Here is a 229,869-nt window from a genome sequence, read left to right on the forward strand (position 1 = left end):
CGGGGCCGGGTTCTTGTATTCCCAGACGATCTTGCCGGTCTTCGGATCGACCGCGCGCAGCGCGCCGATATAGTCGTCGTACAGCGGCTTGATGGTGAAGCCGGCGCCGAGATAGGCCGCACCCTTCTTGTAGGTGATCGGCTCGTTCCAGATGTCCATGCCCCACTCGTTGGCCGGGACGTAGAACAGCTCGGTCTGCGGGTTGTAGGCCATCGGCATCCAGTTCTTGGCGCCGAGGAAGGCGGGGGCCGAGAAGACCGACTTGCCCTTGGCGTCGCCGCCGCCCTCGCCGGGAGCGCCGGGACGATTCTCGTCGACGTAAATCGGACGGCCCGTCTCGATGTCGATGCCCTTGGCCCAGGTGATCTTGGTGACGAAGGGCGTGGCGTTGATCAGTTTGCCGGTGCTGCGGTCGATGACGTAGAAGAAGCCGTTGCGGTCGGCCTTGCCGCCGGCCTTGATGACCTTGCCGTCCTTCTTCAGGTCGAAGGACACCAGTTCGTTCACGCCGTCGAAGTCCCAGCCGTCATGCGGCGTGGTCTGGTAGTGCCACTTGATCTCGCCGTTGTCCGGATTGATGGCGAGCGTGGAGGAGGTGTAGAGGTTGTCGCCGGGGCGCAGGTGCGAATTCCAGGGCGCCGGGTTGCCGGTGCCGAAGAACAGGCTCTTGGTTTCCGGGTCGTAGGTGCCGCCCAGCCAGGTGGCGCCGCCGCCGGTCTTGTACATGTCGCCCGGCCAGCTGGCGTTGGTCTTGCCGGTGACGGTCGAATCCTTGCCGTTCAGCGTCCCCATGTTGCCTTCGATGGTCGGGCGCTGCCACACCAGCTCGCCCGTCTCGGCATCGCGGGCCTCGACCATGCCGACGACGCCGAATTCGCCGCCGGAATTGCCGGTGATGATCTTGCCATCGACGATCATCGGGGCGGCGGTGTTGGAATAGCCTTCCTTGTAGTCCTGCAGCTTCTTGTTCCACACGACCTTGCCGGTTTCGCGGTTCAGCGCGACGAGGCGGGCGTCCAGCGTGGTGAAATAGATCTTGTCCTTGTAGATCGCCGCACCGCGGTTCACCACGTCGCAGCAGGGCATGATGCCGTCGGGCAGGCGGTGGTTGTACTCCCACTTCTTCTGGCCGGTGCGGGCGTCGACCGCATAGAGGCGGGAATAGGAGCCGGTGACGTAGATGGTGCCGTCATAGACGATGGGCTGGGATTCCTGCCCGCGCTGCTTCTCGCCGCCGAAGGAGAAGGACCAGACCGGAACCAGCTTCTTGACGGTGTCGGCGTTCAGGTCGGTCAGCGGGCTGAAGCGCTGGGCCTGCGGCCCCATGCCATAGGTCAGGACCGCTTCGGTGTTGCTGGCGCTCTTCAGCAGATCCTCGTTGGACGGGCCATTGGAGGGGGCGCCGGCGGCCAGGACGCCGGTGGCGCTGAACGCGGTCAGCGAGGCTGCCAGGGCGAGACTTGTAACCAGACGCTTCATGTGCGGTTGCCTCCCAATACTGATGATGACGGCACCGCCCGGGCAAGGTCCGGCCGTCGCCGCAGGACGGGCGGGTCCGGCGGTGCTGGGACGGGATCGGGGCGGCAATCAGGATGTTGGCGGCCGCAAGGGCCGCGTCGCTTCACGATATCGGCAGTGTAGACGGATGATCGGCGGGGTAAATTGTCGGATAGTAGCAGGCGCAAGCGTCAATTGACTCTGGGAAGGCTCTCCTGCTCGATCCTTGGCCAGAGATGGGCGACGGAGCGTCGATACTCTTCACGCAGCACGTCGAGCACTGCGAATCGCTCGGGAATCGGCAGTTCCAGCGCTTCCGCCATGTCCATGCCCGAATCCATCGCGTGGCGCAGCGTGCCGTCCAGCCAGGTCAGCCAGTCGCGGGTCTGGGCGACGCAGGCCTTGTCGGGACGGATATTGCCGTGGTTGGGCACCAGCAGCCGGATGTCCAGCGCATCCACGGCGTCCAGTTCCTTCAGCCAGTCGGCGATGGAGGCATGGGGCGTGGTGGGCGTGCGGTTGCAGAAGACGACACCGCCGGCGAACAGCACGCCCGTCGTCTCGTCGAGGATCATCAGGTCGGCGGCGGTGTGGCCGGCGAGCGGGATCAGCCGAAGCCGGTGGTCGCCGAACTTGACGGTCGAGCCATAGACCGGCTCGTTCGGCACCGTCACCTCGGTTCCGCGCATCCAGTCGCCGACCAGCCGGTACATGTTGTCGGCGATGCCGCTCCCCTCCTCCTGGATGCCGGCGATGGTGCCGGGCAACGCCGCGAGCGGCACGTCGGCGAAGGCTTGGGAGCCCAGCCAGTAATCGGGGTGCAGGTTGCTGATGAAGACCTTGCGGATCGGCTTGTCGGTGACCTTGCGGATGGCGGCGCGCATCTCCTCGCCATAGCGGCGGGACGGGCCGGTCTGGATGACGATCACCCCGTCGGCGGTGACGATGAAGCCGGAATTCAGGATGTTGCCGCCGTTGTCGCGGGTGAAATGCTTGGTCGATCCCTCGAACATATAGGTGTCGGGGGCGATGGGGGTCGGTTTCAGGTCGTAGGTCAGCGGTCCGGCGGCCTGGGCCGCGGCTGTGAGAGCCGTGGCGAGAGCGGCTGCGAGTGCCAGCCGGCGCAGGAGAGTCGCCGTCACTGTCCGACACTCCGCAGCGGGTCGGCCGGGCGCAGCGTCATCGCCGGCCGGGCGCCGGCCGGCGGCATCGGGATGATCGCGTCGATCTCGCCGCCCTGGTTGTCGCGGCCGCGCAGCACCAGAGCCTTCGCATCGGGCGGCGGGCGGAGATCCAGCGAATAGACCGGGTTCTCGGACACCGGTTCCAGGCTGTCGATGCGCGCCAGTTCGGACGGGCCGCCGGGCGTCTGCGCCTGCACCGTCAGCGTTTCGACGAAAAAGGCGGGGATGCCGTCGACGAGGCCGGTGTCGTTGGGATGACGGATGCGCAGCCGCAGCCGCGCCACCCCCTCCGCGTCCGCCGGCCACAGCCGCGCCTGCACCTCGCCGACATGATCGGCCCAATCCTTCTGGGCGTAGGACACCGGCGGGGCGCTGCAGCCGCCGCCCGCCGCATCGACCAGAACGCCCGACACATGCCACACGCCATCGGCGGTCCGCGCCGCGCCGCGCACGGCGGTCGCCTGCTGGATCTTGATGCGGGTGGCGATGTAGGGCGCGGCGGTTCCGGGGTGGTAGCGCAGGACCAGCGGGAAGGGGTTGAGATCGGCGAACGCCAGCATCTCCACCACCGGTCCCAGGGCCGTGGCGTCGACGGACAGCGGCACGGCGCGCGTGTCTTCCGCCGAGGCGGGCGCCGTGACCTTCACCCGGTTGTCGAACACCACCGGCGCGTCGGCGAAATACTGCTCGCGCAACGCCTCCCACATGACGGAACCGAGCGGGTCGGACGGGGAAACCGCGGCATATGCGGGGGCCGCAAGCATCATCAATGCCGCGCCGATATGCCCACCGAGCAAGACCTGTCGCATGCAGCTACTCCCGAACGGCTGTTTCCCCATCTCCCCGGAGGGAGAGCGAGATCCTGACGGCTTCACTCCACCAGCGGGGGCGGGGTGTGGGTGACGCCATAGCTGGCGAAGATCCTCGCCATCGTCCCGTCCTCGGTCAGGGCGGCCACCGCATCGCCGATGGCATAGACGAGATCGCGGGAGTTCTCCTTGGTCGCCATGCCGACGTTCCAACTCGACGTCATCATCCCCGGCAGGGTCACCGTGGTGATCGGGAACCGCTCCGCCAATGCGCCCAATGCCGCCTGCACCTGGCTGAGCGGCGCCAGCACCGCCGCGGCCTCGCCGGATGTCAGCTTTTCGACCGCGGCCTCGGGCGTCGGGCAATGGATGATGTGGCTGCGCAGCCGGCCGCCCTGCAGGCCCAGCAGGAAGAAGTCGGGGATGCTGTCGATCTCGACCGCGATCGGCTCCTCAGGCAGGGTCGCCAGCATGGCGGAGCGAACCCGCTGCGGATCGCGGGCCAGGGCGAACACCTCGTGATGGTAGGGGCCGAACAGCACCGCCTCCGGGTTCATCTGGCCGAACTGCTTGTCATAGGGGATGTGCATCATGATGTCGGCCAGTTCGCCGCCGAACAGGCTGCCGCGCCACACCGCGACGCGCAGGTCGTCGGACACGGTCTCCCCGGCGATCTGTTCGACGATGTCGGCCTTCACGCCCAGCTTTCCCGCGATGGCCCTGGCGAGGTCCACGTCGATGCCGACCAGGGTTCCGTCCTGCTGGAAGGAGAAGGGCCGGAAATCGCGGTAGACGGCGACGCGCAGCCGACCGCGCTCCATCACCTCGTCGAGCGGACGGGCGGCGGCGTTTCGTGGAAGCGACGCACCGGCCACGGCGCCGGCCGCGGCAAGTCCGGAGAGAAAACGGCGGCGGGTGACGGGCGCCATGCGGATATTCCGGCGGTGGTTTCCTGATCGGGCGGGAGGTCAGGATAGCCATCGGTCCGTTACGCCAATAATTGGACTTTCGTACAAGATGGGGATGGACCGCGGGCGTTCCGCCGACAGCCCGCCTCCCCGAGCCCCTGTCCATCCTCCCATAGTCGCATTCCGGCGCCCGGATTCGCCGGATAGGATGTAGTCCGAACTGTTTGCGCTCCGATGGATAAGATGACGAAGCACCGCCTGCTCCACAGCCTGCCGCTGGCCGCGTTCGGCGCCCTGTTGCTGGCCGGCACCCCTGCCGCCGCCCAGCAACAGGGCGCGGCGGATGCGGGGGAGATCCGCATCGGCTTCCTGTCGCAGACGCCTGAACCGCCGCCCTATGTCGCCAATCCCGACGAGCCTCCGCCCGACGACGGGCTGGCCGGCGCGGCGCTCGCCATCGCCGACAACAACACGACCGGCAAGTTCCTCAAGCAGTCCTTCCTGTTGGACAGCGTGGAAGTCCCGCCGGACGGCGACGCGGCGGCGGCCCTGCGCGAACTGGCCGGGCGCGGCGGCCGCTTCATCGTCGTCGACGCGCCGGGCGCCACGGTGGAGGCACTGGCGAAGCTGCCGGAGGCGCGCGGCCTGCTGATCCTGAACGCCAACGCGCCCGACGATTCCCTGCGGGGCGCGGCTTGCGCGCCCAATCTGCTGCATGTGGCGCCCAGCCGGGCGATGCTGGCCGATGCGCTCGGGCAATATCTGGTGAAGAAGCGCTGGCCGCGCTGGTTCCTCGTCACCGGCCGCCGGCCGGAGGACAGGCTCTATGCCGACGCGGTCCGCCGCACCGCAAAGCGCGTCGGCGCCCAGATCGTGGCGGAGAAGGAGTGGACCGCCGACAGCGACCTGAACCGCACGGCCGAGGCGGAGATCCCGGTCTTCACCCAAGTCAAATCCTACGACGTGCTGGTCGTCGCCGACGAGGTGGGGGAGTTCGGCGATTACCTGTCCTATCGCACCGCCGATCCCCGACCGGTGGCCGGCACCCAGGGGCTGGTTCCCACGGTCTGGCACCGCACCCACGAACAATGGGGGGCGGCGCAGCTGCAATCCCGCTTCAAGGCGGCGGCCAAGCGCCCGATGACCGCCCGCGACCACAATGGCTGGACCGCCGTCCGCGTGGTCGGGGAGGCGGCGGCCCGCGCCCGCACCTCCGATCCCGACCGGCTGATCGCCTTCATCCAATCGCCCGACTTCACCATGTCCGCCTTCCGCGGCGTGCCGTTCACCCTGCGATCCTGGGACGGGCAGCTGCGCCAGCCTGTGCTTCTGGCCGCCGACCGCTCCGTCGTGTCGGTGTCGCCGCAGGAGGGGTTCCTGCACCCGCGGACCGAACTGGACAGCCTGGGCTACGACCAACCCGAAACGCTCTGCAACACGCGAGGAAAGAAGACGCCATGACATCCGCCCGCCCGCCCCGGTTGCCCTTACCCGCCTCCCTTCTGACGGCCACCCTGCTGAGCGCCGTCCTGGCCTCCGCCGCGTCGGCCCAGACCATCTATGTGTCGAACGAGAAGGACAACAGCCTGTCGGTGATCGACGGCAAGACGATGGCGGTGGTCGACACCATCAAGGTCGGCAAGCGCCCGCGCGGCATCACCCTGTCGAAGGACGGCACCCAGCTGTTCATCTGCGCCAGCGACGACCATGCGGTGCAGGTTCTCGACCTCGCCACCAAGAAGATCCTGCACAACCTGCCCTCCGGCGAAGACCCGGAGCAGTTCGCCCTGAGCCCGGACGGCAAGAGCCTGTTCATCGCCAATGAGGACAGCAACGTCGTCACCGTGGTCGACGTGCCCTCGCGCAAGGTGGCGTTCCAGGTCGATGTCGGGGTGGAGCCGGAAGGCATGGACGTCAGCCCCGACGGCCGCTGGGCCGTCAACACGTCCGAGACCACCAACATGGTCCACTGGATCGACGTGGAGAAGCGGCAGGTCACCGACAACACCCTGGTGGGCTCCCGCCCGCGCCATGCGGAGTTCACGAAGGACGGCGCGCAGCTGTGGGTGTCGTCGGAAATCGGCGGCACCGTCAGCGTCATCGACACCGGCACGCGCCAGGTCACGAAGACCATCGACTTCCGCATCAAGGGCGTCGCCAAGGACCGCATCCAGCCGGTGGGCGTCAAGCTGACCGACGACGGCCGCTATGCCTTCGTGGCGCTGGGACCGGCCAACCATGTCGCGGTGGTGGACGCCAAGACCTTCGAGGTGAAGGACTATCTGCTGGTCGGCCGCCGCGTCTGGCATCTGGCGCTGACGCCCGATCAGAAGACGCTGTACAGCACCAACGGGGTCAGCGGCGACGTGTCGGTGATCGACGTCGACAGCCTGAAGGTCACGAAGTCGATCAAGGTCGGCCGCTATCCCTGGGGCGTCGTCGTCAAGGGGTGATGGGTGAAGGGAGCAGCAGGATGACGGTGCCGGCACTGGAGGTGGAGGGGCTGCGCCACAGCTATGGCGGGGATCGCCATGCGCTGGAGGATGTCGGGTTCCGCGTCATGCCCGGCGCCTTCACCTGCCTGCTCGGCCCCAACGGGGCGGGCAAGAGCACGCTGTTCGCGCTGGCCACCGGATTGCTTCGCCCGACCGCGGGCCGGGTGCGCATCCACGGCCACGACATGGCTCGCGCCCCCGGCAACGCGCTGGCCCGGCTGGGCGTGGTGTTCCAGCAGCCGACCCTCGACCTCGACCTGACCGTGGTGCAGAACCTGCGCTATTTCGCGGCGCTGCACGGCATCGGCCGGCGCGAGGCCGACCGGCGGATCGAGACGGAACTGACCCGCCTGTCCCTGTTCGAGCGGCGGGGCGAGAAGGTTCGCGCCCTGAACGGCGGGCATCGGCGGCGGGTGGAGATCGCCCGCGCCCTGCTGCACCGACCGTCGCTGCTCCTGCTGGACGAAGCGACGGTCGGGCTGGACATTCCCGCCCGCCGCACGCTGATCCGCCATGTCCATGCGCTGTGCGCCGGGGACGGCATCGCCGTGCTGTGGGCAACCCATCTGATCGACGAGATCGACCCGGCGACCGACCATGTGGTGGTTCTGCACCTCGGCCGGTTGCGGGCAAGCGGCCCGGTCGCCGCGGTGAATGCCGAGACCGGATGCGCCACCGTGGCCGAGAGCTTCGACCGGCTGACCGCCGCCGGACCGGCCGCCGATGCGAATAGGAACGCGGAGGCCGCGGCATGAGCGGATGGTGGATCGCCTTCCAGGGAATCGTGGCGCGCGAGGTTCTGCGCTTCGTCCATCAGCGCGAACGCTTTCTCGGCGCGCTGGTCCGGCCGCTGGTCTGGCTGTTCGTCTTCGCGGCGGGATTCCGCGCGGCGCTCGGCATCGCCATCATCCCGCCCTACGAGACCTACATCCCCTACGAAACCTACATCGTGCCGGGGCTGATCGGCATGATCCAGCTGTTCAACGGCATGCAGGGCTCGCTGTCGATGGTCTACGACCGCGAGATGGGCAGCATGCGCATCCTGCTGACCAGCCCGCTGCCGCGCGGCTTCCTGCTGCTGGCGCGGCTGCTGGGCGGGGTGGTGGTTTCGGTGCTGCAGGTGGCGGCCTTCCTGCTGATCGTCCGGCTCTACGGCATCGACCTGCCGGCCTGGGCGCCGCTGACCGTGCTGCCGGCGCTGTTGCTGAACGGGCTGATGCTGGGCGCGCTCGGCATGGTGCTGGCTTCCACCATCCGGCAACTGGAGAATTTCGCCGGGGTGATGAATTTCGTCGTCTTCCCCCTGTTCTTCCTGTCCTCCGCCCTCTATCCGCTCTACCGCATGGAGGAGGCCGGGCCGCTGCTGTGGTGGCTGTGCAGCCTGAATCCCTTCACCCACGGGGTGGAACTGATCCGCTTCGCGATGTACGGGCAGGTGGACGGGCAGGCGCTGGCCGTGGTCGCCGGCGCGACCCTGCTGTTCGCGGCGCTGGCCGTGCGCGGCTACTCCCCCGCCCGCGGCATGGGATCGCGGGCGCCTTCGGCGGCCGGGTGAAGCAACCGGGTGAGGTGCTTGGACTCCCCCTCGCCGAAGCCGCGCCGTTCCATCGTCACCGTACCAACCTCACCGCGCCAACTCCTCGCGGTCTTCCGCCCGCTCCCTCTCCAGCAGGCCGCGCTTGCGCTCCACGCCCCAGCGGTAGCCGGACAGGCCGCCGTCGGAGCGCACCACCCGGTGGCAGGGAATGGCGACCGCCAGCGGGTTGGCGCCACAGGCCCGCGCCACCGCCCGCACCGCCGCCGGCTCGCCGATGGCCCTGGCGATCTCGGCATAGCTGGCGGTCCGCCCGGCGGGGATCGCCCGCAATGCCTGCCAGACCCGCTGCTGGAAGGCGGTGCCGCCGATGTCCAGCGGCAGGGCCAAGCCGGTTCCCGGCGCCTCGACCAGCCCGACCACCTGCGCCACGGTCGCCTCGAAGCCCGCGTCGTCGCCGCTCAGTTCGGCCCTGGGGAAACGGTCCTGCAGGTCGCGCAGCAATGCCTCCGGGTCATCGCCCAGCAGGATGGCGCAGACCCCGCGTTCCGTCGCCGCCACCAGGATGGAGCCCAGCGAGCAGACACCGACCGCGAAGCGGATCGCCTCCCCCGCCCCGCCCCGCCGGTAGGCGGTGGGCGTCATGCCCAGCCTCGCCCCCGCCGTCTCGTAGAAGCGGCCCGACGAGCCATAGCCGGCCTCATAGATCGCCTCGGTCACGCTGCCCGCCTCCTGCAGGGTTCCGGCGACGCGGGCGGCGCGGCGGGCCTCGGCATAGGCGCGCGGGGTGACGCCGGTGGCCTGCCGGAAGATGCGGTGGAAATGATGCGGGCTGAGCCCGGCGGCGGCGGCAAGCTCGTCCAGCGGCGGCACCTCCTCCGCCTCGTCGATCAGGCGGCAGGCACGGGCGACGGCGTCGGCCCGGCGCTCGGCCTGGCTCGGTCCATCCGGGCGGCAGCGCTTGCAGGGACGGAAGCCCGCCCGCTCGGCATCGGCGTTGGTGTCGTAGAACACGACATTTTCCGGCCGGGCCGGGCGCGCGGCACAGCTGGGACGGCAATAGACGCCGGTGCTGCGGACCGCATAGACGAACCGCCCGTCGGCGGCGGGATCGCGGCGGCGCAGAGCGTCCCAGCGATCGGAAACGGTGTCGGCGATGTTGTCGGGTGCGACGGTCATCTGTCCCTCTCCCTCCGCGGATCATACAGGCATCAAAGCGCGGTGAGGGAGCAATCTGGACCGGGGGATGGAACGGCGCACTCCGCCGCTTGCTTTCAAATTGCGCTTTCCTTCCTTTTCCTTTGCGCCTTGCGGACGATCGCCTCGATGCAGTCCAGCACCCGTTCGGCGTTGGCGAGCCTGCTGTCGGCGTCGGGCGCCTCCAGCGCGGCGGTCAGCCGGTCGTCCTGCGCGCGCAGCAAGCCCTTGGAGCGCTTCGCCAGCGTCGCCGCCCGCTTTTCGGCGCGGTCCCCGCGCAGGGTCGCCGCCACCCCGGCCGGGCCGCAGCCGAGCGAGGCGATCCCCAGCGACCGGCAGCGGAAGCGCAGGGATGCGATGGACAGCAGACGCTCCACCGGGTCGGGCAGCGGGCCGAAACGGTCCTCCATCTCCTCGCGCAGGGCGTCCAGCTCGCCGGCCTCGCGGGTGCGGGCGATGCGGCGGTGCAGGCCGATGCGCAGCTCCTCCTCCGGGATGTAGGCGGCCGGGATGCAATGGGGAACCGCGACCGTCACCTCCGGATCCCAGCGCTCGTCCGGCTGGCGGCGCAGCGACCGCAGGGCGTCGGCCAGGATGCGCTGGTACAGCTCCGTCCCCACCGCGCGCAGGTGGCCGGTCTGGTCCTCGCCCAGCAGGTCGCCCGCCCCGCGCTGGTCGAGGTCGAGCATGCTCAGCACGAAGCCGCCGCCCAGGCTTTCGATCACCTCCAGCGAGCCGAGCCGGCGGGCCGCCCGCTCCTCCAGCGGGTTGTCGGGATCGGTCAGCAGATAGGCGTAGCCCTGGACCGCCCCGCGCCCGACCCGGCCGCGCAGCTGGTGCAGCTGGCCCAGCCCGAACAGGTCGGGGCGGAACAGCAGCAGCGTGTTGGCACGCGGAATGTCGATGCCGGATTCGATGATCGGCGTCGACAGCAGGATGTCGCACTCGCCATCGACGAAGCCCATCACCGCGTCGTCCAGCGCCGCCGCTCCCAGCCGGCCATGCGCCACGGCGATGCGCGCGTCCGGCACGAGGTCGCTTATCCAGTCCTCAAGCTCCCTCAAATCCGCGATGCGCGGGGTGACGCAGAAGGCCTGCCCGCCGCGGCCGAGTTCGCGCAACAGGGCGGCGCGGGCGGTGGCGGGATCGCGCGGGGTCACGGCGGTGCGCACCGGCCGGCGGCGGGCAGGCGGGGTGTCGATGATGCTGAGCCCGCGCAGCCCCGCCAATGCCCCCTGCAGCGTGCGCGGGATCGGCGTCGCGCTCAAGGCCAGGCTGTGAACGCCCTTGGTCCGCCGTTTCAGCGCCTGCTTCTGCGCGGCGCCGAAACGCTGCTCCTCGTCCACCACCATCAGGCCCAGGCGCTGGAAGCGGACATCCTTGCACAGCAGCGCATGGGTGCCGATGACGATGTCCACCGACCCGTCGGCCAGCCCGGCGCGCACCCGCCCGGCCTCCGCCTTGACCATGGCGCCGGTCAGGGGCTCGACCGTCAGGCCGAAGCCGGCGAAACGGCGGCGGAACACGTCCAGATGCTGGCGGGCGAGGACGGAGGTCGGCGCCATCACCGCCACCTGATGGCCGGCGAAGGCCACGGCGGCGGCGGCGCGCAAGGCCACCTCCGTCTTGCCGTATCCGACGTCGGCGCAGACCAGATGGTCCATCGGGTTCCCCCGGCGCATGGCGTCGAGCACGGACCGGATGGCGTGATTCTGCCCCTCCGTCAGATCGAAGCCGAACCGGGCATTGAAGCGGCGCATGCGGTCGGCCGGCGGCTCGATGACCGGCCCCTCCTCCCGCGCGCGCCGCCGCGCTTCGCGCAGGATGCCCTTGGCGGTCTCGCCGATCTCCGCCTCCAGCACCGCGCGGCGGTCCAGCCAGCCGGCGTTCTTCAGGCTGTCGAGCCGGGCGCCGGTGTCGGCCGAGCCGTGGCGCCACAACCGGTCGAAGTCGGAGGTCGGCACCAGCAGCCGGTCGTCATGGGCATAGTCCAGCACCAGGAAATCGGCGGTGGACTCGCCGCCGGCGCCGTCATCCGACGCGATGGCCTCCAGCCCGACCAGCTGGCCGATGCCGTAATCCAGATGGACGACGAAGTCGCCGGGTGCCAGTTCCGACGGCGCCAGCGGCGGCCGGGCCGGTGCCTCCCTGCCCGCCTCCCCGACATGGCGCGGCGCCACCAGAACGGTCATGCCATCGCAGACGAAGCCGCCGCCGGTCCGCAGCGCCAGCACGGCGCAGCCGCCCGGCGCGAGCGGCGGGTCCGGCCAGCGGTCCAGCCGCGGCAACGGCCGCCCCAGCACCGCCTCCGCCCGCTCCGCCAGCCGGTCCACCTCATCGGCCCGGCCGCCCGGACGCGGCACGAGCAGCACGGCGCCGCCATCCTCGACCAGCGCCGCGGCCCGGCGCAGCAGCGTGCGTTCGGTCCGCACCGCCTCCACCACCGGAGCGCCCGACACCTCCACCGGCAGCACGCTGCGGCCGGCCATCCTCTCTTCCAGGGATTCGGCGTCGATCAGTCGCCGCTCCAGCACCGGAACCGGCAGGATGCAGGCGTCGTCGCGGCGGATGCGGCGGTCGGGACCGGACCCGGCGAGATCGTCGGCCCTCGCCTCGAACCGGTCGCGCGCGCCGGCATCCAGTACCACCAGGGCATCCGGCAGCAGGTCGAGCAGCAGCGGGCAGTCATCGAAGACATTGGGAAGCTGAAGATCGAAGGCGTAGGGCCGCCGGCCTTCCTCCAGATCCCGCCGCAACTCCTCCGGCAGGACATAGCCCAGCTTCGCAAGGTTGGCCGTCAGCCGGTCGAGCATCTCCGGCCCGACGACCAGATCGGTGACAGGACCGAGCGTAACCTCGTCGATGGAGGCGGTGGAGCGCTGCGAAACCGGGTCGAACAACCGTAGTTCGCGCACCACCCCGTCGGAGATGTCGCAGCGGACCGGCCGGTCGCCGTCGCCGGGGAACACCTCCACCACCGCGCCGCGGATCGCCGCCTCGCCGGGTTCGTCGACACGCTCATCCAGCACATAGCCGGACCTGGCGAACCAGCCGCGCCATGCCGCCTCGTCATAGGCCATGCCGCGGGTCACGTGGAACCGTGCGCCGGTCCAGGCATCCGGCGGCGGCAGCCGTTGCAGGGCGAGGTCGGCCGAGGCCACCACCAGCCGCCCGCCCGCCGGCTCCGCCTCATCGGCAAGCCGCATCAGCCCGGCGGCGCGGCGACCCAGCACGGCGCGCGACGGCGCGGCACGGTTCCCCGCGGCGGTTTCGTCGATCGGCAGCAGCACGACATCGAGGTCGGGCGCGATGTCGCCGGCCAAGGCGGCCAGCCGGGCGGCACGCCCATCGCTGCGCGCGAGCAGCAGGACACCGCCGGGGCGGCGGGCGAGCGCCGTCAGTCGGACGGCAAGTTCGCCTTCGCTCCCGACGGACAGGCAGGTCGATCCCGGCGGCGGAGAGGACGGCACTTCGGGGGCGGAATCGGCGACGGGAGCTCCGTCAAGCATGATGGGCAGACATGGTGGGTGGGCTCCGGTCGGTGACACCGTGCGGCGGGAAGGCCGCAGGGTGTCAACACCGCGAAGCCTCTCCGGTTTCCTACCCTTCAGTCTAGCGGAACCCTGCCGGTCAATGCAGCGTCAACCAGCCGACCAGCACGGCGAGGAAGGCGCCGGCCGTCGATCCCAGGACGGTCAGCAGCGGCGACCAGCCCGCCCCGGTGTTCTTTTCGGCTGCGGCCCCGTCCAGCCCGCGCAGGGTCTGGTCCATCCGCATCAGGAACACCTCCAGGCCGCCGACGCGCTCCGTCAGATCCTGCAGGGCGGCATTGACGGCCTCGCTCCACTCCGCCTGGGCGGTCTCGACACGGGTCGCATCGGCGCGCAGAGCCGCCACCCCTTCGCCGGCATCGCGGATCAGCCGGGCGATGGTCTGCTGGGCGGCGGCAAGCTGGCGCTGGTCGCCGCGAAGCGCGTCGATCCGCTCGCCGATGCGCTGCAGATGCGGCCCCAGCACGCGGTCGAGCCGCTGGTCCTCCGGGTTCGGCTGAGCGAAGGTCGCCGTCTCGCCCGTGGAGGGGGAGCGGAGGACGGCCACCACCCGCGACGGGTCGGCGCCCTCGGGCAGCGTCAGCTCGGCTTCGAAGGCGTGCGCGCCGTCGCCGATGCCGCCACTGGCCAGATCGGCACGCGGACGGTCGGCCAGCACCCGCGCCAGCGTCACCGGCGGACCGCCGTCCCGCTCCAGCCGCAGTTCCACCTCCAGCCGGTCGCCGGGATGATTGCCGTCCCAGCCCCAGCCGAAGACGCGACCACCCTGAAGGGCGTCGATATGGCCGACGATCGCGACCCCCTGCGGCGCTTCCTCCGCGGGGGCGGAGTCGTGAAGCTCGACGATCTTGGCGGTGGCGGACATGGAACCCGTTCCGGTTGGTTGGAGGAGATTTCACCCTCTTCCGAAACGGGAGAGGGTGATTTGGGCACTCACGCCGCCTTGCGGTCGGTGCTACGGCGCATGGCGTGGCTCGGCATGCGGTGGGGGACGTAGTTCTCGTCCAGGAACTCCCGCATGTCGCGATAGCGCTGGTAGTAGGTGCGGTTGAACTTCTCGAACAGGCTCTGGTCCCAGTATTCCTCGAGGACGAAGGGCTTGTCCGAATAGACGTTGTAGCAGGGGATCGCGAAGGTCTCCGCGAACTCCGCCGTGCGGCTGTCATAGCTGAAATAGACCGACGGCGTGGCGTTCGACAGGGCCATCAGGTTGCCGTGCAGGCGGTAGCCCAGCACCAGATCCTTCGACCGCACCAGGTTCTCGTAGTCGGCGACGACGTCCGAGTACCACAGGCGCTCGCGGTACAGCGCGTCCATCTCGTCGTCGAAATACCACTGCTTCAGCCAGGCGCTGTCATGCAGCTGCGTCCATGCCTCCGCCTTCTGTTCGTCGGTGCCCCACAACAGCTTCTTCTCCTCGACCTCGCCCTGCATCATCAGCACGGTGTCGAAGCGGCGGGAGATGTCCTTCACGAAGTCGCGGTGGCGCTCCAGATACTTGCGGACGTCCGGCGAATAATGCTTGGACACCTCGCGGCGCATGGTGATGCCGACCTTGCGCACGTTGTCGAGATCCGGCAGGTCGATGCGCAGTTCCGGGTCGCGGTTGCGGAAGGCGGTCGGACAGCCGACGATGCGGGTGTTCTTGATGCCCAGATCCCACAGCACTTCGGCGGTGTAGGTGCCGCGCACGCCCAGCGTCGTCGACTTGTCGGCGATGGTCCGCCAGATGCGCTTGCTTTCCTCGGTCAGCGTCAGCTTGCCGGTGGCCGGCGCCTGGGCGCCGACGCCGAAGGCGATGACGGGGATGCGCAGCTTGGCCAGCACCTGCAGGGTCGCCGCCGGCCAGTCCATCGCATCGTGGATGTAGTTGCTGCCGCGCAGGAAGACGTAATCGTATTCGGCGTTGATGCGATCAACGACCTCCTGCCGGAACTCGCGGATCTCCAGCACGTCGAGCTTGTCGTAGGCCAGCAGCTTCAACGAGGAATCGAAAACGAACGCGTCGCCGATGTTGTGATAGTGGTCGATGCTGCGCTGAATGTCCTGGTAGCTGTACCAACGCACGCAGTCGTGATCATAGACTTCGCCCGACGGAATCATGACGAGGATGTTGGCCACGGCGGCTCTCCCTGGGTTCTGCGGCAATAGGGATGGGTAAAGCCCGGATCGTCGCCGGGCAAATTCGAATCAGCGCACAGAATCCGCATGGAGCGGCCCTGTGGATTTCATTTCGACCTTACCAATTTATTCTGTTCATGATGGAATGAATTATTCTCCGAATTCGAAAATATCACAGGCTACCCTAATTTTCCCTGTCATGACCTCTGCGCCACCGCCCGTTCGGGAATGGAGGGCGCCGCCCCGCTGGCGGCCAGGAGCGCGTCGAAGACCTCGGCATGCTGGCGGGCACATTCGGCGCGATCGATCGGGCGGCGGATGCGCAGACGCAGGCGGTCCCACAGGTCGGCGGAAGTCAGCGCCTCCGTCATGCGGTCCACCAGATCCTCGACGCTGCCGTTGCGGAAATGCAGGCCGTCGACGCCGTGGGTCACCTTTTCCGACATGCCGCCGATGTTGCTGGCGATGATCGGGCGGCCGTGCAGGAAGGCCTCCTGGATGACGACGGGGGAGTTTTCCCACCAGATCGACGGGATGATCATCCAATCGACGTCCTTCATCAGCCCAGGCAGTTCGGCGGAACGGTAGCTGCCGTAGAAGCGCACCCGGTCGCCGGCCTTCTCCACCGCGTCGTTGAAACGCTTCTGATAGGCCTCCGGCTGGCGTTCCAAGTTGCCGCCGAAGATCATCAGCGCACCGTCCTCGCCCCAAGCCTTCTCGGAGATGCGCGACACCGCCTCGACCAGCAGATGGGCGCCCTTGAACTCGGTCAGCTGGCCGAAGAAGGCGAAGCGGTTGCGCTTGCCGCCGCGTGCGAGCGGGCGCGGCGGGGCGATGCCCTCGATGGTCAGGCCGTTCTCGATCATGCGGAACTTCTCGCGCGGCAGCCCCCAGTCGACATAGCGGTCGATCAGGAAGTTCGACGGGCTGACGTAGAAGTCGGCCTGCTCCAGGAAGGTCTTCAGGAACAGCTCGCGCTTGAAGAACTCCGCCTCGCCGATGTGCGGGAAGCAGCCGGCGCAGTCGGCCGGGCTGGAGCGGTAGCACAGCGTATTGCGGCTGGTCTTCACCATCTGGCCGTGGTGATGGCAGATCGACAGGTATTCGTGCAGCGTCACCACGATGGGGACGCGCGGCAGGGCCTGGCGCACCGCCTGGATCGTCTCGATCCCCAACCCCAGGAAATGGTGGAAGTTCACCACGTCCGGCTGAAGGTCGCGGACATAGCGGACAAAGTCCTTTTCCAGCCCCGGCAGGTTGCGGTTGGACAGGCGGAAATGGTCGTAGTCGTTGGCGTAATACAGCACCTCCCGCTCCTTCTGGCGCAGAGCCATCAGGGCGGAGCCGCGATGCTGGGCGATGGGCGGCGCCACGCGGGCCAGATAGTGACTCTCCCAGCCCGGCAGGTCGTGCAGACCGTTGTGCAGGTTGTAGGAGGCGACCTCACCCCCGCCCAGCGAGAAGGAGGGGTGGCCATGGCTGATGATCAGCGCGCGCTTGGTCTTGCTCATCGTGTGACCGTTCGTTCGAGGCTGGGGGAGAAGTGGTTGTGTCGCTTGCCCCAACCCAACCCTCCCCCGCCGGGCGGGGGAGGAAGTGAGTGCTGAGGCGGAAGGGTGGAGGCAGAACCTCAGGCCGCGATGGACGCCTTCCAGCGCTCCGCGAAGCTCCATTCGTCGACCAGCGCGCTCATGCGCTCCAACCGGGGGTCGCGGGCGTGGCGGGGGTGTTCGTCGACCGCCACCAGCCGGACCTTCGGCAGCCACAGGCAGGAGCCGCCGGCCGCCCGCACCCGCAGGCACAAATCCAGCCCCTTCGGCTCCGGCGCCAGATAGCGGCCGCCTTCGGCCATCCCCCGCACCAGAAGCTCGCGCGGCAGCAGGGCGCAGTCCGCCGAGGCGGCATCAACCGCCGACGCCTCCTGCTCCTTCAGCCAATCGCGCGGATAGCCGGCGAAGCGGCGCTCGTATGCAACGCCGCCCGGCCCTTCCACCGCGACGATGCCGGCGAAGCGGATCGAGTGGTCCTCGTACAGCAGGGTCGGGCTGACCATGACGGGTGCCAGGGCGGCGGAGCCCACGGCATTGGGCCTGCGGATCGCCCGCTCCAGCGCCGACAGCCAGCCGCGCTCGGTCGGCAGCACCGACGGCGACAGCAGCAGGACGCGGTCGGCTCGCGCATGGGGCAGCGATGCCGCCACCGCCTCGAACGGGTCGGCGGCGGCCGGCGCGGCGACGAAGCCGACGGCCAGCCGGTAGAATCCCGCGGCCTGCCGGACCATGCCGGCCAGCCGTTCATGGGTGCCGGCGCCGGCCACCACCAGGATCTCCGCCTCGGCGAAATCCGGGTCGTTCGCCATGCGGGCGAGGTTCAGGTCGACATCCTCGCGCCCGTCGCAGACCGGCAGGATCACCGACACGCGCGGGCTTTTCAGCGCGCGGCCCATCGGGTGCAGGACGGCGGAGGGCGCCGGCCGCCCGGACGCCGCGCTGCGCAGCATCGGCCCCAGATGGGTGGCGACGACGCGACCGATGGACGGGCTGTCCGGATTGACCGATCCCAGCATGCGGCGCAGCGCATCGCCGGTCGGCGGCTGGCAGGGCAGCGGCAGGAAGGCGATGCCGTCGGCAAGCGCCAGTTCCAGATGGAATTCGGCGTCGGCGGAGATGCCGGCCGGCTCGCGGGCGAAGGCGGTGAAGCCGTGGGCGTCGTTGCCCGGCAGCAGCCGGCCGGCGAACAGCGGGTCGTGGGCGAAGGCGTCCGACACGTCCTTGCGGCCCAGACGCGACCAGTCGGCATCCAGACGCGCCGTCATGCCGCCGCCCTTGACCGTCACCGCCCGCACCGCCTGGGTGGGGTCGAGCAGCCAGCCGCAGACGAACAGCCCGGCCCCCGGCACGCGCACCGCCATGTCCAGCCCCATGCGCACCGGCGCCTGGAGCTGCGACACCGTCTCCACCCCGTTGTAGCGGGCGGCGATGGCGGCGGCGACACCGCGGCGGGCGGCATCGCCCTGCAGATGGCCCAGCATGTCGCGGGCATGGGCGGAAGCGACGCCATCGGCCAGAAGCTGCCGATGCTCGAAGATCGCCAGATGGCGCCAGCCGTCGGCGGCACGGAAATGGATGCGGCGGATGGTGTCGGGGGCGGCGACCGGCCCTTCCAGCACCGTCAGCAGGCCGGCGGCATCGTCGGGCAGATCCGGGCGGTGGAAGGGGGCGGCGGCGATGGCATGGCTGCGCAGTTCCTCCGCCTCGACCAGCACATGGGCGGCGCCGGCCGGGAAGCCGTGCGACCAGCCCTGCACCATCAGCGCGCCGTCGCGGAAGCGGCCCAGCACCTCGGCGAAGCCGTCGGGACGGGAGGCCTCCTGCGCCAGGCCGGCCAGCAGGCGGGTGCGGCGGTCGCCTTCACCCTCCCCCGTCTCCAGGCCGGACAGCAGGGTCACGGCGATGTCCAGCGCCGCGTCGAGCGACTGCGGCTGCACCTCGCGCAATGCCGCGACCAGATGGGCGGGGTTGGTGCGGACGTTGGAGAGGCGCGGCAGCAGCAGGTGCTTGCCCTCGGCGTCCTCGATCTCGATGCGCGACGGGCGCATGTGGGCCAGCCCGGTGACGCGGATGGCGCCCAGGAACCAGCGCTCCCCCGCCCCGTCGGTCCAGCAGCCGCCACGGAAACGCCCGTCGAGCATGCCGTCCAGCATCACCACGCTGCCGGCCGGCAGGGGCTGGTCGATCGCGCCGAACAGCATCAGCGTGTCCTGGTCCAGCAGGACGGCGGCGGTGATGTCGGCCTTGGTGCTGCGGTCCTTCATCGGTTGCGGTTCCCCTGGATAAGTGCGGCCGGCTTGAGAGCGGCGGGTGCCGGAGACAGAAGTTCGCCGTAAAGGGCGAGGTGGAGCGACGCGGCCTCCTCCGTCGGGCGGACGGCGGGGATGTCGGCCGACAGCCGTTCCCACAGATCGGGTTCGGTCATGGCGCGGGTCATGACGCGGGCGAGGTCGGCGGGGTCGTTGGGGCGGACATGCAGGCCGTCGATGCCGTCGCGCACCGCCTCCGCCATGCCGCCGATGCCGCTGACGATGACCGGGCGGCGGTGCTGGAAAGCCTCCTGGATCACCAGGGGGGCGTTCTCCCACCAGATCGACGGCATCACCACCCAGTCGGCGGCGGCCATCAGCGCCGGCATCTCCTGCGGCCGGTAGGGGCCATGGGCGGTGGCGAGGCCGTTGGTCGCCGCGAAGCCGTCGGCCACCCGCTGGCGGAACTCCGGCGCCTGGTACAGGCTGCCGCCATGGACGGCCAGCGAGGGGGAAAGGCCGCGCCGCGCCATGCGGGCGACGGCGTCCAGCGCCACGGTGACGCCCTTGAACGGGTTCAGGTTGCCGAAATAGGCGAAGGCGTCGCGCGCGGCACCGGGGGCGAGCGCGCGGACGGGGGCCGGCTCGACCGCCGGCCGGCTGTTCGCCATCACCTCGATGCGGGCGGGATCGAGGCCCCAGGCGACATAGCGGTCGCGCAAGAAGCGGCTGGGCGCCAGGAAGCGGTCGACCAGCCCGAACATCGCCTTGATGTGCTTCTCGCGCAGCAGGAACTGGTCGGCCGGCCGGTCGGGGAAGCAGCGGTGGCAGGCATCGGGCGACGCCTTGCTGCACAGCGCCCTCGCTTCGCCGCTGTTACCGCCCTCACCACGCGGCGGGGTGACCATCTGCCCATCGTTGGCGCAGATCGGGTAATAGTCGTGCAGGGTGTAGACGATCTTCGCATCGGGGCAGACGCGGCGGATCAGGAACAGCATCTCCACGCCCAGCAGCAGCGTGTGATGCACATGGACGATGTCCGGCCGGAAGGCGCGCAGCAGGTTGGACAGGTCGGGAACCAGCCCGTGCAGGTCGATCTGGCTCTGGTGGAAGTGATCGAAATGTCCGGCCCACAGCAGCACCTCGTCGGCGCTGCGGCCCAGCGTCTGGAATCCGGTGCCGGGACGCGGCGCGCGGTGGGTGTCGTTGGTGCAGGCCAGGAACAGGCATTCCGCCCCCGCCGCCTTCAAGCCGCCGAACAGTTCATGCGCGAAGATCTCGGTGCCGCCGGGATGCAGGCTCGGGTGATTGTGCGCGATCAGCAGCACCCGCGGCGGCCGGGCGGCCACCAGCGGACGCGCCGGCTGGCGCGGGGCGGGCCGGGCCGATGCGTGACCGCCGGGCAGAAGCGGAAGGCGGCGGCGGCTCATGGCGCGCTTCCCTTCTCCAGAACCAGCAGATCCTGGAAATTCTCGGCCTCGCGCTGGCCGCTCCAATGCCCGCGCATCACCGGACGCGCCGTCCGCAGGCCATGGGCGGCGAAGAGGCCGAGCAGGAACTCCTCGTCATAGGCGACGGCGGCGTTGGGATGCTCGGGATCGGCCAGCAGCTCCACGCCGGGCGCATCGCGGAACGGCGGACGGGCGGTGCCCTTGGCGATGCCGGCGCGCGCGGTGGCGTCGGCCAGGAACAGGCTGAGGAAGCAGCGCCCGCCCGGCTTCAGCATCCGCGCGATCTCCGCCGCGTAGCGCCCGGTGTCGGCGGTGCGCAGATGGGTGATGACGGAGGTCAGGATGACGAAGTCGTAAGCACCGGCCTTGAAGGGCAGCGTCGCCGCCTCCCCCTCGATCCGGCCGTCGGGATTGTACAGGCCGTTGGCGATGTCGAGATGGTGGAAACGGAATTCCGGATAGGCCGGGGTGATGGTCGAGGCGCACCAGCGGATGCCGTCCAGCACGATGTCGATGCCGTCGTAGGAGGAATCCAGATACTGGGTCAGCGGCAGGGCCATGCGGCCGACGCCGCAGCCGATCTCCAGCACCTTGTGGTCCGGGCGCAGGCCGCCGAGACGGACGAAATGGCGCAGGAACTCCGCCCCGATGGCGCGGAAATCGCCGTCGCCGATGAAATGCAGCTCGGGCGGCGGCACCGGCAGGAACCGGTTGCGCGCGATCTGGGCGCAGAGCCATTCCAGCCGCGGATCGGTCTGTCGGCGCAGCACGGCAAGCTGCGGGGTCGGCAGAAGCGCATTCATCGGGTCACCTGTGCTGTCTTGCGGGCGCGGCCTGTCCGGGAGGGCCGCAAGTCGTCGTCGGCGTCCCAGTCGCGCGCCATCAGTTCCGCCATGCGGTCGGCCCAGCGGCGGCCATGGAGCCAGCGGTTGTATTCGGAGGCGACACCGCGGGTGTAGCCCTGGTGCCGGCCGATGGAGCGGCGTTCCAGATGGTACAGCTCCACCGACGGGGCATAGCGGATGTCCAGGCCCTGGCCGCGGATGCGCAGGCAGAGATCCGAATCCTCGAAATCGCCGATGACATAGTCCTCGCAGAAGCCGCCGGCGGCGCTATAGGCGGCGCGCGTGGTCAGCAGGCAGGCGCCGGTGACGCCCGGAACGGAGCGCGGACGGCAGGCGGCGGCGAAGTCGCGCGGCAGTCCCTTGAAGTAATGGTGATTGTACCAGGCGCCCTGCAGGTCGCGGTCGAAATAGAGGCCGGCATGCTGAAGGCTGTCGTCGTCGAACAGCAGCTTCGGCCCGACGGCGCCGATGCCGGGACGCTCCTCCAGCGCCGCCACCAGTTCCGGCAACCAGCCGGCGCGGTCGGGAACCACGTCGGAATTGAGGAACAGCAGGCGGTTGCCGCGGGCCACCGCGACACCGGCATTGTTGGCGGTCGAATAGCCGTAATTGGCGCTCTGCACCAGCAGAAGCATCGGCAGGCCGTAGAGGCCATGGAAGCCGCGCAGCAGATGCACCACCTCGTCGCGCTGCTCCGGGCTGTCGAGCACGAAGATCAGTTCGGCATCGGCCATCGCCGGGTCGGTGGCGAAACACGCGATCTGGAAACGCAGGAACTCCAGCGTGCGGTAGAGCGGGATGATGACCGACACCGCGGGCCTGGTCCTGCGCTCGCCATAGACGACCAGTTCCGGCTCGCCGCGGGTGGCGAGATGGGCGGCGTGCAGCGGGACGACGGCCGGACCGATGACGGTCTCCAGCAGTTCAGGCGTGGCGAAGCGCGGCGGCAGGCTGCCCAGCACGGCGGCGCGGGCGTCGGCATCGGCGCGCGGACGAGGCGGCGGGACGAGGCGCAGCGCGCCGCCCGAGGCCAGCCGCAGCTCCGCCGTCATCTGAAGCGCCTCCGCCGGTTCGGGATTGCCCGGCAGATGCAGGACGAAACCGCTGCGGTCGATGCCGGCGTTGCCGTAGAGCTTGGCGACATCCTCGCGCGGGAAGCGGTTGGTGAAGCGCTCCACCCGGCGTTCGCCGCCGAAGGGGGTGCGCACCACCAGTTCCGCCGCCAGGCCATGCGGATCGTGCAGCCAGCCGGCGAGGAACAGCCCGCCGTCGGATGTTGGAACCGCGAGGTCGAGCGAGGCGCCGATCGGCCGCTTGGCATCGGCGGCCTGCCGGCGCGGCAGCGGGGCCAGGGCCTGCAACTCGCTGACCGCCGAGGCGGCGGACGCATCGCTGCGGCCACGCTTGGCGAGGCAGGACAGCAGGTAGTGGCGCAGGGCGGCCGGCGTGTCGGGGCGTGCGTTCAGCCGGTCCGTCAGCGTCGGCAGGCCGGCGGGCTCCTCGGCGAACCGGCGGCAGGCGACGCCGTTGGCGCCCAGCACCACCAGCAGGTTGCCGGGGGCGCACAGTTCGCGGTCGATCAGCAGGTCGAAGGCGATGCGCCCCTGCCCCGCCGGATCGGGGCCGATGCAGGCATCGAACGGCGCCCGCACCACCGCATTCGGCGACAGAACCACCAGACCGGTGACGGCGCCGAAGCGGCCGGACAGGGCACCGGCGCACAGCAGAAGGCCGCCGCCCGCCGTCGCGCGGACCGCCAGCGTCGCCGGCTCCGCCGCACGGTCGAGCACCAGCCGGCGGCACAGCGCGGTGAAAGCGGCATCGCGGCGAAGCGCCGGGGTGGAACAGGCGAAATCGAACAGGAAACGCAGAACCCGCAAGCGGCCGGCGCCGTCCAGGCTGCCCAGCAGCCCGGCGGGATCCAGGTCGGCGGCGCCGGATTCGGTGCGAAGCTCGGCGATCACGCGGTTCTTGGCGATGAAATGGATGGGCATCCGCAGGTCGCGCGGTGCCGGCAGGATCGACAGGACGCGGCGGACGCCCCAGCCGCTGTCGATGGTCAGCGTGGTGAAGGGCGGACGCACCGGTTCGCCATCGACGCTCGGCGTGATCGGGCCGATCATGTCGTTCGCCCCGTCCGCCGTCCCATCCATCGTCCAGGAGACGAGGAGGAAACGGCGGCCCAGCGCCAGACGTTGCGCGGGGGCGATCGACACCGAATTCGGCAGGACGGCGATGACGGTCATGGATTGGATTCCGGCAGCGTCGATGGGTTTGAAAATCGGACTGCTGATTTCGGGCAAAGGAGGACCGGCGGCGGCTTTGACACCACCGGTCCGTCCCTTTCATTCGCTGCCTGGAAAGCAGCGGACGATCAGAGCCCGATTAGTGAATGACGAAGAAGTCGTTCGGCTGGTTGTGGATGTCCGCAGCCGAGACACCCTTCAGCGTGATGCTGTCGCCATGGCCGAGGTCGATCACCGCGTCGCCATGCTGGTCGGTGACGCGGGCCGCCAGATCGGCGGCGTCGGTGACCTTCAAACCGTTGATGTTGCGGGCGATCTGCAGAACGTCCTCGCCGGCCTTGAAGTCCAGGACCACGTCCTGGCCGCCGCCGCCGGAGAAGATGAAGACGTCGTTGCCGGCGCCGCCGATCAGCACGTCGTCACCCTTTCCGCCTTCCAGACGGTCGTTGCCTTCGTCGCCGGACAGCGTGTCGTTGCCGTCACCGCCGATCAGCACGTCGTTGCCGGTACCGCCGAACAGGATGTCGTTGCCCTTGCCGCCGTTGAGGATGTCGTCGTGGCCGCCGCCGGCGAGGATGTCGTCACCGTTGCCGCCGTTGAGGATGTCGTTACCGTCACCCCCCGACAGCACGTCGTTGCCGTTGCCGCCGTCCAGCAGGTCGCGACCGGCGCCGCCGATCAGCACGTCGTCACCATTCCCCCCCAGGATGATGTCGTCGCCTGAACCGCCGTCGATGGTGTCGCTGCCGTTACCCCCCAGCAGGATATCCGCCGACGCGCCGCCATGGATCACGTCCGCTCCGTTCCCCCCGAACAGAGCATCAAATCCGGCACCGCCGAGCAGGGTGTCCGCGCCGTTGCCCCCCAGCAACAGATTGTTCCCCGCCCCGCCGGCAAGCAGATCGTCTTGGTTCGTGCCGAACTGCACGTCGTAGTTGCCCCCAGGAACCGTAGCCATCGTAAGTATCTCCTTGCGATGTGATTGGGATTGTTGGGCCGTCTGTCGGCCTCGCTCGATTGGCGAACTCGCCTTCGGGTATAGCCAGAACTATCGGAGGGATAGTGTGATAAAAGAAGGGTCCTGTGAAGAAAAAGTTGAGTCAGATCAGAAGATTCTCACAGAACAACGCATTATTTGTATTTTCAAAAAGAGAGTTAGTCTGAATTGTTTCGAATTTCTAATCAGTTTCTTTTTTAAAACCGCTGGGCAGACTCACTTCCTGACTCTAGCTTCCCGCAAACCATTGGGATCGCCAGGAAAAAGTTCTCGTGGATAAGCCGGGGATTTTAAAAATCAGCATGCCAAACCAATGCCGCGGGGTCGACGAAAAGGGGGATTCGAGGAGCGGCCACCACCCTGGGGCGACGCCGGAAATGCCTTGCCCATCCGCACATGCCCTCACCGAAATACTCAAGTATGCAAGTAACGGCGAATTCTGGCACAGTAAAAGCGTCATGGAGTCGACCCGGAATGGCAAAGGGGCCGGCGTGGGGGACGCCGGCCCCTTCACGGGACCGCCGGCGGGGGATGGACCCTTCCCGGCGACCCCAGCCCGCGCCGGCCCGAACGGGAGGGGCCGGGGGGATGGGCGTGCCGTCTATTGCTCTCGGAAGGCCCGCTGCATTCCGTCGGTCAGCGGCGTCAGGAAATACTCGATGGCGCGACGGGCATGACCATGGATCATGACCTCCGCCGGCATGCCGGGATGCAGTTCGACACCGGGCAGCGCTTTCAACTCATCCGCGTCCATGTTGATCCGGGCGGCGAAATAGAAGGCGCCGGTGCGCTCGTCCTCCAACTGGTCGGCGGACAGGGACACCACCTGCCCCGCCACCGGCGGCACCGCGCGCTGACGGTAGCCGGTCAGCTTCACCATCGCCTTGCTGCCGACCTCGACATTCTGCACGTCGTGAGGAGAGACGCGGGCTTCCACGATCATGGCGTCATCCTGCGGCACGATGTCGAGGATGCCGGCGCCGGCCGGAATGACGCCGCCCGGCGTGAAGAATCGCAGGCCGGTGACGCGCCCCGCCTGCGGTGCGGTGACCGCCTGGCGCAGCAGGATGTCGTCGGCGCTGCGCAGGCGCTCCGAAAGGTCGGAGACGCTGGCCTGGGCCGTCTGCAGATCGACCGCCACCTCGGACCGGCGGGTGTTGCCGAGATTGATCATGGTCAGTTCGGCCGCGGCAATCGCCTGTTCGGCCTTGGACTTGTTCGCCAGCAGCTCGCCCAGCCGTCCTTCCGAATCGGCGACGTTGCGCTGAAGCTCCAGCATGCGCGGCTTGCGCTCGTATCCCTTCGCCAGCAGCCCCTGCACCACCTGCAATTCGTCCCGGGTGTAGCGCAGCCGGTCGGCGGTGGCGGCGCGCTGCGATTCAAGCGCCGCGATCTCGTCGCGCAGCTGGGAGATCTGCCGGCGCTGGATGCCCAGCTGCGCCTCGTGGCTGTCCAGCCGCGAGCGGAACAGCCGCTCCTCGACCGCCATCGCCTCGGCCGCAACCGGGTTGTCGCGCGCCGCCTTCACCAGCTCCTCGCTGAACAGCGGCTTCGGCCCATCGGACTGTTCGGCCCGCAATCTGCCGAGCCGGGCCAGTGCCGTCCAATACTGGCCCTGCAGTTGCGACACCACGGCCTGGCTCTGCGTCGAATCCAGCCGCAGCAGCACCTGCCCCGCCTGCACCAGGTCGCCGTCCTTGACCAGCAGGTCGCGCAGGATGCCGCCTTCCAGATGGGAGACGGTCTTGCGGTGGCTTTCCACCATCACCGTGCCGGCGGCGAGTGCCGCGCTGTCCAGGCTGGCGGTGAATCCCCAGGTCAGGAATCCGCCGAAGCCGACCAGCACGGCCAACGCGCCGGCCAGCGCGGTGTTGCGCAGCGACGGTTCGGCAGGATCGACATCGATGGTCGCCGTCCAGACCGTCGGGGTCGCCAGGGCGGGCGTTTCGCTGGTCATCGTTGCTCTCCGCTGCGGACGAGGCGGGTCACGCCGGCGGGAACCCCACCCGGCTGCACCAGTTTCAGGACATCGGCGCGGGCGCCGAAATGCTCGACGACGCCCTCCTTCATCACCACCAGCTTGTCGGCCACCGCGACGATGGAGGGACGGTGGGCGATCATCACCACGGTGGTGCCGTCGGCCTTCACCTTGTGAACGGCGCTCAGCAGGGCCTGCTCGCCCTCATGGTCGAGGTTCGAATTGGGCTCGTCCAGCACCAGCAGCCGCGGCCGGCCGAACAGGGCGCGGGCCAGCGCGATGCGCTGCCTCTGTCCGCCGGACAGCGAGAAGGCGCTTTCGCCCACCGGCGTATCGTAGCCGAAGGGCAGGCGGCCGATCATCTCGTGCACGCCGGCCAGACGGGCGGCGCGGACGATCTCCGCCGGATCGGCGCTGGCCATGCGGGCGATGTTCTCGCCGATGGTGCCGTCGAGCAGCGCGACCGACTGCGGCACATAGCCGACATATTTGCCGAAGCTCTCGCGCTCCCACAGATAGGTGCTGGTGCCGTCCAGATAGATTCCGCCGGCTGTCGGCTGCCAGACGCCGACCAGCAGGCGGGCCAGCGTCGACTTGCCGGCTCCCGACGGGCCGATGATGCCGATCACCTCCCCCGCCTCGGCGGAGAAGGAAACGTTGCGCAGCACCGGGCGGTTCAGGCCGGCCGGCACATGGCTGACCCGGTCGACCGTCAGCGTCCCCTGCGGCGTCGGCAGCGGCATGGTGGAGCGGGCGGAGGCGCCGTTGTTCAGCAGGTCGCGGATGCGGCGGTGCGACTCGAGCGCCTTGACCCACTGGCGCCAGCCGTCGACCAGCTGTTCGAAGGGTTGCAGCATCCGCCCGGTGATGAGGCTGGCCGCCATCATGCTGCCGGGGGTCACCTGATTGTCGATGACCAGCGTGGCGCCGGCGGCGATCACGCCCACCTGCAGCATCATGCGCACCGAGCGCGAGGCCGCGGCCAGCGCCCGCGACGTGGTGGCGCCGCGGTCGATCATGCCGGCCGATCCGCTCTGCGCCGCCTGCCAGCGCCGCGCCAGCGCCGGCAGCATGCCCATCGCCTCGATGGCCTCGGCATGGCGGACGGTGCCGGCGATGTCGGCGAAGACGCGGGCCGACGCCTCGTTCGCCTCGGCCATCGGCCGCCGGGTCAGCGCGTCGGTCAGCACCCCCATCACCATCAGGATCAACGCCGCGCCGATGGCGAGGAAGCCGTAGATCGGATGAAGAAGGAACAGGATCACCAGGAAGATCGGCGCCCACATCAGTTCCAGCGGCGCCGTCACCGCGCTGCTGGTCATGAAGGAGCGCAGGTCGTTCAGGTCGCGCATGGTCTGCGCCGCGTTGCGCGGCCCGCCGGACAGCGCATCGACGATGGACGCCTCCAGCGCCGGCACGTTGAAGCGGTGGGCGATCACCGCGCTCGTCACCAGGAAGGCGCGGGCCCGGATGAAGTCCAGCACGCCGTAGAGAGCCAGCGCCCCCACCGCGATGATCGCCAGCATCGTCAGCGTTTCCAGGCTGCGGCTGCTCATCACCCGGTCGTAGACCTGCATGGTGAAAAGCGGAACCACCAGCATCAGGACATTCACGAACAGACTGAGGATGCCGGCCAGCAGCAGGCCATGCCCGATCTTCCGGTAGGCTTGGGTCAGCAGGGGCCGATCCACGGAACTCATCTTCGATCCTTCCTGATGGAGGATTGGCCGATCGAGGCGGCGCTGGAACTCGGGAGGGCGGGGAAAACGGAAAAGGCTGCCGGCGGCATGACGCTGGACAGGAAGCCGGCCGGGGGGACGCCGGGTACGACCGGCCCGGAAAGGAGCGGTCGTCTATGGATGACAGGCCCTGACGCGGGGGGATGCGTCGGCGGACTTGGCACGCTTAAGCTTTACACCGCGAACATTTTAGAGACGTGTGACAAGTTTCGGATCCTACCCCGTTCAAGCGCTCGCGAAAGGGGTAGCAAGTGGGCGGCAAGCAGTTGATTTCCCTGCGAAATTCGATACTTCACCGAAGGTCTTAGGCCATATTGCCTGGGTTTTCCAGCCATCTGGTCAGAGCCCTCGGTTATCGTGCATGCTGCGTTGCGATGATTTACGCAGGTTGCCGGGCCTCCCCCCATCCCGCACCTGCCCCGCCCCCTTTCCTTCCACCATGCCGGCCGCCCGCAATCGGTTGCGGCCCGAAATCCGGTTCAAGGAAACCCGATTCATGACGACTCCGAAGACCATCCTCGTCACCGGCGGCGCCGGCTATGTCGGCAGCCATTGCGTGGCGGAGCTTCTCGACCACGGCCATCGTGTCGTGGTGTTCGACAATCTGCGTCAGGGCCATATCGCCGCCGTTCCGCCCGAGGCCGCCTTCGTCCAGGCCGATCTCGCCGACGAGGAGGCGCTGGCCCGCGTCTTCGCGGAGTGGCGCTTCGACGCGGTGTTCCATTTCGCGGCATTGTCGGTGGTCGGCGAATCGATGCGCGACCCCCACGCCTATCTGCACGGCAACACCGTCACCTCGCTGAACCTGATCCGCGCCGCGGTGAAGGCCGGGGTGATGAAGCTGGTCTTCTCCTCCACCGCCAACCTGTTCGGTTCGCCCAACCGGATCCCCATCGACGAGGACGAGGCGATCGATCCCGGCAGCCCCTATGGCGAATCGAAGTTCATGATCGAGCGGGCCCTGCATTGGGCCGACCGCTGCCATGGTCTCCGTTCCGCCTGCCTGCGCTACTTCAATGCCGCCGGCGCGCATCCCAACGGCAAGCTGGGCGAGGACCACAGCCCGGAAACCCACCTGATCCCGCTGGTGATGGACGCCGCCACCGGCAAGCGCACGCACATCGAGATCTTCGGCGACGATTACGACACCCGCGACGGCACCTGCATCCGCGACTATATCCATGTCTGCGATCTGGCCGACGCCCATCTGCGGGTGCTGGACGCGCTGGAGGAACGGTCGGTCCGCTACAACCTGGGCAACGGCACCGGCTACAGCGTGCGCGAGGTGATCTCGTCGGTGGAGCGGATCACCGGCCGGACGGTGCCGGTGAAGATCGGCCCGCGGCGCCCCGGCGACCTGCCGGTGCTGATCGCCTCGTCGGAGCGCATTCGCCGCGACCTCGGCTGGCAACCGCGCTACCCGGAGCTGGACAGCATCATCGCCGGCGCCTGGGCCTGGCGCAGCGCGCATCCGCATGGGTTCCGCGGCCTCGCCGCCGCGGCGGAATAAGGCAGAAGCGAGAGGGAAGGCGGGAATGGCAGAGCCGGGATCGTGGGCGCGATGAGCAACCTGAACTGGGACGACGACGACGCGCCCGAATCGGGGCCCGACGGCAAGCCGGGCGGTGATCCCGCCCGGAAGCCCGGCGAGGAACTCGACCTCGCCGACTTCCACGGCATGGCGCGCCTGATCGAGCGGATGCACCGGCGTTATCTGGACGTCGTCCGCGTCGGTCTGTCCAAGCAGGGCGTCGAGGACATCGGCCCGGTGCAGGCGCTGATGGTGATGCTGATCGGCGAGGACGAACTGTCGGTCCGCGACCTGATGGAGCGCGGCTATTACCTGGGCTCCAACGCGTCCTACAGCCTGAAGATCCTGGTCGATGCCGGTTACATCAACCGCGCCGCCAATCAGCGCGACCGCCGCACCGCGCGGCTCCAGCTGACCGACAAGGGGCGGGAACTGTGGGAGGGGCTGCGGCGGATGGAGCAGGCCCAGGCCGAGGCGCTGGTGCGCAACGAAACCGAGGCGCGCGACCTGAAGGCCAGCTACCGCACGCTCCGCCGGCTCGACCGGCTGTGGGGCGACATGGTCCGCTACTCCTGCCTCGATTTCGATTGATGGGAACTCGACCGATGCCGAAGCCGGATGCCCCGATGCCAGACGCCTCCCCCAAGCCGGACGCGCCCAACCCGAACACCCTGTCGTCGCAGGATGTGGAACGCCTGCTGACCTCGCCCACCGCGGAAACGCGGATCGAGACGATGAACAAGCTGTTCCACGATCTGGAGGCCGGCGCGCTCAGCCCGGCGGAACGGTCGCTGGCGATCGAGGTGGTGCATTGCTTCGCCGGCGACGCCCAGGTGGCGGTGCGCGAAGCGGTGGCCTGGCAGCTGCGCAACAGCCCCCTGCTGACCGGGGAGCTGGCCGAAAGGCTGGTCCGCGACGTCGGGCGGGTGGCCTTCCCGATCCTGCGCGACGCGGCGGGACTGACCGACGACCTGCTGCTGGACGTGCTGTCCGATCCCGATTCCGGCAAGCATGTGGCGGTCGCCAGCCGGTCGAAGGTCTCGGCCCGCGTGTCGGGCGCCATCGCGGAACGGGGCAACGTCGTCGCCGTCACCGCCCTGCTGCGCAACGACGGCGCCGAGGTGCCGGAGAGCGCCATGCACCGCGCGCTCGACCGCTTCGGCCGGGTCCGCATGGTCAGCGAGGCGGCGGCGACCCGCCCCGGCCTGTCGCTGGCGATGGTGGAGCGGGTGGTCGCCTTCGTGTCGGACAGCATGCGCACCACCCTGATGCAGGCGCACGGCCTGTCGCGCGAACTGGTGGAACGGCTGGTTGAGCGCGGGCGGGAGGCGGCGACCATGCGGCTGCTGCGCCCGGTGCTGCGCGGGGCGGAGGACATCGACGCGGTGATCCAATGGCTGCACACCAACCGCCGCCTGACGCCGGTGCTGCTGTTCCGGGCGCTGTGCGCCGGCGACCTGCCGCTGTTCGTCGCCGGCATGGCGCTGCGCGCCGGCATTCCGGCGGAGAACGCCCGCCGGCTGGCCTGGGACGACGGCGAATTGGGCATGGCGGCGCTGATGAAGAAGGCGTCCGTCGCTCCCGGCCTGACCTATCCCTTCCAGGTCGCGGTCGGCGTCGCCAAGCGGATGGAGTATGAGGGCGAGGAGAGCCGCCGCGAGGATTTCCAGTCGGAGGTCATCAGCGAACTGTTCACCGCCTGCACCCCAACCAACGACTGGATGGTCGACGACCTGCTTCTGCAGCTGTTCGACCAGAAGTCGGAGGAGGTCATCGACCGGGCGCTGGATCAGGCCGGCCTGCCCTTCTCGCCGGTGCGCACGATGCAGTGAGGCCGAACGGCTTCAGCCGCCCGCCGCCCCGCCGCCAGCCGTCACGCCGCGCAGGATGTCGGACATGCTGAGGATCGCCTCGGCGACCTCGATGATGCGCTTGTTCTGGTTCATCGCCGTCTTGCGGATCAGCTTGTAGGCCTCCTCCTCCGACAGGTTGCGGGTGGACATCAGCAGGCCCTTGGCGCGGTCGATCACCTTGCGCTCGTGCAGCGCCGCCTTGGCGGTTTCCAACTCCAGGCTGACGTCGCGCAGACGCTGCGACTGGGCCTGCACGACGTCGAGTACGGAGCGCATCAGCTTCGGCCGCAGCCCGTCAGGCGCATAGAGCCCGGCGCCCTCCTGTCCGGGCAGGGCGGGATCGGCGTCGACCAGCACCATCGCCACCGGCATCACCGCATCATGTCCGCGCGGGTCGGCCTGCTCCAGATCGGCGCGCGCCTGCGCCAGCTTCGCTTCGCACAGCAGGCGCAGATCCTCGGTCAGCCGGTCTTCCACCGTCTTCAGCAGATCCATGCGCCGTGTGGCCTGCTCGAACCAGGCTTCCGGCGTGATGCCCGACAGCTCGCCATGACGGGCGCCGTCGCCGAGCGCCACCGCGCGCATCCGCTCCACCTCCGCCACCGCCGGGTCCGACAGGGCGGCGCGGAAGGCGGCGCCGTGGGCAGGATCGGCGAATTCCGCGACGATGCGGAAGGCGCGGTTCTGCGCGTCGATCAGCCGGGCCAACCGGCCATGCTCCACCCCGTCGAACCGCCCGCGCGAGAAGCCGGCGCTGGCCGTCGCCCGCTCCTGCCCGGCGAATTCCTTGCCCTGCACGATGTTGAACAGCGCCACCAGCGCGCGGGAGATCGCCGGGTCGGCGGCGATGTCCGCCGCCTCGAACACCACGGCCAGCAGATGGCCGACGATGTCGGAAAAGGACTTCACCGCGTCCTGCGGTACCAGCGCCAGCGACGCCACCTGCTCCCGCAGCGCCGGCAGCCCGTCAAGCGCATGCAGGGCGATGGCGACGCGGTTGTAGAACTGGGCGCCCGAACTGAGGCGGTCGAGCTGCCGGTCCACAAGGTCGAGCCGGTCGCGCAGGACCGCTTCCAGCGCCTTGGCGTCGGCCTGCCAGCGGGCGCGATCCTCGGCGAAGCGCATTCCGCCGGAGCCGAGATAGACGGAGGACGCGCCGCGTTCCTTCTGGAGCGCGTGGATCAGCCCGCCCATGTCGCGGACCAGGGCGCTGACGGCCAGAAGCTGTTCGACGTCGCGGATGCGGCACAGCTTGGCGGCGCGCAGAAACCGCACGGCCGCGGCACCCGCCCTGCTGTCCTTGCTTTCCCGCTGCGTAGCCATCCGGCCCGGTCCCCCGCCATCGCGCTGCCCCGGTGCATCACAAGCAACGCATATGCCAGCAAAAACAGCCCCTTCTCCCACAAGGAGAAAAGGGCTTCCACACTGCAATCCGGCCGCACCCGGTCGATGCGATTGCCTAAGAATACAGCGGCTTCGCCGAGAATTTGCGCATGTGAGCGGTCAAATGCTGTGCGGCGCAACATCCACCCCGAAACCGGTGTTGAGTCGGCATCCCAACCGTCCCGGAGTCGATCCGCCATGGCCAAGAATCCCTTCATGAGCGCCTGGTTGTCCTGGGCCAACCGCGCCACCGGCATGTGGACCGCCGCCGCCGTGTCGGCGGCCAGGCGCAACCAGTCGGCGGCGCTGAAATCCATGACGACTCCGCCCAAACCCGCGAAGCCGAAGCGCAAGTCCAAGCCGGCGCGCTGAGCGGCGGACGGCGGATTCGGCAGGGTTCCGGCGAGGGCGAGCTTGACGGTGCGCGGAGGGAATGGCCAAATCCTACCCCCTTCGTTTCACGCGCAACCGTTGAGACAATCCAATGACCTCCGTTCGCATGCCCTCGTCGCGACCGCCATCGCGCTGGGCGAACCTGTTCACCGACCGGCCTGTCACCTGCATCGAGGATCTGCGGCAGCTGGCGGAATGGCGCGTGCCGCGGATGTTCTACGATTACGCGGATTCCGGCTCCTACACCGAGTCGACCTACCGCGCCAACGAATCGGACTTCGGCCGGATCAAGCTGCGCCAGCGCGTGGCGGTGGACATGACCAACCGGACGCTGGCCAGCACCATGGTCGGCCAGCCGGTGGCGATGCCGGTGGCACTGGCCCCGACCGGCCTGACCGGCATGCAGCATGCCGACGGCGAGATCCTGGCCGCCCGCGCCGCTGCCAGGGCCGGCGTCCCCTTCACGCTGTCGACCATGAGCATCTGCTCGATCGAGGACGTGGCGGAGAACACCGACAAGCCGTTCTGGTTCCAGCTCTACGTCATGCGCGACCGCGACTTCATCGTCAGGCTGATCGACCGGGCCAAGGCGGCCGGCTGCTCGGCGCTGGTGCTGACGCTGGACCTGCAGATCCTCGGCCAGCGCCACAAGGACATCAAGAACGGACTGTCCACCCCGCCGAAGCTGACCATCGGCAACATCCTGGACATGGCGACCAAGCCGCGCTGGTCCATGAACATGCTGCGCACCAAGCGCCGCACCTTCCGCAACATCGTCGGCCACGCCTCCGGCGTCAGCAACCTGTCGTCGCTGTCCTCCTGGACGGCGGAGCAGTTCGACCCGACGCTGAACTGGGACGACGTGCGCCGCATCCGCGACCGCTGGGGCGGCAAGCTGATCCTGAAGGGCATCCTCGACGCGGAAGACGCGGTGATGGCGGCGGAAACCGGGGCCGACGCGCTGATCGTTTCCAACCATGGCGGCCGTCAGCTGGACGGCGCCATCTCCTCCATCGCAGCGCTGCCGGCCATCGTCAAGGCGGTGGGCGACCGGATCGAGGTGCTGATGGACGGCGGCATCCGTTCCGGCCAGGACGTGGTGAAGGCATTGGCGCTGGGCGCCAAGGGCACCTTCATCGGCCGCGCCTTCCTCTACGGCCTGGGAGCCGGCGGCGAGGCCGGCGTGTCCCAGTGCCTGGAGATCATCCGCAAGGAGATGGACGTCACCATGGCGATGTGCGGCCTGCGCGACATCCGGCATGTGACGTCCAACATCCTGGCCGGGAAGCCCGATTTCGGGGTCTGAGCGGTTCGCGGATGGTCATGAAGGGATCATGGGCGGGGTAGAGCGGTAGAGCGGCGCGGACCGGTTTTCCGGCGCCGTTCCACCCCGCCTGCCGGTTCGACTATAGGGCTTGCCGGCATAGGTGCCGCGTGAAGAGAAGCCCGTCAGTATTTCAGTTTCGAAACAATGATGGCCGGGACGTTGCTCACTCTTGAGCACATCAACAGAAGTATTGTGAGAATTAGCGCCAAAGAATTGTGTTGACGAGAAAGATTCACCCATATGGGATGATGGAAAGCACGAGCCGCGTCCTCATCTCATGACATAGTGCTTCTCAATTGGCACCGACCGGCGAGACCGCAGTTGACATCTTCCCTTGAGCCTGCGGACGGCGAAGTCCCGCCCGCCGGGCATGATCGGGCCGCGTTGGCATTCCTGAGCGGTGGCGCCGGCGAACTCATTCTGGCGCAGGACTGGACGAACACATCCCTGGGTCCGCCGGAGCTTTGGCCACTGCCGCTCAAGACGATCGTCGGCGTCATGCTCGGCTCCGCCCAGCCGATGTTCGTCGTCTGGGGAACGGAGCGCACGCTGATCTACAACACGCCTTATGCCGAAATCCTCGCCGACAAGCATCCGCTGGCGATGGGAAAGGATTTTCTCGATGTCTGGAGCGAGATACGCGGCGATCTCGAGGATATCGTAGCCCAGGCATATCGCGGTGAACCGGTGCAGATGGACGACATCACGCTCTTCATGGAGCGCCGCGGCTACCGGGAAGAAGCCCATTTCTCCTTTTCCTACTCACCGCTCAGGGTAGACGTCGAGTCGGTCGCCGGCTTGTTCTGCGCCTGCACCGAGATCACCGAACGGGTGATGGTGCAGCGCCGGCTGATGGAAAGCGAGGCCCGCGCCCGTGCCGATGCCCAGCGCGTGCAGCTTGCCCTCGATGCGGGCGCCATCATCGGCACCTGGTTCTGGCATCTGCCGACCGACCATGTCACGGCGGACGAACAGTTCGCCCGATCCTTCGGCCTCTCCCCGGAGGTCTGCAGAACGGGTCTCGGCATCGAACAGGTCATCGCGACGGTCCATCCCGACGACAAGCCCGGGCTGATGGTGGCGATCGCCGAGGTGCTCGAACACGGCGGGGCATATGCGCATCAATACCGGGTGCTCCGCCAGGACGGGCGTTACCATTGGATCGAAGCGAACGGCCGGGTAGAGCAGGCTCCCGACGGCACGCCGCTGAGCTTTCCCGGCATCCTCATCGACGTGGAGAGCCGCAGGGCTGCGGAAACGGCATTGCGCGAAAGCGAGGAGCGCTTCCGGGCCGCCGTTCAGGCCGTCAACGGCATCCTGTGGACCAACAACGCAGATGGAGAGATGCAGGGCGCGCAGCCCGGCTGGTCCGCGCTCACCGGGCAGTCTTATGACGAGTACCGCGGCTATGGCTGGGCCAAGGCCGTTCACCCCGACGACACCCAGCCGACCATCGACGCCTGGAAAGCGGCGGTGGCGGAAGGACGGACCTTCATTTACGAACATCGGGTGCGGCGTCATGACGGCGTCTGGCGCCGTTTCAGCATCCGCGCCGTCCCGCTGATCGATGCCGGCGGGGCGATCCGCGAGTGGGTCGGCGTCCATACCGACGTGACCGAGCAGCGCGAGGCCGCGGCCGTTCTGGAACGCTCGCGCGAGGAACTGGAGCGGTTGGTCCAGGAACGCACCATCCAGCTGGTGCAGGCGCAGAAGATGGAGGTCGTCGGGCAGCTCAGCGGCGGCATGGCGCATGATTTCAACAACCTGCTCCAGGGGATCGGCGGCTGTCTCGCCGTGCTGGACAGGTATGTTCCCGACGGCCCTCCGCGCCGGCTTTTCACCGCCGCGGAGGAAGCCATCACTCGCGGCGCCCAGCTGACGCATTCGCTGCTCGCCTTCGCCCGGCGCCAGATGCTGACGCCGAAGCCGACACGGCTGCTTTCCCTCCTCGAAAGCATGCAGCCGTTGCTGGAACGCACGCTGGGCGGTCTGATCCACTTCGACATCGACGTGCCGGCCGACACGGCGCCGGTGATGGTCGATCCGGCACAACTGGAATCGGCGATCCTCAATCTCGCCATCAACGCCAGGGACGCGATGCCCCAGGGCGGGGTCCTGACGCTGCGCGCCGGGAATGCCTCCATCGGGCGGCAGGGCGAGCCGGGGCACCCGGCGGATCTGGCGCCCGGCGATTATGTGGCGATCACCCTGGCCGATACCGGGACCGGCATGGACGAGCCGACGCTGGCCAGGGCCTTCGAACCCTTCTTCACCACCAAGGATATCGGCAGGGGTTCGGGCCTTGGGCTGTCGATGGTCTATGGAATGGCTGTCCAGTCCGGCGGCGGGGTGGCGATCGCCAGCGAGGCCGGCAAGGGCACCGCCGTGACCATCTTCATTCCCCGCGCCATGGAGGACGAGGCGATGGCGGCGCCGCCGTCACCCGCGGCGAAGCCGGCGAGCCGCAGGATCGTGCTGCTGGCCGATGACGACCATCTGGTCCGGACCGGCGCCTCGGCCGTGCTGGAGATGCTCGGCTACGACGTGCTCGCCGCCGCGAGCGGAGCGGAGGCACTGAAGGTTCTGCAGGAGGCGGAGGCGGTCGACGTCATGATCACCGACTACGCCATGCCCGGAATGAGCGGCGTCGCCCTGATCCGGGAGGCGCGGAGACTGGCGCCGGGGCTGCCTATCCTGCTCATCACCGGATACGCGGACCAGCCGGAGGGAGTCGAGCGCTGCACCGTTCTGCACAAGCCCTTCCGGCCGCAGGCGCTCGCCGAGCAGCTCGCCATCCTTCTGAGTACTGGCTGAGAGCCGGCTGAGAGCGGGCTGACGGTCCGGGCGGCCGAACCGGACCACCGCGCTCCCCCCCTGCAACGCTTGCCCCCCTGCACTGTTGTACAGGGTCAACGTGCCATGTCGGCGCGCAATGGGGAGTGGTTCATGAGCGAACTCCGTGAGGGCTGCGCCACCGTCTCCGCGGAGGCCGAAGCCTTCTATACCGAAAGCCTCAAGCTTCTGACCCAGTCGGGAATACCGTTCCTCTTGGGCGGAACCTATGCGGTCAGCGCCTATACCGGGATCAACCGGCCGACCAAGGACATCGACATCTTCTGCTGCGGTGGCGACTTCCCGCGCATCCTGGGCCACTTCCAGGACCATGGCTTCGGAACGGAGATCGAGGACGAACGCTGGATCGGCAAGGTCAAGCATGGCGACCTGTTCTTCGACGTCATCTTCAATTCGGCCGTCGCCATCAATCCGGTCAACGACCGCTGGTTCAAGGAAGAACACCGCGCGGTGATCTGCGGCGCCGACGTGCGGCTGGTGGCGCCGACCGAAATGATCTTCTCCAAATCCTTCGTCCAGATGCGCCACAAATACGACGGCCCGGACGTGGCGCACCTTATCCTGAAGCAGCACGACAAGGTCGACTGGAAAAGACTGCTCGCCCATATGGAGCAGTATTGGGAGGTGCTGCTGATCCACCTCCTGAACTTCCGCTTCATCTACCCGACCGAGCGCGATCGCGTGCCCGGCTGGCTGGTTGCTGAACTGCTGGAGCGGATGCAGGAACGCGCCAAGCTGCCGGTCGCCCAGACCCGCATCTGCCGGGGCCGCCTGTTCTCCCGCGAGGATTATCTGATCGACGTCACCCAGTGGGGCTTCGCCGACGTCGTCGGGGAGGAGGGCACGAAGGAGATTCCAAGGGAGAGCAGGAATGGATGAGCGCAGGATGACCGTCGCCGCCATCGGCGACATCCATGTCGGGGAGACCTCCCAATACCCTTTTCGCGAGCTGTTCCAGGAAATCGCCGGCAAGGCCGACGTGCTGGCGCTGTGCGGCGACCTGACCAACCACGGCAAGCCGCGCGAGGCGGAAATCCTGGCCGATGCCCTGCGCGCCATCGGTATCCCCATCGTTGCGGTCTTCGGCAACCATGATTACGAATGCGGCCATCTGGACGAGGTCCAGCACATCCTGACCCAGGCCGGCGTCCGTTTTCTGGACGGCGCCCCGCAGGAGATCGGCGGAGTGGGTTTCGCCGGGGTTAAGGGCTTCGGCGGCGGGTTCGGCAACCGGATGCTGGACAGCTTCGGTGAACCGGCGATCAAGCAGTTCGTCCATGAGGCGGTGAACGAGGCGATGCGGCTGGAAAGCGCGCTGCGCCAACTGGACACCGAACGGGTGTTCGTGCTGCTGCACTATGCCCCCATCGCCGCGACGGTGGAGGGGGAGCCGACGGAGATTTTTCCGTTCCTGGGATCTTCGCGGCTGGCCGAGACCATCGACCGCTTCGACAACGTCCGCGCCATCGTCCACGGCCATGCCCATCACGGGACCTATTCGGGAAAGACGCTGCGCGGCACGCCGGTCTACAATGTGGCGCAGACCATCCCGAAGGAATCCGGCCGGCCCTATGCGCTGATCGAGATTTGACCGGTGGAAGTCTTCGTTCCGTGACGGACGAAGGCCGGGATCGGGGGAGCGGCGCCGCCGGAATTGCGGTTGCCCCCCTCCTCGTCGCCCCCTCCCCCGACGCCCCCTCCCCGCAATCCCCCCGCCCGAGGCGCGGATGCGGGTTTCCGGCCGGTCGTGGGGCAGCCTTCGGGAGAGGCGCTCAGACGGCCACCGTCCGGCCGGCCACGATGTGGTTCATGATGCAGGTCATCACCGGTTCCCCCCGCTGGTTCAGCGTGGTGTAGGCCAGCCGCACGGTTCCGCGGTCGCCCCGGCGCGACGGGATCGTGTCCACCACCTCCACCCGGGCGCGGATGGTGTCGCCGGGGCGTACCGGGCGCAGCCAGCGCAGCTCGTCCATGCCGGAGCCGCCAAGGCTGGTGCCGGTGATGATGCCGGTGTCGCGGATCAGGCGGAAGGTCAGCGACAGGGTATGGAAGCCGCTGGCGATCAGTCCCTGGAACGGTCCGTCGGCCGCGGCCACCGCGTCGAGGTGGAAGGGCTGCGGGTCGAAACGCAGGGCGAAATCCATGATCTGGCTGTCGGTGAGGGTCGCCCCTTCCGATTCGACCACGTCACCGATGCGGAAATCCTCGAAATGGCGGCCGGGCATCGTCCCGTCTCTCCCTGGTTCGTTGGTTTGGCTGGTCGTCGCCGGTTTTCCGGCATGGCGGAAGACAGTAGACCGGCGAAGCAATCAGGCAAAGGTCCCGAATCCGGCGGGCCAGGCATAGGTCATCCGGCGTAAACCTTTGGCGTAATTCGCATTCCAGCCGTGATGGGGCATGTTCCCGGTCGGATTCCAGACCATCGACGGACGGATGTCACCGCACCCCACGCACAGCCCCTCCCACAGCCTTTCCGCGCCATCGCCGTTCCGTTGCGTCGTGTTCTCGGTTGCCGGTCAAGCGCTGGCACTGCCTGTGGAATCCGTGCGGCGCTTTCTGCCGTTGCCGCGGCTCGACCGCCTGCCCACCGCGCCGCAGCCGGTCGAGGGGGTGTTCCGCTATCATGGGGAGGTCGTGCCGGTCCTGCGGCTGGGCGTTCTGCTGGATCTCGCGGCGGGCGGCGGGCAGACTGGGCTCTACGCGCCGCTGATCCTGATCACCTGGCAGGGGCGTCCGACCGCGCTGCTGGTCGATCAGGTGCATGGCGACGTGGTGCTGGAGGCGGAGGACCGCGTGGCCTCCGATCCGTCGCTGTCCTTCAACGGCTGCGCCGCCGGCGCCTTTCCCGATCGCGTGACCGGCCGCCCCGGCACCGTGACGCTGCTCGACCCCGACCGGCTGCTGAGCGAGGCGGAGGGCCGGCTGCTCGACGCCTTCCGCGCGGCGGAGGAGCAGCGGCTTGCCCGCTGGGAGGGGACGGCATGACTCCCGCAAATCCCGTCACGGCTGCCGCCGCAGCCATCGAGGCGATCCGCCGCGACCCGCATTTCCCGCGCCTGAAGGCGATGGTGATCGACGCCACCGGGCTCGCCTATTACGCCGACAAGGAATCCGCCTTCGCCGAGCGGATCAACCGCCGCCTGCCCTTCGGCCGGATCACGACCGTCGCCGGCTATCTGGCGGCGCTGGAGGCCGAGGGGCCGGGCGGGCCGGAGTATCAGGGGCTGATAAACGAGCTGGCGGTGGGGGAAACCTTCTTCTTCCGCTATATCGAGCAGTTCGACGCCCTGCGCGCCGTCGCCATTCCGGAATGCATCCGCCGCAACCAGACAACACGGCTGCTGCGGATCTGGAGTGCGGGCTGCTCCATCGGGCCGGAAGCCTACACGATGGAAATCCTGCTGAGGCAGCATTTCGCCGACCAGCTGGAAGGCTGGCAGGTCCATATCGTCGGCACCGACATCAACGGCGCCTTCCTTGAGCAGGCCCGCCGCGGCACCTATGGCGACTGGGCGGTGCGCGGCCTGTCGCCGGAGACGCTGGAGGCCTGTTTCGACCGCAAGGACAAGCTGTGGTCGGTAAAGCCGAAATACCGGCAATGGACCAGCTTCATGCCGTTCAATCTGGTGGAAGGCTCCATTCCGTCCTATCCCCACGGTATCGGGCATTTCGACATCATCCTCTGCCGCAACGTCATGATCTATTTCGACGAGGCGACACGGCACCGGCTGCTGGGGAGCCTGCACAACGCGCTGGCCGACGGCGGATGGCTGGTGGTCGGCCATGCCGAGGCCGGACCGCAGATGAACGAACTGTTCATCCCGGTGTCGGTCCCCGGCGCCACGCTCTACCGCAAGCAGGGCGACCGGGCCGCCCCGGCACCCGGCGCCACGCCGAGTCCCTCCACGGCCGAGCCGTCGCCGACGCCGGCCGTCAAGCCGCGGCGCATGTCGGCGGCCAGGCCCGCGGCGAGGACGGCGGCCAAGTCGCCATCCAGGGCGGTCGCCCCGCCCCCGGCACCGACCCCGCCCGACCAGTCGGAGCCCAACGAGCGCTCCTCCCTGCTGGAAGGCTGCCTGGAACGGGTGGAGGCCAACCGGATGGACCCCGCGGCCCATTACCAGCTGGGGCTGGTGGAGGAGGAGTTGGGGGTCGGCGATCCGGTCGCGGCCTTCAAGCGGGCGCTGTATCTCGATCCGCGCTTCGTGCTTGCCGACTACCATCTGGCGCTGGCCTATTGGCGCCGCGGCCGGCTGGTTCCGGCGCAGCGCCATTTCCGCAATGCCCGCGAAGCGCTGGTGAACCGTTCCGACGACGAGGCGGTGACGGAGGGCGGCGGCCTGACCGTGCAGGAACTGCGCGGGATGCTCGACCTCTGGCTGACCGGTGAGGAGGGTTGATGGGCCGGGATCCTTCGCCGCGCCGGGAGCCGGGCGCCGCCATCGACTGGCGGGAGGTGCGCGAAAGGCTGGCGCGCCGCAACGCCGTCCTGGCGCAGACCTTCGCCGGCCGCGGCCCCTGGGCCGATGCCGTTCTGGACCGCCGCGCCGAGGAGCTCGCCGAGCCGCCGCCCGCCCTCGACGGGGAAGGCGCCGGCATCCCCATGCTGGTCGCGCGCGGGGCCGAGATGCTGTATGGGCTGGATCTGCGCCATCTCGGCCAGATCGTCCCGATGCCGCGGCTGGCCCGCGTGCCCGGGGCGCAGCACGCCGTGCTGGGGGTGATCGCCGTCGCCGGCCGGGTGATGCGGCTGTTCGACCTCGACCGGCTGTGCGGGACCGGTCCGGGCGCCGGGACCGAGGCGGAGCAGCCCGGCTATGCCGTGGTCCTGCGCACCGGCGGCCGTCCGGCGGCGCTCCGGCTGAGGGAGGTGGAGCGGGTGGCCGATATCGTCCCGCCGCGCACCCCCGCCCCGGCGGAGGCCGGGCCGCTGGTCAGGGCGATCGCGGAGGACCGCATGGCGATCCTCGACATGGCGGCGTTGCTCGACGCCGTGAAGACCTGAATCCTGCCATCAAGAACGATCCATCCGCATTTGAGCCGACCGGGGCTGGAGTCCGAGAATGAACATCAAAGTCGCGCACAAGCTGGTCCTGGGATTCGGCGTGGTCTGCGTCCTGACCGCGCTGCTGGCGCTGTACCAGATGGCGCGCTTTTCCGACGCGCTGACCGTCATCATGGCGGTGTCCAGCTACGACACCGAGGCGGCCAATCTGGTGACCGACGTCGGTAACCTGCAGGCGGAACTGCGCAGCACGCGCGAGGCCGCGCTGAACACCGTCTCCGTCGCCAATGCCGAAGGCAAGGTCGTGGACATCCCGACCATCATGATACCGCTGCAACGGCAGTATAACGAGGTCGGGGCGCAGCTGCGCGACACGCTGGGCCGGCTGCGCGCCCTGGTGGCGGAACGCTCCTCCTACAGCGTGACCGACAACCGCCGCAAGGGCTGGGTCGAACTGGACACCGCTGTCAACGAGATGAGCCGCGCCATCACCATGGTGGGCGACGAGGCGCGCACCATCTACACCCTGCTGGAGCGCAACCAAGTGCCCGAGGCGCTGCAGCGCCGCCAGCGGGTGGACGAGCTGCGCAAGAACATGGAGGCGCGCATCGCCGCCGCCCAGTCCGCCATCGACAACCTGACGGAGACCGGCCGCGGCGACATCCGGGCGATCTACAACTCGGCCATCAAGTCCTCGGTCATCGCGCTGGTGATCGTCTTCCTGATCGCGGTGGGCGTGGCCTATCTGATCGGCAGCTCCATCACCCGCCGGCTCGGCCGCGCCATCGACTTCGTCACCAAGGTCGGCCACGGCGACCTGACGCAGGAGGTCACGATCCACGGCAAGGACGAATTGGCCGTCCTGGGCCAGCACCTGAACGAGATGGCCGGCCGGCTGAAGTCGATGGCCCGCACCACCCGCGAGACCGCCGAGAGCGTCCACGCCGCCACCGCGCAGATCCGCGCCTCCACCCAGCAGCAGTCGGCCAGCGTCGCCGAGCAGCTGGCGGCGGTGGAGCAGACGACGGCCACCCTGTCGGAGATCACCGAATCCGGCGCCCAGATCAACCGCCGCGCCCAGGACGTCGCCCATGGCGCCCAGACGGTGGCGACCTCCAGCCATTCCGGCATGAAGGCGGTCGACGACACCATCCAGGCGATGGACGCCATCCGCGAACAGGCCGAGGCGGTGGCCGAGAACATCGTCATGCTGTCGGAACGCACCCAGGCGATCGGCGAGATCATCGTGACGGTGAACGACATCGCCGAGCGCTGCCACCTGCTGGCGCTGAACGCCGCCATCGAAGCGGCGGCGGCCGGCGAGCACGGCCGCACCTTCTCCATCGTGGCCGGCGAGATCAAGAGCCTGGCCGACCAGTCGAAGGAGGCGACCGCCCAGGTCCGCTCCAACCTGTCGGAGATCCAGCACGGCATCAACGCCTCGGTCATGCTGACGGAGGAAGCGGTCAAGCGCGTCGCCGCCGGCAAGCGCCAGACCGACGCCACGCAGTCCACCATCCGCACCATGGCCGAGAACATCCAGGAGAGCGTTCTCGCCTTCCAGCAGATCGTCGCCGGCACCAACCAGCAACAGATCGGCCTGGAGCAGGTGATCCAGGCGCTGCAGAACATCCGCGAGGCCAGCAGCCAGACCGCCGCCGGCACCCGCCAGCTGGAAGGCGCCGCGGCGAACCTGAACAACCTCGGCCAGGGTCTGGTCGAAGCGGTGCGGAACTACCGGGTGTGATGCGGATGTCTGTTTTCCCCTCTCCCCCTCACGGCATCGCACGTCGCAACAATCGCCCTCCCCCGCCCCGGGAGAGGGCGGGGCCCCCCGCCGTTGGCGTGGGGAGGGTGGGGGGTGGCGCAAGCGGCCCGAACCGCATGGCTCCTTGGGGTACCCCTCGCCCTTCCCATGCTTCGCATGGGCCCCTTCCCTCTCCCGGGGCGGGAGAGGGCGTCGTCCGGAGCGCCTGATGGACATCCGCCAGCGCCTGCTCGCGGCGTTCGAGCTTGAGCACAAGGATCATCTCGCGGTGATCCGCGCCGGGCTGCGCGAGGCCGAGGCGACGGGAGAGGCGCCGGACCTCGTCGACATCCATCGGCGCGCCCACAGCCTGAAGGGCGCCGCCCGCGCCGTCGACCTGCCGGAGGTGGAGGCGATCTCCCACCGGCTGGAGGCCGCCTTCATCGCGGTGCAGAAGGGCGAAGCGGTGCTTGACGCCGACGCCATCGCCGTCGTGCGGCGGGCGCTGGACGCCATCGAGGATCTGGTGGCCTGGTCGCTGCAGGGCGGCGAGGAGGTCGAGATCGGCGGGGTGATGACCGATCTCGACCGGCTGTCCGGCGGCCGGAACGGCGCCCCGCCGCCGCCCGCCCGCGGCACGGCGGACTCGGAGCCGTCGGCGCGGGCAAAGCGCCGGGCGCAACGGCCGCGCGGAGAAGCGGTCGACGCCGATTCCGCGGCGCTGGTCCGCATCGCGGCGCAAGGGCTGGAGCGGCTGTCGGAAACCGCTTCGGCCCTGCTGCCGGAGGTGGAGGCGCAGGCCGGGCTCGGCGAGGAATTGCGGGCGATGCGCCAGGAATGGCGGGCGCTGGACCGGGCGTGGCGCCATCTGCGGGTGCAGATCGGACGCGGCGCCCAGGTGGACAAGGACGCGGAGGCGCTGGACGGGCGCAGCGCCCTGCCGGCGCTGATGGCCTTCGAGCGGCGCTTCCGCGCGCTGGGCGGGGCGCTGGATTCGGCTCACCGCAGCCACGACCGGCTGCTGTGGTCGATGCGGCGCTGGGGCGGCGGCTTCCAGCAGGACATGCGGCGCCTGCGCATGCTGCCGGCGGAGAACCAGCTGGGCGGGCTCGGCCGCATGATCCGCGACATCAGCCGGGCCGAAGGAAAGGAGGTCGAGGTCGATGTGCGCGGGCTGGAGGTGGAAGCCGACCGCACCGTCCTGCAACGGCTGAAGGATCCGATCCTGCACATCGCGCGCAACGCCGTCAGCCACGGCATCGAGACGCCGGCGGAGCGGCTGGCTCTGGGCAAGCGGCCGGCGGCGCGCGTGACCATATCCGCGTCGGTGGAGGGAGCGCGCCTGCACCTGCGCATCGAGGATGACGGGCGCGGGCTGGACCGCGGCGCCATCCTGCGCAAGGCGGCGGAACGCGGGCTGATCGACGCCGACGAGCTGTCGTCGGGCGGGGAGATGCCGCTCGAACGGCTGACCGAATTCCTGTTCAATCCCGGCTTCTCCACCGCCGCCCGCACCACCGAACTGGCCGGGCGCGGCATGGGCCTGCCCATCGCCCGGCGGGAAGTGGAGCGGCTGCAGGGCAACCTGACCATCGCCGAGCGGCCGGAGGGCGGCACCGCCGTCACCATCGAGGTGCCGCTGAGCCTGTTGAGCCAGCGGCTGGTCTTCGTCGCCGTACAGGACCAGATCCTGGCGATCCCGTCGGCCGACGTGGTGCGGCTGCGCACGGCCGTCGCCGAAACGCTGTTCTCCGGCATCGGCACCCCGATGATCCGCATCGCCGATGAGGAAATCCCCGTCACTTCCCTGGCCGCGCTGCTGGGCATGGAGGCGCCGGTGGTGCCGAGCGCCGAGCGGTCGCTGTCGCTGGTCGTGGTGCGGGCGGCGGACCGGCGGCTGGCGCTGGCGGTCGACCGCTTCGTCGCCACGCGCGAGACGGTGGTGACCGCGGCGGAGGAGACCGGGCTCGATTCCGGACGTTATCTCGGCACCGTGCTGATGGACGACGGCGGGCCGGCGCTGGTGCTGAACATCCCCGGCCTGATGCCGCTGCCCGGAAGTGTTCTGCCCGCCCCGGCACGCCCTGCGGAGGAGGCCACCCCTGACCGGGCGCATATCCTGGTTGTCGATGACAGCATCACCACCCGCACGCTGGAAAAAAGCATCCTCGAAGCCCATGGTTATCGGGTGACGTTGTGCGTGGACGGGCGCGAGGCCCTGGAGCGCCTGTCGGAAGGGATGGAGGTTGGCCTGATCATCAGCGACGTCGAGATGCCGCGCATGGACGGTTTCGCCCTGTTGCAGGCGGTGAAGGCGGACAAGCGTCTGGCGGAGATCCCGGTGATCCTCGTCACCTCGCGCGCCAGCGACGAGGACCGCGAACGCGGCCTGCGGCTGGGCGCCGACGCCTACATCGTCAAGACGCGCTTCGACCAGAACGAGCTTCTGGCCGGCATCCGGCGGCTGCTGTGAGCGGGGCGGTCAAGCCGGGCTCCCGACGCATCCGTGTGCTGGTGGTCGAGGACAGCCCCGTCATCCAGCAGCTGCTCAGCCACGTCATCGGCGCCGATCCCCGGCTGGAGGTGGCGGGCATCGCGTCCAGCGGCGAACAGGCGTTGCGCATGATCGAGCGGTCGGCGCCCGACGTGGTGTCGCTCGACATCCGCCTGCCGGGCATCGACGGCTTCGAGGTGACCAGCCGCATCATGCGGCAGACTCCGCTGCCGATCGTGGTGGTGGCGTCGGACGTCCGCGACCTCGACATCCCGATGCGGGCGCTGCAGGCCGGCGCGCTGGCGGTGGTAGAGAAGCCGGGCAGCGTGGCGCGCGCCGATTACCAGACGGTGGCGCACCATCTCTGCACCCAGCTGGTCATCATGAGCCAGGTGAAGGTGATCCGCCACCGCATCACCGCCCGGCCGGCCCGGCCGGCGCAAGGGGCCGGTCCGGCGGAGGCTCCCGCCGACGTCCGGCTGCCCGAGGCGGCGGTGACGGCCGACGGACGGCTGCGGCGATTCCGCGCGGTGGGGATGGTGGCGTCCACCGGCGGGCCGGCGGCGCTGGCGCGAATCCTGAAGGATCTGCCGCCGAGCTTTCCCATGCCGGTCTTCGTGGTCCAGCACATGGGCGCCCCGTTCATGACCGGCTTCGCCAACTGGCTGGGCACCGTCTCCCCCCTGCCGGTGCGGTTGGGCGAGGCGGGGCTGGTCCCGCGGCCCGGCACCGTCTATGTGGCGCCCGGCGACCGCCACATGATGGTGGAGGGCGGCGCCATCCGGCTGTCCGACGACCCGCAGGTCTGCGGCCAGCGCCCCTCCGGCGAGGAGCTGTTCCGGTCGATGGCGCGCGCCTATGGCGCCGCCGGGATCGGCGTGCTTCTGACCGGCATGGGCGAGGACGGCGCGCGCGGATTGGTGGACATGCACAAGGTTGGGGCATACACCATTGCCGAACACGCCTCCACGGCGGTGATCCACAGCATGCCGGGCACCGCGGTGCGCCTTGGCGGCGCGGTGGAGGAACTGCCTCTCGACCGGGTGGCCGGACGGCTGCTGCAACTGACCTCCGACGATAAGATGGCGTCATGAACGGACTCCGCACCTTGGTTGTCATGGGTTCCCAGACGCAGGGGCTTCTGCTGAAGCTGCTGCTGGAGGAACGCGGCGTGGAGACCGTCTGCGTCGAAGGCGTGGAACCGGCCCTGGCCGAGATCGCCGGCAGTTCGCAGGATCTGCTGATCGTCGAGGGCGAGCTTGCCGGCCCGGACGGGCTGGCGGAGTTGCGGGCGCGCAGCGATGCCGCCGTGCTGGTGCTCGGCCGCGGCGAGGGGGAGCATGACCCGTCCGATCCCAAGGCGGTGGTGGAGAACGCCTGCGCGCTGCTGGAGCGGCGCAGCGCGCCGCCGACCGTCCCGGAGATTTTCCGCCGCGCCCGCATCCTGATCGTCGACGACAGCGCGACCTACCGCGAATTTCTGCGCGCCGAGCTGGAGCAGGAAGGCTGCACCGTCACCGCCGCCCGCAACGCCGACGAGGCGGTGGCGGCGCTCTCCGGCGGCGGGCTGGACTGCGTCATCCTGGACCTGGTGATGCCGGGAACCAGCGGCACGCAGCTCTGCGAGCGGTTCGACAGGTTCCGGCGCCAGCGCGGCCTGTTCTTCCAGATCGTCATCCTGACCAGCCAGGACGACGAAGAGCAATTGATGATCAGCCTGAATGCTGGCGCCGATGATTTTGTCGGCAAGGCGCAGGAAATGGATGTCCTGAAAGTCCGGCTGATGGCGCTGCTGCGCCGGAAGTACTTCGTGGAGGATCATCTGCTGCGACTGCCGCGGCCTTCACCTTCCGCATAGGAGGGAGTAGAGCCATCGTGTGATTTCACGATCCCGATCGTCCGTTTATTCTCTGCGGGCTTTTCAAAACTGTCCGACGGCCGAGCCGGTGCACATGGCGATCAGCCTCCAGCCCATTCACGAGACCTCGATCCCAAGAGACACCGACGCAATGCCCCGACCTTCGGCCAGCCCCATGTCACCGACCGATCAGCGTTACCGGGAGTGTCTGGACAATGCGCGGCGCGTCTGCGCCGCCGGTACGGTCCCGACCATGCTGGTGATCGGCGGACCGGAGATGGCCGCCGTCCGCTGCAACGAGCCGCTGGCCGCCCTGCTGAACCGCCCATGCGCCGCCACCCGTGACGAAAGCGGTCCCAGCCTGCTGCCCGGCGGCTGGGCGGCGGTGGCCGAGGCACTGCGCCCGCTCTTTGTCGACGAAACGGACGCGGCGGCGGCCGAACGGCCGGACTCGTTGCTGCTGAGCCTGCCGACCGACCCGCCGCTGACCCTGCGCGCCGCGCCGCTGCTGGTCGACGGACAGGTGGTGGGGGTGCTGGCCTCGGCGACGCTGGAGGGCGCCATCGCCCAGATGGCCGAGACCATGCGGGCGGAGGTTGCGCGCACCACCGCGGCGCGCTCCCGCTTCCTCGCCTCGGCCAGCCATGACCTGCGCCAGCCCTTCCAGGCGATGCGGCTGTTCCTGGACGCCCTGACCAGCCAGGTCGACGGCAATGCGCGGGCGGCCCGCACCGCCGGCATGCTGGCCAACGCCATGACGGCGGGCGAGCAACTGCTGAACGCGCTGCTGGACATCTCCACCCTCGACGCCGGGACGGTGGAGCCCGATCTCCAGCCGGTGTCGGTGGATGCGCTGCTGCAGTCGCTGGCCGAGGAATTCCGCCCGCAGGCGGAGGAGAAGGGATTGCGCCTGCGCGTCCATGTGCCGGACGCGGCAAGCGGAGCGGTCACCCGCAGCGACCCGATCCTGCTGGGCCGCATCGTCCGCAACCTGCTGGCCAACGCCATCCGCTACACCCAGCGCGGCGGCATCCTGCTGGGCCTGCGCAAGCGTGACGGACAGTGGCGCATCGAGGTGTGGGACACCGGCTTCGGCATCCCGCAGGACAAGCTGGACGTCATCTTCGACGAGTTCCACCAGTTGACCAACCCCAGCCGCGATCCCACGCGCGGCCTCGGCCTCGGCCTTGCCATCGTGCGACGGCTGTCGGTGCTGCTGCAGGCGCCGATCGAGGTGCAGTCGCGGTCGGGGCGCGGGTCCGTCTTCGCCGTCACCGTGAACCGGCTGGAGGGCGAGGCCCCGGCCGACACCCCGCTGGTGGGCCATCACCCAGACGGCGGCCCGTCGGGGGTGCCGCTGGACGGCATGCGCATCCTGGTGGTGGACGACGACAGCATGGTGCTGACCGGCCTGCTGCTGACGCTGGAAAGCTGGGGCTGCGCCTTCGTCTCCGCGTCGAACATGCGCGAGGTGTTCGCGGCGGTCGACGGTCTGGAGGGGCCGCCCGACGCGATCCTGACCGACCTCCGCCTGCCGGGGAAGGTCTCCGGCTTCGACGTGATCGACCGGGTGCGCAAGCTGTTCAAGGCCGACATCCCGGCGGTGGTGCTGACCGGAGAGACGGCGCCCGAATCCCTGCTGGAGGGCCAGCGCCGCGGCTGCGCCTTCCTGCACAAGCCGCTCCACCCCGGCGAGTTGCGCCGGGTGCTGGAGGAGGTGCGGCGGTACGGGAAGACGGTTTGCTAGGAAGAAGCGGCGAGACTTGCCGCATTCCTTTCCACCATGGACGGGATCAGGTCAGCCGAACCACCGCCGCAAGCAGCCTCTCCAGGATCGCCAGCGCTTGTGAGGCGGCGTATCGTCCTCGACGACCACGAACAGGTCATAGTCGCTGTCTTCCGTGGCATCGCCGCGTGCCTGGGAACCGGACAGGATCACCTTCCGCGGCTGGAAATGGGCGATGAGCGGACGAAACAGTTCGTCCGGCACAGTCGGCGCGGGAACATGGCCGTGTCGTTCGGCGCCCGCCATATCGTCCCCTGAAGCAACCCTAGTGACGCGAACCCCAGTCCAGCAGGCCCCTGCCGTCCCGCTCAATCCCGCGGCGGACTTTGCATGTACAGCACCAGCAGCCGCACGAGGCTTTCCAGCGCGTCGACATGGATGCGCTCGTAGCCGTGCGAGGCGTCGATGCCGAAGCAGACCAGCGCGGTGCGGATGTCGTTGCCGGCCTCGATGGCGGATGCGCTGTCGCAGCGGTAATAGCGGAAGATGTCGCGCTGGTGCGGGATGTTCTGCGCCTGGCACAAGGCCAGCAGCGAATGGGTCAGCGCCATGTCGAAGGGGCCGGTGCTGTCGGCCATGGCGATGGTGACGCCGTATTCGCTGCTGTTCTGGCCGGGGGCGGTGGTGCCGTTGTCGATGGTCACCATCTCCGCCACGTCCTGGTGCAGGATCGACGAGGCCCCGGACCCGACCTCTTCGGAAATCGTGAACAGCAGGTGGCAGTCCACCGGCAGGGCGGCTCCGGCCTCGACCACCGCCTTGGCCGCCCCCAGCATCACCGCCACCCCGGCCTTGTCGTCGAGATGGCGGGAGACGATGTAGCCGTTCTCCAGGAATTCCGGCTGCGGGTCGATGGCGACGAAATCGCCGATGTTGAAGCCGCGCTCCTCCAGATCCCGCCGGCTGGCGACTGGGGCGTCGACGCGCAGTTCCACCTGCTGCCAGTTGACCGGCTGGGTATCGACCTCCGTGTTGAAGGTATGGCCCGACGCCTTCAGCGGCAGGATGGTGCCGCGCCAGGGGCCGCGGTCGGTCAGCACGGTGCAGCGCGCGCCCTCGGCGAAGCGGGACGACCAATGGCCGATGGGGACCAGTTCCATCCGGCCATTGTCCTTCAGCATCTTCACCTGGGCGCCCAGCGTGTCGACATGGGCGACCAGCGCCCGGTCCGGGCTGCCCCGCACGCCCTTCAGGTCGGCCCGGATGGCGCCGCGCCGGGTCAGCTCATAGGAAATGCCCATCCGCTCCAACTCGGCGCAGCACAGCCGGACCACGTCGGTGGTGTGGCCGGTCGGGCTGGGCGTGGTCAGCAGCCGGTAGAGGATGTCGGTGACATAGCCCATGTCGATGGGCAGCGGCACGGCCATGGTTGGATTTTCCTCCTGCTGAGGCGCCTCTCTCCCCGGGAAGGAGAGAGGGAGGGCGTCCTAGAACACCCCCCGCGTCTGTGGAAACAGCAGGTCGACGAAACGTTCCGCCGTCGGCTGCGGTTCATGGTTGGCGAGGCCGGGGCGCTCGTTCGCCTCGATGAAGACGTAGCCTGGCCGGTCCGGCGACTCCACCAGCAGGTCGAATCCGACGACCGGGATGTCCAGCGCGCGGGCGGCGACCGTCGCCACCTCCACCAGTTCCGGGTGCAGGGCGTCGGTCACGTCGTGGATGGTGCCGCCGGTGTGCAGGTTGGCGGTCTTGCGCACCGGCAGCACCTCCCCCGCCGGCAGCACGTCGTCCATCGTCCGGCCGGCGGCGGCGAGGCAACGCTCGGTCTCGGCGTCCATCGGGATGTGGCTTTCCCCGCCGGTGGCGGCGGCGCGGCGGCGGCTCTGCGCCTCGATCAGTTCGCGCACGCTGTGGGTGCCGTCGCCCATGACCTCGGCCGGGCGGCGCACCGCGGCGGCGACCACCTTCTTGTCGATGACGATGATCCGCAGATCCTGCCCTTCGCAGAACTGTTCCAGCAGCACGGTGTCGCAATGCTGGCGGGCCGACGCGATGGCGCGCTCCATGGTCTCGGCGTCGCGGACGTCCACGGTGATGCCGCGGCCCTGCTCGCCGCGGGCCGGCTTCACCACGACGCGGCCGTGCGTCTCCAGAAAGGCGGCGTTCTCCGCCGGCTCCCCCGCCACCGCCTGGGCCGGGACGTTCAGGCAGGCGCGCTCCAGCACGCGGCGGGTCACCGCCTTGTCGTCGCAGCGGCTCATGGCGACAGCGGTGGTCAGCTCGCTGAGGGATTCGCGGCAGACCACGCTGCGCCCGCCCCAGGTCAGGCAGAAATAGCCGGCCTCCGCGTCCAGCACGTCGACGCCGATGCCGCGCCGCCGCGCCTCGTTGACGATGATGGTGGCGTAGGGGTTCAGCCGCTCGCCGGGCTGCGGGCCGGTGAACAGCCGCTCGTTGATCGGGTTCTTGGTCTTCAGGGCGAAAGCCGGGATGCGGCGGAAATTCAGCTTCTCATAGAGCGCGATGGCGTTCTCGTTGTCGTGCAGGACCGACAGGTCGAGGAAGGCGCGTCCGCGCGCCTGGACATGCTCCGCCACCGTGCGGACCAGCGTCTCGCCGATGCCCGGAAAGGATGCCTGCGGATCGACCGCCAGGCACCAGAGCGAGCTGCCGTTCTCCGGATCGCCGAAGGCATGGCCATGGTCCACCGCCGTCACCGAGCCGATGATCTCGCCGGTGGCGTCGTCGCAGGCGACGAAATGGGTCAGCACCCGGCTGTTGCGCGTCGCCACCAGGAAGGAGGAGGAGACCGGCACCATCCGCCGCCGGGCATAGATGCGCTGCACGCCTTCCGCATCCTCGCGCGTGCGCAGGCGGCGGACGCTGTAGCCCTTGGGCCGGCGCCGCGACGGGCGGTAGTCGGTCAGCCAGAGCCGGAAAGTGTGGGAAGGGTCGAGGAACAGCTCCTGCGGGGCGCGGGACAGGGCGACATGCGGATCCTGCAGGTAGAAGACGATGTCGCGGGTGCCTGGCGTCTCCTGCCGCAGGGTTTCGATCATGCGGTCGAGGTCGTCGAAGGTGTGGGCGAAGATCAGCCGGCCCCAGCCGCAATCCACCACCACGTCGGCGCGCGGCGCCTCGGCTTCCGTCTCTCCCGCCGGCGGACGGCCGGTATAGCGCCGGGTGTGGCGCAGGCTGGCGCTGGCGGCGCGTTCCAGCCGGTGCGGTTTGACGCGGGCGTAGCTCATTGGAATCCCCCTGATCGTCGGATGCGGCTCATCGCTCGGAAAACGCCGCCGGACGCGGATCGGTCCCGCGCCCGGTCAGGCCGGCCGACGGAGCGTTCTTCGTTTGGAATGGCCGCTTACAGGCCCTGTTCCTGGAACCAGAATTCCAGCAGCGCGACCTGCCACAGCTTCGACCCGCGCAGAGGCGTGATGTGGCGTTCCGGATCGGCCAGCAGCCGGTCCAGATAGTCGCGCCGGAACAGGCCGCGTTCGCGCGCGGCCGGGGCGTTCAGCACGTCGCGCACCAGTTCCAGGAAGGGGCCGCGCAGGTACTTCAGCGCCGGCACCGGGAAATAGCCCTTCGGCCGGTCGATCACCTCGGCCGGGACGACGCGGCGCGCCGCTTCCTTCAGGACGTATTTGCCGCCCTCGGCCAGCTTCATTTCGGCCGGGATGCGGGCGGCAAGCTCGACCAGTTCGTGATCGAGGAAGGGAACGCGCGCCTCCAGCCCGGCGGCCATCGTCATGTTGTCGACCCGCTTCACCGGATCGTCCACCAGCATCACCGTGGTGTCGAGCCGCAGCGCCTTGTCGACCGCCCGCTCGGCGCCGGGCATGGCGAACCGCCGCTCCAGCCAGCGGCGGGAATGGTCCTCGCCGAGGAAGCGGGGATCGAGCGCCTCCGCCATCTCCGCATGATCCCGGTCGAAGAAGACGCGGGCATAGTCGGCCACCCCGTCCTTGCTTTCCAGCAGCGGCGGATACCAGTGATAGCCGCCGAACACCTCGTCGGCGCCCTGCCCCGACTGCACCACCTTCACCTGCTTCGCCACCTCCTGCGACAGCAGGAAGAAGCCGATGTTGTCGTGGCTGACCATCGGCTCCGACATCGCGCGCACGCAGTCGCGCAATTCGGGCAGGGCGCGGGCGGAATCGACGAAGATGCGGTGGTGGTCGGTGCCGAAATGCCGGGCGACGATGTCGGAATACTTGAACTCGTCGCCGCGCTCGTCCCCCACCGTCTCGAAACCGATGGAGAAGGTCTTCAGCCCGCTCTGCCCGTTCTCGGCCAGCAATGCGGTGATGAGCGAACTGTCCAGCCCGCCCGACAGCAGCACGCCCACCGGCACGTCGGCGACCCGCCGGCGGCGCACGGCGCGGGTCAGCGTCTCCAGCACCAGTTCGCGCCAGTCGGCGAAGTCGCGGCCTTCGTCGCCGGCCTGCGGCCCGAAATTCAGCGACCAATAGGTGGTCTCGCGCCGGGTGCCGTCCGGCTCGACGACCAGGGTGGTGGCGGGAGGAAGCTTGCGCACGCCCTTCAGGATGGTGTGCGGCGCCGGGACGACGGCGTGGAAGCTCATGTAATGGTGCAGCGCCACCGGATCGATGTCGGTGTCGATGCCGCCCGACGCCACCAGGGCCGGCAGGGAGGAGGCGAAGCGCAGCCCGCCCGGAATGTCGGCGAGGTAGAGCGGCTTGATGCCCAGCCGGTCGCGGCCCAGCACGACGCGCCCGCTGTCGCGTTCGTGGATTGCGAAGGCGAACATGCCGTTCATGCGCTTGACGAAGTCCGGCCCCCAGGCGTGATAGGCCTTGATCAGCACCTCGGTGTCGCCGCCGGAGAAGAAGCTGTAGCCCAGCCCGATCAGCTCTTCGCGCAGTTCGCGGTGATTGTAGATGCAGCCGTTGAAGACGATGGCGAGGCCGAGGGCGGAGTCCACCATCGGCTGTTGCGACGCCTCGCTGAGATCGATGATCTTCAGCCGGCGATGGCCGAAGGCGACGCGGCCATGGGCGAACAGGCCGTGGCCGTCCGGCCCGCGCGCCGCAAGCCGGTCGCACATGGCCTGGACCGCCGCCGTGCTGGCGGCCTCGCCGGTTTTGAAACGAATCTCACCACTCAGTCCGCACATCGGCTGTCGAGCCTCCTCGTTGGTTCAGGACGAAGGGGCGCTCGACCCGCAAAAAGGGCCAAACACCGGGGGCGCCGGCTGCGGAATGCGGCCGCCACCCGTTGCGAGCGATCGTGGATGCCGGCCCTCCTCCCGCTCGATGCACCACCGGCACCCGCGCGGCATAACGGCCGACCACGCCCGAGGTTCCATGAAGATGAACGTCCCCGGCGCGATCGCTCACGGCCGGCCGCTGACCGGCCGGGACAGCTTAGATAGGGATTGCTCCCCAGCTTTGCCACAAAAGAGGGGTGGGCAGCGCCGCTTTTGCTGGGCGGACAGCGCCGCCCCTCCCCCTTCAGAGCTTGAAGAAGTTGCGCAACCGGGCCAGCAGCGCCTGCGTTTCCGGCGGCGGCGGCGGGGCGACGCCCTGCTGGCGGGCCCGCTGGACGGTGTTGCGGGACTGGCGGTCGGCCATCAGGTCGGCCAGCCGCTCGGCAAGCTGCGGACGCTGGCGCAGCACCGGGTCGAGATGGCTGCGCGCCAGTTCGTACACCACCGAATCCGTGCAGGCGACGACCGAGGCGCTGCGCGGCTGGCCGGTCAGCAGCGACATCTCGCCGAACACGTCGCCCGGCCGCAGCCGGGTCAGGTGGATCACGCCCGGCCGCCGGTCGCCATCGGCGGCCGGCTGGGGGGCGGCCGGCTGGGGGGCGGCCGTCTGGGTGGCGGCGCCCGGAGCGGCGATCTCGACGTCGAACGCGCCCTCCGCGATCACGAACAGCGATTCCCCGGCCTCGCCCTGGCGGACGGCGGCGGTGCCGGCCGGGAGATGGACCTCGCGCATGGCATCGGCCAGCGCCCCCAGCTCCTCGTCGTCGAAGGCGTCGAACAGTTGCAGCTGGCGCAGGAGGTTGTGCCGCAGCATGCCGGTGTCGGCCTGGACCGGCTGGTGCTGGCGAACCTCCTGCTTCGGACAGGCGGGCCCGATCCCGACGCGGGCGAGGTTGCCCAGCACCGCCGTCAGCACGGCATCCCGCACCAGCGCCGCCCGCCCGCCGTCGTCGGTCCAGAACCGGGCCTTGTAGGAAACGCCGTTGGGCGTCACCGCATCGACGATCACGTCGGGCCGCGGGGTGGGCAGAACGCCGTCGGCGCACAGCATGGCGGACAGCAAGATGCGCTTCGCGCGCTCGACCGGAACCTCCTGGTCCAGCATGATCGGCACGGAAACGCGGAAGGACGGGCTGGGACGGCTGAAATTGGTGAAGCGGCTGCCGGCGACGATGCCGTTCGGCACGATGACGGCGGTGCCGTCACCGGCGATCAGGCGCGTGGCGCGCCAGTTGATCTCGTCGACCCGGCCGGTCACGCCGGGCGACAGTTCCAGCCAGTCACCGATGTGGTAGGGGTGCTCGATGTTCAGGGCGATGCCGGCGAAGATGTCGGCGATGATGTTGCGGAGCGCGAAGCCGAGCACGGCGATGGCAACGCCGGAGGTCGCCAGCAGCCCGGTCACCGGCTGTTGCAGCACGAAGGCCAGGATCGCCAGAAGCGCGAAGCCATAGATGAAGAAGCGCAGCAGATCGGCCAGCAGCCGCGGGAAGCGGGGCGGCCGGGGCGTGCCATCGGGATTGGTGCCGCCGTTGCCGGCCGCCAGCAGGTCGATCAGGCGCGCCCCGCCCCAGGCCGCGATCAGCCAGGCGGCCGATGCGATGGCGATGTCCAGGCCGTTGCTGAGCGAACGGCCGATGACGGGATCCAGATGACCATGCAGCCAGGGCTTCGCGGCGACCAGGGAAGCCATCAGGGCCAGCAGCAGGACGGGGATGAACAGACGCCGCAAGGCGTTCATCGGACGGGGTTCTCCTCGACGACCGGCCGGCTTCGGCCAAGCGAGGTGCGACGATGGCACGAACAGGCGCCATCCCGTCAAGCGGACTATTTTCTCCCGCCGCCCTGGACTTCAGGCACCGGCCGACCGGCGGAGCGCCCGTGACGGACCCATCACGAAATCGCCGATCACCGGGTCGGCCCTGGCCACCTTGCCGGCGAAGGCATAGGCGCGGCACAGGACGGCCAGCGCGGTTTCCGGGTCGCAGCTCTTGCGCCGGAAGTCCTCGCCCCGGCGCAGGGAGGCGAATTCGCCGTCCCAGAAATCCGGGTTGTCCAGCGGCCCGAAATTCATCGCCCAGAAGCCGAAGCTGCGTTCCGGCTGCTCCCAGCGGCCGAGCATGGCGAGGTTCTGGTGCCGCCTGTCGCTGGAGATGCGGGCGAACAGGATGCCGACGGCGTCGGCCTCCCCTTCCAGCACCTGCAGGAAGGTGCCTTCATGTTCGATCAGGAAGCCGGTCACGCCGAGATGGCGGTTGTTGTAAGAGCTTCGCATGCAAATGTCGGCCAGCGCCGAAAATGGCAGCAAGGCGACGGCATCACTGCGATAGAGAAGAGTGAGCATCGGTTTCCTCCACCTCTTACCCCACCTGTGGGAATAATGATGGGAAAACCAATAATCAGTAACCCATTCTTTCGTCGATGGGCCGCCGCACCTGCGGACATATCCGGGATGGCAGTGAGGCGGATTACCGCTCAGTGCCAATCCCGACTTGACGACACCCGGACGACCTTCCCTCAGATGATTTCCCGTGCGCGGCCCTTGAACACCGTGGCGGCGATCTTCAGTGCGTCGGGGGTGCCGCGGGCCAGCGCCTCGGCGAAATGGGCGGCCTGCTTGGCCTTCACCTTGGGCGGCATCGGCGGCTCGTTGCCGTCCACCAGGCAATCGACCACCACCGGGCCGGGATGGGCCAGCGCCGCGTCCAGGATGGCGCCGCAGTCCTTGGGATCGCGGATGGTGAAGCCCTTGCCGCCGCAGGCCTCCGCCACCTTGGCGAAGTCGATGGGGTGCAGGTCGCAGGCATATTCGGGATTGCCCAGCATCACCAGCTGCTCCCACTTGATCTGGCCCAGCGAGCTGTTGTTGTTGATGATGACCTTGACCGGCAGATCGTACTTCACCGCCGTGACGAAATCGGCCATCAGCATCGAGAAGCCGCCGTCACCGACATAGGCGATCACCTGCCGGTCCGGGTAGGCGATCTGCGCGGCGATGGCATAGGGCAGACCCGGCGCCATGGTGGCGAGGTTGCCGGACAGCGAATGCATCTGGCCGCGCTTCACCGGGATCTGCCGCGCCCACCATGTGGCGATGGTGCCGCTGTCGCACGCGACGATGGCGGTGTCGCTCAGCCGCTTGCCCAGTTTCCACGCCGCCACCTGCGGCTTCATCGGCATGTCCTGGCGGGTGCCGCGTTCCTCCATCAGGCGCATCCATTCGGCCTTGCCGGCCTGCGCCTGCTCCAGGAAGCTGCGGTCCTCGTGCGGCTGCACCCGCTCGGTCAGGATATCCAGCGCCAGCCGGCAATCGCCGACCAGCCCGGCCTCCACCGGGTAGCGCAGCCCGATCCGCGATGCGTCGATGTCGATCTGGATGCCGCGGGCCTGATCCGGCTTCGGGTAGTATTCGATGTAGGGGAAAGTGGAGCCGGCGATCAGCAGCGTGTCGCAGGTCTCCAGCGCGGTCTGCGACGGCTCGGTGCCCAGCAGCCCGACGGAGCCGGTGGTGTAGGGGCTGTCGTCCGGCACCGCCGCCTTGCCCAGCAATGCCTTGACGATCACCGCTCCGGTCTTCTCCGCCAGCCGTTCCAGCTGGTCCGTGGCGTTCAGCGCGCCCTGTCCGGCCAGGATGACGATGCGCTTGCCGGCGTCCATGATCTCCACCGCTCGGCGCATTTCCGCCTCCGACGGCACCGGCAGTTCGGGGGCGAACAGGGCGGTGTTGTGGCCCTTGACGTTGCGCGGCGCCCGCATGTCGTCGCCGGCCGCCTGCTCCTGCAGATCGACCGGGATGGTGATGTGGGCGACGCCGCGGTTTGCCAGCGCGGTGCGGCAGGCGAGCGTCGCGATGTTGCGGACATGGGCGGCGCCCATGATGCGCTGGTTGAAGACCGATACGTCCTGGAAGACCTTGTCCAGTTCCACGTCCTGCTGGGTGTGGGTGCCGACGAGGTCGTGATATTGCAGCCCGGTGATCGCCAGCACCGGCTGGTGGTCCAGCTTGGCGTCGTAGAGGCCGTTCAGCAGATGCAGCCCGCCGGGGCCGGAGGTGGCGAGGCAGACGCCGAGCCTGCCGGTGTACTTGGCATAGCCGCAGGCGGCGAGGGCGGCGGCTTCCTCGTGCCGGACCTGGATGAATCGGATCTCGTCCTTGCGCTGGCGGAACGCCTCGACCAGGCCGTTGATGCCGTCGCCGGGCATGCCGAAGATGGTGTCCACCCCCCAATCCACCAGAACGTCCACCAGGATGTCGGCTGCCGTGCGTGCCATGGGCTTCTCCCTTGCCGGATCGTGTCGCGTCGTATCGAGCCCAGCAACAGGAGGCAGGTGGGGCGGTTCCCTCGGTCCCTCCCTCATTGGCCCCTCATCGGCAGGTGTTGAAGGCGCCCATGTCCAGGTGGAAGTGGTTGCGGTGCGCCTCGTTGTAGTCCGGCCCCAGCACCACGCCGAAGAAGCGGCAGGCGCCGTCGCGCACGTCGCGCAGGAAGGCGGCCTTGCGGCCGTCGCCGTCGCTGACCCAGTCGTTCAGAACGCTGATCCGCGTGCCGTCGGCCAGCACGAAGCCGCCGATGTCGATGGCGTTGGCGCTGGCATGTTCGCTGCGCCGCCCCCCGGCCCGGCCATAGACGTTGCGGCAGGCATAGGTGCCGAGATGCTCGACACGCGCCACCTTCCGGCCGAAATGCTTCTGCGCCGCCGGCTGCAGGGCATGCGCCTCGAACAGGGTCCAGGCGGCGGCCAGCCCACAGGTGGCGATGAAGCCGCTGCTGAAGGTGAGGTCGGAGCGCGACACCCGCACCACCCCCTGCAAGGCGCAATTCTCGTCGGAGGGCCGGTCGGGGACGGGGGTGAAACGCAGGCCCGTGCCGTCGAGCGCCGCCCGGCACTGCTCGGGATCGCGCTTCAGCCGCGCCAGCTTGAATCCGGTCAGCCAGTCCGGCTCCGCCCGCAGGTCGAGCGGAGCCCAGGGGTCGTAGCGGGGCGGCACCACGATCAGCCCGCCCCACACCCCGGCCGCCGCCCCGGCCAGCGCCAGCAGGACCAGCAGCGCCAGCCATCGCAGCAGCCTTGCCGTCATGGGCCGTCTAGCGGTCCAGCAGCCCGTGGCGGCGGTGCCAGTCCTCCAGGGATTCCTCCGGGTACTGGGCGAAGTGGACGTCGTTCGGACCGCTGGGAACCTCCACCCACGGCGCCTTGAAGTCCAGCATGATGTGGACGCGCTCCGGCGGGGTCGGCAGCGGCGTGTCGATGGCCGAGGCGAAGGGGTGGACCAGTTCCGGCCAGGCCGGATCCTCCGCCCACAGCGCGGTGCCGCAGTGCTTGCAGAAATGACGGTGCGACGAGCCGGGATGGGTCTGCCCGGGATGGTCGGGGTCGTCGATGGGCGCGCGCCACGTCTCCACGGCCTCGCGCCCCTCAACCTCCAGCGTGTCGGCATCGCCGCCCAGGTTGATGGCGTAACCGCCGCCGCCGGCGCTCTTGCGGCAGATCGTGCAGTAGCAACGCATGTAGGGCACCGGCGTCGGCGAGTTCAGCGTGAAGCGGACGGCGCCGCAGCGGCAGGAACCGGAAAGCTTCATGACAGGGGTCTCCACGATGGGATGCCCTCTCCTGCCTTTCGCACAAACTTCGTTTGTGCTGATGGCGTCAGGCGGATCAAAGATCCGCTGAGAGCCCCGGGAAAGAGAGGGGACCCACCGAAGGTGGGGAGGGTGAGGGGGAATCCAAGAATCCCGAACCGCATGGATCCTCGGATCACCCCTCACCCTTCCCATGCTGCGCATGGGCTCCTTCCCTCTCCCGGGGCGGGAGAGGGTGCTGATCCGCTCGCCGAGGGAACGCAGCGGAAGGGCGGCTGTTACCCCCTGCAAGCCAAGACGCGCCACCGCACCCCCGTGGCCGGCGGCGCCCCCCTGCCAGCAGTCGGAGCGGTCATGTCCCAGCCAACAGGCCCAGCATCCCAGGGCCATGCCCACACGCAGCCGGCACCGCCGCCGGAAGCATTGGAAGTCACCCTGACCCTCAACGGCAGCCGCAGGACACTGCATGTCGCCCCCTGGACCAGCCTGCTCGACGCGCTGCGCCTGCATCTCGACCTGACCGGCACCAAGAAGGGCTGCGACCATGGGCAGTGCGGCGCCTGCACCGTGCTGGTCGACGGTCGGCGGATCAACTCCTGCCTGACGCTGGCGGTGATGACGGACGGGCGGAGCGTCACCACCATTGAAGGGCTGGCCGGCGGCGACACGCTCCACCCGCTGCAGGAGGCCTTCATCGAGCATGACGCCTTCCAGTGCGGCTATTGCACGCCGGGCCAGATCTGCTCGACCGTCGGCATGCTGGAGGAGGGCCACGCCAGAACCGACGACGACATCCGCGAGTTGATGAGCGGCAATCTGTGCCGCTGCGGCGCCTATCCCAACATCGTCGCGGCGATCCGGCAGGTGATGGACACGCAACCCAAGGACGGAGGCGCGCCGTGAGGGCCTTCTCCTACGACCGTCCCGACAGCGTCGATGCGGCGCTGCGCCGCGTGGCGGGACAGCCGGGCACGACGACCGAGGCCGCGGTGAAGTTCGTCGCCGGCGGCACAAACCTGCTGGACCTGATGAAGGCCGACGTGATGCGGCCGGAGCGGCTGGTCGACATCTCGCGCCTCGGTCTCGACCGCATCGAAGAGACGGCGGACGGCGGGCTGCGGCTCGGCGCGCTCGCCCGCAATTCCGACACCGCCTATGACGAGCGGGTGCGGACGCGCTATCCGATGCTGTCCAAGGCGATCCTGGCCGGGGCATCGGCGCAGCTGCGCAACATGGCGACCAACGGCGGCAACCTGCTGCAGCGGACGCGCTGCTATTACTTCTACGACACCGGCACCCCCTGCAACAAACGGGAGCCGGGGACGGGCTGCGGCGCGCTGACCGGCGTCAACCGCATCCATGCCATCCTCGGCGCCAGCGACAAGTGCATCGCCGTCCATCCGTCCGACATGTGCGTGGCGCTGGCCGCACTCGATGCCGTGGTGCGCGTCAGCGGGCCGAAGGGCGAGCGGAGCATCCCCTTCGCCGATTTCCACCACCTGCCCGGCGACACCCCGCACATCGACAGCACGCTGGCCGCCGACGAGCTGATCACCGCCATCGACCTGCCGGCCCCGGGCTTCGCCAAGCATTCCACCTACCTGAAGCTGCGCGACCGCGCCTCCTACGCCTTCGCGCTGGTGTCGGTGGCGGCGGCGCTGGAGATGGACGGGCAGACGATCCGCACCGGGCGGCTGGCTCTCGGCGGCGTCGCCCACAAGCCCTGGCGCGATGCGGCGGCCGAAGCCGAGCTGGCCGGCAAGCCGGCTTCGCTGGAGACGTTCCGCGAAGCGGCGCGCGTGCTGCTGCGCGATGCCAGGGGCCATTCCCACAACGCCTTCAAGATCGGACTTGCCGAGCGCGCCATCGTCCGGGCGCTGGCCGAAGCCGCCGGAGTGGAGCACCCATGATCGCCAAACCGAGCATTCCCGCCCCCCTGGAGAATCCCGGTGCCCAGATCGGCAAGCCCGTCAGCCGCGTCGACGGCCGGCTGAAGGTGACCGGCGGCGCCAAATACGCCGCGGAGTTCAACACGCCCGGCCTCGCCCACGGCTATATCCTGTCGAGCGCCATCGCCCGCGGGCGCATCCTCAGCATGGATACCGCCAAGGCGCTGGCCCTGCCCGGCGTCCTCCAGGTCTTCACCCACGAGAACCGGCCGGGCCTGCCCTGGTTCGACCGCAAGTGGAAGGACGACGACGCGCCCACGGGGGCCCCCTTCCGCCCGCTGTACGACGCGACGATCCACCATTCGCTCCAGCCCATCGCCCTGGTGGTGGCGGAGAGCTTCGAACTGGCGCGCTACGCCGCCCGCCTGATCCATGTCGTCTATGAGGCGGAGGAGCACCGGACCGACCTGCACGCGGCGCAGGCCCACGCCTTCACGCCCGGCAAGGACAAGGGCGGGTTCCAGCCGCCGCCGAAGCCGCGCGGCGACGCCGACCGGGCGTTGGCCGAGGCGGAGGTCAGCGTCGACCTGCATTTCACCCAGGCGGTCGAGCATCACAACCCGATGGAGATGCACGCCTCCACCGTCATCTACCACAATGACGGCACCCTGACCGTCCATGACAAGACCCAGGGACCGCTGAACACCCAGACCTATGTCTGCAACGTCTTCGACCTGTCGAAGGACGCGGTGCGGGTGGTCTCCCCCTTCGTCGGCGGCGCCTTCGGTTCCGGCCTCAGGCCGCAGCATCAGCTGTTCATGGCGGTGCTGGCGGCGACGACGCTGAAGCGTTCGGTGCGGGTCGAGCTGTCGCGCCCGCAGATGTTCAGCTTCGGCCACCGCCCCGAAACGCTGCAGCGCGTGGCGCTGGGCGCCCGCAAGGACGGCACGCTGACCGCCATGATCCACGAGGCGGTGCAGGAGACCTCGCAGAGCGAGAACTATGTCGAGGTCGTCGTCAACTGGTCGGGCCAGCAGTACAAGTGCGACAATGTCCGGCTGGACTACAAGCTGGCGCGGATGGACACCCACACCCCGCTCGACCAGCGCGCCCCCGGCGCCGCCACCGGCGTCCCGGCGCTGGAGATCGCCATGGACGAGCTGGCGGCCAGGCTGGGCATGGACCCGCTGGAACTGCGGCTGAAGAATTACACCGAGGTCGATCCCAACACGGACAAGCCCTTCTCAAGCAAGGAGCTGCGCGCCTGCTTCCAGCAGGGGGCGGAGCGTTTCGGCTGGCACAGACGCAATCCCGTTCCGCGGTCGATGCGGCAGGGGCGGCAGCTCATCGGCTGGGGCGTGGCGTCCGGCGTGTGGGACGCCATGCAGGGGCAGGCCGCGGCGTCCGCCCGGCTCGGCATCGACGGCACGCTGACGGTGGGCAGCGCCACCGCCGACATCGGCCCCGGAACCTACACGGCGATGACCCAGATCGCCGCCGACACCCTGGGTCTGCCGATCGGCAAGGTGTCGTTCCAACTGGGGGACAGCAACCTGCCGATGGCACCGCTGCAGGGCGGATCCTGGACGGTGTCGTCGGTCGGCTCCGCGGTGAAGGCGGTGTGCGACCGGCTGCGCGGCAAACTCGCCGGTCTGGCCGTGGGGCTCGATGACGGGCCGCTGAAGGGGCTGAAGGCCGAGGATCTGGTCTTCGCCGACGGCTTCCTGATCGCCAGGGCCGACCCGTCCCGGCGGATGTCGATCACCGAGGTGATGCGCGCCAGCGGCCTGCTGGTGCTGGAGGACGAGGCGCGCTCCATCCCCTATTACAGGTCGCAGATGCGGCACACGCTCGGCACCCACTCCGCCATCTTCGCGGAGGTGCGGGTGGACGAGGATCTCGGCACCGTGCAGGTGACGCGGGTGGTCAGCGCGGTCGCCGCCGGCCGCATCATCAACCCCAAGATGGCGCGCAGCCAGGTGCTGGGTGCCGTGGTGTGGGGTATCGGCATGGCGCTGGAGGAGGAGTCGCTGACCGACCAGCGGCTCGGCCGCTTCATGAACCACGATTTCGCCGAATACCACATCCCGGTGAACGCCGATATCCACGACATCGACGTCATCTTCGTCGAGGAGCATGACGAGATCGTAAACCCGCTGGGCGCCAAAGGGGTCGGCGAGATCGGCATCGTCGGCGTCCCCGCCGCCATCGCCAACGCGATCTACCACGCCACCGGCAAGCGCCTCTGCGACCTGCCGATCACGGTGGACAGGATTTTGGGGACGTAGAGCGCAAACCTCCCTCTCTCCAGAACGAGCCCCTCTCCCCTTGTGGGAGAAGGGCATCCGAAGCGAAAGGTCGTCACCGGTTTCCAAATGCGATTATCCAGCCTTGGGAGAGAGGGGAGCCGCTCACCCCCGCGCCGCCAGAGTCCGGATCGCCAGCGCCGCGGCGGAGGCGCGGTTCTCCACGCCCAGCTTGGCGAAGACCTGCTCCAGATGCTTGTTCACCGTGCGCGGGCTGATGCCCAGGATCTCGCCGATGTCGCGGTTGGGCTTGCCGTTGGCGATCCACAGCAGGACCTCGGCCTCGCGCGCGGTCAGGCCCAGCGCGTCGCGCAGGATCGCCTCCTGGCGGCCGGCGGCGGGCTCGCTCAGGCGGAACAGGTATTCGTCCGGGTTGGCCGGGCTGAGATAGGTGAATTCCAGCCGGCGCACCCCCTCGCCGTCCGGCAGGTCGAGCGCGAAGCTCTCCGCCGCGCCGCCGGGGCCGGCCGCCTGCCGCAGACGGACCAGGCCGGCTGCCAGCGTCCCGGCCGAAGCCGGGCGCACGCCGTCCGGGCCGGGCAGCAGCCCGCCCAGCAGACGTTCCGCCTGGGGGGTGCACCACAGCAGCCGCCCCTCCCCGTCGGTCGCCAGCAGGAAGCGGCCGGTGGCGTCCAGCGCCGCGCGGGCGCCGTAGGCGACGCGGGCATTGGTCAGGTGGACGCGGATGCGCGCGATCAGCTCGTCCACCACGATGGGCTTGGTGACGTAATCGACGCCGCCGGCCTCCAGCCCCTTCACCACATGCTCGGTATCGCTGAGGCCGGTCATGAAGATCACCGGCAGGTGCGACAGGTGGGGGATCTGCTTCAGCCGCCGGCAGGTCTCGAAACCGTCCAGCCCCGGCATGACCGCATCCATCAGGATCAGGTCCGGCGTGATCTGGCCGACCAGTTCCAGCGCGCTTTCGCCGTCCACGGCGACCAGCACTGTCAGGTCGGCCTGTTCGATGGCCTCCGTCAGGAATCCCAGCGTGTCGGGGGTGTCGTCCACCACCAGGATCATGTCGCGGCGCTTCATCCTGTCACGGCCCCGTCCACTGCCTCTCCCTTCGGTCCCTCGTCACCGCCTTCGGCGGCCAGTTCCACCGCACGCATGTAGCCCTTCAGGTCAAAGGCGCGCACGAGGATCCGCAGCCGTTCGACGAAGGGCGCCGCAGCGGCGTCCTCGGCCTCGATCTCGCGCAGCTTGGCCTCGATGCCGCGAATGTAGCCGATCCGGCCCAACTGGCGCAGGTCGTCGAGATGACGCAGCGCGGAGTCCGGCGGCCGGGCGGGGGCCGCCGCGACGACGGGCGCCGGCAACGGCTCCGCAGGCTTGACCGCCGCCGGTGCCGGCGCAAGCGGTTCCGGCGGCTTTTCCGCGGCATGGATCCATTCCAGCCCGGTCAGCGCCTGGATGCGGTCGAGCAGGGCGTGAATCTCGATGGGCTTGGCGACGAAGGCGTCGTGCGGCGCCCGGCCGTCGCCCGGCCCCTGCGCCTCGTAGGCGTTGGCGGACACCATGACGATGCGGATGCGGTCGCCGAACTGCCGGCGCAGCCCGTCGGCCACGTCCCAACCGCTCTCCCCCGGCATGGAGATGTCGAGCATGGCGAGGTCCGGCTTGCACTGCGCGGCCAGTTCCAGGCACCCGGCGGCGTCGGACGCGGTGAACAGCACGAAGCCGAGCGGCCGCAGGATGTCGGTCATCAGCGCCAGATGGTCGCGGTCGTCGTCGGCCAGCAGGATGGTGATCTGCGGCCCGGCATAGCCGGTGACGGCGCGGCGCTCCGCCTGTTCGCCCGGCCGGTGCATCGCCGCCGACAGCAGCAGGCGGACGGTGAAGACGCTGCCCTCCCCCGGCTTGCTGCGCACGGCGATGTCGCCGCCCATGATCCGGGTCAGCACCCGCGTGATGGTGAGGCCGAGCCCGGTTCCGGCCACCGCCCGGACCGCCGCGCCGCGCCCTCGCTCGAACGGTTCGAAGACGCGGTCGAGATCCTCCTCCCGGATGCCGATGCCGCTGTCGGCGATCTCGAACTCGGCGATCTGGCTGCGGTAGCGGACGGTCAGGGCGACATGGCCGGTCTCGGTGTATTTCACCGCGTTGGACAGCAGGTTGATCAGGATCTGCCGCAGGATCTTGCTGTCGGTGTGGACCCAGGACGGCAGGTGCGGCACGCGGGCATAGCGGAACTCCAGCCCCTTGGCGGTCGCCTGGATGCGGAACATGTCGGCCAGCTGGTCGAGGAAGTCGATCAGCTGCACCTTGTCGCGGCTGAGCCGGCGCAGGCCCGACTCGATCTTGGAGATGTCCAGCAGCCCGTCGATCAGGTTCGACAGATGTTCGGCGCTGCGGCGGATGACGCGCACGGCGTCCTGCGGGCGCTGGGTGCTGTTGCTCTCCAGAAGCTGGGCATAGCCGGAGATGGCGTTCAGCGGCGCGCGGATCTCGTGGCTGACGCCGATGATGTAGCGGCTCTTGGCGGCGTTGGCGGCCTCGGCCACCTCCTTGGCCTTCTGCAAGGCCGCGTCGGTGCGTTCATGGGCGGCGATCTCGTCCATCAGCATGGCGGTCTGGCGGGCGGTCTCCTCCTCCGCCTTGCGGCGGCTTTCATGGGCAAGCACCAGCAGCCAGGCGGCGACGCCGGACAGGATGAACAGGCAGACGAAGACGGTGAACAGCGCGGTGTGGATCGCCGCCCGCTCCGCCGCTTCGGCGTTGACGTACTGGAAATCGATGACGATCAGCACCCCGCCCAGCACCAGCGAGAACAGCGTCATCACCCCGATGAAATGGCCGGTGCGGGTGTGGACCCCGGCCGCCAGGCGTTTGGGCAGGATCCGTTGCAGGCTGTGGGCGATCTGTTCGGCGAAGCGGCTGTCCTTCTTGCACAGATCGTGGCAGCGCGCCTCCAGCGTGCAGCAGAGCGAGCAGATCGGCGCGTCGTAGGCCGGGCAGAAGGCCATGTCCGGCCGTTCGAAGTGGTTTTCGCAGATCGAGCAGCGGACGGTCGCGGCGTCGCCGGGGAGATTGTCGGACTTGCGGGCGATGTAGTAGCGGCCCCTGGTTCTCCAGGCGATCAGCGGGGCGGCGGTGAAGGCGACCACCAGCCCGATGAAGGGGGCCAGCGCCTGGGCCACCGGCCCCAGAAGCCCGAAGAAGGCGGTGGTGGAGCACAGCACCGACAGCCCCATCGCCCCGGTGCCGACCGGGTTGATGTCGTAGAGGTGGGCGCGCTTGAACTCGATCCCCGGCGGGCTGAACCGGAGAGGCTTGTTGATGGCGAGATCGGCGGCGACCGCTCCCAGCCAGCCCACCGCGACATTGGCGTAGAGGCCGAGGATGCTCTCGATCACGCCGAGGATGCCGATCTCCATCAGCAGCAGGGCGAGCAGCACGTTGAACACCAGCCAGACGACGCGGCCGGGGTGGCTGCGGGTCAGGCGGGAGAAGAAGTTCGACCAGGCGATGGAGCCGGCATAGGCATTGGTGACGTTGATCTTCATCTGGCAGACCACGACGAAGATGCCGGTCAGCGCCAGCGCCGCGGCGGGCGAGCCGAACACGTCGAGGAAGGCCATGTGATACATGCTGTTGGGCTGCACCGCGTCCCCGGCCGGCATGCCGTGCTTCAGCGCCAGGAAGGCCAGCAGCGAGCCAGCCGCCAGCTTCAGGCTGCCGATCAGCACCCAGCCCGGTCCGCCGGCCAGCATCGCCCCCCACCAGCGCAGCTTGCCGATGCGGGCCTGGGAGGGCAGGAAGCGCAGGTAGTCGACCTGCTCGCCGATCTGCGGCAGCAGCGACAGCAGGACGGAGGCCGCCATGCCGAAGGGCAGCAGCGACAAGCCGCCGTCGGGAGCATAGACGCCGGGCAGCGACGTCCACTGCGCCAGCGTTTCGCTGTCGAGCAGGAAGAAATAGGCCAGCGGCACGCATTGCAGCAGGATCCACACCGGCTGCGTCGCCCATTGCATGCGGCTGATGAAGCGGATGCCGTAGACGGCGATGGGGATCACCGCCAGCGAACTGATGACATGGGCGAGCGAGGCCGGGATGCCCAGAACCATGGTCAGCCCGGCCGACATGATGCTGGCCTCGATGGAGAACAGCAGGAAGGTGAAGGAGGCGTAGACCAGCGAGGTGATGGTCGAGCCGAGATAGCCGAAGCCGGCCCCGCGGGCCAGCAGGTCGATGTCCACCCCGGCCTTGGCCGCATGATAGGTGATGGGCAGGCCGACCAGGATGCTGAGCACGGCCACCGCCAGGATGGCGGCCATGGCGTTCTCGAAGCCGTAGGCCAGGGTGACGGCGGCGCCGATCGCCTCGCAGGCCAGGAAGGAGATGGCGCCCAGCGCCGTGTTGGCGACGCGCCAGGCGGTCCAGCGCCGCGCCCGCTCCGCCGTGTAGCGGAGCGCATAATCCTCCATGGTCTGGTCGGCGGCGAGCTGGTTGTACTGCCGGCGTTCACGGACGATCCGTTGCCTCGCGCTCATGCCCGTCCGCCGTTTCCGTCCTGGAGGTCCGCCCGACCGCATCGTCGGGAGTTTGCCGTCGGTTGGCAAGCCGCAAGCGCGTTGACAGCGTCCGAAACGGCCTCTAGCTGTCGGTCGGCAAGAACCGCGAATTCTCAGAAAGCCCAAGCATGACCGTCGAGCTTGTCGTCTGCGAAACCTGCCGCCGTCCGGAAGACCCGCCCGACGCCGTCCGTCCGGGGGCGGAGCTGGCGGCGCTGATGGAGCGGGTGCTGGCCGACGCCCCCGATCTGGCCGCGCAGGTGCGGCTGCGGCCGACGCGCTGCCTGATGACCTGCAGCCGCCCTTGCGCCGTCGCCGTGCGCTCCGCCCGGCGGATGAGCTATGTGCTGGCTGATTTCGCCCCGGACGAGGCGACGGCGGAAACGCTCGCCGCCTATCTGCGCGCCTATGCCGCGACCACGGACGGAATCGTTCCGTTTAGGCAATGGCCCCAGGGTGTCAAAGGTCGTTTCGTTTCCCGTCTGCCGCCGCTGGATGAGTGAGGGGCAACAGACAGTACTTAAGTGCTTACCGCCACTTCCGAAGGACGTGTTTGACAGACGAAGGCCGCGCCCCAATTATTGTTTGTCATACCATCCAATCTCCCCCCGCGAGCAAGGAGGAGCGCCCGATGAAGGTCGACCCCGAGGTCCTGAACTGCGCCACCGGCCTGTTGCACATGGCGCGCGAGGCGGAACGCTCCAACGGCTGGGAGGCCGGGGATCTGCTGCGGACCACCCTGCGCCTGCTGGTGGTGGCCGGGGCCGACGGGCATGGCTGGAGCGCGGACGACCTGACGGAAGAGGTGCGCGACCTGGTGCAGGCGGTGCGGACGACGAACGGGGACGAGAATTTGCGGTTCCGCGGCGGCGGCACGGCGGTGCATTGAGGGGTACCCCCTCACCCCTCCGAAATCTCCGGGTTCAGCTGGATCAGCACCTTGTCGATGCGGCGGCCGTCCATGTCGACGACCTCGAAGCGGATGCCGTTCCAGAACAGATGCTCCGCCGCGGTCGGAACATGGCCGAAATGGTCGAGCAGGAAGCCGGCGATGGTGTGGAAATCGCCCTCGCCCTTCATGTTCTTGACGCCGACCAGCGCCTCGACCTCCTCCACCGGGGTCATGCCATCGACCAGCCAGCTGCCGTCCTCGCGCTGGACGGCGGCGGCCTCGCCCTCCTGGTTGCTGTCGGGCAGTTCGCCGGCGATGGCCTCCAGGATGTCGGTCATGGTGACCAGACCCTCGACGCTGCCGTATTCGTCCACCACGATCGCCATGTGGACGCTGGCCTGCTTGAACAGGTCGAGAAGACGGAAGACCGGTGTGCCGTCATGGACGACCAGCGGCTGCACCATCGCCGCCTTCAGGTCGAAGGCGATGCCGTTCAGCGACTGGTCGAGCAGGGCCTTGGCGGCCACCACGCCCTGCAGTTCGTCCACGTCGCCGCGGCAGACCGGGAAGCGGGAATAGCCGCTCTCGCGGATCTCGCGGCCGACCACGTCGGGCTTGTCGTCGATGTCCAGCCAGATCAGGTCGGGGCGCGGGGTCATGATCGACCGCACCGTCCGGTCGGACAGGTGCATCACCCCCTCGATCATCTGGCGTTCCGCCGGTTCGAAGACGCCGCTCTGGGTGCCTTCGGCGATCAGGGTCTTGACCTCCTCCTCCGTCACCGTCTGCTCGCGCGAGGTCGGCAGGCGGAGAAGCTTCAGCACCGCGTCGCTCGACACGCCCAGCAGCCAAACCACCGGGGCGGACAGGCGCGCGATCGTCCGCATCGGCGCGGCCACCAGGGCGGCGATCCGCTCCGACGAGATCAGCGCCACGCGCTTTGGCACCAGTTCGCCGATGATCAGCGAGAAATAGGTGATGGCGGCGACCACCAGCGCGAAGGCGACGGTGTGGCCGTAGGGGGCGATCCACACGACCCGCTCGTTCAGGACGCCGCCCAGCCGATCGGCAAGGGTGGAGCCGCCATAGGCGCCGGCGATGATGCCGGTCAGGCTGATGCCGACCTGCACGGTCGACAGGAAGCGGCTCGGATCCTCCGACAGCTCCAATGCCGCACGGGCGCCGGTGCCGCCCTTCTCCTCGGCCATCTGCTGAAGCCTGCCGCGGCGCGCCGAAACCAGCGCCATCTCCGACATCGCGAAGAAGGCGTTGATCAGAATCAGCAGGACAACGACCAACAATTCCCAAATCATGGCGGTATGCCCAAAAGGGCGCTCCCTCAACCGATCAATTGTTGAGCCACTGCGACCGCCGCCTGCCCGAGACCGAGCAGGATGGCGGCGATGATGGCGATGGAAAGAAGACCGGCGACGAGGCCGGCCGATACGAAAGCTCCGTCGGATTCCATCAGCCCCAGCGCGATCAGCGCGATGGAGAAGGCCGGCGGCTGGTTTCCGAAGACGATGGGAAGGGAGAGGATGCCGGCCAGAACCATCACCGCAAGACCCAGGAATCGCTCGGCGGTGGGACCGGCCAGCACCGGCATGCGGGGGCGCAGATGCCGCTCCAGCCGGTCGGCCCAGGGCTTGGCCCGGCGGATAACGCCCAGGAAGGCCTTGCGGTCGAAGGTGACCGCCAGCATGCGGCGCGGCAGCCAGGGGCCGTACCGGCCCGCCGCCATCTGGGCGCCGATCAGGATCATCGGCACACCGGTGGCGGTCGACAGGCCGGGCACCGGCAGGATATTGGGGATCGACAGGACAAGCAGCAGCGCGCCGAAGGCACGGTCGCCCAGCGCAGCCATCACCTCGCCCAACGAAATACGGTCGGGCGAAGTGGGACCGGAAGAGAATTGCGAGGCGCCGACGGAGGCAGCCTCGTCACCGCGAGCCAGAAAGTCGTCCAACAGGTCTGAAACGCGCGCACAAGCCCGGTCCTCACCAGGGGGACGGGCGTCGCTCGACCTGGGGGACGACCCGGGAGGTCGGTCTTTGCTCACGGCTCTCCCCGATGCCGGAAACGGGATCGGAGCGGACCGGGCGAAGGATGGCAGGAACCCATGGACCTTTCGCGTCGCGGCGGCATTGATCTCCCTGTCTACAGGAAGGGCGGCCAAAGCGCCAGCGCCGGTTGGCCTGTGCAAAGGGTGGCCCTTCCGCACGAACGGCCTATTGCATTTTCCGGATGGCGAAGCTCAGCCGCTTGGTCAGGTCGGCTCTCGACACCGGCTTCACCAGATAGCCGGAGATGCCGTAGGCGATGGCGCGCTTGACCACATCCGCCTCGCGATGGCCGGTGAGGACAAGGACCGGCAAATCGGCCAGCGGGTTGCCGGTGGCGGTGCGCAGCGCGTGCAGCAGGTCCAGCCCGCCCATGCGCGGCATCTCCAGGTCGCAGATCGCCGCATCCACGTCCCCGCCGTTCCTGCGCAGGATGTCGAGCGCCTGGATGCCGTCCGCCGCCTCGAACACCGCGCGCACCTTGATGTCGTGCAGCAGGCGCGAAATCAGCTTTCGGGTAAAATCATCGTCCTCGACCAGCAGCACCCCCAGATCGTGGATCGTCCGGATCTGACGAGTGACGCCTCCTGCTTCCACCACCATGACGACCTCCGTTTGCCCCATTTGCCTCCGGCGCTCGTGCCGGCCGCCTCCGATCACAGTTTTTGTAACGCACCGTTGCGCAGTCGTTAACAAAATTGCGTTAGCCAGAGCCTGACCGCACAAACCCTGCCGGCGGAGAATGGCATTCGCCGACGCGAGGCCTTATCCTTGCAGCCCGAACCGCAAAAGGACCTCCCGTCCCGTGACCGCACCGCCCGCCGTTCCCGCCCTGCCCTTCGGCGCCTCGCCCGACGAGGCGATGCTCGCCGCCGTGGTGGAGGCCAGCGGCGCCGGCATCGTGGTGAACGACGCCACGCGCCCCGGACAGCCGATCGTCTATTGCAACCGGGCGTTCCTGGAGATGGTCGGCTATCGGGCGGACGAGGTGATCGGCCGGGACAGCTCGTTCCTGCAGGGGTCGGATACCGATCCGCAGACCGCGGCGGCGATCCGCGCCGCCCTGGCGGAGGCGCGCCCGCTGTCGGTGGAGGTGCTGAACCACCGCAAGGACGGCAGCGCCTTCTGGAACGCGCTGACCCTGCGGCCGGTGCCCGGGCCGGATGGGACGACGCGCTGGATCACCGCGTCCTGTGCCGACGTCACCCGCAGCCACCGGTCCGAACAGGAACTGCGCACCGCCGAAGAGCAGCTGACCCGGCTGGCGGCGGAGACCTTCGCGCTGGCCGAGAAGCTGGACGGCGCGCGGGAGGAGGCGGAGGCCGCCCAGATGGCGGCGGAAAATGCCAGCCGCGCCAAGTCGCGCTTCCTGGCGATGATGAGCCACGAGCTGCGCACGCCGATGACTGCGGTGATCGGCATGGGCGACCTTCTGATGGGAACCGAGCTGTCGGACCAGCAGAAATCCTTCGTGCGGACCCTGCGGTCTTCGGCCGACACGCTGATGACCATCCTGAACGACGTGCTCGACTTCTCCAAGATCGAGGCCGGGCAGCTGATGCTGGAGGAGATCGACTTCTCCCTGCCCCGGCTGGTCGACGACGTGGTCCAGCTTTTCCTGGTGCGCGCGGCGGCAAAGGGGCTGTCCCTGTCCGCCTCCATCGCCGACGACACGCCGCGCCACATCCGCGGCGACCCGACGCGGCTGCGGCAGGTGCTGTTCAACCTGGTGTCCAACGCCATCAAGTTCACCGAACGCGGCGCGATCGAGATCGCGGTGTGGTCGCCCGATCCGCCGCCAGCGCCGCCCGGCGGGCAGGCCGCGGCTGAGGGCGCGACGGCGCCGGTCTCCATGCCGGTCACGCTGCGGTTCGAGGTGGAGGACAGCGGGATCGGCATAACGGCGGAGCAGCGCACGCGGCTGTTCGACGCCTTCGTCCAGGCCGACGCCTCGACCAGCCGCAAATATGGCGGCACCGGACTGGGGCTGGCGATCTGCAAGCGGCTGGTGGAGGCGATGGGTGGCGAGATCACCGTCGCCAGCGTGCCCGGCCGCGGCTCCACCTTCCGCTTCTCGATCAGGACGCGCACGGCGGAAGCCCAGCCGGTCGGCGATTTGGGCAACCGCGGCCTGCCGGGCGCATCGGCGGAGGAGCTGCCGCAGAGCCCCGTCGCCCTGCGGCTTCTGCTGGCCGAGGACAACGACATCAACCGCATGCTGATCACCGCCATGATGACCCGCATCGGCCACCGCATCGACGCGGTCAACGATGGGCGGGCGGTGCTGGACGCGGTCAAGGCGGCCGATTACGACGTGCTGATCCTCGACATGGAGATGCCGGTGCTGGACGGGCGGTCGACCGCGCGGGCGATCCGGCGCATGGACGGCGCGGTGGCGCGCATCCCCATCGTCGGCCTGTCCGCCGATGCCCTGCCTGAACACCGGGACGGCCACATGGCCGCCGGGCTCGACGCCTATCTGACCAAACCCATCGACTGGGAGCATCTGAACGCCGTGCTGGTGGATCTGGCGACCCGGCCGGAGGACGGGCGGGTGGTGCCGATCCCCTGCCGCCCGGCGCTGGAGGGCGGCCACTTCATGGCCCTGCCGCTCGTCGACCGGGTGAAGCTGGCGGAACTGCGGCTGGCGCTGGGCGGCGAGGCGCTGGACGGCATGCTGCAGCTCCTGCCGGAAACGGCGCTGCGCGAACTGACGGCCATCCGCTCCGCCCTTCAGGCCGGACGCCCGAAGGAACTGAAGCAGGCCGCCCACACCCTGTCCGGGCTGGCGGCCAATTTCGGCGCGCCGCGCATGGCCGCGATCGCCCGCGCCATCAACGACAACCCGGACGACACCGACAAGGTCGCCGCCCTGCTCCCGCTGCTGGAGACCACCGTCAGCGCCACCAGCAGCCTGGTGCGCGAACCGGCGGGCAGCGACGATTGATATCATCGCGGATGAGTCGGTCCTTACCCTCGCCGGTATGACAAGCATGCGGACGCGCGGTTGAGCGGCGGACGGCCGATCTGCTAGAGATCCGGGGATGAAGAAAGCCACGCCGAAACGGCGCAGCGGGTCGCCCCGCGTCACCCATCCGGACCAGTTCGATCTGCTCGACGTGCCCGAGCCGACCGCGGTCATGATCACCTATTCGGGCCGCACGGTGGACTTGGAGCGGCCGGATTTCGGCCCGTTCGACATCGAGGACATCGCCCGGCCGCTGGCCTACCAGTGCCGCTTCGTCGGCAACACCCAGCGCTTCTTCAGCGTCGCACAGCACTGCGTCCTGGCCAGTCGGCTGGCGCCGGAGGGCTATGCCTATGACGCGCTGATGCATGACTGCGAGGAGGCCTTCACCGGCGACTGGCCGACGCCATGGAAGGTGCGGATCGGCCGCGACGCCATCCGGCAGGCGGTGGAACCGATCAAGAGCGCGCTCGCCCTGCGCTTCGGCTTCCGCCACCCGGAGCCGAAGGCGGTCAAGCTGGCCGACCAGCGGGCGCTCGCGACGGAACTGCGCGACCTCTGCGCGCCGCACCGCGTCAACTGGCGCGACCTGCCGGCCCCGGACGAGGCCGCCATCGTGCCGCTCGGCCCGGAAGAGGCGCTGGCCGACTTCCTCGAACATTACCGGCGGCTGCGGCCGGCCTGAAGCCCCAGCCTCAAGCCATGGCCCCACGGAACTCGCAGTCCTGGGGCCGGGGACGCGGGTTCAAGCGTGGCCGCCCTGCTCCGCCCGGCGGGCACGGCCGCGCTTGGGGGGAGGCGCCGCGCCGGCGCCGGCGCCGTCCGTCTGCTGCTCGGCACAGCGTTCCGCCAGTTCGCGGATGGCGGCGCGGATCTGCGGGTCGCGGATGCTCTGGAAATAGCGGGCGAGCATCAGCGCCTCGCGCGACTGCAGGGTGTTCTCCTGCTCCTCGCCGCCGGCCGCTCCGCCCGCCGCCGGCGTCTCGGCGCCCTCGCCCGCCGGCTGGCGGTTCTCCAGGCCCTCGAAGAAGACGGAGACGGGAACGCGGAAGAACTGGCTGAGCTTGAACAGGCGGCTGGAGGAGACGCGGTTGAAGCCGCGCTCGTACTTCTGCAACTGCTGGAAGGTCAGACCGAGGGCGGAGGCCACGTCGCTCTGGCTGAGGCCGGCCAGCATGCGCAGCTCGCGCAGGCGCTGACCGACGAACACATCGACCTCGTTCAGGCCTTCCTTCTTTTCGCGGCCACGCCGTTTCATGGCATTCCCCTTCGATCCTGTACAGGTCCAGGCCGCCGAACCGTGTCGACGCCCGCCGGCACACCGGTTGGCCCTTCGCACCGGACCCCGGCGCGAAAGGCGTCGAGGCTGGAAAGACGTCGGCGGGCAAGACGAATCGGCCGGTTGCGGGCATGGAATGCAACTCAGCTATGACCGGCACCCGCCAATGTCAACCACCGCTCGGCCGATTACCTCTTATGTACAGCAATACTTTCGCGTCGATCGTTCGATAGTTCACTCTCTTACACTTATTTCGTGTCGGGAATGGTATTCTCCTACCCTGGGTCGTGCCACCTGCGGCACCGCTCAAGCCGGAGCGATGACGCGATGCAAATCCGGTGCGGCAATGTGACTCAGGGTTGCCATTCGGAACCGTCGCAGGACTGCAACATTTGCGGGACACTAGGCATATTTTGCCGGGCGCCCGGCAAAAACTGCCGCCAGTTAACCCTCTCTTCATCAAGACCCCGCAGCATGCCCCGACGTAGGCAAGCCCGGCGCGGAACTTGCAAAAAACCGTTTCGCATCAGCGAAGCGGCCGATGCCAAGAGCAAGCCGGCAAGACTTCCGATCGGGGACCGCGCGTGAACAACCTGCTGCAGACCTTGCGCAATCTCGGGCCCGCCCGCCTCGCGGCGATCGGCGGCGTCGGGCTGCTGCTGATCGGATTCTTCGTCTACCTGACGACCCGCCTGTCCTCGCCGGAGATGGAGCTGCTCTACGCCGAGCTCCAGCAGACGGAAGCCGCGGCCATCGCCAAGAAGCTGGAGGAGGCGAAGGTCCCCTTCACCGTCGACAAGACGGGAACCAAGATCATGGTCCCGGCCGATCAGGTCGGGCCGATGCGCATGCGCATGGCGGCCCAGGGCCTGCCGTCCGGCGGGTCGGTGGGTTACGAGCTGTTCGACAAGGGCGAAGGCTTCGGCGCCACCAGCTTCATGCAGAACATAAACCACCTGCGCGCGCTGGAAGGCGAGATGGCACGCACGGTGCAGACCCTGAACGGCGTGCAGAACGCCCGCGTCCATCTGGTGCTGCCCAAGCGCGAGCTGTTCGCCCGCCAGCAGAACCCGGCCACCGCCAGCGTCTTCCTGAAGCTGCGCCCCGGCGCGCAGCTGAGCCGCGAGAACATCCAGGCGATCCAGCAGCTGATCGCCGCCTCGGTCCCCAACCTCGACCCCAACCGCATCTCCATCGTCGACGACAAGGGCAGTCTTCTGGCCCGCGGCACCGGCAGCGACACCGCCGAGGCGATGTTGGCGAGCGCGGAGGAGAAGAAGCAGGCCTATGAGGGCCGGCTTGCCCGCACCATCGAGGATCTGCTGGGCCGGACGCTGGGCTACGGCAAGGTCCGGGCGGAGGTGTCGGCCGACCTCGACTTCGACCGCATCACGACGCAGTCGGAGATCTTCGATCCGGAAAGCCAGGTCGTCCGCTCCACCCAGACGGTGACCGAATCGAACGAGAGCAGCGACCGCGACCCGCTGGCCCCGGTCACGGTGGACCAGAACCTGCCGACCTCGCAGGCCAGCAGCAGCGCCAGCCCGCTGTCGTCGAACAAATCGAACCGCAACGAAGAGACGATCAACTACGAGATCACCAAGACCACCAAGTCGCATGTGCGCGAGGCCGGCACCGTCCGCCGCCTGTCGGTCGCCGTGCTGGTGGACGGCACCTACCAGACCTCCAGGGACGCGCCGCCGGCCTACCAGCCGCGCAGCGAGCAGGAGATCGAGAGCATCAAGGCGCTGGTGCGGTCCGCCGTGGGGCTGGACGCCGTGCGCGGCGACTCGCTGGAGGTGATCAACATGCGCTTCTGGTCGCCCGAGGACGACGTCCAGAAGCCGGAAGAGCTGTTCATGGGCATGACCAAGGACGACCTGTTCCGCATCGCGGAGATGGTGGTCCTGGGCATCGTCGCCGTCCTGATCATCCTGCTGGTCATCCGCCCCCTGATCTCCCGCGCCTTCGAGAAGGCCGAGATGCAGGAGGAGGACGAGATGGACCGCCTGCTGACCGATCAGGCCGGCATGCCGGCCGCGCTCGCCGCCCCCACCGGCGCGCTTGCCCAGGATCTGGCGCTGGAAGCGGCGCAGGCCGACGAGGAGTTGGAACAGATGATCGACATCAACCGGGTGGAAGGCCGCGTCCGCGCGTCGTCCCTGCGCAAGGTCGGCGAGATCGTCGACAAGCACCCGGAAGAGGCGGTCTCCATCCTGCGCAACTGGCTGTATCAGGAGAGCTGAGCCATGCCGGCCTCCGTTACCATACCGTCTTTCGGGGGAGTGCCGCGGCGATGAGCGTGCGCAAATTCCTCTTCGACGAGTCGTTCGATGTGGACGCCGTGCCCCGCATGACCCATGTGGAGGACGATGACCTGCTACCGGAGGACGAGCTGTCGGCCCAAACGGAGCCCGAACCGGAACCGGAGTTGCCGCCCGCCCCGACCTTCGGCGAGGAGGAACTGGCCGCCGCCCGCGCCCAGGGCTACGAGGAGGGCCTTGCCGCCGGCAAGTCGGAGGGCACGGCCGCCGGATACGGCAAGGGTTTCACCGACGGCATGGCCGCCGGTCAGAACACCGGGTACGAGCGCGGCAAGGCGGAGATCGAGGCGACGGTGAACAACCGCATCGCCACCGCTCTCTCCCAGATCGCCGACGGGGTGTCCCGCCTGCTGGCGGAGCATGAGACGGGCAACGCCATGCGCTCCGAACAGCCGGTCCATCTGGCGCTGGCCATCGTCCGCAAGCTGTTGCCGGAATGGGCGCGGCGCGGCGGGATGGCCGAGGTGGAGGCGATGGTCCGCAACTGCCTGACCGACCTGATCGACGAGCCTCGGCTGGTCATCCGGGTGGCGGAGGACACGATGGGGCTGGTGCGCGAGCATCTGGACCGCACCGTCGGGGCGAGCGGCTTCGGCGCCAAGCTGATGGTGATCGGCGACCCGTCGATCGCGCCCGGCGGCTGCCGCATCGAATGGGCCGAAGGCGGCATGGAGCGGGACACCGCCCAGCTGCTTGCCGAGATCGAGCGCCGTGCCGCGCACATGCTGGAGGCTCCGGCCCCCGTCTAAGGGGTGACCGGATTGAAGGAGGCCGAGACCGACATGCCGAGCGACAATTTCTCGCTGAACGACCTGCACGGTGGCGATGGCGACGACTACGCCAGCCCCGGAATCGCCAAGGATCTGGAGGCGGTGTACGACATCCCCGTCCAGATCTCCGCGGTGCTGGGCAAGTCGACAATGCAGGTGGCGCAGCTGCTGAAGCTGGGCCGCGGCGCCGTGGTGGAGCTGGACCGCAAGGTCGGCGAGGCCATCGACATCTACGTCAACAACCGCCTGGTCGCCCGCGGCGAGGTGGTGGTGGTGGAAGACCGGCTTGGCGTGACCATGACGGAAATCATCAAGTCGGACCGGGGCTGATGGCGATTCCGTCCGACAGCGCCGCATCCCGCGCCAAGACGGCCCAGCCGCAGCCGGCGGCAGCCGCAGCCGCCTCGGGGCGGGGCGTGCGGCTGCGCGGCGGGCTGGACGTGGCGACCCTGGTCGGGCTTGCCGCGGCTGCGGGGGTGATCCTGCTGGCGATCACCACCGGCGGCTCGGCGCGCGCCTTCCTCGACCCGCCGTCGCTGCTGATCGTGCTGGGCGGGACGCTGGCGGTCACCACCGCCTCCTTCTCGCTGGGCGACGTGGCGGTGGCGTGGCGGAGCGCGGCGGCGGTGCTGGTCCACCAGACGCTGGATCCCAAGGGCGTGGCGCGGCAGGTGATCCTGCTGGCCGAGGCCGCCCGCCGGGCCGGGCCGGAGACCCTGCGCAACGTCCTGCCGGAACTGCGCGGAGAGCCCTTCCTGCACCGCAGCGTGACCCTGATCACCGAAGGACATCCGCCCGACACCATCGAGCAGATGCTGACCGGCGAGGTCGAGGCGACCGTTGGCGCCCAGGGCAAGAGCGCCGGCGTGCTGCGCCGCGCCTCGGAAGTGGCGCCGGCCATGGGCCTGATCGGCACGCTGGTCGGCCTCGTGCAGATGCTGGGCAGCCTGAGCGACCCGTCGGCCATCGGGCCGGCGATGGCCCTGGCCCTGCTGACGACCTTCTACGGGGCCGTGCTCGGCAACGTCGTCCTTTCTCCGCTCGCCGCCAAGGTGGAGCGGTCGGCGGAGGAGGACGCGCTGGTCAAGACCCTCTACACCATCGGCGCCGTATCCATCGCGCGCCAGGAGAATCCGCGGCGTCTGGAGATGCTCCTGAACGCCGTCCTGCCGCCTGGAAAGCGGATCCAGTATTTCGACCGGGAAGCCCCGAGAGTGGGAGCGTAAGGCTATGCGTCTGCTGATCGTTGGAACGTTGGAAGGCTACATCACCGCGGCCGGCAAGATCGCGATGAAGCGCGGGGCCAAGGTGTCGCACACCGACAGCATCGAAGGGGCGCTGAACGCCCTGCGGGCCGCCGCCGGTGCCGATCTGGTGATGATCGACGTCAAGCTGGACATCGCGACCTTCATCGACAGCCTGAAGTCGGAGCGGATCACCATCCCGGTGGTCGCCTGCGGCATCGGCACCGATGCGGCCGCCGCCGTGCGCGCCATCCGCGCCGGCGCCAAGGAATACCTGCCGCTGCCGCCCAACGCCGAGCTGATCGCCGCGGTGCTGGAGGCGGTGGCGGAGGAAAGCCATTCCATCGTCTGCAGCGACCCGGCCATGCTGGCGACCCTGCGGCTGGCCGAGCAGGTGGCCCCCAGCGACGCCTCGGTGATGATCACCGGCGAGAGCGGCACCGGCAAGGAGCTGATGGCCCGCTTCATCCACCGCAAGAGCCGGCGGGCCAACGAGCCCTTCGTCGCGGTGAACTGCGCCGCCATCCCGGAAAACCTGCTGGAATCGGAGCTGTTCGGGCACGAGAAGGGCGCCTTCACCGGCGCCGTGGCCCGGCGTCTGGGCAAGTTCGAGGAGGCCAACAACGGCACCCTCCTGCTGGACGAGCTGTCGGAGATGCATCCGCGCCTGCAGGCCAAGCTTCTGCGCGCCATCCAGGAGAAGGAGATCGACCGCATCGGCTCCAGCCAGCCGGTGAAGGTCAATGTCCGCCTGATCGCCACCTCCAACCGCAACCTGGAGGCGGAGGTCCGCTCCGGCAACTTCCGCGAGGATCTGTATTTCCGCCTGAACGTGTTCAGCGTGGCGATCCCGAGCTTGCGCGAACGCCCGGCCGACATCCCGATGATCGCCGAGCATTTCCTGAGGAAATACGCGGAGGCCAACGGTCTGGGCGAGAAGCGCCTGACCGAGGACGCCCTGCTGATGCTGAAGACCCACCACTGGCGCGGCAACGTGCGCGAGCTGGAAAACACCATGCACCGCGCCGTCCTGCTGTCGCGCGGCGAGGAGGTCGGGCCGGAAGCCATCATGCTGACCAGCAAGATGCTGGCGCCGGAAGGCAGCGCCCAGGCCTCCATCCCCGCCGACTCGCCGGTCGCCAACCCGTTCGCCGGCCCCGGCGGCACGGTGCCGGCCGCCCAGCCGCATGCGCCCCAGCCCGCCCCTCCCCTGGTGGTTCCGCCGCCGGGCGCCCTGCCGACCAGCTACGGCCCGCCGAAGGGCGGCAAGTCAGGCCCCTACGGCATGGCCGCCAACAGCGGCGCCGCCGCCGCGGCCAATGCCGGCGGGACCGGCGCCGGTCTGGCGGCGCTGATCGGCCGCACGGTGGCCGACGTGGAACGCGACCTGATCCTGGAGACGCTGACCCACTGCCTGGGCAACCGCACCCATGCCGCCAACATCCTGGGCATCTCGATCCGCACGCTGCGCAACAAGCTGAAGCAGTACGGCGACGAAGGCCGCAACGTGCCCGCGCCGGGCAACGACGAACGGGCGACGGCCTGAGGGCCGGTCCGGAACCGGGCCCTGAGCGGCGGGAGCATCCATGGCGCTGACGGAACAGAATAGCGGCGGCGGCCCGGGCGGCGGCGGTCCCGGCAACATGGCCGCCTTCGGCGAGATGTGGGCGGTCGTCAAAGCGTCGCTGAAGCGCGGCGACGTGGCGATGGCCATCGGCATCCTGATCGTCGTGGTCGGTCTGATCATGCCGCTGCCCGCCGTCATGCTCGACATGATGCTGGGGCTGAACATCACCATCTCCATCCTGATCCTGATGGTGGTGCTGTTCATCGAAAAGCCGCTGGAGCTGTCGTCCTACCCGACGATCCTGCTGATCACGACGCTTCTGCGCCTGTCGCTGAACATGGCCTCCACCCGCCTGATCCTGACGGAAGGGCATGAGGGCACGTCGGCCGCCGGCCATGTCATCGAGGCCTTCGCCAATCTGGTGATGGGCGGCGATTTCGTCATCGGCGTGATCATCTACGCCATCCTGACGATCGTGAACTTCAAGGTCATCACCGCCGGTTCGGGCCGCATCGCCGAAGTGGCGGCGCGCTTCACCCTCGACGCCATGCCCGGCAAGCAGATGGCCATCGACGCCGACCTGTCGGCCGGCATGATCGACGAAGGCACGGCGCGCGCGCGGCGCAAGGAGCTGGAGGACGAGAGCGCCTTCTTCGGCTCGATGGACGGTGCGTCGAAGTTCGTGAAGGGCGACGCGGTCGCCGGCCTGATGATCATGTTCATCAACATCATCGGCGGCGTCACCATCGCGGTGCTGCGCTACGACATGCCGGTGATGCAGGCGCTGGACACCTTCACCAAGCTGACCATCGGCGACGGCCTCGTCTCCCAGATCCCGGCGCTGGTCATCTCGATCTCCGCGGGCTTCCTGGTGTCGAAGGCCGGCATGGGCGGCTCCACCGACAAGGCTGTGGTCGGACAGCTGACCGGCCACAGCCAGGCGCTGGCTCTGTCGGCCGGCGCCGTCGCCGTGCTGGCCATGCTGCCGGGCATGCCGATCCTGACGCTGGTCCCGGTCATCGCCGTCGTGGGCGCCGCCGCCTGGTACATGCCGCGCCTGCGCGCGAAGAAGGAGGCGGAGGAGGCAGCCGCGGCGGAGGAGGCAGCCACCGGCGCCGGGCCGGGCGGCATGCCCGGTGCAGGTCCGGTACCGGACGAGCCGATCGCCACCGCACTCGCCATCGACCTGATCCGGCTGGAACTGGGCTACGGCCTGTTGTCGCTGATCAACCAGCCGCAGGCGGGAAGCCACCGGCTGACCGACCAGATCAAGGGCCTGCGCCGGCAGATCGCCGGCGAGGTCGGTTTCGTCATGCCGGCGGTCCGCATCCAGGACAACCTGCAGCTTCCGCCCAACACCTACATCATCCGCGTGAAGGAGATCGAGGCCGGGCGCGGCGACATCCGGCCCAACATGCTGCTGGTCATGGACCCCCGCGGCGACGCCATGAGCCTGCCCGGCGAACAGACGGTGGAGCCGACCTTCGGCCTGCCCGCCATCTGGATCGAGCCGGGCTACCGCGAGGAGGCCCTGTTCAAGGGCTACACCGTGGTCGACCCGTCGACCGTGGTCACCACCCACCTGACCGAGCTGATCAAGGACAACATGCAGGAGCTGCTGTCCTTCACCGAGACGCAGAAGCTGCTGGACGAGACCGACAAGGAACACCAGAAGCTCATCGCCGACGTGGTGCCGAATCAGATCACTGTGGGCGGATTGCAACGGGTGTTGCAGAATCTCCTTGCCGAACGCGTCTCGATCCGGGATCTTCCCACCATATTGGAAGGGGTATCCGAAGCGACCAGCCAGACCCGCAGCATCACCCAGATCACCGAGCACGTGCGCTCCCGCCTTGCCCGGCAGATCTGCGACGCGAACACGAACGAGATGGGATTCATCCCGCTCGTCACCCTGTCGCCCGAATGGGAGCAGGCGTTCGCAGAGTCACTGGTGGGCGACGGCGACGACCGGCAGCTGACGATGGCCCCATCCCGCCTGCAGCAGTTCATCACCTCCGTCCGCCAAACCTTCGAGCGACATGCCATGATGGGCGAGAGCCCCGTTCTGTTGACCAGCCCGCTCATCCGGCCGTTCGTCCGCTCCATCGTCGAGCGGTTCCGGCCGGCTACCGTGGTCATGTCCCAGAACGAGATCCACCCGAAGGCCCGCATCAAGACCCTGGGGCAGATCTGACGATGCGCGCCGTTCTCTCCCCCTTGCCTGACGGAAGGCGCTGCCGATGCGGCTGAAGTCCTTCCATGCCAAGACCATGTCCGACGCCATGCGGATGGTGCGCCAGTCGCTGGGCGACGACGCCATCATCGTCGCGACGCGCGAGGAGGAAGGCGGCGGCGTGCGCGTCACGGCGGCGGTGGAAGAGGACGACCTGCCGGCCACCCCCGTTTCCGGCGCTGTGCGCGGCGGCCGGGCCAAGGCCCTGCCGAAACCGGTCGAACCCGAGATCGACGTGGGCGAGGTGGTGGCCGACGCCCTGCAGCGCCACGGCGTCCCCGCCACCCTGGCCGAACAGCTGATCGACGCCGCCTCGGGGCTCGACACCGATGATCCCAGGCTGGCGCTGGGCTCGGCGCTCGATTCCTATTTCACCTTCAACCCGCTGCCGGACGGGCGCACGCAGGTGAAGCCGCTGGCGCTGGTGGGTCCGCCCGGAGCCGGCAAGACGCTGGTCGCGGCCAAGCTGGCCGCCCGCGCCGTCTTCAAGAAGCGCTCGGTCGGCGTCATCACCACCGACACGGTGCGGGCGGGCGGCGTCGACCAGCTGGCGGCCTTCACCCGGCTGATGAAGCTGAAGCTGGCCACGGTGGAGGATCCCGACGCGCTGGCCGGCGCCTTCGAGGTCCTCCGCAAGACCGACCTCGTGCTGGTCGACACCGCCGGCCGCAACCCCTTCGACGCCGAGGACATGCAGGATCTCCGCGCCATGCTGTCCGCCGGGGAGGTGGAGCCGGTGCTGGTCCTGCCCGCCGGTCTGGACGCGCTGGAGGCCGCCGACATGGCGCTGGCCTTCAAGGCGGTCGGCGTGCGGCGCATGCTGGTCACCCGGCTGGACATGGTCCGCCGGCTGGGCAGCCTGCTGTCGATCGCGGCGCGTGCCCGGCTGTCCTTCTGCGACGTCAGCGTGTCGTCCAAGGTGGCGGAGGGGCTGACCGCCCTGAACCCGCTGGCGCTCGCCCGCATGATGATCCCGGCAGAGGAGAAGGCGCCCGCCGCCAAGGAGCCGGCGCCGCGCCGCGCCGCCCGCAGCGCGGATTGGGAAGAGGACGACGACGGCCATCCGGACCAGGAGCCGGACCATACGCCGAGGCGCAAGCCGACCTTCGGGCGCGGCTATGAGCCGGAGGACGACGAGCCGGAGATCGAACCGGCGCCGCCACCCCCGCCGCCACGCCGAGCCGCCGCCGCCAAACCGACGAAGCCCGCAACCGCAAAATCCGCAACCAAGGCAAAAGCCTCCAGTTCCCCCTCGTCGAGGACCCTGCCATGACCGATCCGGTGTTCCCGGCCGCCCTCAAGAACGTTCGCCCGCTGCGCGGCGCCAACGTCATCGCCGTGGCCAGCGGGAAGGGCGGCGTCGGCAAGACGTGGTTCTCCATCACGCTCAGCCACGCTCTGACCAAAGCGGGAATGAACACCCTGCTGTTCGACGGCGACCTCGGCCTCGCCAACGTCGACATCCAGCTGGGATTTTCGCCCAGGAACGATCTGGGCGCCGTCATCAACGGCGAGGTGACGCTGGGCAAGGCGGCGCAGCGCTTCCCCGACACCGGGTTCGACATCATCGCCGGACGCTCGGGATCGGGCACGCTGGCGCAGCTGCCGAGCCAGCGCCTGTCGGGCCTGCGCAACGACCTGCTGGAACTGGCCAAGAGCTATGACAGGGTGGTGATGGACATGGGCGCCGGCGTCGACCGCACGGTGCGCACCCTGTCGGGACCGGCCGGCATCACGCTGGTGGTGACGACGGACGAGCCGACCTCGCTGACCGACGCCTATGCCTTCATCAAGCTGACCCACGCGACCAACCCGTCGGCCGACCTGCGGATCGTCGTGAACATGGCGCAGAGCGTGAAGGACGGCGAACGCACCTACGGCACCATCCTGAAGGCCTGCCAGAACTTCCTGAAATACAAGCCGTCTCTGGCGGGCATCATCCGCCGCGACCTGAAGGTGCGCGACGCCATCCGCAGCCAGACCCCGCTGCTGACCCGTTCGCCGGCCTGCGACGCGGCGCGCGACGTCGAGGCGATCGTGCAGCGGCTGCTGGCCGGCTCCAAGTAACGGAACCGATGGGCGGGGCGCTCCCTCCATCGGTCACCTCCGCTGCCGCCACCGCCGTGGCGGCTCCCGCCACGCCCGCACCCGCTACGGCCGAGGCCACGGTCGTCCGCCTGCCCGAGCGGCTGCCGGAGGTGACCCGCCCGGTGGTGCTGACCGGCACAGTCGCCGGCCAGACGCCGGAAGGCCTGACCCGCGTCCGCACCTCGGCGGGCGAACTGCTGCTCGACAGCAAGACGCAACTGCCGCCCGACAAGCCGGTCACAATCCAGATCACGCCCGGCCAAACCACGCCCGGCACCGGCACACCGTCTTCCACCACGCTAGCCCCCACGACACCGGGAACGATCCCAGCCAAGCCCACCGCGTTGATTTTGCTGCAGGCGCTGGGCAATCCGACTGGAGCGGCGGGCGGAACGGCCGCAGCCACGACGCCGGCGGGCAGCCCGGCGACCGGAAATGCCGCCACTCCCGCCGTCCTGCTGCCGACGACTCCCACACCGACAACGGCGCCCACCCTGCCGCCGCTGCTGCCCGGCACGGTGGTGCCGGCGCTGGTGATCGCCGGAGGATCGGGCGCCAAGCCGATGCCGGCGGCACCGGCCGGCGGCGCCGCACCCCAACCGACAGCCCCCTCCCCGGCCGGCAGCAACCCCGCCGGTCCGGCCAAGCCCGAGGCTGCGGCACCCGCCACGCCATCCATGCCGGCGCCGCCGACGGCCGGAGGCAGCGCGACCTTCGGCACTCCGGTCCAGCTGGGCGGCGATGCGGCGCACCCCGGCGCCGGAGCGCCGGCAACGCCCGACCGGTCTGCCGGCACGGCCGGCGGCACCTCCGCCGAGTTGCCCGAGCTGCCGCGCGGCGCCACGGTGGCGTTGAAGATCCTGACCGTAACCCCGCCTCCGCAACAGCCGCGCCCGCCCGGCGACCCCGAATCCGGCGGACGGACCGGACAGGGCGGCGGCCAGACCGCCAGTCAGCCCGGCAATCAGGCCGGCAGCCAACCTTCTCTGGACGCGGAAGCCCCCACCCTTCCGCCCGACACCCCCGTCCTGCGCGGCACGGTCGCCGGCAGCACGCCGCAGGGTCAGCCGATCCTGGCGACCAAACAGGGCATGCTGGCCCTCAACGTCCCGGCCAGCCTGCCGCCGGGGGCCAAGGTCACGGCGGCGCTCGCCGATCTTGCCCAGGCGACCCAGGCGGCGGCCCCCACCCTGCCCGGCCCGCCGGGGCCGCTCGACGAGCGTGACTGGCCGGCGATGCGGCAGCTGATGGCGACACTGGCGGCGTCCGACCCGGCGCTGGCCAGGTCGATGCTGGCGACCATGCCTCAGCCGAACCGCAAGCTGACCGCGGCGCTGGGCTTCTTCCTGGCGGCGATGCGCGGCGGCGATGCGCGGGGCTGGCTCGGCGACGATGCGTCGTCCGCGCTCGACAAGGCCGGGCGGCGCGACCTGCTGGAGCGGCTGGACAAGGATTTCGAGGGGCTGCGCCGCGAGGCCGCGGAAGCGCTGCCGGGCGACTGGCGCAGCTACACCATCCCGCTGATGGATTCCACGGGCCCGAAGCCGATCAAGCTGCATGTCCATCCCCTGAAGGAGGACGAGGAGGGCGACGGCAGGCCGCGCGGCAAGCCCGGCAGCCGCTTCCTCATCGACCTGGACCTCAGCCGCTTCGGGCCGATGCAGCTGGACGGTCTGGTGCGGCCGAACCATTTCGATCTGATCCTGCGCAGCCACGCCGCCCTGCCGCCGGAACTGCGGGTGGAACTGATCCAGGTCTTCGCCGACAGCGTGCGGGCGGTGGGCTACAGCGGCGGGTTGTCCTTCCAGTCGGGCGCCCGCAGCTGGGTGAAGCTGACCCGCGCCGGGCAGGCCGGGCTTGGGGTTTCGGCATGAGGGGAGGTTCGGCGTGAAGGGAGACGTTTCATGAGGCGAGAGCGCCTGAGCACCCGCCCCTCCCCCGACACCCGCCACGACTATCTGGTGGAACTGCGCGGCGAGCCGATGGCCGGCACGCGCCTGACCCTGCGGCTGGTGCCGGACCGGCTGGTGCCGGACCCGGCCTCCGTCGCCGCCTATCTGGCGGAACTCGCCGGCTTCGCGGATGGGCTGGAGGCCTTGGCGCTCGCCATCCTGGATGACCTCAACAACGAGCTGGTGCCTCGCTGGGTCGAGGTGGTGCTGGAGCGCGACGCGCCCCTGCCCCACCATGTGGTGATCGAGGACCGTCAGCCGAACTGGGACAATCCGCAATTGATGGGACGGCTGCGGCGGATTTGAGGGAGCCCGGTCAATCCGAAAGCGGCGGCGGCACCTCGTCGCTTCCCTCCGTGCGGTCGCGGTAGAGCGCGGCGCGGGCCAGCAGCATCAGGGTAATCGGCGTGGTGACCACCATCAGGGCGGTGATCAGCACCTCGTGGATGATCGCCCGCGATTCCAGGACGGAGAAGAACAGCATCGAGGCCAGCAGGATGCAGCCGATCCCCAGCGTCGCCCCCAATGTCGGAGCGTGGACCCGCTGGTAGAAGCTGTCGAAGCGCAGCAGGCCCACCGTCCCGATCAGCGTCAGGGCGGCGCCGGTCAGCAGCAGCACTGCGGTCAGAATTGCCGCCCAGGCGGGAATTTCGGCCAGATGGGTCATTCGATCACCTCCCCGCGCATCAGGAACTTCGCCAGCGCCGCCGTCGAGACAAATCCCAGCAGGGCGATGATCAGCGCCGCTTCGAAATACAGGATGCTGCCGGTGCGGATGCCGAAGGTCAGCAGCAGCATGGTCGCCGTGACATAGAGGGTGTCCATCCCCAGCACGCGGTCCTGCGCCCGCGGCCCGCGCAGCACCCGGAAGGTCGCGAAGGCCATGGCCACCACCAGCATGATCTGGGTCAGAAAGATCGTTCCCATCAGAAACTTGACGATCATTCGAACAGCTCCATCAACCGTGTCTCGTACCGCCCCTTGATGGTGTCGATCCACACCTGCTCGTCCACGAGATCGAGGATGTGGAGGAGGATCGTGTTCCGCCTCCGGTCATAGGCGACCCACACCGTGCCCGGCGTGGCGGTGACGATGCAGGCCAGCGTCGCCAGCCCGTAGGGCGCCCGGAGTTCGAGCGGGATGCGCACGAAGCCCGACACCCGCCCGCCCTTGCCGGGCCGCAGGATGATCCAGGCGACGGCGATGTTGGAACGGACGATATCCTCCAGCACCAGCCCCAGGAGCGACACGGCGGCCCACGGCCGGCGGAACCGTCCGGCCGGAAGGTCGAGCGTCTTCAGCGTCGCGGCGGTCGCAACCGACAGGACGGCGCCGAGGATGATCGTGCCCGGAGCCACGCTTTCGTTCAGCAACAGCCAGACCCCCAGCAGGGTCGCGGTCATCATGGGGTAGGGAAGCCATTTGCTCATCGCCGCTCTCATTGGGAGCCTCCCGTCGTTCCGGGTATGCGGGCAACGGCCTTCACGGCGCCGGTGTAGTCTCGCGTGGCGTGCAGCGACTTCGCTGTGTCCTCCATGTAGCGCATCGCCGGCTCGGCCTGGACGGTCAGCGCCACATTCAGGGAGAGCAGAAGCAGGACCGGCGCGATCTCCGCCACCCGCACGCGCGGCGCCTCTTGGGAGGAGGCCCAGAAGGCATCGATGCCTGCACGCGTCATCGCCACCACCGTCGCCAGCCCGGACAGGACCAGCGCCGCCATCAGAACCCAGGTGGTGACCGGCACCTCCGGGCTGGCGGCCAGCAGCGGCGACAGGATGGCGAACTTGGCGAGGAATCCCGACAGCGGCGGCAGGCCGGCGAGCAGGAGCGCGCTGGACATGAAGCCGATGCCGAGGATCGCCATCGTCGCCGGGATGGCGACGCCGGCCCCGCCATCGTCGGAGTCCTCGTCATCGCCCTCGCCATACGCCTCGCGCGTCACCGCCAGCACGTCGGCGCCGACGGCGCGGCCGCGCTCCACCAGTTCCACCACCAGGAAGAAGCCGGCGACGGCCAGGACCGAACTGCTGAGATAGTACAGGGCGCCGCCGGTCACCGACAGCTGCCCGGTGCCGATGGCGGCCAGCAGGGTGCCGGACGAGACCAGCACGCTGGCCCCGGCCAGCCGCGCCATGTTCTGCGTCGCCAGCACGGCGATCGACCCGAAGCCGATGGTCGCCAGCCCGCCGACCAGCAGGACGGTGCCGCCGAAGTCGGAGGAGGCGCCGGCCGCGTCGCCGAACACCAGCAGCCACAGCCGCAGCACGGCATAGACGCCGACCTTGCTGAGGATGGAGACGATGGCCGCCGACGCCGCGCCCAGGGTGGAGTAGGTGTTGGGCAGCCAGAAGCCCAGCGGCCACATCCCCGCCTTGATCAGGAAGGCGACGCCGAGAATGGCCGCCCCCGCCTCCAGCATCCCGCGGTCCTCCGCCGCCATCCCGGCGACGCGGCTGCCCAGATCGGCCATGTTGAGGGTGCCGGAGATGCCGTAGATCATGCTGACGCCGATCAGGAACAGCAGCGACGCCGCCAGATTGATGGCGATGTAGTGCAGCCCCGCCCGCACCCGCGCGATGCCCGAGCCGTGCAGCGCCAGACCGTAGGAGGCGGCCAGCATGATCTCGAAGAAGACGAACAGGTTGAACAGGTCGCCGGTCAGGAAGGCCCCGTTCAGCCCCATCAGCTGGAACTGGAACAGCGAATGGAAATGCGCGCCCGCCTTCTGCCAGCGCGGCAGCGAGAACAGCAGGGCGGCCACCCCCAGGATGCCGGTCAGCACCAGCATCAGCGCGGCGAAGCGGTCCAGAACCAGCACGATGCCGAAATTGGCTGGCCAGTCGCCCAGCCGGTAGACGCGGACGCCGGCCGCGCCCTGGTCAGCGACCGTCATCGCCAGGACGGCCAGCCCCAGCAGGGTGAGCGCCGACGCCATGCCGATCACGGCCTTCAGCGTGCGCTGCCGCTCGTCGATCAGCATCATCACCGCACCCGCCAGCATGGGCAGGATGATGGGGGCGATGGTCAGGTGATCCATCCAGCCGGTCACCGGCTCTTCTCCTTTCCGTCGACATGGTCGGTCCCGGTCAGGCCGCGGGCGGCGATCTGCAGGACGAGGAACAGGGCGGTGGTGGCGAAGCCGATGACGATGGCGGTCAGCACCAGCGCCTGCGGCACCGGATCGGCATGCATGGCGAGGTTGCCGGCCCGGCCGCCCTCCAGGATCGGCTCGGCGCCGGTGCGCAGGCCGCCGGTGGAGAAGATGAACAGGTTGACGGCATAGGACAGCAGCGACAGGCCGATGATCACCTGGAAGGTGCGGGGCCGCAGCAGCAGCCACACGCCGGAGCCGGTCAGCACGCCGATGCCGAGCGAAAGGATCAGTTCCATGTCAGTCGTCTCCCACGGCGGTCGGCACCGGCTCGGCTGCAGCCGGCGTCTCCGCCGGCCGCGGCGTCGCGGCGCGGTGGCCGCGCAGCGACTGGCGGGCCAGCGCGATGAGGATCAGGACGGTCGAGCCCACCACCAGGGCGAAGACGCCGATGTCGAACAGCAGGGCGCTCGCCACCGGAATCTTCCCCAGCACCGGCAGCTCGGCGTAGGTGAAATAGCTGGTCATGAAGGGCCTGTTGAAGATCCAGGCGCCCAGCCCGGTGCCGGCGGCCAGAAGAAGCCCGATCCCCATCCAGCGCATCGGCAGGACGCGCAGCCGTGTCTCCACCCACTGGATGCCGCCGAACATGTATTGCAGGATCATGGCGATCGCCACGGTCAGCCCGGCCGCGAAGCCGCCGCCCGGCAGGTCGTGGCCGCGCAGCAGCAGGAACAGCGCCACCATCACGATCAGCGGGAACAGAAGCCGCGCGATCAGCGACGGGATGAACAGCCATTCCGCCACCGTGTCGCCTTCCTTGCGGTCGGGATGGGCCATGTCGAAGGCGCTCTGGTCGCGCTGCTGTTCGGGAACGTCGACGCTGTCCGAGGCCGGACGGAAGCGGCGCAGCAGGGCGTAGGCGGTCAGCGCCACCGCACCGAGGACGGTGATCTCCCCCATGGTGTCGAAGCCGCGGAAATCCACCAGGATGACGTTGACGACGTTGGTGCCGCCGCCCTCGCTGTAGGCAAGCTCCAGGAAATGCTGGGCCAGCAGTTCCGGCGGGAAGCGGGTCATCACGCCATAGGCCAGCCCCGCCATGCCGGCCCCGGCGGCGATGGCGATGCCGAGGTCGCGCAGGCGGCGGGTCAGGGTGATCGCCTCCGACCCGCGGGTGCCGGGAACGTCCAGCCTCTTGGGCAGCCAGCGCAGGCCCAGCAGAAGCAGGATGGTGGTCACGACCTCCACCAGCAGCTGGGTGAGCGCGAGGTCGGGGGCGGAGAACCAGACGAAGGTGACGCAGACGACCAGCCCGGCCCCGCCAAGCAGGATCAGCGCCGCCAGCCGGTGGAACTTCGCCTGCCAGGCGGCGCCCAGCGCGAAGGCGGCGCCCAGCGCCCAGATCATCGCCAGCACCGGATCGATGCCGGACGGCACCAGATTGCCCGGCCCCAGCCCGCGCAGCCAGACCGCCCAGCCGGCGGCCAGAACCGCCGCGCACACCACCAGACGGAGCTGCGGCTGCAGGCGGCGGGTGCCGATCAGCCCCTCGACCGTGCGGGCGAGGCGCCAGGACAGGAAGACCATGGTCCGTTCGAACATGCGCCGGCCTTCGAAGGCGCGGATCAGCGGCGGACCCTCGATCCCCTTGCCGAGATGGTCCTGCAGCAGGCGGTAGAGGCCGAGCCCGGCGACGAAGGCGATCACGCTCATCAGCAGCGGCCGGTTGAAGCCATGCCAGACCGCAAGGCTGTATTCGGGAGGCTCCGTGCCGAGCGCCGCCCGCGCGGCCATATCGAGATACGGCCCCACCGTGGCCGCGGGCAGGATGCCGATGACGATGCAGGCCAGCACCAGCACCTCGACCGGGAAGCGCATCCAGGCCGGCGGCTCATGCGGCTTTTTCGGCAGGTCCACCGGATCCGGCCCGAAAAAGGCGCCATGGATGAAGCGCAGCGAATAGGCGACGCTGAAGGCGCTCGCCACCATGGCCGCGACCGGCAGCACGTCGAAGAAGACCGGCACCGAACCCTTGGCCGACAGCGCCTCGGCGAAGAACATCTCCTTGGACAGGAAGCCGTTCAGCAAAGGCACCCCCGCCATGGCGGCGGCTGCGACCATCGCGAGGCGCGCGGTGAAGGGCATCAGGCGGTTCAGGCCGGACAGCCGGCGGATGTCGCGCGTCCCCGTCTCGTGGTCGATGATGCCGGCGGCCATGAACAGCGAGGCCTTGAAGGTCGCGTGGTTGATGACGTGGAAGATCGCCGCCACCATCGCCAGCTGGCTGTTCAGGCCCAGCAGCAGAGTGGTCAGCCCGAGATGGCTGATGGTCGAATAGGCCAGAAGTCCTTTCAGGTCGTGCTGGAAGATGGCGACATAGGCACCGAGCAGCAGGGTGCAGAGCCCGGCCGTGCCGACGATCCAGAACCACGCCTCCGTACCCGCAAGCACCGGCCACAGCCGCGCCATCAGGAAGACGCCGGCCTTCACCAGCGTCGCCGAATGCAGGTAGGCGGACACCGGGGTCGGCGCGGCCATGGCGTGCGGCAGCCAGAAATGGAAGGGGAACTGCGCGCTCTTGGTCAGGGCGCCGAGCAGGATCAGCACCAGCGCCGGCAGGTAGAGCGGACTGGCCCGGACGCGGTCGCCCGCGGCGAGCACCGCGTCGAGATCGTAGCTGCCGACGATGTGGCCCAGGATCAGCACGCCCGCGAACAGGCAGAGACCGCCCGTCGCCGTGACGGTCAGCGCCATGCGCGCGCCGTCGCGCGCGGCGGCGGTGTGGTGCCAATAGCCGATCAGCAGGAAGGAAAGGAGGCTGGTCAGCTCCCAGAAGAAGACGAGCTGGATCAGGTTGCCCGACAGCACCACCCCCGTCATCGACCCCATGAAGGCGAGAAGGAAGGCGAAGAAGCGGGGCACCGGATCCTCGGCCGCCATGTAATAGCGGGCATAGAGCACCACCAGCACGCCGACGCCGAACACCAGCCCGGCGAACAGCCAGGCGAAGCCGTCCATGCGCAAGGAGAATTCCAGCCCGAGCGTCGGCATCCAGGCCGCCGAATAGCGGATCACGCCGCCCGCCTGCACGATCGAATAGGCGGACCACACCATCGCCAGCCCGACCAGCGCCACGCCGCCGGCCAGCCACGCCGCCGCGTTGCGCGCGTGCGTGGGCAGAAGCCCGGCGACGAGCGCACCGGCGAAGGGGAAGCCAACGGCGATCAGGAGCAGCAAGGCGTCGGGCATGAAGTCCTACGGTCGGATGGAGCGGCGGGGTCGGAAGGGTTCAGATGCCGGGCGGCGGGTCGTCGGGATCCTTGATGAGGTCGGGATCCGCCTCATCCCGCGCGACGGCCTGCAGGACGATCCGGGCGACGTCCTCCGGCGTCGCGGCGCCGCGCAGCCGGCGCAGCACCTGCGGATCGCGCAGCGCCCCGCAGATCTCCGCCATGGCGGCTAGCAGGCCCTTGCGGTTCGATGCCGGCCACAAGGCCAGGAAGACGAGATCGACCGGCTGGTCGTCGCGCGCGTCGTAATCGACCGCGCGCTGGAGCCGGGCGAACAGGACGACCGGCTCCGCCAGTTCGGCGAGTTCGGTATGGGGAAGCGCCACACCCTTGCCGAGCGCGGTCGATCCGATCTTCTCCCGCGCCATCAGGGCGTCCAGGATTTCCGGCGCCGGCCGGGCGCTGCGGGCCGCCGCCGCTTCCGCAAGCAGGTCGAGCAGCGCCGCCTTGCTGGCGGGAGCGGGGACGGCGTCGAGGACGACATCGGCCGCGGTAAAAAGCTCAGTTATGGCCATCCGGTTCTCCGCCATCTGGTTCTCCAATTTGGCCAAGGGACGTTGCCGACTGTGACGACCGGCCGGGAACGGTGCCGCCGACCAGGACATCGCAGGGCAGCGCCTCGATCACCTCCGAGGCCGTGCTGCCCAGCAAGGCACGGGAGATGCCGCTGCGCCGGGCCGAACCCAGCGCAACCAGATCGTACCGCCCCTCTCGAGCCAGCTCGACGATCCGACGCCCCGGAGAGCCGGTGAGGACGATCGTCTCGACCTCCGGCCCGCCGGCCGGACTGCCGAGCGCTTTCCGAAAATCGTACGCAAAGTGCGCCGTGTCCAGTACCGGCGTATCCGGGGCCGACATCGACCGCCCGGCGAGGCCCGGCTGGTCGACCACATGCAGCAGATGGATGGCCCCTTCCCGCATCAGCATGCGCGCCCCGTCCACAGACGGGGCCGACCGTTCGGAGAAGTCGACCGGAACCAGCGCCCGCAGATAGGGCTGGAGCGGCTTGTCGCGCACGATCAGCATCGGCGTTCCATCGGCGATGGCGATTCGTTCGATGGTGGAGGAAAGGAACAGGTCCGCCACCCGGTCGCGCTGGTGCAGCCCCACCACCAGAAGGTCGGGAAGCCACAGCCCGGCATAGCCGGCGACCCGATGCTCCACAGCCTCACCGCGCACCGCGACCGCCTGGGCCCGGATCTCCGTCCCGCCGGGCGCGGCCAGGATATGGCGCTGGAGTTCCGCTTCCACATGGTGCAGCGGCAGGCAGCCATAGGGGCCGCCGCTGCCTTCGACGACATGCAGCGCCGTCAGCTCCGCATCGAACCGACAGGCGAGCTGGACGGCACGTTCCAGGGCACGGTCCGATTTCGGTTCCAGGTCGGTTGCCAGCAGAATGCGCCGAAGGCTCGCCATCGTGACTTTCGATCAATTTGCAGAGACCCTCCTAATGATCGGAAGTCGGGTTCAGTCTGTCCATGCCGGGAAATACGGACCGAAAAGGGCCGCGCAACACCTCGCCGAATGTCCGTAGTAATACGAGGCGGATCATTTCACGTGGTGCAGTCCGGGCCGGTTGGCGCTACCATAGGAACATGCCGCAGACTGCCCGCCATCGTTGGATGTTGATCCCGGCCTATCTGGCCGCCCATATGTTCCTGGATTGGATCAGCTTCATCCATGCGGTGTCGTCGATCAACATTACGCCGTGGAACCCGCCTGCCGGCCTGATGATGGGGCTGTCGGTGCTGCTGGGCCTGCGCGTGGCGCCGCTGTTCTGGCTGGGACTGACCATTGCCGACATCGTGGTCCGCGACCTGCCGGTGCCGCTGGGCACTGCCCTTCTGGCGAACGGCATCGTCGCCCTGGGGTATGGGGTGGCGGGACAGTTGCTGCGCAAGGCGATCGATCCGGGGCTGTCCCGCCTGCGCGACATCGTCCTGCTGCTCGGCGGCAGCGCCGTGGCGGTTCTGGTCATCGGGCTGGGCTTCGTCGCCGTCCACACGGCGGCCGGACTGTTCAAATGGGCGGATTTTCCCGAGGTTCTGCTGCGCTTCTGGACCGGCGAGATCATCGGTATCGCCGTGGTGACCCCGATGGTGCTGCTCGCCCCGCGCATGCCGGCGCTGCGCTGGTCCTGGGGCGGGGCCGCCGAGGTTCTGGCCCATGGCGCGCTGATCGGATTCACCCTGTGGTTGGATTTCGGCCCGCTGGCCTCGTCGCAGTACGAGCATTTCTACCTGCTGTTCCTGCCGGCCATGGCGGTCGCGGTGCGGCACGGGCTGGGCGGGGCGGTGCTGGCCTCGGCCGCCACCCAGGCCGGCCTGATCGCCGCCATCCAGATAACCGGCGTCGATACCGCGCGCATGGCGCATTTCCAGCTTCTGATGCTGACGCTCGCCATCACCATCCTGCTGCTGGGCGCCGTGGTCAGTGAACGCCGCCGGGTGGAGGACAGGCTGCGGGTGCGGCAGTCCGACCTTGCCCACGCCTCCCGCCTGATCGAGGCGGGGGAAATGGCGGCGGCGCTGGCCCATGAACTGAACCAGCCGCTGACGGCGACGATGGGCTACGCCCGCGCCGCCCGCAAGATCGCGCGCCTTGAGGAGTCGTCCCCCCGCCTGACCGAGATCCTCGACAAGACGGTCACCCAGGCGGAGCGGGCCGACCGCGTCATCCGCAGCCTGCGCGACTTCGTGCGCAAGGGCGCCCGCGACCGGGCGCCGCTGCCGGTGGCCACGCTGATCGCCGAATGCCTGACGCTGGCCGGCCCGCTCGCCAGCCGGCATGAGGTGGAGATCGCGGCGGAGGTCGCCCCCGCCCTGCCCGCCATCGCCGGAGATGCGGTTCAACTTCAGCAGGCGATCCTGAACCTCGTCCGCAACGCGGCGGAGGCGATGACGCCCGACGGCGCCCGGCCGGAGGAACAGCCCGGACGGGAGCAGCCGGCGCGCGATCAGTCGCGAAGGCGCCGCATCGTGATCTTCGCCTGCCCGGCGGCGCAGCCAGGCTTCGTCGCCATCGGCGTGCGCGACACCGGGCCCGGACTTGCCGAGGTGGTGGAACGCAACCTGTTCGCGCCCTTCGTCACCACCAAGCCGACCGGCATGGGGCTGGGGCTGTCCATCGTGCGCACCATCATCGATTCCCATGGCGGCACCTTGACCGCGCGCAGTTGCAGTGGCAGTGCCAGCGGCGGCGCGAATGGCGCAGAAGGGGGAACCGTGTTCCAGTTCACCATTCCCGTGCATGCGAAGGAAACGGACGGAGGGTCTGCATGACGACCGAGACACCTGTCGCCTTCGTGGTGGATGACGACGAGGCGGTGCGCGATGCCCTGGCGCTTCATCTGGATCTGGCCGGGCTGTCGGTGCGCTGCTGCGCCTCCGCCGCGGAGTTCCTGGAAACCGCCTCGCCCGACCAGCCCGGCTGCGCGATCCTCGACATCCGCATGCCGGGCATGGACGGGCTGGATCTGCAGCAGGAGATGGCCCGCCGCGGCCTGACCATGCCCGTCATCATCATCACCGGCCATGGCGACGTGAACGCCGCCGTCCGGGCCTTCCGCGCGGGCGCCGTGGATTTCCTGCAGAAGCCCTTCGACGAGGATCTGCTGATCGAACGGGTGCAGGAAGCCTTCGAGCGCGACCTCGCCTCCCGCCGCGCCGATGTGGAGGCCGGGGAGATCCGCCGCCGGCTCGCCCTGCTCAGCCCGCGCGAACTGGAAGTGATGGAACTGGTCGCCGAGGGGCTGCCCAACAAGACGATCGCCCAGCGGCTTTCCATCGGCATCCGCACGGTGGAAACCCACCGCGCCCGCGTGCTGGAGAAGATGGAGGCGCGCAACGCCCCGGAACTGGCCCGCATGCAGATGCGGCTGGACGAGCGGCGGGAGTAGCCGGCGTCCTCACTCGCCGACTTCGGCCACCTGGGTGTCGGCCGGGCTGATCCGCTCGGCCGGGGCTGGCGGATAGCGGTAGAAGGAATGGTCGCCGATGGAGGCGGTGCGCAGCCGCGCCTCCGCCCAGTTCGGCTTCTGGCGACCGAGCGCCGCCTGGGTGGGGGGGCTGTAGAACAGCGAGGCCCGCCCGGTCGGATCGGGCATCTCGTCGTCGTTCAGGTGCCAGGCCAGGCCGCGGGCAAGGCGCAGCGCCTCCTGATCGGGGGCGAGGCGCGGCTTCGGCCAGGACGGCATGCCGCCCGCCCGGATCACCTGCGCCTGACGGCGGATTTCCGCCCGGATGCGCCGGGCCTCCGCCCGATTGGCGGCGCGGGGATCCTCCGCCACCTTTTCCTGCTTGGCACGGGATTTCGCCGCCTTGCGGCGGGTCTTCGGCTCCACCTGCGGCGGTGGGGAGAAGGGCTCGAACTGGCCGGCGGCAACGACGACGCGGCAGGGCAGCGACGGCTGCGACGCCGATGCCGCCCGGTTGGCGACCACCCACATGACGGCGGCCATTGCATCGGCGCCCTGGCCCCGCGCCTCGGCCCAGCCGGCCAGCGCGAGGCAGCGGCGCTCGCGCTCCGCCTGCCAGGGCGTCAGCATGTAGACCGAGGAGCCGATGATCACCGGCTGCCTCTCCCCTCCCCGCTTCGGCACGGCTCCCTTCGAATCGCCGATGAAGCGGGCACAGCCATCGTCTGCGGGCCGGCAGAGCGACCGTTCGGCCTGGAACCCGGCACTGATGAGAGCGCCGATGTCAGCACCCGCTTCCTGAGCGCCTGCGCCGGCGGGAACCAGGACGGTCGCGAACAGCAGGGCGGGGAGGGAGTGGCGCATCCCGGTCTCTCCGGTCTGGGGAAGGGGACTTCCTTCGACAGGAGGGGCGGATTGCAAGTTCCATGATTCGTCTACTTTTCCGACGGCTTACGCCCGAGGGCGGCGGATGTAATCCGATCGAGTCCCGACCGGGTCTTCCGGCGGATTCGGGTGCCGGGTTTAGGCATGCGGATGCGGGCCGGAAAGCCATCAGGTCCCTCCGGCTTCCAGCCCGATCGGCGGAATGGGTGCTGTGGGGAAATGCCGGCGGCGTCAGGCGGGCCGGCGGTCCTCGCCCGGTTTGCCGCCTTCGCCGGTCCAGTCGTCGGTCAGATATTCCTGGGAGCGGCTGATCTCCTCGACCTCCGCGCGGGAGGGAGGTTTCGGCACCTGGTCCTGGCCGGACTTGCGGTCGTCACGGTCGTCGTAGCCTGCGGGCTTGCTCGGCATCGGTTCCTCCTGGAGCGCCGGGGACTCCCCTGGAAACAGAGGTTGGCCTGCAAGATCACGAAACGGAGAAGCGGTTGAGGGAAACTCGCTTCCCCGGCAACATCGGTTGATGACAGCCAGAGCGGCGGGCGTGTTCACGTTGGCGATGGTCCCGGCGGTGAGGGGCGCCGATCTTGACCGCCCTTGGCCCGGAGGATACCGTTGGGCGGTCTGAAACAGGTCAGGTTCGGGACGGTTGGCCCGGCCCCCGCCATGCGGGTCCTTCCGTTGCCGAGGCTAACGGCCCAAGACTATCGGGGCGCGTGCATGATGCGGGCGCCGATAGCGGGGGCATGGACATGAAGCCGAGAATTTCCGTTCTGACGCTGGGCGTCACCGACCTCGACCGGGCGCTTGCCTTCTATCGCGACGGCCTCGGCCTGCCCAGCGACGGCATAATCGGCCGCGAGTTCGACCATGGCGCGGTCGCCTTCTTCGATCTGTCCGGCGGGCTGAAGCTGGCGATCTGGGCGCAGGACGACATCTGCCACGACACCGGCCTGTCCAAGACTCCGATCAGCTCCACCGCCGTCACCATCGGGCACAATGTCACGCGCAAGGGCGAGGTGGACGAGGTGATGGAGACCGCAGCACGCGCCGGCGCCGAGATCGTCAAGACCGCGCAGGACACGTTCTATGGCGGCTATGCCGGATATTTCCGGGATCTGGACGGGCATCTGTGGGAGGTCGTCTGGAACCCCCATCTGCTCCCCGCCGATGACTGAACGGCGGCGGTGGCTGGTTCATCGGGCTTGCCGGCCGTGTACGGCTCAATCCCGTACGGCTCAATAGGGCTTCACCACCACAAGTGTGACGATGGCGATGACCCCGGCGATGATGAGGAGAGGGGAGAATCGCAGCAGCGGCGAGACCGGGCGGACACCCGACGCGGGTGCCGGTCCGGCCAGCCGGCGCAGCCCGGCGGCGAGCTTGCCGTGCAGGGCGGACAGGGCGAAGACGATGGCGACCTTGGTCACCAGCCACGGCTCCAGGCCCCAGCCGCCCCACACCACCAGCGTCAGGCCGAGAAGCCAGGCGAGCCCCATCGCCGGGGAGGTCACGCGGCGGTCCCAGCGGCCGACCGCGCGCAGGAAGCGGGCCGGTCCCTCCTCGGCGGCGGTCGTGGAATCCAGTGCGCTGATCAGGATGGCGGCGACGGACATTCCCGCGATCCACACCGTCACCGCGGCGACGTGCAGCCCGATAAGCCAGATGTAATCCAACGACCGTCCCTCAAGAGCCTCACGCGGGCGTCAGGCACCCACTTGCAGGATGATCTTACCGCGGCCGTGGCCGGAATCGAGCCGTTCATGCGCCTTGCCGACCTGTTCCAGCGGCAGGACGGCGTCGACGATCACCCTGGCCTGCCCGCGTTCGAACAGCGGCGCCATCTCGCGCAGGCGGGCGCCCTCGCGGGTCAGGAAGATGCCGTAGAGGGTCTGGTTCTTCACATAGAGCGCGTCAAGGTCGCCGGTCGGCGGCAGGATGGTGGCGATGCGGCCGAAGAGGCGTGTCACCTGCGTGCTCATCGGCACATTGCCACCGGCGGCGTCGAAGGCGGCGTCCACCCCCGCTCCGCCCGCCTCGCGCAGGATCCGGTCCGCCACGTCGGTGTCGCGGTAATCGAGCGTCACGTCGGCGCCGAGATCGCGCATCGCCTCATGGTTGGCCTTGCTGGCGGTGGCGAGCACGCGGGCGCCCGCCGCCTTGGCGAACTGGATGGCGAAGCTGCCGACGCCGCCGGCCCCGCCATGGATCAGCACCGTCTCGCCCGGCCGCACCGCCAGACGGCGGACGATAGCCTCCCACGCCGTGCCGCCGGCCAGCGGGATGCCCGCCGCCTCGACGTGACTGAGTCCGGGCGGCTTGTGCGCGACGATGGACGCGGCGGCGACGGTGTATTCGGCATAGCTGCCGTCGGGATTGCCGAAGATCTCCGGCGTGTAGAACACTTCGTCGCCGGCCTTGAAGCCGGTCACGCCGGGGCCGACCTCCTCCACCACGCCCGACACGTCATAGCCGAGCACCGCCGGGAGAGGGATGCCGGCCCAGCTGCCGGCCTGCCGGATCTTCGCGTCCACCGGGTTGGTGCCGGACGCCACCACCCGCACCAGCAACTCGCCCGGCCCCGCGACCGGCCTCGGCCGGTCCTGGAGTTCGAACACGTCGGGCCCGCCGAACCGCGAGATCACCATCGCACGCATGCCGTCATCCTCCGTTCCGGGCGTTGCACCGCAGGGCACCAGCGTTGCAAACCGGCCCCCGGCTGTCCAGCGGGGGAGAGGGGCAGCAGCATCCGCCGTGGTGCCCCGTCGGAGGGTCAGCCGATCCGGTACTCCTCGCGGTGGATCGCCGTCATCGGCAGCCCCTCCGGCCCGATGGCGCCGCGGTACATGCCGGAACAGTTGAAGGGCAGCGCCACCCGGCCGTCGCGGTCGATGGCGATCAGGCCGCCGGAGCCGCCGATCACGCCCAGCTCGTCCACCACGTCGCCGGCGGCGCGCTCCAGGGTCTGGCCGGCCCAGCGCATGCGGGCGTCGATCTCGTGGGCGGCGCAGCGGCGGATGAAATGCTCGCCATGGCCGGTGGCGGAGACGGCGCAGGTGACGTTGTCGGCGAAGGTGCCGGCGCCGATCACCGGGCTGTCGCCGACCCGGCCCTTGGCCTTGGCGGTCATGCCGCCGGTGGAGGTGGCGGCGGCGAGGTTGCCGTCGCGGTCGCGGGCGACGGCGCCGACGGTGCCGTGGCGGCGCTGCTCGTCACCATCATCGGGGGCGCCGGAGCGGCGGCGCTCAAGCTCGGCCTGCAGGGCGTCCCAGCGCGGCTGGGTGAAGAAATAGGGGGCCTCCTCCATCGGCAGACCCTGGCGGCGGCAGAGATCCAGCGCGCCCTCGCCGATCAGCAGGACATGCTCGCTGTGCTCCATCACCGCGCGGGCGGCGAGGATTGGGTTGCGCGGGCCGAACAGTCCGGCCACCGCGCCGGCGCCTCGGTCGCGGCCGTCCATGATGGCGGCGTCCATCTCCTGCCTGCCCTCGGCGGTGAAGACGGCGCCGCGGCCGGCGTTGAACAGCGGCTCGTCCTCCAGGGCCATGACGGCGGCGGTGACGGCGTCGAGCGCGCTGCCGCCGTCTGCCAGCACCTCATGCCCGGCGGCCAGAGCCCGGCGCAGGCCGGCATGGTAGCCCTCGGTCAGGATGGGCGTCAGCGCGCTGCGCTTGATGGTGCCGGCACCGCCATGGATGGCGAGCGCGAAGGGCTGCGGTTGGGTGAAGCTCATGGTCGCGGGTCTCAGCGCAGGGTGGCCGACATGGCCGACAGGGTGTTGATCCAGCCGAGCACGGCGGCCATGCTGGCGGCCGGCAGACGGACGGTGACGGGGTCGAGGCGTTCGGAAACCGGGATCAGGGCGGCCAGATCGGCCAGCGCCGGGCTGGTCAACTCGATCTCAACGCGATAGGGCGCCTCGGCGGCTTGCGGCGGGACGCGGAAGGGCGGGATGCTCGCCGCACGGCGGACGGCGCGGGTGGCGGCCTGGCGGATGCGGTCGCGGGCGACCGTGGGCGCCACGGACCGGGCGGCGCGCTGGCCCAGCGCCTGCTTCACCACCACGCGCTCGGACTCCGGGAACAAGGGCGCCATCTCGGCGGCGAAGCGGTCATCGCCGCTCAGCAGGATCACCGGCACGCCGATCTCGCCGGCATAGGCGCCGTAATTGCCGGCCTCCCCCAACTCCAGCCCGTTCACCCGGACGCGGCCGAAGGCGAAGCTGTTGGTGGTGTGGGCGAGGATGCCGTATTGCCGGGCCGAAGTGTGGAAGCCGACGCACATGACGCCCGCGCTGTCCGGCTCCAGCCCGGCGAACATGCCGATCGGCTTCGGGCGGCCCAGGATCAGCTCGGCGGCGGGGTGAAGCTCGTCCGGCAGCAGGTTGACCATCGGGCCGTGGCTGTCGTTGACCAGGATCTCCGCCGCCCCGCCCTCCAACGCGCCTTCGATGGCGGCGTTGACCTCGGCGGTCATCAGGCGGCGGGCGCGTTCATACTCGGCATTGCCCGGCGTCACCTGCTGTTGGGAGACGACCCCGGCCACCCCCTCGATATCGGCGGAGATGTAGATCTTCACTCTATGCTCCCGGAGGTCAGGCCATCGGACTTCAGCAGATCGGAAAGGCAGGGCCGGGTGCTGCCGTCACGGCCGACCACCGGCGTGGCGGCGGCCAGCGCGTCGACCACCGCCTCCTGCGTCGCGTCGGCCATCGCCTCGAACAGGGCGTCGATGCGGCGCTCGTTCAACATGCGCAACGGCACGATGTCGGCGCGCCCGTCATGATCGATGCGGTTGGCGGTGGTGAAGCCCAGCGCGATGTCGCCGCTGCCGTGGCCCCAGAACGACCCGACCCGCGCCAGCCCCACCCCGGCGCGGCGGATCACCCGGCGCAGCTGCCGGTGGTCGAGCGGCACGTCGGTGGCGGCGATGACGATGACGGAGCCCTTCTCCGGCGCGTCGTCCTTCGCGGGCGGCGCGACGCGGCGGCCGTCGGGCAGCCGCAGTTCCCCCGGCCGGCCGAAATTCGCCAGCACCAGCACGCCCAGGTGATGGCGCCTGCCGTCCAGCTTGAGGCGGCGCGACGAGGTGCCGATGCCGCCCTTGAAGCCGAAGCAGGACATGCCGCGCCCGGCACCGACGGATCCGACCGCGACCTCGGCCCCGTCCGGTTCGGACAGCGCGGCGGCGATGGCGGCGGCGGCATGGGCCTCCGTCACCGCCAGGGCCTGGATGTCGTTCAGCGGGCCGTCGTTGCACTCCATCACCACCGGGTTGACGGTGGCGGTGGTGCGGCCGATGTCGGGGTTGGCGGCGATGGCGTGGCGGACCAGCGCCGTGGACGCGGTGCCGACCGACAGGGTGTTGGTCAGCAGGATCGGGGTCTCCAGCGCCCCCAGCTCCTCCACCTGCATCAGGCCGACGCTCTTGCCGAAACCGTTCAGCACCTCCGCCGCGGCGACGGGCTTGTCGCGGTAGAGGTTGCCGGCATGGGGCAGGACGGCGGTGACGCCGGTCTGGATGGCGCCGTCATTCAGGGTGACATGGCCGACGCGCACCCCCGGCACATCGGTGATGGCGTTGCGCGGCCCCGGCGTCAGCCGGCCGCAGGCGAGCCCGAAGGCCCGCGCCCTGGCCTTGGCATCAGCGGAGTTTGGGGTCGAGGGCATCGCGCAATCCGTCGCCGAGCAGGTTGAAGGCCAGCACCGTCAGGAAGATGGCAAGGCCGGGATAGAATGTGACATGGCTGGCGACGCCGATATAGCTGCGGCCGTCGGCCAGCATGGCGCCCCATTCCGGGCTGGGCGGCTGGGCGCCGAGGCCGATGAAGCTCAGGCTGGCCGCCGTCAGGATCGAGGTGCCGATGCGCATGGAGACATAGACGATCACGCTGGGCAGCGTGCCCGGCAGGATGTGGCGGACCATCAGCAGCCGGTCGCGCACGCCGATGGCGCGGGCGGCGTCGACATAGACGGCGCGCTTCAGCGACAGGGTGCTGCCGCGCACGAGGCGGGCGAAGACCGGCACGCTGAAGATCGCCACCGCATAGATGACGTTCTCGATGCCCGGCCCCAGGATGGCGACGATGCCGATGGCCAGCAGGATGCCGGGGAAGGCCAGCAGCACGTCGCAGATGCGCATGATGAGGCTGTCGACCCAGCCGCCGCGGAAGCCGGCGACCAGCCCCAGCGCCACGCCGGCCACGCCGCCCAGCAGGACCGACAGCAGCCCGACCGAGAGCGAGATGCGGGCGCCCCACAGGATGCGGCTGAAGATGTCGCGGCCATAGGCGTCGGTTCCGGCCCAGTGGTCGGCCGACGGGCCTTCCAGGATGCGGTCGTAATCGAAGCCCGCCGGGTCGTAGGGGGCGATCCAGGGAGCGGCGGCGGCGGCCAGGGTCAGCGCCAGCAGACAGATGCCGGCGGCCATGGCGGTGCGGTTGCGCCGGAACTTGCGCCAGAATTCGCGCAGCGGCGAACGGACGGCTTCGTGGCCCGTATCCGAAGGGGTTGCGGCGGCCACGCCGATTGCGTCTGTCGTGGTCATGAGTAGCGAATCTCGGGGTTGGCGTAGGCGTACAGCACATCGACCAGCAGGTTGATGATGATGAACTCCAGCGAGAACAGCAGGATCTCCGCCTGGATGACGGTGTAGTCGCGGTAATTGACGCTATCCACCAGCAGCCGGCCCAGCCCCGGCCAGGAGAACACCGTCTCCACCACGATGGAACCGCCGAGCAGGAAGCCGAACTGCAGGCCGACCATGGTGATGATCGGGATCAGCGCGTTGCGCAGCGTATGCTTCCACACCACCAGCCGCGACGGCACGCCCTTGGCCCGCGCGGTGCGGACGTAATCCTCGCGCGCGATCTCGATGAAGGCGGAGCGGGTGAAGCGCGCCATCACCGCGGCGACGCCGAGGCCGAGCGTCAGCGACGGCATGACGAAATGCTGCCACGTCCCATAGCCGCTGGTCGGCAGCCAGCCGAGCTTGACCGAGAACAGGTCGATCATCAGCAGGCCGAGCCAGAAGGACGGAAAGGCGATGCCCGACACCGCCACCAGCATGCCGGCATGGTCCTGCCAGCGCCCGCGCTTGGTGGCCGATGCGACACCGATCAGCAGCCCGGCCATCGTCGCCCAGACCATGGCGACGATGGTGAGGTAGAGCGTGGGGAGGAAGCGTTCGCCGATCTCCTGCGACACCGGCCGCTTGGACTTCATCGACAGCCCGAACTCGCCCTGCACCGCATTGCCGATGAAGCGGCCGTACTGCACCCACAGCGGCTGGTCGAGGCCGAGATCCTGGCGCACCAGTTCGACGTCGCGCTGGGTCGCATCGGGACCGGCGATCAGCCGCGCCGGATCGCCCGGCAGCAGATGGACGAAGCCGAAGACGAAGACGGAAATCACCAGCAGAACCGGCAGGATGCCGGCGACGCGGCCGACAAGATAATTCAGCATGGGGCAGAGGTCCTGGGTAGGCAGAGAAAAAATCCCCTCTCCCCCCTGGGGAGAGGGGATTCCACACTCACGTCACTGCAGATCGGCCTCTTCCATCTGCAGGCCGCCGTCGGCGACATAGTGGAAGCCGGTCAGCTTCTTCGACTTGCCGGCCAGCAGATTCTCGACGCCGAGGAAGATCCACGGCGCGTCCTTCCAGATCTGCTCCTGGGCGATGCGGTAGGCTTCGGCGCGCTTGGCGTTGTCGGCGGTGCCGATGCCGGTCTCGATCGCGGTATCGACCGTGTCGTTCTTGTAGTACGCCACGTTGAAGAACTTCGGCGGGAAGCCCTTGCCCCACAGCAGCGGACGCAGGCCCCAATCGGCATCGCCGGTGGAGGCCGACCAGCCGCTGTACTGCATCTGCACCGTAGCGTCCTCCGGCTTCTCGACGCTCCAGACGCGGGCGGCCTCGACACCGGATTCGAGCGGGGTGACGGTCAGCTTGACGCCGATCTGGGCCAGCTGCTGCTGCACGAACTGCATGCCGCGGATGAAGTTTGTGCTGTTGCGGCCGATCATCTCGGCCTCGAAGCCGTTCGGATAGCCGGCCTCGGCCAGCAGCGCCTTCGCCTTGGCGAGGTCGTAGGTGTACTGGTCCGGCTGCGCGACGTGGAAGCCCAGCTTGGACGGGATCGGCGAATCCAGCGGGCCGGCAAAGCCGCGATAGACCACCTTGGCGTAGGCGTTCTTGTCGATGGCGTAGTTCAGCGCCTGACGGACGCGCGGGTCGCTGAACGGCTTCTTCATGGTGTTCATCGCCACATAGCGCGCGATGATCGACGGGGCGTTGATGATCTCCAGCGCCTGGTTGGCCTCCACCATCTTCACCATTTCCGGCGGCAGCGGATAGATGAACTGCGCCTCGTTGGTCTGCAGCATGGCGATGCGGCTGCCGTTCTCCGGCACGCTCCTCAGCGTCACGCTGTCGACCTTCGGCAGGCCGGGCTTCCAGTAGTTGGCGTTCTTCTCGACCTTGAGAGTGTCCGCTTCCCAGCTGACGAACTTGTAGGGGCCGGTGCCGACGGGGTGGCGGCCGATCTCCTTGCCGTAGGTCTCCAGCGCCTTCGGGCTGTGGATCATGGCGCCGGGATGGGCGAGGTTGTTGTTCAGCGCGCCGAAGGGCTGCGACAGCTTCAGGGTGATGGTGTGGTCGTCGACCACCACCGTCTCGGCCAGCATCGCCAGCAGGCTCTGGCGCTTCAGGCGGTTGGCCGGGTTGGACAGGCGGTCGAAGTTGGTCTTCACCGCCTGGGCGTTGAAGGGAGTGCCGTCATGGAAGGTGACGCCCTTGCGCAGGCGATAGGTGTATTCGGTGGCCGCGTCGTTGACCGTGAAGCTCTCCGCCAGCAGCGGGACCAGCTTCATCTCCTTGTCGAAGCCGAACAGGCCCTGCATCATCGTGCGGCTGGCCGACTGCGACAGGGTGTCGTTGATGTCGGCCGGATCCAGCGTGGTGATGTTGTCGGGGATGCCGACCACCAGGTTCTTGGCGGCGAAGGCGGGACCGGCCAGCGCGGTGCCGGCGAGCAGGCCGGCCAGCAGGGGAAGAGCGAAACGCGTCACCTGATGTCTTCCTTATCTTGATTTAGAAGTCGCCGCCAACGGCGTGGCGCGCGACGAAATGGCCGTCGCCGACCGGCACCAGCGGCTGCACCGCCGGCTCGTCGCCGATGTTGCGGATGGGACTCGCGATCTCGCCGGTCAGAAGCCTCAGGTCGCGTGTCCGGCGGCTGGGATCGGCGATCGGCACCGCCGCCATCAGGCGGCGGGTGTAGGGGTGCTGCGGGTTCTCGAACACCGCGCGGCGCGGGCCGAGTTCGACGATCTGGCCGAGATACATCACCGCGACGCGGTGGCTGACCCGCTCCACCACCGCCATGTCGTGGCTGATGAACAGGTAGGACAGGCCGCGCTTGGCCTGCAGCTCCATCAGCAGGTTGACGATCTGCGCCTGGATCGACACGTCGAGCGCCGCCACCGCCTCGTCGGCGATGATCAGCTTGGGATCGCAGGCGAGCGCGCGGGCGATGCAGATGCGCTGGCGCTGGCCGCCAGAGAATTCGTGCGGATAGCGGCGCGCATGCTCCGGCTTTAGCCCGACCTGGGTCAGCAGCTCCGCCACCCGCTCCTCGACGGCGCGGCGGCGGGACAGGCCCGGCTTGGCCGTGGGCACGTAATCATGGACCAGCATCGGTTCGGCGACGCTGAAGCCGACGGTCATGCGCGGGTTCAGCGAGGCGAAGGGATCCTGGAAGATGTACTGGATCTTCTCCTTCAGCTTCGCCTGGCCGTTGGAATCCAAGGTCGCGGTGTCGACACCGTCGAAACGGATGCTGCCGGAGGTGGCGGATTGCAGCCCCATGATGGTGCGGCCGGTGGTGGACTTGCCGCAGCCGGACTCGCCGACCAGCGCCAGCGTCTCGCCCGGACGGACGGCGAAGCTGACCTTCTCCACCGCATGCACGCGGGCCTTCAGCGAGCCGAAGATGCCCTTGCGCACGTCGAAGCGGGTGGTGAGGTCGCGCACCTCCAGCAGCGGGGCGTCGGCGGCGCGCACGGTGTCCTGCACCGGCGGCGGGGCCGGCGGCGCGGCGTCGTTCTTGGCGCCGTCCTTGGCGCCGTCCACCACCAGCAGGGGGAAGCGCATCGGCAGATCCTGGCCGCGCAAGGCGCCCAGCTTCGGCACGGCGGACAGCAGGGCCTTGGTGTAGGGGTGCTGCGGCGCCTGGAAGATGCGCTCGACCGTGCCCTCCTCCACCTTGCGGCCGCGCCACATCACCACCACGCGGTCGGCCACCTCCGCCACCACGCCCATGTCGTGGGTGATGAAGATGACGCCCATCCCCATCTCGTCCTGAAGCAGGCGGATCAGCCGCAGGATCTGCGCCTGGATGGTGACGTCCAGCGCCGTGGTCGGCTCGTCGGCGATCAGCAGCGACGGCCGGCAGGACAGGGCCATGGCGATCATCACGCGCTGGCGCATGCCGCCCGACAGCTGGTGCGGATGGCGGTCGAGCAGCCGCGCCGGCTCGGGAATGCGCACCTTCTCCAGCATGCGCAGCGCTTCCGCCCGCGCCGCCTTGCGGTCGAGACCCTGGTGCAGCATCACCGCCTCGGCGATCTGGTCGCCGATGGTGAAGACCGGGTTCAGCGACGTCATCGGCTCCTGGAAGACCATGGCGATGTCGTTGCCGCGCATGTCGGTCAGCGCCTCGGCCGGCGGCGACGCCAGATCGCGTTCGCGACCGTCGCGGCCCTTGAAGCGGATGCTCCCGCCGACGATGCGGCCTCCGGCATAATCGACCAGCCGCATCAGCGACAGCGAGGTCACCGATTTGCCGGAGCCGGACTCCCCGACGATGGCGACCGTCTCGCCCGGCGCCACGGTGAAGCTGATGTCGTCGACCACGCGCACGGGACCATGCTCGCCGTCGAAGGCGACGCTCAGCCCCTCCACCGAAAGCAGGGGCACCGGCAGCGGGGCCCGCGTGGTGTCGACCGCCTTTGCGGCAACCGCACCGCTCATCGACCGAGCCTTTCGGCGAACAGCCCGAACATGCGGCGCCACAGCATGCCCGGCGCGCCGCTGCCCACCGGCTTGCCGTTGAGGCTGGTGACGGGGGTGATTTCCTTGGTGGTGCTGGAGATCCAGATCTCGTCGGCGCCGTCGAGTTCGGCCGCCGGGATGTCGCGCTCCTCCAGCCGCAGGCCGGCCTCGGCCGCCAGCCGCAGGATGACGGTGCGGGTGATGCCTTCCAGGATGCGGGTGTCGTTGACCGGGGTGGCGATGACGCCGTCCTTGACCACGAAGATGTTGGTGGCGGCGCCCTCCGTCACCAGACCGTCGCGCAGTTGCAGGGCGTCGACGACGCCGGCATCGGTCGCCGCCTGCTGCGCCAGCACGCTGCCGAGCAGCGCAACCGTCTTCAGGTCGCAACGGCCCCAGCGGATGTCGGGAATGGTGATGGCGGCCACACCCTGGTCGCGCCACGCCGCGGGCGGGCGCTTCAGCGGGCTGACCATGCCGAACACCGACGGGGTGACGCCGGCCGGAAAGGCATGGCCGCGGCCGGCGGCGGCGCCGCGCGTGACCTGGAGATAGACCGTCAGATCGCCGTCGATGCCGGAAGAGGCGGCCAGCCGCTGCATGATGCCCAGCCAGTCGTCGGCCGACAGCGTGCAGTCGATGCGCAGTTCGGACAGGCCGCGCTGCAGGCGGGCGATGTGCGCCTCCGGCTCGAACAGGCGGCCCTGATAGGCGGCGGTCACCTCATAGAGGCCGTCGGCGAACAGGAAACCGCGGTCCAGCGGCGACACATGGACCTCGTCCAGCGGCAGGTAACGCCCGTTCCAATAGGAGATCGTCATCGCTTTTCAGCTTCTTTGGCGCGTGGAAAGGAAAGCCCTGCTCACTCGGTCGGCCGCTTGGCTTTCGGCACGACGTGGAGGTAGGGAAGGATGCGTTCGGCGACGTCGGCGGCCTGTCCGACGCTCTCGGGACCGGAGCGGGACAGCGCGGTGCCCAGCGCCACGATCAGCGCCATCAGCCCGGTCGGAGAACTGTGGCGCACGCCATGGTCGGCCCCGGCCAGCAGGGTGACGTCGGCAAGCGGGACGATCGGGCTGTCCGGCGCGTCGGTCAGCGCGATGGCCTTCGCCCCGCGTTCCCGGCACAGCTGCAGATGCTCGATGGTCCGGCGCGAATAACGCGGCGAGGTGATGGCGATCACCAGATCGCCGGGCTGCACCGTCATCAGCCGGCGGATGGTGCGCTCGGTGCCGGCGAATTCGACGGCTTCGCGGACATGGTCGACATAGGGCTCCAGCACGTCGGCCAGGAACAGGGCGAGATAGGCGCTGTCGCCGAGGCCGAGCGCCACGACACGCCTGGAGTCGCGGATCAGGCGGATCGCCGCCTCGCATTGTTCGGGCTGCAGCAACTCCATGGTGCGGGTGATGTTGCCGGCGTCGCTGGCCAGCGATTCCCGCATGATCTCGGCATTGGAGGTGTCGCGCTGCACGGCGACGCGCAGCTTTTCCACCGGGGCGAAGGTGGATTGGAAGGCGCGCAGCAGATCCTCGCGGAACTCCGGATAGCCGTCATAGCCGAGGAAACGGGCATAGCGGTTGACGGACGCCACCGACACCTCCGCCGCCGCCGCCAGCTCGCCGATCTTCAGCGTCGCGGTGCGGAAGGGATAGGCCAGCGCCCATTCCCCCACCTTGGCGAGCGCCGCCGGCAGCTGCGGCTGACAGTTCTGCATCCGGATCAGCAGCGATCCCGTCTGAATCGGTGGCCCCATCCCCTCGACGCCTTCTCGAAAAGCCGAAGCGTGGCTTGTGTGAGGATGGAGTTACAGGATTTTCATATTCCTGTAAATCTGTTTTCACATATGGGCGTATGCCTATGCCCGGCGCCTTCTCCGCCGGTCCCGACTGCCGCGAAACCGCCGCATTTGAGACTCTTTGGAGGCTTCCTTATCGTTTGTTAACGATGTTTGCCGCAATAATCTGCCGACAACGGCAATCGCGCAGACATGAAGGGCAGCAATGGCTCAGAAGGTTCGTGAGGACTACCGGACCCTCACCGGCCCGGAAAAGGCCGCCATCATGATGCTCGCGCTGGGCGAGGAGCATTCTTCCAAGCTGTTCTCGCTGATGGACGACGAGGAGATCAAGGAGCTGTCCCAGGTGATGGCCAACCTGGGCACCGTGTCGGCCAACCTGATCGAACGCCTGTTCGTCGAATTCGCCGAGCAGATGTCGTCGAGCGGCACCGTCGTCGGCTCCTTCGATTCGACCGAACGGCTGCTGCTGAAGACCCTGCCGAAGGACAAGGTCGACCAGATCATGGAGGACATCCGTGGTCCGGCCGGCCGCACCATGTGGGACAAGCTGACCAACGTCAACGAGTCGGTCCTGTCCAACTATCTGAAGAACGAGTACCCGCAGACCGTCGCGGTGGTGTTGTCCAAGATCCGCTCCGACCATGCCGGCCGGGTGCTGGCGCAGCTGCCGGAAAGCTTCGCGATGGAGGTCATCATGCGCATGCTGCGCATGGAGGCGGTGCAGAAGGAGGTTCTGGACGACGTGGAGCGCACGTTGCGCACCGAGTTCATGACCAACCTCGCCCGCACCAGCCGGCGCGACAGCCACGAGATGCTGGCGGAGATCTTCAACGGGCTGGACCGCACCACCGAGCACCGCTTCATGGCCGCGCTGGAGGAGCGCAACCGCGACAGCGCCGAGCGCATCAAGTCGCTGATGTTCACCTTCGAGGATCTGTCCAAGCTCGACCCCGGCGGCGTCCAGACGATGCTGCGGACGGTGGACAAGCAGAAGCTGGGCACCGCGCTGAAGGGCGCGTCGGAGTCGCTGAAGGACCTGTTCTTCTCCAACATGTCCGAGCGCGCCGCCAAGATCCTGCGCGAGGACATGGCCGCCATGGGCCCGGTCCGCGTCCGCGACGTGGACGAGGCGCAGATGTACATGGTCCAGCTGGCCAAGGATCTCGCCGCCCGCGGCGAGCTGGTGCTGGCCGAGGGCAGCGGCGAGAACGAGTTGATCTACTGATCGCCCATACTCGCCGCCCGCCCTTAAGGGGCGAGCGGCGCTGATTTTTTCCCCTTTTGAAACATTGGAGATTTGACGGATCGCTCGGAACGGTGAACCCTTGGAGACCGAAGGGGCAGGATCAGGGAGGCCGCTGTCACGATGCCTTGGCTATGGGCTGCTCGCGCAGGCTCCGGCCGGGCCGGACATCCGGCTCCTGCCCACCGTCCGACCGGCCAGAAGGCCGGCGGGCGCCGCTTCGGCCAACAAACAGGGAGCTTCCGAAAATCATGACCGCTGACACGCTGCAAGCCCGTCTCGTCACCCGGATGGCCGGTCCCATCGTCGCCGGCCTGCTGGGGCTGGGCGTCGCCGCCGGACCGCTGGCGGCACTCGCCGAGACCTGGGACATGCCGACCCCCTACCCCGACACGAACCTGCACACCGTGGTGGTGAAGCAGTTCGCGGAGGACGTGAAGGCGGCCACCGGCGGCAAGATCCAGATCACCGTCCATTCCAACGGTTCGCTGATCCGCCATCCGGAGATCAAGCGCGCGGTCCAGTCCGGGCAGGCGCAGCTGGGCGAGGTGCTCATCAGCTCCTGGGCGAACGAGGATCCGCTGTTCGGCCTCGATTCGGTGCCCTTCCTCGCCACTGACTTCCAGGCGTCGCGCAAGCTCTACGACGTCTCCAAGCCGTATCTCGAAAAGAAGCTGGAGCGCCAGCGCCTCAAGCTGCTCTACTCGATTCCGTGGCCGCCGCAGGGCCTCTACGTGAAGGACGAGATCCAGTCGATCGACGGGCTGAAGGGGCAGAAGTTCCGCGCCTACAACCCGGCCACCACCCGCATCGCCGAGCTGAGCGGCGCCGTCCCGGTGAAGATCGAGGCGGCGGAAGTGGCGCAGGCCTTCGGCACCGGCATCGTCTCCGCGATGATCACCTCGGCCGCCACCGGCGTCGACACCAAGGCCTGGGACTTCGTGAAGACCTATTACGACGTCCAGGCCTGGCTGCCGCGCAACATGGTCTTCGTCAACACCGAGGTGTGGAAGGGGCTGGACGCCGACACCCAGAAGGCGATCCAGGGCGCCGCCGCCAAGGCCGAGGCCGCCGGCTGGGCCGAGTGGGAGAAGAAGACGGCCGAGCTGAACAAGACCATGGCCGACAACGGCATGAAGGTTCTGCCGCCGTCCGACACGCTGAAGGAAGGCCTGTCCGCCGTCGGCAAGACCATGACCGAGGAATGGACCAAGGCCGCCGGTGCCGACGGCGAGGCGATCATCTCCGCCTTCCGCAAGTAACCGGCCGTTGCCAGTAACCAGCCGTTGAGTGTGCGCGGTATCCCTGACGCCCCGCTGCGGCGTGCCGGCCGGGATGCCGCCGCCACGCCCCTTCGCCCCGACCGACCGCAGGAGGTGGTTGCGCCATGCGCACCGCGCTGTCCATTCTTTACCGAACCGCCGAGATCCTGGGCGCGGTCGCGCTTGCCGCCATTGCCGTCCTGATCATCACGCAGGTGGTGAGCCGCCTCGCCGGCCGCATGGTTCCGGGGGCCGACGAGCTCGCCGGCTATTGCATGGCCGCATCCTTCTTCCTGATGCTGGGGCCGGCCTTGCGCCGCGGCGCCCATATCCGCGTCGGCGTGCTGGTGGAGCGCCTGCACGGCGCCCCCCGCCGCGCCTTCGAACTGGCCTGCCTTGCCTTCGGCACGGCGCTCAGCGCCTATTTCGCCTGGTACTGGATGCGCATGACCTATGATTCCTATGATTTCGGCGACATCAGCCAGGGCGTGCTGCCGATCCCGCTGTGGATCCCCCAGGCGCTGATGGCGGCCGGGCTGGTCGTGCTGGTGATCGCCTTGCTGGACGATCTCGTGGCGGTGCTGCGGGGCGGCCAAGCCTCCTACCAGCATGCCGCCATGCAGAGCGAGGGCTGAACGATGGATCAGACGACCGCATCCATCGTCGTCGTCGTGACGATGTTCCTGATGCTGGGGACCGGCGTGTGGGTGGCGCTGGCGCTGGCCGGGGTCGGCTTCGTCGCCATGGCGCTGTTCACCACGCGGCCGGTGGGCATGGTGATGGCGACCAACATCTGGGGGGCCAGCACCTCCTGGACGCTGACCGCCCTGCCGCTGTTCATCTGGATGGGCGAGATCCTGTTCCGCACCCGCATCTCGTCCGACATGTTCAAGGGGCTGGCGCCCTGGACCGGCTGGCTGCCCGGCCGGCTGATGCATGTGAACATCATCGGCTGCACGATCTTCGCCGCCGTGTCCGGGTCGTCGGCCGCCACCGCCGCCACCATCGGCCGCATGACCATCCCGGAGCTGAACCGGCGCGGCTACGACCCGATGATGACCATCGGATCGCTGGCCGGGGCCGGGACGCTGGGGCTGCTGATCCCGCCGTCGATCATCATGATCGTCTATGGCGTGGCCGCCGACGTGTCCATCGCCCGGCTGTTCATCGCCGGCGTCATCCCCGGCATCGTGCTGACCGGACTGTTCATGGCCTATGTCGGCGGCTGGTCGCTGCTGAAACCCGGCCGGGTGCCGCCGCGGGAGCCGTCGCGGAGCTTCGCCGAGAAGATCCGCGACACCGGCGCGCTGATCCCGGTCATGCTGCTGATCGTCGCGGTGCTCGGCTCCATCTATGTCGGCATCGCCACCCCGACGGAGGCCGCCGGCATCGGCGTGCTGGGGTCGCTGGTGCTGGCGCTGGCGACCGGGACGCTGAACTGGACGACCTTCCGCGACAGCCTGTTCGGCGCCGCCCACACCTCCTGCATGATCGGCTTCATCCTGGCGGGCGCGGCCTTCCTGACGGTGGCGATGGGCTATACCGGCATCCCGCGCCTGCTGGCGGAGTGGATCACCACGATGCAGCTGTCGCCGGCGGCGCTGCTGGTGGCGCTGACCGCTTTCTTCATCGTGATGGGCTGCTTCCTCGACGGCATCTCCATGGTGGTGCTGACCACCTCGGTGATCCTGCCGATGGTGCAGCAGGCCGGCATCGACCTGCTGTGGTTCGGCATCTACATCATCATCGTGGTGGAGATGGCGCAGATCACCCCGCCGGTCGGCTTCAACCTGTTCGTGCTGCAGGCGATGACCGGCCGGAACATCTTCACCATCGGCAAGGCCAGCCTGCCCTTCTTCCTGCTGATGATGGTGATGGTGGCCTTGCTGTGGCTGTTCCCCGGCATGGTGACGTGGCTGCCGTCGATGATGATCGGGTGAGGAGCTTGGGCGTGGAGATCCGCTTCACCACCGCAGGCGACACCGCCTTCAACGTCGAGTTCGGCGAGGCCATCGACCGGGCGACCAACGCCCGCGTCATGGCGCTGCACGCCCGGCTGAAAGCCGATCCCCCTCCGGGACTGGTGGAGACGGTGCCGACCTTCCGCTCGCTGCTGGTGGTCTACGATCCGGTCGCCACCGGGCGGCGGGAGATGCAGGCGGCGGTGGAGGCGGCGGCGGCCGGCAGCGACGCCGCCGCGGCCGAAGGGCGGCTGTGGCGCCTTCCGGTCTGCTACGACCCCGATTTCGGCCCCGATCTGGCGGAACTGGCCGGCGGGCTGGGACTGGCCGTGGAGCGGGTGGCGGAACTGCACGGATCGGCCGAATACTTCGTCTACATGCTGGGCTTCATGCCGGGATTCGGCTACATGGGCGACCTGCCGGCGGAGCTGGAACGGCCGCGCCGGACGGAGCCGCGGGTGCGGGTGCCGGCCGGCTCCGTCGCCGTCGCCGGACGGCTGACCACCGTCTATCCATGGGAAAGTCCCGGCGGCTGGCACCTGATCGGCCGCTGCCCGGTGCCGCTCTACGATGCCGGACGGGCCGATCCCGTCCTGCTGGCAGCCGGCGACCGGGTGCGCTTCGAGGCGGTGGACCGCACCGCCTTCGACGGCATCGCGCAGGCGGCGGCTGCCGGCCGCTTCGATCCCGCCAGCCTGAGGGACGCATCATGAGCGCCTTTCTGACCGTGGTGCGGCCGGGCCTGTTCGCGACGATCCAGGATCTGGGCCGCTTCGGCTTCCAGGAATTGGGCATGCCGGTGGCCGGCGCGCTCGACCCGGTGGCGCTGCGGTTGGCCAATGCGCTGGTCGGCAACCCGCAGAACATGGCGGGGCTGGAGATCGCCCTGCTCGGCCCCGTCCTGCGGGTGGACGCCGCCGCCGTCCGCATCGCCGCGGTCGGCCCGCTGGCGATGACGCTGGAACGCGAGGGGGAGCCTGCCCGGCCATTGGAGCCCCACCGCAGCCACAGCCTGCGCCAGGGCGACCTGCTGCGGCTGGGGGCGGTGGATGGGGCGTCGGTCGCCTATCTGGCGGTGGCCGGCGGTTTCGCGCTGGCTCCGGTGATGGGCAGCCTGTCCAGCTATGTCCGCGCCGGCATCGGCCCGCTCGGCGGGCGCCCCCTGGGACAGGACGACCGGCTGCCGCTGGTCCGCGATGGCGCGCCGGATGGGCCGCCGGATGAGCAGGATATGGAACTGCCGCAGCCGCCGGAGTACGGCGTCGGGCCGTTGCGTGTCGTGCTCGGGCCGCAGGACGACCGCTTCACCGAGCAGGCTTTGGCGACCTTTCTGTCGGCGGACTACCATGTCGGCAAGCAGGCCGACCGCATGGGCCTGCGTCTGGAGGGGCCGGCTCTGCAGCATCGCGGGTCGGCCGACATCCCGTCGGACGGGCTGGTCACCGGCTCCATCCAGGTGCCGGGCAACGGGCAGCCGATCCTGCTGCTGAACGACCACCAGACCGCCGGCGGCTATGCCAAGATCGCCACCGTGATCTCCGCCGACCTGCCCCGCGCCGGCCGCCTGCGCCCCGGCGACCGCCTGTCCTTCCAGGCGGTGACGGTGGAGGAGGCCGAAGCGATCCGCCGACGGCAGGAACAGTCGATCGCCGGCTGGATCCGCGCCATCCGCCCGGTGCGCCCGGCCGGCGGCATCGATCTGGAGGCCCTGTATGCGGAGAACCTGATCTCCGGCACGGTGGACATCGTGAACGGCGGCAGCGATCTGCCGCTGCTGTGAAGGGCAGGCAGCTTGTCGCCTCTGCCAAAAATTTAGGCGATTGCCTGCGCCTGCCGCTTGTTTCAGCATCACTGGGGCGGCACCACCCATCGACCAAAACGCCGTAAAACAGTCTAAGTCATTGATATAAATCTGTAAGTCCGAAAACGGCATGCGCTTTGCTATCTAAGTATCTGCAAAGCGCAACACGAAACGGACGGTGCAGCCATGGTCGGAGCCTCGCAAAGCAGCCAGTCGGCCCAGCGTGGGCAGACGCTTCTTCTCGATGGGATCACCCAGCGCTACGGCAATACGCTGGCCGTCAACGAGGTGACGCTCGACATCAAGGGCGGCGAGCTGGTCGCCCTGCTCGGACCGTCGGGTTGCGGCAAGACGACCCTGCTGCGGATCATCGCCGGCTTCATGGCCCAGACCAAGGGCCACGTCATCGTCGGCGGCGAGGCCATCGACGGTCTGCCGCCCAACCGCCGCTCGGTCGGCATCGTCTTCCAGAACTACGCGCTGTTCCCGCACATGACGGTGGCGGAGAACGTCGCCTATGGGCTGGACGCCCGCGGCGTCGACCGCGCCACCCAGCGCAGCGAGGCCCGGCGCATGCTGGATCTGGTGAAGCTGGGCCATCTCGGCGACCGCATGCCGCGCCAGTTGTCGGGCGGGCAGCAGCAGCGCGTGGCGCTGGCCCGCGCGCTGGCGGTCAACCCGTCGATCCTGCTGCTCGATGAGCCGTTCGCGGCGCTGGACAAGAACCTGCGCCTGGACATGCAGATCGAGGTGAAGCGCATCCAGCGCCTGTCCGGCATCACCACCATCCTGGTCACCCACGACCAGGAGGAGGCGCTGTCGATGGCCGACCGCGTCGCGGTTCTGAGCCAGGGCCGGCTGGAGCAGTTCTCTCCGCCGACCGAGATCTACGACGCGCCGGACAGCCTGTTCGTCAACACCTTCGTCGGCTCCGCCAACCTGCTGGGCGGCGTCCTGCTCGGCGCCGACCGCAAAAGCGGCACGGTGCGGCTGGATGCCGGCGGCACCATCGAGACACGCGCCCCGAAGGGCGACGTCCGTCCCGGCGCCCGCGTCACCGTCTGCCTGCGGCCGGAGCACCTCCGCGTCGATCCGGCGGCGGCCGGCTCCGACACGCTGAACGGCGTGGTGGAGATGGGGCTGCCGCTGGGCGCCACGGTCGTCCATGAGGTGCGCGTCGCCGACGGGTCCGCCGTGAAGGTGTCCGAACCGCGCATCGACCGCGCCGGCCTGTTCGCCCCCGGCACACCGGTGCGCCTCGCCCCGGTCGCCCCCCGCCTCGCCTCGGTCTTCGCCGCGGCCTGATCCGACTTTCCTCTTTCTCCTATTCCCTCCCCCATCCGACAGGAGTAATCAATGCTGCTGACCCGCCGCACCCTGATGCAGACGGCCCTGACGCTGGGCGCCATGCACGCCTTTCCCGGCCTGACCTGGGCGCAGGCGCGCCCGCTGGTCTTCGCGACCTTCACCGGCAGCTGGGAGGAGGCGCACAAGGCCGCGCTGGTCCCCGCCTTCCGCAAGGCGACCGGCAATGCCGACATGGTGCTCGACCCCATGCTGTCGGTCGATCAGATCGCCAAGGTCAACGCGGCCAAGAACAATCCGCCGATCGACGTCATGCTGCATGATCCGGGCCCCGCGCTGCAGGCCATCGCGCAGGATCTGGTCGAACCCTATCCGGTGGAGCAGAGCGCCCATTACAAGGATCTCATCCCGGAAGCCCAGGTGCCGATGGGGCCGGCGCCCTTCTTCCAGGTGGTCGGCATCACCTACAACCCGGAGACGGTGAAGACGCCGCCGACCTCCTGGGCCGATCTGTGGAAGCCGGAATTCAAGGGCCGCGTCGGCATCACCAACCTGAACTCCACGCTCGGCACCGGGTTCATGGTGGAACTGGCCAAGATGCATGGCGGGTCGGAATCCAACATCGATCCCGCCTTCAAGGCGCTGGAGGCGCTGCGCCCGAGCCTCGCCGCCGTCGCCGCCAACCCCGGCCAGCTCGCCACCCTGTTCCAGCAGGGCCAGATCGACATCTCCCCCGGCAATTTCAACGCCATCCAGATCCTGAAGGCGCGCGGCGTCCCGGTGGAGTTCGTCATCCCCAAGGAAGGCGCCATCGCCTTCAAGACCACGATCCACGTCGTCAGGAACTCCCCGAACAAGGAACTGGCCTTCAAGCTGATCGAGGCCGCCCTGTCGCCGGAGGTCCAGACCAAGCTGATGGAGGAGCCGTTCCTGATCGTGCCGACCAACACCAAGGTCGCGATCAAGGGCGAACTCGCCAAGAGCCTGGCCAAGGACCATGCCGAGATCGCGCAGAAGTTCGTGTTCCAGGACTGGGCGAAGATCAACGAGCAGCGCAGCGCCTGGATCGAGCGGTTCAACCGCGAGATCAGGGTGTGACGACGCGAACGACCCGCTGAAGCCCTCCCTCTCCCTCCCTCTCCCGGGGCGGGAGAGGGATACCGGAAAGGACCTCCCCAATGGCCGCGACGCTGCGCAACGTCACCACCTACGACCTGAAACTGGCGGCTCCGCTGGCGGCGGGGTTCGTCGTCTTCTTCGTCACGCCGCTGGTCATCCTGCTCGCGCTGAGCTTCCAGACCGACCCGCAGGGCGGACAGTTCGGACTGACCCAATACGTCAACTTCCTCGGCGACAGCTTCAGCCTCGGCGTGCTGGGATCGACGCTGTGGCTGGGGGTGAAGGTGACGGCGCTGACCCTGCTGCTGGGCTATCCGGTGGCGTGGCTGCACCAGCGCTCTCCCGGCTGGGCCAAGGGGGTCATCATGCTGCTGGTGCTGCTGCCGCTGCTGACCAGCGTGGTGGTGCGCACCTTCGCCTGGGTGGTCATCCTGGGGCGGCAGGGGATCGTCAACGCCTCGCTGCTCGAGCTGGGGCTGATCGACACGCCGCTGAAGCTTCTCTACACCGAAGGCGGGCTGGTGGTCGCCCTGGCGCAGGTGCAGATGCCGCTGATGGTGCTGCCGCTGATCACCGCGCTGAACCGGATCGACCCGAACCTCGCCGACGCCTCCTCCGTGCTGGGGGCCGGGCATTGGCGCACCTTCCGCAAGGTGATCCTGCCGCTGTCGCTGCCGGGGATCATCGCCGGCTGCCTGCTGACCTATGCCGCGGCCATCACCGCCTTCATCACCCAGAGCCTGATCGGCGGCGGGCAGATGCTGTTCATGCCGATGTACATCTACCAGCAGGCCTCGACCCTGCAGAACTGGCCCTTCGCCGCCGCGATCTCCGTCATCTTCCTGGTCGCGGTGCTGGTGGTGGTGTCGATCTTCAACGTGCTGGGCCGCCTGTCGCGCGGCTACACCAGCGCCTGACCAGCAGGGGACCGGATATGAGCAACCGCCGTTTCGACCTCGACTCGCTGAGTTACCGCATCGTCATGACCGGGGTGGCGCTGCTGGCCCTGCTGCTGCTGGCGGCCCCCACGGTCGTGGTGATCTGGGTGTCCTTCACCAGCGGATATTCGCTGAAGTTTCCGCCGCCCGGCTATTCGCTGCGCTGGTACGCCGAGCTGTGGGAGGCCTGGCAGCTCCAGTTCGCCCTGATGAACAGCCTGAAGGTGGCGGCCTGGGCGACCGCGCTGTCGATCCTGCTGGGCGTTGCCGCCTCGCTCGGCATCGCGCGCTCGGCCAGCCTGACGGCGCGGGTGCTGGACAGCCTGTTCCTGTCGCCGCTGGTGCTGCCGGCGCTCGCCTTCGGGCTGTCGTCGCTGATGTTCTTCTCGCTGGTCGGCGTGCCGGTGTCGCCGCTGACCCTCATCATCGGCCACACCGTGGTGTCGGTGCCCTTCGTGGTGCGCAACACCGTCGCCTCGCTGGCGCAGATGAACCCGACCCTGCTGGAGGCGTCGGCCAGCCTGGGCGCCACCCGCTGGTTCACCTTCCGCCGCATCACCCTGCCGCTGATCCGACCGGGCATCATGGCCGGCGGATTCATCGCCTTCATGGCGTCCTTCGACAATGTGCCCGTCTCGCTGTTCCTGCGCGACGCGGCGACCGACATGCTGCCGATCCGCATGTGGCAGGATCTGGAAGGCAAGCTCGACGTGACGGTCGCGGCGCTGTCGGGTGTGCTGATCGTGGCGACCATCGCGCTGATGCTGGTCATGGAACGGGTCGCCGGCCTATCCAAGAGGTTGACCTGACCCCGCCTATACACCCAGAAAGAGCGAGACCCCGTAGGGTGTGAATTTGAAGGGCAGATGCAGATGGCGGTCCAGGTCGGTCACTTTGAAGCGGAAGGGCATGATGTCGAGGAAGCGGGTCTGCTCCTCCGGATATCCGGCCGCGCGCAGCCAGTCGCCGACATGGAACAGCACTTCGTGCGGGCCGGGAGCGATGCCCTCGCCGCGGACGGTCGGGTGGTCGAGCTGCCCGTTGGCGCCGAGACGGCCCTCGGCCAGCAGGCGCCGGCCGGGCGTCAGGGCGTAAAGCTCCACCCGCAGCCCTTCGGCGGCGACGCCGCGCGCCACGTCCACGCCGTGAATCGAAATACCGCCAGCCATGCCGCCTCCGGGTCAGAGTTTCCGCAATGGTAGCCGAGACGGCGGCGGTTGCGCCAGCGCCGGCCAAGCCTCCGGCGATGCCTCCGCTCCTGCCGGCGCTGATCGGAATGACCGGTCTGCAGGCGCTGGTGGCGCTCGCCCTGTTCGCGCCGGGCGTGCTGGCGCCGCGGATGGGAATCGACCCGGCGGGGCTGGGGCTGTTCACCACCACCGGCTTCGCGGTGGGAATGGCGGCGTCGCTGGGCGGCGGGGTGCTGGCCGGGCGGCTGGGCTCCTTCCGCGTCGCCAGCTTCTGCGCGGTGGCGGTGGCCGCGGCCATGCTGTGCGCGATGATGGGGAGCGGCGCCCTGGCGATGCTGGCGGCGGGAGTCGCCATCGGGCTGGCCTGCGGGCCGGAGACGCCGGCCAGCGCCGCCATCCTTGGCCGGCTGGTGCGGGAGGCCGACCGGCCGATGGTGTTCTCCGTCCGGCAGACCGGCAACCAGATCGGCGCGATGGCCGGATCGCTGGCCCTGCCGCTGCTGGCCGCCGTCGCCGATCCGCGCGCCGGCTACGCCGCCATCGCCGCGCTGGCCCTGGTCTGCGTCCTGCCCTTCGAGCGGCTGCGGACGGTCTACGATCCGCTGACGCGATCCGCCACGACGGCCTTCGGGCTGGTGTCGGCGATCCGGCTGCTGCGCGGCGACCCGGCCCTGCGGCGTCTGGCACTGGCCTCCTTCCCCTATTCGGCGAGCCAGCTGACGCTGAACGGCTTCTTCGTCGTCTTCGCGGTGGCGGAGCTGGGGCTGGAGCATGTCGCCGCCGGGGTGGCGCTGGCTGCCGGGCAGGCGGGCGGCCTGGCCGGACGGCTCGGCTGGGGCGTGGTCGCCTCGCGCTGGGTGGCGCCGCGCCGGCTGGTCGGGCTGCTGGGGCTGGGCATGGCGGCGGCATCGGCGCTGGTGGCGCTGGCCGGCGCCTCCCTGCCCTTCCCGGTGCTCGCCGTGGCGACCTTCCTGTTCGGGCTGACCGCCAGCGGCTGGAACGGCATCTTCCTGGCGGAGGTGGCGCGGCTGGCGCCGGCGGGACGCATCGGCGAGGCGACCGGGGCGGTGCTGGTCGGCGGCTTCGCCGGGCTGATCGTCGGCCCGCTCCTGCTGGTCGCGGCCGCCGCAGTCAGCAGCCTCGCCACCGGCTATCTCGTGGTCAGCCTGCTGGCGGCGCTGGCGGGATTGAGCCTTCTCGGAGACAAGCGATGACCCATCCCCTTCGCGCCGTATCCCTGGCCGACGCCGTGCGCGGCGGACGCAGCAGCGCCCGCGCCGTGACCGAGGCGGCGCTCGACCGCATCGCCGCCGGCAACCCGGCGCTGAACGCCCTGGTCGCCGTCCATGCCGAACAGGCGCTGGCCGAGTCCGAGGCGGTGGACCGCCGCCTTGCCGCCGGGGAGGATCTGCCGCTGGCCGGCGTTCCGGTGGCCGTCAAGGACACCATCTGGGTCGCCGGACGCCGCGTCACCCAGGGATCGCGCCTGTTCGCCGACTTCCACGCCACCGGCGACGCCATCGCGGTGGAACGGCTGCGCCGCGCCGGCGCGGTCATCGTCGGCATGGCCAACACCTCGGAATTCGCCTGCAAGGGCGTCACCACCAACCCGCTGTTCGGCCCGACCCGCCACCCGATGGACCCGAAGCTGACCCCCGGCGGCTCCAGCGGCGGGCCGGCGGCGGCGGTGGCGGGCGGACTGGTGCCGCTGGCGCTCGGCACCGATGCCGGCGGGTCGAGCCGCCGCCCGCCGGCCCATGTCGGCGCGGTCGGCTTCAAGCCCGGCTTCGGCGCCATCCCCTACGGTCCCGGCTTCGCCGAGCCCTTCACCGGCATCGCGGTGTTGGCGCCCATCGCCGCCGATGTCGCCGACACCGCCCTGATGTTCGAGGCGCTGGCCGGACCGGACCCCCGCGATCCCGACAGCGCCGCGATCGCCCCGGCGGAGGAGCGTCCGATCGCGTCCCTGACCGTCGCCTACAGCCCGACCTTCGGCCTGGACGCCCCGGTGGACGACGACGTGCGCGAGGCGGTGGAGCGGGCGGTGGAGGCGCTGGCCGCCGCCGGTGCCCGCATCGTCCGTCCGGCAGGCTCCTTCCCGCGCTGGCCGGCGGGCATCACCGAAACGGCGCTGATGCCGCTGCAGCATGCCGGGCTGGCCGCTCTGTATGGCGAGGCCTTCCGCCGCGACCCGGGCCTGTTCGACCCCGACATCGCCGTGCAGATCGAACGCGGCCTGTCGCTGACCGCGGCGGAGGTCGCGGCGGCCCAGCTGCTCGGCGTCGAGACCGGCCGCGCGCTGGCTGCGCAGTTCGCGGGGGTGGACCTGATCGTCGGGCCGACCACGCCCTGCGTCGCCTGGCCGCTGGACCGGCTGGGACCGGAAACCATCGGCGGACAGCCGGTGCCGCCGCGGGCGCACGCCGTCTTCACGCCGCTGTTCAACCACGCCAAGGTCCCGGCGCTCAGCCTGCCCTGCGGGACGGGGCACGGCGGGCTGCCGGTCGGGTTGCAGATCGTCGCACCGCGCGGAATGGACCGCCGGGTGCTGCGCTTCGCCGCCTTCGCAGAGAAAACGCTCGCCGCCGGCCAACCGGATTCCCAGCCATGAGCCCGACCATGAGCTTCGACGACGACAGTTCGGGCGACAGCCCAAGCGACAGGCCGGGCGACAGCCCAAGCGACAGGCCGGGCGACAGCCCAAGCGACAGGCCGGACACCGCTCCGCCGCGCCGACGACGGGCGGTGCCGCCGCCGCCCTTGGCGGACATGGCGGTTGACCGGCTGCGCGACATGATCATCTATGGCGAGCTGGCGCCGTCCTCCCGCCTGATCGAACCGGAGCTGAGCGAGAAGCTCGGCATTTCCCGCACGCCGTTGCGCGAGGCGCTGAAGCTGCTGGCGGCCGACGGGCTGGTGATGCTGCGGCCCAACCGCAACGCCATCGTCGCCCCGCTCGATGCCGCCGAACTGACCCACCTGTTCGAGGTGGAGGGCTGCATCGAGAGCTTCGCCGCCCGGCTCGCCGCCGAACGGATGACCGCCGCCGACCTTCGCCGCCTGCGCGGCTTCCAGGAGAAGATCGAAGCCCTGCAGGGGGCCGGCGCGCTGGAGGAGTATTTCGCGATCAACCAGAAGATTCACCGGCTGATCGTGTCCTGCGCCAAGAACCCGGCGCTGGTGGAGGTGCATGACCGGCTGCTCGGCCGGCTGGTGCGGGCACGCTATTTTGCACTGGGCGCCCAGGGGCGGTGGAAGGAATCGGTGCTGGAGCACCGCGAGATCCTGGCGGCGCTGGAAGCCCGCGACAGCAAAACGGTGGAGCATCTGTTCGTCCGCCATGTCGGCCGCACCGGCGACGTGGTCGCCGCGGCCTGCGCCTCCCCCCGCGCCCGGCAAGCGGAGTGACGGCCGCGAGCCGCCCCTGGCGTTCGGCTTAACCATATCATTCACGGTTCAAGCGCTTCCGCCGGAACCGGTCAGGCTCTATGTCACCGGCACCGCTTCAGGCTGGCAGAGCGCACGATCGCGGCATACCCGGTCGCGGCCGTGCGACTTGGCGCGGTAGAGCGCCATGTCCGCCGCCTTTATCAGGGTATCGGGGCGGCCCGCATCCGCGGAGAGGGCGGACACGCCGATGCTGACGGTCACATGCAGCAGCGCGCCGTCATGCTCGACGCGGCATTCGCGCACCGCACAGCGCAGGCGCTCGGCGAGCAGAAAGGCACCCTCCAGCGACGTGCAGGGCAGCAGGATGGCGAATTCCTCGCCGCCGAAGCGGGCAACGAGGTCGCTCTGGCGCACGCCGTGCCGCAAAACGCGGCTCAGCGCCACCAGCACCGCATCACCGGCGTCATGCCCGCGGGCGTCGTTGACCTCCTTGAAATGATCGATATCCAGCAGGAGAAGCGACATCGGCGCGTCGCGGCGCAGCGCGCCGGCAACCTCGCGGTCGATGGCTCCGAAGAAGGCCCGGCGGTTGGCGAGGCCGGTCAGCGGATCGCTGAGCGCCGCGTCGCGGAGAACCCGCTCGGTGTCGACGCGGCGGCGCTCGCGGGCCAGCATCGTTCCCAGCATCAGGATGCCGGCCACCGTGAAGAGGGCGACCGGCAACCCGCCATGGGTGAAGGCCGGCAGCGCCTCGCCCCAGGGCAGCGCGAAGATCCCGAGCGTGTTGAGCGCGGAAAGGGGAGCGAGCAGGAACAGCGGCCGTGCCCCCCGCCACTCGACGGAGGGCACCAGCCGGGCCATCAGCAATCCGGCGGCACCGGACAGCAGGATGCCGGTCACGCCGGGAAGCATACCGGCGCCGCCGACCGCGATCCGGCCCGTCGCAACGATGCCGGCGGCCAGGAAGGCGGCCAGCGTGCCTCCGAAGGGAGCGGCCAGCGCAACCGGGACCGCCTTCACGTCCAGATAGACGCCGGGCGCCACCGGAACCGACTGCAGCATCGCCGCGACCCCGCCGGCCCCGAACATCAGCCCCAGGCCGATCCGCCGCAACAGAGGACGTTCACCCAGCCGGCAGAGGACGGTGCCGTAAGCGAGGGTCATCAGGGCCAGCAGCCCCACACCGCCGGCCAAGGCCGTCATGATCGGCACCGTGGCGTCCGGTTCCCCCACCCTGCCGCCTCCTTCGTCCTGTTCAGTCTCGGTCGGGAATTCTCATTCGGATATCCTAATACTGTACATTGGGGTTTGCCCTAGATGATGCGGGCCCTCGGGGGCTTCCCGCTGGAAGCGGGTGGCGTGACGGCGTCAGAGACGATCCTCGCCGTCCGCCGGGCAGAGCCGCCCGCTTCCCGCGGCGGTCTGCGTCGGGTCGAAGGATTCGGCCGGCACCGCATGGCCGAGATAGCGGCCCTGGGCATAGACGCAGCGCACCTCGCCGGCCAGCGCCTGCTGTTCCCCCGTCTCGATCCCTTCCGCGATCACCGTCAGGTTCATGCTGCGGGCCAGCTCCACGATGGCGCGCAGCATCCCCTGGTTGCCCGGATTCCGCGCCATGTCCTGCAGGATGGCCTGATCGATCTTCAGGAACTCCACCGGCAGCCGCCGCAGGTGGCCAAGCGACGCATAGCCGGTGCCGAATCCGCCGATCGAGAACGCGATCCCCCGCGTCCGCAACGTCTGCATCGTCCGTGTCGTCTCATCCGGCGGCGACAGCATGGCGGATTCCGGCAGTTCCAGGATCAGCCGGTCCGGCGGAACGCCGTGGCGGGCGAGACTGCCGGCGACCTGCTCCGCGAAGCCGACATGCCGGATCTGCAGGGGGGACACCGGGACGGTCAGACGCAAGCCGGCGGCCCCGCGATTGCGCCAGTCCGCCAGTTGGCGGCAGGCGGCATCCAGCAGCCAGCCGCCGACCGTCAAGATCAGTCCATTCGCCTCGGCAAGATGGAGGAATTGACCGGCGGAAAGCAAACCGCGGTCGGGATGGTTCCAGCGCAGTTCCGCCTCGGCGCCGGCCAGCCGCCCGCTGGCGACATCCACCACCGGCTGGAGGAACAGCGCAAGCTGGCCCTTGGTCACCGCCTCGTGCAGTTCATTTTCCAGCTGCAGATGCGCCAGGGCGTCGGCATCCATCGCGGGGTCGTAGAAGGTCCAGTTTGCGGTGCCGCAGCGCTTGGCGTGGTACATCGCGACGTCGGCGTTCTTCACCAGACGCTCGGGATCGCTACCCTGGTCGGGGGCGACGGTGATGCCGATGCTGGCGGAGATGTGCAGGGTCTGGCCGGCGATGCGGAACGGCTCCGACAGGCAGTCGAGCAGGCGGCGGGCCACCCGCTCGGCATCCTCGCGGTCGCCGATGTCGGACAGGATCACCGTGAACTCGTCGCCGCCGATCCGGGCGATGGTTTCCGAATTGCGCAGGCAGCCGGCCATCCGCTGCGCCGCCTCGCGCAGCAGCATGTCGCCGGTCTGGTGGCCCAGCGTATCGTTGACCCACTTGAAGCGGTTCAGGTCGATGAAAAGCAGGGCCATCCGGTTGCGCAGCCGCACCGCCCGCCGCAGCGCCTGCCGCAGCCGGTCGTAGAACAGCGGCCGGTTGGGAAGCCCGGTCAAGGCGTCGTAATTGGCCTGATGCCGGATGGTCTCCTCCGCGAGGCGGCGGGCGGTGACGTCCTGGATGGCGGTGATCAGGCCCAGAACTCGGCCCTCCGCATCGTGGAACGGCTCCCCCACCTCCTGAAGGTCGAGATGGCCGCCGTCGGCCCGGACGATGCGGTATTCGATGTCGAAGCGGCTGTTCTCCGTCCGGGCGCGGCGGTAGGCCTCCTGCACGTCCAGCCGCTGCTCCGGCTTCACCCGGTCGAGATAGAGGCCGATGGTGAGCGGACCGGTGTCGTCCGGCAGACCGACCAGCTCGCGGAAATTGGCCGAGACCTCCAGCCCTTCCTCCGGCAGATGGACGGTGTAGGCCAGCCGGGCGACGCGCTGGGCCTGGGCCAGCCGCGCTTCGCTGAGGCGCAGCGGCTCCTGCCGCTTCAACCGGTGCAGGACGCGCTGGAACAGGAAGAGCAATGCCAGCAGGGCCAGCGCGAATCCGGCGGCATAAGGCGCGATCCGCCGGACCAGCGTGCCGCCGGGCTGTTCCGGCTTCCAGGTCAGGATGCCGACCGGCTGATCCGCGATGGCCTCCAGGGGCAGGCTGGCCAGGGCCGGGACAACCGGCGTGTCGGGCGGGACCACGCGCAAGCCGGCGATCCGCCGCGACTTGGCGAGCTTCGCCAACTCGCCTTCCAGCGCGGTCAGGAAGACCTGGACGGGCTTCTGCGGATCGGGCGGCAGGGCGGCGCGGCCCTCCTCGTACTCGATCACGCGGGCGCCGAAGACGAAGGGAGTCTGCCCGATATGGACGATGCCGCTGACCGGCCGGCCGGCGGTTCGCGCCGCCGTCAGAACCGGCCGCAAATCCGCCGCTTCCCGGGCCGCCGCATCCAGGTCGCCGCGCAGGGCGCCGCCCTTCGACGCATAGATCAGCCGGTCGCTGCCGTTCCAGGCATAGGAGCGGTCCAGCCCCCACAGGCGTTCGGCATAGGGACCGACATTGGCGTTGGCCCAGGCGCCGTCGAACCGCACCACCAGACGGTCGACGGCGTCGTTCCACAGGCTGTATTCCTCGGCCCTCTTGCCCATCGCGGCGCCCAGATCTGCCACCGCATCGACGATCTCCGCCCTCGTCCGCTCCGCCACCGTCCCGTCGATCCGCCTTGCGGTCTCCAGCGCCATGAACATCACGAACGCGATGGCCAGCACAACCATTGCGGCAAAAAGCAGGCCGACAAGGTTGAGCCGGCGGGCATCGCCAGCCGCGCGACCGAAGATTTCTGGAGCGCTGGGAGAGATCATCGCGAAAACTACCGGTTCCGGAACATCACGATTATTGTGACCTCCTTCCCGTTAATTTTCCGCTTATGAGGAGAGCTCGCAGGATGCCCAAAGCAAACCTGCCGCTCGGCCTTTCACCTGACGCCCAAAAACTTTCCTTTTGTCATAGAACTGATTTTGCAGTGCAACGCAATCCTTAAAGCGGATTGCAATCCGCTTTGGACCGCGACGGCGGCCCCGGCCGCTCATGCGGCCGAAGCCCGACCGGCGAATGGGGTCGTATGACTCTGAAGCGAATGCAAATTCGCTTCAGAACGGCAATGCCGGTGCCGGCGCTCCTTTCGGCCGGGCGGGAGCGGGCAGGCCGCAGGGCAGGAAGGCGCCGCGGCCGGGCGACGCGAGAAGCTCGCCGTCGCGGCACACCACCTCGCCGCGCGACAGCGTGACCACCGGCCAGCCGCTGACCTCGGTCCCCTCATAGGGAGTGTAATCGACCTCGTGATGCAGGATGGCGTTGGTGATCGTCACCTTGCGCGCGGGATCCCAGATCGCGATGTCGGCATCCGACCCGACGGCGATGGTGCCCTTGCGCGGGTGCAGGCCGTACATGCGGGCGGGATTGGCGGCGGTCAGCTCGACGAACTTGGTCAGCTCCATGCGGCCCTTCATCACGCCTTCGGAGAACAGCAGAGGCAGCCGCGTCTCCACCCCCGGAATGCCGTTGGGCACGCAGCGGAAGGGCGCCTTCTCGCCGTTCACCTTCTTGCCGTCCGGCCCGTCGAACCGGAACGGCGCATGGTCGGAGGAGAAGATCTGGAAGGCGCCGCCGGTCAGCCCGTCCCAGATCACCTTCTGGTTGGCGGCGTCGCGCGGCGGCGGCGAGCAGACGCATTTCGCCCCCTCGAATCCCTCCCCGCCCAGATCGTCGGCGGTCAGGAAGAGATATTGCGGGCAGGTCTCGGCATAGATGCGCAGGCCGCGGCCCTGGGCCCAGCGGATCTGTTCAACCGCGTCGGCGCCGGAGACATGGACGATCAGGATCGGCACATCCACCAACTCGGCCAGCGAAATGGCGCGGTGGGTCGCCTCGCGCTCCGCCACGCGGGGACGGGAGACGCCATGGAAGAACGGCGCGGTCTGGCCGGCTCGCTCCAGCTTCTCGGTCAGCCAGGCGATGCAGTCGGCATTCTCCGCATGCATCATCACCATGGCGCCCTCGGACCGCGCGATGTCCAGCACCTCCAGGATCTGGCGGTCGTTCAGCTTCAGCGCGTCGTAGGTCATGTAGATCTTGAAGGAGGTGTAGCCGTCGCGGATCAGCGCCGGCAGTTCCTGCCCCAGGACCTGTTCGGTCGGGTCGGTGACGATCAGGTGGAAGGCATAGTCGATCACCGGCTTGCCCGCGGCCCGGCGGTGATAGTCGTCCACCGCGGCGCGCAGCGACTGGCCCTTCTGCTGGCAGGCGAAGGGCAGCACCGTGGTGGTGCCGCCGAACGCCGCGGAGCGGGTGCCCGACAGGAAATCATCGGCCATGACCGATTCGTCGCCGGTCGGCTGGTCGAAATGGACATGGCCGTCGACCCCGCCCGGCAGGACCAGCAGCCCGTCCGCGTCGATCTCCTCCCGCCCGGCGGCGAGCCCGCTGCCGAGCGCCGCCACCTTGCCGTCCTTCACGCCGACATCGGCCTTGAACACGTCCGACGCGGTGGCGACCGTGCCGTTGCGGATGACCAGATCGAAGTCCATGCTTCCCTCCCCTTCCTGTCGCGTCAGCCGTGCAGTTCCCGGAACAGGCTGCCCCAGCCCTGGACCCGGCGGGTGTCGACGCCGGTCATGCGCAGCGCCTTCCACACCACGGTGGAGACCGTGTCGTAGACGGGGATGCCCAGCGCCTTTTCCATCCGCTCCGCCACCGGGGCGCCGCGCATGTTGGTGCAGATGATGGCGATGGCCTCCGGCTTGGCCTCCGCCACCTCCAGGCACATGCGCTCGATCCGCTCCTCGGTGATCTCGGAGAAGGAGAAGTTGCCGCGGTCGTTCAGGTGACGTTCGGCCACCACCTCGAACCCGGCGGCGTTGTAGTTGGCGACCATCTTGTCCTGAATCTCGTCCAGATAGGGGCTGACGATGGCGAAGCGCTTGCGCCCCGTCGCCTCCAGGATCTCGTTCAGCGCCAGCATGGAGGTGCAGGCGGGAATCCCCGTCTCGTCCTCGATCGCCTTGCACAGCCTCACGTCGGCATCGAAGCCGAGCCAGCCGGCCGAGGTGCCGTTCCAGCCGATCACGTTCAATTGCGCATCGGCCAGCAGCCGGGCGGCGTCGAGGAAGGGCGCGTCGGTGAACTGGTCGAGCGCCGCGGCGCGCAACGAGATCTCCTTGACGGTGAAGCGGCCGAAATGGGCGCTCACCTCCGGCAGGCCGCTCAGCATGGCGGCAGTCACCGGTTCCAGCACCGTGTTGGAGGACGGGGTCAGCATGCCCAGAAGTACGCGCTTGGTCATCTCGGGATCGGTCTTTCTTTGGATGGATGGGATCAGGCACGCGCCCACGGGGCGCGGCCGGCCGCCTTGCCGAGCATCGGTGTCCGGCTCATGCCGCCCGACAACGGCGGATCGCCCTTCGCAGGCTCGGGCGTCAAAGCCAGCGCGGCGGCAGAGACGGCGTTCAGGCTGAGGGACCGGATCGACATGAGGCTTCGATTCCAGATACGGTTGCGTTTCCAACTCTGTCGCAAGCCCTGTGCCAGATTGTATACAATATCTTGTTTTATGGATTTGCCAGCTATTTCAATTGTTTATATTGTTTTTGAAGTGATGCGTCATCAATGATGCTGCACGCCTTGTTTTTGAGCATTTGATATCGTTTGAGCAGGATTGCCTAATTATGCAGCAGAACAGACCAGCCGGATCGACCATGGACAGCCCTGCAAAGACCGCCGCCGGCCCCCTGCGCCGCGAAACGCTGCATCACTCCGCGGTGGCGGAGTTGCGGGCGATGATCCTGGAGGGGGAGTTGCCGCCCGGCCGCCGCGTGCCGGAAATGGAGCTGTGCGCACAGCTCGGCATCTCCCGCACGCCGTTGCGCGAGGCGTTGCGCGTGCTGGCGGCCGAAGGGCTGGTGGAACTGCGCCCGCACCGCGGCGCGGTGGTGACGCCCATCGATCCCAAGGAGATCGCCGCGATCTTCGAGGTGATGGAGGCGCTGGAGAGCCTCGCCGGCCGGCTCGCCTGCGGCAACGGTTCGGCCGAGGCGTTCGCGGAGCTGGACCGGCTGCACGACGCCCTCGTCGCCCAGTTCCATGCGGGGGAGCGCGCGGCCTATTCCGCCACCAACCGCCGCATCCATGACCGGATCATCGCCATGTCCGGCAATCCGGTGCTTGAGGCGACCTATCGGGGCTTCGCCGCCCAGCTCGGCCGGGCGCGCTCGCTGGCGAATTACGATACCGACCGCTGGCAAGAGTCGCTGGCGGAGCATGAGGCGGTTATGGATGCCCTGCGCCGCCGCGACGCCGCTGCCACCGCCGCCCTGCTGGCCGACCACAGCCGCCGCACCGCCGATGCGGTCCTGCGCAGCCTGCGGCAGGATGGGAGCAGCGATGGGATCAGCGGGAACCGGTGATCAGGATCGCGCGGAAATCATTGACGTTGGTCAGGGTCGGGCCGGTGACGATGCCGTCGCCCAGCCTTTCGAAAAAGCCGTGCCCGTCATTGGCGGCAAGGCTCTCCTTCGGGCGAAGCCCGAGCTTCCAGGCCCGTGCGAGACTGTCGGGGCCGAGATAGGCGCCGGCGATCTCCTCCACCCCATCGACGCCGTCGGTGTCGCCGGCCAGGGCATGCACGCCGGGGCAGCCGTCCAGCGCCACGCCGAGCGACAGCAGGAATTCCACATTGCGGCCGCCGCGGCCCGCACCGCGCAGCGTCACCGTGGTCTCGCCGCCGGACAGCAGCACGCAGGGCGCGGTGAAGGGCTGCCCCCGGCGCGCCACCTGCAACGCCATGCCGGCCATCGCCCTGCCGACGTCGCGGGCCTCGCCTTCGATGGCGTCGCCCAGGATGTGGACGGGATAGCCGGCCTCGCGCGCCACGGCCGCGGCGGCCTCCAGCGCCATTTGCGGCGTGGCGACGATCCGCGTCTCGGCGACGGCCAGCCGCGGGTCGCCGGGATCGATGCTCTCGCCGCGACCGCTCTCCAGCACCTCCAGCACCGCTGCCGGAACCGTGATGCCATAGCGCCGGACGATCGCCAGCGCGTCGGCGCAAGTCGTGGGGTCCGCCACGGTCGGGCCGGAGGCGATGTCCATCGGGTTGTCGCCCGGCACGTCGGAAATCAGCAGAGTCACCACCCGCGCCGGGGCGCAGGCGGCGGCCAGCCGCCCGCCCTTCACCGCCGACAGGTGGCGGCGCACGCAGTTCATTTCGGAGATGGTCGCGCCGAAGGCGAGCAAGCCGCGGTTGACCGCCTGCTTGTCCTCCAGCGTCAGGCCGTCGAACGGCTGCGTCAGCAGCGCCGAGCCGCCGCCGGACACCAGGCAGAGCACCAGATCATCCGCCGTCAGGCCGCGCACCAGGTCCAGAATCCCGCCGGTCGCATCCAGGCCGGCGGCATCGGGCACCGGATGGGCCGCTTCCACGATGCGGATGCGCCCGCAGGGCACGGCGTAGCCATAGCGCGTGATGACGAGCCCCGACAACGGCCCCGGCCAGTTGTCCTCCACCGCGCGCGCCATGGCGGCGGACGCCTTGCCGGCGCCGATCACGATCAGTCGCCCCTTCGGCGGCTCCGGCAAATGCGCCGGCAGGCAAAGCGCGGGCTGCGCCGCAGCGATGGCGGCGTCGAACATCCGCCGCAGGAGGTCGCGCGGCTCGGCGGCCATCATGCTGTTCCCCGTTTGCGTCGTTGAGAAAGGAAGGGCGGCCGGTCGGTTTCCGACCACCCCGCCGGCATCGTCGCGGCGTCAGTAGGCGCCCGTCAAGAGGTTGCTGGGCGAGCCGGCGACGAAATTCTCGATGTTGTCGATCAGCTGGTCGGCCAGCGCCTGCTGCGCCTCGTCCGATGCCCAGCCCAGATGCGGCGTGACGATGACATTGGGCCGTCCGGCGATGCGCATCAGCGGGCTGTCCGCCGGCGGCGGTTCGGGCAGCGTCACGTCGAAGCCGGCCCCGGCGATCAGCCCCTCGTCCAGGGCGGCCACCAGATCCTCCTCGACCACCAGACCGCCGCGCGCGGTGTTGATGATCAGCGGCTTGCGCTTCATCCGGCGGAACTCGGGCATGGCGATCATGCCGCGCGTCTCGGGCGTGAGCGGGCTGTGCAGGGTGATGACGTCGCTGGTCTCCAGCACCACCTCCCACGGCGTGTAGAGCGGGCCGAGACCGGACTTGCCCTTGTGCGCGGCGAACAGCGGAACCATGCCGAAGGCGCGGGCGATGTCGGCGACCCGCTGGCCGAGAACACCCTCGCCGATGATGCCGAGCCGGGCGCCCTGAAGGTCGTGGATCGGGTGGTTGAAGAAGCAGAACTGGCCGGACCGCTGCCATTCGCCGTCCAGCACATCCTGCCGGAACGGCACGATGTTGCGGCGCAGCGCCAGCATCAGGGCGAAGGTGTGTTCCGGCACCGTGTTGACGGCATAGCCGCGGATGTTGCTCACCGCGATGCCGTGCGTCCGGCAATACTCCTTGTCGACGCAATCGGTGCCGGTGGCGGCGACGGCGATCAGCTTCAACTGCGGCAGCCGTTCCAGAAGTTCGGCGGTCAGCTGCACCTTGTTGACGATGGCGATCTCGGCACCGGCCAGACGCTCCAGCACCTGATCCGGCAACGTCCGGGCATGTTCGACCAGCTCATGCGGGAAGCCCGGCCTGCGTAGGCGGATCTGCGGAGCGAGGGTGGCGCGGTCGAGGAAGACGATCTTGCGCATCGTAAAGTCCTTGGTCGGGAATAGGGGGAGTGGAGCGGTCAGAGCCGGCGCTTCACATCGGCCACGATATGGGCCGCGGTGATGCCGAAGCGCTCGAACAGCGCATCGACCGGGCCGGAGGCGCCGAAGCCCGTCATGCCGATGAAACCGCCATTCTCCCCGACATATTTGTCCCAGCCCAGCCGGACCGCCGCCTCCACGCCGACGCGCACCGTGCCATAGCCGATCACCTCCGCGCGGTAGGCGTCGTCCTGCCTGTCGAACAGTTCCCAGCAGGGCATCGACACCACGGCGGTGGGAATGCCCTCGGCCTGCAGGATCCGGCGTGCCTCCAAGGCCAGCGCGACCTCCGACCCGGTGGCCATCAGCGTGACCAGACGCTTGCCGCCTTCGGCCTCGGCCAGCACATAGGCGCCGCGCCGCGTCAGGTTCTCAGGCCCATAGGCACGGCCGGTCGGCGGCAGCGCCTGCTTGGAGCAGACCAGCATGCTGGGCCCCGTCCTGTGTTCCAGCGCGATCTCCCAGCACTCGGCGGCTTCGACCGCATCGGCCGGGCGCATCACCAGGATGTTCGGCATGGCCCGGAAGGAGGCGAGGATCTCCACCGGCTGGTGGGTCGGCCCGTTCTTGCCGACCGCCAGGGAATCGTGGCTGAACACGTAGATCGCCGGCAGGCCCATCAGCGCCGCCATGCGCAGGCTCGGCCGCTGGTAGTCGGAGAAGGCCAGATAGGTGACGCTGACCGGGACGATGCCGCCATGCGCGGCCATGCCGTTGACCATCGCCCCCATCGCATGCTCGCGCACGCCGCAATGGACATAGGTGCCGGCCGGGTCTTCGAAGGTAAAGGCGGTGCGCGTGCGCTTGTGGTTGGTCGGCGCTTCCAGGTCGGCGCAGCCGATCATCATCTCCGGCAGAGCGTCGGCCAGCAGCGTGGCGATGTCGCCGGACGCCTGGATGGAGGGCTGGGCAACCCCTTCGTCGGCCATGCGCTTCTTGTAGGCGAGCAGCGCGTCCCGCCAGCCGTCGGGCAGCCGGCCCTCGATCACGCGGGTGAACTCGGCGCGCTCCTCATCCGGCAAGGCGGCGACGCGGCGGCGCCACGCATCATACTCGCCGCCATGGCGCGCACCGGCGTCGCGCCAGGCGGCCAGCACCTCGTCGGGGACGGCGAAGGACGGGTACGGCCAGTCGAGATTGGCGCGCGTCGCCTCCAGATCCTCCTTGAACAGGCGGGCGCTGTGGCCGCCGCGCTGACCCTCCAGGCGCGGGATGCCGCGGGCGATCACCGTGCGGCAGGCGATCATCGACGGGCGCGGATCCTTCTTGGCCAGCGCGATGGCCGCCGACACCGCCTCGACGTCATGGCCGTCCACCTCCTGCACATGCCAGCCGGCGACGCGGAAGCGGGCGGCGACATCCTCGCTGATCGACAGCACGGTGCCGCCGTCGTCGGTGATGCTGTTGTCGTCCCAGAAGAAGACCAGCTTGCCCAGCCGCAGATGGCCGGCGAGCTGGATGACCTCCTGCCCGACGCCTTCCTGCAGGCAGCCGTCGCCGACGAAGGCATAGGTGTGGTGGTCCACCAGGGCGGAGCCGTATCTGGCGTTCAGATAGGCTTCGGCGACCGCCATGCCGAAGGCGTTGGCGATGCCCTGGCCGAGCGGGCCGGTGGTGACCTCGATGCCCGCGTCGGGATCATATTCGGGATGGCCGGCGCAATGCGATCCGAGTTCGCGGAAATTCCTGATCTGGTCGAGGGAGATGCGCTCGTAGCCCAGCAGGTGGAGCAGGGAGTAGAGCAGCATCGACCCATGGCCGTTCGACAGGACGAAGCGGTCGCGGTCCGGCCAGCGCGGATCGGCCGGATTGCATTTGAAATGCCGCGTGAACAGGGCCGTGGCGATCTCCGCCATGCCCAGCGGCACGCCCTGGTGCCCTTCGGTGGCGCGCTCGATGGCGTCGATGGACAGGAAGCGGATCGCATGCGCCATCAGGCGGGGATCGACGGCAGCAGGGGGCATGGCGAAGGTCTCCTCGCCGCCATCCGCTTGGGAGGGCGGCGGTCGATGAAGGAATGGTCGGAAATCGGGAAGGACGGGGGCCGCGCGGTCAGCCGTGGATCAGCATGCCGCCATTGACGTCGATGACCGCGCCGGTGATGTAGCCGGACAGGTCGGAGGCCAGGAACAGGAAGGCGCCGGCCACATCCTGGACGTTGCCTAGGCGGTTCAGCGGGATGCCGGCCAGGATTTCCACCTTCTTGTCGTCGCTGATCTTGCCGGCGTTGATGTCGGTCTGGATCAGGCCGGGCGTGACGCAGTTGACGCGGATGCCGTCCTTGCCCAGTTCGCGCGCCATCGCCTTGGCGAGGCCGAGCACGCCGGCCTTGGCCGCCGAATAATGCGGGCCGCCGAGGATGCCGCCGCCGCGCTGCGCCGACACCGACGACATGCAGGCGATGGAACCCTGGCCGCGCCGCTGCATGTGCGGGATCACCGCCTGCGACAGGTAGAGCACGCCGCGCAGGTTGACGTCGAGGATGCGGTCCCAGCTTTCCGGGTCGATGTCGACGGTCCTGGCCGGCTGGGTGATGCCGGCGTTGTTGACGAGGATGTCGATCTGACCGAAATCGGCAATGACCCGCTCCACCGCGGTTTGGCAGGCGGTGCGGTCGGTGACGTTGCAGGCATAGCCGCGATGCGCATCTCCGATCAGCGCCGCCGCATCGGCGGCGGCCTTGCCGTCGAGATCGAGGATGGCGATTCTGGCGCCCTGTTCGGCGAACATCCTTGCGGTCGCCATGCCGATGCCACGGAGGGAGGCGGCGCCGGAGATCACGGCGACCTTGCCGTCGAGAAGGGAACGCTGCTGCATGGTCCTTGGGGCCTTTTCTGGTCGAGAAGCCGATCCCCGGCGCGGCGGGAACCGAAGGAGTTCGTGAGGACGATTCGTCGCCGGTGCCGTGCGGGGACGCGCCGGGCATGGATGCCGCTCCCGCACCCGCCATTCGGTCGATATCGGATTTACTATCCGTTCCGGCAGGTTGATCTCTGGATCATGCCTAAACGATGATTCTTTCCTTGCCGAGTTCTTCCAAAGGGCCACGACGCGATGAAAGACTTGCACCGCTGCGGACCATCTGGCAAACGCATCATTTGCAACAGGTCATGAATTGGATTCACCTATGGCCGGCCGTCTTCCCCTGACCCAGCTTCGCGCCTTCGAGGCGGCCTGCCGCCTGGGCAGCTTTGCCGCGGCGGCGCAGGAAATGGCGGTCACCCCCTCCGCGGTCAGCCACGCGATCCGGGAACTGGAGCGCATGCTGGGAGCCGTGCTGTTCCAGCGGTCACCGCGAAAGATCGAACCGACGCCGGAAGGACGGACGCTCTACCAGCACGTCACGCGCGGTTTCGAGCAGCTGCAACGCGGCCTGCAGGAGATCACGACCGCCGGGCCGGCGCGGATCAGGGTGCATTGCGCGCCGTCCTTCGCAGCGCAATGGCTGTCGCCGCGGCTCGGCCGCTTTCTGGGACTTTTCCCGGCGGTGGAGCTGAAGCTGTCGGCCAGCCCGGACTATCCCCTGTTCCCGTCAGAGGAATACGACCTCTCCATCGTCTATGGGGAGCCGCGCCAGTCCGATGTTGTTGCGATCCCGCTGGGCGAGGAGACGGTCTGCCCGCTCTGCGCGCCGCACATCGCGTCGCGCGTCACCGCCATCGACGATCTCCTGTCGGTCCCGCTCGTCCGCAGCGACCACAACCGTGTGACCTGGCCGCTGTGGTTCGACGCCAATTCCTCCATAGCCGCCACCCCGGCCGGCCCCCGCTTCGACCGCAGCTTCATGGCGATCGCCGCAGCGGTGAATGGGGTCGGCGTCGTGCTGGAATCAACCCGTCTGGCGGAACGCGAACTGCAGTCCGGCCAGCTGGTGGCCCCATTGGAGGGGCGCTCGAAAAGCCTGCGGCATGTCGCGCATTGGATGGTCTGGCCGAAGGGAGCCGAGCGGAAACACGCCTTCCGCTGCTTCGCGACGTGGCTTGTCGAGGAGTTGGGCGTTCCGAAGATCGATTTCGGCAATTCGAGCGCGGGCTACCGCCCGCCGCCGGGGTGAGGATGGCGGATCCCCGCCTCAAGACCCAAGCAGAGCCGCCAGCAGATCGGAGTGCGGATCCGCAAGATCGTCGATGACATCGAAGTGATGCCGCCCGCCGGCCAGCCGCAGTTCGGTCGCCGCCCCCAGCCCGTGCCAGATGTTGGCGAGCAGTTCGGTCTGCCGGATGAACTCCGGCCGTTCGGCCGCCCCCGCCCAGCAGGTGATGCGGGTGCCGGGCCGCGGGCGCAGAAGGGCCGGACTTTCCGCAACGGCCTCCGCCTCGTCCAGATTCAACGTGGCGTTCATGCGGGTGTTCAGCAGCGGCCGCAGGTCGTGCAGGCCGCTGATGGAAACGACATGCTCCACCCGCCCCCGCACCTCCGGCGGCAATGGCGCGTCGGCACAGGCAAGGCGGCTGACCAGATGGCCGCCGGCGGAATGGCCGGTCAGGCGCAACGGTCCCGGCTGGGCCTGCGCGATGGCTTCCACCGCACGCGCGACCTGCCGGGTGATGCCGGCGACACGGCTTTCGGGACAGAGCGTGTAGCTGGGCATCGCGACCGCCCAGCCATGGGCGAGCGCGCCGGCCGCAAGATGGGACCAGCGCCCCTTGTCGAAGGCCATCCAATAGCCGCCATGGACGAACACGACAGTTCCCTTGGCAGTTCCCTTGGCAGTTCCCTGGGCCGCACCGCCGGGGCGGAACAGGTCGTAACGCTCCCGCGCGCCCTCGCCGTAAGGTTGGTCGAGATCGACGCGCCCAACCGCCGCCAGTTCGGCCCGGAAGGCCGCAGCCTGCTCCGCCCAGCGCGCCGGATAGTCATCGCCGCCGGGGATATAGGCGCCGTTGCTGTAGGCGTCGTCCCAATCGGTGATCGCCTGCAACCCGCTCACAGCACCGTCCTCACGCGCCAGAGTTCCGGAAAGAGCTCGACCGCCAGCATGTTGCGCAGATAGGACACCCCGCCGGTGCCGCCGGTGCCGCGCTTGAAGCCGATCACCCGTTCCACCGTCGTCACATGGTTGAAGCGCCAGCGGCGGAAGTAATCCTCGAAGTCCACCAGCTTCTCGGCAAGCTCGTAGAGCGGCCAATGCGCTTCGGGGGACTGGTAGATGACCCGCCATGCCTCCGTCACGCCGTCGTTGGACTGGTGGGTGTGCGAGACGTCGCGCTCCAGAACCTCCGCCGGAACCGGGATGCCGTTGCGGGCCAGCAGGCGCAACGCCTCGTCATACAGGCTGGGGCGGGACAGCTCCTGCTCCAGCATGGCATGGATTTCGGGCCGGTGGGCATGGGGGCGCAGCATCGCCGGGTTGCGGTTGCCCAGCAGGAACTCGATCTCGCGATACTGATACGACTGGAAGCCGGAGGACTGGCCGAGATCGTCGCGGAAGCGGGTGTACTCGCTGGGCGTCATCGTCCGCAGCACGTCCCAGGCGGAGTTCAGCTGCTCGAAGATGCGGGCGACGCGGGCCAGCATCTTGAAGGCGGGCGACAGCCGGTCCTCGCGGATCGCCTCGCGCGCGGCGCGGATCTCGTAGACCGCCAGCCGCATCCATAGCTCCGACGTCTGGTGCTGGATGATGAACAGCATCTCGTCATGGGCGGTGGAGCGCGGGATCTGCGCGCCCAATATGCGGTCGAGCTGCAGATAGTCGCCATAGGACATCCGCCCGTCGAAGGCCATCTGGGCGCCCTCGTCCGCCGGATCGTAAGGCTTCTTGCTCATGTCACGCCCACTCATGTCACCGCCGCCTTCCTGTGGTAGTCGGGCCGGTCCCAAAGCCCGCCGTCCATCACCTGTCTCAACACGGCGACGGCGCCACGCACCTCCGCCTCGCCGATATAGAGCGGGGTCAAGCCGAAACGCAGGATGTCGGGCGCGCGGAAATCCCCGATCACGCCGCGGTCGATCAGCGCCTGCATGACGGCGTAACCATGGGGATGGCGGAAGGACACCTGGCTGCCGCGCCGCGTGCCGTCGCGCGGCGACGCGAGTTCCAGCGCCGGGCACTGCGCCTCCACCAGTTCGATGAACAGGTCGCAGAGCGCGATGGAGGTTCGGCGGACATCCGCCATATCGACGCCGTCCCACACGTCGAGCGCGGCGTCGAGCGCGGCCAGCGCGATCACCGGCGGGGTGCCGACGCGCATCCGCTCCACCCCCTCGCCGGGGCGGTAGGACGGGTCGAAGGCGAAGGGCGCCTCATGCCCCATCCAGCCGGACAGGGCCGGACGCGCCGTCTGCGCATGGCCCGGCGCGACATAGATGAAGGCCGGCGCGCCCGGCCCACCATTCAGGTATTTGTAGGTGCAGCCGACCGCGAAGTCCGCTCCCGATCCGGCCAGATCGACCGGCAGCGCCCCGGCGGAATGGGCGAGATCCCACACCGTCACCACCCCCGCCGCATGGGCCTTGGAGGTCAGCGCCGCCATGTCGTGCAGGCGGCCGGTGCGGTAATCGACCTCGGTCAGCATCAGCACGGCGACATCCTCGCCGATCGCCCTCTCCACCTCCTCCGGCGCCACCACCTTCAGGACATGGCCGCGGCCCAGCGTCTCGATCAGTCCCTCCGCCATATAGAGGTCGGTCGGGAAATTGCCGCTGTCGGACAGGATGACCCGGCGATCCGGCCGCATCGCCAGAGCCGCGGCCAGCGCCTGATAGACCTTGATCGACAGGGTGTCGCCCACCACGACGCTGCCGGCCGGCGCGCCGATCAGCCGGGCGATGCGGTCGCCGACGACGCGCGGCTGCACCATCCAGCCTGCGCTGTTCCAGCCGCGGATCAACTGGCCGCCCCATTCCGCAGTCAGGGTGCGGGCAACCCGCTCCTCCGCGGCGACCGGCAGCGGTCCCAGCGAGTTGCCATCCAGGTAGATCACGCCGTCGGGAATGCGGAAGCGGGCGCGGGTCGCTTGGAAATCCGTCATCGGTCTGACTGCCGCTGTCTGTCCGGCAAGCACCGCCGGGCCAATTTTGTTAGTTGGTCCAATCACCTACTGCCCTGGATATCTCCGCCACCCCGAGACTGTCCAGCGGAAAATGGGCGGCGGCGGGCCTCCACCGCCCTATTGACCAGGGGGCGGCGATCTGAAAGAAGGTAGTACACCAAACAATTTGCGGGTTTCCTTCGTGGCCGCGCAGACCGTTCCGTTCCGGCGATTTTCCACCGGCTTTCTTCCGGAGCGCGATCGTTTCGGCGCATGGCGCGAGGCCATGACGTCGGTCTACGAGATCGCCCCGCTCGAAGAGGAAGCCTGCCGGCGGTTCAGCGGCACGGCCACCAGCACCCATCTGGGGCCGCTGATCGTCGGCACCATGGATGTCGACGCGCTGGCCTACCACCGGACGGCGGCGAAGATCCGGTCGGACCACATGGACCATTTCATCATCCGCCTCGACCGGTCCGGCGCCGCCGGGAACGCATCGGATGAAATCCTGATCAAGGACATGGGCCAGCCGCTGGCATTGCCGCCGATGCGGCTGGACGGCGCCTGCATCATCGTTCCCCGCGACATCATGACCGCCATGCTGCCGCAGGCGGACGCGCTGCACGGGACGCGGCTCGGCGGCATCATGGGGCGGCTGCTGGCCGACCACATGCGGTCGCTGGCCCAGGCGGTGCCCGCGGCGACGGTGGAGGAGGCGCCGCAGATCGTGCGCCTCATCCGCGACATGGTCACGGCCTGTCTGGCGCCAAGCCACGACGCGCTGGCGCAGGCGAGGCCGCAGGTCGCCGCCACCCTGATCATGCAGGCGCGGCGCTACATCGACGCCAACCTGACGAACCCGGACCTGTCGCCCGACCGGCTGTGCATTGCCCTCGGCCTGTCGCGCTCGTCGCTTTATACGCTGTTCGAGCCCCGCCACGGCGTCAACCGCTACATCCAGGAGCGCCGGCTGCAGCGCGTGCGCGAGCATCTGTGCGATCCCGGCGAGCGGCGGCGCATCGGGGAGATCGCCTTCGCCTACGGCTTTACCAGCGAGGCGCATTTCAGCCGGGCCTTCCGTCGCGCCTTCGGCTGCTCGCCGTCGGAAATGCGTGCCGGGGCAACGGCCGGGCCGGAGAAGGATGCCGCCCCGACCGGTGCGGCGGGCACCATCGGCGGCGAGTTTCCGGACTGGCTGCGCCGGCTCCGCGCCTGAGCGCGGACGCATGGTCAAGAAATTTTGGACGCCCGGTCATGGTCCGTCCTCCATTGCCACGCTAGCGTGTTGTTCCATCCGATCAGCCGATCCGAGGCAAGACCCGTGGCTTACGACTTCAAAAGGCTTCTGGACGCCAAGCTCAGCCTGAACGAGCGCCCCATGGTGATGATGTGGGCGGCGATCAGCGGCGGCGCGGCCGAAGCGGTATTCCTGACCTGCCTGGAGCAGTACCGGCAGTCGCCGTCGAAGGCGAAGGTGAAGGTCATGCAGGAATGGCTGATCGAGCAGAATGCATCGAAGGGCAGCGGCTATTGGGGGCCGATGAACCTGGAATCGGACGGCGTCAGCAACACGACCAAGGCATCGGCCGCCAACATCTCCGCCGCGTCGACCTATTACATCGGCCGCAAGAGCTGGTGGGGAAAGAGGAACTCCACCTTCAACGCGGCGCTGGGCAATACCCCCGCCCCGAACATGTTCGACCCCCTTGTGGAATCGGCGGCCACCGCGCTGGGCACGGTGGAGCCACGGTTCAACAACTGGTCGCTGTCCCGGATGGACATGAAGGACAGCTATGTCATCAACTGCCTGAAAGGCATGGAGTACATGAACAACGCGTTCACCTCCGCCGGCTTCAACACCGCCGCGATGGGCATCCGGCTGCCATTCAAATTCCGTTGATGGGCAAATTCCGTTGATGGGCAAGTTCCGGTGACGGGCTGGACGTCGGATTGCCGGAGCCGCCGACGTCGCCCTGATCGTCAGCCCGGCATCGCCGGCATGGGATGCTCAAGGAAGAAGCGCATCATCTCGGCCGTGGCGTCCGGCCCCTGCGGGTCGGTGTAGGATCCGGCAGGGCTTCCGCCCGCCCAGGCATGCCCGGCGCCATGGATGGTCCAATGCTCGCACAGCGCCCAGCCGGCGGCATCGGTGTAGAGGGTCCGGCTGTAGGCGTGCCGGCCGGGGGCCTCGCCGTGCTGCGTTTCAGTGCGCAGGCCGGAGACGGCGGCGGTCGCCTGGGCCGCGACCTGATCGCCGTTCTGCGGATTCACCACCGTGTCCCGGTCGCCGTGGAAGATGATGAAAGGCACCTTGCGTCCGGTCCCCCCACGGTTGGGAGCCGCCCGGCCGCCCTGGCGCATGGCGGCAAGCGCGGAAGGGAGATCGCCGGCGGCACCGGCAGGCAGGCCGGAATGCACGCCGGCCGCGGCATAGAGATCGGGATAGGCCGCCGCCATGATCGCCGCCGCGGCGCCGCCGGCGGACAGTCCGGCGATGTAGACGCGACCGGGGTCGATGGGATGCTCGCGCATGATCCGGCGGGTGATGCCGGCCAGCAGGTCGGGCTCCCCACGGTCGCGGCGCTGGTCTTCCGGCTTGAACCAGTTCCAGCAGCGCTGGGGATTGGCCGACGCCGGCTGTTCCGGGTAGGCGACGAACAGGCCATGCTGCTCGGCGAAGGCGTTCATCCGGGTTCCGGCGGCGAAATCCTCGGGCGACTGGGTGCAGCCATGCAGCATCACCACCAGCGGGCGCGGCCCCTCGCCACGGTTGGCCGGCACATAGAGCTTGTAGGCGCGGGTCCCCGATGCCCCGCTGTAGGACGCCGTCACGAAGGACGCGCCGTCCGGCAGAGGGTCGGCGGGCGGGCGGGGGGCGCCCGTCCCCGCACCGTGCAGCCCGGTCGGCCGCAGGCGGGCGGCAAGGCCGCGCAGGGTCTCGCCCAGGCCGGTTCTCGCCGCATGTCCGGGCCGGTGTCCCGGCTCCTTGCCGGCAGGTGATGGGGGATCGAGCCGCGTGAACTCGCCCTCCAGAACGGTCGGATCGGGAGAAGCTTTGGGACCGGGTTCGCCCGCCCCCCGCAGCAGACGCTGGACGAGGCCGGTCGCCTCGGCAAGCCGGCCGGCGCGGGTCAGGCGGGCGACCTCGTCCATGCCGGGCAGGAAGCCGGTGGGGCGTGAATTGGGCATGAGGTTGCTTTCCAGTTTCGGGAAGGGTGCCGGACGCGTCAGTGAATGCGGTCGGCGAGCGCCGCCTTGACCGCGGCCGGCGCATGCAGCGCTCCCAGCACGGTCAGCGAAGCGATGGTGGCGCGGGCGAGGTCGGCGGAAACATCCGGGGCGATGGTGGCGAGACCGAGGACGCGGATGTGCAGCATCCGCCCTTCGGCCTGCACCGCCTCCAGGTCGGCACGGCTGAAATGGCGCAGGCCGAGGTCGACGCTTTTGCGCGTCACCGTCTGGCGGATCACGTCGGCGTGCCGGTCGACCTGATTGCGGATGGCCGTGCGGATGAAGTCGGTGCGGTTCGAATAGAACCCCTCCTCCACCAGCAGATCGATATTGCCCAGGTCGACATAGCCGAGATTGATCGTGATCTTCTCGCTGTCGCCTGCCTTGGGCCGCAGGTCACGCCCCGTGTCGCTCATGATCGACCATCCGTTAACCATCCAGCTGGATGGTATCTGGATGTCTCTCCCTTGCCGTTCAAGGCCGCCGCCTGGGTTTTCGCGAAACTGTACGAAGGGTCAGGTTCCTTTCCGGGCGGGATCGGGCCATTGAATTTTCGCTTCCGCGCCCGGTTGCGGTTCAGCCCGGCCGGAACACAGACAGGACCGGCGACCGCCCCGGCCCCGGCCAACTCCGTCCAGAAGGGAAACTTTGGAATGACCGTTCCGCCCAGCGATCAGGTGCAGCTCGTCGCCTATCTCGTCGCCAAGCCCGGACAGGAGCAGGCGCTGGCCGATGCAATCACCGCCATCGTCCCGGCCGTCCTGAAGGAGCCGGGCTGCCTCGCCTATTCCGCCCATGTCAGCCGCGAGCGGCCCGGCACCATCGTGATGTACGAGGTTTGGCAGGATCAGGCGGCACTCGACGCCCATGCGGCCGGTGCCGCCTTCACCGGCCTCGCCGCACAATTCGACACGCTGCTGGGCGAGCCGCTGCGGATCGACCTGCTGCGCCGCATCGGCTGACCGGAGCCCGCGCCGGCAGGCCGGGGCGCCCTGATCCGCATCGCCCAAAGACTGGCCGGCCGAGTCCGCCGGACGGAGTTCTGGGCCTCCGTTTCAGCGGGCCTCGGCCGGGACGCCGATCCCAAACCGCCCGGCCATCCGCCGCAGGAAACCTGATTTCAGCGGATTTCCTGCGCCTCGGATATTTCGTCCATCTCCTCGAAGGCTGACAGGTTCACGACAGGTTCGTCTGGTAAACAATCATTAATGCGAATGATTGCTCTGGGAGAACCGTCGTGACGGACCAGCCCGCAAGACCACCGGAACCCGCAAGACCACCGGATGCAGACCGCGAACCCGCCTTCCATGGCGCCGCGCACGGCGCCGGCGCAGGCGGATCGATTCTGCTGCCGGACATGCCGCTGCCGGAGCGCCAGACCGGACAGGCCGGCATCGGGGCGGCGCAGCCCGCCGGTCCGGGCAATCAACAGGGCGACCAACGATAAGTCCTGTCGGGGACAAAATCAGTCGGGAGGGTTCATCATGAAATTCGGCATTTCCGCCAGGCTGGCATTCGCCGCGGCCGTGGCGGTCGGCACCGCGTCCTTCAGCGTCCCGGCCCAGGTCAAAGCGGCCGAACTGAAGTCGGTGGAGATCATCGCCCCGGCCAATGCCGGTGGCGGCTACGACCAGCATGCCCGCGCGATGCAGCAGGTGATGCAGAACCACAAGCTGGCGTCCGGCGTCCAGGTGGTCAACATCCCCGGCGCCGGCGGCACCATCGGGCTCAGCCAGTTCGTCACGGCGAAGAAGCGCAATCCCGGCATGATGATCAGCGGCCTCGGCATGATCGGCGCGATCCTGATCAACAAGTCGCCGGTGACGCTGGATCAGGTGACGCCGCTGGGCCGGCTGACCGGCGAATACCAGCCGATCGTCGTCGCGGCGGATTCGCCGATCAGGACGCTCGACGACCTGATCCGCAAATTCAAGGACGATCCCGGGTCTGTGTCCTGGGGCGGCTTCGCCGTCGGCAGCCCCGACCACATCCTCTACGGCCTGATCGTCAAGGCGGTGGGCGGCGACGTCGGCAAGATGAACTACATCGCGGCCGGGGCCGGCGGCGAGATGATGGCGTCGATCCTGGGCGGCCACATCACCGTCGCCACCGGCGGCTACAACGAGATGGCCTCGCAGCTCCAGGCCGGAAAGCTGCGGGCGCTCGCCATCTCCGCCCCGCAGCGCGTCCCCGGCATCGACATCCCGACCTTCAAGGAACAGGGCGTAGACGTGGAGCTGGTGAACTGGCGCGCCGTGATGGCGCCGGGGAACCTGAAGGCCGACGAGCTGAAGGCGATGAACGAGGCGGTCGGCGCGATGACCAGGACCGACGAATGGAAGCAGATCGCCAAGGAGCGCGGCTGGATCGACCTCTACCTGCCGTCCGACAGCTTCGCCGCCTTCCTCAAGGAGGAGCGCAGCCGGATCGGAGCCGTGATGACCGAGCTCGGCCTCGTCAGGTAACGCGCCTTATCGACAAGAAGCGTCCTTAAAGGAAACACCGGGAGGAACCCCATGGGCAGCCGTCACGCCACCCTCTTCAAGGGCCTGTTCACCGCCGCCGCGCTGATCGCCGGCACCGTCACCTCCACCCCCTCGCTGGCCGAGTTGAAGGGGTTGGAGATCATCGCCCCCGCCAGCCCCGGCGGCGGTTGGGACCAGCATGCGCGCACGCTGCAGCAGGTGCTGCAGAACCAGAAGCTGGCCTCCGGCATCCAGGTCGCCAACATCCCCGGCGCCGGCGGCACCATCGGGCTGGCGCAGTTCGTCACCGCCAGGAAGCGCAACCCCGCCATTCTCGTCGGCGGCCAGATCATGCTCGGCGCCATCGTCACCAACAAGTCGGCGGTCACGCTGGATCAGGTGGCGCCGCTTGCCCGGCTGACCGGCGAATACACCGCCATCGTCGTGCCGGCCGACTCGCCGATCAAGTCCTTCGGCGACCTGCTGCAGAAGTTCAAGGCCGACCCCGGTTCGGTGTCCTGGGGCGGCGGATCGGCCGGCGGCAGCGACCAGATCCTCGCCGGGCTGATCGCCAAGGCGGCCGGCGTCGACCCGGCCAAGGTCAACTATGTCGCCACCGCCGGCGGCGGCGAGTTGCTGGCCTCGGCGCTGGGCGGCCATGTGACGCTGGGCATGGGCGGCTACAACGAATTCGCGCCGCAGTTCCAGGCCGGAAAGCTGCGCGCCATCGCCGTCTCCGCGCCGCAGCGCCTCCCCAACACCGACACCCCGACCCTGAAGGAACAGGGCGTCGACCTGGAATTCGTCAACTGGCGCGGCATCTTCGCCCAGGCCAACGCCAAGCCGGCCGAGATGAAGGAGCTTCAGGAGGCGGTGGCCAAGGCGGTCGCCAGCCCCGAGTGGCAGGAGATCCTGAAGCAGCGCGGCTGGATCGACCAGTACCAGCCCTCCGACCAGTTCGCCGCCTTCCTGAAGGAAGACCGCGCCCGCATCGAAGGGACGCTGAAGGACATCGGCGTGACCAAGTAACGGCGGCTCCGGCGCAGGCGCCCCGCAAGCCGAGGGGGCGCGCGCCGGCCACCGCGCGGAAACCGGGAGGATGCCATGACCACTGGCCGCAGTTTGCGGATCGGCGAAGCCTTGCTCGGCGGCGGCCTGTTCGCCCTGGGTGCGCTGATCGCCGTCGAGACCATGCTGACCCCGTCCGCCGGCCGCGGCGTGGTCGGCCCCGCCCTGTTCCCCTACCTGATCGCGGCCGGCCTGATGCTGGTCGCCCTGTCGCTGCTGCGCGAGGCCTTCGCCGGGCACATCGCGCATGACGGCGGGCTGGAGCTGAACCTGCGGGCGGTGGTGCTGATCGCGGCCGGGCTGGCCGCACAGTTCCTGCTGATCGAATATCTCGGCTGGATTCCATCGGCCGCCCTGCTGTTCGTCGCGGTGGCCCGCGCCTTCGGCAACCGCCGCTATCTGCTGAACGCCGTGCTCGGGCTGGTGCTCGCCGGCGGCACCTTCGCGGTCTTCAACTACGGCCTCGACCTGAACCTGCCGATCGGCACCGTCGGCGAGTGGTTCCTGCCGGCCGAATAAGCGTCCTTTCGGGAAGGAAACGCATCCATGGACACCCTCGCGGCGCTCGGCCACGGCTTCCTCGTGGCGTTGACGCCCTACAACCTGCTGTGGTCGGCCATCGGGGTCACCGTGGGCACGGCGGTCGGCGTCCTGCCCGGCATCGGCCCGGCGCTCACCGTGGCGCTGCTGCTGCCGGTCACCTACCATCTGGAGCCGACCTCCGCCTTCATCATGTTCGCCGGCATCTATTACGGCGCCATGTATGGCGGCTCCACCACCTCGATCCTGCTGAACGCGCCGGGCGAATCCGGCAGCATCGTCACCGCCATCGACGGCCACGCCATGGCCCGCCAGGGCCGCGGCGCCCAGGCGCTCGCCACCGCCGCCATCGGCTCCTTCGTCGCCGGCACCATCGCCACCGCTGCGCTCACCTTCGTCGCGCCGCTGATGGTGAAGATGGCGCTGCTGTTCGGCCCGGCGGAGTATTTCGCCCTGATGGTGCTGGCGCTGACCACCGTCACCGCGGTGCTGGGCAACTCGCTCGCCCGTGGGCTGGGCAGCCTGTTCCTCGGGCTGGCGCTGGGTCTGGTCGGCATCGACATGCAGACCGGTCAGGCGCGGCTGGCCTTCGGCGTGCCGGAACTGCTGGACGGCATCGACACCGTCGTCGTCGCGGTCGGGCTGTTCGCGGTGGGCGAGACGCTCTACGTCGCCTCGCGCTTCCGCTTCGAGCGGGAGGAGGTCTATGCGCTGAAAGGCTCCAAATGGATGAGCCGGGAGGACTGGTCGCGGTCCTGGAAGCCGTGGCTGCGCGGCACCCTCCTGGGCTTCCCCATCGGCGCCCTGCCGGCGGGCGGCAGCGAGATCCCGACCTTCCTGTCCTATCTGGTCGAAAAGCGTCTGGCGAAGAAGCCGGAGGAGTTCGGCCATGGCGCCATCGAGGCGGTGGCCGGGCCGGAAGCCGCCAACAACGCGTCCGCCGCCGGCGTGCTGGCGCCGCTGCTGTCGCTCGGCCTGCCGACCTCGGCCACCGCCGCGATCATGCTGGCCGCCTTCCAGCAATATGGCCTGCAGCCCGGCCCGACGCTGTTCGACAGCAACCCGGAACTGGTCTGGGGCATGATCGCCAGCCTCTATGTCGGCAACGTGCTGCTGCTTCTGCTGAACCTGCCGCTGGTGGGGATGTGGGTGAAGCTGCTGGTCATTCCGCGGCCCTGGCTCTATGCCGGCATCCTGGTTTTCTCCACGCTGGGCGCCTACACGCTGAACAACAACGTGGTCGATCTGGTCATCCTGTGGGTGATCGGGCTGGTCGGCTTCGGCATGCGGGTGCTGAACGTGCCGGTGGCGCCCTGCGTCGTCGGGCTGATCCTGGGGCCGCTGGCCGAGCAGCAGTTCCGCCGCGCCCTCGCCATCAGCCAGGGCGACGCCACCGTCTTCATCACCCATCCGATCTCCGCCGCGCTGCTCGCCATCGCCTTGCTGCTGGTGGTCGGTCCGCTGGTGATGCGCCGCCGCAGCCGCGCCGCCGAGTCCGGCCATGCCGGCAAGACCTCGGCTGTGTGATCGGCGGCTGTGTGATCGGCGGCCGCGTGATCGACGGCCGCGTGATCGGCAGCGGTCCGATCGCCCCTCCCAGCCTCTCATCGGGACGCCGCCCGGATCCCGTAAGCCGGCCCCTGTACGGAGAACACGCCATGAAGAAGGTTCTCGTTCCCCTCACCGGCCGTCCGCTGGACCGCCGCGCCGTCGCCTCCGCCTTCCTGGTCGCCGAACGCTTCGGCGCCCATGTGGAGGGGCTCAGCGTCATGCCGCAGGTGGAAATCCGCACCTCCATCGAAAGCGCCGCCATTCCCAAGGCGCTGGTGGAGCAGTTGATCCGCATCGGGCAGGCCGAACAGGCGGAGGTGGTGGACGCCGCGCACCTGCTGTTCGATGAGTTCCGCGGCCGTCACGGCGGCGTCGCCGCCTCCTGGCAGCAGGCGACCGGCCCGCTGGCGGAAACCGTGTCGGAGGAGGCGCGGCTGGCCGACGTCACCGTGATCGCCCAGGCGTCCGACGGCACCAACGCCATGGGTCCGGTGATCGAGGCGGCTCTGTTCGGCTCCGGCCGGCCGCTTCTGCTGGCGCCGAAGGCGGAACCGGCGGCGCTCGGCGAAACGGTCGCGGTCGCCTGGGACGGCGGCGCGGCGGCGGCGCGGGCGGTCGCCACCGCCATCCCCTTCCTGCACCGCGCCGGCAAGGTCGTCGTGCTGTCCACCGACACGCCGCAGGACTGCCGCTCGGCCGATCCAGACCGTCTGACCCGGTATCTCGCCCTGCATGGCATCGTCGCCGCCGTCCGGCGCATGGCCGCATCCTCCGGCGTCAGCCGGGCGCTGCTGGAAAACGCCCAGGCGCTGGGCTGCGACCTGCTGGTGATGGGCGGCTACGGGCACAGCCGCGTCCGCGAGCGGGTGTGGGGCGGCGTGACGCTCGACATCCTGCGCGAACCGCCTACCCTGCCGATCCTGATGGCCCATTGAGGCGCCGCACAGGTCCGGAACGGAGGGAGGGCAGCCAATGCGCATTCTCGTCGTCGAAGACACCGAGGATCTGGCCGACGCCATCGTCCATCGCCTGCGCAAGCTGGGCTATGCGGTGGATTGGGTGGCCGACGGCCAGGAGGCGGAGGAACTGCTGCGCCGCGAGCCCTATCAGCTGGTCCTTCTCGACATCATGCTGCCGGGCATCGACGGGCAGGCGCTGCTGGGCCAGCTGCGCCGCCGCCGCAACGCCACGCCGGTGCTGATGATGACCGCCCGGTCCCAGGTGGACGTGAAGATCGACCTTCTCGACCTCGGCGCCGACGACTTCATCGTCAAGCCCTTCGACCTTCGCGAGCTGGAGGCGCGCTGCCGGGCGCTGCTGCGCCGCTCCCACGGCATGGCGGCGTCGCGCACCGAGTTCGGCAACATCCTGTTCGACGCCGCGGCCAAGCTGGTGCAGGTCGATGGCCGCCCGGTCGAGCTGGGGGGCCGCGAGTTCCGGCTGCTGGAGCTGTTCCTCGGCCATCTCGGCGCGGTGATGTCGAAGGAGGATTTGATGGACCGCCTGTTCAGCCTGGACCAGCCCACCGCGCTGAACGCCATCGAGTTGTACGTCTCGCGGCTGCGGCGCAAGATGCAGGGATCGTCGATGGAGATCCGCACGGTTCGGGGGCTGGGGTATGTGGCGGAAATCCGCAACGGGGAATGAGGGAACCTATTCGCTGCGCCGCCGCCTGTTCATCCGGCTGCTCGGCGTGCTGGCGGTTCTGTCCGGCTGCCTGTTCCTGTTCGTCGACGCCTATGCCCGGCGCGCCGCCGACGCCGCCTTCGACCGCCTGCTGGCGGCGTCCGCCCTGTCCATCGCCGACACGGTGCGGGTGCAGGACGGGCGGTTTCTGGTCGATCTGCCCTATTCCTCGCTCAGCATCCTGGCCCAGGGCGGCGGAGAGGAGCAGGGCGGCGGGCGCGACCGCCTCTTCTACCGCATCGTCGCGCCGGACGGATCGCCGGTCACGGGATACGACGATCTGCCGGTGACCGCCAAGTCCGGCACCAGCGTCCGCCCGCAATTCGCCGACGCCACCTACCGCGACGCGCGGGTGCGCGTCGCCACGCTCGACCGCTTCGTGGCGCAGCCGGGCCTCGCCGGCTGGGTCACCATCGCCGTCGCCCAGACGCGCGAGGAGCGGCAGGCGCTGGCGCGCGACATCCTTGCCAACGCCTTCCTGCCCATCGTCTTCGCCATGATGGCCGTGGCCGCGCTGGTGTGGTTCGGCATCCGGCAGGCGCTCGCCCCGCTCGGCTTGCTGGAGCGCGCGCTGCGCGACCGCCACGCCCGCGACCTCTCCCCCATCGCCATGCCGCCGCCGCAGGAGGTGTCGCAGCTGGTCCATGCGATCAACCAACTGATGGACAGGCTGAAGGCCAATCTGGACACCATGCAGACCTTCCTGGCCGACGCCGCCCACCAGATCCGCACGCCGCTCGCCAGCCTGCGCCTGCAGGCCGAACTGGCGGCCGACGAGGACGATCCCGCCGCCCTGCGCCGCATCGCCCAGCGGGTCCACCGCAACGCCGTGGAGGCCAGCCAACTGACCAGCCAGCTTCTCAACCACGCCATGGTGATGCACCGCAGCGAGGCCTTGAACCCCGAGGACGTGGATGTCGGCGCCCTGCTCGAACAGGTGATCCAGCGGGCGAGGCCCGTGGCCGGAGAGACGCCGATCCGGTTGGAGGTCGATCCCGCTGCCGAATCGGGTCTGGTCCCCGGCGACGCCGTCAGCCTGCGCGAGGCGCTGACCAACCTCGTCGACAACGCCGTGAAATACGCCGGTGCGGTGAAGCATGACGGATCCGGCGGCGCCATCGACGTGTCCCTGACCCGCCGGCCCGGCGACCGCGGCCTGCGCATCGAGGTGGCCGACCACGGCCCCGGCATCCCGGACGCGGAGAAGGCGACCGTGCTGACCCGCTTCGGACGCGGCAGCTCGGCGGCCGGGGTCGCCGGCAGCGGGCTGGGGCTTGCCATCGTCCATTCCGTCGCCGAGGCGCACGGCGCCGCCCTGTCGCTGCTCGACCGTCCGGGCGGCGGGCTGGTGGCGCGGATCGACTTCCCCGCTGCCCTCGCAAGCGCCACCACCGCCGCCGTGTCCAATCCCGTCGCCGGCCCGTCCGCCGGCCGGGCCGCATTGCCGGCCATGGCCTTCGCGGCAGTGACCGCGCTGTGGTCGCCCGCCCCGGCGGCAGCCCAGATGGCGACCCAGATGTCCACGCAGATGGCGACACGGACCATCACCTATCCGGCTCCCGGCACGGCGCGTGAGCGGCTGCGCATCCACGCGGCGACCGACCGTCAGGCGATGGAGCCGCTGGTCCTCGACTTCCAGCGCGCGTATCCGGACGTCACGGTGGAGTATGTCGATGCCGGCACGTCGGAGCTGTATGCCCGCGCGGTCAAGGATGCCGAGACGGACAAGCCCGACCTGCTGATCAGTTCCGCCGCCGACCTTCAGGTCAAGCTGGTGAATGACGGGCATACCCAGCCCCACATCCCGGCCGACAGCCAGTCCCTGCCGGGCTGGGCCAACTGGCGGAACGAGGCCTTCGGCTTCACCTTCGAGCCGGCGGTGATCGCCTACGACCGCAACCGTCTGGACGAAGACCGGGTACCGCGCACCCGCGACGCCCTGATCCGGCTGCTGCGCGAGGATCGCACCAATTTCGGCCGGCTGGTCGCCACCTACGACGTCACCATAAGCGGCATCGGCTATCTCCTGGCCTCGCACGACGCGCTGCTGTTCAGCCAGTATTGGCAGCTGGTGGGGCTGATGGGCAATGCCCAGGTGCGGACGGCCTGCTGCAGCGCCGACCTTCTCGACATGGTGGAGCGGGGCGAGGCGCTGATCGCCTACAATGTCCTGGGATCCTACGCGCGGGCACGGGTGGCGGCGGGCGCCCCCATCGGCATCGTGATGCCGGAGGACTACACTCTGGTCGTCTCGCGCGTGGCGGTGATTCCGAAATCGGCGCCGCGCCCCCGCCTGGCCGGCCTGTTCATCGATTACCTGCTGTCCACCCGCGGGCAGGAGGTGGTTGCCGACCGCTCCGCCCTGTACGCGCTGTCCTCCTCGGTCACCCTCGAGGCCTCGGCCGCCGGCCTGCGCTCCAGCACCGTGGCGCCCCTGCAGCCGATAGCGCTCAGCGCGGCGCTGCTGGTCTTCCTCGATCCGCTCAAGCGCGGAAATTTCCTGCGGCAATGGCGGTCGGCGGTGCAACTGCCCTGATACCAGCGGTGATCGATGCCGTCACAGGATGCCGAGCCGCTCCTTGACCTGGGGGAAGAAGCGCCGGCTCACGGGGATCACATGGCCGCGCTTCGTGACGATCTCCGCGAGGCCGTTTTCAAGGAAGTTGATCTTCTCGATGCAGTCGGTGTTGACCAGATACTGCCGGTGGCAGCGCAGCAACGGCGTGCGGTCCTGAAGGATGTGGAGGGGAAGCTCCGTCGGCCGTTCGGTGCCGTCGGTGGAGACCACATAGACGCCGCTGGCGCCGGACGCCACATGCTCGACATCCTCCATGCGCACCAGATGCACATGGTGCTGGCCGAAACAGGGGATCTGGCGCAGCTGGTTGGCCCCCGGAAGCTGGTCGATCTTCTGCGGTTCGCGCTCCCGGCGGAGGCGCTGCAGCGTCTTGTCGAGGCGGGCCTGGTTGATCGGCTTCAGCAGGTAATCGAAGGCATGCTGTTCGAACGCCTGCACAGCATACTCGTCGTAAGCCGTCAGGAAGACGATGTGCGGCATCTTTTCGTGGTCGAGCATGCTCAGCATCTCGATGCCGCTCACCCGCGGCATTTGGATGTCCAGGAACACGACGTCCGGCTTTTCCCGGTTGATCACGCCGATGGCATCGATCGCGTTGCTGCATTCCCCGATGACGTTGATATCCTCGGCCTTCGAGAGAACGCGGCGAAGCTCCTTGCGGGCGAGCGGTTCGTCATCGACGATAAGCACGTTGATCATTTGGAAGTGGCCTCCAAAGGAACCCGGATCGTGATGCGGGTGAATACATCCCGCTCGAACTCAACGTTAACACCGTATGAAGGACCAAAATAGTTCTTGATGCGGCGGTCGACCAGACTCATTCCGAGCCCCTGACCCTTCGGTTTTTTTGGTTCGTACAGACCGGCATTGTCTTCGACATCGACAACGAGAACTTCGCCCTCCTGTCGGGCCTTAATGGAAACATGCCCGGGCCTGAGCAACTGCGAAGTGCCATGCTTTATGGCGTTTTCCACCACCGGCTGAAGCGTGAAGGCAGGCAGCCGCACCCGGCCCAGGTTTTCGGGAACGTCGATGTCCACCGACAGGCGGTCGGAAAAGCGCGCGAGTTCGATCTGCAGATAGGCGCTCACATGCTCGATCTCCTCCGACAGCGGGGCGATTTGGCTCGGGCGCTTCAGGTTCATGCGGAAGAAGGTGGACAGGTCGCCGATCAGGTCGCGGGCCTTTTCCGGTTCGTCGCAGGTGACGGCGGCGATGGTGTTCAGCGCGTTGAACAGGAAATGCGGGTTCACCTGGGCGTGCAGAAGCTTGATCTCCGCCTGCGCCAGCATCGCCTTCTGCTCTTCGTAGCGGCCGGCGAGGATCTGGCTCGACAGCAGCTTGGCGATGCCTTCGCCCAGCGTGCGGTTGATGGTGGAGAACAGCTTGGTCTTGGGTTCGTACAGCTTGATCGTGCCGATGACGTGGCTGTCCTCGCCGACCAGCGGGATGACCAGCGACGCCCCCAGCGGGCAGGTCGGGCTGATCGAGCACTGATAGGCCACCTCGTTGCCGTCGGCATAGATGACCTCGTTGTTGGCGATGGCGTCCAGCGTGCTCGTCGAGGAAATCCGCGTGCCGGGCAGGTGGTGGTCGTCGCCGACGCCGATGAAGGCGAGGATCTTCTCGCGGTCGGTGATGGCGACGGCGCCCACCCCGGTTTCCTCATAGATGATCCTGGCGACGGTCATGCTGTTTTCCTGGTTGAAGCCCCGGCGCAGCACGCCGTCGGCCCGCGCGGCGATGGCCAGCGCCTTGGCGGAAAACAGGCTGGACTGCCGTTCGATCAATGCCCGGCGGTCGAGCAGGATGCCGATGAACATCGCCGCGCCCAGCGTGTTGGCGATCAGTTCCGGCACCGCGATCAACAGGACGATCTCCAGCGTCTGGTCGAAGGGACGCGCCACCGCGAGGTCGATCAGCAGTTCGATCACGACGCCGACGAAGGTCAGGGCGCCGGCCTTGACCGGATCGAACAGGGTGCGGACCTTGCCTTTCCGGATGAGGTGGCGATGCATCAGGCCGCCCAGCAGGCCTTGCGCGACGATGCCGAGGGCGGCGGCGAGCGCGAAGGAACCACCCAGCGAATAGCGGTACAGCCCCCCGGTAATTCCCACCGCGACGCCGACCACCGGCCCGCCGAGAAGCCCGCCGAGCACCGCGCCGATCGCCGGCGTGTTGGCGATGGCCTGGATCACCGGCATGCCGAGGATCGCTCCCATCATGCAGAACAGCGAGAAGATGACGTAGCAGGCCAGCTTGTGCGGCGGCCGGATCGTCACATGGGTAAGCGGGATGAAGAACTTCGTCCTGCTGAGGAGATAGGCCACCACCAGATAGACGCACATCTGCTGGAGAAGCACGAGTGACAGGCTCACAGGATCAATCAGCATAGGTTAAGGCTCCCTGCACCCGCGCGTCCGGGCCATACGATCCGCGCAGATGGGCAACGGCAAGTGCCGGGTCAAGACGCAGGGCTTGAATCTTCGTCGGCTGAAAGGCCCAGGGGAAGAGGCGGGGTGAGGGGGCGCATTGCGTGGATTTTCCGCAGGTTCCGCCATGTGTGCCCCCCTCCCCTTGGCCCCCTCCCAGGGGGGAAAGGGGCCCCGCTGGCATCGGGAGCCCGCCGCTCGCCCTCCGCCGCCTCCGCTCAGTTCCCCATTCCGCCGCTCATTTCGCTATTCCACCGCTCCCGAGTTCAGACAGGCATTGTCGCCGGGGCGTTGATAAGTTTCCTCCAGGTCAACAAAGCGCAGCCTTTCCCGGATGACCCGAGCATCCACAATCAAAGGCATGCTGGAGGCATAGATATGGTCAGCATCTCAACGGAATCCACGAGGCTCGGCAATCCGCCACTTCCGTGGACCAAGCATGATACCATGTGGATGCTTGGGCTCTTCGGAACGGCTATTGGCGCAGGCACGCTCTTTCTTCCCATCAACGCCGGTATCGGCGGTTTCTGGCCGCTGGCGGTGATGGCGGTCATCGCCTTCCCGATGACCTATCTCGCCCACCGGGGCCTCTGCCGCTTCATCCTGTCCTCATCAAAGCCCGGCAGCGACATCACCGAAGTGGTGGCCGAGCATTTCGGCACCACCGCCGGCAAGTTCATCACCCTGCTGTACTTCTTCACCATCCTGCCGATCCTGCTGATCTACGGCGTCGGCCTGACCAACACGGTCGAAAGCCTGATGGTGAATCAGCTGGGCATGGTGCCGCCGCCGCGCATCCTGCTGTCTCTGGGCCTGATCCTCGGCCTGATGGGCGTGATCAAGCTGGGCGAGCAGATGGTCGTGCGGGTCATGGGCTGGCTGGTCTATCCCTTCGTCTTCGTCCTGCTGGGCATCGGCCTGTATCTCGCCCCCGACTGGAACGGCGCGATCCTCGAGCAGACCCCGACCGTCGGCCAGTTCAGCCTGACCCTGTGGCTCAGCATCCCGGCCCTGGTGTTCTCCTTCAACCACTCCCCCGCCATCTCCCGCTTCGTCGTCGCCCAGCAGAACCAGTATGGTGAGGATGCCGAGGCCCAGACCACCCGCATCGAAAAGTACGCGGTCGTCATGATGGTCCTGGTTGTCATGTTCTTCGTGTTCAGCTGCGTCTTCGCCCTGAGCCCGCAGGACCTGGCCGAAGCGAAGGCCCAGAACATCTCGATCCTGTCCTACCTCGGCAACAAGTTCGACAACCCGCTGATGGCCGTCCTGACGCCGCTCGTGGCCTTCGTGGCGATCACCAAGTCCTTCTTCGGCCACTATCTCGGCGCCCGTGAAGGTCTGAACGGTCTGATCTCCCAGCAGCTGCGCAGCCAGGGCAAGTCGGTCAACGAAAAGGCAATCAACCGCTTCAGCGCCCTGTTCATGGTCGCCGCCGTCTGGATCGCCGCCACCCTGAACCCCAGCATCCTGGGCATGATCGAAACCCTCTGCGGTCCCATCATCGCCGCCCTGCTCTTCATCATGCCGATGTACGCGATCCGTAAGGTGCCTGCCATGCGCAAGTACGCCGGTCAGCCGGGCAACGTGGTGGTGCTCTTCATCGGCAGCGTGGCGATGTCCGCCATCCTCTACTCCCTGCTCAGCCTCTGACGATCCCTCTCTCCCCTGCCCACCGTTTCCGCTCAAGGCGGCCCCGTCCACCGCGACGGGTGCCGCCTGAAGCGGCGAAGACGTGAAGAACCGGCCTGGCATCTCTCCTGAGGTTCCCGGGGCCGTCCACAGGAAGGAAGCAAGCCATGATCAGCATGTTCGATCTCTACAAGGTCGGTATCGGCCCCTCCAGCTCGCACACGGTGGGACCGATGAGGGCCGCCAAGCAGTTCGTGGACGCCCTTCGGTCCTGCGGCGGTTTCGAGGCCACCACCCGCGTCGCGGTGGACATCTACGGTTCGCTGGCGCTGACCGGCAAAGGCCACCACACCGACGTCGCCCTCATGCTGGGCCTCGCCGGGAACCTGCCGGACACCGTCGCCATCGACACGATCCCCGCCTTCCTCCAGCATGTGCGCAACTCGCACACCCTGCCGCTGGGCCAGGAGGGCAAGCCGATCGACTTCCCGCCGACGGCCATCACCTTCCACCGGTCAAACCTGCCCCGGCACGAGAACGGCATGACGATCCAGGCCTTCGACGGCGACCGGCTGCTTCTGGGCAAGATCTATTATTCGATCGGCGGCGGCTTCGTCGTAGAGGACGAGAATTTCGGCAAGCAGAGCACCGACGAGGTGGAGGTTCCCTATCCCTACGCCTCGGCCGCCGAACTGCTGGACCACTGCCGGAAGACCGGCCTGTCATTCTCCGGCCTGGTCCTCCAGAACGAGCTGAGCCTGCACAGCAACCAGGAGATCCGCGACTATTTCACCAACATCTGGCAGACGATGCGCGACTGCATGGAACGCGGCATGACGACCGAAGGCGTGCTGCCCGGTCCGATGCGGGTTCCGCGCCGGGCCGCCGCCCTGCGCCGCCAGCTGGCCTCGTCGGAAGCTCTGTCGCGCGACCCGATGAACGTGGTCGATTGGGTCAACATGTTCGCCTTCGCGGTGAATGAGGAGAATGCGGCGGGCGGCCGCGTCGTCACCGCGCCGACCAACGGGGCCTGCGGCATCGTCCCGGCGGTGCTCGCCTACTACCACAACTTCATCAAGCCGGTGGACGAGGACGCCTGCATCCGCTTCTTCCTGGCCTCCGCCGCCATCGGCGCGCTTTACAAGCAGAACGCCTCCATCTCGGGTGCCGAGGTCGGCTGCCAGGGCGAGGTCGGCGTCGCCTGCTCGATGGCCGCCGGCGGTCTTGCCGACCTGATGGGCGGCAGCCCCGAACAGGTGTGCATCGCCGCCGAGATCGCGATGGAGCACAACCTCGGCCTGACCTGCGACCCGGTCGGCGGGCAGGTGCAGATCCCCTGCATCGAGCGCAACGCCATGGGCGCCATGAAGGCGATCAACGCGACCCGCATGGCCCTGCACCGGACCAGCGAGCCGCTGGTGTCGCTCGACAAGGTCATCGAGACGATGTTCGAGACCGGCAAGGACATGGACCCGAAATACCGGGAAACCTCCTGCGGCGGTCTGGCGCTCAAGGTGGTCGCGCAGCCCTCACAGCAGACCCAGGAGGCCGAAAGCATCAACTGGGCGGCCTGACGCCGCCCGCCCGCCTCCCGAATTGGCCTTACAACACAGGGCGCCCGTGTCACCCGACACGGGCGCCCTGTTGCGCATCACGCGCAGCCCAGCCCCGTGAAAACGGCAATCAAACTTGACGTTGTCCGCAATCCCTTCGTACACGTTGTATTACAAGACCGTGAGGGGGAAGAAATGTCGGGTAAAGGGAAAATTTTTCTCAAGCATGTGCTAATTCTCGGCGCCTGCATGATCTTGCCGATGCAGGCCGGCGCGGACTCTCCGTCCGCCGATACGCTCGCGGCGAAGCACTCTTCTGCGAATTACAAGGAATTCGTCGAGTTTCTGGCGCTTCCCAACGACGCTGTTGTTCCCGCCGACATTCAGAAGAACGTCGCATGGCTGGAGCAGGCGTTCCAGAAGCGGGGCTTCCAGACGCGGCAGCTGCCGAACGACGGCAAGCCGATGCTGTATGCGGAACTGCCCGGCGCCGATCCCGCCAAGAAGACCATCCTGTTCTACGCGCATCTGGACGGCCAGTCCGTCACTCCGCAGCAGTGGAAGCAGAAAAGCCCCTGGGACGCGGCGCTGAAGCAGAAGACCGACAAGGGCGAGTGGGAAACGATCCCGCTGGAGAAGCTCTACGGCGAGCAGGTCGACCCGGATTGGCGGCTGTTCGCGCGGTCGTCGTCTGACGACAAGGGGCCGATCATGATGCTGCTGACGGCCATCGACGCCCTGAAGGAGACGGGCAAGTCGCCCAGCGTCAACGTCAAGGTCATCCTGGATTCCGAAGAGGAGAAGGGATCGCCGACGCTGGGCGAGGTCATCCGGCAGAATTCCGACCTGCTCAAGAGCGATGCGCTGCTGGTGCTGGACGGCCCCATGCACCAGAGCAACAGGCCGACGCTGGTCTTCGGCAACCGGGGCATCGCCCAGGCGACCCTGACCGTCTTCGGTGCCAAGCAGGGCCTGCACAGCGGCCATTTCGGCAACTACGCCGCCAACCCGGCGATGCGGCTGGCGCAGCTGCTGGCGTCCATGAAGGACGAGACCGGGCGCGTGACCATTCCCGGCTACTATGAGTCCGTGAAGATCGACGCCGCGGCGGAGAAGATCATGGCCGCCGTTCCCGACGACGAGACCGCGCTGCGCAAGCGCCTGGGCATCGCCGAAGCCGAGAAGGTCGGCAAGAACTACCAGGAGGCGCTGCAGTACCCGTCGCTCAACATCCGCGGCATGGCAGCCGCCGACGTGGGCGCCAAGGCCCGCACGATCATCCCGGAAGCCGCCGTGGCCGAACTTGACCTGCGCACGGTTCCGGAAACCCCGCCGGAACAGCTGATCGGCATGCTGAAGAAGCACATCGAGGCGCAGGGCTATCATCTGGTCCAGGGCACCCCGACGGACGAGGAGCGGGCGAAATACGACAAGCTCGCCTCCCTGGATTCGGAAAAGGTTTCCGCCTCCAGCTCGGCGGCGCGCACCGACATGCAATCCCCGGTCGGCGAGTGGCTGTACCGCTCCTACAAGGCGACCTACGGCGAGGAGCCGGTGCGCATCCGCATGATGGGCGGCACGGTGCCCACCGGTGCGGCGGTCGAGGCGCTGAAGGTGCCCTTCGTGATCGTCCCGCTGGTGAATGCCGACAACAACCAGCACAGCTTCGACGAAAACCTGCGCATCGGCAATTTCGTGTCGGGCGTGAAGGGGCTGATCGGACTGCTTCAACAGCCGTTCTGAGGCCGGCGCCCGTTCCAGTGAAGGCGGGCGGGTGTGGGGTTCAGGTAGCGCCCATCACCAGCCCGCCATCCACCGTCAGCGTCTGTCCAGTCATGAAGCGGCTCCAGTCGGAGGCGAGGAACAGCACCGGCCCGGCGACATCCTCCGGCGTCGCGATGCGGCCGAGCGGCGTCAGGGCGGTGATGCGGTCCTTGACCGGTTCCGGGGTCGACCGGCTGGCATCAGTGGGATAGACCAGCCCCGGCGCCACGCAGTTGACGCGGATGCCGAACGGCCCCAGCTCCGCCGCCAGGGTGCGGCTGAAGCCGATCAGCGCCGCCTTGGCTGTGGTGTAGTCGTGATAGGGCACGGTCGGCCGCGCCACGAGGTCGGTCGCCATGTTGACGATGCTGCCCCCGCCCCGGCGCCGCAGCGCGGGCAGCACCGCCCGGCAGACGGCATGGGTGCTTTTCAGCGCCCCGTCGATCTGGGTCTGGTAGTCGTCCCACTCCGTTTCCCAGAACAGCCGCCGCCGGTCGGGATCGAAGACATAGGGCGCGAAGGCGTTGTTGACGACGACGTCCAGCCCGCCGAACTCCGCCACCGCCGTCTCCACCATCCCGGCGACCGCCGCCGCGTCGGTCACGTCGGCGCGCAGCGGCAGCCCGTCGCCGCCCAGCGCCCGGCATTCCGCCGCCACCGCTTCCGCCGCCGCCTTGTTGCGCAGGTAGTTGACCGCCACCATGGCCCCTTCCGCGGCGAAGGCGCGGGCGATGGCGGCGCCGATGCCGCGCCCGGCGCCGGTGACGAGGATGGCCTTGCCCTGGAAATCCATGACGGTCCCGTTACTGCTTGGGTGGGATCAGGTCGGTGCGCACCACCGCGCCCATGTCGAGCGGGCGGGCGATCAGCCCCAGCTGGTGGAAGGTGTCGGCGCCCTTCTGCATCACGCCGGGATCGAAGGCGCCCAGCCCCTCGCGCTCCGTCGTCTCCGAGACGCTGGAGGCGTTGCGCAGCTTGATGATGCCCAGGTTGACCGCCTCGTCCGACCCGTTGATGGCGCGGGTGACGGCGATGCGGGCCGCCTCCTCCGGGTTGGCGATCATCCAGGCGGCGCTGTCGCGATAGGCGGCGAGGAAGCGGGCGAGCAGCGGCTTCTTGTTGCGGTAGGTCTCCTCCGTCACCACGAAGATGTCGCTCGGCAGGTTCAGGCTGTCGCGCACCTCGATCACAGTCACCTCGGGCAGCCCCTTCAGCCGCGCGACGTAGAGGCCGGTGTCGGTCGCCGCCGTGGCGTCCACCTGCCCCTGGATCACCGGGGCGAAGTTCAGCAGGCCGGTCACCTCGATGGTCACGTCCTTCTCGCTCAAGCCGACCTGATGCAGCAGCACGGCCAGATTCTGCCGGGTGCCGCTCGACAGGCTGTACACGCCGACGCGCTTGCCCTTCAGGTCGGCCGGCCTGGTGATGCCGCTGGCCTTGGGCGACACCACGTTGAAGACATTCTGCGGATAGATGTTGTAGATGGCGACCAGCTTCTCGCCCTTGTCCAGCGCCAGATAGAGGGCGGCGGGATCGGTGAAGGCGATGTCGGCCTTGCCGGTCAGCATGGTCTGGATCGCCGACCCGCCGCCGGTGCCGGGCACATAGTCCAGCGCGATGCCCTTGGCCTTGAAAAAGCCCTTGTCGGGTTCGGCCAGCAGATTGGTAATCTCGCTGATCGGCTGGCTCCAGCCCGCCACCGTCACCTTGTCCAATGCCTGGGCAAGCGCGCCCGACAGGCCGCCCAGCAGCAGCGCCCCGACAAGGGCGGACATCCCCGCCGCCCGAGAAAACAGCCCCATTCCCCGCCCCATTCCCGGTTATCCTTTCGCCTGTCGAGACAGCAGCCACCGCTCGAACAGCAGCGTGGCCTGATACACCAGCATGCCCAGCGCGGTGATGACCGCGAACAGGGCGAACATCAGCGGCGTGTCCATCATCCCCTGCGCGGCGATGATCGAGGCGCCCAGCCCCTGGCGCCCGCCGATGAACTCCCCCACCACGGCGCCGACCAGCGCCAGCACCACCGCCACCCGCAGCCCGGCGAGGATCACCGGCAGGCCGGACGGAATCTTCAGCCGCGTCAGGGTGCGCCAGCGCCCGGCGCGCAGCATGCGGAACAGCTCCCGCTTGGCCGGATCGACACGGTCGAGGCCCGTCAGCGTGTTCTCCAGCAGCGGGAAGAAGCAGATCAGCGCCGTGATGGCGACGGTGGAGGTCATGCCGAAGCCGAACCACAGGATGAACAGCGGCGCCAGCGCCAGTTTCGGCACCACCTGGCTGGCGATGACATAGGGATAGAGCAGGCGGCGCAGCCCCGCGACCTCCGCCAGCGCCACCCCGGCGGCGAACCCGACGAGGCAGCCGATGCCGAGCCCCAGCGCCATCTCCGCCGCCGTCACCGCCAGATGCGGCAGCAGCCGTCCGCTCGCCAGACCGCTCCACAGCGCCGCGCCCACGGCGGAGGGCGGCGGCAGCACCAGCGCCGGAATCCCCGACCAGCGGCAATAGCCCTCCCACCCCGCCAGAAGCAGCAGCGGCAGCAGGATCGCGGCGATGCGGGCCATCATTCCGCCGCCTCCGCCCGCAGGACGCCGGCCGCGCCGTCCATGGCGTGGCGCAGTTCGCGGCACAGCGCGTTGAACCGCGGGTCATAGCGCAGATCGCGCGGGCGCGGGCGCGGCAGGTCGATGGAGACGCTGTGGCGCAGCCGCCCGTCCGCCATCACCGCCACGCGGTCGCCCAGATAGACCGCCTCGGCGATGTCGTGGGTGACGAACAGCGCGGTGGTGCCGCGCTGCGCGCACAGCCGCAGCAGATCCTCCTGCAACTCCTCGCGCGTGAGGGCATCCAGAGCGGCGAAGGGCTCGTCGAGCAGAAGCAGCGCCGGATCGGCGATCAGCGCGCGGGCCAGCGCCACCCGGCTCTGCTGGCCGCCCGACAGCGCCCGCGGTCCCCGCCCCGACAGCCCCGCCAGCCCGATCCGCTCCAGCAGATCCAGCGCGCGGGCGCGGTCCTCGGCGGTGGCGCGGCGGTGCAGCGTCACCGGCAGCAGCACATTGTCGAGCACCGTCAGCCATTCCAGCAGCGTCGGCGCCTGGAAGACGAAGCCCACCGCATCGCCCGGCCCGCGCACCGCCGCGCCGTCCAGCCGCACCCGTCCGGCGGCGGGGGCGAGCAGCCCGGCGGCCAGCTTCAGCAGCGTGGTCTTGCCGCAGCCGCTGCGCCCCAGCAGGCAATGAACGGCACCCCGGCCGACCGCCCAGTCGACGCCGTCGACGATGGCGGCGGCGCCGTAATCGAAGCGCACGCCCTCGAAACTCAGGAAGGCCGGCGGTTCAGTCGGCATAGCGGGCCAATCCCTCCGCCAGCGCTTCCGCCGACCGTTCGATCTCCGTCACCGTCACCAGATCCAGCAGGTTGAACCGGCCGTCATGGTGCCAGCCCGCCTCCGGCGCGGTCATGGCGCCGAGCGCGCAGAGCCGCGTCACTCCCGCCGCCCCCAGCGGCCCGGCCAGCCGGAACAGCTCCTCCGGCGGCGCGGCGATGCCCGCGGTCTGCAGCACGGCGCGGTGCGGGGCGACGCGGCCCGCCACCTCGGCCAGATCGTCCACCGCGACCACGGCGATCGTCCGGTTCAGCGCGGTCGGCACCAGACCGTCCGGCGCGTCGGTGCAGGACACGCACCAGCCGCCCGCCGGGTCCGACAGCAGCAGATGGCCGGATCCGTCGAGGCCGCGCAACGCCTGCCCGTCGCGCCAGCCGGCGACCTCCCCGGCCTCCGCCATCGACAGGGCGCGGCGCGGGTGCTTGCGCGCCTGCGCCGCCAGTTCATGGGCGAGCATGGCGGCGAAATCCTGCGGCGACAGCCGGCCGCCGCGCTCGACGAACAGGGTCTGCGGCGAATAGCAGCCCTGCTGGTCGTAGCGGGCGATGTCATGGGCGGCCAGCCGCGCCGTCTCCGCCGCCCGCCGCGGGTCCAGGGCGGCGCGCGACACCAGCGCGAAGCTGATCTTGTGGCCGTAGGGCAGGAAGCGGGTGGTCACCGGCACCCGGTCGCGGATCGCCGCCAGCGCCGCGTTGCCGCCATAGGCGACCACCGTGTCGGCCCGGGCCAGCCAAGCCCGCTCCGCCGCCGCGTCGCCGCCCTTCCACCACACCACGGCCAGACACTCGCCCAGCCGTGGGTCGATCTCCGCCAGCAACTGCGCGAACCAGCCCGCGAACAGCGGCTCGGCGCTGGGCAGCTTGCCGACCGTGCCGGATTTCACCAGCAGGCCCGAGATCAGGCTCCACAGCGGCAGCCCCGGCACATTGCCCGCCCAGACATGCAGCAGCAGGTCGGGGCCGAAGGCGCGGGTGAAGCCGCCCTTGGGCGCCGGCTGGAACTCGTCCAGCACCAGCGGGTTGGCGAAATCCTCCGCCAGGAAGCGGCGCAGCTCATGCGCGCGGAAGGTCTTCAGATAGCCGGTCAGCCCCAGCCTGACCATCTCGGGATCATAGCCGGTGACGGCGGGCAACAGCCGCTCCGCCCGGCGGCGCCAGGGATCCTCGCGGTCGAGCAGCCGTTGCACCGCCGCGTCGATCACCGCGACGACGTGCGCCGTCGGCAGCGTCTTCAGATAGCCGCGCGCCGCCGCCCGGACCGTCGCGGCGACCCGCTCCACCTGCCCGGCATCCAGCACCGGCACCGCCACGCGCAGCGCCGCATCGCCCGACCCGAAGGTCAGCACGCGCCGCTCCACCGCGTCCGGCGGCAGGCCGGGCAGATGGCCGGCCGGTTCCGGTTCGTCGCCGAAGGCCAAGGCCGCGCTCCCCCCTCAACCGCGCGCGGCGGCGAGGAAATCCTCCACCGCCAGCGAGCAGCCCTTGGCCTGCGCCCCGGCGACGCGGCCGAGCAGGCGGAATCCGCCCTCCTCCAGGATGCCGGCATCCTCGGTCAGGATGGCGGCGACGGAGTTGACATGGGCCAGATCATGGTGGACCAGCACGCCCATGCTGCCGGGCGGCACGTCCCGGCCGGACAACGGATCGACGACGCGGCTGCGGATCCAGTGCGGCCCGGATTTCAGCGACGGGCAGACAGCGTTGCCGTCGTCGTAGAACTGGGTGCTCAGCTCCGTCATGCCGTACATGTTGATGCAGAGCCGGCGCGGCACGCCGAAGAACTCGGCCAGCCGGCCGTAGAACTCGTCAGGCTCCAGTTCCCGCGACTGGCCCTTGAAACCGCCGGTGTCGAGGATGCGGCTCCCTTCCGGCAGGGAGAAGCGGCGGCCGTCGCGCGCCATGGCGTCCATCAGATGCACGAAGCCATAGCTGGCGCCCAGCAGGGCGAAGGGCTGCCCCGACCGTTCTGCGGCGTCCAGCCGGTCATAGAGCCCGGCGGTGTCGATGCCCGCCTCGCCGATCCAATGGCGGCTGTCCGGCGTGCCGCATTCCGCCCGCGCCAGCTCCAGGTAATGGGCGAGCGAGGAGTTCGGCATCGCCGTCTCGGTCGGAAACAGGATGCCCATCGCCATCCGCCCCTCTCCCGGCATGAAGCGGCGGCGGAAGTTGAGCAGCATGGAGCGATCGTAGACCGTCAAAGTCGCGTGGTGGATCTGCCCGCGGATGCCGCCCTTGGTGGTGCCGCTGGTCATGAAGATGCGGACGGACTCCTCCGCCGGGCGGCAGCTGAGCGTCAGATCCTTGAAGGCGTTGATCGGCACCGCCGGGATGTCGCGCCAGCTCCTGACCCCGCGCGGCGTCCGGCCGCGCTGCATGGCGAAGCGGCGATAGGGCTGGTTGTGCTCGAACTGATGGGCGAAGACCGCCAGCGCCAGGGCATTGAAGGCCTCGTCGGCCGCCGCCCCGGTTCCGATGTCGGCCTCCATGAAGGCCAGAACCCTGTCGTAGATCATGCTGTCGTCGATCGCGCTCACCGCACCCTCCCCGCCCCGTTCTCTCCAAGCGGCACCGACCGGTGGAGCAACAAACGAATCCGGGACAAGCCTGTGGGGTATGGATCTGCGCGTCGGCCTCGAAGGCCTTCTCGTCCCGCATCCCTACGCCGGCATGACCCGGATCAGGTTCGAAGGGTTGCCGCGTCGCCCGGACGCGAAGGACCGGGCCGGCGGGTGTCTCAGCCTCCTTGACGAGGCTCCCCTGGGAACGGGATGGAGCCTAGAAGACCATCGCGCCGTCTGTCAACGGCGGGGATGCCGGCATTGCGGACAGCGGAAAGTGCGGCGCGGACCGGCGCCGATCGATAAAAGCAGGACAGGTGTGGAGCGGCTCACATCCCGGAATCCGGGGCTTGGGTAGGGTCTGTCCATCGGCAACACGCCGCATCCCGCGGCCCCAAGACAGGAGACCAGATCATGATCCGCACCTCCCTGCTGACCGGCTTCGCCTCGCTCGCCCTGTTCGCCGCCCCGGCGATGGCCCAGAACATCTCCGACATCTCCAACACCGCGGCCGGGATCGGCAACACCGCCAACCAGAGCGCGCTGGTCATGCAGAAGTCCAAGGGCTCCTTCGCCGGTCCGAACGTCGCCACCGTCACCAACCTCGCCGCCGGCATCGGCAACACCGCCAGCCAGGACGCCTTCGTGAAGCAGCGCAGCGGCGGCGTGTTCGGCGGCGGGTCGATGGCGACGGTCGGCAACACCGCCGCGGGCATCGGCAACCACGCCGGCCAGCAGGCGACGGTGATGCAGAGGAGCGGCGGCCTGCTGAGCGGCGGCTCGGTCGCCAATATCGGCAACACGGCGGCCGGCATCGGCAACACCGCCCTGCAGCACGGCACCGTGCTCCAGCGTTCGGGCGGGCTGGTCGGCCCCTTCAACCACAGTTCCATGCAGAACCTGTCCGCCGGCACCGGCAACTGGGCGGGACAGAGCGCCCTCGTCAAGCAGCGCTGACCGCCTTCCCCCACCCGGCTTCCTCCCCCGACCTCGCTCCGGCCGGCATCCGGCCGGAGCGTTCCTTTGTCCGGTCCCGCCCGCCGGAGCTTTTCGAGGAAAACGCCCGCAGTTGTGGGGCAGCTCACAGAGCCGTTTCAGGCATTTGGGCAAGATTTCCTCGACAACGCCGGGCAACAAGGCCGGTCAAGAAAGCCGAGGCGCGGAAGCCCGAATCCTCCCCCCCACCGAAGGAACTCCCGCCATGATCCGCAAAATCGCTCTCGGTACCCTCGCCGCCGCCCTGCTCGCGACACCCGCCCTGGCGCAGCCCAGGACCGGTGCGGGCACCGGCATGCCGTCGATGATGGCGGTGCCCGGTCTGGTCAGCACCAACGTAGCCAACGCCACCAATGTCGGCGCCGGCATCGGCAATTCGGCGCAGCAGCAGGGCACCGTTCTCCAGGGCGGCGCCCCCATCTACGGTGTCGGCCCGCTGGTCAGCACCAATGTCGGCACCGCCACCAACGTCGCGGCCGGGATCGGCAACACGGCCGGCCAGAAGCTGCTCGGCATACAGGGCAATGGCGTTCAAGTCGGGCTGAACTTCAGCGGCCGCGGCCCCCTGGTCAGTACCAATGTCGGGGTCGGCACCAACGTCACCGCCGGCCTCGGCAACAGCGCCGCCCAGTCGCTGACCGGCCTTCGCCGCTGAGCCGCCCCCTGCCCACCTCTTTCGTCCGGGAGGCCACCGATGGCGAAGTTCCCGATGATCCTGACACTCGTCGCACCCGCCCTTCTGTACGCGGCCTCGACCGTCCCGGCGCAGGCCGTCTCCCTCGCCTGCCAGACGGTCAACGGCAAGACCGTCTGCATGCGGGGCTCCGGGACGCTGAACTGCGTGACGCAGGACGGCCGGACCCGCTGTTCCGCCACGCCGTCCGACCAGCAGTCGGAAGCCGTTCCCGATACGGACATCCCACTGCTCCCCCGTCCCGTCCCACCGGAGCAGCGCGGCTTTTCCGATCACCGCGACTTCCCCTTCGGCCATCAGGCCCGCTCGCTGGATTGGGACGACGAAGAAGAGCCCTACCCCTGACTGATCCCGACCGAACCGGAGACACCGCCATGACCCGCCTTCTGACCCTGTCGCTGACGCTCGCCACCCTCGCCGCGGCGCCGGCCTTCGCCGCGACGCCGACCATGTCCCACACGCGGGCAACCACCCTCGGCCCGGTCATCCTCCAGCCCTCCCCCGGCATCCCGAAGCCGCAGCCCTGCCTGACCTGCGGCACGAAGGTTCTGCCGGGCCTCACGCCCGGCCCCACCTACGGCGGCGAGCGCGCCCTGAATCCTCAGCCGCTGCCGCCCAAGGCGATCCTCCGCTGACCGTGGGGTTTCCCATCCCCTCATCGCAAAAAGGGCGACCGGCCGGCGCCGGCCGCTCTTTTCGTGTTCGGCCCGCACACGAACGGAGCGGATGCGCTGCCAACGACGTACCGCCCTTGACGGTGCGGGACGGATCGGCTGACGGCGTACCATGCCCCGGTTAGAGGACCGGCCCGCGATGTCAGCCAGGGGGCAGCCATGACCGCGATACGGATCAACTTCGACAAGGATCTCGTCCTCGCCGGGCATTTCCTGCTCAAGCATCTGGAGCGCGAGGAACGCCACCGGCTGGCGGCCGCCGCAAGGCTGTCGCACCACCCGCGCGGCGCCATGATCTTCCAGAAGGGCGATCCCGGCGACAGCATGATGGCGGTCATCCGCGGCCGGGTGAAGATCTGCTGCCATTCCATGGACGGCAAGGAACTGGTGCTGAGCATCATCAACAAGGGCGGCCTGTTCGGCGAGATCGCCCTGCTGGACGGCGAGCCGCGCACCGCCGACGCGGTGGCGCTGGAGGAAACCGACCTGCTGGTCCTCGACCGGTCGCAGCTGATGCCGGTGCTGACGGCAACGCCGGATCTGGCATTCCGCATCATCAGCGTGCTGTGCAAGCGGCTGCGCCAGACCAGCGAACATCTGGAGGACACGCTGTTCCTGGAAGCACCCTCCCGCTTCGCCCGCGCGCTGAAACGGCTGGGCGACGCCTTCGGCAAGCCGGTGCCGGAAGGGCTGCGGCTGGACATCAGGCTGTCGCAGCAGCAGTTGGGCTGTCTCGTCGGCGTGTCGCGGGAAAGCGTCAACAAGCTGCTGAACGAATGGCAGCGCGCGGGCGTGGTCGGGATGGATGGCGGCTGCATCGTCATCCGCGACGCCCGCGCGCTGGACGAAATCGCCGAATCCTGCGGCTGAGCCTGGCCATCCGCGCCGGGTTGTGAGCCGCGCCACAGCGCCCGCGCCCCCAATGGACCTATCCTGCTCCCCATGCCCGGCCACCGATACCGGCCACAAGACTTGAGGGAGCCCGCCATGACGTCGCCCCGCAACATCCTTCTGCCGGCTGTCGCCGCCCTGCTGCTGACCGCGGGATCGGCTGCCGCGCAGGTGTCCGGCGGCATCGCCTTCCCGCCCGGCCCGATCCCCGGCGCGGCGATGGCGCAGGCCTTCGCCCAGACGCCGCGCCTGCCGGTGTCGGTGGTTCCGAACCGCCGCGGCGCTCCTCCCGGCGCGATGGTCAGCAACCCGTCGGTCAGCCGGTCAGCCATGCACCGGCAGTCGATCACCCGCATCCGCGGCGACGACGGCTATCTCGCCGGCTTCAACAAGGGGCAGTCGCTGGCCGCCAGCCGCCAGCCGCCGGTGCAGCCGGTCGATCCGAGCTTCACCTTCATCGACGCGCCCTTCATCGTGAACAACTTCAACAGCGCGCTGAACTTCGCCTTCGGCGACGGCAACATCAGCCAGCAGCAGCTTGGCGACGATGGCGCCGGGCCGGTGGAAACCGCCGCGCCTGCACCCGGACCGGAGCCCGCGCCTGTGCAGACCGCGCCTGTGCAGACCGAAAAGCCGCAAGGCCCGTCGACGCTGGACCTGCTGATGGACACGGTCGGGCCGCTGCCGCATCTGCCCTCGGCGCTGGCCCAGGGCGGGGTGCAGGTCAACAATGTGAACACCACGACCAACATGGCCGTCGGCAAGCACAACCGCGCGACCCAGACGACCGTCACGGTCCAGCGCTGACCCCGCTCAGTTCACCTCCCGCGCGACGCGGAAGCCGTTGGTGAGATAGCGCACGTCGACATCATAGCTGTTGCGCACCGTGCCGTTGATCACCTCCAGCCGGTCGCGCCAGGAACCGCCGCGCAGCACCCGCTTGCGGCAGTTGCCCTGGGTCCAGGCGCTGCCGTCGGCGGGCGCGCCCTGGTAGTTGCGGTTCCAGCAATCGGCCACCCACTCCGCCACCCCGCCGTTCATGTCGTGCAGGCCGAAGGGGTTCGGCTTGTAGCTGCCGACCGCGGCGGGGGCCAGATGCTCGTGCGGGCCGCCGCAATCGTCGCAGTCGGCCTGGACCTCCGCGCCCGTTCCCCACCAATGGGGCGTGGCGGTGCCGGCCCTTGCGGCGAACTCCCATTCCGCCTCGCTCGGCAGGCGATAACGCTGTCCGGTCTTGCGGCCGAGCCACGCCACATAGGCCTGGGCATCCTGCCAATGCAGGTTATGGACAGGCGACATGTCGGTGACCTTGGCCATGCGCGGCATGTCGGTGCAGCCCCCCTCCTGCATGCAGGCGCGCCACTCTCCGACCGTCACCTCATACATGCCGAGCGCGAAGGGCCTGGCGATGGTGACGCGGTGCACCGGCCGCTCCGACGGATCGCCCTTGTCGTTCCCCATCATGAAGCTGCCGGCCGGCACCCGCACCAGCACCGGGCAGGTCGGACAGTCCTGGAAACTGTTGCCGGACCCATGGTTGCGCGCCGCGCCGTTGGCCGGGGCCGCCGGAGCCGGATCCGCAGGCGGATTGGTTGCCGCCACCTGGGGTTCGGCCGGCCGGGGCGCGGGCGGCGGCTCGCGCTTCAGCAGCGCGGCGGCGACGAAGCCCTGCGTGCCGTCCTCCAGCGCGATGCGGTACCACCCGCCCTCCGGCACGCGGCCCAGCACCTGGACCGTCGCACCGCGCGCCACCCGGCCGACCCGCGCGCCGGCATTGGCCGGCGTCGCCCGCAGGACGCCGTCGGCGGTGGCGGTGTAGCGTCCGGGATCGGCCGGCTCCAGTCCGGGGCCAAGCGCCACCTCCGCCTTGGAGTCCGCTTTCGGCTGCTCCGCCTTCGGTTGGGGCGCCGTCTCCGCCGGCTTGCCGGCGAGTTTCAGCGTTTCCATCTGGCGGCGGGCGATCGGGGCATAGCCGCTGCCGCCGAACAACTGCAGGAAGGCCTGATAGTCGCCGGGTTCCCTGCTGGCCTCGACCCGTTTCCAGACGCTGTCCTCCAACTCCGCCACCGGCGTGGTGCCCGGCGGCGCGATCTCCACCTCCACGCTGGCCGTGGCCATGCCGCCGCGCCCGTCATCGACGCTGTAGCGCAAGCTTCCGGCCGGCCCCGGCGCCGCGGCTTCCGGGTCGAAGGTCAGGGCGGTCAGCGCCTCCACGGTCAGCCGGTCGCCCGGTTTCACCACGGCGGCGCCGTTGCGGACGCTGCCGCGGTCGGGAACGGCGGTGACGGTCACGGTCAGGGCGTCGCCATCCGGGTCGGCCGGGACGTCGATCCCCATCGGGTTGCCGGCCACCCGCAGCTTGCGCTCCGCCACCACGGCCGGCGGCTGGTTGCTCGGCCTTATGGTGATGGGGATGGTGCCGGTGACCGTGCCGCCGCGGCCATCGGCCACCAGGAATTCGAAGGCGCCGGCATCCCCGCGGAAACTGCCGTCGGGCTTGAAGCTGGTGGCGGCCAGCTGCTCCACCGTCAGGTAATCGCCGATCAGGACGCTGCGCTCGCCGACGAGGACGGTGCCGCCGCGCGGCAGGCCGGTGACGCGGGCATAGATCTGGTCGTCGTCGGGGTCGGTCGGCTTGCCGGGAGACAGCGGCTCCGGGTTGGCGCGGTCGAGCAGGGTCAGCGCCCGAAGCTCGCCCAGCACCGGCGGCCGGTTGGGCGGGCGCGGGTTGAAATAGAAGGGCGTGGCGCCGAGCGAACCATAGACGAACGGCTCCTGCCGGCCGTTGGTGGCCTGCTTCACCGTATCGCGCACATTGCGGAAGAACAGGCTCAGTTCCAGCCCCGGCGTCTGGAGATGCTGGAGCAGCGCCGCGCTGAAGGGGCTGTGGTCGCCGGTGCCGTCCTCCGCCAGCTGGTCGGCGCGGGTCGCCATCGCCACCAGCGTATCGCTGGGCGTGTCGTCCACGCTGCCGAAGCCGGGATGCGCCTGGTTGCGGTTCGATCCGCTGCGGGTCAGGCGGTCGACGAAGGGATTGTTGCGGCAGGCGTCGAGGATGAGGATGCCGAGCTTGCGCGCGCCGGCCAGCTCCCCCATCGGCAGGTTCAGCGGGATCGCCTCATAGACCAGATCGCGTTCCCGCTCCAGCTGGGCGTCGGCGGGCAGCAGATAGTTGACGCCGCTGACCTGGATGCCGTGCCCGGCGTAGAAGATCACCGCCACGTCGGCCTGCGAGGCCTTCAAACCGAACTGGCGAAGGGCGGTGGCGAAGCCGCGGGCGTCCAGGTCGTACTGCTCGTCCACCGTGAAGTTCAGGGCGCGCAACGCCTCGCCGATGGCGCGCGCGTCGTTGCGCGGGTTCAGCAGTTCCGGCGCGTTGCGATAATTGCCGACGCCGATGACCAGGGCGAGACGGCTTTCCGGCACGGCGCCGCCGGACGGCTGGCCGGAGGGTGCCCCGGACGCCGCGGGACCGGCCGCGCGCGCAAACCCCGCCGGTCCCGCGACCAGCAGCAGGAGCACAAGCACCGCGAAAATCGTCCGGCAGGGTCCGACCGCTCCCACCATCCCCGCCTCCGTACCTGAGCAAAGAGGCGCCGCACTCCATCGGCTGGTTCCATGGACCAACTGGCTCCATGACCAACTGGCTCCATCGACGGGTCAGCCAGCCAGGCTTACGGCGCATAGCGATGGGCTGTTCAGAATATTTCCGGAAATTGCCGGCAATCCGTCATGGATGGAAGAAGGATACCCATGCCGGAAACCGATGCCAAGACGCCTCTTCCGCCTCACTCCGGCAAAAGAGGAGGTGGCGAGCCGAAAGGATTACTGCGCGCACTTCGCATGAGTTCTGACCGCCATCACCCGCGACCGCCGGCATCGCCGTCGCCCGAATCGATGTCATCGACCAGCAGCCAGATGCGCACCGCCCTGGTCTTGCCCTTCAGCGCCACCTCCCCCACCGGCAGCGCGGAGCAGAGGCCCCGAATATCCCGCCCCACCGCCTGCCCAACCGCTTGCCCAACCGCTTGCCAAGTCGGGTCGCCGACGATGATGCGGCAGTGGCGGGAGGTCCGGGCGTCGACCAGCTTGCCGTAGGCCTCCAGCCGGGCGGCGGTGTTGGCGGTGTCCCCCAGCAGCGAATATTCGCTGTGGCGCAGCCCGCCCAGGCTTCCGGCCACCAGGGGGCCGGTGTGCAGGCCGACCCGGATGCCGACCGGCGGCAACCCTTCCGCCTGCCACCGGCGGTTCAGCGCCGCCAGTTCCCGGCCCATCTGCAGGGCGCAGGTGACGGCGCGGACGGCGTCGGCGTCGATCTGCGCCTGCGTGGTGCGGGCGACCGGCGCGCCGAACACCGCCAGGATCGCATCGCCGACGAAGCGCAGCACCACCCCGTCATTGGCGGTGACGATGCGCACCATGGCGTCGAGATAGCCCTCCAGCCAACGGATCAGCGGCTCCGGCTCCAGCGCCTCGCAGATGGTGGTGAAGCCCTCGATGTCGGAAAACAGTACGGTCGCGGTCAGCTGCTGCGGACGCGGGCGGTTGCCGGCCATGAAGGTCGCGCGCTCGCGCCAGATCTCCTCCGCCACCGGCTGGGAGACGTGGTTGGCGAACAGCTGCATCATGACGCGCCGGTCGGCCCGCTCCCGCAACGACAATTGCACGGTCATGGCGGCGATGCCGGCGACCCAGCCCAGCGACGGCGCCATCAGCGGCACCAGCGGCCCGCCCGCCGCGAACAGCGCCGCTGCACCGGCCCAGCCCGCCGCCGGCACAAGCAGGCCGACCGATGCAAGGCTCCACAACGGCAGCCCGGCCAGCGCCACCGCCACCCCGGCCGCCGCCATCAGCAGCGCCAGCGCCGCCTCCCCCGCGACGGGCAGGCGCGGGCTGCTGCGTCCGTCGAGCAGCTGGGCCAGCACATGCGCCTCGATCTCCACGCCCGCCGTCGAGGAACCGGCGGGCGACAGCGGGGTGCGGTGCTGGTCGATCCCGGCCAGCGCCGTGCCCACCAGCACCGTCCGCCCGGCCAGCCAGTCCTTGGGCAGCAGGGCGACCGCCTCGGCGGGATAGACCGGAAAGGGGGCGGTGGCGCCATCCGGCCGGCCATGCCAATCGATGCGGAAGGGCTCCGCCGGCACGCCGGACACGCCGCCGACGCGGGCGAGCTGCACCGGCAGGCTGGGCGTGCCGTCGCCGCCGAAGGGAACATGCCAGCGCACGGCGGCGTCCAGCCGATCCTTCGCCAGATTGGCATGGCCGCGCGGCAGCCCTTCGGTGAACTCGTTCAGAAAGCGCCGCTGCCGCTCGGTCAGCGGCGTCTGCTCCAGCGCGGTGATCGCCACCACCGGAACCGACGCGCCGAGCATGGCGCGGCGCAGCCGCTCGTCCAGCGCCGGCAGGGTCGGCTGGTCGAACAGCACGTCGATGCCGATGGCGCGCACCCGGGCAGCCTCAAGCACGCCGATCATGTCGGCCAGCATGCCGCGATCCACCGGCGACCGGCAGGCCAACCCGGCGAAACTGTCCTCCCCGAACAGCACCAGCGCGATGGCCGGATGCTGCGGCCGGGCCGGTGCCGACGCGGCGATCAGCCGGTCGCCCAGGCTCTCGTCGGCGGTGCGCAGCGGCGGCACCAGCCTTGCGGCGGCAAGCGCCATCAGCGTGCCGCCCAGCACGACGGCCAGGGCCAGCCTCATCCCCGGCCAACGACGCCGGCCGGGCTCCGGCGGCCTAGGCTTCACCGCGGGAGAGGCCGCCAGTCTCTCCCCGGGGGTCGCGGATGGCCCGTCCATGCGGCTCCTCAGCGAACCTTCAGGACGAGTTGGGCGGAAGCCACCTCGGTCTCGCGCAGGCGGGACACCGCGCGGTCGATCTGGACGACGGCCTCCTCGGCGAGCGGGCGGAAGGCGTCGGTGCGGCCGGGCATCTCGCCGTCGAGATTGCGGCTGGAAGCGATGCAGCGCACCTCCAGATCGGCGGGACGGTCGCCGGCCCGCAGGGGCATGCGGTCGCCGGACAGGCCGACCGGCGCATTGCCCGCAACATGGGCGCTCATGGCGGCGCCGGCCGGAAAAATGGGGATCAGCTGGGCCCACGCGTTGCGCAGATAGCAGTAGAGATGGGCGTCGCGGTCGGTCCGCACCAGCAGCCGGATATCCTCGCCCGGCCGGTAGGTCGCCCCGGAAGCCGGATCGGCGGTGAGAAAGAGGGCAAGCGGCTCCGTCGCGTCGCGCAAGGCCGCCATCGCCGCGCCGATCTGCCCGGCGCAGCCGGCCGAGGCCATGCCCACCGCCAGCGCCGCCCCGGCCGTCGCGTCCACGAGGCGGACATGCAAGGTGCCGATCGGCGTTCCATCCGGCCGCAGGGCCGCAATCTCCGCCCCGTCCGTCAGCGGAAGATCCGGCGGCCAGGGTGCCGGGGCGGGGCCGGTCCACTTGACCGCCGCGCGCTTTCCGCCGGCCATATCCTGCAGCAGCATGCCATCCAGCCCGGGCTCCGCCGGGCGGCGCAACGTCGGCGGGGTTCCCGCCCGCACGCAGCCGACGCCGGGGACGGAGGGGTCGATCGCCAGCGCCCGGTCCAGCGCCGCCTCCAGCGGGTTTCCCAGGGCGCGGGCCGCCCCCAGGTCGCTCTGCATGAAACGGTCGTCGACCGGGCCGGCGCGCGCCGAAGCGGCGCTGTCGGCCATCTCGCCGGGAATCCCGTCATAGGGGCCGCGCAGCCGCAACAGGCGGCCATTGGCGAACAGCAGCGTCGCGTTGGCCCCGTCGGGAAGCCGGACGGCCTGACCGTCGGCGACGAGCTGGCCCTGGACGAAGCCGGGCGCGCTGGACGCCACCACCACGGCCTCCGCCCGCACCCCGGAGGCGAGGCCGCAGACCAGGGCCGCGACGGCCGCGGCGCCCAGCAGATGGGGGAAAATTCTCTTGGACATGATGTCACCTTCTGTTTGGGGTTCGTCAGTCGCGGCGGCGGCCTTTTCCGTCATCGGGGGCGAGCAGGCAGGCGGTGCGGGACTGCGTCAGCACCGACACCGTTCCATCCGCCCCGCCGTTGCGGCGGAAGCGCAGCCCGTTGATCTGGCTGGCGATGCTGAGCGAGACGACGGCAAGATCCGCCTCGTCGATGATCTTGTGACCGTCCTGCCAGCACTGGACGCGGACGCGCGTGCCGGCAGGGGCGACATCCACGCCGCCCTGGACGCCGCCGCTTTGGGCGCCGGAGTTCTCCTGGCTCTTCTTGCGGACCAGCGTGGCGTCGGCGGCGCCGACGGCGGCCAAAAGGAGGCAGGCGGCGAGGAGAAAGGCGAGCTTCATGACATCCCCTCCGTTCCGGCCGCCGTTCAATGGGTCGGCTTGAATTCGACGCGCCGGTTGCGGCCGTCATAGGGATCGGCGGCCAGCGGCGCGGACGGCCCCTTGCCGTCCACGGTGATGCGCCTGGGGTCGATTTGATGGACGCGGACGAGGTATTCGCCGACCGACACCGCGCGCCGCTGCGACAGCAGCATGTTGTAGGAAAGGCTGCCGCTGGCGTCGGTGTGCCCCTCCACCGTCAGTCCCAGCTTCGGATCCTCCTTCATCAGCGCACCGACGGCATCGATGTAGGCGGCGGAATCCGTCGGGATCTCGGCCGAATTGAGGGCGAAGTTGATGCGGAACCCGAAGGCCTGCGGCGCCTCGCCCGCTGGCGCGGCGGTGTCGGCGGGCGGCTCCACGGGAGGCTGGGCGAGCCGGGCCTCCATCCGCGCCTCCTGCCGGCGCTGCCTGTGGGCCGGGCGGTTCGGCGCGGGCTGGGCGGCGGGCCGGATTTCGGATTGAGGAACCGGCTGCGCCATGGGGGATTGCGTGACCGGCTGCGCCGCAGGCGGGCTGGGCGCCGCGCCGTAGTTGATCTCGTCGATGGGACGCGGGCGCTTCGCGGCGGCACCGGCCGCCCCGCCGATGATCTCGATGCTGCGGGTGCGGATTTTCGCTTCCGGCGCCACCACCTCGCGCAGTTCCTCCACGCTGGGCGGCCGGTCGAACATCATCACCGTCGACGGACCGGACCCTTCCACCGTCTGGGCCGATGCCGGTCCGGCCAAGACGGCGGCCAGCATCGGCAGGGCGGCGGCCAGGGTATGGGCCAGGGTGGGGCGCCGGAAGTGGGACAGGATGCGTTTCGTCATCTGAGGCTCCATGGGCAGGAGAAGGTACGGCGTTGCCCCTGGTTCTATCGCTCCCCCCTCCCCTGCGCTGTGAGCCGGCCAACAATCGGCGGCGGTTTCCCGCAGAGCACGGGCCTATCCGCCCTGCGCCAGCGTGCCCGGCAGCACCTTCACCGACAGCCGCTTGGCGCGGGCGTCGCTCCCCTTGGCCACGGCGAAGGCGTTGATCACGTCCTCCAGCGCGGTGCCGGGAATGGGCTGCAGATCCCCGCTCTTGAGCGCCTCCGGGATCCGCACGCCGATCTCGTCATGCGACAGGATACAGGCCACCGTCTCTTCCGCGCCGGCACGGTCCATCCGCAGGTTGAAGGGCTTCTGCACGCCGGGGGGGATTTCCACCTGCCGGCCGGCCTCGACGAAGGCGTCGGGCTGGAAGCGGTTGGGAAAGATGCGGGAAACCGTGCCGGCGGCGTCGCTGTAATAGCAGTAGACGAAGCCGTCCGCCGTCGGCTGCATCCGCACCACCAGCGCCTCCCCGGCACGGTAGCGCGGTGCCGGGCCGCGGTCCGACGACAGCAGCAGGTCGAGCTTGGCCGGAGACGGCCGGGAACGCGGCAGCCCTTCGCCGCCGGCGTTGCTGACGCTCTGCAGCCGGGCCGGCGGCGCCCCGCCCTGGCCGGGCGGCTTGGCGAGCAGGCGCTGGTAGAGGTCGAAGTCGATGCGGCCGGTGGCGATCAGGTCGTTGTCCGCCTGGAAGCGGCCGACGGCCTCGGCGGTCCGCTGGTCGAGCTGCCCGCTGACCGGCCCGTCGTAATAGCCCTGCGCCGACAGCGCCCGCTGGGCGAAGGTGACGCGATCCGCCGGGGCCATGCCGTCGAACCAGCCGCGCGCCTCGGCCATGAAGGCCGGGTTGGTCTGGTCGATGCCCAGGCATTGCCAGTAGGGCACGCGGGTCAGCTTGCCCAGAACCTCGATCGTGCTGAGTTCGACCAGCGTGCGCACGCCCTGGTGCAGCCCCTCCGACCGGTTCAGCGAGATGTTGAAGGACAGTCCGGCCTTGCCGATCACCCCGCCGGCATCCGCCCCGCGCCCCGACGACACCACCGCCAGCGTGTTGGACGCCGACATGCCGGGGATGATCTGGCGGGTCACCAGTTCGCCGACATTGAGGTCGACCGAGACCATCGACATCACCTGATCGGCCGACACGCCGAGGTCCAGCTTGGGCAGCGACAGCCCCGCCCCCGCCGCCTCGCTGACCACATTGTCGTCCAGCTGGGTGATGGCGCCGCGGATGTAGTAGGACGGCGCGCGGAAGTTCGGCTGCACCCCGATCATCCAGTACAGCGCGTTGACGTCGTCCAGCGCCGGTTCGAAATCGACGAAGCGGAAGGCGTTGGACGTCTCCGACATGCGGGAGACGGCGGTGATCAGCATTTCCTTTGTGCCGCCGGCCACCCGGCCGGTGGCGTCGGGCAGGCCGTTGGCGGTGATGTAGATGTCGCGCTTGCCGTGGGTCCACAGCAGCGTGTCCATGCAGCGCAGCGCCTCGCTGAAGCTGCTGATGGTGCGGACGGCGGGGGTCTTCGGCTGCTGCACCACGCGGGCCATCTCGCCGGAGGTGAAGCAGCCGCCCAGTGCCAGCGTCAGGCCGGCGGAAAGCCCGAGCGAACCAAGGAACCGGAGCATGCTCATCGGCGCTGTCTCCTGTGGGTTGGGCGTCCGGGACTCCGGCTTTGGGCCGTCACCGCGCCGTCAGTTGCTGGCCGCGGTCGGCACGGACGGTGATGGTGATCCTCTTCGACATGATCGGCGGGTCGTGCGGCACATGGTCGGCATCGGCCAGCACCAGTTGCAGCGTGTGCCGCCCCGGCGGCAGTTCCAGGATGGTTTCGGTCTGGCCCTTGCCGAAATGCAGGTGCTGCTTGTCGCTGGGGATCGGCTCGCCGGGGTTCTTCAGCTCGGTGTCGATCAGCAGATGGTGGTGCCCGGTGCCGTCCTTGCGCACGCCGGCCGGCGCGACGCCGAAATTCCGCAGCCCGAACCACACCTTGAACCGCGTTCCCACCACCTCGCCGTTGTTGGGCCAGCCGATGTAGAGCCATGCCTCCTCCCGGCCGGGCGTCCGCGGCGCGGCCGGCGGCGCCTGCTCCGCGGCAGCGGGCTTCGGCTCGGCCGTTTGGCCGGGAGACGCCTCGGCGGCGGCAGCAGGCGCCGCCGGCACGATCGACGGCACAACCGACAGCATCCCCCAGAGCGCCAGCCTCAAAGCGGCGCGTGGGAAAACGGCGCTCGGATCGGGGCCGGCTGCGAATACGGACAATCCAGTCTTCATGCCAGTCCTCATGGTGCCCTCCCTGACGAACATGAACCGGCGGACAGTCAACCGGCGGACATCAACCAGATGGGACCGGTCAGCGGACGGTGATTGTCACCTTCTCCGACATCACCGGAGGATCGTGCGGAACATGGTCGGCATCGCCCAGCACCATCTGCAGCGTGTGGGTTCCCGGCGGCAGTTCCAGCCGCGCTTCGGTCTGGCCGGCGCCGAAATGCAGGTGCTGCCTGTCGTTGGGGATCGGTTCGTCCGGGTTCGACAGGTCGGTGTCGATCAGCAGGTGATGGTGCCCGGTGTCGGCATGGCTGATGCCGGCCGGCGCCACCCCCATGTTCTGGAGCCCCATGCGCACCCAGAATTTACCGCCGTTGATGACCGCCCCGTTGGGAGGCCACAGGATGTAGGCACGCGCGTCGTCGGGCGCTTTCGCCCGGTCGGCCAATCCCTGCCCAGCCAGAAGCAGCGGCAGAAGCAGCAGGGCGCCGACTGCGATGACGGCAGTCCGCAGCATGATTTCCCCCTGTTTTCTTCATTGCCCTTAGTCTGATGAGCTGCATCTTAGTCTTCGGCCGGGAGGCATGGTCCCCCCGAATTCTTGGGTAATCCCATCTCCTTGAAACCGCGCCGGTTCAGCGCCGCCTGCTTCCGAATTGGCCGAGAATCGCGGCCGGCTTCCCCATACTTGCGGCAGTTCCGGAAATCGCGGCGGGAGACATGCAAAACGCGAGGCCGGCGCCGGTCAGCGCCTGATCCCGAACAACTCTTCGTTCATCGCCGTGCGGTCAGCGGCAGCCGCCCCCGTCGCCCGGCCTTGCGGCGGCGCTCCGGCGCCCCTCATCCCCGGCGGCCCGCCGGCGATGGCGTCCGCCCCCGTCCGGCCGCCGCCCATCCAGGGCGGAAAGACACCGCCGGCGGCCGGCGGCACGGCGCTGGCCCGGTGCGCCGGCATCGGGGCCGCTACGGCCGGAAGCGGAATGCCGCCGGACTGCACCTCGAACGCCGAGGCTGGCCGGACGGCGGCGGGAACCGCCGCGACGAGGGTCAGGAACAGGGGGATGGCGGCAAGTCTGCACATCGGGCATTTCCTTCACGAAGGAGCAGGGCCGGCGAAGACCCTCATCCTGCCGTGACCAACCCGGCGCCCGCTGTGGTGCGGGCCACACTGTTTGGCTGAAGAAAACCGTGCGGCTGAAAAACCGGGCCTTTGCGCCGCGCCGTGTGCGTTTGTGGAGGGTGCCCGATCGTGACGGAGGCCCCGCACTTTCGGAAGTGGGGGGCCTCCTGGAAATCCGGGGCTGTTCGATCCGGCCCCGGCCGTTCAGCGGGCGTCCCGGCGGGCCTGGGATGCCTTGACGAATTGCGAAACCCGGCCGATTTCGCGCGGGTCTGTGTCGACGGTCCCTTGGCTGTTCGTGATCGCCCTCATCCCCTGGGACGGGGTCGGCCTGCCGTCGGGGTGATGCCGTCGCCGGTTGGCCCGCTTGAGTTCAAGCGCGTTCCGCGCCACGGCACTCTGGGTCGGCCGTTTGGCCGCCTCCTCCGCCCTGCGGCTTTCGCGGTTCAGGCGCTTCAGGGCGCTGGTGAAGATCTGCACCTTCAGCGCCGTTCCGCTGTTGTCCGCCGCTTCGCGTTCGCCACGCGGCTCGGCCTTCCGGCGCATTTCCCGGCGCTGCCGGTTGGCGATGCCGCGGGCCTTGTCCCGGAATTCCCGGATGCGGCGCGTGATCGCGGTGCGCTCGTCTTCGGAAAGGCCGCAGATCCGGGGGTGATGAGTCAGTTCGACCATTTCGAATTCCGCGGCGGTCAGACGACGCCGTTCCGACGAAATCGGTACGCTCATTCAATTCCTCCTCTCTTGTTTCAGGACCTCCTCACGCTGTCAGCCATTTTCTTGGCGACCACGAGTAGGTCGTCGTCCGACCGGCTGCCCGCAAGCGTGTAGGCGGTGGCGCCGTTGCGCCAGTAGACCAGTTGAAGCCCGCGCTCTTCGACGGCGTGCAGGCCCTTGTCGTCGACCGGATCATCGGCGACGACCAGTAGCGTCAGCATCTCGCCATTTCTCTCGCGGTAGACGAACTGCAGGCCGGCGCCCTTGCTCATCGGCACCAGGGTCGCCCGCACCAGCGTCAGCAGGTTCGGGTCCAGGACCGGCAGGCTGACCGTGGTCGCGCCGAGGCGGTGGGGAATCCCCTCCGCCATCGCATTCAGATCCGCAAGGGACAGGTCCGAAAATGCCAGGCTCTGGCTGAGCGCGGTTTGATGCATCTCAGCGGCTTCTTCCGCAAACTCCGGCACGCCATAAGAGGCCGTCGTCTGCTTATGATAGACCAGGGCCGCGACGTTGGCGCCGCCCACCATCAGCAGGACCGCCGCGGCGAGCGGACCGAAGCGCCGGATGACGCGCTCCATGCGCAAGCGGCGGTACAGACGCCCGATCAGGCTCTCCGTGAGTTGGGGATGATCGCCGGCCATCCGCGCAAAGCCTTGACGCAGGATTTCCCTTTGATGGAGATAGTCGTGCAGCCGGGCGGCGACCGCCGGGTTGGAGGCGAGATACGCCTCGAAGGCCAGCCGTCGCTCGGGATCTAGCTCGCCATCGATGTAGGCGTGCAGGTCGGCTTGCCAGTCACCGTTCATCCTGTTCACCATCATGGCTTACTTCACCACCCTCAAAGAGGCCGGTCGGCCTTCATCCCCGCGGCTTCCATCCCCGCGCACGTCCGCGCGCAGGGCTTCCCGCCCGCGCGCGAGGCGCGACATCAGCGTTCCAAGTGGAATGCCGAGAATACCTGCCGCCTCCTGGTAGCTCATCCCGTCGACCGCAACCAGCATGAGCGCCCGCCGCTGATCCTCGGGAAGCCGGGCGAAGGCCTCCATGGTGCGGGCAAGCTCGACCTGTTCGGGTTGACTGGGGGCGATGTCACTGTGGACGAGCGGTTCGATGGACGCCGCCGCACGGGTCCGCACCTGATCGCGCCGCCGGTCGCTGACATGGACATTGTGCAGGATACCGAACAGCCAGGAGCGCAGGTTGGCCTCCGGCCGATAGGATCTGGCGCCGGCGATGGCCCGCACCAGCGTCTCCTGCACGAGATCCTCCGCGTCGTCCCGATTGCGAACCAGGGTCATCGCATAGCGGCGCAACGTGCGGACGTGATCCGACAACTGGCTTCGCAGGCTGAACGTCACACCGTCGCTCCATGGATGGGGCCGCTTTTGTTATGTTCGCGTAGCGGGCCATTCTAGTCCCGAACATTTTTCGCGCCCCGGCGTTTTTATCCCTTGTCCGATGCGAAGCCGTTGATATCATTGCGCGAACGGCACGAGGAGCAGCGCGACGCCCGACACCAGCACCGCCGCGAGGCTCCGCCGCGCCATGGCCACCGCGGCCGGTCCGGGCTCCATCTCGTCGAGCCGCATCGCCAGCATACCGCCGAAGAAGCCGGACACCGAGGCCACCACATGCACCAGCACCAGCGCGTTCAGGACCGGCACACCCAGCATGAGCGCGACGCCCACCAGGATGGTTCCATAGAGAAGCGCCTGGGTGAGGATCGGCGCCCAATGTTCGCGCGCGACATAGGCCTCGAAGCCCTCGGCGAACTGGCCGGTCCGCTCTTCGGGATCGGTGTGCAAGCTCATGATCTTCCTCCGCGTTCGAGATTCCCTTCCTCGCCGCGCCGTGATGCACGGGTCGCTGCCGCCCGCGGCATGGCGCCGAACGACAGAAGCATCAGCAGGATCAGCGCCACTCCGATGGAATATGGCGCCCAGGCCCCGAGTTGCCCGTCGGTAACCCAGTCAAGCGCCAACAGGAAGCCGATGGCGGTGATCACGGCGATGGCAAGGCCGATTGCCCAGCGGGAATAGGTCATGGCTGCCTCCGCGGCTCGGATGGCTGATACGGTCACCTCGCGCGCCCCGAAAGGCGGCGCCCGTTGCGATCGTTCGTTTCCTTGATTACACGCGAGCGCCCGGAATAATCCGCCGAAGCGGCCGAAATTCTTGGCCAGAGATCTTGGGCGGCAATCTTGGGCGGCAATCTTGAGTGGCTGGCCCGGCGCCCGGCATCGGGGCCGCTAGCGGCCGACCATCGGCTTGAGCCAGGGCGAATTGGCGAAGAGTTCGGTGAAATAGCCCTGCCGGATCACCGCCCGCCCGGCCTTGTGGATGCCTTCGGGCAACCCGCCCAACTCGCCCTTCCGGGTCACCACATGGATCGACCGGCGGAATCCCGAGGTGGGCAACGGCAGCACGCGGATATGGCCGAGGTGCTGGCGGCTCTTCACCAGGGCGGTGGGGGGAAGCAGGCTCCATCCCATCTCCTCCGCCACCATGGCCATCACCGTATCCGTGGCGTCGAAGGCGAAGCTGCGCGGCACCTCCATGCCCAGCCGCCGCAGATGCTGGTCCACCAGCCGGCCCAGCGCGCTGTCCGTCGTGCTGCGGATCAGCGGCAGCGTCCGCGACAGGGTGCGCAGGGCGGCCTCGTCGGCGACGTCGGGCCAATTGCGCGGCAGCAGAAGCACGAACGGCTCCACCAGCAGGCGCAGGCTGTCGACCTGATCCATGTCGTCGAAGCTGTCGATGGTGAACAGCACGTCCAGCTTGCGGGCGAGAAACTGCTCGCGCAATTGTCCGCACAGGCCGGATGCGATGCTGAAGGACGGCACGCTGTCGCGCAGCCGTTGCAGCAGCCGCGGGATGAAGGGGGCCGCCAGCGTGTCGATGCAGCCGATGCGCAGTTCAGGCATGAAGGACGCGTCGGTGCCGCCGATGACCGCCGGCAATTGCCGCGCATCGGTCAGGATGCGGTTGCTCCAATGCCAAAGCCGCTGGCCGGCGGCGGTCAGGGCCATGGGCCGGATGCTGCGGTCGAGCAATTGCGTGGCGAAGGCGGTTTCCAGCTGGCGCACGACATGCGAAACGGCCGATTGGGTCAGCCCAAGCCTGCGGGCGGCGCCCGTCATGCTTCCCAATTCGGCCACGGCGACGAACACCTCCAGGGATCCAAGGTCAAAGTCTCGGTGATGCATGGGGCTTCGATCAGGTCCCGGTGAGCGGCGGTTCGGACGGAGATCCGCGTACTATCTTATGATTAACACTCCATGAACGGCATTCATGCCAATCATGAAATAAATCTCTTGCTCTGACCGTCACCGCGCCTTCCACGGCAGCCTCGCGGGGATATCGATCCCCCTGACGGAGTTGCAGCCATGACGACGCCACCCGGCACGCCGGACCATTCCACCCCCGCGGTTCGCCGCATCGGCGATTGGGTGGCGGGGCTGCGGCGGGCCGACATCCCAAAGCCGGTAGCCGAGGTCGCGCTGTCCTGCATCGTCGATACGCTGGGGGTGGCGCTGGCCGGCGCGGGCAGCGAGGCCGGGGTGCTGGCCGCCGATGTCGCGCGCGACACCTACGCCCCTGGTCCGGCGCCGCTTCTGGCGGGCGGACGCCTGGGCATGGAGGGGGCCGCTTTCGCGAATGCCGCCGCCGCCCATGCGCTGGATTTCGACGACAACAGCTACGCCGGCTTCGTCCACGGCTCCGCCGTCGTGGTGCCGGCGGCGCTGGCGGCGACCGGCATGGCCGGCGGCACCGGAAGCGACCTGCTCACCTCCGTGGTGGCCGGCGCGGAGGCGCAATATGCCCTGGCGGAGGCGGTCGGCAACGGCGTCTATCATGCCGGCTGGTGGACCACCGCCTTGTTCGGCACGGTCGGCGCGGCGGCGGTGGCGGCCAAGGCTCTCGGGCTGGATGGACGTTCGGCCGCCGATGCCGTCGCCTTCGCGCTTTGCGGGACCGGCGGACTGCGCGCCTGTTTCGGCACCGGGGCCAAGCCGCTGCTGGCCGCGCAGGCGGCGGCGAACGGGGTGCGTGCCGCCCGGCTTGCCGCGCGCGGCCTGACCGTCCCGCATGGGGTCGTGGAGGATCCACGCGGCTTCGCCCGGCTGGTGGCGGAGAACCGCTTCGATCCGGCGGCGCTGGATTCGCTTGGAGGACGCTGGCGTCTTCTCGATCCCGGCATCGACACCAAGCTCTATCCGGTCTGCCTGTCCGCACATGCCGCCATGGACGCGGTGCGCGACCTGATGGCGGAACGGCGGCTCACCGCCGGTGACATCGCCGCCGTCCATTGCCGTGTGCCGCCGGTGGTCGCGGCCAACCTGACCTATGACCGCCCGGCGACGGCGGGCGAGGCCCGCTTCAGCCTGCATTTCGCCGTCGCCTGCGTGATGCTGCACGGCACCCTGACGCTGGAGCATCTGAGCCGGACCACGTTGGCGGATCCGGTGCTGGCTGCGCTCATCGGACGGATCGCGATGGAGGCCGATCCGGCCTGGAACGCCGACGCCGACCGTGCGCGGCTTGCGCCGGAGGGCGCGGAGGTGACCGTCGAAACGGTGGCCGGGGAGCGGATCACCCGCTTCTGCCCGTCGGCGCGCGGCACGGTGGCCCGCCCGCTGTCGGCGGCGGAGCATGCCGCCAAGTTCAAAGGCTGCGCCGCCCATGCGATCGGACCGGCGGGAGCGGAAAACCTCCATTTAAGATTGCAGGGCCTTGAACTGGAAACCGACCTCCCGAGCCTGCTCCACCTCTGCACCATGCCGGCCATTCATGATCCCGATGAAAAACCGTCATGATCCGCCGCCCGCGGTTCGGTGAGCGCTTGTTTTCCCGCCAAGCTGCGATATCCAACAATCGCCGAAAAATGTAGCATTTTCAGCAACTTTCCGGCGCGTGCGCCGCACAAAAGCCATGCGCGCGCCTCGTTTGCACAAGCTTTGAGCAGATTTCTGCCCGATCAGCCGCCCACCCGCCGCCCTTTCCTCCGGCCACGGCCTTATGACACCGTTGAGGTCGAGCAGAAACCAAGGTCCACCAGAAGGACCGGAAAACAGAGGGGCTTTCATGATGATGCGACGTATGGTGGCACGGGCCGTGCTCTCGGCAATCCTCCTGTCCGGGACGGCGATGTCGGTCCAGGCCGCGGGCACGCTCAAGGTCTCGGTGGATTCCAACCTGAACACGCTCGATCCCGCCAAGATGAAGGGCGGGCAGGAGTATGTCGCCGCCTACCTGATCTTCAACGGCCTGACCGTCATCGGTCACGACATGACGGTGAAGCCCGATCTGGCCGAGCGCTGGGAACACAGCGACGATCTGAAGACCTGGACCTTCCATCTGCGCAAGGGCGTGAAGTTCCACAACGGCCGCGACCTGGAAGCCGAAGACGTCGTCGCCACCATCACCCGCATCCAGGACAAGGCGACCGGCTCCACCGCCCGCGTCAATTTCGAGATCGTGGAGTCGATGAAGGCGCTGGACCCGGCGACCGTCCAGTTCCAGCTCAAGAGCCCCTACGCAGGCTTCGCCGAACTGTTCGGCGAGCGGCAGGCGCGCATCGTTCCGCGCGACGCCGTCGACACGCTGGCCAGCAAGCCGATCGGCACCGGCCCGTTCGAATTCGTGTCCTTCTCCCCCGGCGACCGCGTCGTCCTGAAGCGCAACGCCAACTACTTCGAAGAGGGCCTGCCGAAGCTGGACGAGGTGGTGGTGCGGATCCTGCCGGAAGCGGCGGCCCAGGTTGCGGCACTGACCACCGGCGAACTGGATCTGGTGTGGAACCTGCCGCTGGAGGCCATCGACAAGGTCAAGGCCGACACGAAGCTGAAGGTCGATTCCGTCCCGACATCCACCTGGGACGGCGTCATCATGAACAACGTGGTGAAGCCCTTCGACGATCCGCGCGTGCGCAAGGCGGTGGCGATGGCCCTGGACAAGCAGACGATCACCCAGATCGCGCTGTTCGGCAACGGCACGCCGACCCATTCGCCGATCCCGCCGAGCCATCCCTATTTCAACACGGATCTGAAGATCGCCAAGGGCGATCCGGCGGGCGCGAAGAAGCTGCTGGCCGAGGCCGGCTATCCCAACGGGTTCGAGGTCACGCTGCACACCCCCGCCGGCCGCGCCACCCGCGAACGGCTCGGCCTCGCCGTGCGTGAACTGCTGAAGCCGGCCGGCATCACCGTCAACGTGCAGCGCGTGCCGTTCGACGTCTTCCTGAAGGACATCGAGGGCAAGGCCGGCTTCTACATCGACGGCTTCTTCAGCCGCCCGACCATCGATACGTCGGTCTACCCCTGGTACCATTCGCGCGGGTCGTGGAACACCGCGCTGTGGAGCTATTCCAACCCGAAGATGGACGCGCTGCTGGACGGCGCCCGCCAGGCCAAGAGCGAGGATGAGGCGAAGTCGCTCTACACCCAGGTCCAGGCTCTGGCGGTGGAGGATTCGCCGGGCGTCATCCCCTACGTCATCAACCACATCAACGGGTTGAACGCCAAGGTCAAGGGGTTCCAGTCGCATCCGATGATGTTCCTCGACCTGCGCAACGTGTCGGTCGACTGAGGCCGAACCGGGGACCGGCCGCGACCGCCGCCGGCCCCCACCTCTTTCCGACGGGGATGCCGCCATGTTCGCCTACATCCTGACCCGGCTCGCCTCCCTGGCGCTGATCCTGGTCGTCATGTCGGTCCTGATCTTCCTGGTGACCCAGGCGATGCCGGGCGACGTCGCTTCGATGATCGCCGGCCAGTTCGCCTCCAAGGAGGTCGTGGACGCCATCGCGGTCAAGCTGGGCCTCGACCAGCCGCTGATCGTCCAGTATGGCCGCTGGGCCGGCGGCATCCTGCAGGGCGACCTCGGCCGCTCGCTGGTGCTGGAACAGCCGATCGGCCCCATCCTGATGGAGGCGCTGGCCCGGTCGCTGGTGCTGGCCGTCGTGGCGCTGGCGGTGGTCGCTGTGGTCGGCATCGCGCTCGGCGTGCTGGCGGCGGTGCGGCGCGGCAAGCTGACCGATCAGATGGTCTCCGGTGTCTCCTATCTCGGCATCGCGGTTCCCGACTTCTTCTGGGCCATCGTGCTGGTCCTGATCTTCGGCAGCTACCTGCAACTGCTGCCCACCGGCGGCTATACCCCGATCTCCGAGGGTTTCCTGCCCTGGGCCGCCCATCTGGTGCTGCCTGTCGTCACGCTGGTGATGATGCTGCTGGCCCGCATCGCCCGGCTGACCCGCTCCAGCATGATCGACGTTCTCCAGACCAACTACGTGAAGTTCGCCCGCGCCAAGGGCATGCCGGAATCGGTCGTGATCCTGCGCCACGCGCTGAAGAACGCGCTTTTGCCGACCATCACGGTGCTGGCAATCGATTTCGGCCTGATCCTGGGCGGTGTGGTGGTGATCGAGACGATCTTCTCCTATCCCGGCATGGGACGGCTGCTGCTGTTCGCCATCCAGCGCCACGACCTGCCGCTGATCCAGGCGACCATCCTGATCGTGTCCGCCGCCTACTGTCTCGCCAATCTGACCGCCGACCTGCTCTACGCCTTCGTGAACCCGAAGATCCGCCACGGCATGAGAGCCTCCTGACATGACCGACGCGACTTCCGTCCGCTCCGTCCCGCGGCGCCTGAATATGTCTTCGCTGCCCGGCTCGCTGATCGTCGGCATCGTCCTGCTGGCCCCGCTGGTGGTGGCGGCCGTCGCCGGCTCCTGGCTCGCGCCCTACCCTTACGACGAGATGAACATCCTGAGCCGGCTGCAGCCGCCGGGGCCCGATTTCTGGTTCGGCACCGACGAGTTCGGCCGCGACGTGTTCAGCCGCACCCTGGTCGGCACCGGCAGTTCGCTGCTGATGGGCGTCGCCGCCACGGCACTGAGCCTGCTGGCCGGCGTTCCGCTGGGTCTGGTCGCCGGCTACAAGGGCGGGCGCGTCGGCGAGACGATCATGCGCGCCATGGACGTGCTGATGTCCTTCCCGCCGATCCTGCTGGGCATCCTGGTGCTGGCCGTCACCCCGCCGGCGCAGTGGAAGGCCATCGCCGCCATCGGCATCGTCTATGTGCCGCAGGTGGTGCGCCTGACCCGCGCCATCACGCTGGAACTGATGCAGGAGGAGTTCATCACCGCCGCCCGCCTGCGCGGGGAGAGCGCGACCTACATCCTGTTCAAGGAAATCCTGCCGAACATCTGGCCGCCGCTGGCGGTGGAGGCCAGCCTGCGCGTGGTCTTCGCCATCCTGCTCGGCGCCTCTCTCAGCTTCATCGGCATGGGAGCGCAGCCGCCCTCCTCCGACTGGGGCCTGATGATCAGCGAGGCGCGGCCCTTCGTGGAACAGGCGCCGTGGATCGCGCTGTGCCCCGGTTTCGCCCTGGCCATCGCGGTGATCGGCATCAACCTGCTGGGCGACGGGCTGCGTGCCCTGCTCGACCCCCGCAACACGGGAGCGCACTGAGATGATGACCGCTCCGCAAGCGCATCCGACCCTGCAGCCGGCCGCCGCTCCGGCGGTGACGCCCGCACCGGCGCCGTTGCTGGACATCCGCGGCCTGACCATCAGCTACGGCAATGCCCGCGGCACGCTGCGCGCGGCCAGCGACGTCAGCTTCGCCATCCGCCCCGGCGAGGTGATGGGGCTGGTCGGCGAATCCGGTTCGGGCAAGAGCACGGTCGCCATGGCGATCCTCGACCTGCTGGGCGGCGGCGGCCGGGTGGATGCCGGCGAGATCCTGTTCGACGGCGTCGACCTCCGCCGCCTGCCGGCCGCCGAGCGCCGGGCGCTGCGTGGGGACAGGATCGCCGCCGTCTTCCAGGATCCCTTCACCTCCCTGAACCCGGCGCTGACCGTCGGCCGGCAGATCGCCGAGCCGCTGATCCGCCACAAGGGTCTGTCCACCCGGCAGGCCGCGGTCCGGGTGGAGGAACTGCTGGCCGAGGTCGGCATCCGCGATCCCCGCCGGGTCGCCGCCTCCTACCCGCACGAGCTGTCGGGCGGCATGCAGCAGCGGGCGCTGATCGCCACCGCGCTCGGCTGCGAACCGAAGCTGCTGATCCTGGACGAGCCGACCACCGCACTGGACGTGACGGTGGAGGCCCGCATCATCGACCTGCTGGCGAAGCTGTGCGACAGCCACCGGCTGAGCGCGCTGTTCGTTTCCCACAACCTGGGCATCGTCAACCGGATCTGCGAAACCGTCACCGTGCTCTATGGCGGTGTGGTGGTGGAGACGGGCCGGACCGGCCGCGTGCTGTCCCGTCCGGCCCATCCCTATGCCAAGGGGCTGGTCGCCGCCCTGCCGCGCATCACCGCGGACCGCCGCCACCGCCTGCCCTCCATCCCCGGCACGGTCGCCAAGCTGAGCGGCGCGGTCACGGCATGCGTCTTCGCCCCCCGCTGCCCCTTCGCCGAGGAGACCTGCCGCAGTCAGCCGCAGACGATGCGGATGGACGAGGCCGGGGACGGCGTGCGCTGCTGGAAGGCCGACGCCTTGGCCGATACGCCATGGCCGGACGAGGAATCCGGCGCCGCCCGCCCGCCGAGGGCGCTGCCGCAGCGGTCGGCTCCGCTGGTCGAGGTGGAGAATCTGCGCAAGATTTACGGCGCGAACCGCTCCATCCTGCCCTGGCTGCGCCGCGCCGGCACCGTGGCGGTGGACGATGTGTCCTTCACCGTCGGCCGCGGCGAGGTGGTTGGGGTGGTCGGCGAGAGCGGCAGCGGCAAGAGCACCATCGGCCGCGCCCTGCTGGCGCTGACCGAGCCCAGCGCCGGCACCGTGCTGTTCGACGGCGCCGACCTGACGGAGCGGGTCAAGCGCGGCGACCAGGAACTGCGCCGCCGCGCTCAGCTGGTCTTCCAGAACTCCGCCGCCTCGCTGAACCCGCGCAAGACCGTCGGGGCGGCGATGGACCGGCCGCTGGTGCTGGCCGGCAAAGGCGACGCGGAGAAGCGGCGCAAGACCATCGCCGGGCTGTTGACCCGCGTCGGGCTGCCGGCCGCCTATGCCGACCGCTATCCGCATGAGCTGAGCGGCGGCGAGCGCCAGCGCGTGAACATCGCCCGCGCACTCGCCACCAACCCGGATTTCGTCGTCTGCGACGAGGCGGTGTCGGCGCTCGACGTCTCGGTGCAGGCCAACATCCTGAACCTGCTTGCCGAACTGCGCGACGAGATGGGGCTGTCCTATCTCTTCATCACCCACGACATCGCGGTGGTGTCGCACATCGCCGACCGCGTCCTCGTCGTCTATGGCGGCACCATCTGCGAGGAAGGCCCGATCGCCAGCGTGCTCCGCCCGCCCTACCACCCCTACACCGAGGCGCTGCTGTCCGCCGTTCCGCGGCTGGCGGAGGATGGGCAGGAGACGCCGAGGATCCTTCTGGAGGATGCCGCCGCCGCGCCCGGCGGCCGGGGCTGCGCCTTCGCCGCCCGCTGCCCGCGCAAACTGGGGGCGGTCTGCGACGAACAGGCTCCGCCCGTCCACGAGACGGCCGACGGCCACCGCATCGCCTGCCACATCCCGCTGGCGACGCTGGCCGAACGCGCCGCGGTCTTTCCGGAACTCATGGAGGGCGACGCCCGGCACTGACTGACCCGCCGCTCCGGCGCGTCCGTCGGCGACGCTCCCGCGGGGGGCGCCGGACGCCCCCGCCTTACCTGTCCGAACCGATCCCGCACACCGGAACCATGGAACCCGTCATGACCGTCCACACCCGCATCCGTCAGTTCAACACCAAGAAGACCTATCCCGAACAGGCGCTGGACAACGACCTGTGCCAGACCGTCGTCGCGCGCGGCACCATGGTCTTCGTCCGCGGCCAGATCGGCCAGAACCTCGACACCAGCGAGAGCGTCGCGGTGGGCGACGCCGCCGGCCAGACCGAACAGGCGATGGCCAACATCAAGATGCTGCTGGAAGAGGCCGGCTCGTCGCTGGAGCACATCTGCAAGATCACCGTCTACATCACCGACCCGCGCTATCGCGAGCCGGTCTACCGCACGATCGGCAAATGGCTGAAGGGGGTCTATCCGGTGTCGACCGGCATCGTGGTCAGCGCGCTCGCCCGCCCGGAATGGGTGGTGGAGGTCGATGCGACCGCCGTGATCCCCGACGCCGCCTGAGGCGCGGCGCCCCCGTCCATTCATCACAAACCGACAAGAAGAACCGCCGCCATGAGCACCAGCCTGACCAACCCGCCGCGCCGCGAGCTGCAGAGCTTCCTCGACTTTCCGATCTGCACCGACATCGACCAGCTCGACGGTCATATCGGCATCCTCGGCATCCCCTACGGCGATCCCTATTCGATCGACGAGGTGACCAACGACCAGACCAACGCCCCGACCTGGGTGCGCCGCTACACCGAGCGGGCGCTGCGCAAGCTGGAGCGCTGGGATTTCGACATCGGCGGTCCGCTGCTGGGCGGCAAGGACATCAAGGTGGTGGATTGCGGCGACGTGAAGGCCGATCCGCGCGATCTCGACCTGCATTACCGCAACGCCGAGGCGGTGGTGCGCCGGATGCTGGCCAAGGGCATGCTGCCCATCATCATCGGCGGCGACCACGGCATCCCGATTCCGGTGCTGCGCGCCTATGACGACCAGGGGCCGATCACGCTGGTCCACATCGACGCCCATCTGGATTGGCGCGACGACGTGAACGGCGCCCGCAACGGCTATTCCAGCCCGATCCGCCGCGCCGCGGAAATGGACCACATCGGCCAGATCTTCCAGATCGGCCTGCGGTCGGCCGGCAGCGCCCGCCCGGAGGAGGTGGAGGCGGCGCTGTCCTACGGCGCGGTGCTGGTCCCCGACGTGGAGTTGCAGGACGTCGGGATGAAGGCCGTTCTGGACCGCATCCCCGACGGCGGCCGCTATTACCTGACCATCGACGCCGACGGCATGGACCCGACCATCATGCCGGCGGTCAACGGCCCCGCCCCCGGTGGCGTCACCTATCCGCAGATCCGCACGCTCATCCACGGGCTGGTGGCCAAGGGCCGCGTCGTCGGCATGGACATCGTAGAGATCACGCCGAAGAAGGATCTCAACGGCATCACCGCCATCACCGCCGGACGCATCATCTGCAACCTGATCGGCAAGACCATCCAGGCCGGCTATTTCGACGCCAAGTGACGGCGGCAAGGTGATTGCGATGGGGAGGATCGGACGATGACTGCCGCGCGCCGGCTGGACCGGCTGTTCTGCGAGCGGGCGCTGCTGGCCGGCGGCTGGGCATCGGGGGTGCTGCTGCGCTTCGACGCGCAGGGGATGATCGCCGGGCTGGAGGCGGGGCTTGACGCTCCGCCCGCCGGCGCAGAGCGGGCCGCCGGCCCGGTCGTCCCCGGCATGCCGAACCTGCACAGCCACGCCTTCCAGCGGGCGATGGTCGGGCTGACCGAGCGGTCCGGGCCGGCGGAGGACAGCTTCTGGACCTGGCGGGAGGTGATGTACGGCTTCGTCGGCCGCATCGATCCCGACAGCCTCCAGGCGGTTGCGGCGATGGCCTATGCCGAGATGCTGGAGCGGGGCTACACGTCGGTGGCGGAGTTCCATTACCTCCACCACGATGCCGCTGGCCGGCCCTATGCCGATGTGGCCGAGACGTCGAAACGCATCCTCGCCGCGGCGGACGCGGCCGGCATCGGGCTGACCCACCTGCCGGTGCTCTATGCCCAGGGCGGCTTCGGCGGACAGCCGGCGGGCGAGGGGCAGCGCCGCTTCCTCAACGATCCCGACAGGCTGCTGGCGATCGTCGAGGCCTGCCGCGCCGCACCCGGCGGCCACCGCACCGGCCTCGCCCTCCATTCCCTGCGGGCGGTGTCGCCCGACGCCATGGCGGCGGCGCTGAATGGCTTGTCGGCGCTCGACCCGGCGGCGCCGGTCCACATCCATATCGCCGAACAGACGGCGGAGGTTGATGCCTGCCTCGCCTGGTCGGGCCGGCGGCCGGTGGAATGGCTGCTCGACCGCGGCTGGCTGGGGCCGTCCTGGTGCCTCGTCCATGCGACCCACGTCACGCCGGACGAGGTCGCGGGGATCGCGGCGTCGGGCGCCGTCGCCGGTCTCTGCCCGACGACGGAGGCGGATCTGGGCGACGGGCTGTTCCCGGCCCGCGATTTCCTGGCCCGAGGCGGACGCTTCGGCGTCGGGTCCGACAGTCAGGTCATCATCGACGCCGCGGAGGAATTGCGGCTGCTGGAGTTCGGGCAGCGGCTGGCCGCGCGGCGGCGCAACCTGCTGGCCCCGGAAGCCGGCGCCTCGACCGGGGCGGCGCTCTACCGGGCGGCGGTGGCCGGAGGCGCGCAGGCGCTTGGCCTGCCGGAACCGGCGGGCGGTCTCGCCACCGGCCAGCGCGCCGATCTGGTCGTGCTGAACCCGGACGACCCGCGGCTGTACGGCCGGAACGACGACATGCTGCTGGACTCCTACGTCTTCGCCGGCGCCCGCGACGCGGTGCGCGACGTGGTGGCGGGGGGACGGCTGGTGGTGCGGGACGGCCGGCATGTCGATGCCGACGCGATCCGCAAGGGCTGGCGTCATGCCGTCGACCGGCTGAACGCCGCCTGACAAGCACATCGAGGAAGCGGGGGGTGAGCCCATGACGGCGACCATCGACATTCTGGAACGGCTGATCGCCTTCCGCACCGTCAGCCGCGACAGCAACCTGGATCTAATCCGTTGGGTGCAGGAGCGGCTGGAGGCCGCCGGTGCCGCCACCCGGCTGGTGCCGAGCGAGGATGGCCGCAAGGCCAACCTGTTCGCGACGCTCGGCCCCGCCGACCGTCCCGGCGTGATGCTCTCGGGGCACAGCGACGTGGTGCCGGTCGAAGGGCAGGCCTGGACCGGCGATCCCTTCCGGCTGATCCGCCGGGACGGCAAGCTGTTCGGCCGGGGCACCGCCGACATGAAGGGCTTCATCGCCGCAAGCCTCGCCCTGTTCGACCGCGCCGCCGGACGGACGCTGTCCCAGCCCCTGCATCTTGCGCTGTCCTATGACGAGGAAATCGGCTGTCTCGGCGTCCGCCGCCTGATCGAGATGATGGCGGCCCTGCCCGTCCGTCCGCGCTTCTGCATCGTCGGCGAGCCGACAAGCATGCAGGTGGTCACCGCCCACAAGGGCAAGACGGCGCTCAGCGCCGAGTGCCACGGCGTCGAATGCCATTCGAGCCTGGCGCCGCAGGGCTTGAACGCGATCCATATGGCCTGCGACCTGCTGACGGGATTGCGCCGCATCCAGGACCGGCTGCGCGACGAAGGCGCGCATGACGACGCCTATGACGTGCCGTGGACCACGATCCATGCCGGGGTCATCCAGGGCGGCGAGGCGCTGAACATCGTGCCGAACCGCTGCCGCCTCGACTTCGAAATCCGCCATCTGCCGCAGGATCCGGTGGAGCCGCTTCTGGACAGCATCCGGGAGGAGGCCGACGGCATCGTCCGGCGCCTGCGCTCCGACTTCCCCGCCGCCGGGCTGTCGATCGGCGAGCTGTCCAGCTATCCGGCGCTCGACACCGACGGCAGCGCGGAGGTGGTGGCGTTCGTCAAGGCGCTGACCGGCGGCAACAGCACCGGCAAAATCTCCTTCGGAACGGAAGGCGGATTGTTCCAGCGCCGCCTGTCGATGCCCACCGTGGTGTGCGGCCCCGGCAGCATCGGCGAAGCCCACAAGCCCGACGAGTTCATCACCGAGGAGCAACTGGCCGCCTGCGACCGCATGCTGGATGCCCTGCTCGTCAATCTGACGTGACCGCGGCGGCGGCGGCGTTCTTATTCACCGCGGCATCAGGGGCATGGTAGCCGCATACGGATTCCCCGGCCGGCAGGGGAACCTTACCGCAGGTGGCGGTTCAGCGCGTCGATCACCGTTCCGGGGGCCGATATGTGGGGCAGATGCCCGGAGGCGTCGAGCACCTCGAAGACGCTGCCGGCCAGATGGTCGCGCAGATACTCCGCCGCTTCCCGGGTGACCGCGGAGTCCTCGCGGGTCTGGAGGACGACCGCCGGCACCGTCACCTCGGGCAGACGGCTGCGGAGGTCGCTGTTCAGCACGGTCAGCAGAAGCGACAGGGCCATGTCGGGACGCATCGCCCTCAAGGTGGCAACGAATTCCCGCACGGTCGGATCCTCCACCGGGGCGGACACGACCATCTGTCCGAACTGCGCGGTCCAGCGCAGGTAATCGCGGGCGGCGCCTTCGACCAGGCCGTCGATGTCCGCGCGCTCGAACCCGCCGCGATAGCCGCCGATGTTGCGGTAGCAGGCCGACGCCCCCAGCAGGACCAGTTTGCGGAACAGGTGGGGAGCCTTGATCGAGGCGAGGGCCACCACCATGCCCGCGACCGAATGCCCGACGCAGACGCAGCGCTCCACCTTGAGAGCGCTGAGAACCGCGACGACATCGCGGGCATAGGCGTCCAGCGTGCCGTAGCGCACATGGTCGTAGTGGATCTGGTTGGCCGGCCCGATCCCCGCCAGATCGAAGGAGAGAATGCGGCAGCGGTCCTTGAAAGCATGCACGACATGGCGCCAGGCCGACTGTTCCGTGCCGAATCCGGGAATGAGGACGAGCGTCTCAACCCCGGACCCTGCCAGAGTGGCGTTATGCCGCTCCAGAATGATGCTGGCGCTTTCGATCATCTCCGGAAGCCCGCTCAATGCAATGGCATATGCAACCATGAAGAGCGGCATCCGTGCAAGCCGGAACGCCCGGTCCGGCGGGGGTCAGGTCATTCCGGCGTCTTCGCGGCAGCCCCTTCATTCCGTGCCGGCTTGGCCGGAAGCCGCTTCAGCCAATCCTGCAGCTGCGCGATCTCCCTGGTCTGGTCGTCGATGATCTTCCGGGACAAGGCCAGGAGTTCCGGATCCTTGCCGTATTGCAGCTGGACCTTCGCCATGTCGACCGCTCCCTGGTGGTGGGCCAGCATCATGCGCGCGAAATCCTGGTCGGCGTCGCCGGTCATCGGCTTGCTCATGTCGCGGTCCATCTTGCGCATGCCGTCCATGTAGGCCTGCGAGGCCGGATCCCCGGTCAGTTCATGCGGCAGGTGATCGGAGGGCGTGGCATGGTCTTGGGCGTGGCCCTGGGCGTGGCCCTGGGCATGGTCCTGGCCATGGCCCTGCATTCGGTCATGCGTCGCGGCGGTGCCCGGCTGGTTGCCGGAAGGATTTGTGGAAGGATTTCCGGGTTGGGCCAGGGCGGTGCCGGCGATGAGGGCCAGCGCCGCGGCGCAAGGCGCGAGGATTCGACGGCATCGGGTGGTCGTCATGGTCTGCTCTCCTTTGGCATCGACGCCCCACTTTCGTATGGGCGGCTGGAGCGGACAACAGCCCATCCGGTCGGAGGTTCACCTCAGCAGGTGGCGCCGAACCTCACCGGCGGCAAGGACCACCGCCTCTTCCGCCTTTCTGACATGGCGGGTCATGTTGGCGAAGGAATGGGGAAGCGTGGCGTGCAGCACCAGACGGTGCGGACTCCGCGCCATCTCCAGCCGCTGGGCGAGGCGCAGGCTGTCGTCGCGCAGACAGTCCAGCCCGGCCGCCGCCACATGCAGCGGCGGCAGCCCCTGCAGATCGGCAAGCAGCGGGGCGGCGGCCGGATCGCGGGCGATCCCGCCATGGCCGAGATAATGCCGCCAGTACCAGCGCATCCGCTCCGTCGTCAGGCCATAGCGCCCGCCGCCGAAAAGCCGGTGCGACTCCGTATCGAAATCGTGGGCGAACATGCCATAGAGCAGCATGCCGAAGGACAGCGGCGGGCCGGGCTCGTTCCGCGCATCGAGAGCCAGACCAAGCGCCAGGTTGGCCCCCGCCGAATCGCCGCCGACGGCGATCCGCTCAGGATCCAGCCCATGGCCGGCTCCATGCCGCACCACCCAGCGCAGGGCGGCCAGCGCTTCCCCCCGCTGATGGGGAAAGCGCCGCTCCGGGGCAAGGCTGTAGGCGACGGCACAGACCGCCGCACCGCTGTGCCGGGCCAGCAGCCGCAGCAGCCGGTCGTGGGTGTCGATGGAATTGAGAACGAAGCCCCCGCCATGGAAGTAGATCAGCACCGGCAGGCACTTGCCGTCCTTGCGACCGTCATCGGCCGGAGGCCGGATCAGGCGCAGACGCAGCGGGCCGGCCGGCCCCACCGTCTCGACCTCCCGCACATCGGCCGGCAGTGCCGGGCCGTTGAGGAAGAGGTGGTAGCGCTCCGCCGCGTCGCGCGCCCCGGCCAGCGGCAGGCGCAGCGGATCGGCCGGCACCAGCCCGGCGCGGGCGGCCAGTTCGCCCAGTTCGGCGACCTGGGGATCGAGAAGGTCGCGGTGAAGCGGCAGGAAGGTATCCGGCATCGCAGCTCTCCCCAGGCTCAGAGGATGTAGGCCATCACGAGATACAGCACCGCCTCGCCGTCACCGGAATTGCGGTAGCGGTGGGGAACGTCGGCCTCGAACAGGATCGAGTCGCCTTCCTCCAGCCTATGCTCTCCGTCGGCGGTGGTGACCTCGACCCGGCCGCGGCCGACCAGGATGTTCTCGACCGTGCCGGGCGAATGGCCGTCGGAGGACTCGTCGGCGCCGGGCGACAGGCGAAGCTCATAGAACTCCACCTGCCGCTCCCCCTTGAGCGGAAACAGGGCGCGCGAGGTGAACCGGCCGTCGCGGGAGGTCAGGCTGCGCTGCTCGGCCCGCCGGATCACCGTGGTCCCGGCATCGCCGCCGGTGCTGAGCAGGCTGGAAAAGGACAGATCCAGCGCCTTGGCGACCGTCCACAAAGTGCCGATGTCGGGGCGGTGGCGTCCTTCCTCGATGGCCGACAGCAGCGCCGGGTCGGTTCCGGACAGCTGCGCCAACCCCTCCACCGACAAGCCCTGGCGTCGGCGGAACCCGCGCAGATTCTCGCCGATCACGCCGACCAATTGATCGACCGAGGCCTGGGTGGAAGCGGGGGCGGTGCCGATCGTCATGGATCCATGCTCCTGCAACAGCAATGACCGGGGCGACGCGGACCGTGCCCGACGGGAGTCGACAGGATTGAACACCAGCTATGACTATCCATCAAGCAGGAAAGTAATTTATTTGTGTTATTTGTGCAGACATCTCGATGAATATACAAATTTATTATGTTATAATGACTCGAACAGCAAAACGCCGCGCCCGTCCGGGATGGTCGGACGGGCGCGGCGCTCGGCGGATTGTTGCGGATAGGTCGGTCGGGGCGCTTACGACAGGGCGGCGTCGGGCGCAGGAGTGTGGGCCTTCACCTCGTGCCGGTGCTTCTCGGCGAAGCGTTCAAGGACACGGCGGGCGGCGTCGAAGGCATCGCGGATCGCCGCATCGGCAGTCTCGTGACCATTCCCGCCCGACTTGTCGCTGTGGACGACCAGTTCCTCGCCGGGAACGGTCAGTGCGATCTGAACGGTGAACTGCTTGCCCTGGTGCTGGTGGCGGTGGGGAACCTCGAAGACCACACGCTTGGACAGGATGCGTCCGAAGAAACGGTCGAGCTTTTCGGCATGCTCGTTGATCGAATGCTCCAGCGCGGGAGAAGGGTCGATGTTGCGGAAGACGATCTGCAACGGTTGACGCATATCCATACTCCTTGTTCAGCGCGCGGGACCGGCCTGTACGGCCTGTCTCCCGCGGGGCCCGGCGCCATTCCCGCTGCCGCTTCAGGGCATCGGGGTGGCGGGGACTTGATGAGGTCAGGATCGCACACCTGCAGAATCATGCATTAATCTGGGTCAATGCGTCCGTCGAAAGCCGGCTATAGAATCCCGCCCATTTCAGGCCAGGCCGATCGCATGGATCAGGCCCAGGCTAATCGCGCCCAGCATGAGCAGGGAGAGGATGACCGCCGCGGTCACCCGCCCGCCCGCCCGCGCCACCGTCCGCACATCGACCCCCAGCCCGAGCGCCGCCATCGACACCACCGTCAGCAGGGTCGCCGCATGCCCCATCGGCGCCAGGGCCGCCTGCGGAATGAGGTCGAGGGAGCGCAGGGCGATCATCGCCAGGAAGCCCTGGATGAACCACGGCACCAGATGATGGATCGGCGGCGCGGCGGAAGGCGAAGCGCCGGGCGCATCCTTATTCAGCCTCGGCGCCAGCAGCGACAGCAGCAGGCAGACCGGTCCCAGCATCAGCACGCGCACCAGCTTCACCAGCGTGCCGACCTGCACCGCCGTGCTGCCCAGCGGGGCGGCGGCGGCGATCACCTGCGGCACGGCATAGACGGTCAGCCCCGCCAGCGCGCCATACTGCACGCCGCTCAACTGCAGCCCCAGGCCGATCAGCGGCAGCCCCAGCACGACCGCCACCCCCAGCACGGCGGTGAAGGCGATGGCGGCGGCGACGTCCCCGCCGTCCGCATCGATCACCGGCGCCACCGCGGCGATGGCCGAGTTGCCGCAGATGGCGTTGCCGCAGGCGACCAGCAGCGCCATGCGCGGCGGCAGGCCCAGCAGCCGCCCGATCCCGCACCCCGCCGCCACCGCGACCAGCACGACGGCGGCAATGCCCAGCAGCAGCGCCGGTCCCGCCGACAGGATGGTGGCGGCGCTGACCGTGGCGCCGAGCAGCACCACCGCCACCTCAAGCAGAATCTTGGCGGAAAAGGCGATGCCCGGCCGCCAGAGCGCGGGCGGCGTCCACATCGTGCGCAACGCGGTGCCGATCAGGATCGCCAGCACCAGCGCCTCGAGCCAGGGCTCGCCGAACAGCCGCGCCTCCCCCCAGACGGCGGCGAAGGCCAGCGCCGTGACCACGGCGCAGAGGGCCACGCCGGGCAGAACGGTGCGGATACGGGCAAGGACGGCGGCAACGACGGGGAATCCCGGCACCGGCCTTGCGGGTGCCGCAGCGTCACGGGGCATGGAAAGGGTCTCCAAAAGCAGTGCGGCCAAAGGTTCGGGCCGCTCCGGTTGAGGAAACTATGGAGACCGTGATCGATCACATCCAACGCAAAAACCTGATGCGTTCGATCACTTCAATTTATCGAGCGATCGCTCGGTCCGGCAGGCAATCATCGAAATCCGGCAGTTGCCACGGTCCGCCGAGCGCGGCGTTGCGCAGCAGAAGCACCAACTCGTCGCGCGACCGGGTGACGGCAGTGTAGAGCCAGCGCCAGCGGTGTTCCCGGAAGGCGGCGGAATCGTCTACCACCGTCACCGACGGGAACTCCGACCCCTGGGCGGCATGGCAGGTGATCAGCCACGCCCAATCATAGAGCTGGATGTCCTTGCCCACCCGCGGCTGGACCATGCCCTCGGTGTAATGCGCCTGGAACATCCAGGGATGGACGATCAGCTTGCCGCGGGACCGCACCTCGTCCTCCATCTGCACGCCCAGCGACCACAGGCCGGCATCGCGGCCCTGGGCCTCTGCCGCCGGACGGGTCAGCGACCCGATCATGCCGTTGTAGAGCCCCTCGTCCTTCTGGTTGCGCCGGCAGATGACGCGCTCCCCCGTCTGCGGCATCACCGACTCATGGCCGAGCAGCGAGCGCATCCGCTTGGTGTAGGTGGTGCGGACGCGGTGGGTGCCGCAGATCGCCTGCGACGAGGTCCGCATCACCAGGGACTGGGTGCTGCGCTCCAGCGGCAGGACATGGACCTTTCCGACGGCGCCGAAGCGGCGCGGCATCTCCTGCCGGCGCAGCAGGTGGGCGAGCCGGATCACCGGGCTTTCCCGTGCCGTCCGGTGCGGCTCGGTCAGGCGGAAATCGGGCTCGCCGCTGGTGAACAGCCCCTGGCCGGAAACCGGCGGCAGCTGATAGTCGTCGGCGATCACCAGGATCTTCTTTTCCGTGCGCAGAAGGTCGCGGGCCACGTCGTCGCCGATCATCGACCCCTCGTCGCAGACGATCAGGTCGGCATCGGCCATCGGGCCGTCACTGCGGCGGGCGAAGAACAGCTCGCCGGTGTCGCCGTCCTTGCGCGGGGCATAGAGCAGCGAGTGCAGGGTCGCCGCCCCTTCGATCCCCTTCTGGCGCAGGACCTGCGCGGCCTTGCCGGTCGGCGCGCCGACCACATAATCCCTCAGCCGGCGGCGTTCCTGCAGATGCTCCAGCACGAAGGCGGTGGTCTTGCTCTTCCCCGTCCCCGCCTCTCCGGCAAGCCAGAAGACCTGCGGCGCCTGGTCGTCCATGTACCATGCATCGATCGCCTGGATCGCGCGGTGCTGCTCGTCGGTCGGCGTATCGGATTGCATCGGGTCCAAACCAGGATCAAACCATGAATCAAGCCGGCACACTAGCCTGAGCGTCCACCCCCGGTCCAGTGGCGATCCGCGTTCGGGCCGATTTGAACCGCCCCCCTTTCAAGCGTGAGCCCGACTGCGCACATCCTGTGTTCTCCATCCAACTCGCCGCCACCGAAGAGGATCCGTCCCGCATGCGTAACCCCTACTGGCAAGGATCCGTCTCCTCGAACTTCGATGGCGTGCGCTTCTTCAATCCGGGAGAACCGGACACCGACCGTTCTCTGCGGCAGTTGCTGCGGTGGCAGTTCAGCCGCCGGAAGGTCGAATGGCCGGGCGAGGTGCCGGTCACTCCGGCCGTGCCGGAACCGGATGCCGACGCGCTGCGCGTGACGGTGGTGGGGCATGCGGCCGCGCTGATCCAGGCGCCGGGACTGAACATCCTGACCGATCCGGTCTGGTCGGAGCGGGCGAGCCCGGTGCGCTTCGCCGGGCCGAAGCGGGCGACGGCGCCGGGAATCCGGTTCGACGACCTGCCGAGGATCGACGCAATCCTGCTGTCCCACAACCATTACGACCATATGGACATCGACACGCTGCGGCGGCTGCATGAGCGCGACCGGCCGCTGGTCGTCACGCCGCTCGGCAACGACGCCATCCTGCGCAAGCATATGCCCGGGATCAGGACGGCGGCGGGCGACTGGTGGAGCCGGTTCGAGCTTGCCGCGGGCACGGAGGTCCACATCGTGCCGGCCAACCATTGGTCGTCGCGGACGATGCGCGACCGTCGGATGGCGCTGTGGGGCGGCTTCTTCCTGCGCATGCCGGCCGGCACGCTCTATTTCGCGGGCGACACCGGCTATGGCACCGGGGCGGCCTTCAAGGCGATCCACCGGCGGTTGGGCGGCTGCGACCTCGCGCTGATCCCCATCGGCGCCTACGAGCCGCGCTGGTTCATGTCCGCCCAGCATTGCGACCCGGAAGAGGCGGTGCGGATCATGCTGGACGTCGGGGCGCGGAAGGCCATCGGCATTCATTGGGGCACCTTCGCCCTGACCGACGAGGCGCGCGACGAGCCGCCCGAACGGCTGCGCGCCGCGCTGACCGCCCACGGCATCGAGCCCGGCCGGTTCGAAGCCGCCTTTCCGGGCATGGTGGTGAGCGCCTGACAAGCCGGCGCTCACCGGGCATCCGATCAAGCCGGAGTCGGCGCCTGTTCCGGCAGGACGCCCGACGCCTTCAGCTCCCGCCAGAAATCGGCGGGAATCGGCTGCGCCATCAGCTGGACGTTCTCCCGCACCCGCGCCGGGTTCTTGGTGCCGGGAATGACCGAGGCGACCACCGGATGGGCGGCGCAGAACTGCAGGGCCGCCGCGCGCAGATCGACGCCATCCCGGCCGGCGATCTCCGCCAGACGGTCGCGGGCGGCGACCTTGTCGGCGGAGGCCTCCTGGTATTCAAAGGTCTTGCCGCCGGCGATGAGGCCGGAATTATAGGGGCCGCCCACGACCACATGCACGCCGCGCTCGCCGCAGCGCGGGAACAGCTCGTCGAGCGCCGGCTGGTTCAGCAGGCTGTAGCGGCCGGCCAGCAGGAAGACGTCCGGGTCGGCGCGCTCCAACGCCATGACGCAGGGCTCCACCCGGTTGACGCCGAGGCCCCAGGCGCGGATCACCCCCTCCTCGCGCAGCCGGGTGAGCGCCACGGCGGCGCCCTTCATGGCGGTGTCGAACACCTCCAGCCAGCGGTCGCCATGGGCGTCCTCGGCGCAGTCATGGATGTAGGCGATGTCGATGCGCGCCATGCCCAGCCGCTGCAGACTGTCCTCGATCGACCGGAGGACGCCGTCGGCGGTGTAGTCGTAATCGACACGGAACGGCAGGCCCTTCACGAAGGGGCCGTGGCGCCCGCCCTTGCTCTGGTCCGCGCGGAGCAGCCGCCCGACCTTGGTGGACAGCACGAACTGGTCGCGCGGGCGGTTGCGCAGCACATGGCCGAACCGGTGTTCCGAAATCCCCGGACCATATTCGGGAGCCGTGTCGAAATAGCGGATGCCGGCGTCCCAGGCGGCTTCGAGCGTGGCCTCGGCAATGTCGTCCGCCACCTCCTCGAACATGTTGCCCAGGGGAGCGCCGCCGAAACCGAGCGGGCCGGGCGGAGCGAAATGTGCGCTGTCTGGCATGGGAAACCTCATCATATCCGGCACCCTCGCCGGTGGCGGGGCGCCGATGTCCTTGGCTACGCACCGTCAACACCGTCATTCGCCATGCCGTTCCGAACCCGTCCGACGGCTTGCGGCTGGACCGGCGCGCCCCGCCTGCGCTTGAAGAAGTTTCGGAGCCGACCAGCTTGGTGGAGGTGATGCGGCATCGGACCGGGGCGGACATGACGGCGAAAGGCCAGAACGGACAGAGGGCGGCCGGGCCGGAGGCAAGCGCGGCGATCCTTGCCGAGGGCCGCCGCATCGTCGCCTCCGGCGACCGGAGCGCCCTGGCGCCGACCGCATCGCTGGCCGAACTGGCCGAAGCCCTCGCCGATACCTTCGACGAGAGCTATACGGCCGAGCGGGTGCTCTCCCTGCTTGCCCCCGCCCATCGCAGACGTTTGACGAGCCGCTTCGCCGTGCCGGACGAATCCGGCGGTGCGGAGGTCTGGCTGCCGGCGGATGTGCTGGACCGGCTGCGGACCATCGCCGACAGCCCGCTCGACGCGATCCGCAGCCTGCTGGACAGCGGGCGCGGCCTGCCGGAGCCGGGAAGCGAGGAGCATTGCCGCAACCGCCGCTGCGCGCCCCGCATCTTCCTGTCGGACCCCGGCGGCTGGCAATGCCTGACCTGCGGGCTGAACGGGCGCACCGACGTGGCCCCCAACCCCATCGTCGCCCAGCGGCTGGCCGACCAGCGCGGGCGCATCGCCGACCTGCATGCGGTTGCCGCCGGACTCTATGAAGGCTGGGGAGCCGGCGAGCGCTTCACCGCCGCGGATGCCGCGGCGCAACGGCCGCTCGGCAGCCGGACCGACCGCGACCGGCTGAAGGCCATGCTTGCCGACCTCGTGCAGGAAGGGCTGATCGAGGAGGCGCCGGGGCCGCGCGGCGGTGCCGGCTTCCGCCTGCTGGAGGAACCGCCCGACTGGATCGCCGACGCCATGGCGGAACGCCGCCGCCAGCGGGAGGCCGAGGCCAGGCTCCGCGACGAGCGCGCCACGCTGCTGCGCCGGGTGCTGGAGAATGGGTTGACCCATCGGACGCTGTCCGGGGAACTGGTGGAGATCGCCCAGAACGAGCGCGGTCTGGAATTGCGCTTTCCCTCCATTCCGTCCTGGGAGTTGCGGGAGGAGATGAAGCGGCAGGGCCAGTGCCGGTGGGACGGCCGCCGCCGCCGCTGGTGCCGGAACTCCCCCGTCACCGGCGTGGAGCCGTGGCTGGCCGCCGCGCTCGATGCCGGAGCGACGGTGGCCCCGCTCGGCACCGCCGACCCGGATGCCGAGGATTGGGGCTATGAGGAGTGGGACGACTGACCGACGTCATCCGGTGCGCCTTCCTGCTGCTGGTCTTCGTGCTCAACGCCTACCAGAACCGCATCCGCTGGCCCGCATCTCCGGGAGGAGCATCCATGAACGTCCGGACCACGATCCATTTCCGCAAGAGCTACTTCGGCGAGGCGGAGCGCCCGTTCGCCGAGGCGCACGACATGACCGTCAGCCTGTTCCGCTACGACAGCGGCATCGAGGCGGTGCGGCTGTCCAACCGGCGCGGCCATCTGGTGGTGCTGCCCTATTACGGGCAGATGGTGTGGGACGCCATGTTCGACGGCGTCGACCTGACCATGGCGAACATGTTCGCCATGCCGCTCCCGGCGACCGAGATCGTCGGCACCTTTGGCTGCTTCGCCTTCCATTCCGGGCTGCTGCGCAACGGCTGCCCCGGTCCGCAGGACGACCATCTGCTGCACGGCGAGATGCCCTGCGCGCCGATGGACGCCGCCGGTCTGGAGGTGGGGGAGGACGGCGAAGGCCCCTACATGGCGGTGACGGGCCGGCGCGAGTATGTGATGGGCTTCGGCGCCCATTACGTCGCCCGCCCGCGCGTGGTGCTGCGCCCCGGCTCCACCCTGTTCGACATCCTGATGGAGGTGGAGAACCTGTCCGGCGCGGCCATGGACCTCATGTACATGTGCCACGTCAACTTCGCCTTCGCCGAGGGGGGGCGCATCGTCCAGCCGGCGCCCTTCACGCCGGAGGCGACGGCGGTGCGCATGGTGGTGCCGGCCCATGTGCCGCGCAGCCCGGCCTATGACGCGCTGCTGGCCGAGCTCGCCCGCGATCCCGCGATGATGGAGGTGCTGGACGAGCCGGACCGCTACGATCCCGAACAGGTCTTCTACATCCGCGGCCTGCGCACCGACGAGGAGGGCGGCACCGCGGTGATGATGCGGCGGCCGGAGGGCGACGCCTTCCACATCGCCTACAGCACGCGCGAATTCCCCAAGACGGTGCGCTGGGTGCTGGTCAACCGCGACCAGAAGGTCTGCGCCTTCGCCCTGCCCTCCACCTGTGAGCCCGAGGGTTTCGTCGCGGAGGCGATGAAGGGCAATGTCCAGAAACTGGCGGGCGGCGAGACGCGGCGCTTCGCCGTCCGGCTGGGCTACCTGACGGTCGAAGAGGCCGAAGCCGAGGAATGCGCGATCAGGGCGCTCTGAGTCAGGGCGCTCCGGCACGGAGATACCGAAGGCGGGCAGGATCGCCGTGGCGGGCAGCGACACGGGCGACACGGGCAGCGCCCGGACGCAATTCATGGGTGCGGGCCACACGGTGGGCAAGAAAAACTGTTTGTTCGGACACAAACTATTGTCTATCATATTCCGGTCAAAGCAATCGTATAGCAATTATTCGGGCCGGGGATTTCCTGCTCCCGCTGCCGCCGGTTGCCTTGGGCAGAAAGCCCCCCACTCGGCCCACTCAATATCCTCGGAAAGAGATACGTCATGGCGCTCCACCGCTGGTTTTCCGACCGGAAACTGGTCCATAAGCTGCTGATCCCGGCGATCCTGCTGCTTGCCGTCATGGGAAGCGTGGTCTGGACCGCCCGGTCGGCGCTGATCGACCTGACCGCCTCCACCAGCCGTGTGACCGACGTGGTGGCCGGACGGCTGTCGGCGGCGCTGGCGATCCAGTCGGCCATGAGCGATGCGATGGACGCGGAATCCAACGCGCTGGTCGCCGGCACGCGCGAGCGCATCGACGCCGCCTTCGCCACCTACAAGGAGAGCATCGGCAAGGCGACGGCCGCCATCGACCGGCTGGCCGCGGCCTATGACGACCCGGCCGACCGCGAGGCGATCGGCGGCATCAAGTCCATCGTCGGCGAATATGAACGGGTGTCGCAGAAGGCGGTCGACCTGGCGCGGGCCTACGACACCGACAGCGCGATCCGGGTGTCGATCGACGTCGGTCGCCCGGTCCGGCAGAAGCTGACCATGGCGCTGTCCGAACGGGTGGACCACAGCCTGGAGGAGACCAGGCGCGCCGAGGAGCGGGCGAAGGCCCTGTCCTCCAGCGTCATGAACCGCCTGTACGTGGTCGCGGGCGCCGGCCTGCTGGTGGCGTTCGGCCTGTTCGGCTCCATCATCGTGGCCTTCGTCGTCCGGCCGCTGCACCGGCTGGTCGCCGACATGACGGCCATCGCCGACGGTAACCTCGCGGTCGACATCCAGGGTGCGGCGCGCCAGGACGAGGTCGGGCTGCTCGCCCGCGCGCTGCAGGTGTTCAAGAGCAACGGCCTTGCCATGCGCAGACTGCAGGAGGAGCGCGAGGCGCAGAAGCTGCAGGCCGAGCGCGACCGGCAGGCCGCCATGCGGGCGCTGGCCGACCGCTTCGACGCCGACGTGCAGGACGTGGTGCAGGCGGTGGCGTCGGCCGCGCGCCACCTGCGCGGCAATGCCGAAAACATGACCGCCATCGCCTCGCACACGACGGAGCAGGCCTCGACCGTCGCCGCCGCCACGGCGCAATCCTCCGCCAACGTCGCCACCGTCGCCGCGGCGTCGGAACAGCTGGGCAGTTCCATCGGCGAGATCGGCCGGCAGGTCAACGCCGCCGCCGCCATCGCCCGCAACGCGGTCGAGGAAGGCGAGCGGACCAATGCGCTGGTCGGCCGGCTGGTGCAGGCGGCCCAGAAGATCGGCGACGTGGTCAACCTGATCCAGAACATCGCCAGCCAGACCAACCTTCTGGCGCTGAACGCCACCATCGAGGCGGCGAGGGCGGGAGAGGCCGGCAAGGGCTTCGCCGTCGTGGCGCAGGAGGTGAAGGCGCTCGCCACCCAGACCGCCCAGGCGACCGAGGAGATCGGCAGCCAGATCGCCGAGATCCAGACGGTGACCGACGGCACGGTAACGGCGATCCAGACCATCGGCCGCACCATCAACGACGTCGATTCCATCGCCGGCGCCATCGCCGCGGCGGTGGAGCAGCAGACCGCCGCCACCCAGGAGATCGGCCGCAACATCCAGCAGGCCGCACAGGGAACCCAGCTGGTGACCGGCAACATCGCCGAGGTCAGCAGCTCCGCCGGGCAGGTCGGACACGCCGCCGGGGAAGTGCTGGGCGCCGCCGACAGCCTGTCCCGCGATTCCGACCGCCTGCGCGAGCGGATCCAGGCCTTCATCGGCGAGGTGCGCGCGGCCTGACGCGAGCGCGGGTACCGCAGCCCGGACCGGCGCCGGATGGACCGTATGGAACGCCATGGAACGCTTTTCCGGCCCCGTTCCATTGTTCCATCCGCCGGCCGCAGGGAAGCGCAAGGGGAGGCGCGAGGCCGGTTCGGGGCAGCGAGAACGGCGGTTCCGCTCGATTGTTTCGGAAGAAGCCCGAGTGGAAGAAGGACGAATGGAAGAAAGACGAATGGATTGCCGCCACCGCCTCATGCCTTCCCTCCGGCGGATGAAGCACAGGGGATCACCGGTTTCTACCACCACCGGGGGCATCCGCTAAGCATGGGATGAAAAAAGCCGCATTGCTGCCGGGGGCTTCTCCGCCTTCCCCTTCCCGGGCGGTTGCAGGACCATGCCGGACGGTGTCGGCTACATGGATGCCGCATGGCCGTTGCGGCCAAACCGCATTGGTAATCTTAGATTCCTTCGTCTAAAGGTCGGCCCCTGCCAGGCCGGGCCCCTCTGACAGTTCACCGAACTGTGATGTCGGACTGGAAAGACGTTCAGAGTGGTCCCGACCCGTCCCTGCCGGCAGCGTTCGGTCCGTATATCCGGATCGGCCCATATGTCCGGATCGGCCCCGTGGGTGCCACTCTCTTGCCCGATGTAAGAGGAAAGCACCCTATGACCGATCTGTTAACGGCCGACGCTCTGTCCGCTTTGCTTCAGGTTATCGCCATCGACCTCGTGCTTGCCGGCGACAACGCCATCGTCGTCGGCATGGCCGCCGCAGCGGTGCCGTTGGCCCAGCGCCGCAAAGTCATCTTCTGGGGAATCACCGCGGCCATCGTGCTGCGCATCTTCTTCGCCCTCATCACCACGCAGCTGCTGGCGATCATCGGCCTGACGCTGGCCGGCGGCGTGCTGCTGCTGTGGGTCTGCTGGAAGATGTTCCGCGAACTGCGCAGCCATGGCGAGGACGAGGTCGCCCCCGACGAGGCCATGAGCCTGCCCGACACCGGCGGCGCCGCCACCGCGGGTTCGGCAGGCAATGCGGCCGTCGCGGCGGCCGGCGCCACCACCTTCGGGGCGGCCATCTGGCAGATCGTCGTCGCCGACGTGTCGATGTCGCTGGACAACGTGCTGGCGGTGGCCGGCGCCGCCAAGGAGCATCCGACCATCCTGGTGATCGGACTGGTGCTGTCGGTCGTGCTGATGGGTGCGGCCGCCAACATGATCGCCCATGTTCTCCACAAGCACCGCTGGATCGGCTGGGTCGGCCTGCTCATCATCACCTATGTCGCCCTCGACATGATCTGGCGCGGCAGCAACGAGGTGCTCCGGCAGATGGCGTGAGGCTGACCGCGGATTCCGGCACCCGCCGGCAAAACCGCTGCAATAAAGTAGTATAGGGGCAGACCTGTGACGCCGTTCACAGTGCATTAATCTGTAGGGCCTTATGGTCTCTCCAGGTTCATCGTTTCCTCCCGAACCCGAACTAAAGGCCGCGCCTTTCTGGCAGCGGCCTTTTTCTTTCCAGCATCATCGGGTTGTTCCGCCGACGGACGCCGCGACCATGGCGAAGAATTGCGCCTCGTCGATGGTGTCGGGCTTGCCGTATTTGGCGCGCCGGGCGGCGGCGGTGTCCAGCTTGGTGGCGCCGGGGGCATGGCCGACGACGAGATAGTCGGTGTCCTTGCGGACGCTGTGATGCCAGCTTCCGCCCAGCGCCAGGATGCGGGCCATCACCGCCTCGCGCGACAGGCCGGTCAGTTCGCCGGTGACGGCGAAGGCATAAGAGTGCGTAACAAAACCGGCCAGGAACGGTTGGTAGGGGCATGGCAGCCCCTCTTGTTTCCGACGCCTTGTGGGCGATCATCGAACCGCTGATCCCGCCGGAGCCGCCCAAGCCAAAAGGCGGACGGCCCCGGTTGGACGATCGTGCGGCGCTGACCGGCATCCTATTCGTGCTGCGCACGGGTATTCCTTGGGAGCTTCTGCCGGTGGAGATGGGCTGCGGCTCGGGGATGACCTGCTGGCGGCGTCTGCACGAGTGGCATCGGGCTGGCGTGTGGGAACGGCTGCATCGTGTGCTGCTCGACCGGCTCGGCTATGCCAACGCCATCAACTGGGATCGTGCAGCGGTGGACAGCGCCAGCGTCCCGGCAAAAAGGGGGGTGAGGAGACCGGCCCGAACCCGACGGATCGCGGCAAGCCGGGCTCCAAGCGCCACATCCTCGTCGATGCTAACGGCATCCCGCTCGCCCTGAGGATCTCGCCAGCCAACCGGCACGACAGCAAGCTGCTGGAGGCGCTGGTCGATGCCGTGCCGGCGATCCGCCAGTGTGCGGGCCGGCCCCGGCGCCGCCCGGCCAAGCTGCACGCCGACAAGGGCTACGACTTTGCACACTGCCGGCAGGCGCTGCGCCAACGAGCGATCATTCCGCGGATCGCCCGGCGTGGCGTCGAGAGCAGCGAGCGTCTTGGCCGACACCGATGGGTGGTCGAGCGTACGCTCGCTTGGTTCGCCCGCTTCCGCCGCATCGCCGTCCGCTACGAACGGCGCGCCGACATCTTCACTGCCTTTCACCATATCGCGGCCAGCCTCATCTGCTGGCGCTTCGTCCAGAGATGGTTCTGTTAGGCGCTCTAACCGGCGATGCCGTGGCTGATCGGGACGGCCGGATGCCGGACCACCGGCGGCGGGTCGATCTGGTTGGTCGGCTCCAGATGGGGAACCGCCAGCATCTCGGCACTGCCCAGGATCATCTTCTGGAACAGGCGGCTGGTGATCTCGGCATCGACGAAGGCGCCGTGGAAGCGCGCCCGGATGCCGACGTCGATGCCGAACAGCGTCGCCACCGCATCGAGCGAGGCGCGCCCGGCCACCCGCCCCCTGGCGTGGTGCATCGTGCAAACCGATCGGGGCGGCGCCCAGGAAATGCCGCAGAGGTCGAATTCGTGCCGCAGGAACTCGATGTCGAAGCCGACATTGTGGCCGACCAGCACCGAGCCGTCCAGGAAGCCGCGGATGTCTTCAGCGACGCTGTGGAACGGATCCTGGTGGCGCAGCAGGTGGTCCGGCAGCCCATGCACCCTCAGCGCATGCGGGTTCGACTTGCGCCCCGGATTGAAGATGAGGCTGAGACAGCGGCCGGTCGGCGTCGCCTCCGCCAGTTCGATCGCGGCGAAGCTGACCATGCGGTCGCCGCCGGCCGTCGACAGCCCGGTGGTCTCACAGTCGATCACGACGTAACGGCGGGCGGAGGATTGCGTCCGGGCGGCTTCGGTCACCGCCGACGGACGGGCACGCACTGCATCGATCAAACGGCTCATGAACTCTCGCCCCAGAAGCAGGAAAACCCTGCCGCATCACTTCATCGAGCGTAAAGCCTGATGTGTCGGGCTTTGCGCTCGTCCCCAAACGGCGGGCGCGGCCGTCCGGCCGCTTGCCTTCGCAGGCAGGGGCCTGCGGGGCCGCGGTCGCGGCCCATCCCGGACTATAGGCCGGCCCGCCACCACAGGTCGAGCGTCCGTGCCGCCGCCGTGCCGCCGGTTCGTGTGGGGTCCGATCAGAAGTCCCATCACTCCCGTATCGGATATTTCGGTGCCTAACCAAAAAATCCGGCCGTATGCAAAAAGTAGATTGTTGGCGCACCAATCACGAGGTATCATATTTCAGTTGATGTAATCGTATAGCGATTACAGATAAACACAATGCAGATTCAAGGAGATCGCGTGTGGACGTGATCGCGGAGCTGTCGGGCCTCATCGGCGCCGACGCCGTTCTGACATCCAAATCCGACCTGGACTCCGCGACGGAGGACTGGCGCGGCCGCTATCGCGGGCCGGCGCTCTGCCTCGTCCGGCCGGCGAATGCCGAACAGGTGGCGGCGGTGGTGCGCTGCTGCGCCCGCCACGGGATTCCTCTGCTGCCGCAGGGCGGCAACACCAGCCTGTGCGGCGGCGCCGTTCCGTCGGAGGCGGGCCCCGCTCCGGTCATCCTCAACCTGTCGCGCATGCGCGCGGTCCGCAGCATCGACCCGGTCAACAGCACGATGGAGGTCGAGGCCGGCTGCGTGCTCGCCACCGTGCAGGAAGCGGCGGCGGCGGCCGGGCGGCTCTATCCGGTCAGCCTGGGCGCGGAAGGCTCCTGCCAGATCGGCGGGACCATCGCGACCAATGCCGGCGGCACCTCCGTCCTGCGATACGGCAACACGCGCGACAATGTGCTGGGGCTGGAGGTGGTGCTGGCCGACGGCACGATCTGGTCCGGTCTGTACGGCCTGCGCAAGAACAACACCGGCTATGACCTGAAGCACCTGTTCATCGGGTCGGAAGGCACGCTCGGCATCATCACCGCGGCAACGCTGAAGCTGCATCCGCTGCCGACGCGCCATGCCGTCGCCTGGGTCGGGATGGCGTCGCCGGCCGATGCGCTGACCCTGCTGACCCGCGTGCAGGAACGCTGCGGCGCCCGGCTGTCGGCCTTCGAGATGATCAACCGCCTCCAGCTCGATCTGGTGGTGGAGCAGGTTCCGGGACGCCGCAGCCCGATCGGGACGCCGGCCGACTGGCATGTGCTGATCGAGCTGTCGGACAACAGCGGCGGCGACGCGCTGGATGCCGAACTTCAGGGGATCCTGGAGGACGCCTTCGGCGAGGGTTTGCTGACCGACGCCGCGCTGGCCGCCAGCGACGCCCAGCGCCACGCCATGTGGGAGGTGCGCCACAGCGTGTCGGAGGCGAACAAGAAGGCCGGCGTCGGGCTGACCACCGATTGCGCGGTGCCGCTGTCGGCGGTGCCGGCCTTCATCGACGCCGCCACCGCCGCGGTGCGGGCGCTGGTGCCGGGCCTGCCGGTGATCGTCGTCGCCCATCTCGGCGACGGCAACGTCCACTTCATCCCCTTCTTCAGCTTCGACGGCTGGGCCGCCGCCGCCCCGGACGCCGCCGGCCGCGAGGCGCTGGCCGCCGCCATCCGCCATGCGGTGAACGACGAGGCCGCCCGGCTGAACGGCACCTTCAGCGCCGAGCACGGCGTCGGCCGCGTCCAGCTGGGCGAGATGGCGCGCTACAAGCCCGCCGCCGAGCTGGCGCTGATGCGCGCGGTCAAGCGGGCGCTCGACCCGCAGAACCTCTTCAACCCCGGCCGGCTGCTGCCGCCGGGCTGAGTGCCCCCTGTCCTTCCATACTTCCGCCGTTCCGGCCCATCCAATAGGAGAGACGACATGAGCATCCGCCAATCCGGCTGGTCCCGCCGCACCCTGCTGAAAGCCGGCGCCGTCGGCGCCGTCGGCGCTTCCACGCTCGCCATGCCGGCGATCTGGAGCCCGGCGCGCGCGCAGAACAAGCGGATCGTCGTGCGCGACGACGGCGGCATCTACACCAAGGCCTATGGTGAGGTGTTCTACAAGCCCTTCACCGCGGCGACCGGCATCGAGGTGATCGGCGTCCAGGCCAATGCCGAGCCGACCGCGCAGATCCGCTCGATGGTCGAGGCCAAGTCCTACACCTGGGACATGGCGAAGATCAGCCAGCCGGCCATCCTGATGCTGACCGGCGGCGACAAGCCGCTGCTGGAGAAGCACGGGCTGGAAGACGATCCGGCCGTCGCCGCGATCCCCAAGCAGTACATGTCGGATTACGGCGTCGGCACCAACGTCTACACCACGGTGCTGGCCTACCGCACCGACGCCTTCAAGGACCGCAAGGCGCCGGCCTCGTGGAAGGACTTCTACGACGTCGCGAACTTCCCCGGCCGCCGCGCCCTGCGCAAGCACCCGTTCGACACCATCGAGCAGGCGCTGATGGCCGACGGCGTGCCGACCGGCGATGTCTATCCCTGCGACCTCGACCGCGCCTTCAAGGCGCTGGACCGCATCAAGAAGGACATCTCGGTGTTCTGGACCAGCGGCGCGCAGGTCGAGCAGATGCTGCTGTCCGGTGAGGTCGACATGGTCCCGACCTGGGTGTCGCGTCCGCAGGCGGCCATCGCCGCCGGCGCGCCGGTCGGCATCGTCTGGGACCAGAACATCTGGGGCCTCGACAGCTGGGCGATCCTGGCCGGCACCCCGAACGCCGACGCCTGCCGCCAGTTCATCAAGTTCGCCTCCGATCCCAAGCGGCAGGCCGAGCTGGTGAAGTATTTCCCGGCCGGCGTCACCCAGCCGGAGGCCTTCAAGCACATCGACGCCAAGATCGCCACCGATTGCCCGACCTTCCCGGCCAACATCGAGCGCGGCCTGCAGATCAACGCCGACTACTGGCTGAAGAACCAGCAGAAGGGTCTCGAGCGCTACAATGCCTGGCTGCTGAGCTGAGGCACGGCAACGCTTTTGCCCCCTCCCCGCCCCTCCCCCGCCCCCGGCGGGAGAGGGAGTATGTTGCAGAGCGGCGGAGTTCCCTTATCCGCTCCCGGACCGGCCTTCCGCCGGCCGGGAGCGGATAAGGGCCAGGGAGGGGGCAGCAGGCACCACCCCCGCCCCTGTCCACACCGCCTTTCGGCCCCACCCCCTTAGCGAGGAGGCGCGCATGTCTTCTTCCAGCCTTTACGTCCAGGGCCTTGCCAAGCGCTACGGCGACTTCGTGGCGCTCGCCCCGACGGATCTCGTCGTCGCCGACGGCGAATTCCTGACGCTGCTCGGCCCGTCGGGCTCCGGCAAGACGACGCTGCTCAGCCTGCTGGCCGGGCTGGTGCCGCCCGACGAGGGAAGCGTGCGCATCGGGTCGCAGGACGTCACCTACGCCCCGCCCTATGAGCGCGACATCGGCGTGGTGTTCCAGAATTACGCGCTGTTCCCGCACATGACCGTCGAGGAGAACATCGCCTTCCCGCTGAAGATGCGGAAGGTGGCGGCGGCCGAGGCCAAGCGGCGCGCGCGCGAGGCGCTGGAGATGGTGCATCTGCCGCACATCGCCGGCCGCTACCCGCGCGAGCTGTCGGGCGGCCAGCAGCAGCGCGTCGCCCTTGCCCGCTGCATGGTCTACAAGCCGTCGATCATCCTGATGGACGAGCCGCTGGGCGCGCTCGACAAAAAGCTGCGCGAGCACATGCAGCTGGAGATCAAGCGCCTGCACCGCGAGATGGGGACGACGGTCGTCTACGTCACCCACGACCAGGAAGAGGCGATGACGATGTCCGACCGCATCTGCCTGATGAATGCCGGGCGGATCGAGCAGCTGGGCACGCCGGCCGACCTGTATTTCCGCCCGCGCTCGCTGTTCGTCGCCGACTTCCTCGGCGAATCCAACATCCTGCCCGGCGCCCTGCGCGGCCGCAGCGGCGACGAGGTGGAGATCGGCGTGGGCAGCGGCGGCATTTCCGGCCGGGCGCTGGCCAACGGCAACGACCTGCCGCCGGGCACCGAGGTGCGCGTGATGGTGCGGCCGCAGAACCTGGCCGTCGCGCGCGGGGCCGGCAATCCCGTCGGCCTGCAGGGCCGGGTGTCGGAGGTGATGGTCACCGGCAGCCTGACCAAGGTCTACATGGAGCCGCTCGACGGCAAGCTGCCGCCGCTGGTCGCCGCCTTCCCCACCCGCAACGAGGCCGACGCGGTGCGCATCGACGACGTGCTGACGCTGTCCTGGAACGGACGCGACGCCGTGGTCATCGCCGATACCGGCCGCGCGGCGGGGACGGCGTGAGATGAGCGGACAGTCCATGACCATGACCCACGCCGCCGGCGCCAAACGTCCTTCGCCCCCGCCCGCCTGGCGCAAGCCGGTGCTGATGGGGGCGCCGCTCGTCCTGCTGCTGACCGCCTTCCTGGTCTACCCGGTCGGGCAGCTGCTGATGCTCAGCGTCCACAACGGGCAGGGCTTCACGCTGGCGCCCTATGCGCAGCTGTTCGCCTCCAGCCTGTACGTCACCGTCCTGTGGATCACGCTGAAGATCTCGCTGGCGACGACGGTGGTCGCGGTGGTGGCCGCCTATCCCATCGCCTACCTGATCTCCGTCGCCAAGGGGCCGGCGAAGAGCCGGCTGATCTTCTGGGTCCTGCTGTCCTTCTGGACCAGCTTCCTGGTGCGTGCCTTCGCCTGGGTCGTCATCCTCGGCCGCAACGGCGTGATCAACAGCACGCTGATGTCGCTGGGCATCATCGACCGTCCGGTCGATCTGCTCTACGGCTTCGGCGCGGTGCTGATCGGCATGGTGCATGCCATGCTGCCGCTGGCGGTGATGACCATGCTGGCGGTGATGGAGAACATCGACCGCACCCTGCCGCGCGCCGCCGGCACGCTGGGCGCCCGTCCCGGCACCGCCTTCTGGACCGTCTATTTCCCGCTGTCGCTGCCGGGCGTCGCCGCGGCGGCGATCATGGTCTTCGTGTCGGCCATCGGCTTCTTCATCGTGCCGGCCCTGCTGGGCGGCCGGATGGAGACGATGATCACCCAGCTGATCATCGACCAGGTGCAGCAGACGCTGAACTGGGGGCTGGCCGGCGCCATCTCGGTCCTGCTGCTGACGGTCGTGCTGGTGGTGTTCGTGCTGTACGACCGCGTCTTCGGCTTCGCCTCGCTGACCGGCAAGAGCGCGGTGGTGCGCAACCGCGACACCGCCATGCGGCGGCTGGGCGGGCGCGTGCTGGCGGCACTGGGATCGGCCAGCGATGCGCTGATCGGCCTGATGCCGCGCCGCCACCCGATCCGCGGCCGCGCCGACAATCCGCTGGGGCTGTCCGTCTTCGTCTGGACGCTGCTGGTGCTGATCAGCCTGCCCGCCTTCCTGATGATCCCGCTGTCCTTCGGCAAGGGCGGGCTGGCTTGGCCGCCGTCGGGCTTCACGCTGCAATGGTACGAACAGCTTTTTGACTCGCCGATCTGGATGCAGGCGCTGTGGCGGTCCATCGTGGTGGCGTTCGGCACCGGCCTGCTGTCGATGGCGATCGGCGTTCCCGCCGCCTTCCTGATGGTGCGCAGCCAGATGCGGGGCAAGGGCGCGATGCTGGCCTTCATCCTGTCGCCCATCGTCGTGCCGCGCATGATCATCGCCGTCGGCATGTTCTACGTCTTCGCCCAGATGGGCCTGGTCGGCACCATCCTGGGGCTGGTCATCGGCCACACCGTCGTCGCCGTGCCCTATGTGGTGATGACGATGATGGCGGTGCTGCGCAACTACGACACCCGGCTCGACCTCGCGGCGCAGAGCCTGGGCGCGCGCCCGATGGCCGCCCTGCGGCACGTCACCTTCCCGATCCTGGGGGCCGGCATGCTGTCCTCCTTCCTGTTCGCCTTCGCGACCTCCTTCGACGAGCTGACCATCTCCCTGTTCTCCTCGGGCGGGCTGAGCGCCACGCTGCCCAAGCAGTTCTGGGACGAGGTGACGCTGCAGGTCTCCCCCGTCATCGCGGCGGTGTCGACCGGGCTGCTGCTGTTCGTCGCCACCCTGATCTATGTCGCGGACCGGCTGCGGCGGCGCAGCCTCGCCGGCTGAGCCCGGCTCCGCGACCGCCTTCCACCACCCGCTTCTTCCAAGGACAAGACATGCTTGACGCCACGAAGCTTCGCGGCATTCTGCCCGCCACCCCGACGCCGGTGACCGCCGACGGCACCATCGACGTGGCGGCCTCCAAGGCGCTGTTCTCCTGGCTGTTCCGCCAGGGGATCGACGGGCTGGTCCCGCTCGGCGGCACCGGCGAGTATGGCGCATTGGCGAAGGACCAGCGCATCCGCTTCGCCGAGCTGTCGGTCGAGGCGATGGCCGGGGCCGGCGGGAAGCGCGGCCCGGTGATCGCCGGGGTGCTCGATACCGGTTATTACGACGCGCTGGCCGCAGGCCGCGATTTCGCGGCGGCCGGGGTGGACGGGCTGCTGGTGCTGACCCCCTACTACACCAACCCGACCCAGGCCGGCATCCGCGACTATTTCCTGCGCTACGCCGACGAATCGCCGGTGCCGATCCTGATCTACGAGATCCCCTACCGCACCCGCATCGCCATCGATCCCGAGATCCTGCACGAGCTGTCGCGGCACGAGCGGATCGTCGGCATGAAGGCCTGCAACACCGACATGTACCATTTCCTGCGCACGGTGGCGGGGGTCGACCAGTCCTTCGCGGTGCTGAGCGGCGAGGACACCCTGTTCCCGCTGCATGTCGCCGCCGGGGCCAAGGGCGGCATCGTGGTGACGGCCAACCTGCTGCCGCGGGCCTGGCAGCTGATCCACGGCCTCGCCTCCACCGGCAAGCTGGACAAGGCGCTGGAGATCCACCGCACGCTGATCCCGCTGATGAACATGGCCTTCGCCGAGACCAACCCCGGCCCGATGAAGTCGGTGATGGACCTGGTCGGCGTGGAGGCTCCGGCGATGCTGGCGCCGCTGCGCGAGCCGGCCGAGCCGCTGAAGCGGTCGCTGCGGCGCGAACTTTCGCGCCTGCTCGTCACCTACGAGGGAATGCCGGTCGTCCAAACGGCATGATCGGTTGCACCGCGCCGCGCGTGGCATTCGGTTCGCCGAATGCTATGCGTTGGTGCGGAGGTGCCGGACGACGATCCGGCCGGATGAGGATTTCCTGGGGGGGAATGGCGATGGCGCGGACAACGGGACGGACGAAGGCGGAAGGAGCCGGGACCGGCACGGGTGAAGGCCCGGGCTCGGGTGAAGGCTCGGCTGCCGGGGCGGACACGAGGAAGGCCGACCCGCGCGAGTCCTCGCTGTTCGTCGGCTCGACCGAGAAGACCTTCCAGATCCTCCATGCCTTCGACGGTCCGCACCGGCAGATGCCGCTGTCGGAGATCGCCAAGGCCGCCAACCTGGACCGCAGCGCCGCGCAGCGGCTGGTCTACACGCTGGAGGTGCTGGGCTATCTGCGCCGCGTCCACGGCACGCGCAACTATGCGCTGACGCCGAAGCTGCTGCAGTTCTCCTACAACTACCTGCGGGCCAACGAGCTGATCGAGAAGGCCTATCCCTATCTTCTGGACATCAGCCGCAGCGTCGGCGAGACCGCCAACCTGCAGGAGCTGGACGGCGCCGAGATCGTCTTCGTCGCCCGCTTCCCCGGCAAGCATCTGGTCAACATCGAGTTCATGGTCGGCAGCCGCCTGCCCGCCTATTACACGGCGTCCGGCACCGCCATCCTGTCGCGCCTGTCGGAGGAGGAGCGGGAGGACATCCTGGCCCGCACCGACCTGCGCCCGCTGACCCCCTTCACCGTCTGCGATCCCGACCGTCTGCGCGCCCGCGTGCGCGCGGCGGGGGAGAAGGGCTATGCCCTGCTGACCAACGAGACGGTGATGGGCGACATCTCCGTCGGCGCCGCCATCACCGACGAGCATGGCCGCGCCGTGGCCGGCATCAGCATCTCCGTCCCCGCCACGCGCTGGACGCCCGAGCAGGTCGAACAGGAACTCGCCCGGCATGTGCAGGTGGCGGCAGCCTCCATCTCCGTCCACAAATTCGGCAGCTATTCCCGATAGCGCCCCATCCCGCGGGAGGCGGTGATCCCATGCCGGCCCATCAGGCATGCCTGAACATCGACGAGCTGCGCCAGCGCGCCCGCCGCTTCCTGCCGCGCGGCCTGTTCGAATACATCGACCGCGGCACCGAGGATGAATCGGCCCTGCGCCGCCTGCGCGACAGCTTCGAGCAGGCCGAACTGACGCCGCGGGTGCTGGTCGATTGCAACGGACGCCACACCGGCGTGACGCTGTTCGGCCGCGACCGCCCGCTGCCCTTCGTCATCGCGCCCACCGCCGCCGCCGGTCTGGTGCGCTACGACGGCGAGGTGCTGCTGGCCCGGGCCGCGAGGGCGGCCGGCATCCCCTTCTGCGTCTCGACCCAGTCGATCACCAGCATCGAAGCCATCGCGGAGTCCGGGGCCGAGCTGTGGTTCCAGCTTTATGTCTGGCGCGACCGCAGCCTGACCCATGCCCTGCTGGACCGCGTCGCCGCCTGCGGCGTGGACACGCTGATCCTGACGGTGGACACCGCGGTTTCGCCGAAACGCGAGTATAACCGACACAACGGCTTCAACGTGCCGGTGACGCCGTCGCTGCGAGGCGCCCTGGACGTGGCGCGCCGCCCGGCCTGGGCGGCCGGCGTGCTGCTGCGCCTGCTGGCCGACGGCGGCTGGCCGGGATACGCCCATTATCCGCCGCAGTTCCGCACGCGCATCACCGACGCCGCCGCTCACGACCCGATCCGGCTGTGCGACCGGGTGAGCTGGGACGACGTGGCGGAGCTGCGGCGGCGCTGGGCCGGGCGGATCATCCTCAAGGGCCTGCTGGCGCCGGAGGATGCGCTGCGCGCCTCGGAGGCCGGAGTGGAGGCCATCGTGGTGTCCAACCATGGCGGACGCAACCTGGACAGCGCGCCCTCGCCGCTGACGGTGTTGCCGCGGATCATGGACGCGGTCGGCGGCCGGATGACGGTGCTGGCCGACAGCGGCGTGCGGCGCGGCAGCGACGCCGCGAAACTGCTGGCGGCAGGCGCCGCGGCGGTGCTGCTCGGCCGGGCGCCGCTGTTCGGGCTGGCGGCCGGCGGACAGGCGGGGGCCGAGCACGCGCTGGCGATCCTGCAGGACGAACTCGACCGGAGCTTGGCCCTGCTGGGCTGCCGGACGGTCGCGGAGCTGCGGGGACTATCCGCTCGGTACCGGTGAGGGAGGCGCGGCCGCCCTTCGACGGAAATCCGGCATGTGCATCCCCCTCCCCCGGCCCTCTCCCTGGGGTGAGGGGGAGATCTTTCCGAAGCTATGATACTGTGGCGCATCAATCGGATGCCGCCAACGTCATGAGGAAAGATCGCACAATGTCGAACATCGCCCCGAAGATCGCTCTCGTCACGGGCGCCACGTCCGGATTCGGCGATGCCATCGCCCGGCGGCTGGTGGCCGAGGGCTGGCGGATCGTCGCCACCGGCCGGCGGCAGGACCGGCTGGAGGCCCTGGTCGAGGCGCTGGGCGGGCCGGCGGTGGTCCATCCGCTGTGCTTCGACATCCGCGACGAGGAGGCGACGCGCGCCGCCCTGGCCTCCCTGCCGGCGGAATTCGCCGATATCTCCGTCCTGGTCAACAACGCCGGGCTGGCGCTGGGCACCGGGGCCGCGCAGGACTGCGACCTGGAACAGTGGCGCACCATGATCGACACCAACGTCACCGGGCTGGTGACCATCACCCGGCTGCTGCTGGACCGGCTGATCGCGCGGCGCGGGCTGATCGTCAATCTCGCCTCCGCCGCCTCCAACTGGCCCTATCCGGGCAGCAACGTCTATGGCGGCACCAAGGCCTTCGTGAGGCAGTTCTCGCTCGGCCTGCGCAGCGACCTATCGGCGCAGGGCGTGCGGGTGACCTCCATCGAGCCGGGACTGGCGGAAAGCGAATTCACCCTGGTCCGCACCGGCGGCGACAAGGCGGCCTACGACGCGCTCTATGCCGGCGCCCATCCGCTGCAGCCGGAGGACATCGCCGAGACGGTGCGCTGGGTGGTGTCCCAGCCCCCGCACGTCAACATCAACAGCGTGGAGATCATGCCGGTCAGCCAGTCCTGGGCGCCGTTCAGAATCCACCGCGAAACGCCGGCCTGACGAACCGTCACCGTCCGGCGGACTGCGGGGCCGCAGCCGCGGCCCTTACCGTCGAGCGTAAGCCGGAACTTACGCTCGGCGGTATCACTCCAGGCGGTATCAGTCGCGGCCCTTGCCGACCAGCAGCCGTTCCAGCCCATAGACGCGGTCGAGCACCAGCATGGCGGCGACCGTCACGAAGATCAGCGCCGCCGACACCGCGGCAACCAGCGGATCGATGTTGTCCTGGATGTAGAGGAACAGGCGCACCGGCAGGGTCGTCGTCTCCGGCGAGGCGATGAAGACGGTCATCGTCACCTCGTCGAAGCTGTTGATGAAGGCCAGAACCCAGCCGCTGGCGACACCCGGCAGGATCAGCGGCAGGGTAACGCGGCGGAAGCAGGTCCAGGAGGAGGCGCCGAGCGAGGACGCGGCATTCTCCACCGCGCGGTCCATGCCGGTGGACGCCGCCAGGATCAGGCGCAGCGCGAAGGGCAGGATGATGATGACGTGGCTCAGAACCAGCCCGGTGAAGGTGCCGCCCAGCCCGATCAGGGTGAAGAAGCGCAGGAAGGCGATGCCGAGAACGATGTGCGGCACCATCAGCGGCGACATGAACAGCGCCTGGATCGCCTCGCGCCCGAAGAACTGATAGCGCGCGATGGCGAGCGACGCCGGCACCGCGATCAGGATCGCCAGGGTGGAGGACACCACGCCCAGCAGCAGGCTGTCCTTGAAGGCGCGGATGAATTCCGGGTTGTCGCCGATGGCGCGGAACCAGCGCAGAGACAGGCCGTCCGTCGGCAGCGACAGGTAGCCCTGCGAGGTGAAGGCCACCGCGCAGACGATCAGGATCGGCGCCAGCAGGAAGCCCAGGAACAGGAAGTGGAAGATCAGCGCGATCGGGCCGTTGCGGTTCATTCGAACACCTGTTTGTAGCGACGTTCGACCAGCCGGTTGCAGCCGACGATGATGACGACGTTGGCGACCAGCAGCAGCACCGCCACGGTGGCGCCCAGCGGCCAGTTCAGCGTGTTCAGGAATTCGTCATAGGCGAGAGTCGCCGCCACCTTCAGCCGCCGTCCGCCGATGATCGCCGGGGTGGCGAAGGCGCTGGCCGCCAGCGCGAAGACGATGATGGAGCCCGACAGGATGCCCGGCACGATCTGCGGCAGCACCACCCGGCGCATCACCGTCAGCGGCCCGGCGCCGAGCGACAGCGCCGCATTCTCCACCTGCGGGTCGAGCCGCTGGAGCGAGGCCCAGACCGACAGCACCATGAAGGGCACCAGCACATGGGTCAGCGCGATGATGACGCCGGTTTCGGTGTACATGAACTCGATCGGCGTCGAGATCAGCCCGACCGCCATCAGACCCTGGTTGACGAGGCCGGTGGAGCCGAACAGCAGCGCCCAGCCCAGCGTGCGCGACACCACCGAGATCAGCAGCGGCCCCAGCACGATCAGCAGGCAAAGCCCGCGCCACGGCGATTTCATCCGGCGCAGGATGTAGGCCTCCGGCGCGCCGAACACCGCGCAGAGAATCGTCACGAAGGCGGCGATGCGGAAGGTGCGCAGGAAGACTTCGTGGAAGTAGTCGTCGGCGATGATTTCGGCGTAGTTGCCGAGCTGCCAGACATTCTCGATGCCGCCATAGAAACTGAAGCTGTTCAGCGACAGCAGGAAGGTCATCACCAGCGGCACCAGCAGCAGCACCGCGAACAATGCCAGCCCCGGCGCGCTCAGCAGATAGGGCGCCCAGGGCAGGCGGCGCGGACGGCGCGGCGGGGGGGCATGGGCCGAGGGGTTAGCGGCGGACGCCTGCGCTTGGGTATCGGTGGAGGCCGTCATGCTCATGCCGCCTCCCGGGCGGACGCATCCGCTTCCGGATCGGCGGGCATCACCGCCATGTCCTGCGCGCGCCATCCGATCA

The 229,869-nt window shown here is 69.0% G+C and carries 203 protein-coding genes and 1 riboswitch (2 of these 204 only partly in view); of the genes, 97 read left to right on the forward strand and 106 right to left on the reverse strand.

The features are described 5' to 3' along the window. From DM194_RS20185 to DM194_RS20200, 4 genes are all read right to left on the reverse strand, one after another. On the reverse strand, nt 1-1,479 hold the 5' portion of the coding sequence (locus tag DM194_RS20185) for a methanol/ethanol family PQQ-dependent dehydrogenase (protein ID WP_176581473.1). It extends 288 nt beyond the left edge of the window; 1,479 of the gene's 1,767 nt are visible here — the first part of the coding sequence; the start codon lies at nt 1,477-1,479; the stop codon falls past the left edge of the window. 209 nt (nt 1,480-1,688) lie between these two features. Then, nucleotides 1,689-2,639, reverse strand: a complete 951-nt coding sequence (locus DM194_RS20190; RefSeq protein WP_246024531.1) for a quinoprotein relay system zinc metallohydrolase 1 — start codon at nt 2,637-2,639, stop codon at nt 1,689-1,691. Further along, complete coding sequence (locus DM194_RS20195; RefSeq protein ID WP_111069368.1) at nt 2,636-3,490, reverse strand: quinoprotein dehydrogenase-associated SoxYZ-like carrier; 855 nt, start codon at nt 3,488-3,490, stop codon at nt 2,636-2,638. The genes DM194_RS20190 and DM194_RS20195 overlap by 4 nt, the downstream gene beginning before the upstream one ends. 62 nt (nt 3,491-3,552) lie before the next feature. After that, nucleotides 3,553-4,419 carry a substrate-binding periplasmic protein gene (locus DM194_RS20200; protein WP_111069369.1) on the reverse strand — a complete coding sequence of 289 codons (867 nt, stop codon included), beginning with the start codon at nt 4,417-4,419 and terminating at the stop codon, nt 3,553-3,555. A gap of 222 nt (nt 4,420-4,641) precedes the next feature. Here DM194_RS20200 and DM194_RS20205 point away from each other — a divergent pair, with 222 nt between their 5' ends. The 4 genes from DM194_RS20205 to DM194_RS20220 are packed head-to-tail and all read left to right on the forward strand — an operon-like array spanning nt 4,642 to nt 8,448. Then, a complete protein-coding gene (locus DM194_RS20205) occupies nt 4,642-5,859 on the forward strand; it encodes an ABC transporter substrate-binding protein (RefSeq protein WP_111069725.1) in 1,218 nt (405 codons plus the stop codon). Next, complete coding sequence (locus DM194_RS20210; protein WP_246024532.1) at nt 5,856-6,851, forward strand: YVTN family beta-propeller repeat protein; 996 nt, start codon at nt 5,856-5,858, stop codon at nt 6,849-6,851. Before DM194_RS20205 ends, DM194_RS20210 begins: the two co-directional genes overlap by 4 nt. Before the next feature lie 20 nt (nt 6,852-6,871). Further along, nucleotides 6,872-7,648 (forward strand): ABC transporter ATP-binding protein, encoded by a 777-nt coding sequence (locus DM194_RS20215; protein WP_111069370.1) that lies wholly within the window; start codon nt 6,872-6,874, stop codon nt 7,646-7,648. Continuing rightward, nucleotides 7,645-8,448, forward strand: coding sequence for an ABC transporter permease (locus DM194_RS20220; RefSeq protein ID WP_111069371.1), 804 nt, complete (start codon nt 7,645-7,647; stop codon nt 8,446-8,448). Before DM194_RS20215 ends, DM194_RS20220 begins: the two co-directional genes overlap by 4 nt. 69 nt (nt 8,449-8,517) lie before the next feature. Here the strand turns inward: DM194_RS20220 and ada are convergent, their stop codons facing one another. From ada to DM194_RS20280, 12 genes are all read right to left on the reverse strand, one after another. Then, nucleotides 8,518-9,606: a bifunctional DNA-binding transcriptional regulator/O6-methylguanine-DNA methyltransferase Ada gene (gene ada, locus DM194_RS20225; RefSeq protein ID WP_111069372.1), complete on the reverse strand. Its 1,089-nt coding sequence runs from the start codon at nt 9,604-9,606 to the stop codon at nt 8,518-8,520. A gap of 95 nt (nt 9,607-9,701) precedes the next feature. Beyond that, entirely contained in the window at nt 9,702-13,133 is a 3,432-nt protein-coding gene (locus DM194_RS20230; RefSeq protein WP_111069373.1) for a DEAD/DEAH box helicase, read from the reverse strand. A gap of 121 nt (nt 13,134-13,254) precedes the next feature. Next, entirely contained in the window at nt 13,255-14,040 is a 786-nt protein-coding gene (locus tag DM194_RS20235) for a hypothetical protein (RefSeq protein ID WP_111069374.1), read from the reverse strand. A 68-nt stretch (nt 14,041-14,108) separates the two neighbouring features. Beyond that, nucleotides 14,109-15,296: a polysaccharide pyruvyl transferase family protein gene (locus DM194_RS20240; protein ID WP_111069375.1), complete on the reverse strand. Its 1,188-nt coding sequence runs from the start codon at nt 15,294-15,296 to the stop codon at nt 14,109-14,111. A gap of 197 nt (nt 15,297-15,493) precedes the next feature. Further along, nucleotides 15,494-16,807, reverse strand: coding sequence for a glycosyltransferase family 4 protein (locus DM194_RS20245; RefSeq protein WP_111069376.1), 1,314 nt, complete (start codon nt 16,805-16,807; stop codon nt 15,494-15,496). A 119-nt stretch (nt 16,808-16,926) separates the two neighbouring features. Next, a complete protein-coding gene (locus DM194_RS20250) occupies nt 16,927-19,110 on the reverse strand; it encodes a hypothetical protein (RefSeq protein WP_111069377.1) in 2,184 nt (727 codons plus the stop codon). Beyond that, the gene (locus DM194_RS20255) at nt 19,107-20,525 is read right to left on the reverse strand and encodes a glycosyltransferase family 4 protein (protein ID WP_246024533.1); all 1,419 of its coding nucleotides are present in this window, start codon (nt 20,523-20,525) and stop codon (nt 19,107-19,109) included. The genes DM194_RS20250 and DM194_RS20255 overlap by 4 nt, the downstream gene beginning before the upstream one ends. Further along, nucleotides 20,522-21,349 carry a class I SAM-dependent methyltransferase gene (locus tag DM194_RS20260; protein WP_111069378.1) on the reverse strand — a complete coding sequence of 276 codons (828 nt, stop codon included), beginning with the start codon at nt 21,347-21,349 and terminating at the stop codon, nt 20,522-20,524. Before DM194_RS20260 ends, DM194_RS20255 begins: the two co-directional genes overlap by 4 nt. Next, entirely contained in the window at nt 21,346-23,637 is a 2,292-nt protein-coding gene (locus DM194_RS20265; protein WP_111069379.1) for a glycosyltransferase, read from the reverse strand. Before DM194_RS20265 ends, DM194_RS20260 begins: the two co-directional genes overlap by 4 nt. A gap of 139 nt (nt 23,638-23,776) precedes the next feature. Beyond that, on the reverse strand, nt 23,777-24,595 hold the full coding sequence (locus tag DM194_RS20270; RefSeq protein ID WP_111069380.1) for a calcium-binding protein: 819 nt from the start codon (nt 24,593-24,595) through the stop codon (nt 23,777-23,779). 640 nt (nt 24,596-25,235) lie between these two features. Continuing rightward, complete coding sequence (locus DM194_RS20275; RefSeq protein ID WP_111069381.1) at nt 25,236-26,591, reverse strand: HlyD family type I secretion periplasmic adaptor subunit; 1,356 nt, start codon at nt 26,589-26,591, stop codon at nt 25,236-25,238. After that, nucleotides 26,588-28,312: a type I secretion system permease/ATPase gene (locus DM194_RS20280; protein WP_111069382.1), complete on the reverse strand. Its 1,725-nt coding sequence runs from the start codon at nt 28,310-28,312 to the stop codon at nt 26,588-26,590. The genes DM194_RS20275 and DM194_RS20280 overlap by 4 nt, the downstream gene beginning before the upstream one ends. Before the next feature lie 535 nt (nt 28,313-28,847). Between DM194_RS20280 and galE the strand changes: the two genes are divergently transcribed. From galE to DM194_RS20295, 3 genes are read left to right on the forward strand one after another with little or no spacing between them, the layout of a single operon-like run. Then, a complete protein-coding gene (gene galE, locus DM194_RS20285) occupies nt 28,848-29,861 on the forward strand; it encodes a UDP-glucose 4-epimerase GalE (protein WP_111069383.1) in 1,014 nt (337 codons plus the stop codon). Nucleotides 29,862-29,912: 51 nt separating this feature from the next. Next, nucleotides 29,913-30,473, forward strand: coding sequence for a MarR family transcriptional regulator (locus DM194_RS20290; protein ID WP_246024534.1), 561 nt, complete (start codon nt 29,913-29,915; stop codon nt 30,471-30,473). Between the two features lie 35 nt (nt 30,474-30,508). Continuing rightward, entirely contained in the window at nt 30,509-31,714 is a 1,206-nt protein-coding gene (locus tag DM194_RS20295; protein ID WP_246024535.1) for a DUF2336 domain-containing protein, read from the forward strand. A gap of 12 nt (nt 31,715-31,726) precedes the next feature. Here the strand turns inward: DM194_RS20295 and DM194_RS20300 are convergent, their stop codons facing one another. Then, nucleotides 31,727-33,058 (reverse strand): nitrate regulatory protein, encoded by a 1,332-nt coding sequence (locus DM194_RS20300; RefSeq protein ID WP_111069386.1) that lies wholly within the window; start codon nt 33,056-33,058, stop codon nt 31,727-31,729. A gap of 258 nt (nt 33,059-33,316) precedes the next feature. Here DM194_RS20300 and DM194_RS28260 point away from each other — a divergent pair, with 258 nt between their 5' ends. The 5 genes from DM194_RS28260 to DM194_RS20320 all read left to right on the forward strand — a co-directional run bounded on the left by DM194_RS28260 (nt 33,317) and on the right by DM194_RS20320 (nt 39,282). Next, nucleotides 33,317-33,490, forward strand: a complete 174-nt coding sequence (locus tag DM194_RS28260) for a hypothetical protein (protein WP_162630133.1) — start codon at nt 33,317-33,319, stop codon at nt 33,488-33,490. Nucleotides 33,491-33,617: 127 nt separating this feature from the next. Next, nucleotides 33,618-34,817 carry an alpha-hydroxy acid oxidase gene (locus DM194_RS20305; protein WP_111069728.1) on the forward strand — a complete coding sequence of 400 codons (1,200 nt, stop codon included), beginning with the start codon at nt 33,618-33,620 and terminating at the stop codon, nt 34,815-34,817. Between the two features lie 405 nt (nt 34,818-35,222). Beyond that, a complete protein-coding gene (locus tag DM194_RS20310) occupies nt 35,223-37,652 on the forward strand; it encodes a hybrid sensor histidine kinase/response regulator (protein WP_111069387.1) in 2,430 nt (809 codons plus the stop codon). Nucleotides 37,653-37,784: 132 nt separating this feature from the next. Then, nucleotides 37,785-38,570 (forward strand): nucleotidyltransferase family protein, encoded by a 786-nt coding sequence (locus DM194_RS20315; RefSeq protein WP_111069729.1) that lies wholly within the window; start codon nt 37,785-37,787, stop codon nt 38,568-38,570. Continuing rightward, the gene (locus DM194_RS20320; protein ID WP_111069388.1) at nt 38,563-39,282 is read left to right on the forward strand and encodes a metallophosphoesterase family protein; all 720 of its coding nucleotides are present in this window, start codon (nt 38,563-38,565) and stop codon (nt 39,280-39,282) included. The genes DM194_RS20315 and DM194_RS20320 overlap by 8 nt, the downstream gene beginning before the upstream one ends. Before the next feature lie 181 nt (nt 39,283-39,463). Here DM194_RS20320 and DM194_RS20325 read toward each other — a convergent pair whose 3' ends face one another. Then, nucleotides 39,464-39,916, reverse strand: a complete 453-nt coding sequence (locus DM194_RS20325; RefSeq protein ID WP_111069389.1) for a MaoC family dehydratase — start codon at nt 39,914-39,916, stop codon at nt 39,464-39,466. 319 nt (nt 39,917-40,235) lie between these two features. Between DM194_RS20325 and DM194_RS20330 the strand changes: the two genes are divergently transcribed. The 8 genes from DM194_RS20330 (at nt 40,236) to DM194_RS20370 (ending at nt 50,542) form a co-directional block, all read left to right on the forward strand. Continuing rightward, nucleotides 40,236-40,676 (forward strand): chemotaxis protein CheW, encoded by a 441-nt coding sequence (locus DM194_RS20330; RefSeq protein WP_246024536.1) that lies wholly within the window; start codon nt 40,236-40,238, stop codon nt 40,674-40,676. Continuing rightward, nucleotides 40,673-42,091: a CheR family methyltransferase gene (locus tag DM194_RS20335; RefSeq protein ID WP_111069391.1), complete on the forward strand. Its 1,419-nt coding sequence runs from the start codon at nt 40,673-40,675 to the stop codon at nt 42,089-42,091. The genes DM194_RS20330 and DM194_RS20335 overlap by 4 nt, the downstream gene beginning before the upstream one ends. Further along, on the forward strand, nt 42,091-42,696 hold the full coding sequence (locus tag DM194_RS20340) for a chemotaxis protein CheW (protein ID WP_111069392.1): 606 nt from the start codon (nt 42,091-42,093) through the stop codon (nt 42,694-42,696). Before DM194_RS20335 ends, DM194_RS20340 begins: the two co-directional genes overlap by 1 nt. A 58-nt stretch (nt 42,697-42,754) precedes the next feature. Beyond that, nucleotides 42,755-44,443 carry a methyl-accepting chemotaxis protein gene (locus DM194_RS20345; protein WP_111069393.1) on the forward strand — a complete coding sequence of 563 codons (1,689 nt, stop codon included), beginning with the start codon at nt 42,755-42,757 and terminating at the stop codon, nt 44,441-44,443. Nucleotides 44,444-44,672: 229 nt separating this feature from the next. Further along, nucleotides 44,673-46,916 (forward strand): hybrid sensor histidine kinase/response regulator, encoded by a 2,244-nt coding sequence (locus DM194_RS20355; protein ID WP_111069394.1) that lies wholly within the window; start codon nt 44,673-44,675, stop codon nt 46,914-46,916. After that, complete coding sequence (cheB, locus tag DM194_RS20360) at nt 46,913-48,031, forward strand: chemotaxis-specific protein-glutamate methyltransferase CheB (RefSeq protein ID WP_176581474.1); 1,119 nt, start codon at nt 46,913-46,915, stop codon at nt 48,029-48,031. Before DM194_RS20355 ends, cheB begins: the two co-directional genes overlap by 4 nt. Beyond that, entirely contained in the window at nt 48,028-48,795 is a 768-nt protein-coding gene (locus tag DM194_RS20365; RefSeq protein ID WP_111069395.1) for a response regulator transcription factor, read from the forward strand. The genes cheB and DM194_RS20365 overlap by 4 nt, the downstream gene beginning before the upstream one ends. A 175-nt stretch (nt 48,796-48,970) precedes the next feature. Next, a complete protein-coding gene (locus tag DM194_RS20370; RefSeq protein WP_246024537.1) occupies nt 48,971-50,542 on the forward strand; it encodes an ATP-binding response regulator in 1,572 nt (523 codons plus the stop codon). Between the two features lie 51 nt (nt 50,543-50,593). On the opposite strand, the gene DM194_RS20375 is transcribed toward DM194_RS20370, so the two are convergent. The 9 genes from DM194_RS20375 to DM194_RS20415 form a co-directional block, all read right to left on the reverse strand. Next, a complete protein-coding gene (locus DM194_RS20375) occupies nt 50,594-50,827 on the reverse strand; it encodes a nucleotidyltransferase domain-containing protein (protein WP_111069397.1) in 234 nt (77 codons plus the stop codon). A gap of 62 nt (nt 50,828-50,889) precedes the next feature. Further along, a complete protein-coding gene (locus DM194_RS20380; protein ID WP_176581475.1) occupies nt 50,890-51,948 on the reverse strand; it encodes an osmoprotectant NAGGN system M42 family peptidase in 1,059 nt (352 codons plus the stop codon). Between the two features lie 60 nt (nt 51,949-52,008). Then, the gene (gene ngg, locus DM194_RS20385) at nt 52,009-53,769 is read right to left on the reverse strand and encodes an N-acetylglutaminylglutamine synthetase (protein ID WP_111069398.1); all 1,761 of its coding nucleotides are present in this window, start codon (nt 53,767-53,769) and stop codon (nt 52,009-52,011) included. A 116-nt stretch (nt 53,770-53,885) separates the two neighbouring features. After that, a complete protein-coding gene (locus tag DM194_RS20390; RefSeq protein ID WP_111069399.1) occupies nt 53,886-55,661 on the reverse strand; it encodes an N-acetylglutaminylglutamine amidotransferase in 1,776 nt (591 codons plus the stop codon). A 337-nt stretch (nt 55,662-55,998) separates the two neighbouring features. Next, complete coding sequence (locus DM194_RS20395) at nt 55,999-57,495, reverse strand: mechanosensitive ion channel family protein (RefSeq protein ID WP_111069400.1); 1,497 nt, start codon at nt 57,493-57,495, stop codon at nt 55,999-56,001. Nucleotides 57,496-57,606: 111 nt separating this feature from the next. Beyond that, nucleotides 57,607-58,098, reverse strand: coding sequence for a BLUF domain-containing protein (locus DM194_RS20400; RefSeq protein ID WP_111069401.1), 492 nt, complete (start codon nt 58,096-58,098; stop codon nt 57,607-57,609). A 173-nt stretch (nt 58,099-58,271) separates the two neighbouring features. After that, nucleotides 58,272-60,026 (reverse strand): thiamine pyrophosphate-dependent enzyme, encoded by a 1,755-nt coding sequence (locus DM194_RS20405; protein ID WP_111069402.1) that lies wholly within the window; start codon nt 60,024-60,026, stop codon nt 58,272-58,274. 94 nt (nt 60,027-60,120) lie between these two features. Next, entirely contained in the window at nt 60,121-60,834 is a 714-nt protein-coding gene (locus DM194_RS20410; RefSeq protein WP_111069403.1) for an extensin-like domain-containing protein, read from the reverse strand. A 7-nt stretch (nt 60,835-60,841) separates the two neighbouring features. After that, nucleotides 60,842-61,336, reverse strand: coding sequence for a GFA family protein (locus DM194_RS20415; RefSeq protein ID WP_111069404.1), 495 nt, complete (start codon nt 61,334-61,336; stop codon nt 60,842-60,844). 354 nt (nt 61,337-61,690) lie between these two features. On the opposite strand from DM194_RS20415, the gene DM194_RS20420 reads away from it, so the two are divergent. Genes DM194_RS20420 through DM194_RS20430 form a run of 3 tightly spaced genes read left to right on the forward strand, consistent with a single transcriptional unit; the run spans nt 61,691 to nt 65,513 of the window. Next, nucleotides 61,691-62,239 (forward strand): (2Fe-2S)-binding protein, encoded by a 549-nt coding sequence (locus DM194_RS20420; protein WP_111069405.1) that lies wholly within the window; start codon nt 61,691-61,693, stop codon nt 62,237-62,239. Continuing rightward, on the forward strand, nt 62,236-63,246 hold the full coding sequence (locus DM194_RS20425; protein WP_111069406.1) for an FAD binding domain-containing protein: 1,011 nt from the start codon (nt 62,236-62,238) through the stop codon (nt 63,244-63,246). The genes DM194_RS20420 and DM194_RS20425 overlap by 4 nt, the downstream gene beginning before the upstream one ends. Further along, nucleotides 63,243-65,513, forward strand: coding sequence for a xanthine dehydrogenase family protein molybdopterin-binding subunit (locus DM194_RS20430; protein WP_111069407.1), 2,271 nt, complete (start codon nt 63,243-63,245; stop codon nt 65,511-65,513). Before DM194_RS20425 ends, DM194_RS20430 begins: the two co-directional genes overlap by 4 nt. A gap of 123 nt (nt 65,514-65,636) precedes the next feature. On the opposite strand, the gene DM194_RS20435 is transcribed toward DM194_RS20430, so the two are convergent. Together DM194_RS20435 and DM194_RS20440 are read right to left on the reverse strand one after the other, a co-directional pair. Continuing rightward, nucleotides 65,637-66,569 carry a response regulator transcription factor gene (locus DM194_RS20435; protein ID WP_111069408.1) on the reverse strand — a complete coding sequence of 311 codons (933 nt, stop codon included), beginning with the start codon at nt 66,567-66,569 and terminating at the stop codon, nt 65,637-65,639. Then, complete coding sequence (locus tag DM194_RS20440; RefSeq protein WP_111069409.1) at nt 66,566-70,027, reverse strand: hybrid sensor histidine kinase/response regulator; 3,462 nt, start codon at nt 70,025-70,027, stop codon at nt 66,566-66,568. Before DM194_RS20440 ends, DM194_RS20435 begins: the two co-directional genes overlap by 4 nt. A gap of 149 nt (nt 70,028-70,176) precedes the next feature. Between DM194_RS20440 and DM194_RS20445 the strand changes: the two genes are divergently transcribed. Together DM194_RS20445 and DM194_RS20450 are read left to right on the forward strand one after the other, a co-directional pair. Then, the gene (locus DM194_RS20445) at nt 70,177-70,551 is read left to right on the forward strand and encodes a DUF1636 domain-containing protein (RefSeq protein WP_111069410.1); all 375 of its coding nucleotides are present in this window, start codon (nt 70,177-70,179) and stop codon (nt 70,549-70,551) included. Between the two features lie 128 nt (nt 70,552-70,679). Continuing rightward, nucleotides 70,680-70,937, forward strand: a complete 258-nt coding sequence (locus DM194_RS20450) for a hypothetical protein (RefSeq protein WP_111069411.1) — start codon at nt 70,680-70,682, stop codon at nt 70,935-70,937. 11 nt (nt 70,938-70,948) lie between these two features. On the opposite strand, the gene DM194_RS20455 is transcribed toward DM194_RS20450, so the two are convergent. From DM194_RS20455 to DM194_RS20465, 3 genes are all read right to left on the reverse strand, one after another. Next, on the reverse strand, nt 70,949-72,253 hold the full coding sequence (locus DM194_RS20455) for a hemolysin family protein (RefSeq protein WP_111069412.1): 1,305 nt from the start codon (nt 72,251-72,253) through the stop codon (nt 70,949-70,951). 26 nt (nt 72,254-72,279) lie between these two features. Then, on the reverse strand, nt 72,280-72,906 hold the full coding sequence (locus DM194_RS20460; protein WP_246024538.1) for an exopolysaccharide biosynthesis protein: 627 nt from the start codon (nt 72,904-72,906) through the stop codon (nt 72,280-72,282). A gap of 262 nt (nt 72,907-73,168) precedes the next feature. Further along, complete coding sequence (locus tag DM194_RS20465) at nt 73,169-73,603, reverse strand: response regulator (RefSeq protein WP_111069732.1); 435 nt, start codon at nt 73,601-73,603, stop codon at nt 73,169-73,171. A gap of 202 nt (nt 73,604-73,805) precedes the next feature. Between DM194_RS20465 and DM194_RS20470 the strand changes: the two genes are divergently transcribed. Further along, on the forward strand, nt 73,806-75,947 hold the full coding sequence (locus tag DM194_RS20470) for an ATP-binding protein (protein ID WP_111069414.1): 2,142 nt from the start codon (nt 73,806-73,808) through the stop codon (nt 75,945-75,947). 97 nt (nt 75,948-76,044) lie between these two features. Beyond that, nucleotides 76,045-76,653 (forward strand): transcriptional regulator, encoded by a 609-nt coding sequence (locus DM194_RS20475; protein ID WP_111069415.1) that lies wholly within the window; start codon nt 76,045-76,047, stop codon nt 76,651-76,653. A 60-nt stretch (nt 76,654-76,713) separates the two neighbouring features. Here DM194_RS20475 and DM194_RS20480 read toward each other — a convergent pair whose 3' ends face one another. Continuing rightward, nucleotides 76,714-77,226 carry a helix-turn-helix domain-containing protein gene (locus DM194_RS20480; protein WP_111069416.1) on the reverse strand — a complete coding sequence of 171 codons (513 nt, stop codon included), beginning with the start codon at nt 77,224-77,226 and terminating at the stop codon, nt 76,714-76,716. Nucleotides 77,227-77,831: 605 nt separating this feature from the next. Between DM194_RS20480 and fliF the strand changes: the two genes are divergently transcribed. The 10 genes from fliF to DM194_RS20530 are packed head-to-tail and all read left to right on the forward strand — an operon-like array spanning nt 77,832 to nt 89,731. Then, entirely contained in the window at nt 77,832-79,493 is a 1,662-nt protein-coding gene (gene fliF, locus DM194_RS20485; RefSeq protein WP_111069417.1) for a flagellar basal-body MS-ring/collar protein FliF, read from the forward strand. Nucleotides 79,494-79,543: 50 nt separating this feature from the next. After that, a complete protein-coding gene (locus tag DM194_RS20490; RefSeq protein ID WP_111069418.1) occupies nt 79,544-80,320 on the forward strand; it encodes a FliH/SctL family protein in 777 nt (258 codons plus the stop codon). 33 nt (nt 80,321-80,353) lie between these two features. Continuing rightward, nucleotides 80,354-80,671, forward strand: coding sequence for a flagellar motor switch protein FliN (gene fliN, locus DM194_RS20495; RefSeq protein WP_111069733.1), 318 nt, complete (start codon nt 80,354-80,356; stop codon nt 80,669-80,671). Next, nucleotides 80,671-81,567, forward strand: coding sequence for a motility protein A (locus DM194_RS20500; RefSeq protein ID WP_111069419.1), 897 nt, complete (start codon nt 80,671-80,673; stop codon nt 81,565-81,567). The genes fliN and DM194_RS20500 overlap by 1 nt, the downstream gene beginning before the upstream one ends. Before the next feature lie 4 nt (nt 81,568-81,571). Then, nucleotides 81,572-83,131, forward strand: a complete 1,560-nt coding sequence (locus DM194_RS20505) for a sigma-54-dependent transcriptional regulator (RefSeq protein WP_111069420.1) — start codon at nt 81,572-81,574, stop codon at nt 83,129-83,131. Nucleotides 83,132-83,171: 40 nt separating this feature from the next. Continuing rightward, on the forward strand, nt 83,172-85,346 hold the full coding sequence (flhA, locus tag DM194_RS20510; RefSeq protein WP_111069421.1) for a flagellar biosynthesis protein FlhA: 2,175 nt from the start codon (nt 83,172-83,174) through the stop codon (nt 85,344-85,346). A gap of 46 nt (nt 85,347-85,392) precedes the next feature. Further along, nucleotides 85,393-86,658, forward strand: a complete 1,266-nt coding sequence (locus DM194_RS20515) for a flagellar biosynthesis protein FlhF (protein WP_111069422.1) — start codon at nt 85,393-85,395, stop codon at nt 86,656-86,658. Further along, entirely contained in the window at nt 86,655-87,452 is a 798-nt protein-coding gene (locus DM194_RS20520; protein WP_111069423.1) for a MinD/ParA family protein, read from the forward strand. The genes DM194_RS20515 and DM194_RS20520 overlap by 4 nt, the downstream gene beginning before the upstream one ends. An 8-nt stretch (nt 87,453-87,460) precedes the next feature. Then, the gene (locus DM194_RS20525; RefSeq protein ID WP_111069424.1) at nt 87,461-89,347 is read left to right on the forward strand and encodes a hypothetical protein; all 1,887 of its coding nucleotides are present in this window, start codon (nt 87,461-87,463) and stop codon (nt 89,345-89,347) included. A 30-nt stretch (nt 89,348-89,377) separates the two neighbouring features. Continuing rightward, entirely contained in the window at nt 89,378-89,731 is a 354-nt protein-coding gene (locus DM194_RS20530; protein ID WP_111069425.1) for a hypothetical protein, read from the forward strand. A gap of 10 nt (nt 89,732-89,741) precedes the next feature. Here the strand turns inward: DM194_RS20530 and mnhG are convergent, their stop codons facing one another. Genes mnhG through DM194_RS20570 form a run of 8 tightly spaced genes read right to left on the reverse strand, consistent with a single transcriptional unit; the run spans nt 89,742 to nt 97,225 of the window. After that, the gene (gene mnhG / locus DM194_RS20535; RefSeq protein WP_111069426.1) at nt 89,742-90,092 is read right to left on the reverse strand and encodes a monovalent cation/H(+) antiporter subunit G; all 351 of its coding nucleotides are present in this window, start codon (nt 90,090-90,092) and stop codon (nt 89,742-89,744) included. After that, nucleotides 90,089-90,370, reverse strand: a complete 282-nt coding sequence (locus tag DM194_RS20540) for a K+/H+ antiporter subunit F (RefSeq protein ID WP_111069427.1) — start codon at nt 90,368-90,370, stop codon at nt 90,089-90,091. Before DM194_RS20540 ends, mnhG begins: the two co-directional genes overlap by 4 nt. Then, nucleotides 90,367-90,855, reverse strand: a complete 489-nt coding sequence (locus tag DM194_RS20545; RefSeq protein ID WP_111069428.1) for a Na+/H+ antiporter subunit E — start codon at nt 90,853-90,855, stop codon at nt 90,367-90,369. The genes DM194_RS20540 and DM194_RS20545 overlap by 4 nt, the downstream gene beginning before the upstream one ends. 8 nt (nt 90,856-90,863) lie before the next feature. Beyond that, nucleotides 90,864-92,462 (reverse strand): monovalent cation/H+ antiporter subunit D, encoded by a 1,599-nt coding sequence (locus DM194_RS20550; protein ID WP_111069734.1) that lies wholly within the window; start codon nt 92,460-92,462, stop codon nt 90,864-90,866. A gap of 8 nt (nt 92,463-92,470) precedes the next feature. Continuing rightward, on the reverse strand, nt 92,471-92,815 hold the full coding sequence (locus DM194_RS20555) for a Na+/H+ antiporter subunit C (RefSeq protein ID WP_111069429.1): 345 nt from the start codon (nt 92,813-92,815) through the stop codon (nt 92,471-92,473). Nucleotide 92,816: 1 nt separating this feature from the next. Continuing rightward, nucleotides 92,817-95,768 (reverse strand): monovalent cation/H+ antiporter subunit A, encoded by a 2,952-nt coding sequence (locus tag DM194_RS20560; protein ID WP_111069430.1) that lies wholly within the window; start codon nt 95,766-95,768, stop codon nt 92,817-92,819. A gap of 40 nt (nt 95,769-95,808) precedes the next feature. Continuing rightward, complete coding sequence (locus DM194_RS20565; RefSeq protein ID WP_111069735.1) at nt 95,809-96,324, reverse strand: PTS sugar transporter subunit IIA; 516 nt, start codon at nt 96,322-96,324, stop codon at nt 95,809-95,811. After that, on the reverse strand, nt 96,311-97,225 hold the full coding sequence (locus tag DM194_RS20570; RefSeq protein WP_111069431.1) for a universal stress protein: 915 nt from the start codon (nt 97,223-97,225) through the stop codon (nt 96,311-96,313). The genes DM194_RS20565 and DM194_RS20570 overlap by 14 nt, the downstream gene beginning before the upstream one ends. Before the next feature lie 179 nt (nt 97,226-97,404). Between DM194_RS20570 and DM194_RS20575 the strand changes: the two genes are divergently transcribed. Continuing rightward, nucleotides 97,405-99,090 carry an ATP-binding protein gene (locus DM194_RS20575; protein ID WP_246024539.1) on the forward strand — a complete coding sequence of 562 codons (1,686 nt, stop codon included), beginning with the start codon at nt 97,405-97,407 and terminating at the stop codon, nt 99,088-99,090. Further along, nucleotides 99,087-99,707: a response regulator transcription factor gene (locus DM194_RS20580; RefSeq protein ID WP_111069433.1), complete on the forward strand. Its 621-nt coding sequence runs from the start codon at nt 99,087-99,089 to the stop codon at nt 99,705-99,707. Before DM194_RS20575 ends, DM194_RS20580 begins: the two co-directional genes overlap by 4 nt. Before the next feature lie 9 nt (nt 99,708-99,716). On the opposite strand, the gene DM194_RS20585 is transcribed toward DM194_RS20580, so the two are convergent. Both DM194_RS20585 and DM194_RS28265 read right to left on the reverse strand, forming a co-directional pair. Further along, a complete protein-coding gene (locus tag DM194_RS20585) occupies nt 99,717-100,589 on the reverse strand; it encodes a cell wall hydrolase (RefSeq protein WP_111069434.1) in 873 nt (290 codons plus the stop codon). Nucleotides 100,590-100,841: 252 nt separating this feature from the next. Further along, nucleotides 100,842-101,018 carry a hypothetical protein gene (locus tag DM194_RS28265; RefSeq protein ID WP_162630134.1) on the reverse strand — a complete coding sequence of 59 codons (177 nt, stop codon included), beginning with the start codon at nt 101,016-101,018 and terminating at the stop codon, nt 100,842-100,844. Nucleotides 101,019-101,356: 338 nt separating this feature from the next. On the opposite strand from DM194_RS28265, the gene DM194_RS20590 reads away from it, so the two are divergent. After that, nucleotides 101,357-101,782: a VOC family protein gene (locus DM194_RS20590; protein WP_111069736.1), complete on the forward strand. Its 426-nt coding sequence runs from the start codon at nt 101,357-101,359 to the stop codon at nt 101,780-101,782. Between the two features lie 60 nt (nt 101,783-101,842). On the opposite strand, the gene DM194_RS20595 is transcribed toward DM194_RS20590, so the two are convergent. From DM194_RS20595 to DM194_RS20645, 11 genes are all read right to left on the reverse strand, one after another. After that, a complete protein-coding gene (locus tag DM194_RS20595) occupies nt 101,843-102,280 on the reverse strand; it encodes a CopD family protein (RefSeq protein ID WP_111069435.1) in 438 nt (145 codons plus the stop codon). 30 nt (nt 102,281-102,310) lie between these two features. Then, nucleotides 102,311-103,261 carry a zinc-dependent alcohol dehydrogenase family protein gene (locus DM194_RS20600; protein ID WP_111069436.1) on the reverse strand — a complete coding sequence of 317 codons (951 nt, stop codon included), beginning with the start codon at nt 103,259-103,261 and terminating at the stop codon, nt 102,311-102,313. A gap of 116 nt (nt 103,262-103,377) precedes the next feature. Then, nucleotides 103,378-104,337: an isoaspartyl peptidase/L-asparaginase family protein gene (locus DM194_RS20605; RefSeq protein WP_111069437.1), complete on the reverse strand. Its 960-nt coding sequence runs from the start codon at nt 104,335-104,337 to the stop codon at nt 103,378-103,380. A gap of 11 nt (nt 104,338-104,348) precedes the next feature. Continuing rightward, nucleotides 104,349-105,182, reverse strand: coding sequence for a M55 family metallopeptidase (locus tag DM194_RS20610; RefSeq protein WP_111069438.1), 834 nt, complete (start codon nt 105,180-105,182; stop codon nt 104,349-104,351). Beyond that, a complete protein-coding gene (locus DM194_RS20615) occupies nt 105,179-106,273 on the reverse strand; it encodes a DmpA family aminopeptidase (protein ID WP_111069439.1) in 1,095 nt (364 codons plus the stop codon). Before DM194_RS20615 ends, DM194_RS20610 begins: the two co-directional genes overlap by 4 nt. Beyond that, nucleotides 106,248-107,150, reverse strand: a complete 903-nt coding sequence (locus tag DM194_RS20620) for an ABC transporter permease subunit (RefSeq protein ID WP_111069440.1) — start codon at nt 107,148-107,150, stop codon at nt 106,248-106,250. The genes DM194_RS20615 and DM194_RS20620 overlap by 26 nt, the downstream gene beginning before the upstream one ends. Beyond that, nucleotides 107,147-108,067 (reverse strand): glutathione ABC transporter permease GsiC, encoded by a 921-nt coding sequence (gsiC, locus tag DM194_RS20625; protein ID WP_111069441.1) that lies wholly within the window; start codon nt 108,065-108,067, stop codon nt 107,147-107,149. Before gsiC ends, DM194_RS20620 begins: the two co-directional genes overlap by 4 nt. Nucleotides 108,068-108,139: 72 nt before the next feature. Next, nucleotides 108,140-109,672, reverse strand: a complete 1,533-nt coding sequence (locus DM194_RS20630) for a glutathione ABC transporter substrate-binding protein (protein ID WP_111069442.1) — start codon at nt 109,670-109,672, stop codon at nt 108,140-108,142. Nucleotides 109,673-109,694: 22 nt separating this feature from the next. Further along, nucleotides 109,695-111,635: an ABC transporter ATP-binding protein gene (locus tag DM194_RS20635; RefSeq protein WP_111069443.1), complete on the reverse strand. Its 1,941-nt coding sequence runs from the start codon at nt 111,633-111,635 to the stop codon at nt 109,695-109,697. Next, a complete protein-coding gene (locus DM194_RS20640) occupies nt 111,632-112,477 on the reverse strand; it encodes a D-amino acid aminotransferase (RefSeq protein WP_111069444.1) in 846 nt (281 codons plus the stop codon). Before DM194_RS20640 ends, DM194_RS20635 begins: the two co-directional genes overlap by 4 nt. 41 nt (nt 112,478-112,518) lie before the next feature. After that, nucleotides 112,519-113,412, reverse strand: coding sequence for a MurR/RpiR family transcriptional regulator (locus DM194_RS20645; protein WP_111069445.1), 894 nt, complete (start codon nt 113,410-113,412; stop codon nt 112,519-112,521). A gap of 247 nt (nt 113,413-113,659) precedes the next feature. Here DM194_RS20645 and fliG point away from each other — a divergent pair, with 247 nt between their 5' ends. From fliG to DM194_RS20695, 10 genes are all read left to right on the forward strand, one after another. After that, nucleotides 113,660-114,682, forward strand: a complete 1,023-nt coding sequence (gene fliG / locus DM194_RS20650; RefSeq protein ID WP_111069446.1) for a flagellar motor switch protein FliG — start codon at nt 113,660-113,662, stop codon at nt 114,680-114,682. A gap of 269 nt (nt 114,683-114,951) precedes the next feature. Then, nucleotides 114,952-115,962 (forward strand): TRAP transporter substrate-binding protein, encoded by a 1,011-nt coding sequence (locus DM194_RS20655; RefSeq protein ID WP_246024540.1) that lies wholly within the window; start codon nt 114,952-114,954, stop codon nt 115,960-115,962. Nucleotides 115,963-116,087: 125 nt separating this feature from the next. Next, the gene (locus DM194_RS20660) at nt 116,088-116,597 is read left to right on the forward strand and encodes a TRAP transporter small permease (protein ID WP_111069447.1); all 510 of its coding nucleotides are present in this window, start codon (nt 116,088-116,090) and stop codon (nt 116,595-116,597) included. 3 nt (nt 116,598-116,600) lie between these two features. Next, nucleotides 116,601-117,902 carry a TRAP transporter large permease gene (locus DM194_RS20665; protein WP_111069448.1) on the forward strand — a complete coding sequence of 434 codons (1,302 nt, stop codon included), beginning with the start codon at nt 116,601-116,603 and terminating at the stop codon, nt 117,900-117,902. 5 nt (nt 117,903-117,907) lie between these two features. After that, a complete protein-coding gene (gene pxpB / locus DM194_RS20670; protein ID WP_111069449.1) occupies nt 117,908-118,636 on the forward strand; it encodes a 5-oxoprolinase subunit PxpB in 729 nt (242 codons plus the stop codon). Then, nucleotides 118,633-119,703: a 5-oxoprolinase subunit C family protein gene (locus tag DM194_RS20675; RefSeq protein ID WP_111069450.1), complete on the forward strand. Its 1,071-nt coding sequence runs from the start codon at nt 118,633-118,635 to the stop codon at nt 119,701-119,703. The genes pxpB and DM194_RS20675 overlap by 4 nt, the downstream gene beginning before the upstream one ends. A gap of 207 nt (nt 119,704-119,910) precedes the next feature. Continuing rightward, complete coding sequence (locus DM194_RS20680; RefSeq protein WP_111069451.1) at nt 119,911-121,029, forward strand: ABC transporter ATP-binding protein; 1,119 nt, start codon at nt 119,911-119,913, stop codon at nt 121,027-121,029. A gap of 51 nt (nt 121,030-121,080) precedes the next feature. Further along, nucleotides 121,081-122,127: an ABC transporter substrate-binding protein gene (locus tag DM194_RS20685; RefSeq protein WP_111069452.1), complete on the forward strand. Its 1,047-nt coding sequence runs from the start codon at nt 121,081-121,083 to the stop codon at nt 122,125-122,127. A gap of 80 nt (nt 122,128-122,207) precedes the next feature. After that, nucleotides 122,208-123,065 (forward strand): ABC transporter permease, encoded by an 858-nt coding sequence (locus DM194_RS20690; RefSeq protein ID WP_111069453.1) that lies wholly within the window; start codon nt 122,208-122,210, stop codon nt 123,063-123,065. Between the two features lie 17 nt (nt 123,066-123,082). Continuing rightward, complete coding sequence (locus DM194_RS20695; RefSeq protein ID WP_111069454.1) at nt 123,083-123,895, forward strand: ABC transporter permease; 813 nt, start codon at nt 123,083-123,085, stop codon at nt 123,893-123,895. Nucleotides 123,896-123,901: 6 nt separating this feature from the next. Here the strand turns inward: DM194_RS20695 and DM194_RS20700 are convergent, their stop codons facing one another. Next, entirely contained in the window at nt 123,902-124,255 is a 354-nt protein-coding gene (locus DM194_RS20700) for a hydroxyisourate hydrolase (protein ID WP_111069455.1), read from the reverse strand. 77 nt (nt 124,256-124,332) lie between these two features. Between DM194_RS20700 and DM194_RS20705 the strand changes: the two genes are divergently transcribed. Genes DM194_RS20705 through DM194_RS20715 form a run of 3 tightly spaced genes read left to right on the forward strand, consistent with a single transcriptional unit; the run spans nt 124,333 to nt 127,684 of the window. After that, a complete protein-coding gene (locus DM194_RS20705) occupies nt 124,333-125,490 on the forward strand; it encodes an MFS transporter (RefSeq protein ID WP_246024541.1) in 1,158 nt (385 codons plus the stop codon). Beyond that, on the forward strand, nt 125,487-126,887 hold the full coding sequence (locus DM194_RS20710; protein WP_111069457.1) for an amidase: 1,401 nt from the start codon (nt 125,487-125,489) through the stop codon (nt 126,885-126,887). The genes DM194_RS20705 and DM194_RS20710 overlap by 4 nt, the downstream gene beginning before the upstream one ends. After that, complete coding sequence (locus DM194_RS20715) at nt 126,884-127,684, forward strand: GntR family transcriptional regulator (protein WP_246024542.1); 801 nt, start codon at nt 126,884-126,886, stop codon at nt 127,682-127,684. The genes DM194_RS20710 and DM194_RS20715 overlap by 4 nt, the downstream gene beginning before the upstream one ends. A 78-nt stretch (nt 127,685-127,762) precedes the next feature. Here DM194_RS20715 and DM194_RS20720 read toward each other — a convergent pair whose 3' ends face one another. From DM194_RS20720 to DM194_RS28270, 5 genes are all read right to left on the reverse strand, one after another. Beyond that, on the reverse strand, nt 127,763-128,899 hold the full coding sequence (locus DM194_RS20720) for a GGDEF domain-containing protein (protein ID WP_246024543.1): 1,137 nt from the start codon (nt 128,897-128,899) through the stop codon (nt 127,763-127,765). A 135-nt stretch (nt 128,900-129,034) separates the two neighbouring features. Continuing rightward, nucleotides 129,035-131,629, reverse strand: coding sequence for a bifunctional diguanylate cyclase/phosphodiesterase (locus DM194_RS20725; RefSeq protein ID WP_111069459.1), 2,595 nt, complete (start codon nt 131,627-131,629; stop codon nt 129,035-129,037). 288 nt (nt 131,630-131,917) lie between these two features. Further along, entirely contained in the window at nt 131,918-133,354 is a 1,437-nt protein-coding gene (gene hydA, locus DM194_RS20730) for a dihydropyrimidinase (RefSeq protein WP_111069460.1), read from the reverse strand. Nucleotides 133,355-133,377: 23 nt separating this feature from the next. Continuing rightward, nucleotides 133,378-134,109 carry a maleate cis-trans isomerase family protein gene (locus tag DM194_RS20735; protein ID WP_111069461.1) on the reverse strand — a complete coding sequence of 244 codons (732 nt, stop codon included), beginning with the start codon at nt 134,107-134,109 and terminating at the stop codon, nt 133,378-133,380. Between the two features lie 32 nt (nt 134,110-134,141). After that, the gene (locus DM194_RS28270; protein WP_162630135.1) at nt 134,142-134,297 is read right to left on the reverse strand and encodes a hypothetical protein; all 156 of its coding nucleotides are present in this window, start codon (nt 134,295-134,297) and stop codon (nt 134,142-134,144) included. A 224-nt stretch (nt 134,298-134,521) separates the two neighbouring features. Between DM194_RS28270 and DM194_RS20740 the strand changes: the two genes are divergently transcribed. After that, nucleotides 134,522-135,229: a GntR family transcriptional regulator gene (locus DM194_RS20740; RefSeq protein WP_111069462.1), complete on the forward strand. Its 708-nt coding sequence runs from the start codon at nt 134,522-134,524 to the stop codon at nt 135,227-135,229. Here DM194_RS20740 and DM194_RS20745 read toward each other — a convergent pair. From DM194_RS20745 to DM194_RS20760, 4 genes are all read right to left on the reverse strand, one after another. Further along, the gene (locus DM194_RS20745; protein ID WP_425457319.1) at nt 135,213-136,484 is read right to left on the reverse strand and encodes a glycerate kinase type-2 family protein; all 1,272 of its coding nucleotides are present in this window, start codon (nt 136,482-136,484) and stop codon (nt 135,213-135,215) included. The genes DM194_RS20740 and DM194_RS20745 overlap by 17 nt on opposite strands. A gap of 81 nt (nt 136,485-136,565) precedes the next feature. After that, complete coding sequence (locus DM194_RS20750) at nt 136,566-137,531, reverse strand: D-2-hydroxyacid dehydrogenase (RefSeq protein ID WP_111069464.1); 966 nt, start codon at nt 137,529-137,531, stop codon at nt 136,566-136,568. 38 nt (nt 137,532-137,569) lie between these two features. Next, entirely contained in the window at nt 137,570-139,555 is a 1,986-nt protein-coding gene (gene tkt / locus DM194_RS20755; RefSeq protein WP_111069465.1) for a transketolase, read from the reverse strand. 88 nt (nt 139,556-139,643) lie between these two features. Further along, nucleotides 139,644-140,408: an SDR family NAD(P)-dependent oxidoreductase gene (locus DM194_RS20760; RefSeq protein ID WP_111069466.1), complete on the reverse strand. Its 765-nt coding sequence runs from the start codon at nt 140,406-140,408 to the stop codon at nt 139,644-139,646. A 310-nt stretch (nt 140,409-140,718) separates the two neighbouring features. Between DM194_RS20760 and DM194_RS20765 the strand changes: the two genes are divergently transcribed. Continuing rightward, nucleotides 140,719-141,645: a LysR substrate-binding domain-containing protein gene (locus DM194_RS20765; RefSeq protein ID WP_111069467.1), complete on the forward strand. Its 927-nt coding sequence runs from the start codon at nt 140,719-140,721 to the stop codon at nt 141,643-141,645. 18 nt (nt 141,646-141,663) lie between these two features. Here DM194_RS20765 and DM194_RS20770 read toward each other — a convergent pair whose 3' ends face one another. The 3 genes from DM194_RS20770 to kynU are packed head-to-tail and all read right to left on the reverse strand — an operon-like array spanning nt 141,664 to nt 144,562. Then, on the reverse strand, nt 141,664-142,521 hold the full coding sequence (locus tag DM194_RS20770; RefSeq protein WP_111069468.1) for an alpha/beta hydrolase: 858 nt from the start codon (nt 142,519-142,521) through the stop codon (nt 141,664-141,666). After that, on the reverse strand, nt 142,518-143,357 hold the full coding sequence (gene kynA, locus DM194_RS20775) for a tryptophan 2,3-dioxygenase (protein ID WP_111069469.1): 840 nt from the start codon (nt 143,355-143,357) through the stop codon (nt 142,518-142,520). Before kynA ends, DM194_RS20770 begins: the two co-directional genes overlap by 4 nt. Nucleotides 143,358-143,368: 11 nt before the next feature. Next, nucleotides 143,369-144,562: a kynureninase gene (gene kynU / locus DM194_RS20780; RefSeq protein ID WP_111069470.1), complete on the reverse strand. Its 1,194-nt coding sequence runs from the start codon at nt 144,560-144,562 to the stop codon at nt 143,369-143,371. A gap of 286 nt (nt 144,563-144,848) precedes the next feature. On the opposite strand from kynU, the gene DM194_RS20785 reads away from it, so the two are divergent. Both DM194_RS20785 and DM194_RS20790 read left to right on the forward strand, forming a co-directional pair. Next, the gene (locus tag DM194_RS20785; protein ID WP_162630136.1) at nt 144,849-145,778 is read left to right on the forward strand and encodes a helix-turn-helix domain-containing protein; all 930 of its coding nucleotides are present in this window, start codon (nt 144,849-144,851) and stop codon (nt 145,776-145,778) included. 105 nt (nt 145,779-145,883) lie between these two features. Beyond that, a complete protein-coding gene (locus DM194_RS20790) occupies nt 145,884-146,462 on the forward strand; it encodes a hypothetical protein (RefSeq protein WP_111069472.1) in 579 nt (192 codons plus the stop codon). A gap of 80 nt (nt 146,463-146,542) precedes the next feature. Here DM194_RS20790 and DM194_RS20795 read toward each other — a convergent pair whose 3' ends face one another. Next, on the reverse strand, nt 146,543-147,751 hold the full coding sequence (locus tag DM194_RS20795; RefSeq protein WP_111069473.1) for an extracellular catalytic domain type 1 short-chain-length polyhydroxyalkanoate depolymerase: 1,209 nt from the start codon (nt 147,749-147,751) through the stop codon (nt 146,543-146,545). Between the two features lie 38 nt (nt 147,752-147,789). Beyond that, nucleotides 147,790-148,209, reverse strand: a complete 420-nt coding sequence (locus DM194_RS20800) for a CopG family transcriptional regulator (protein WP_111069474.1) — start codon at nt 148,207-148,209, stop codon at nt 147,790-147,792. A 237-nt stretch (nt 148,210-148,446) separates the two neighbouring features. On the opposite strand from DM194_RS20800, the gene DM194_RS20805 reads away from it, so the two are divergent. Then, nucleotides 148,447-148,755: a putative quinol monooxygenase gene (locus tag DM194_RS20805; RefSeq protein ID WP_111069475.1), complete on the forward strand. Its 309-nt coding sequence runs from the start codon at nt 148,447-148,449 to the stop codon at nt 148,753-148,755. A 158-nt stretch (nt 148,756-148,913) separates the two neighbouring features. Here the strand turns inward: DM194_RS20805 and DM194_RS20810 are convergent, their stop codons facing one another. Continuing rightward, entirely contained in the window at nt 148,914-149,234 is a 321-nt protein-coding gene (locus DM194_RS20810; protein WP_176581476.1) for a hypothetical protein, read from the reverse strand. Between the two features lie 43 nt (nt 149,235-149,277). Here DM194_RS20810 and DM194_RS20815 point away from each other — a divergent pair, with 43 nt between their 5' ends. The 7 genes from DM194_RS20815 (at nt 149,278) to DM194_RS20845 (ending at nt 157,639) form a co-directional block, all read left to right on the forward strand. Further along, nucleotides 149,278-150,258, forward strand: a complete 981-nt coding sequence (locus DM194_RS20815) for a Bug family tripartite tricarboxylate transporter substrate binding protein (RefSeq protein WP_111069476.1) — start codon at nt 149,278-149,280, stop codon at nt 150,256-150,258. A 51-nt stretch (nt 150,259-150,309) separates the two neighbouring features. Further along, on the forward strand, nt 150,310-151,287 hold the full coding sequence (locus DM194_RS20820) for a Bug family tripartite tricarboxylate transporter substrate binding protein (RefSeq protein ID WP_111069477.1): 978 nt from the start codon (nt 150,310-150,312) through the stop codon (nt 151,285-151,287). Between the two features lie 75 nt (nt 151,288-151,362). After that, nucleotides 151,363-151,845: a tripartite tricarboxylate transporter TctB family protein gene (locus DM194_RS20825; protein WP_111069478.1), complete on the forward strand. Its 483-nt coding sequence runs from the start codon at nt 151,363-151,365 to the stop codon at nt 151,843-151,845. Nucleotides 151,846-151,872: 27 nt separating this feature from the next. Further along, nucleotides 151,873-153,393: a tripartite tricarboxylate transporter permease gene (locus DM194_RS20830; protein ID WP_111069479.1), complete on the forward strand. Its 1,521-nt coding sequence runs from the start codon at nt 151,873-151,875 to the stop codon at nt 153,391-153,393. 131 nt (nt 153,394-153,524) lie between these two features. Further along, a complete protein-coding gene (locus DM194_RS20835; protein WP_111069739.1) occupies nt 153,525-154,352 on the forward strand; it encodes a universal stress protein in 828 nt (275 codons plus the stop codon). A 37-nt stretch (nt 154,353-154,389) separates the two neighbouring features. Next, nucleotides 154,390-155,064, forward strand: a complete 675-nt coding sequence (locus DM194_RS20840) for a response regulator transcription factor (protein ID WP_111069480.1) — start codon at nt 154,390-154,392, stop codon at nt 155,062-155,064. Further along, nucleotides 155,036-157,639: a sensor histidine kinase gene (locus tag DM194_RS20845; protein WP_111069481.1), complete on the forward strand. Its 2,604-nt coding sequence runs from the start codon at nt 155,036-155,038 to the stop codon at nt 157,637-157,639. The genes DM194_RS20840 and DM194_RS20845 overlap by 29 nt, the downstream gene beginning before the upstream one ends. A gap of 21 nt (nt 157,640-157,660) precedes the next feature. Here DM194_RS20845 and btsR read toward each other — a convergent pair whose 3' ends face one another. Both btsR and DM194_RS20855 read right to left on the reverse strand, forming a co-directional pair. Next, the gene (gene btsR, locus DM194_RS20850; RefSeq protein WP_111069482.1) at nt 157,661-158,380 is read right to left on the reverse strand and encodes a two-component system response regulator BtsR; all 720 of its coding nucleotides are present in this window, start codon (nt 158,378-158,380) and stop codon (nt 157,661-157,663) included. Next, nucleotides 158,377-160,074, reverse strand: a complete 1,698-nt coding sequence (locus DM194_RS20855) for a sensor histidine kinase (RefSeq protein ID WP_111069483.1) — start codon at nt 160,072-160,074, stop codon at nt 158,377-158,379. Before DM194_RS20855 ends, btsR begins: the two co-directional genes overlap by 4 nt. Nucleotides 160,075-160,485: 411 nt before the next feature. Between DM194_RS20855 and DM194_RS20860 the strand changes: the two genes are divergently transcribed. The 3 genes from DM194_RS20860 (at nt 160,486) to DM194_RS20870 (ending at nt 165,041) form a co-directional block, all read left to right on the forward strand. Then, nucleotides 160,486-161,766, forward strand: coding sequence for a serine/threonine transporter (locus DM194_RS20860; protein WP_425457320.1), 1,281 nt, complete (start codon nt 160,486-160,488; stop codon nt 161,764-161,766). Between the two features lie 146 nt (nt 161,767-161,912). After that, nucleotides 161,913-163,319, forward strand: coding sequence for an L-serine ammonia-lyase (locus DM194_RS20865; RefSeq protein WP_111069485.1), 1,407 nt, complete (start codon nt 161,913-161,915; stop codon nt 163,317-163,319). Nucleotides 163,320-163,559: 240 nt separating this feature from the next. Next, nucleotides 163,560-165,041, forward strand: coding sequence for a M20/M25/M40 family metallo-hydrolase (locus DM194_RS20870; protein WP_246024491.1), 1,482 nt, complete (start codon nt 163,560-163,562; stop codon nt 165,039-165,041). Between the two features lie 40 nt (nt 165,042-165,081). Here DM194_RS20870 and DM194_RS20875 read toward each other — a convergent pair whose 3' ends face one another. Genes DM194_RS20875 through DM194_RS20900 form a run of 6 tightly spaced genes read right to left on the reverse strand, consistent with a single transcriptional unit; the run spans nt 165,082 to nt 170,962 of the window. After that, nucleotides 165,082-165,855 carry a 3-oxoacyl-ACP reductase gene (locus DM194_RS20875; protein WP_111069487.1) on the reverse strand — a complete coding sequence of 258 codons (774 nt, stop codon included), beginning with the start codon at nt 165,853-165,855 and terminating at the stop codon, nt 165,082-165,084. A 10-nt stretch (nt 165,856-165,865) separates the two neighbouring features. Then, on the reverse strand, nt 165,866-166,837 hold the full coding sequence (locus DM194_RS20880; RefSeq protein ID WP_246024492.1) for an ABC transporter substrate-binding protein: 972 nt from the start codon (nt 166,835-166,837) through the stop codon (nt 165,866-165,868). 45 nt (nt 166,838-166,882) lie between these two features. Next, nucleotides 166,883-167,632 carry an ABC transporter permease gene (locus DM194_RS20885; protein WP_111069489.1) on the reverse strand — a complete coding sequence of 250 codons (750 nt, stop codon included), beginning with the start codon at nt 167,630-167,632 and terminating at the stop codon, nt 166,883-166,885. Beyond that, nucleotides 167,629-168,411 (reverse strand): ABC transporter ATP-binding protein, encoded by a 783-nt coding sequence (locus DM194_RS20890; protein WP_111069490.1) that lies wholly within the window; start codon nt 168,409-168,411, stop codon nt 167,629-167,631. The genes DM194_RS20885 and DM194_RS20890 overlap by 4 nt, the downstream gene beginning before the upstream one ends. Beyond that, on the reverse strand, nt 168,401-169,867 hold the full coding sequence (locus DM194_RS20895; RefSeq protein WP_111069491.1) for an acyl-CoA reductase: 1,467 nt from the start codon (nt 169,865-169,867) through the stop codon (nt 168,401-168,403). Before DM194_RS20895 ends, DM194_RS20890 begins: the two co-directional genes overlap by 11 nt. 15 nt (nt 169,868-169,882) lie before the next feature. Beyond that, nucleotides 169,883-170,962 carry a LuxE/PaaK family acyltransferase gene (locus tag DM194_RS20900; protein WP_176581482.1) on the reverse strand — a complete coding sequence of 360 codons (1,080 nt, stop codon included), beginning with the start codon at nt 170,960-170,962 and terminating at the stop codon, nt 169,883-169,885. A gap of 123 nt (nt 170,963-171,085) precedes the next feature. Next, a riboswitch (TPP riboswitch) is annotated at nt 171,086-171,218 on the reverse strand. 203 nt (nt 171,219-171,421) lie between these two features. On the opposite strand from DM194_RS20900, the gene DM194_RS20905 reads away from it, so the two are divergent. The 6 genes from DM194_RS20905 (at nt 171,422) to DM194_RS20930 (ending at nt 175,069) form a co-directional block, all read left to right on the forward strand. Further along, nucleotides 171,422-171,964, forward strand: a complete 543-nt coding sequence (locus tag DM194_RS20905; RefSeq protein WP_111069493.1) for a hypothetical protein — start codon at nt 171,422-171,424, stop codon at nt 171,962-171,964. 244 nt (nt 171,965-172,208) lie between these two features. Beyond that, nucleotides 172,209-172,658: a hypothetical protein gene (locus DM194_RS20910; protein WP_111069494.1), complete on the forward strand. Its 450-nt coding sequence runs from the start codon at nt 172,209-172,211 to the stop codon at nt 172,656-172,658. A gap of 39 nt (nt 172,659-172,697) precedes the next feature. Beyond that, a complete protein-coding gene (locus DM194_RS20915) occupies nt 172,698-173,042 on the forward strand; it encodes a hypothetical protein (RefSeq protein WP_111069495.1) in 345 nt (114 codons plus the stop codon). Between the two features lie 29 nt (nt 173,043-173,071). After that, nucleotides 173,072-173,332 (forward strand): hypothetical protein, encoded by a 261-nt coding sequence (locus DM194_RS20920; RefSeq protein ID WP_111069496.1) that lies wholly within the window; start codon nt 173,072-173,074, stop codon nt 173,330-173,332. Between the two features lie 198 nt (nt 173,333-173,530). Next, a complete protein-coding gene (locus DM194_RS20925; protein ID WP_111069497.1) occupies nt 173,531-174,241 on the forward strand; it encodes a Crp/Fnr family transcriptional regulator in 711 nt (236 codons plus the stop codon). A 117-nt stretch (nt 174,242-174,358) separates the two neighbouring features. Next, a complete protein-coding gene (locus DM194_RS20930; protein ID WP_111069498.1) occupies nt 174,359-175,069 on the forward strand; it encodes a hypothetical protein in 711 nt (236 codons plus the stop codon). Between the two features lie 6 nt (nt 175,070-175,075). Here the strand turns inward: DM194_RS20930 and DM194_RS20935 are convergent, their stop codons facing one another. The 15 genes from DM194_RS20935 to DM194_RS21005 all read right to left on the reverse strand — a co-directional run bounded on the left by DM194_RS20935 (nt 175,076) and on the right by DM194_RS21005 (nt 189,755). Next, nucleotides 175,076-177,790, reverse strand: coding sequence for an SUMF1/EgtB/PvdO family nonheme iron enzyme (locus DM194_RS20935; protein WP_162630137.1), 2,715 nt, complete (start codon nt 177,788-177,790; stop codon nt 175,076-175,078). Between the two features lie 332 nt (nt 177,791-178,122). After that, nucleotides 178,123-179,964 carry an adenylate/guanylate cyclase domain-containing protein gene (locus DM194_RS20940; RefSeq protein WP_162630138.1) on the reverse strand — a complete coding sequence of 614 codons (1,842 nt, stop codon included), beginning with the start codon at nt 179,962-179,964 and terminating at the stop codon, nt 178,123-178,125. A 104-nt stretch (nt 179,965-180,068) separates the two neighbouring features. Continuing rightward, nucleotides 180,069-181,202, reverse strand: a complete 1,134-nt coding sequence (locus DM194_RS20945; RefSeq protein ID WP_162630139.1) for a DUF4384 domain-containing protein — start codon at nt 181,200-181,202, stop codon at nt 180,069-180,071. 25 nt (nt 181,203-181,227) lie between these two features. After that, nucleotides 181,228-181,584: a hypothetical protein gene (locus DM194_RS20950; protein WP_111069502.1), complete on the reverse strand. Its 357-nt coding sequence runs from the start codon at nt 181,582-181,584 to the stop codon at nt 181,228-181,230. A 26-nt stretch (nt 181,585-181,610) separates the two neighbouring features. Next, on the reverse strand, nt 181,611-182,438 hold the full coding sequence (locus tag DM194_RS20955; protein WP_162630140.1) for an OmpA family protein: 828 nt from the start codon (nt 182,436-182,438) through the stop codon (nt 181,611-181,613). Between the two features lie 114 nt (nt 182,439-182,552). Further along, on the reverse strand, nt 182,553-184,112 hold the full coding sequence (locus tag DM194_RS20960) for a DUF4384 domain-containing protein (protein WP_111069504.1): 1,560 nt from the start codon (nt 184,110-184,112) through the stop codon (nt 182,553-182,555). A 49-nt stretch (nt 184,113-184,161) separates the two neighbouring features. Then, nucleotides 184,162-184,665, reverse strand: a complete 504-nt coding sequence (locus DM194_RS20965) for a DUF4399 domain-containing protein (protein ID WP_111069505.1) — start codon at nt 184,663-184,665, stop codon at nt 184,162-184,164. A gap of 166 nt (nt 184,666-184,831) precedes the next feature. Beyond that, nucleotides 184,832-185,266, reverse strand: a complete 435-nt coding sequence (locus tag DM194_RS20970) for a DUF4399 domain-containing protein (protein WP_111069506.1) — start codon at nt 185,264-185,266, stop codon at nt 184,832-184,834. A gap of 228 nt (nt 185,267-185,494) precedes the next feature. Then, the gene (locus tag DM194_RS20975) at nt 185,495-185,830 is read right to left on the reverse strand and encodes a hypothetical protein (RefSeq protein WP_111069507.1); all 336 of its coding nucleotides are present in this window, start codon (nt 185,828-185,830) and stop codon (nt 185,495-185,497) included. Between the two features lie 243 nt (nt 185,831-186,073). Beyond that, on the reverse strand, nt 186,074-186,595 hold the full coding sequence (locus DM194_RS20980) for a hypothetical protein (protein WP_111069508.1): 522 nt from the start codon (nt 186,593-186,595) through the stop codon (nt 186,074-186,076). A gap of 20 nt (nt 186,596-186,615) precedes the next feature. Next, nucleotides 186,616-187,407 carry an anti-sigma factor family protein gene (locus tag DM194_RS20985; protein ID WP_246024493.1) on the reverse strand — a complete coding sequence of 264 codons (792 nt, stop codon included), beginning with the start codon at nt 187,405-187,407 and terminating at the stop codon, nt 186,616-186,618. A 3-nt stretch (nt 187,408-187,410) separates the two neighbouring features. Further along, nucleotides 187,411-187,944, reverse strand: coding sequence for a sigma-70 family RNA polymerase sigma factor (locus tag DM194_RS20990; RefSeq protein WP_111069509.1), 534 nt, complete (start codon nt 187,942-187,944; stop codon nt 187,411-187,413). 117 nt (nt 187,945-188,061) lie between these two features. After that, on the reverse strand, nt 188,062-188,397 hold the full coding sequence (locus DM194_RS20995; RefSeq protein WP_111069510.1) for a hypothetical protein: 336 nt from the start codon (nt 188,395-188,397) through the stop codon (nt 188,062-188,064). Further along, nucleotides 188,394-188,630 carry a hypothetical protein gene (locus DM194_RS21000; RefSeq protein WP_111069511.1) on the reverse strand — a complete coding sequence of 79 codons (237 nt, stop codon included), beginning with the start codon at nt 188,628-188,630 and terminating at the stop codon, nt 188,394-188,396. The genes DM194_RS20995 and DM194_RS21000 overlap by 4 nt, the downstream gene beginning before the upstream one ends. 204 nt (nt 188,631-188,834) lie before the next feature. After that, nucleotides 188,835-189,755: a LysR family transcriptional regulator gene (locus DM194_RS21005; protein WP_246024494.1), complete on the reverse strand. Its 921-nt coding sequence runs from the start codon at nt 189,753-189,755 to the stop codon at nt 188,835-188,837. A 216-nt stretch (nt 189,756-189,971) separates the two neighbouring features. On the opposite strand from DM194_RS21005, the gene DM194_RS21010 reads away from it, so the two are divergent. From DM194_RS21010 to argE, 9 genes are all read left to right on the forward strand, one after another. Continuing rightward, the gene (locus tag DM194_RS21010) at nt 189,972-191,402 is read left to right on the forward strand and encodes an MmgE/PrpD family protein (protein WP_111069513.1); all 1,431 of its coding nucleotides are present in this window, start codon (nt 189,972-189,974) and stop codon (nt 191,400-191,402) included. Between the two features lie 268 nt (nt 191,403-191,670). Then, nucleotides 191,671-193,173 (forward strand): ABC transporter substrate-binding protein, encoded by a 1,503-nt coding sequence (locus DM194_RS21015; RefSeq protein ID WP_246024495.1) that lies wholly within the window; start codon nt 191,671-191,673, stop codon nt 193,171-193,173. Nucleotides 193,174-193,237: 64 nt separating this feature from the next. Further along, nucleotides 193,238-194,194: an ABC transporter permease gene (locus DM194_RS21020; RefSeq protein ID WP_111069514.1), complete on the forward strand. Its 957-nt coding sequence runs from the start codon at nt 193,238-193,240 to the stop codon at nt 194,192-194,194. Nucleotide 194,195: 1 nt separating this feature from the next. Next, nucleotides 194,196-195,059 carry an ABC transporter permease gene (locus DM194_RS21025; RefSeq protein ID WP_111069515.1) on the forward strand — a complete coding sequence of 288 codons (864 nt, stop codon included), beginning with the start codon at nt 194,196-194,198 and terminating at the stop codon, nt 195,057-195,059. 1 nt (nt 195,060) lies between these two features. Continuing rightward, nucleotides 195,061-197,190, forward strand: a complete 2,130-nt coding sequence (locus DM194_RS21030) for a dipeptide ABC transporter ATP-binding protein (RefSeq protein ID WP_111069516.1) — start codon at nt 195,061-195,063, stop codon at nt 197,188-197,190. Between the two features lie 110 nt (nt 197,191-197,300). Then, the gene (locus DM194_RS21035; RefSeq protein WP_111069517.1) at nt 197,301-197,723 is read left to right on the forward strand and encodes a RidA family protein; all 423 of its coding nucleotides are present in this window, start codon (nt 197,301-197,303) and stop codon (nt 197,721-197,723) included. A 51-nt stretch (nt 197,724-197,774) separates the two neighbouring features. Continuing rightward, nucleotides 197,775-198,734, forward strand: a complete 960-nt coding sequence (locus DM194_RS21040) for an agmatinase (RefSeq protein ID WP_111069518.1) — start codon at nt 197,775-197,777, stop codon at nt 198,732-198,734. Nucleotides 198,735-198,770: 36 nt separating this feature from the next. Next, entirely contained in the window at nt 198,771-200,168 is a 1,398-nt protein-coding gene (locus tag DM194_RS21045) for a formimidoylglutamate deiminase (protein ID WP_111069519.1), read from the forward strand. A 31-nt stretch (nt 200,169-200,199) separates the two neighbouring features. Next, the gene (gene argE, locus DM194_RS21050; RefSeq protein WP_111069520.1) at nt 200,200-201,348 is read left to right on the forward strand and encodes an acetylornithine deacetylase; all 1,149 of its coding nucleotides are present in this window, start codon (nt 200,200-200,202) and stop codon (nt 201,346-201,348) included. An 83-nt stretch (nt 201,349-201,431) separates the two neighbouring features. Here the strand turns inward: argE and DM194_RS21055 are convergent, their stop codons facing one another. From DM194_RS21055 to DM194_RS21085, 7 genes are all read right to left on the reverse strand, one after another. After that, nucleotides 201,432-202,277, reverse strand: a complete 846-nt coding sequence (locus DM194_RS21055; protein ID WP_162630141.1) for an alpha/beta fold hydrolase — start codon at nt 202,275-202,277, stop codon at nt 201,432-201,434. A 50-nt stretch (nt 202,278-202,327) separates the two neighbouring features. After that, entirely contained in the window at nt 202,328-202,867 is a 540-nt protein-coding gene (gene copM / locus DM194_RS21060) for a CopM family metallochaperone (RefSeq protein ID WP_162630142.1), read from the reverse strand. A 78-nt stretch (nt 202,868-202,945) separates the two neighbouring features. After that, nucleotides 202,946-203,932 (reverse strand): alpha/beta hydrolase, encoded by a 987-nt coding sequence (locus tag DM194_RS21065; RefSeq protein ID WP_111069523.1) that lies wholly within the window; start codon nt 203,930-203,932, stop codon nt 202,946-202,948. 17 nt (nt 203,933-203,949) lie between these two features. Further along, a complete protein-coding gene (locus tag DM194_RS21070) occupies nt 203,950-204,546 on the reverse strand; it encodes a helix-turn-helix domain-containing protein (RefSeq protein WP_111069524.1) in 597 nt (198 codons plus the stop codon). A gap of 255 nt (nt 204,547-204,801) precedes the next feature. Next, nucleotides 204,802-205,170 (reverse strand): HPF/RaiA family ribosome-associated protein, encoded by a 369-nt coding sequence (locus DM194_RS21075; RefSeq protein ID WP_111069742.1) that lies wholly within the window; start codon nt 205,168-205,170, stop codon nt 204,802-204,804. A gap of 195 nt (nt 205,171-205,365) precedes the next feature. Next, nucleotides 205,366-206,454: a YeiH family protein gene (locus DM194_RS21080; protein ID WP_111069525.1), complete on the reverse strand. Its 1,089-nt coding sequence runs from the start codon at nt 206,452-206,454 to the stop codon at nt 205,366-205,368. A gap of 118 nt (nt 206,455-206,572) precedes the next feature. Further along, nucleotides 206,573-207,790 carry an ATP-dependent DNA helicase gene (locus DM194_RS21085; RefSeq protein WP_111069526.1) on the reverse strand — a complete coding sequence of 406 codons (1,218 nt, stop codon included), beginning with the start codon at nt 207,788-207,790 and terminating at the stop codon, nt 206,573-206,575. Nucleotides 207,791-207,972: 182 nt separating this feature from the next. Between DM194_RS21085 and DM194_RS21090 the strand changes: the two genes are divergently transcribed. Beyond that, complete coding sequence (locus DM194_RS21090; RefSeq protein WP_111069743.1) at nt 207,973-208,947, forward strand: MBL fold metallo-hydrolase; 975 nt, start codon at nt 207,973-207,975, stop codon at nt 208,945-208,947. 26 nt (nt 208,948-208,973) lie between these two features. Here the strand turns inward: DM194_RS21090 and DM194_RS21095 are convergent, their stop codons facing one another. Then, the gene (locus DM194_RS21095; RefSeq protein ID WP_111069527.1) at nt 208,974-209,960 is read right to left on the reverse strand and encodes an aldo/keto reductase; all 987 of its coding nucleotides are present in this window, start codon (nt 209,958-209,960) and stop codon (nt 208,974-208,976) included. Nucleotides 209,961-210,163: 203 nt separating this feature from the next. Here DM194_RS21095 and DM194_RS21100 point away from each other — a divergent pair, with 203 nt between their 5' ends. The 4 genes from DM194_RS21100 (at nt 210,164) to DM194_RS21115 (ending at nt 215,787) form a co-directional block, all read left to right on the forward strand. Further along, a complete protein-coding gene (locus DM194_RS21100; protein ID WP_162630143.1) occupies nt 210,164-211,297 on the forward strand; it encodes a hypothetical protein in 1,134 nt (377 codons plus the stop codon). 95 nt (nt 211,298-211,392) lie between these two features. Further along, the gene (locus tag DM194_RS21105) at nt 211,393-212,478 is read left to right on the forward strand and encodes an aldose 1-epimerase family protein (protein ID WP_111069744.1); all 1,086 of its coding nucleotides are present in this window, start codon (nt 211,393-211,395) and stop codon (nt 212,476-212,478) included. A gap of 285 nt (nt 212,479-212,763) precedes the next feature. Further along, entirely contained in the window at nt 212,764-214,467 is a 1,704-nt protein-coding gene (locus tag DM194_RS21110; protein ID WP_111069529.1) for a methyl-accepting chemotaxis protein, read from the forward strand. A 648-nt stretch (nt 214,468-215,115) separates the two neighbouring features. Continuing rightward, nucleotides 215,116-215,787, forward strand: a complete 672-nt coding sequence (locus DM194_RS21115; protein ID WP_111069530.1) for a TerC family protein — start codon at nt 215,116-215,118, stop codon at nt 215,785-215,787. Between the two features lie 186 nt (nt 215,788-215,973). On the opposite strand, the gene DM194_RS21120 is transcribed toward DM194_RS21115, so the two are convergent. After that, nucleotides 215,974-216,177, reverse strand: coding sequence for a BRCT domain-containing protein (locus DM194_RS21120; RefSeq protein ID WP_246024496.1), 204 nt, complete (start codon nt 216,175-216,177; stop codon nt 215,974-215,976). Between the two features lie 92 nt (nt 216,178-216,269). Between DM194_RS21120 and DM194_RS21125 the strand changes: the two genes are divergently transcribed. Then, a protein-coding gene (locus DM194_RS21125) for an IS5-like element ISAzba7 family transposase (protein ID WP_111065387.1) occupies nt 216,270-217,075 on the forward strand; the annotation gives its coding sequence in 2 pieces (ribosomal slippage) (nt 216,270-216,597 and nt 216,597-217,075; 807 coding nt in all). 5 nt (nt 217,076-217,080) lie between these two features. Here DM194_RS21125 and DM194_RS21130 read toward each other — a convergent pair. Continuing rightward, complete coding sequence (locus DM194_RS21130; RefSeq protein WP_111069532.1) at nt 217,081-217,767, reverse strand: 3'-5' exonuclease; 687 nt, start codon at nt 217,765-217,767, stop codon at nt 217,081-217,083. A 404-nt stretch (nt 217,768-218,171) separates the two neighbouring features. Here DM194_RS21130 and DM194_RS21135 point away from each other — a divergent pair, with 404 nt between their 5' ends. The 8 genes from DM194_RS21135 to DM194_RS21170 all read left to right on the forward strand — a co-directional run bounded on the left by DM194_RS21135 (nt 218,172) and on the right by DM194_RS21170 (nt 227,958). After that, nucleotides 218,172-219,605, forward strand: a complete 1,434-nt coding sequence (locus DM194_RS21135) for an FAD-binding oxidoreductase (RefSeq protein ID WP_111069533.1) — start codon at nt 218,172-218,174, stop codon at nt 219,603-219,605. 57 nt (nt 219,606-219,662) lie between these two features. Further along, nucleotides 219,663-220,754: an ABC transporter substrate-binding protein gene (locus DM194_RS21140; RefSeq protein ID WP_111069534.1), complete on the forward strand. Its 1,092-nt coding sequence runs from the start codon at nt 219,663-219,665 to the stop codon at nt 220,752-220,754. 211 nt (nt 220,755-220,965) lie between these two features. Then, nucleotides 220,966-222,078, forward strand: coding sequence for an ABC transporter ATP-binding protein (locus DM194_RS21145; protein ID WP_111069535.1), 1,113 nt, complete (start codon nt 220,966-220,968; stop codon nt 222,076-222,078). A gap of 1 nt (nt 222,079) precedes the next feature. Continuing rightward, nucleotides 222,080-223,867, forward strand: coding sequence for an ABC transporter permease subunit (locus DM194_RS21150; RefSeq protein ID WP_111069536.1), 1,788 nt, complete (start codon nt 222,080-222,082; stop codon nt 223,865-223,867). Nucleotides 223,868-223,917: 50 nt separating this feature from the next. Then, nucleotides 223,918-224,850, forward strand: coding sequence for a dihydrodipicolinate synthase family protein (locus tag DM194_RS21155; RefSeq protein WP_111069537.1), 933 nt, complete (start codon nt 223,918-223,920; stop codon nt 224,848-224,850). A gap of 110 nt (nt 224,851-224,960) precedes the next feature. Then, entirely contained in the window at nt 224,961-225,851 is an 891-nt protein-coding gene (locus tag DM194_RS21160) for an IclR family transcriptional regulator (RefSeq protein ID WP_111069745.1), read from the forward strand. Between the two features lie 29 nt (nt 225,852-225,880). Then, a complete protein-coding gene (locus DM194_RS21165; RefSeq protein ID WP_111069538.1) occupies nt 225,881-227,035 on the forward strand; it encodes an alpha-hydroxy acid oxidase in 1,155 nt (384 codons plus the stop codon). Between the two features lie 149 nt (nt 227,036-227,184). After that, a complete protein-coding gene (locus DM194_RS21170; RefSeq protein ID WP_111069539.1) occupies nt 227,185-227,958 on the forward strand; it encodes an SDR family NAD(P)-dependent oxidoreductase in 774 nt (257 codons plus the stop codon). 99 nt (nt 227,959-228,057) lie between these two features. Here DM194_RS21170 and DM194_RS21175 read toward each other — a convergent pair whose 3' ends face one another. The 3 genes in view from DM194_RS21175 to DM194_RS21185 are tightly spaced (each overlapping or abutting the next) and all read right to left on the reverse strand, a layout consistent with a single transcriptional unit that may run on beyond the window. Further along, the gene (locus DM194_RS21175) at nt 228,058-228,858 is read right to left on the reverse strand and encodes an ABC transporter permease (protein ID WP_111069540.1); all 801 of its coding nucleotides are present in this window, start codon (nt 228,856-228,858) and stop codon (nt 228,058-228,060) included. After that, nucleotides 228,855-229,793 carry an ABC transporter permease gene (locus DM194_RS21180; RefSeq protein ID WP_111069541.1) on the reverse strand — a complete coding sequence of 313 codons (939 nt, stop codon included), beginning with the start codon at nt 229,791-229,793 and terminating at the stop codon, nt 228,855-228,857. Before DM194_RS21180 ends, DM194_RS21175 begins: the two co-directional genes overlap by 4 nt. Continuing rightward, nucleotides 229,790-229,869 carry the 3' portion of an ABC transporter ATP-binding protein gene (locus DM194_RS21185; protein WP_111069542.1) on the reverse strand. The gene runs 994 nt beyond the window's last position, so the window shows 80 of its 1,074 coding nt (coding positions 995-1,074); the start codon falls outside the window, past its right edge; the stop codon is at nt 229,790-229,792. The genes DM194_RS21180 and DM194_RS21185 overlap by 4 nt, the downstream gene beginning before the upstream one ends.

Origin of the sequence: Azospirillum ramasamyi (assembly GCF_003233655.1) — a bacterium.
Taxonomy (GTDB): Bacteria; Pseudomonadota; Alphaproteobacteria; order Azospirillales; family Azospirillaceae; genus Azospirillum; species Azospirillum ramasamyi.

Bases quoted from the DNA above. Each gene is read 5' to 3' on its own strand.
- DM194_RS20195 (WP_111069368.1), bottom strand. From the start codon at position 3,490: ATGCGACAGGTCTTGCTCGGTGGGCATATCGGCGCGGCATTGATGATG.
- DM194_RS20200 (WP_111069369.1), bottom strand. From the start codon at position 4,419: ATGGCGCCCGTCACCCGCCGCCGTTTTCTCTCCGGACTTGCCGCGGCC.
- DM194_RS20205 (WP_111069725.1), top strand. From the start codon at position 4,642: ATGACGAAGCACCGCCTGCTCCACAGCCTGCCGCTGGCCGCGTTCGGC.
- DM194_RS20210 (WP_246024532.1), top strand. From the start codon at position 5,856: ATGACATCCGCCCGCCCGCCCCGGTTGCCCTTACCCGCCTCCCTTCTG.
- DM194_RS20215 (WP_111069370.1), top strand. From the start codon at position 6,872: ATGACGGTGCCGGCACTGGAGGTGGAGGGGCTGCGCCACAGCTATGGC.
- DM194_RS20220 (WP_111069371.1), top strand. From the start codon at position 7,645: ATGAGCGGATGGTGGATCGCCTTCCAGGGAATCGTGGCGCGCGAGGTT.
- ada (WP_111069372.1), bottom strand. From the start codon at position 9,606: ATGACCGTCGCACCCGACAACATCGCCGACACCGTTTCCGATCGCTGG.
- DM194_RS20230 (WP_111069373.1), bottom strand. From the start codon at position 13,133: ATGCTTGACGGAGCTCCCGTCGCCGATTCCGCCCCCGAAGTGCCGTCC.
- DM194_RS20235 (WP_111069374.1), bottom strand. From the start codon at position 14,040: ATGTCCGCCACCGCCAAGATCGTCGAGCTTCACGACTCCGCCCCCGCG.
- DM194_RS20245 (WP_111069376.1), bottom strand. From the start codon at position 16,807: ATGAGCAAGACCAAGCGCGCGCTGATCATCAGCCATGGCCACCCCTCC.
- DM194_RS20250 (WP_111069377.1), bottom strand. From the start codon at position 19,110: ATGAAGGACCGCAGCACCAAGGCCGACATCACCGCCGCCGTCCTGCTG.
- DM194_RS20255 (WP_246024533.1), bottom strand. From the start codon at position 20,525: ATGAGCCGCCGCCGCCTTCCGCTTCTGCCCGGCGGTCACGCATCGGCC.
- DM194_RS20260 (WP_111069378.1), bottom strand. From the start codon at position 21,349: ATGAATGCGCTTCTGCCGACCCCGCAGCTTGCCGTGCTGCGCCGACAG.
- DM194_RS20265 (WP_111069379.1), bottom strand. From the start codon at position 23,637: ATGACCGTCATCGCCGTCCTGCCGAATTCGGTGTCGATCGCCCCCGCG.
- DM194_RS20270 (WP_111069380.1), bottom strand. From the start codon at position 24,595: ATGGCTACGGTTCCTGGGGGCAACTACGACGTGCAGTTCGGCACGAAC.
- DM194_RS20275 (WP_111069381.1), bottom strand. From the start codon at position 26,591: ATGACCAGCGAAACGCCCGCCCTGGCGACCCCGACGGTCTGGACGGCG.
- DM194_RS20280 (WP_111069382.1), bottom strand. From the start codon at position 28,312: ATGAGTTCCGTGGATCGGCCCCTGCTGACCCAAGCCTACCGGAAGATC.
- galE (WP_111069383.1), top strand. From the start codon at position 28,848: ATGACGACTCCGAAGACCATCCTCGTCACCGGCGGCGCCGGCTATGTC.
- DM194_RS20290 (WP_246024534.1), top strand. From the start codon at position 29,913: ATGAGCAACCTGAACTGGGACGACGACGACGCGCCCGAATCGGGGCCC.
- DM194_RS20295 (WP_246024535.1), top strand. From the start codon at position 30,509: ATGCCAGACGCCTCCCCCAAGCCGGACGCGCCCAACCCGAACACCCTG.
- DM194_RS20300 (WP_111069386.1), bottom strand. From the start codon at position 33,058: ATGGCTACGCAGCGGGAAAGCAAGGACAGCAGGGCGGGTGCCGCGGCC.
- DM194_RS28260 (WP_162630133.1), top strand. From the start codon at position 33,317: ATGGCCAAGAATCCCTTCATGAGCGCCTGGTTGTCCTGGGCCAACCGC.
- DM194_RS20305 (WP_111069728.1), top strand. From the start codon at position 33,618: ATGCCCTCGTCGCGACCGCCATCGCGCTGGGCGAACCTGTTCACCGAC.
- DM194_RS20315 (WP_111069729.1), top strand. From the start codon at position 37,785: ATGAGCGAACTCCGTGAGGGCTGCGCCACCGTCTCCGCGGAGGCCGAA.
- DM194_RS20320 (WP_111069388.1), top strand. From the start codon at position 38,563: ATGGATGAGCGCAGGATGACCGTCGCCGCCATCGGCGACATCCATGTC.
- DM194_RS20325 (WP_111069389.1), bottom strand. From the start codon at position 39,916: ATGCCCGGCCGCCATTTCGAGGATTTCCGCATCGGTGACGTGGTCGAA.
- DM194_RS20335 (WP_111069391.1), top strand. From the start codon at position 40,673: ATGACTCCCGCAAATCCCGTCACGGCTGCCGCCGCAGCCATCGAGGCG.
- DM194_RS20340 (WP_111069392.1), top strand. From the start codon at position 42,091: ATGGGCCGGGATCCTTCGCCGCGCCGGGAGCCGGGCGCCGCCATCGAC.
- DM194_RS20345 (WP_111069393.1), top strand. From the start codon at position 42,755: ATGAACATCAAAGTCGCGCACAAGCTGGTCCTGGGATTCGGCGTGGTC.
- DM194_RS20355 (WP_111069394.1), top strand. From the start codon at position 44,673: ATGGACATCCGCCAGCGCCTGCTCGCGGCGTTCGAGCTTGAGCACAAG.
- DM194_RS20365 (WP_111069395.1), top strand. From the start codon at position 48,028: ATGAACGGACTCCGCACCTTGGTTGTCATGGGTTCCCAGACGCAGGGG.
- DM194_RS20370 (WP_246024537.1), top strand. From the start codon at position 48,971: ATGTCACCGACCGATCAGCGTTACCGGGAGTGTCTGGACAATGCGCGG.
- DM194_RS20375 (WP_111069397.1), bottom strand. From the start codon at position 50,827: ATGGCGGGCGCCGAACGACACGGCCATGTTCCCGCGCCGACTGTGCCG.
- DM194_RS20380 (WP_176581475.1), bottom strand. From the start codon at position 51,948: ATGGCCGTGCCGCTGCCCATCGACATGGGCTATGTCACCGACATCCTC.
- ngg (WP_111069398.1), bottom strand. From the start codon at position 53,769: ATGAGCTACGCCCGCGTCAAACCGCACCGGCTGGAACGCGCCGCCAGC.
- DM194_RS20390 (WP_111069399.1), bottom strand. From the start codon at position 55,661: ATGTGCGGACTGAGTGGTGAGATTCGTTTCAAAACCGGCGAGGCCGCC.
- DM194_RS20395 (WP_111069400.1), bottom strand. From the start codon at position 57,495: ATGAACGCCTTGCGGCGTCTGTTCATCCCCGTCCTGCTGCTGGCCCTG.
- DM194_RS20400 (WP_111069401.1), bottom strand. From the start codon at position 58,098: ATGCTCACTCTTCTCTATCGCAGTGATGCCGTCGCCTTGCTGCCATTT.
- DM194_RS20405 (WP_111069402.1), bottom strand. From the start codon at position 60,026: ATGGCACGCACGGCAGCCGACATCCTGGTGGACGTTCTGGTGGATTGG.
- DM194_RS20410 (WP_111069403.1), bottom strand. From the start codon at position 60,834: ATGACGGCAAGGCTGCTGCGATGGCTGGCGCTGCTGGTCCTGCTGGCG.
- DM194_RS20415 (WP_111069404.1), bottom strand. From the start codon at position 61,336: ATGAAGCTTTCCGGTTCCTGCCGCTGCGGCGCCGTCCGCTTCACGCTG.
- DM194_RS20420 (WP_111069405.1), top strand. From the start codon at position 61,691: ATGTCCCAGCCAACAGGCCCAGCATCCCAGGGCCATGCCCACACGCAG.
- DM194_RS20430 (WP_111069407.1), top strand. From the start codon at position 63,243: ATGATCGCCAAACCGAGCATTCCCGCCCCCCTGGAGAATCCCGGTGCC.
- DM194_RS20435 (WP_111069408.1), bottom strand. From the start codon at position 66,569: ATGAAGCGCCGCGACATGATCCTGGTGGTGGACGACACCCCCGACACG.
- DM194_RS20440 (WP_111069409.1), bottom strand. From the start codon at position 70,027: ATGAGCGCGAGGCAACGGATCGTCCGTGAACGCCGGCAGTACAACCAG.
- DM194_RS20445 (WP_111069410.1), top strand. From the start codon at position 70,177: ATGACCGTCGAGCTTGTCGTCTGCGAAACCTGCCGCCGTCCGGAAGAC.
- DM194_RS20450 (WP_111069411.1), top strand. From the start codon at position 70,680: ATGAAGGTCGACCCCGAGGTCCTGAACTGCGCCACCGGCCTGTTGCAC.
- DM194_RS20455 (WP_111069412.1), bottom strand. From the start codon at position 72,253: ATGATTTGGGAATTGTTGGTCGTTGTCCTGCTGATTCTGATCAACGCC.
- DM194_RS20465 (WP_111069732.1), bottom strand. From the start codon at position 73,603: ATGGTGGTGGAAGCAGGAGGCGTCACTCGTCAGATCCGGACGATCCAC.
- DM194_RS20475 (WP_111069415.1), top strand. From the start codon at position 76,045: ATGAAGAAAGCCACGCCGAAACGGCGCAGCGGGTCGCCCCGCGTCACC.
- DM194_RS20480 (WP_111069416.1), bottom strand. From the start codon at position 77,226: ATGAAACGGCGTGGCCGCGAAAAGAAGGAAGGCCTGAACGAGGTCGAT.
- DM194_RS20490 (WP_111069418.1), top strand. From the start codon at position 79,544: ATGAGCGTGCGCAAATTCCTCTTCGACGAGTCGTTCGATGTGGACGCC.
- fliN (WP_111069733.1), top strand. From the start codon at position 80,354: ATGCCGAGCGACAATTTCTCGCTGAACGACCTGCACGGTGGCGATGGC.
- DM194_RS20500 (WP_111069419.1), top strand. From the start codon at position 80,671: ATGGCGATTCCGTCCGACAGCGCCGCATCCCGCGCCAAGACGGCCCAG.
- DM194_RS20505 (WP_111069420.1), top strand. From the start codon at position 81,572: ATGCGTCTGCTGATCGTTGGAACGTTGGAAGGCTACATCACCGCGGCC.
- flhA (WP_111069421.1), top strand. From the start codon at position 83,172: ATGGCGCTGACGGAACAGAATAGCGGCGGCGGCCCGGGCGGCGGCGGT.
- DM194_RS20515 (WP_111069422.1), top strand. From the start codon at position 85,393: ATGCGGCTGAAGTCCTTCCATGCCAAGACCATGTCCGACGCCATGCGG.
- DM194_RS20520 (WP_111069423.1), top strand. From the start codon at position 86,655: ATGACCGATCCGGTGTTCCCGGCCGCCCTCAAGAACGTTCGCCCGCTG.
- DM194_RS20525 (WP_111069424.1), top strand. From the start codon at position 87,461: ATGGGCGGGGCGCTCCCTCCATCGGTCACCTCCGCTGCCGCCACCGCC.
- DM194_RS20530 (WP_111069425.1), top strand. From the start codon at position 89,378: ATGAGGCGAGAGCGCCTGAGCACCCGCCCCTCCCCCGACACCCGCCAC.
- mnhG (WP_111069426.1), bottom strand. From the start codon at position 90,092: ATGACCCATCTGGCCGAAATTCCCGCCTGGGCGGCAATTCTGACCGCA.
- DM194_RS20540 (WP_111069427.1), bottom strand. From the start codon at position 90,370: ATGATCGTCAAGTTTCTGATGGGAACGATCTTTCTGACCCAGATCATG.
- DM194_RS20545 (WP_111069428.1), bottom strand. From the start codon at position 90,855: ATGAGCAAATGGCTTCCCTACCCCATGATGACCGCGACCCTGCTGGGG.
- DM194_RS20550 (WP_111069734.1), bottom strand. From the start codon at position 92,462: ATGGATCACCTGACCATCGCCCCCATCATCCTGCCCATGCTGGCGGGT.
- DM194_RS20555 (WP_111069429.1), bottom strand. From the start codon at position 92,815: ATGGAACTGATCCTTTCGCTCGGCATCGGCGTGCTGACCGGCTCCGGC.
- DM194_RS20560 (WP_111069430.1), bottom strand. From the start codon at position 95,768: ATGCCCGACGCCTTGCTGCTCCTGATCGCCGTTGGCTTCCCCTTCGCC.
- DM194_RS20565 (WP_111069735.1), bottom strand. From the start codon at position 96,324: ATGGCCATAACTGAGCTTTTTACCGCGGCCGATGTCGTCCTCGACGCC.
- DM194_RS20570 (WP_111069431.1), bottom strand. From the start codon at position 97,225: ATGGCGAGCCTTCGGCGCATTCTGCTGGCAACCGACCTGGAACCGAAA.
- DM194_RS20575 (WP_246024539.1), top strand. From the start codon at position 97,405: ATGCCGCAGACTGCCCGCCATCGTTGGATGTTGATCCCGGCCTATCTG.
- DM194_RS20580 (WP_111069433.1), top strand. From the start codon at position 99,087: ATGACGACCGAGACACCTGTCGCCTTCGTGGTGGATGACGACGAGGCG.
- DM194_RS20585 (WP_111069434.1), bottom strand. From the start codon at position 100,589: ATGCGCCACTCCCTCCCCGCCCTGCTGTTCGCGACCGTCCTGGTTCCC.
- DM194_RS28265 (WP_162630134.1), bottom strand. From the start codon at position 101,018: ATGCCGAGCAAGCCCGCAGGCTACGACGACCGTGACGACCGCAAGTCC.
- DM194_RS20590 (WP_111069736.1), top strand. From the start codon at position 101,357: ATGAAGCCGAGAATTTCCGTTCTGACGCTGGGCGTCACCGACCTCGAC.
- DM194_RS20600 (WP_111069436.1), bottom strand. From the start codon at position 103,261: ATGCGTGCGATGGTGATCTCGCGGTTCGGCGGGCCCGACGTGTTCGAA.
- DM194_RS20605 (WP_111069437.1), bottom strand. From the start codon at position 104,337: ATGAGCTTCACCCAACCGCAGCCCTTCGCGCTCGCCATCCATGGCGGT.
- DM194_RS20615 (WP_111069439.1), bottom strand. From the start codon at position 106,273: ATGCCCTCGACCCCAAACTCCGCTGATGCCAAGGCCAGGGCGCGGGCC.
- DM194_RS20620 (WP_111069440.1), bottom strand. From the start codon at position 107,150: ATGACCACGACAGACGCAATCGGCGTGGCCGCCGCAACCCCTTCGGAT.
- gsiC (WP_111069441.1), bottom strand. From the start codon at position 108,067: ATGCTGAATTATCTTGTCGGCCGCGTCGCCGGCATCCTGCCGGTTCTG.
- DM194_RS20635 (WP_111069443.1), bottom strand. From the start codon at position 111,635: ATGAGCGGTGCGGTTGCCGCAAAGGCGGTCGACACCACGCGGGCCCCG.
- DM194_RS20640 (WP_111069444.1), bottom strand. From the start codon at position 112,477: ATGACGATCTCCTATTGGAACGGGCGTTACCTGCCGCTGGACGAGGTC.
- DM194_RS20645 (WP_111069445.1), bottom strand. From the start codon at position 113,412: ATGGGGCCACCGATTCAGACGGGATCGCTGCTGATCCGGATGCAGAAC.
- fliG (WP_111069446.1), top strand. From the start codon at position 113,660: ATGGCTCAGAAGGTTCGTGAGGACTACCGGACCCTCACCGGCCCGGAA.
- DM194_RS20655 (WP_246024540.1), top strand. From the start codon at position 114,952: ATGACCGCTGACACGCTGCAAGCCCGTCTCGTCACCCGGATGGCCGGT.
- DM194_RS20660 (WP_111069447.1), top strand. From the start codon at position 116,088: ATGCGCACCGCGCTGTCCATTCTTTACCGAACCGCCGAGATCCTGGGC.
- DM194_RS20665 (WP_111069448.1), top strand. From the start codon at position 116,601: ATGGATCAGACGACCGCATCCATCGTCGTCGTCGTGACGATGTTCCTG.
- DM194_RS20675 (WP_111069450.1), top strand. From the start codon at position 118,633: ATGAGCGCCTTTCTGACCGTGGTGCGGCCGGGCCTGTTCGCGACGATC.
- DM194_RS20680 (WP_111069451.1), top strand. From the start codon at position 119,911: ATGGTCGGAGCCTCGCAAAGCAGCCAGTCGGCCCAGCGTGGGCAGACG.
- DM194_RS20685 (WP_111069452.1), top strand. From the start codon at position 121,081: ATGCTGCTGACCCGCCGCACCCTGATGCAGACGGCCCTGACGCTGGGC.
- DM194_RS20690 (WP_111069453.1), top strand. From the start codon at position 122,208: ATGGCCGCGACGCTGCGCAACGTCACCACCTACGACCTGAAACTGGCG.
- DM194_RS20695 (WP_111069454.1), top strand. From the start codon at position 123,083: ATGAGCAACCGCCGTTTCGACCTCGACTCGCTGAGTTACCGCATCGTC.
- DM194_RS20700 (WP_111069455.1), bottom strand. From the start codon at position 124,255: ATGGCTGGCGGTATTTCGATTCACGGCGTGGACGTGGCGCGCGGCGTC.
- DM194_RS20705 (WP_246024541.1), top strand. From the start codon at position 124,333: ATGCCTCCGCTCCTGCCGGCGCTGATCGGAATGACCGGTCTGCAGGCG.
- DM194_RS20710 (WP_111069457.1), top strand. From the start codon at position 125,487: ATGACCCATCCCCTTCGCGCCGTATCCCTGGCCGACGCCGTGCGCGGC.
- DM194_RS20715 (WP_246024542.1), top strand. From the start codon at position 126,884: ATGAGCCCGACCATGAGCTTCGACGACGACAGTTCGGGCGACAGCCCA.
- DM194_RS20725 (WP_111069459.1), bottom strand. From the start codon at position 131,629: ATGATCTCTCCCAGCGCTCCAGAAATCTTCGGTCGCGCGGCTGGCGAT.
- hydA (WP_111069460.1), bottom strand. From the start codon at position 133,354: ATGGACTTCGATCTGGTCATCCGCAACGGCACGGTCGCCACCGCGTCG.
- DM194_RS20735 (WP_111069461.1), bottom strand. From the start codon at position 134,109: ATGACCAAGCGCGTACTTCTGGGCATGCTGACCCCGTCCTCCAACACG.
- DM194_RS28270 (WP_162630135.1), bottom strand. From the start codon at position 134,297: ATGTCGATCCGGTCCCTCAGCCTGAACGCCGTCTCTGCCGCCGCGCTG.
- DM194_RS20740 (WP_111069462.1), top strand. From the start codon at position 134,522: ATGGACAGCCCTGCAAAGACCGCCGCCGGCCCCCTGCGCCGCGAAACG.
- DM194_RS20745 (WP_425457319.1), bottom strand. From the start codon at position 136,484: ATGGCCGCCGAGCCGCGCGACCTCCTGCGGCGGATGTTCGACGCCGCC.
- DM194_RS20750 (WP_111069464.1), bottom strand. From the start codon at position 137,531: ATGCGCAAGATCGTCTTCCTCGACCGCGCCACCCTCGCTCCGCAGATC.
- tkt (WP_111069465.1), bottom strand. From the start codon at position 139,555: ATGCCCCCTGCTGCCGTCGATCCCCGCCTGATGGCGCATGCGATCCGC.
- DM194_RS20760 (WP_111069466.1), bottom strand. From the start codon at position 140,408: ATGCAGCAGCGTTCCCTTCTCGACGGCAAGGTCGCCGTGATCTCCGGC.
- DM194_RS20765 (WP_111069467.1), top strand. From the start codon at position 140,719: ATGGCCGGCCGTCTTCCCCTGACCCAGCTTCGCGCCTTCGAGGCGGCC.
- kynA (WP_111069469.1), bottom strand. From the start codon at position 143,357: ATGAGCAAGAAGCCTTACGATCCGGCGGACGAGGGCGCCCAGATGGCC.
- kynU (WP_111069470.1), bottom strand. From the start codon at position 144,562: ATGACGGATTTCCAAGCGACCCGCGCCCGCTTCCGCATTCCCGACGGC.
- DM194_RS20785 (WP_162630136.1), top strand. From the start codon at position 144,849: ATGACGTCGGTCTACGAGATCGCCCCGCTCGAAGAGGAAGCCTGCCGG.
- DM194_RS20795 (WP_111069473.1), bottom strand. From the start codon at position 147,751: ATGCCCAATTCACGCCCCACCGGCTTCCTGCCCGGCATGGACGAGGTC.
- DM194_RS20800 (WP_111069474.1), bottom strand. From the start codon at position 148,209: ATGAGCGACACGGGGCGTGACCTGCGGCCCAAGGCAGGCGACAGCGAG.
- DM194_RS20805 (WP_111069475.1), top strand. From the start codon at position 148,447: ATGACCGTTCCGCCCAGCGATCAGGTGCAGCTCGTCGCCTATCTCGTC.
- DM194_RS20815 (WP_111069476.1), top strand. From the start codon at position 149,278: ATGAAATTCGGCATTTCCGCCAGGCTGGCATTCGCCGCGGCCGTGGCG.
- DM194_RS20820 (WP_111069477.1), top strand. From the start codon at position 150,310: ATGGGCAGCCGTCACGCCACCCTCTTCAAGGGCCTGTTCACCGCCGCC.
- DM194_RS20825 (WP_111069478.1), top strand. From the start codon at position 151,363: ATGACCACTGGCCGCAGTTTGCGGATCGGCGAAGCCTTGCTCGGCGGC.
- DM194_RS20830 (WP_111069479.1), top strand. From the start codon at position 151,873: ATGGACACCCTCGCGGCGCTCGGCCACGGCTTCCTCGTGGCGTTGACG.
- DM194_RS20835 (WP_111069739.1), top strand. From the start codon at position 153,525: ATGAAGAAGGTTCTCGTTCCCCTCACCGGCCGTCCGCTGGACCGCCGC.
- DM194_RS20840 (WP_111069480.1), top strand. From the start codon at position 154,390: ATGCGCATTCTCGTCGTCGAAGACACCGAGGATCTGGCCGACGCCATC.
- DM194_RS20845 (WP_111069481.1), top strand. From the start codon at position 155,036: ATGTGGCGGAAATCCGCAACGGGGAATGAGGGAACCTATTCGCTGCGC.
- btsR (WP_111069482.1), bottom strand. From the start codon at position 158,380: ATGATCAACGTGCTTATCGTCGATGACGAACCGCTCGCCCGCAAGGAG.
- DM194_RS20855 (WP_111069483.1), bottom strand. From the start codon at position 160,074: ATGCTGATTGATCCTGTGAGCCTGTCACTCGTGCTTCTCCAGCAGATG.
- DM194_RS20865 (WP_111069485.1), top strand. From the start codon at position 161,913: ATGATCAGCATGTTCGATCTCTACAAGGTCGGTATCGGCCCCTCCAGC.
- DM194_RS20870 (WP_246024491.1), top strand. From the start codon at position 163,560: ATGCAGGCCGGCGCGGACTCTCCGTCCGCCGATACGCTCGCGGCGAAG.
- DM194_RS20875 (WP_111069487.1), bottom strand. From the start codon at position 165,855: ATGGATTTCCAGGGCAAGGCCATCCTCGTCACCGGCGCCGGGCGCGGC.
- DM194_RS20880 (WP_246024492.1), bottom strand. From the start codon at position 166,837: ATGTCCGCCCTTGTCGGGGCGCTGCTGCTGGGCGGCCTGTCGGGCGCG.
- DM194_RS20885 (WP_111069489.1), bottom strand. From the start codon at position 167,632: ATGATGGCCCGCATCGCCGCGATCCTGCTGCCGCTGCTGCTTCTGGCG.
- DM194_RS20890 (WP_111069490.1), bottom strand. From the start codon at position 168,411: ATGCCGACTGAACCGCCGGCCTTCCTGAGTTTCGAGGGCGTGCGCTTC.
- DM194_RS20900 (WP_176581482.1), bottom strand. From the start codon at position 170,962: ATGATCTACGACAGGGTTCTGGCCTTCATGGAGGCCGACATCGGAACC.
- DM194_RS20905 (WP_111069493.1), top strand. From the start codon at position 171,422: ATGATCCGCACCTCCCTGCTGACCGGCTTCGCCTCGCTCGCCCTGTTC.
- DM194_RS20910 (WP_111069494.1), top strand. From the start codon at position 172,209: ATGATCCGCAAAATCGCTCTCGGTACCCTCGCCGCCGCCCTGCTCGCG.
- DM194_RS20915 (WP_111069495.1), top strand. From the start codon at position 172,698: ATGGCGAAGTTCCCGATGATCCTGACACTCGTCGCACCCGCCCTTCTG.
- DM194_RS20920 (WP_111069496.1), top strand. From the start codon at position 173,072: ATGACCCGCCTTCTGACCCTGTCGCTGACGCTCGCCACCCTCGCCGCG.
- DM194_RS20925 (WP_111069497.1), top strand. From the start codon at position 173,531: ATGACCGCGATACGGATCAACTTCGACAAGGATCTCGTCCTCGCCGGG.
- DM194_RS20930 (WP_111069498.1), top strand. From the start codon at position 174,359: ATGACGTCGCCCCGCAACATCCTTCTGCCGGCTGTCGCCGCCCTGCTG.
- DM194_RS20940 (WP_162630138.1), bottom strand. From the start codon at position 179,964: ATGAGGCTGGCCCTGGCCGTCGTGCTGGGCGGCACGCTGATGGCGCTT.
- DM194_RS20945 (WP_162630139.1), bottom strand. From the start codon at position 181,202: ATGTCCAAGAGAATTTTCCCCCATCTGCTGGGCGCCGCGGCCGTCGCG.
- DM194_RS20950 (WP_111069502.1), bottom strand. From the start codon at position 181,584: ATGAAGCTCGCCTTTCTCCTCGCCGCCTGCCTCCTTTTGGCCGCCGTC.
- DM194_RS20955 (WP_162630140.1), bottom strand. From the start codon at position 182,438: ATGACGAAACGCATCCTGTCCCACTTCCGGCGCCCCACCCTGGCCCAT.
- DM194_RS20960 (WP_111069504.1), bottom strand. From the start codon at position 184,112: ATGAGCATGCTCCGGTTCCTTGGTTCGCTCGGGCTTTCCGCCGGCCTG.
- DM194_RS20965 (WP_111069505.1), bottom strand. From the start codon at position 184,665: ATGCTGTCGGTTGTGCCGTCGATCGTGCCGGCGGCGCCTGCTGCCGCC.
- DM194_RS20970 (WP_111069506.1), bottom strand. From the start codon at position 185,266: ATGCTGCGGACTGCCGTCATCGCAGTCGGCGCCCTGCTGCTTCTGCCG.
- DM194_RS20975 (WP_111069507.1), bottom strand. From the start codon at position 185,830: ATGTGCAGACTTGCCGCCATCCCCCTGTTCCTGACCCTCGTCGCGGCG.
- DM194_RS20980 (WP_111069508.1), bottom strand. From the start codon at position 186,595: ATGAGCGTACCGATTTCGTCGGAACGGCGTCGTCTGACCGCCGCGGAA.
- DM194_RS20985 (WP_246024493.1), bottom strand. From the start codon at position 187,407: ATGATGGTGAACAGGATGAACGGTGACTGGCAAGCCGACCTGCACGCC.
- DM194_RS20995 (WP_111069510.1), bottom strand. From the start codon at position 188,397: ATGAGCTTGCACACCGATCCCGAAGAGCGGACCGGCCAGTTCGCCGAG.
- DM194_RS21000 (WP_111069511.1), bottom strand. From the start codon at position 188,630: ATGACCTATTCCCGCTGGGCAATCGGCCTTGCCATCGCCGTGATCACC.
- DM194_RS21010 (WP_111069513.1), top strand. From the start codon at position 189,972: ATGACGACGCCACCCGGCACGCCGGACCATTCCACCCCCGCGGTTCGC.
- DM194_RS21015 (WP_246024495.1), top strand. From the start codon at position 191,671: ATGATGATGCGACGTATGGTGGCACGGGCCGTGCTCTCGGCAATCCTC.
- DM194_RS21020 (WP_111069514.1), top strand. From the start codon at position 193,238: ATGTTCGCCTACATCCTGACCCGGCTCGCCTCCCTGGCGCTGATCCTG.
- DM194_RS21025 (WP_111069515.1), top strand. From the start codon at position 194,196: ATGACCGACGCGACTTCCGTCCGCTCCGTCCCGCGGCGCCTGAATATG.
- DM194_RS21030 (WP_111069516.1), top strand. From the start codon at position 195,061: ATGATGACCGCTCCGCAAGCGCATCCGACCCTGCAGCCGGCCGCCGCT.
- DM194_RS21035 (WP_111069517.1), top strand. From the start codon at position 197,301: ATGACCGTCCACACCCGCATCCGTCAGTTCAACACCAAGAAGACCTAT.
- DM194_RS21040 (WP_111069518.1), top strand. From the start codon at position 197,775: ATGAGCACCAGCCTGACCAACCCGCCGCGCCGCGAGCTGCAGAGCTTC.
- DM194_RS21045 (WP_111069519.1), top strand. From the start codon at position 198,771: ATGACTGCCGCGCGCCGGCTGGACCGGCTGTTCTGCGAGCGGGCGCTG.
- argE (WP_111069520.1), top strand. From the start codon at position 200,200: ATGACGGCGACCATCGACATTCTGGAACGGCTGATCGCCTTCCGCACC.
- DM194_RS21055 (WP_162630141.1), bottom strand. From the start codon at position 202,277: ATGGTTGCATATGCCATTGCATTGAGCGGGCTTCCGGAGATGATCGAA.
- copM (WP_162630142.1), bottom strand. From the start codon at position 202,867: ATGACGACCACCCGATGCCGTCGAATCCTCGCGCCTTGCGCCGCGGCG.
- DM194_RS21065 (WP_111069523.1), bottom strand. From the start codon at position 203,932: ATGCCGGATACCTTCCTGCCGCTTCACCGCGACCTTCTCGATCCCCAG.
- DM194_RS21070 (WP_111069524.1), bottom strand. From the start codon at position 204,546: ATGACGATCGGCACCGCCCCCGCTTCCACCCAGGCCTCGGTCGATCAA.
- DM194_RS21075 (WP_111069742.1), bottom strand. From the start codon at position 205,170: ATGCGTCAACCGTTGCAGATCGTCTTCCGCAACATCGACCCTTCTCCC.
- DM194_RS21080 (WP_111069525.1), bottom strand. From the start codon at position 206,454: ATGCCCCGTGACGCTGCGGCACCCGCAAGGCCGGTGCCGGGATTCCCC.
- DM194_RS21085 (WP_111069526.1), bottom strand. From the start codon at position 207,790: ATGCAATCCGATACGCCGACCGACGAGCAGCACCGCGCGATCCAGGCG.
- DM194_RS21090 (WP_111069743.1), top strand. From the start codon at position 207,973: ATGCGTAACCCCTACTGGCAAGGATCCGTCTCCTCGAACTTCGATGGC.
- DM194_RS21095 (WP_111069527.1), bottom strand. From the start codon at position 209,960: ATGCCAGACAGCGCACATTTCGCTCCGCCCGGCCCGCTCGGTTTCGGC.
- DM194_RS21100 (WP_162630143.1), top strand. From the start codon at position 210,164: ATGACGGCGAAAGGCCAGAACGGACAGAGGGCGGCCGGGCCGGAGGCA.
- DM194_RS21105 (WP_111069744.1), top strand. From the start codon at position 211,393: ATGAACGTCCGGACCACGATCCATTTCCGCAAGAGCTACTTCGGCGAG.
- DM194_RS21110 (WP_111069529.1), top strand. From the start codon at position 212,764: ATGGCGCTCCACCGCTGGTTTTCCGACCGGAAACTGGTCCATAAGCTG.
- DM194_RS21115 (WP_111069530.1), top strand. From the start codon at position 215,116: ATGACCGATCTGTTAACGGCCGACGCTCTGTCCGCTTTGCTTCAGGTT.
- DM194_RS21120 (WP_246024496.1), bottom strand. From the start codon at position 216,177: ATGGCCCGCATCCTGGCGCTGGGCGGAAGCTGGCATCACAGCGTCCGC.
- DM194_RS21130 (WP_111069532.1), bottom strand. From the start codon at position 217,767: ATGAGCCGTTTGATCGATGCAGTGCGTGCCCGTCCGTCGGCGGTGACC.
- DM194_RS21140 (WP_111069534.1), top strand. From the start codon at position 219,663: ATGAGCATCCGCCAATCCGGCTGGTCCCGCCGCACCCTGCTGAAAGCC.
- DM194_RS21145 (WP_111069535.1), top strand. From the start codon at position 220,966: ATGTCTTCTTCCAGCCTTTACGTCCAGGGCCTTGCCAAGCGCTACGGC.
- DM194_RS21150 (WP_111069536.1), top strand. From the start codon at position 222,080: ATGAGCGGACAGTCCATGACCATGACCCACGCCGCCGGCGCCAAACGT.
- DM194_RS21155 (WP_111069537.1), top strand. From the start codon at position 223,918: ATGCTTGACGCCACGAAGCTTCGCGGCATTCTGCCCGCCACCCCGACG.
- DM194_RS21160 (WP_111069745.1), top strand. From the start codon at position 224,961: ATGGCGCGGACAACGGGACGGACGAAGGCGGAAGGAGCCGGGACCGGC.
- DM194_RS21165 (WP_111069538.1), top strand. From the start codon at position 225,881: ATGCCGGCCCATCAGGCATGCCTGAACATCGACGAGCTGCGCCAGCGC.
- DM194_RS21170 (WP_111069539.1), top strand. From the start codon at position 227,185: ATGTCGAACATCGCCCCGAAGATCGCTCTCGTCACGGGCGCCACGTCC.
- DM194_RS21175 (WP_111069540.1), bottom strand. From the start codon at position 228,858: ATGAACCGCAACGGCCCGATCGCGCTGATCTTCCACTTCCTGTTCCTG.
- DM194_RS21180 (WP_111069541.1), bottom strand. From the start codon at position 229,793: ATGAGCATGACGGCCTCCACCGATACCCAAGCGCAGGCGTCCGCCGCT.